General features: G+C 65.4%; 207 protein-coding genes and 1 pseudogene (1 of these 208 only partly in view). 112 read left to right on the top strand and 96 right to left on the bottom strand.

Translation table 11 applies throughout. From position 1 onward, the window contains the following. A protein-coding gene (locus tag I6F38_RS01035) for an LLM class flavin-dependent oxidoreductase (RefSeq protein ID WP_225158707.1) crosses the window boundary here: on the bottom strand, positions 1–817 show its 5' portion. 524 nt of this gene lie to the left of the window's left edge; only the first 817 of its 1,341 coding nucleotides appear in the window; it begins with the start codon at positions 815–817; its stop codon lies beyond the left edge, outside the window. 314 nt (positions 818–1,131) lie between these two features. Here I6F38_RS01035 and I6F38_RS01030 point away from each other — a divergent pair, with 314 nt between their 5' ends. From I6F38_RS01030 to I6F38_RS01015, 4 genes are read left to right on the top strand one after another with little or no spacing between them, the layout of a single operon-like run. Further along, positions 1,132–2,760 (top strand): FAD-binding protein, encoded by a 1,629-nt coding sequence (locus tag I6F38_RS01030; protein ID WP_225158706.1) that lies wholly within the window; start codon positions 1,132–1,134, stop codon positions 2,758–2,760. Next, positions 2,757–3,077: a ferredoxin family protein gene (locus I6F38_RS01025; RefSeq protein ID WP_092081404.1), complete on the top strand. Its 321-nt coding sequence runs from the start codon at positions 2,757–2,759 to the stop codon at positions 3,075–3,077. The genes I6F38_RS01030 and I6F38_RS01025 overlap by 4 nt, the downstream gene beginning before the upstream one ends. 50 nt (positions 3,078–3,127) lie before the next feature. Next, positions 3,128–4,252, top strand: a complete 1,125-nt coding sequence (locus tag I6F38_RS01020; protein ID WP_225158705.1) for a methionine ABC transporter ATP-binding protein — start codon at positions 3,128–3,130, stop codon at positions 4,250–4,252. Continuing rightward, the gene (locus I6F38_RS01015; RefSeq protein ID WP_038382360.1) at positions 4,242–4,907 is read left to right on the top strand and encodes a methionine ABC transporter permease; all 666 of its coding nucleotides are present in this window, start codon (positions 4,242–4,244) and stop codon (positions 4,905–4,907) included. Before I6F38_RS01020 ends, I6F38_RS01015 begins: the two co-directional genes overlap by 11 nt. A 13-nt stretch (positions 4,908–4,920) precedes the next feature. Here I6F38_RS01015 and I6F38_RS01010 read toward each other — a convergent pair whose 3' ends face one another. Continuing rightward, positions 4,921–5,928, bottom strand: a complete 1,008-nt coding sequence (locus I6F38_RS01010) for an aliphatic sulfonate ABC transporter substrate-binding protein (protein WP_225158704.1) — start codon at positions 5,926–5,928, stop codon at positions 4,921–4,923. A gap of 326 nt (positions 5,929–6,254) precedes the next feature. Here I6F38_RS01010 and I6F38_RS01005 point away from each other — a divergent pair, with 326 nt between their 5' ends. After that, entirely contained in the window at positions 6,255–7,037 is a 783-nt protein-coding gene (locus I6F38_RS01005; RefSeq protein WP_210189584.1) for a MetQ/NlpA family ABC transporter substrate-binding protein, read from the top strand. A gap of 28 nt (positions 7,038–7,065) precedes the next feature. Next, positions 7,066–7,842, top strand: a complete 777-nt coding sequence (locus I6F38_RS01000; protein ID WP_225158703.1) for a MetQ/NlpA family ABC transporter substrate-binding protein — start codon at positions 7,066–7,068, stop codon at positions 7,840–7,842. A 41-nt stretch (positions 7,843–7,883) separates the two neighbouring features. On the opposite strand, the gene I6F38_RS00995 is transcribed toward I6F38_RS01000, so the two are convergent. After that, on the bottom strand, positions 7,884–9,284 hold the full coding sequence (locus I6F38_RS00995) for an LLM class flavin-dependent oxidoreductase (RefSeq protein ID WP_225158702.1): 1,401 nt from the start codon (positions 9,282–9,284) through the stop codon (positions 7,884–7,886). Positions 9,285–9,314: 30 nt separating this feature from the next. Here I6F38_RS00995 and I6F38_RS00990 point away from each other — a divergent pair, with 30 nt between their 5' ends. From I6F38_RS00990 to I6F38_RS00975, 4 genes are all read left to right on the top strand, one after another. Beyond that, on the top strand, positions 9,315–9,572 hold the full coding sequence (locus tag I6F38_RS00990) for a hypothetical protein (protein ID WP_225158701.1): 258 nt from the start codon (positions 9,315–9,317) through the stop codon (positions 9,570–9,572). 129 nt (positions 9,573–9,701) lie between these two features. Continuing rightward, complete coding sequence (locus tag I6F38_RS00985; RefSeq protein WP_225158700.1) at positions 9,702–11,027, top strand: PLP-dependent transferase; 1,326 nt, start codon at positions 9,702–9,704, stop codon at positions 11,025–11,027. A gap of 33 nt (positions 11,028–11,060) precedes the next feature. After that, positions 11,061–11,858, top strand: a complete 798-nt coding sequence (locus tag I6F38_RS00980; RefSeq protein ID WP_225158699.1) for a MetQ/NlpA family ABC transporter substrate-binding protein — start codon at positions 11,061–11,063, stop codon at positions 11,856–11,858. Positions 11,859–12,604: 746 nt separating this feature from the next. Next, positions 12,605–13,264 (top strand): TetR/AcrR family transcriptional regulator, encoded by a 660-nt coding sequence (locus I6F38_RS00975; protein WP_225158698.1) that lies wholly within the window; start codon positions 12,605–12,607, stop codon positions 13,262–13,264. Between the two features lie 9 nt (positions 13,265–13,273). On the opposite strand, the gene paaZ is transcribed toward I6F38_RS00975, so the two are convergent. Further along, entirely contained in the window at positions 13,274–15,301 is a 2,028-nt protein-coding gene (gene paaZ, locus I6F38_RS00970) for a phenylacetic acid degradation bifunctional protein PaaZ (protein WP_225158697.1), read from the bottom strand. Between the two features lie 483 nt (positions 15,302–15,784). On the opposite strand from paaZ, the gene I6F38_RS00965 reads away from it, so the two are divergent. The 3 genes and pseudogenes from I6F38_RS00965 to I6F38_RS00955 all read left to right on the top strand — a co-directional run bounded on the left by I6F38_RS00965 (position 15,785) and on the right by I6F38_RS00955 (position 17,825). After that, positions 15,785–16,093, top strand: coding sequence for a hypothetical protein (locus I6F38_RS00965; RefSeq protein WP_225158696.1), 309 nt, complete (start codon positions 15,785–15,787; stop codon positions 16,091–16,093). Then, positions 15,990–16,328: pseudogene (locus I6F38_RS00960) on the top strand (hypothetical protein); the annotation flags it as partial. The gene I6F38_RS00965 and the pseudogene I6F38_RS00960, both read left to right, overlap by 104 nt. A 378-nt stretch (positions 16,329–16,706) precedes the next feature. Next, complete coding sequence (locus I6F38_RS00955) at positions 16,707–17,825, top strand: branched-chain amino acid ABC transporter substrate-binding protein (RefSeq protein ID WP_225158833.1); 1,119 nt, start codon at positions 16,707–16,709, stop codon at positions 17,823–17,825. 154 nt (positions 17,826–17,979) lie between these two features. Here I6F38_RS00955 and I6F38_RS00950 read toward each other — a convergent pair whose 3' ends face one another. Together I6F38_RS00950 and I6F38_RS00945 are read right to left on the bottom strand one after the other, a co-directional pair. Further along, positions 17,980–18,384, bottom strand: coding sequence for a GFA family protein (locus I6F38_RS00950; protein WP_225158695.1), 405 nt, complete (start codon positions 18,382–18,384; stop codon positions 17,980–17,982). A gap of 49 nt (positions 18,385–18,433) precedes the next feature. After that, the gene (locus I6F38_RS00945) at positions 18,434–19,012 is read right to left on the bottom strand and encodes a TetR/AcrR family transcriptional regulator (protein ID WP_225158694.1); all 579 of its coding nucleotides are present in this window, start codon (positions 19,010–19,012) and stop codon (positions 18,434–18,436) included. A 79-nt stretch (positions 19,013–19,091) separates the two neighbouring features. Here I6F38_RS00945 and I6F38_RS00940 point away from each other — a divergent pair, with 79 nt between their 5' ends. Next, positions 19,092–19,406, top strand: coding sequence for a monooxygenase (locus tag I6F38_RS00940; protein WP_225158693.1), 315 nt, complete (start codon positions 19,092–19,094; stop codon positions 19,404–19,406). Here I6F38_RS00940 and I6F38_RS00935 read toward each other — a convergent pair. Then, a complete protein-coding gene (locus tag I6F38_RS00935) occupies positions 19,403–19,924 on the bottom strand; it encodes a hypothetical protein (protein ID WP_225158692.1) in 522 nt (173 codons plus the stop codon). The two genes, I6F38_RS00940 and I6F38_RS00935, sit on opposite strands and share 4 nt — an antisense overlap. A 352-nt stretch (positions 19,925–20,276) precedes the next feature. Here I6F38_RS00935 and I6F38_RS00930 point away from each other — a divergent pair, with 352 nt between their 5' ends. From I6F38_RS00930 to I6F38_RS00920, 3 genes are all read left to right on the top strand, one after another. After that, on the top strand, positions 20,277–21,323 hold the full coding sequence (locus I6F38_RS00930; protein WP_225158691.1) for an aldo/keto reductase: 1,047 nt from the start codon (positions 20,277–20,279) through the stop codon (positions 21,321–21,323). After that, positions 21,320–22,174 (top strand): amidohydrolase family protein, encoded by an 855-nt coding sequence (locus I6F38_RS00925; protein ID WP_225158690.1) that lies wholly within the window; start codon positions 21,320–21,322, stop codon positions 22,172–22,174. The genes I6F38_RS00930 and I6F38_RS00925 overlap by 4 nt, the downstream gene beginning before the upstream one ends. Positions 22,175–22,295: 121 nt before the next feature. Beyond that, on the top strand, positions 22,296–24,635 hold the full coding sequence (locus tag I6F38_RS00920) for a Tex family protein (RefSeq protein ID WP_225158689.1): 2,340 nt from the start codon (positions 22,296–22,298) through the stop codon (positions 24,633–24,635). Between the two features lie 240 nt (positions 24,636–24,875). Here I6F38_RS00920 and I6F38_RS00915 read toward each other — a convergent pair whose 3' ends face one another. Further along, positions 24,876–26,339: a catalase gene (locus I6F38_RS00915; RefSeq protein ID WP_225158688.1), complete on the bottom strand. Its 1,464-nt coding sequence runs from the start codon at positions 26,337–26,339 to the stop codon at positions 24,876–24,878. A gap of 432 nt (positions 26,340–26,771) precedes the next feature. Here I6F38_RS00915 and I6F38_RS00910 point away from each other — a divergent pair, with 432 nt between their 5' ends. The 3 genes from I6F38_RS00910 (at position 26,772) to I6F38_RS00900 (ending at position 29,490) form a co-directional block, all read left to right on the top strand. After that, positions 26,772–27,287 carry a hypothetical protein gene (locus tag I6F38_RS00910; protein WP_225158687.1) on the top strand — a complete coding sequence of 172 codons (516 nt, stop codon included), beginning with the start codon at positions 26,772–26,774 and terminating at the stop codon, positions 27,285–27,287. A 150-nt stretch (positions 27,288–27,437) separates the two neighbouring features. Further along, entirely contained in the window at positions 27,438–28,130 is a 693-nt protein-coding gene (locus I6F38_RS00905; RefSeq protein ID WP_028333329.1) for a response regulator transcription factor, read from the top strand. Next, positions 28,117–29,490 (top strand): ATP-binding protein, encoded by a 1,374-nt coding sequence (locus I6F38_RS00900; RefSeq protein WP_225158686.1) that lies wholly within the window; start codon positions 28,117–28,119, stop codon positions 29,488–29,490. The genes I6F38_RS00905 and I6F38_RS00900 overlap by 14 nt, the downstream gene beginning before the upstream one ends. 208 nt (positions 29,491–29,698) lie before the next feature. Here I6F38_RS00900 and I6F38_RS00895 read toward each other — a convergent pair whose 3' ends face one another. The 21 genes from I6F38_RS00895 to I6F38_RS00795 form a co-directional block, all read right to left on the bottom strand. Beyond that, positions 29,699–30,325 (bottom strand): NAD(P)H-dependent oxidoreductase, encoded by a 627-nt coding sequence (locus I6F38_RS00895; RefSeq protein WP_225158685.1) that lies wholly within the window; start codon positions 30,323–30,325, stop codon positions 29,699–29,701. A 9-nt stretch (positions 30,326–30,334) separates the two neighbouring features. Then, the gene (locus I6F38_RS00890; RefSeq protein ID WP_225158684.1) at positions 30,335–31,906 is read right to left on the bottom strand and encodes an isochorismatase family protein; all 1,572 of its coding nucleotides are present in this window, start codon (positions 31,904–31,906) and stop codon (positions 30,335–30,337) included. Positions 31,907–31,918: 12 nt separating this feature from the next. Next, entirely contained in the window at positions 31,919–32,767 is an 849-nt protein-coding gene (locus I6F38_RS00885; RefSeq protein WP_026193286.1) for an MBL fold metallo-hydrolase, read from the bottom strand. Positions 32,768–32,818: 51 nt separating this feature from the next. Beyond that, a complete protein-coding gene (locus I6F38_RS00880) occupies positions 32,819–33,709 on the bottom strand; it encodes an amidohydrolase family protein (RefSeq protein WP_225158683.1) in 891 nt (296 codons plus the stop codon). Beyond that, positions 33,706–34,824, bottom strand: a complete 1,119-nt coding sequence (locus tag I6F38_RS00875) for a VWA domain-containing protein (protein ID WP_225158682.1) — start codon at positions 34,822–34,824, stop codon at positions 33,706–33,708. Before I6F38_RS00875 ends, I6F38_RS00880 begins: the two co-directional genes overlap by 4 nt. Further along, the gene (locus I6F38_RS00870; RefSeq protein ID WP_028338483.1) at positions 34,821–35,702 is read right to left on the bottom strand and encodes a MoxR family ATPase; all 882 of its coding nucleotides are present in this window, start codon (positions 35,700–35,702) and stop codon (positions 34,821–34,823) included. Before I6F38_RS00870 ends, I6F38_RS00875 begins: the two co-directional genes overlap by 4 nt. 9 nt (positions 35,703–35,711) lie before the next feature. Continuing rightward, complete coding sequence (locus I6F38_RS00865) at positions 35,712–36,734, bottom strand: molybdopterin cofactor-binding domain-containing protein (protein ID WP_028333322.1); 1,023 nt, start codon at positions 36,732–36,734, stop codon at positions 35,712–35,714. A gap of 2 nt (positions 36,735–36,736) precedes the next feature. After that, complete coding sequence (locus tag I6F38_RS00860; protein ID WP_225158681.1) at positions 36,737–38,329, bottom strand: xanthine dehydrogenase family protein molybdopterin-binding subunit; 1,593 nt, start codon at positions 38,327–38,329, stop codon at positions 36,737–36,739. Between the two features lie 12 nt (positions 38,330–38,341). After that, positions 38,342–38,821: a (2Fe-2S)-binding protein gene (locus I6F38_RS00855; RefSeq protein WP_141343042.1), complete on the bottom strand. Its 480-nt coding sequence runs from the start codon at positions 38,819–38,821 to the stop codon at positions 38,342–38,344. A 6-nt stretch (positions 38,822–38,827) separates the two neighbouring features. After that, a complete protein-coding gene (locus I6F38_RS00850) occupies positions 38,828–39,646 on the bottom strand; it encodes an FAD binding domain-containing protein (protein ID WP_225158680.1) in 819 nt (272 codons plus the stop codon). Positions 39,647–39,661: 15 nt separating this feature from the next. After that, positions 39,662–40,105, bottom strand: coding sequence for an SRPBCC family protein (locus tag I6F38_RS00845; RefSeq protein WP_225158679.1), 444 nt, complete (start codon positions 40,103–40,105; stop codon positions 39,662–39,664). A 3-nt stretch (positions 40,106–40,108) separates the two neighbouring features. Continuing rightward, complete coding sequence (locus I6F38_RS00840; RefSeq protein ID WP_016847814.1) at positions 40,109–40,546, bottom strand: SRPBCC family protein; 438 nt, start codon at positions 40,544–40,546, stop codon at positions 40,109–40,111. A 9-nt stretch (positions 40,547–40,555) separates the two neighbouring features. After that, positions 40,556–43,450, bottom strand: a complete 2,895-nt coding sequence (locus tag I6F38_RS00835; protein ID WP_225158678.1) for a flotillin family protein — start codon at positions 43,448–43,450, stop codon at positions 40,556–40,558. Positions 43,451–43,474: 24 nt separating this feature from the next. Next, entirely contained in the window at positions 43,475–44,308 is an 834-nt protein-coding gene (locus I6F38_RS00830) for a phosphoenolpyruvate hydrolase family protein (protein WP_225158677.1), read from the bottom strand. Between the two features lie 3 nt (positions 44,309–44,311). After that, entirely contained in the window at positions 44,312–46,522 is a 2,211-nt protein-coding gene (locus I6F38_RS00825; protein WP_225158676.1) for an ABC transporter permease, read from the bottom strand. Next, complete coding sequence (locus tag I6F38_RS00820) at positions 46,515–47,297, bottom strand: ABC transporter ATP-binding protein (protein ID WP_225158675.1); 783 nt, start codon at positions 47,295–47,297, stop codon at positions 46,515–46,517. Before I6F38_RS00820 ends, I6F38_RS00825 begins: the two co-directional genes overlap by 8 nt. Then, a complete protein-coding gene (locus I6F38_RS00815) occupies positions 47,290–48,375 on the bottom strand; it encodes a branched-chain amino acid ABC transporter permease (RefSeq protein WP_225158674.1) in 1,086 nt (361 codons plus the stop codon). The genes I6F38_RS00820 and I6F38_RS00815 overlap by 8 nt, the downstream gene beginning before the upstream one ends. 3 nt (positions 48,376–48,378) lie before the next feature. Further along, on the bottom strand, positions 48,379–49,389 hold the full coding sequence (locus I6F38_RS00810; protein WP_050387450.1) for a branched-chain amino acid ABC transporter permease: 1,011 nt from the start codon (positions 49,387–49,389) through the stop codon (positions 48,379–48,381). A 120-nt stretch (positions 49,390–49,509) separates the two neighbouring features. Then, positions 49,510–50,328 carry an AraC family transcriptional regulator gene (locus I6F38_RS00805; RefSeq protein ID WP_016847806.1) on the bottom strand — a complete coding sequence of 273 codons (819 nt, stop codon included), beginning with the start codon at positions 50,326–50,328 and terminating at the stop codon, positions 49,510–49,512. 136 nt (positions 50,329–50,464) lie between these two features. Beyond that, positions 50,465–51,715: an ABC transporter substrate-binding protein gene (locus tag I6F38_RS00800; protein ID WP_028333311.1), complete on the bottom strand. Its 1,251-nt coding sequence runs from the start codon at positions 51,713–51,715 to the stop codon at positions 50,465–50,467. A gap of 138 nt (positions 51,716–51,853) precedes the next feature. Further along, positions 51,854–52,030 carry a hypothetical protein gene (locus I6F38_RS00795; protein ID WP_225158673.1) on the bottom strand — a complete coding sequence of 59 codons (177 nt, stop codon included), beginning with the start codon at positions 52,028–52,030 and terminating at the stop codon, positions 51,854–51,856. A 777-nt stretch (positions 52,031–52,807) separates the two neighbouring features. Here I6F38_RS00795 and I6F38_RS00790 point away from each other — a divergent pair. Both I6F38_RS00790 and I6F38_RS00785 read left to right on the top strand, forming a co-directional pair. After that, entirely contained in the window at positions 52,808–54,832 is a 2,025-nt protein-coding gene (locus tag I6F38_RS00790; RefSeq protein WP_225158672.1) for a BamA/TamA family outer membrane protein, read from the top strand. After that, the gene (locus I6F38_RS00785; RefSeq protein ID WP_225158671.1) at positions 54,832–59,181 is read left to right on the top strand and encodes a translocation/assembly module TamB domain-containing protein; all 4,350 of its coding nucleotides are present in this window, start codon (positions 54,832–54,834) and stop codon (positions 59,179–59,181) included. Before I6F38_RS00790 ends, I6F38_RS00785 begins: the two co-directional genes overlap by 1 nt. Before the next feature lie 19 nt (positions 59,182–59,200). Here the strand turns inward: I6F38_RS00785 and I6F38_RS00780 are convergent, their stop codons facing one another. Continuing rightward, positions 59,201–59,974 carry an SDR family oxidoreductase gene (locus I6F38_RS00780; protein WP_225158670.1) on the bottom strand — a complete coding sequence of 258 codons (774 nt, stop codon included), beginning with the start codon at positions 59,972–59,974 and terminating at the stop codon, positions 59,201–59,203. A gap of 135 nt (positions 59,975–60,109) precedes the next feature. On the opposite strand from I6F38_RS00780, the gene I6F38_RS00775 reads away from it, so the two are divergent. The 3 genes from I6F38_RS00775 to I6F38_RS00765 all read left to right on the top strand — a co-directional run bounded on the left by I6F38_RS00775 (position 60,110) and on the right by I6F38_RS00765 (position 62,690). Further along, the gene (locus I6F38_RS00775) at positions 60,110–61,018 is read left to right on the top strand and encodes a LysR family transcriptional regulator (protein ID WP_225158669.1); all 909 of its coding nucleotides are present in this window, start codon (positions 60,110–60,112) and stop codon (positions 61,016–61,018) included. 62 nt (positions 61,019–61,080) lie between these two features. Continuing rightward, positions 61,081–61,701 carry a hypothetical protein gene (locus I6F38_RS00770; RefSeq protein WP_225158668.1) on the top strand — a complete coding sequence of 207 codons (621 nt, stop codon included), beginning with the start codon at positions 61,081–61,083 and terminating at the stop codon, positions 61,699–61,701. A gap of 215 nt (positions 61,702–61,916) precedes the next feature. Further along, positions 61,917–62,690, top strand: coding sequence for an SDR family NAD(P)-dependent oxidoreductase (locus I6F38_RS00765; RefSeq protein WP_225158667.1), 774 nt, complete (start codon positions 61,917–61,919; stop codon positions 62,688–62,690). Positions 62,691–62,829: 139 nt separating this feature from the next. Here I6F38_RS00765 and I6F38_RS00760 read toward each other — a convergent pair whose 3' ends face one another. The 8 genes from I6F38_RS00760 to I6F38_RS00725 form a co-directional block, all read right to left on the bottom strand. Continuing rightward, positions 62,830–65,277 (bottom strand): TonB-dependent receptor, encoded by a 2,448-nt coding sequence (locus tag I6F38_RS00760; RefSeq protein ID WP_225158666.1) that lies wholly within the window; start codon positions 65,275–65,277, stop codon positions 62,830–62,832. Positions 65,278–65,611: 334 nt separating this feature from the next. Further along, positions 65,612–67,090: an FAD-binding protein gene (locus tag I6F38_RS00755; protein ID WP_225158665.1), complete on the bottom strand. Its 1,479-nt coding sequence runs from the start codon at positions 67,088–67,090 to the stop codon at positions 65,612–65,614. Between the two features lie 142 nt (positions 67,091–67,232). Continuing rightward, entirely contained in the window at positions 67,233–68,120 is an 888-nt protein-coding gene (locus I6F38_RS00750) for a LysR family transcriptional regulator (RefSeq protein ID WP_225158664.1), read from the bottom strand. Between the two features lie 193 nt (positions 68,121–68,313). Then, the gene (locus tag I6F38_RS00745; RefSeq protein WP_225158663.1) at positions 68,314–68,988 is read right to left on the bottom strand and encodes an RraA family protein; all 675 of its coding nucleotides are present in this window, start codon (positions 68,986–68,988) and stop codon (positions 68,314–68,316) included. A 33-nt stretch (positions 68,989–69,021) separates the two neighbouring features. Next, positions 69,022–70,047, bottom strand: a complete 1,026-nt coding sequence (locus I6F38_RS00740) for an amidohydrolase family protein (protein ID WP_225158662.1) — start codon at positions 70,045–70,047, stop codon at positions 69,022–69,024. 22 nt (positions 70,048–70,069) lie between these two features. Beyond that, positions 70,070–71,398 carry an MFS transporter gene (locus I6F38_RS00735; RefSeq protein WP_225158661.1) on the bottom strand — a complete coding sequence of 443 codons (1,329 nt, stop codon included), beginning with the start codon at positions 71,396–71,398 and terminating at the stop codon, positions 70,070–70,072. Positions 71,399–71,427: 29 nt separating this feature from the next. Next, on the bottom strand, positions 71,428–72,759 hold the full coding sequence (locus I6F38_RS00730) for an MFS transporter (RefSeq protein ID WP_225158660.1): 1,332 nt from the start codon (positions 72,757–72,759) through the stop codon (positions 71,428–71,430). A 51-nt stretch (positions 72,760–72,810) separates the two neighbouring features. Then, entirely contained in the window at positions 72,811–73,797 is a 987-nt protein-coding gene (locus I6F38_RS00725) for a hydroxyacid dehydrogenase (RefSeq protein WP_225158659.1), read from the bottom strand. Between the two features lie 186 nt (positions 73,798–73,983). Here I6F38_RS00725 and I6F38_RS00720 point away from each other — a divergent pair, with 186 nt between their 5' ends. Together I6F38_RS00720 and I6F38_RS00715 are read left to right on the top strand one after the other, a co-directional pair. Next, positions 73,984–74,919 (top strand): LysR substrate-binding domain-containing protein, encoded by a 936-nt coding sequence (locus I6F38_RS00720; RefSeq protein ID WP_225158658.1) that lies wholly within the window; start codon positions 73,984–73,986, stop codon positions 74,917–74,919. A gap of 189 nt (positions 74,920–75,108) precedes the next feature. Further along, positions 75,109–75,459, top strand: coding sequence for a hypothetical protein (locus I6F38_RS00715; protein ID WP_225158832.1), 351 nt, complete (start codon positions 75,109–75,111; stop codon positions 75,457–75,459). A gap of 22 nt (positions 75,460–75,481) precedes the next feature. Here I6F38_RS00715 and I6F38_RS00710 read toward each other — a convergent pair whose 3' ends face one another. Continuing rightward, positions 75,482–76,378: a LysR family transcriptional regulator gene (locus tag I6F38_RS00710; protein WP_225158657.1), complete on the bottom strand. Its 897-nt coding sequence runs from the start codon at positions 76,376–76,378 to the stop codon at positions 75,482–75,484. 116 nt (positions 76,379–76,494) lie between these two features. Between I6F38_RS00710 and I6F38_RS00705 the strand changes: the two genes are divergently transcribed. Beyond that, positions 76,495–77,373 carry an NmrA/HSCARG family protein gene (locus I6F38_RS00705; protein WP_225158656.1) on the top strand — a complete coding sequence of 293 codons (879 nt, stop codon included), beginning with the start codon at positions 76,495–76,497 and terminating at the stop codon, positions 77,371–77,373. Here the strand turns inward: I6F38_RS00705 and I6F38_RS00700 are convergent. From I6F38_RS00700 to I6F38_RS00690, 3 genes are all read right to left on the bottom strand, one after another. Next, positions 77,370–78,080, bottom strand: a complete 711-nt coding sequence (locus tag I6F38_RS00700; RefSeq protein ID WP_225158655.1) for a gamma-glutamyl-gamma-aminobutyrate hydrolase family protein — start codon at positions 78,078–78,080, stop codon at positions 77,370–77,372. The genes I6F38_RS00705 and I6F38_RS00700 overlap by 4 nt on opposite strands. A gap of 85 nt (positions 78,081–78,165) precedes the next feature. Beyond that, positions 78,166–79,140, bottom strand: a complete 975-nt coding sequence (locus I6F38_RS00695) for a hypothetical protein (protein ID WP_225158831.1) — start codon at positions 79,138–79,140, stop codon at positions 78,166–78,168. 193 nt (positions 79,141–79,333) lie between these two features. Next, positions 79,334–79,822: an Lrp/AsnC family transcriptional regulator gene (locus I6F38_RS00690; protein ID WP_016847653.1), complete on the bottom strand. Its 489-nt coding sequence runs from the start codon at positions 79,820–79,822 to the stop codon at positions 79,334–79,336. Between the two features lie 126 nt (positions 79,823–79,948). Here I6F38_RS00690 and ald point away from each other — a divergent pair, with 126 nt between their 5' ends. Continuing rightward, the gene (gene ald, locus I6F38_RS00685; protein WP_225158654.1) at positions 79,949–81,064 is read left to right on the top strand and encodes an alanine dehydrogenase; all 1,116 of its coding nucleotides are present in this window, start codon (positions 79,949–79,951) and stop codon (positions 81,062–81,064) included. 252 nt (positions 81,065–81,316) lie between these two features. Here ald and I6F38_RS00680 read toward each other — a convergent pair whose 3' ends face one another. Continuing rightward, positions 81,317–82,099, bottom strand: a complete 783-nt coding sequence (locus I6F38_RS00680; protein ID WP_225158653.1) for a helix-turn-helix domain-containing protein — start codon at positions 82,097–82,099, stop codon at positions 81,317–81,319. A 145-nt stretch (positions 82,100–82,244) separates the two neighbouring features. On the opposite strand from I6F38_RS00680, the gene leuC reads away from it, so the two are divergent. From leuC to I6F38_RS00650, 6 genes are read left to right on the top strand one after another with little or no spacing between them, the layout of a single operon-like run. After that, entirely contained in the window at positions 82,245–83,648 is a 1,404-nt protein-coding gene (leuC, locus tag I6F38_RS00675) for a 3-isopropylmalate dehydratase large subunit (RefSeq protein ID WP_225158652.1), read from the top strand. Between the two features lie 3 nt (positions 83,649–83,651). Continuing rightward, positions 83,652–84,302 carry a 3-isopropylmalate dehydratase small subunit gene (gene leuD / locus I6F38_RS00670; protein WP_225158651.1) on the top strand — a complete coding sequence of 217 codons (651 nt, stop codon included), beginning with the start codon at positions 83,652–83,654 and terminating at the stop codon, positions 84,300–84,302. Next, positions 84,299–85,432 carry a 3-isopropylmalate dehydrogenase gene (gene leuB / locus I6F38_RS00665; RefSeq protein WP_225158830.1) on the top strand — a complete coding sequence of 378 codons (1,134 nt, stop codon included), beginning with the start codon at positions 84,299–84,301 and terminating at the stop codon, positions 85,430–85,432. The genes leuD and leuB overlap by 4 nt, the downstream gene beginning before the upstream one ends. Next, entirely contained in the window at positions 85,432–86,493 is a 1,062-nt protein-coding gene (locus I6F38_RS00660; protein WP_225158650.1) for an ABC transporter substrate-binding protein, read from the top strand. The genes leuB and I6F38_RS00660 overlap by 1 nt, the downstream gene beginning before the upstream one ends. Then, on the top strand, positions 86,490–87,323 hold the full coding sequence (locus tag I6F38_RS00655) for an ABC transporter ATP-binding protein (RefSeq protein WP_225158649.1): 834 nt from the start codon (positions 86,490–86,492) through the stop codon (positions 87,321–87,323). Before I6F38_RS00660 ends, I6F38_RS00655 begins: the two co-directional genes overlap by 4 nt. After that, positions 87,320–88,192: an ABC transporter permease gene (locus tag I6F38_RS00650; RefSeq protein WP_225158648.1), complete on the top strand. Its 873-nt coding sequence runs from the start codon at positions 87,320–87,322 to the stop codon at positions 88,190–88,192. Before I6F38_RS00655 ends, I6F38_RS00650 begins: the two co-directional genes overlap by 4 nt. Before the next feature lie 49 nt (positions 88,193–88,241). Here the strand turns inward: I6F38_RS00650 and I6F38_RS00645 are convergent, their stop codons facing one another. After that, the gene (locus I6F38_RS00645) at positions 88,242–88,418 is read right to left on the bottom strand and encodes a hypothetical protein (protein ID WP_168857282.1); all 177 of its coding nucleotides are present in this window, start codon (positions 88,416–88,418) and stop codon (positions 88,242–88,244) included. A gap of 218 nt (positions 88,419–88,636) precedes the next feature. Here I6F38_RS00645 and I6F38_RS00640 point away from each other — a divergent pair, with 218 nt between their 5' ends. Together I6F38_RS00640 and I6F38_RS00635 are read left to right on the top strand one after the other, a co-directional pair. Then, on the top strand, positions 88,637–88,894 hold the full coding sequence (locus tag I6F38_RS00640) for a hypothetical protein (RefSeq protein ID WP_057016905.1): 258 nt from the start codon (positions 88,637–88,639) through the stop codon (positions 88,892–88,894). A gap of 92 nt (positions 88,895–88,986) precedes the next feature. Beyond that, complete coding sequence (locus I6F38_RS00635; RefSeq protein WP_225158647.1) at positions 88,987–90,492, top strand: CYTH and CHAD domain-containing protein; 1,506 nt, start codon at positions 88,987–88,989, stop codon at positions 90,490–90,492. Positions 90,493–90,520: 28 nt separating this feature from the next. Here I6F38_RS00635 and I6F38_RS00630 read toward each other — a convergent pair whose 3' ends face one another. From I6F38_RS00630 to I6F38_RS00600, 7 genes are all read right to left on the bottom strand, one after another. Continuing rightward, positions 90,521–90,694, bottom strand: coding sequence for a hypothetical protein (locus tag I6F38_RS00630; protein ID WP_225158646.1), 174 nt, complete (start codon positions 90,692–90,694; stop codon positions 90,521–90,523). Between the two features lie 93 nt (positions 90,695–90,787). Beyond that, positions 90,788–92,329 (bottom strand): galactarate dehydratase, encoded by a 1,542-nt coding sequence (garD, locus tag I6F38_RS00625; RefSeq protein ID WP_225158645.1) that lies wholly within the window; start codon positions 92,327–92,329, stop codon positions 90,788–90,790. A 185-nt stretch (positions 92,330–92,514) separates the two neighbouring features. Next, positions 92,515–93,963: an aldehyde dehydrogenase family protein gene (locus I6F38_RS00620; RefSeq protein ID WP_225158644.1), complete on the bottom strand. Its 1,449-nt coding sequence runs from the start codon at positions 93,961–93,963 to the stop codon at positions 92,515–92,517. Positions 93,964–93,981: 18 nt separating this feature from the next. Continuing rightward, a complete protein-coding gene (gudD, locus tag I6F38_RS00615; RefSeq protein WP_225158643.1) occupies positions 93,982–95,337 on the bottom strand; it encodes a glucarate dehydratase in 1,356 nt (451 codons plus the stop codon). A 43-nt stretch (positions 95,338–95,380) separates the two neighbouring features. Continuing rightward, positions 95,381–96,322: a 5-dehydro-4-deoxyglucarate dehydratase gene (kdgD, locus tag I6F38_RS00610; RefSeq protein WP_225158642.1), complete on the bottom strand. Its 942-nt coding sequence runs from the start codon at positions 96,320–96,322 to the stop codon at positions 95,381–95,383. Positions 96,323–96,448: 126 nt separating this feature from the next. Further along, complete coding sequence (locus I6F38_RS00605; protein WP_076826064.1) at positions 96,449–97,354, bottom strand: LysR substrate-binding domain-containing protein; 906 nt, start codon at positions 97,352–97,354, stop codon at positions 96,449–96,451. Positions 97,355–97,686: 332 nt separating this feature from the next. Beyond that, positions 97,687–99,024, bottom strand: coding sequence for an MFS transporter (locus tag I6F38_RS00600; protein WP_225158641.1), 1,338 nt, complete (start codon positions 99,022–99,024; stop codon positions 97,687–97,689). 213 nt (positions 99,025–99,237) lie between these two features. Here I6F38_RS00600 and I6F38_RS00595 point away from each other — a divergent pair, with 213 nt between their 5' ends. Further along, on the top strand, positions 99,238–100,269 hold the full coding sequence (locus tag I6F38_RS00595; RefSeq protein ID WP_225158640.1) for an alpha/beta fold hydrolase: 1,032 nt from the start codon (positions 99,238–99,240) through the stop codon (positions 100,267–100,269). A gap of 14 nt (positions 100,270–100,283) precedes the next feature. Then, positions 100,284–101,234, top strand: coding sequence for a fatty acid desaturase (locus I6F38_RS00590; protein ID WP_225158639.1), 951 nt, complete (start codon positions 100,284–100,286; stop codon positions 101,232–101,234). 3 nt (positions 101,235–101,237) lie between these two features. Here I6F38_RS00590 and I6F38_RS00585 read toward each other — a convergent pair whose 3' ends face one another. Then, the gene (locus tag I6F38_RS00585; protein ID WP_225158638.1) at positions 101,238–101,849 is read right to left on the bottom strand and encodes a TetR/AcrR family transcriptional regulator; all 612 of its coding nucleotides are present in this window, start codon (positions 101,847–101,849) and stop codon (positions 101,238–101,240) included. A 181-nt stretch (positions 101,850–102,030) separates the two neighbouring features. Here I6F38_RS00585 and I6F38_RS00580 point away from each other — a divergent pair, with 181 nt between their 5' ends. From I6F38_RS00580 to I6F38_RS00545, 8 genes are all read left to right on the top strand, one after another. Beyond that, positions 102,031–103,056, top strand: coding sequence for a histone deacetylase family protein (locus I6F38_RS00580; RefSeq protein WP_225158637.1), 1,026 nt, complete (start codon positions 102,031–102,033; stop codon positions 103,054–103,056). 238 nt (positions 103,057–103,294) lie between these two features. Next, on the top strand, positions 103,295–104,224 hold the full coding sequence (locus I6F38_RS00575; RefSeq protein WP_225158636.1) for a Gfo/Idh/MocA family oxidoreductase: 930 nt from the start codon (positions 103,295–103,297) through the stop codon (positions 104,222–104,224). Between the two features lie 2 nt (positions 104,225–104,226). Then, the gene (locus tag I6F38_RS00570) at positions 104,227–105,297 is read left to right on the top strand and encodes an aldose epimerase family protein (RefSeq protein ID WP_225158635.1); all 1,071 of its coding nucleotides are present in this window, start codon (positions 104,227–104,229) and stop codon (positions 105,295–105,297) included. Between the two features lie 35 nt (positions 105,298–105,332). Further along, on the top strand, positions 105,333–106,211 hold the full coding sequence (locus I6F38_RS00565) for an SMP-30/gluconolactonase/LRE family protein (RefSeq protein ID WP_225158829.1): 879 nt from the start codon (positions 105,333–105,335) through the stop codon (positions 106,209–106,211). 58 nt (positions 106,212–106,269) lie between these two features. Further along, complete coding sequence (locus tag I6F38_RS00560; protein ID WP_092089644.1) at positions 106,270–106,998, top strand: TetR family transcriptional regulator; 729 nt, start codon at positions 106,270–106,272, stop codon at positions 106,996–106,998. A gap of 19 nt (positions 106,999–107,017) precedes the next feature. Then, on the top strand, positions 107,018–107,887 hold the full coding sequence (locus tag I6F38_RS00555) for an ABC transporter substrate-binding protein (protein ID WP_225158634.1): 870 nt from the start codon (positions 107,018–107,020) through the stop codon (positions 107,885–107,887). 5 nt (positions 107,888–107,892) lie between these two features. Beyond that, the gene (locus I6F38_RS00550) at positions 107,893–108,810 is read left to right on the top strand and encodes a DUF1932 domain-containing protein (protein ID WP_225158828.1); all 918 of its coding nucleotides are present in this window, start codon (positions 107,893–107,895) and stop codon (positions 108,808–108,810) included. 85 nt (positions 108,811–108,895) lie between these two features. Then, complete coding sequence (locus I6F38_RS00545) at positions 108,896–109,678, top strand: SDR family oxidoreductase (protein ID WP_225158633.1); 783 nt, start codon at positions 108,896–108,898, stop codon at positions 109,676–109,678. A 281-nt stretch (positions 109,679–109,959) separates the two neighbouring features. Here I6F38_RS00545 and I6F38_RS00540 read toward each other — a convergent pair whose 3' ends face one another. Then, positions 109,960–110,763 carry an enoyl-CoA hydratase gene (locus I6F38_RS00540; protein ID WP_225158632.1) on the bottom strand — a complete coding sequence of 268 codons (804 nt, stop codon included), beginning with the start codon at positions 110,761–110,763 and terminating at the stop codon, positions 109,960–109,962. Between the two features lie 383 nt (positions 110,764–111,146). On the opposite strand from I6F38_RS00540, the gene I6F38_RS00535 reads away from it, so the two are divergent. Beyond that, the gene (locus tag I6F38_RS00535) at positions 111,147–111,800 is read left to right on the top strand and encodes a PilZ domain-containing protein (protein ID WP_225158631.1); all 654 of its coding nucleotides are present in this window, start codon (positions 111,147–111,149) and stop codon (positions 111,798–111,800) included. Between the two features lie 139 nt (positions 111,801–111,939). On the opposite strand, the gene I6F38_RS00530 is transcribed toward I6F38_RS00535, so the two are convergent. Together I6F38_RS00530 and I6F38_RS00525 are read right to left on the bottom strand one after the other, a co-directional pair. Then, complete coding sequence (locus I6F38_RS00530) at positions 111,940–113,295, bottom strand: adenylate/guanylate cyclase domain-containing protein (protein ID WP_225158630.1); 1,356 nt, start codon at positions 113,293–113,295, stop codon at positions 111,940–111,942. 292 nt (positions 113,296–113,587) lie between these two features. After that, positions 113,588–114,292, bottom strand: coding sequence for a hypothetical protein (locus I6F38_RS00525; protein ID WP_092085941.1), 705 nt, complete (start codon positions 114,290–114,292; stop codon positions 113,588–113,590). Positions 114,293–114,475: 183 nt separating this feature from the next. Between I6F38_RS00525 and I6F38_RS00520 the strand changes: the two genes are divergently transcribed. The 7 genes from I6F38_RS00520 to I6F38_RS00490 all read left to right on the top strand — a co-directional run bounded on the left by I6F38_RS00520 (position 114,476) and on the right by I6F38_RS00490 (position 122,391). Continuing rightward, on the top strand, positions 114,476–115,096 hold the full coding sequence (locus tag I6F38_RS00520; RefSeq protein WP_225158629.1) for a class I SAM-dependent methyltransferase: 621 nt from the start codon (positions 114,476–114,478) through the stop codon (positions 115,094–115,096). A gap of 23 nt (positions 115,097–115,119) precedes the next feature. Further along, complete coding sequence (locus tag I6F38_RS00515; RefSeq protein ID WP_225158628.1) at positions 115,120–115,530, top strand: DOPA 4,5-dioxygenase family protein; 411 nt, start codon at positions 115,120–115,122, stop codon at positions 115,528–115,530. 146 nt (positions 115,531–115,676) lie between these two features. Then, positions 115,677–118,043 carry an EAL domain-containing protein gene (locus I6F38_RS00510; RefSeq protein WP_225158627.1) on the top strand — a complete coding sequence of 789 codons (2,367 nt, stop codon included), beginning with the start codon at positions 115,677–115,679 and terminating at the stop codon, positions 118,041–118,043. Positions 118,044–118,304: 261 nt separating this feature from the next. Next, a complete protein-coding gene (locus tag I6F38_RS00505) occupies positions 118,305–119,294 on the top strand; it encodes a DUF2778 domain-containing protein (RefSeq protein WP_225158626.1) in 990 nt (329 codons plus the stop codon). A gap of 286 nt (positions 119,295–119,580) precedes the next feature. Next, positions 119,581–120,630, top strand: coding sequence for an aromatic ring-hydroxylating dioxygenase subunit alpha (locus I6F38_RS00500; RefSeq protein WP_225158625.1), 1,050 nt, complete (start codon positions 119,581–119,583; stop codon positions 120,628–120,630). A gap of 15 nt (positions 120,631–120,645) precedes the next feature. Further along, positions 120,646–121,398 (top strand): GntR family transcriptional regulator, encoded by a 753-nt coding sequence (locus I6F38_RS00495; RefSeq protein WP_028338562.1) that lies wholly within the window; start codon positions 120,646–120,648, stop codon positions 121,396–121,398. A 12-nt stretch (positions 121,399–121,410) separates the two neighbouring features. Beyond that, positions 121,411–122,391: a PDR/VanB family oxidoreductase gene (locus tag I6F38_RS00490; RefSeq protein ID WP_225158624.1), complete on the top strand. Its 981-nt coding sequence runs from the start codon at positions 121,411–121,413 to the stop codon at positions 122,389–122,391. Positions 122,392–122,422: 31 nt separating this feature from the next. Here I6F38_RS00490 and I6F38_RS00485 read toward each other — a convergent pair whose 3' ends face one another. Continuing rightward, a complete protein-coding gene (locus I6F38_RS00485; RefSeq protein WP_225158623.1) occupies positions 122,423–124,384 on the bottom strand; it encodes an EAL domain-containing protein in 1,962 nt (653 codons plus the stop codon). Positions 124,385–124,650: 266 nt separating this feature from the next. Here I6F38_RS00485 and I6F38_RS00480 point away from each other — a divergent pair, with 266 nt between their 5' ends. The 3 genes from I6F38_RS00480 to I6F38_RS00470 are packed head-to-tail and all read left to right on the top strand — an operon-like array spanning position 124,651 to position 128,910. Next, the gene (locus I6F38_RS00480; protein WP_225158622.1) at positions 124,651–125,646 is read left to right on the top strand and encodes a VOC family protein; all 996 of its coding nucleotides are present in this window, start codon (positions 124,651–124,653) and stop codon (positions 125,644–125,646) included. A 1-nt stretch (position 125,647) separates the two neighbouring features. Beyond that, positions 125,648–127,237, top strand: a complete 1,590-nt coding sequence (locus tag I6F38_RS00475) for a bifunctional 3-(3-hydroxy-phenyl)propionate/3-hydroxycinnamic acid hydroxylase (protein WP_225158621.1) — start codon at positions 125,648–125,650, stop codon at positions 127,235–127,237. 59 nt (positions 127,238–127,296) lie between these two features. Then, on the top strand, positions 127,297–128,910 hold the full coding sequence (locus I6F38_RS00470; protein ID WP_225158620.1) for a choline dehydrogenase: 1,614 nt from the start codon (positions 127,297–127,299) through the stop codon (positions 128,908–128,910). A gap of 181 nt (positions 128,911–129,091) precedes the next feature. On the opposite strand, the gene hemE is transcribed toward I6F38_RS00470, so the two are convergent. After that, on the bottom strand, positions 129,092–130,138 hold the full coding sequence (hemE, locus tag I6F38_RS00465; RefSeq protein ID WP_225158619.1) for a uroporphyrinogen decarboxylase: 1,047 nt from the start codon (positions 130,136–130,138) through the stop codon (positions 129,092–129,094). Between the two features lie 123 nt (positions 130,139–130,261). Here hemE and I6F38_RS00460 point away from each other — a divergent pair, with 123 nt between their 5' ends. Beyond that, positions 130,262–130,447: a hypothetical protein gene (locus I6F38_RS00460; RefSeq protein WP_225158618.1), complete on the top strand. Its 186-nt coding sequence runs from the start codon at positions 130,262–130,264 to the stop codon at positions 130,445–130,447. A 118-nt stretch (positions 130,448–130,565) separates the two neighbouring features. Here the strand turns inward: I6F38_RS00460 and I6F38_RS00455 are convergent, their stop codons facing one another. From I6F38_RS00455 to I6F38_RS00445, 3 genes are all read right to left on the bottom strand, one after another. Next, on the bottom strand, positions 130,566–130,853 hold the full coding sequence (locus I6F38_RS00455; protein WP_225158617.1) for a PilZ domain-containing protein: 288 nt from the start codon (positions 130,851–130,853) through the stop codon (positions 130,566–130,568). Positions 130,854–131,005: 152 nt separating this feature from the next. Then, the gene (locus tag I6F38_RS00450) at positions 131,006–132,676 is read right to left on the bottom strand and encodes a pilus assembly protein TadG-related protein (RefSeq protein WP_225158616.1); all 1,671 of its coding nucleotides are present in this window, start codon (positions 132,674–132,676) and stop codon (positions 131,006–131,008) included. A 1-nt stretch (position 132,677) separates the two neighbouring features. After that, positions 132,678–133,091, bottom strand: a complete 414-nt coding sequence (locus I6F38_RS00445) for a TadE/TadG family type IV pilus assembly protein (protein ID WP_028333249.1) — start codon at positions 133,089–133,091, stop codon at positions 132,678–132,680. A 381-nt stretch (positions 133,092–133,472) separates the two neighbouring features. On the opposite strand from I6F38_RS00445, the gene I6F38_RS00440 reads away from it, so the two are divergent. Then, a complete protein-coding gene (locus tag I6F38_RS00440) occupies positions 133,473–134,360 on the top strand; it encodes a LysR family transcriptional regulator (RefSeq protein ID WP_225158615.1) in 888 nt (295 codons plus the stop codon). 29 nt (positions 134,361–134,389) lie between these two features. Here the strand turns inward: I6F38_RS00440 and I6F38_RS00435 are convergent, their stop codons facing one another. Both I6F38_RS00435 and I6F38_RS00430 read right to left on the bottom strand, forming a co-directional pair. Beyond that, positions 134,390–134,605 carry a SlyX family protein gene (locus I6F38_RS00435; RefSeq protein WP_225158614.1) on the bottom strand — a complete coding sequence of 72 codons (216 nt, stop codon included), beginning with the start codon at positions 134,603–134,605 and terminating at the stop codon, positions 134,390–134,392. Then, complete coding sequence (locus I6F38_RS00430) at positions 134,598–135,389, bottom strand: rhodanese-related sulfurtransferase (RefSeq protein ID WP_225158613.1); 792 nt, start codon at positions 135,387–135,389, stop codon at positions 134,598–134,600. Before I6F38_RS00430 ends, I6F38_RS00435 begins: the two co-directional genes overlap by 8 nt. Positions 135,390–135,570: 181 nt before the next feature. Between I6F38_RS00430 and ggt the strand changes: the two genes are divergently transcribed. The 3 genes from ggt (at position 135,571) to I6F38_RS00415 (ending at position 138,915) form a co-directional block, all read left to right on the top strand. Further along, entirely contained in the window at positions 135,571–137,157 is a 1,587-nt protein-coding gene (ggt, locus tag I6F38_RS00425; protein WP_225158612.1) for a gamma-glutamyltransferase, read from the top strand. A gap of 263 nt (positions 137,158–137,420) precedes the next feature. After that, positions 137,421–137,879, top strand: a complete 459-nt coding sequence (locus I6F38_RS00420; RefSeq protein ID WP_092085911.1) for an FKBP-type peptidyl-prolyl cis-trans isomerase — start codon at positions 137,421–137,423, stop codon at positions 137,877–137,879. A 46-nt stretch (positions 137,880–137,925) separates the two neighbouring features. Further along, complete coding sequence (locus I6F38_RS00415) at positions 137,926–138,915, top strand: D-2-hydroxyacid dehydrogenase family protein (RefSeq protein WP_225158611.1); 990 nt, start codon at positions 137,926–137,928, stop codon at positions 138,913–138,915. 57 nt (positions 138,916–138,972) lie between these two features. Here I6F38_RS00415 and I6F38_RS00410 read toward each other — a convergent pair whose 3' ends face one another. Then, positions 138,973–139,176, bottom strand: coding sequence for a CsbD family protein (locus tag I6F38_RS00410; RefSeq protein ID WP_225158610.1), 204 nt, complete (start codon positions 139,174–139,176; stop codon positions 138,973–138,975). Positions 139,177–139,322: 146 nt separating this feature from the next. Here I6F38_RS00410 and I6F38_RS00405 point away from each other — a divergent pair, with 146 nt between their 5' ends. Both I6F38_RS00405 and I6F38_RS00400 read left to right on the top strand, forming a co-directional pair. Further along, positions 139,323–139,841 carry a cupin domain-containing protein gene (locus I6F38_RS00405; protein ID WP_028338582.1) on the top strand — a complete coding sequence of 173 codons (519 nt, stop codon included), beginning with the start codon at positions 139,323–139,325 and terminating at the stop codon, positions 139,839–139,841. 75 nt (positions 139,842–139,916) lie between these two features. Beyond that, a complete protein-coding gene (locus tag I6F38_RS00400) occupies positions 139,917–140,654 on the top strand; it encodes an enoyl-CoA hydratase-related protein (protein WP_225158609.1) in 738 nt (245 codons plus the stop codon). Between the two features lie 132 nt (positions 140,655–140,786). On the opposite strand, the gene I6F38_RS00395 is transcribed toward I6F38_RS00400, so the two are convergent. Beyond that, a complete protein-coding gene (locus tag I6F38_RS00395; protein ID WP_225158608.1) occupies positions 140,787–142,313 on the bottom strand; it encodes an amidohydrolase family protein in 1,527 nt (508 codons plus the stop codon). 216 nt (positions 142,314–142,529) lie between these two features. Between I6F38_RS00395 and I6F38_RS00390 the strand changes: the two genes are divergently transcribed. The 4 genes from I6F38_RS00390 to I6F38_RS00375 all read left to right on the top strand — a co-directional run bounded on the left by I6F38_RS00390 (position 142,530) and on the right by I6F38_RS00375 (position 146,202). Continuing rightward, positions 142,530–143,546, top strand: coding sequence for an alpha/beta fold hydrolase (locus tag I6F38_RS00390; RefSeq protein WP_225158607.1), 1,017 nt, complete (start codon positions 142,530–142,532; stop codon positions 143,544–143,546). A 106-nt stretch (positions 143,547–143,652) separates the two neighbouring features. Then, entirely contained in the window at positions 143,653–144,090 is a 438-nt protein-coding gene (locus I6F38_RS00385) for a VOC family protein (RefSeq protein WP_225158606.1), read from the top strand. A gap of 29 nt (positions 144,091–144,119) precedes the next feature. Continuing rightward, on the top strand, positions 144,120–144,608 hold the full coding sequence (locus tag I6F38_RS00380; protein ID WP_225158605.1) for a VOC family protein: 489 nt from the start codon (positions 144,120–144,122) through the stop codon (positions 144,606–144,608). Between the two features lie 289 nt (positions 144,609–144,897). Next, on the top strand, positions 144,898–146,202 hold the full coding sequence (locus tag I6F38_RS00375; protein ID WP_225158604.1) for a phospholipid carrier-dependent glycosyltransferase: 1,305 nt from the start codon (positions 144,898–144,900) through the stop codon (positions 146,200–146,202). A gap of 62 nt (positions 146,203–146,264) precedes the next feature. On the opposite strand, the gene I6F38_RS00370 is transcribed toward I6F38_RS00375, so the two are convergent. Further along, a complete protein-coding gene (locus I6F38_RS00370; RefSeq protein ID WP_225158603.1) occupies positions 146,265–146,897 on the bottom strand; it encodes an OmpA family protein in 633 nt (210 codons plus the stop codon). A 158-nt stretch (positions 146,898–147,055) separates the two neighbouring features. Between I6F38_RS00370 and I6F38_RS00365 the strand changes: the two genes are divergently transcribed. The 13 genes from I6F38_RS00365 to I6F38_RS00305 all read left to right on the top strand — a co-directional run bounded on the left by I6F38_RS00365 (position 147,056) and on the right by I6F38_RS00305 (position 164,198). Next, positions 147,056–147,298, top strand: coding sequence for a hypothetical protein (locus tag I6F38_RS00365; protein WP_225158602.1), 243 nt, complete (start codon positions 147,056–147,058; stop codon positions 147,296–147,298). Positions 147,299–147,376: 78 nt separating this feature from the next. Next, positions 147,377–148,540, top strand: coding sequence for a crosslink repair DNA glycosylase YcaQ family protein (locus I6F38_RS00360; RefSeq protein WP_225158601.1), 1,164 nt, complete (start codon positions 147,377–147,379; stop codon positions 148,538–148,540). A 132-nt stretch (positions 148,541–148,672) separates the two neighbouring features. Beyond that, positions 148,673–149,998, top strand: a complete 1,326-nt coding sequence (locus I6F38_RS00355) for an MFS transporter (RefSeq protein ID WP_225158600.1) — start codon at positions 148,673–148,675, stop codon at positions 149,996–149,998. A 214-nt stretch (positions 149,999–150,212) separates the two neighbouring features. Further along, entirely contained in the window at positions 150,213–151,319 is a 1,107-nt protein-coding gene (locus tag I6F38_RS00350; RefSeq protein ID WP_141340505.1) for an efflux RND transporter periplasmic adaptor subunit, read from the top strand. Between the two features lie 55 nt (positions 151,320–151,374). Continuing rightward, positions 151,375–154,512, top strand: a complete 3,138-nt coding sequence (locus I6F38_RS00345; protein WP_225158599.1) for an efflux RND transporter permease subunit — start codon at positions 151,375–151,377, stop codon at positions 154,510–154,512. A gap of 21 nt (positions 154,513–154,533) precedes the next feature. Further along, entirely contained in the window at positions 154,534–155,142 is a 609-nt protein-coding gene (locus I6F38_RS00340; RefSeq protein ID WP_225158598.1) for a TetR/AcrR family transcriptional regulator, read from the top strand. A gap of 174 nt (positions 155,143–155,316) precedes the next feature. Then, positions 155,317–155,940 carry a flavin reductase family protein gene (locus I6F38_RS00335; protein WP_057016949.1) on the top strand — a complete coding sequence of 208 codons (624 nt, stop codon included), beginning with the start codon at positions 155,317–155,319 and terminating at the stop codon, positions 155,938–155,940. 328 nt (positions 155,941–156,268) lie between these two features. Further along, the gene (locus I6F38_RS00330) at positions 156,269–157,510 is read left to right on the top strand and encodes an SMP-30/gluconolactonase/LRE family protein (protein WP_225158597.1); all 1,242 of its coding nucleotides are present in this window, start codon (positions 156,269–156,271) and stop codon (positions 157,508–157,510) included. Between the two features lie 210 nt (positions 157,511–157,720). After that, positions 157,721–159,988: an acyl-CoA dehydrogenase gene (locus I6F38_RS00325; RefSeq protein WP_225158596.1), complete on the top strand. Its 2,268-nt coding sequence runs from the start codon at positions 157,721–157,723 to the stop codon at positions 159,986–159,988. Further along, on the top strand, positions 159,988–161,271 hold the full coding sequence (locus I6F38_RS00320; RefSeq protein WP_225158595.1) for an acetyl-CoA C-acetyltransferase: 1,284 nt from the start codon (positions 159,988–159,990) through the stop codon (positions 161,269–161,271). The genes I6F38_RS00325 and I6F38_RS00320 overlap by 1 nt, the downstream gene beginning before the upstream one ends. 2 nt (positions 161,272–161,273) lie before the next feature. Further along, positions 161,274–163,370 (top strand): 3-hydroxyacyl-CoA dehydrogenase NAD-binding domain-containing protein, encoded by a 2,097-nt coding sequence (locus I6F38_RS00315; protein WP_225158594.1) that lies wholly within the window; start codon positions 161,274–161,276, stop codon positions 163,368–163,370. Positions 163,371–163,396: 26 nt separating this feature from the next. Beyond that, entirely contained in the window at positions 163,397–163,828 is a 432-nt protein-coding gene (locus I6F38_RS00310) for an acyl-CoA thioesterase (protein WP_082653769.1), read from the top strand. Between the two features lie 175 nt (positions 163,829–164,003). Next, positions 164,004–164,198 carry a hypothetical protein gene (locus I6F38_RS00305; RefSeq protein WP_057016955.1) on the top strand — a complete coding sequence of 65 codons (195 nt, stop codon included), beginning with the start codon at positions 164,004–164,006 and terminating at the stop codon, positions 164,196–164,198. Here I6F38_RS00305 and I6F38_RS43905 read toward each other — a convergent pair. After that, the gene (locus tag I6F38_RS43905) at positions 164,174–164,305 is read right to left on the bottom strand and encodes a hypothetical protein (RefSeq protein ID WP_276573462.1); all 132 of its coding nucleotides are present in this window, start codon (positions 164,303–164,305) and stop codon (positions 164,174–164,176) included. The genes I6F38_RS00305 and I6F38_RS43905 overlap by 25 nt on opposite strands. A gap of 29 nt (positions 164,306–164,334) precedes the next feature. Between I6F38_RS43905 and I6F38_RS00300 the strand changes: the two genes are divergently transcribed. The 10 genes from I6F38_RS00300 to I6F38_RS00255 all read left to right on the top strand — a co-directional run bounded on the left by I6F38_RS00300 (position 164,335) and on the right by I6F38_RS00255 (position 174,194). Further along, positions 164,335–165,174, top strand: coding sequence for a DeoR/GlpR family DNA-binding transcription regulator (locus I6F38_RS00300; RefSeq protein ID WP_225158593.1), 840 nt, complete (start codon positions 164,335–164,337; stop codon positions 165,172–165,174). Positions 165,175–165,249: 75 nt separating this feature from the next. Next, entirely contained in the window at positions 165,250–166,047 is a 798-nt protein-coding gene (locus tag I6F38_RS00295; RefSeq protein WP_225158592.1) for a hypothetical protein, read from the top strand. Then, positions 166,044–166,313, top strand: a complete 270-nt coding sequence (locus tag I6F38_RS00290) for a hypothetical protein (protein WP_225158591.1) — start codon at positions 166,044–166,046, stop codon at positions 166,311–166,313. The genes I6F38_RS00295 and I6F38_RS00290 overlap by 4 nt, the downstream gene beginning before the upstream one ends. 200 nt (positions 166,314–166,513) lie before the next feature. After that, complete coding sequence (gene glpD / locus I6F38_RS00285) at positions 166,514–168,058, top strand: glycerol-3-phosphate dehydrogenase (RefSeq protein WP_225158590.1); 1,545 nt, start codon at positions 166,514–166,516, stop codon at positions 168,056–168,058. Continuing rightward, a complete protein-coding gene (locus tag I6F38_RS00280; RefSeq protein WP_225158589.1) occupies positions 168,055–169,194 on the top strand; it encodes an ABC transporter ATP-binding protein in 1,140 nt (379 codons plus the stop codon). Before glpD ends, I6F38_RS00280 begins: the two co-directional genes overlap by 4 nt. 12 nt (positions 169,195–169,206) lie before the next feature. After that, complete coding sequence (locus tag I6F38_RS00275; RefSeq protein ID WP_225158588.1) at positions 169,207–170,292, top strand: ABC transporter ATP-binding protein; 1,086 nt, start codon at positions 169,207–169,209, stop codon at positions 170,290–170,292. Further along, entirely contained in the window at positions 170,292–171,194 is a 903-nt protein-coding gene (locus I6F38_RS00270; RefSeq protein ID WP_028338609.1) for a sugar ABC transporter permease, read from the top strand. Before I6F38_RS00275 ends, I6F38_RS00270 begins: the two co-directional genes overlap by 1 nt. Continuing rightward, the gene (locus I6F38_RS00265) at positions 171,194–172,000 is read left to right on the top strand and encodes a carbohydrate ABC transporter permease (protein ID WP_028333212.1); all 807 of its coding nucleotides are present in this window, start codon (positions 171,194–171,196) and stop codon (positions 171,998–172,000) included. The genes I6F38_RS00270 and I6F38_RS00265 overlap by 1 nt, the downstream gene beginning before the upstream one ends. 9 nt (positions 172,001–172,009) lie before the next feature. Next, complete coding sequence (locus tag I6F38_RS00260) at positions 172,010–172,336, top strand: DUF2160 domain-containing protein (RefSeq protein ID WP_016846242.1); 327 nt, start codon at positions 172,010–172,012, stop codon at positions 172,334–172,336. A 115-nt stretch (positions 172,337–172,451) separates the two neighbouring features. Further along, positions 172,452–174,194, top strand: coding sequence for an ABC transporter substrate-binding protein (locus I6F38_RS00255; RefSeq protein WP_225158827.1), 1,743 nt, complete (start codon positions 172,452–172,454; stop codon positions 174,192–174,194). A gap of 187 nt (positions 174,195–174,381) precedes the next feature. On the opposite strand, the gene I6F38_RS00250 is transcribed toward I6F38_RS00255, so the two are convergent. From I6F38_RS00250 to I6F38_RS00235, 4 genes are all read right to left on the bottom strand, one after another. Next, entirely contained in the window at positions 174,382–175,485 is a 1,104-nt protein-coding gene (locus I6F38_RS00250) for an alkene reductase (protein WP_225158587.1), read from the bottom strand. A gap of 85 nt (positions 175,486–175,570) precedes the next feature. Then, complete coding sequence (locus I6F38_RS00245; protein ID WP_225158586.1) at positions 175,571–176,431, bottom strand: SDR family oxidoreductase; 861 nt, start codon at positions 176,429–176,431, stop codon at positions 175,571–175,573. Between the two features lie 100 nt (positions 176,432–176,531). Next, entirely contained in the window at positions 176,532–177,035 is a 504-nt protein-coding gene (locus I6F38_RS00240) for a DUF1993 domain-containing protein (RefSeq protein ID WP_225158585.1), read from the bottom strand. Positions 177,036–177,386: 351 nt separating this feature from the next. Further along, a complete protein-coding gene (locus I6F38_RS00235; RefSeq protein WP_225158584.1) occupies positions 177,387–178,733 on the bottom strand; it encodes a lytic murein transglycosylase in 1,347 nt (448 codons plus the stop codon). Between the two features lie 184 nt (positions 178,734–178,917). Here I6F38_RS00235 and I6F38_RS00230 point away from each other — a divergent pair, with 184 nt between their 5' ends. Both I6F38_RS00230 and htpX read left to right on the top strand, forming a co-directional pair. After that, positions 178,918–180,570: an ATP-binding protein gene (locus I6F38_RS00230; protein WP_225158583.1), complete on the top strand. Its 1,653-nt coding sequence runs from the start codon at positions 178,918–178,920 to the stop codon at positions 180,568–180,570. Positions 180,571–180,786: 216 nt separating this feature from the next. Then, positions 180,787–181,716, top strand: coding sequence for a zinc metalloprotease HtpX (gene htpX / locus I6F38_RS00225; protein ID WP_141340519.1), 930 nt, complete (start codon positions 180,787–180,789; stop codon positions 181,714–181,716). A gap of 196 nt (positions 181,717–181,912) precedes the next feature. Here htpX and I6F38_RS00220 read toward each other — a convergent pair whose 3' ends face one another. Further along, complete coding sequence (locus I6F38_RS00220) at positions 181,913–182,863, bottom strand: aldo/keto reductase (RefSeq protein ID WP_225158582.1); 951 nt, start codon at positions 182,861–182,863, stop codon at positions 181,913–181,915. Positions 182,864–183,258: 395 nt separating this feature from the next. Here I6F38_RS00220 and I6F38_RS00215 point away from each other — a divergent pair, with 395 nt between their 5' ends. Continuing rightward, positions 183,259–183,594: a GYD domain-containing protein gene (locus tag I6F38_RS00215; RefSeq protein WP_028338617.1), complete on the top strand. Its 336-nt coding sequence runs from the start codon at positions 183,259–183,261 to the stop codon at positions 183,592–183,594. Between the two features lie 569 nt (positions 183,595–184,163). On the opposite strand, the gene I6F38_RS00210 is transcribed toward I6F38_RS00215, so the two are convergent. Together I6F38_RS00210 and I6F38_RS00205 are read right to left on the bottom strand one after the other, a co-directional pair. Next, positions 184,164–185,417, bottom strand: a complete 1,254-nt coding sequence (locus tag I6F38_RS00210) for a Spy/CpxP family protein refolding chaperone (protein ID WP_225158826.1) — start codon at positions 185,415–185,417, stop codon at positions 184,164–184,166. A 468-nt stretch (positions 185,418–185,885) separates the two neighbouring features. Then, a complete protein-coding gene (locus I6F38_RS00205) occupies positions 185,886–187,328 on the bottom strand; it encodes a short-chain fatty acyl-CoA regulator family protein (protein ID WP_225158581.1) in 1,443 nt (480 codons plus the stop codon). A gap of 239 nt (positions 187,329–187,567) precedes the next feature. Between I6F38_RS00205 and I6F38_RS00200 the strand changes: the two genes are divergently transcribed. From I6F38_RS00200 to I6F38_RS00190, 3 genes are all read left to right on the top strand, one after another. Further along, positions 187,568–187,777: a hypothetical protein gene (locus tag I6F38_RS00200; RefSeq protein ID WP_016839740.1), complete on the top strand. Its 210-nt coding sequence runs from the start codon at positions 187,568–187,570 to the stop codon at positions 187,775–187,777. 211 nt (positions 187,778–187,988) lie between these two features. Continuing rightward, a complete protein-coding gene (locus tag I6F38_RS00195) occupies positions 187,989–188,564 on the top strand; it encodes a hypothetical protein (RefSeq protein WP_076826141.1) in 576 nt (191 codons plus the stop codon). A gap of 21 nt (positions 188,565–188,585) precedes the next feature. Next, positions 188,586–189,338, top strand: coding sequence for a hypothetical protein (locus tag I6F38_RS00190; RefSeq protein ID WP_225158580.1), 753 nt, complete (start codon positions 188,586–188,588; stop codon positions 189,336–189,338). On the opposite strand, the gene I6F38_RS00185 is transcribed toward I6F38_RS00190, so the two are convergent. Beyond that, a complete protein-coding gene (locus I6F38_RS00185) occupies positions 189,335–190,222 on the bottom strand; it encodes a metallophosphoesterase (protein WP_225158825.1) in 888 nt (295 codons plus the stop codon). The two genes, I6F38_RS00190 and I6F38_RS00185, sit on opposite strands and share 4 nt — an antisense overlap. Before the next feature lie 147 nt (positions 190,223–190,369). Here I6F38_RS00185 and I6F38_RS00180 point away from each other — a divergent pair, with 147 nt between their 5' ends. From I6F38_RS00180 to I6F38_RS00170, 3 genes are all read left to right on the top strand, one after another. Next, a complete protein-coding gene (locus I6F38_RS00180; protein ID WP_016839736.1) occupies positions 190,370–190,858 on the top strand; it encodes an NUDIX domain-containing protein in 489 nt (162 codons plus the stop codon). Between the two features lie 39 nt (positions 190,859–190,897). Continuing rightward, positions 190,898–191,410, top strand: coding sequence for an N-acetyltransferase (locus tag I6F38_RS00175; protein ID WP_225158579.1), 513 nt, complete (start codon positions 190,898–190,900; stop codon positions 191,408–191,410). Positions 191,411–191,520: 110 nt separating this feature from the next. Continuing rightward, positions 191,521–191,838, top strand: a complete 318-nt coding sequence (locus I6F38_RS00170) for an EthD family reductase (protein ID WP_225158578.1) — start codon at positions 191,521–191,523, stop codon at positions 191,836–191,838. A 181-nt stretch (positions 191,839–192,019) separates the two neighbouring features. On the opposite strand, the gene I6F38_RS00165 is transcribed toward I6F38_RS00170, so the two are convergent. The 6 genes from I6F38_RS00165 to I6F38_RS00140 all read right to left on the bottom strand — a co-directional run bounded on the left by I6F38_RS00165 (position 192,020) and on the right by I6F38_RS00140 (position 202,024). Beyond that, entirely contained in the window at positions 192,020–194,386 is a 2,367-nt protein-coding gene (locus tag I6F38_RS00165) for a TonB-dependent receptor (protein WP_225158577.1), read from the bottom strand. 111 nt (positions 194,387–194,497) lie between these two features. Further along, positions 194,498–194,920, bottom strand: a complete 423-nt coding sequence (locus I6F38_RS00160; RefSeq protein ID WP_225158576.1) for a DUF2946 family protein — start codon at positions 194,918–194,920, stop codon at positions 194,498–194,500. Positions 194,921–195,084: 164 nt separating this feature from the next. Next, on the bottom strand, positions 195,085–197,148 hold the full coding sequence (locus I6F38_RS00155) for a hypothetical protein (protein ID WP_225158575.1): 2,064 nt from the start codon (positions 197,146–197,148) through the stop codon (positions 195,085–195,087). 120 nt (positions 197,149–197,268) lie between these two features. Next, positions 197,269–200,079, bottom strand: a complete 2,811-nt coding sequence (locus I6F38_RS00150; RefSeq protein ID WP_225158824.1) for a DUF4159 domain-containing protein — start codon at positions 200,077–200,079, stop codon at positions 197,269–197,271. Beyond that, a complete protein-coding gene (locus I6F38_RS00145) occupies positions 200,079–201,020 on the bottom strand; it encodes a DUF58 domain-containing protein (protein WP_092085831.1) in 942 nt (313 codons plus the stop codon). Before I6F38_RS00145 ends, I6F38_RS00150 begins: the two co-directional genes overlap by 1 nt. After that, on the bottom strand, positions 201,020–202,024 hold the full coding sequence (locus tag I6F38_RS00140) for a MoxR family ATPase (RefSeq protein WP_028333192.1): 1,005 nt from the start codon (positions 202,022–202,024) through the stop codon (positions 201,020–201,022). The genes I6F38_RS00145 and I6F38_RS00140 overlap by 1 nt, the downstream gene beginning before the upstream one ends. A gap of 241 nt (positions 202,025–202,265) precedes the next feature. Between I6F38_RS00140 and I6F38_RS00135 the strand changes: the two genes are divergently transcribed. The 4 genes from I6F38_RS00135 to I6F38_RS00120 are packed head-to-tail and all read left to right on the top strand — an operon-like array spanning position 202,266 to position 205,088. Continuing rightward, positions 202,266–202,907, top strand: a complete 642-nt coding sequence (locus tag I6F38_RS00135; RefSeq protein ID WP_016839726.1) for a DUF1285 domain-containing protein — start codon at positions 202,266–202,268, stop codon at positions 202,905–202,907. Next, positions 202,904–203,575, top strand: coding sequence for a CoA pyrophosphatase (locus tag I6F38_RS00130; protein WP_225158574.1), 672 nt, complete (start codon positions 202,904–202,906; stop codon positions 203,573–203,575). Before I6F38_RS00135 ends, I6F38_RS00130 begins: the two co-directional genes overlap by 4 nt. Then, positions 203,572–203,835: a DUF6111 family protein gene (locus I6F38_RS00125; RefSeq protein WP_028333189.1), complete on the top strand. Its 264-nt coding sequence runs from the start codon at positions 203,572–203,574 to the stop codon at positions 203,833–203,835. The genes I6F38_RS00130 and I6F38_RS00125 overlap by 4 nt, the downstream gene beginning before the upstream one ends. Then, on the top strand, positions 203,832–205,088 hold the full coding sequence (locus I6F38_RS00120; RefSeq protein ID WP_225158573.1) for a CCA tRNA nucleotidyltransferase: 1,257 nt from the start codon (positions 203,832–203,834) through the stop codon (positions 205,086–205,088). Before I6F38_RS00125 ends, I6F38_RS00120 begins: the two co-directional genes overlap by 4 nt. Positions 205,089–205,243: 155 nt before the next feature. Here the strand turns inward: I6F38_RS00120 and I6F38_RS00115 are convergent, their stop codons facing one another. The 6 genes from I6F38_RS00115 to I6F38_RS00090 form a co-directional block, all read right to left on the bottom strand. Continuing rightward, positions 205,244–205,486 carry a DUF2158 domain-containing protein gene (locus I6F38_RS00115; RefSeq protein WP_225158572.1) on the bottom strand — a complete coding sequence of 81 codons (243 nt, stop codon included), beginning with the start codon at positions 205,484–205,486 and terminating at the stop codon, positions 205,244–205,246. 114 nt (positions 205,487–205,600) lie between these two features. After that, positions 205,601–206,341: an HAD family hydrolase gene (locus I6F38_RS00110; protein WP_225158571.1), complete on the bottom strand. Its 741-nt coding sequence runs from the start codon at positions 206,339–206,341 to the stop codon at positions 205,601–205,603. Continuing rightward, positions 206,332–207,228 (bottom strand): oxygen-dependent coproporphyrinogen oxidase, encoded by an 897-nt coding sequence (hemF, locus tag I6F38_RS00105; protein ID WP_225158570.1) that lies wholly within the window; start codon positions 207,226–207,228, stop codon positions 206,332–206,334. The genes I6F38_RS00110 and hemF overlap by 10 nt, the downstream gene beginning before the upstream one ends. Before the next feature lie 2 nt (positions 207,229–207,230). Further along, positions 207,231–207,596, bottom strand: a complete 366-nt coding sequence (locus I6F38_RS00100; protein ID WP_225158823.1) for a 6-carboxytetrahydropterin synthase — start codon at positions 207,594–207,596, stop codon at positions 207,231–207,233. 27 nt (positions 207,597–207,623) lie between these two features. Next, a complete protein-coding gene (gene queE, locus I6F38_RS00095; protein WP_092085949.1) occupies positions 207,624–208,256 on the bottom strand; it encodes a 7-carboxy-7-deazaguanine synthase in 633 nt (210 codons plus the stop codon). 10 nt (positions 208,257–208,266) lie between these two features. Further along, positions 208,267–208,752, bottom strand: a complete 486-nt coding sequence (locus I6F38_RS00090; protein WP_028333182.1) for a tRNA (cytidine(34)-2'-O)-methyltransferase — start codon at positions 208,750–208,752, stop codon at positions 208,267–208,269. Between the two features lie 277 nt (positions 208,753–209,029). Here I6F38_RS00090 and petA point away from each other — a divergent pair, with 277 nt between their 5' ends. From petA to I6F38_RS00075, 3 genes are all read left to right on the top strand, one after another. After that, positions 209,030–209,560 (top strand): ubiquinol-cytochrome c reductase iron-sulfur subunit, encoded by a 531-nt coding sequence (gene petA / locus I6F38_RS00085; protein WP_016839713.1) that lies wholly within the window; start codon positions 209,030–209,032, stop codon positions 209,558–209,560. A gap of 72 nt (positions 209,561–209,632) precedes the next feature. Beyond that, on the top strand, positions 209,633–211,705 hold the full coding sequence (locus I6F38_RS00080; RefSeq protein WP_225158569.1) for a cytochrome c1: 2,073 nt from the start codon (positions 209,633–209,635) through the stop codon (positions 211,703–211,705). 183 nt (positions 211,706–211,888) lie between these two features. Then, on the top strand, positions 211,889–212,563 hold the full coding sequence (locus tag I6F38_RS00075) for a dienelactone hydrolase family protein (RefSeq protein ID WP_225158568.1): 675 nt from the start codon (positions 211,889–211,891) through the stop codon (positions 212,561–212,563). 165 nt (positions 212,564–212,728) lie between these two features. On the opposite strand, the gene I6F38_RS00070 is transcribed toward I6F38_RS00075, so the two are convergent. Next, positions 212,729–213,724, bottom strand: a complete 996-nt coding sequence (locus I6F38_RS00070) for a VOC family protein (RefSeq protein ID WP_225158567.1) — start codon at positions 213,722–213,724, stop codon at positions 212,729–212,731. Between the two features lie 356 nt (positions 213,725–214,080). Here I6F38_RS00070 and I6F38_RS00065 point away from each other — a divergent pair, with 356 nt between their 5' ends. Beyond that, complete coding sequence (locus I6F38_RS00065) at positions 214,081–216,246, top strand: anthranilate synthase component I (protein ID WP_225158566.1); 2,166 nt, start codon at positions 214,081–214,083, stop codon at positions 216,244–216,246. 115 nt (positions 216,247–216,361) lie between these two features. Further along, positions 216,362–216,901 (top strand): adenine phosphoribosyltransferase, encoded by a 540-nt coding sequence (locus I6F38_RS00060; RefSeq protein WP_018273383.1) that lies wholly within the window; start codon positions 216,362–216,364, stop codon positions 216,899–216,901. A 157-nt stretch (positions 216,902–217,058) separates the two neighbouring features. Here I6F38_RS00060 and I6F38_RS00055 read toward each other — a convergent pair whose 3' ends face one another. From I6F38_RS00055 to I6F38_RS00020, 8 genes are all read right to left on the bottom strand, one after another. Continuing rightward, positions 217,059–217,727 carry a hypothetical protein gene (locus tag I6F38_RS00055; protein ID WP_057016987.1) on the bottom strand — a complete coding sequence of 223 codons (669 nt, stop codon included), beginning with the start codon at positions 217,725–217,727 and terminating at the stop codon, positions 217,059–217,061. Between the two features lie 60 nt (positions 217,728–217,787). After that, entirely contained in the window at positions 217,788–218,531 is a 744-nt protein-coding gene (locus I6F38_RS00050) for a hypothetical protein (RefSeq protein WP_038386041.1), read from the bottom strand. A 226-nt stretch (positions 218,532–218,757) separates the two neighbouring features. After that, positions 218,758–219,975, bottom strand: a complete 1,218-nt coding sequence (locus tag I6F38_RS00045) for a M48 family metallopeptidase (protein WP_225158565.1) — start codon at positions 219,973–219,975, stop codon at positions 218,758–218,760. A gap of 167 nt (positions 219,976–220,142) precedes the next feature. Next, entirely contained in the window at positions 220,143–220,703 is a 561-nt protein-coding gene (locus tag I6F38_RS00040) for a LemA family protein (RefSeq protein WP_016839704.1), read from the bottom strand. A gap of 241 nt (positions 220,704–220,944) precedes the next feature. Then, positions 220,945–221,910 carry a small ribosomal subunit Rsm22 family protein gene (locus I6F38_RS00035; RefSeq protein WP_225158564.1) on the bottom strand — a complete coding sequence of 322 codons (966 nt, stop codon included), beginning with the start codon at positions 221,908–221,910 and terminating at the stop codon, positions 220,945–220,947. A gap of 152 nt (positions 221,911–222,062) precedes the next feature. After that, entirely contained in the window at positions 222,063–225,527 is a 3,465-nt protein-coding gene (gene smc, locus I6F38_RS00030) for a chromosome segregation protein SMC (protein ID WP_225158563.1), read from the bottom strand. 334 nt (positions 225,528–225,861) lie between these two features. Next, on the bottom strand, positions 225,862–226,518 hold the full coding sequence (locus tag I6F38_RS00025; protein WP_225158562.1) for a DsbA family protein: 657 nt from the start codon (positions 226,516–226,518) through the stop codon (positions 225,862–225,864). 122 nt (positions 226,519–226,640) lie between these two features. After that, positions 226,641–227,120 (bottom strand): DciA family protein, encoded by a 480-nt coding sequence (locus I6F38_RS00020; RefSeq protein ID WP_028334785.1) that lies wholly within the window; start codon positions 227,118–227,120, stop codon positions 226,641–226,643. 101 nt (positions 227,121–227,221) lie between these two features. Between I6F38_RS00020 and mutY the strand changes: the two genes are divergently transcribed. Both mutY and I6F38_RS00010 read left to right on the top strand, forming a co-directional pair. Next, positions 227,222–228,313, top strand: coding sequence for an A/G-specific adenine glycosylase (gene mutY, locus I6F38_RS00015; protein WP_225158561.1), 1,092 nt, complete (start codon positions 227,222–227,224; stop codon positions 228,311–228,313). Between the two features lie 147 nt (positions 228,314–228,460). After that, positions 228,461–228,880 carry a PaaI family thioesterase gene (locus I6F38_RS00010; RefSeq protein WP_225158560.1) on the top strand — a complete coding sequence of 140 codons (420 nt, stop codon included), beginning with the start codon at positions 228,461–228,463 and terminating at the stop codon, positions 228,878–228,880. Positions 228,881–229,012: 132 nt separating this feature from the next. Here the strand turns inward: I6F38_RS00010 and I6F38_RS00005 are convergent. Next, positions 229,013–229,185, bottom strand: a 173-nt coding sequence (locus I6F38_RS00005) for a transposase (RefSeq protein WP_225158822.1), incomplete at its 5' end; no start/stop codon positions are given.

Below are 229,185 nucleotides of genomic sequence, written 5' to 3'. Positions count from 1 at the left end.
CGGTGGCAAGGCCCGGCAGGATGACGATGGAGTCACCGGCGCGACCGTAGGCCGCGGCGCGGGCGCGCAGGTCGCGCGCATAGGCGACGCCTTCCTCGATCGTCTGGGCTAGCGTGAAGACGGCTTCGGCCTGCGCGGCGGCGAGATCACGGCCGTCGCTCGAGCCGCCGGCCTGCACGGTCACCGGGCGGCCCTGCGGCGAACGCGGCACGTTGAGTGGACCGGCCACGGAGTAATGGGCGCCGCTATGCGCGATCGGATGAACCTTCGACGTATCGACAAATCGCGCCGAGGACTTGTCGCCGACGAAGGCGTCGTCCTCCCAACTGTCCCACAGTGCGTGGACGACCTCGGCGAACTCCTTGGCGCGCTCGTAGCGGGCCTTGTGCTCCAGCACGTTGCTGAGGCCGAAATTGCGGCTGGCCGACGCGTCGGCCGTGGTCACCGCATTCCAGCCGGCGCGGCCGCCGCTCGCGAGATCCAGGGTCGCGAAGCGGCGCGCGATGTTGTACGGCTCGTTGTAGGTGGTCGAGGCGGTCGCGATCAGCCCGATATGGCTGGTCGCCGTGGCCACCGACGCCAGCACGATCGTCGGTTCCATCGACATGAAGGAGCGGTAGTCGATGCGGTCGGTGATCGCCGGTGTGTCGGCAAGGAAGATCGCATCGAGCTTGCCGCGCTCGGCGATCTCAGCTACGCGCACATAATGGCCGACGTCGAAGCAGGCGCGAGGATCGCTTTCGGGCAGCCGCCACGCCGACGCATAGACGCCGGAGTGCAGCAGATTGACATTGAGATGAAGCTGACGATCGGACATGGCTGCCCCGCATTGAGGTGAGACGACTCACGAAGTATCGCCTGTCAGGCCACATGAAAACGAACGGCCGGCGCGTGCATGCAAAAAGAAATATCCGTCTCCGCTGCGCGATCTGCGAACAAATCCGGTGTCGATCTTCTGCGATGAGCGGAACATCCCCTCCGCCGCCGCATGAATATTCTGCCACGTGCCGCGGCAGGGGAAGCTTCGTCCAAGTCTGCGCAAATATCTGAAATTGCCAGGGCAGACTGCGCGCGTAACGATGCTGTTGCGGCGCGTTGCAAGCAATCGGTGCCGCCCGGAGAAACTGAACCATGACAGTCCACGAGCGACGCGCCGAACAGCGAACCGCGCCAGGCGGCTCGGTCGAATTCGACGCTGACGTGCTGGTGATCGGCGGCGGACCGGCGGGCACGTGGGCCGCGGTGAGCGCCGTGGAGCGCGGCGCGCGCGTCGTGCTCGCCGACAAGGGATTTTGCGGCACGTCGGGTGCCACCGCGGCTGCCGGCACCGGCGTTTGGTATGTTGATCCCAAGCCGGGGCTGCGCGAGGCCGCGATGGCCAATCGCGAAAAGATGGGCGGGCATCTGCAGGATCGCCGCTGGATGGCGCGCGTGCTCGACCAGACCTACGAGGACAGCAATCGTCTGGCCGCCTGGGGTTACCCTTACCCGGTCGACGACAGCGGCACGTCGCAGCGCAACTCGCTGCAGGGGCCGGAATACATGCGCCTGATGCGCAAGCGCACCAAGCAGGCCGGCGTCACCATTCTCGATCACAGTCCGGCGCTCGAACTGCTGGTGGATGACGACGGCTCGGTTGCGGGAGCCAGCGGGGTGCGCCGCCAGAAGCACGATCGCTGGATCGTGCGCGCCAAGGCTGTCGTCATCGCGACCGGCGGCTGCGCGTTCCTGAGCAAGACGCTGGGATCGAATGTGCTGACCGGAGACGGCTATTTGATGGCCGCGGAGGTCGGGGCCGAGTTCAGCAGCATGGAATTCTCGAATCCTTATGCGATCTCGCCGGCGTTCGGCTCCGTGACCAAGACGCTGTTTTATGGCTGGGCGACCTTCAGCTACGAGGACGGCAGCGTCGTTCCCGGTGCGGCATCCAAGGGCGGGCGATCGGCGATTGCGCGCGCGTTGCTTCAGGGGCCGGTTTACGCGCGCCTCGACAAGGCCGACGACGACGTGCAGCGTCACATGCGCGCGTCGCAGCCGAATTTCTTCCTGCCGTTCGATCGCACCGGCATCGATCCTTTCAGGGAGCGTTTTTCCGTCACCTTGCGGCTCGAAGGCACCGTGCGCGGCACCGGCGGCCTGCGCATTGTCGACGACAGCTGCGCCACCAGCGTGCCCGGGCTCTATGCCGCCGGTGATGCAGCGACGCGCGAATTGATCTGCGGCGGCTTCACCGGCGGCGGCAGCCACAACGCCGCCTGGGCGATGTCATCGGGGACCTGGGCCGGATGGGGCGCTGCTGGCTATGCAAGGCAGCTGGGCCCGGCGCGTCAGCGACGACTGGCGTCCGCCGGCACCGTCGCGTTCCGGAGCAATGCGGGTCGCGCGTTTGAGCCCGCCGCGCTGGCAAAGGCGGTCCAGGACGAAGTCTATCCGTATGAGCTGAACTACTTCCGGCACGCCTCGCGTCTTGAAGGCGCCCTCGAGCGGCTGGATGCGGCGTGGGTCGAAGCATCATCGGCCGATGCGGCGAGCAAGGACGATCTGCTGCGTGCCCGCGAGAGCGCGGCCATGCTGGCGACGTCGCGCTGGATGTACCGCAGCGCGCTGGCGCGGAACGAAAGCCGCGGCATGCATCGCCGCGACGACTATCCCGATCAGGACGACCGCCAACGCCATTACGTGACGAGCGGCGGCTTGGACGAGGTCTGGACCACGGTGCGGCCGCATGCCGATGCCAGCTACGCAGAGGCCGCGGAATGATCGAGGTGATCGACGCCGAGCGCTGCACGTCCTGCGACATTTGCGTGAATGTCTGCCCCACCAACGTCTTCGACAAGACGGAGGGGATCCCGGTGATCGCCCGTCAGGGCGATTGCCAGACCTGTTTCCTCTGCGAATTGTATTGTCCCGAGGACGCGCTTTACGTGTCGCCTTATGCGGAGGAGCCAAGTCCGACCGATGTGGTCGCGCTGCGGCAGACGACCGCGTTGGGTAGCTACCGCCGCGCGGTCGGCTGGACCGACGAGACGCGCGATCTCCGCGGCATCGACCGCAGCTATCTGCTCTTTGGTCATTGAGCCCGGGCTGCGCCCGGCGACCGAAGCCATTTCCCAATTGGACCGACTGAATGAATGTACATCAATCCCTGACGACGGCGCAGCCTGTTGCGCCGCTGCCGCCCATTCCGCTCGCATCAGGCGCGAGCGATGCCATGATCCGCTTCGAGGCCGTCTCGAAGGTCTATCCGGCCTATCGCGACAAGCCGAGCGTGCATGCCTTGCAGGCGATCGACTTCGCGATCCCGCGCGGCTCGATCACCGGCGTGATCGGCCGCTCCGGCGCCGGCAAATCGAGCCTCGTCCGCCTCATCAACGGGCTTGAGAAGCCGTCGAGCGGCCGCGTCGTCGTCGATAACAGCGAGATCTCGGCGCTTGCCGGTCGCGAGCTGCGCCTGGCGCAGCGCTCGATCGGCATGATCTTCCAGCACTTCAACCTGCTGTCGTCGCGGACGGCGGCGGACAATATTGCCTTGCCGCTCGAGATCGCCGGCTGGTCCAGGGCCGACATCGCCGTCCGTGTGGCCGAGCTGCTCGAGCTCGTCGGCATTGCCGACAAGTACGATCGTTATCCCTCGGAATTGTCCGGCGGCCAGAAGCAGCGCATCGGCATCGCCCGCGCGCTGGCGACTCGGCCGAATGTGCTGTTGTCCGACGAGGCGACGTCGGCGCTCGATCCGCAGACCACGCGCGCGATTCTGGATCTGCTGGCCAACATCAATCGCGAGCTCGGGGTCACGATCGTGCTGATCACCCACGAGATGTCGGTTGTCCGCCAGCTCGCCAAGGAGGTTGCGGTGATCGACGGCGGCCAGGTCGTCGAGCGAGGTCATGTCGCGGAAATCTTCACGCATCCCCGGCATCCGGTCACGCAGGCGTTCCTTTCCGAGGTGATCGGGGACAGTGTTCCGGTCTCGCTGGCGAGCCGCCTTTCGCCGCAGCCGGTTGCCGGCGGGCAGGTGGTCCTTCGCGTGCAGGTGCGCGGCACTGAAGCCGGCGACACCGTGGTGGCGCGGCTTTCGCGCGAGCTGTCCCATGACGTGGCGCTGCTGTCGGCCCGCATCGACGAGATCGGCAGCCGGCACGTGGGTTCGCTGATCCTTGGCATTCCCGGCGGTGAAGCCGCGGCCAGGCAGGCCCTGGCCTATCTTTCTCAGCATGACATTCTGGTGGAGCGTCTCGGCTATGTCGCGTGAACTCATCAACCTGATCGTTCAGGCCACGGGCGAGAGCCTTTTCATGGTCTCGGTGGCCGCGCTAGTTGCGACCGCGCTGGGCCTGCCGCTTGGCGTCTTCCTGGCGACCAGCCGGAAAGGGGAGCTGTTCGCCGCGCCATCAGCCAATGGCGTGCTCGGCGTCATCGTCAATGCGGCCCGCTCGACGCCGTTCATCATCCTGGTGGTTGCGATCATTCCTTTCACGCGGCTGATTGCCGGCACCTCGATCGGATCGGGCGCGGCAATTGTGCCGCTCACCATCGCGGCAACGCCGTTCATCGCCCGTCTGGTCGAGGCGGCGATCCGCGAGGTCGATGCCGGTCTGATCGAGACGGCGTCCTCGTTCGGTGCGAGCCCGCTGCAGATCGTGTTCAAGGTCCTGATCCCGGAGGCTTTGCCGGGCCTGGTGCTGGCCCTGACGCTCGCGGTGGTCAGCCTGCTTGGCTACTCTGCAATGGTCGGGGCCGTCGGAGGCGGCGGCCTCGGCGACCTCGGCATTCGCTACGGCTATCAGCGCTTCATGCCCGAAATGATGCTGGCGGTCGTCGTCGTTCTGATCGCGCTGGTTCAAACCGTCCAGACCGCCGGCGACTACTTGGCGCGCCGCGTCAATCGCCGGCTGCGCCACCGCTAAAGGTGCGGCGGCGTCACGATCCCTTCGGCGCCCAGATCTTGACGTCGCCGGTATCGACCTTGCGTGGCAGCAGACCTTCGGCCGTGAAGGTATCGGCGATCTTCTGCTGCTCGGAGAGGCCGGCCGCGGTGACCACGCCGACCTTGTAGGAGCGGTGGCTGTTGGCCTCCTCCACCGTGGCGGCGTCGATGCCCCACAGGCCGGCGAGCAGCGCCGCGGCCTCGTTCGGGTTGGCTTTGACCCAGGTGCCGGTTTCGACCAGCCTGGCAAAGATGACATTCAGTGCATCGGCCCGCTTTTCGGCGAAGGCGGCCGACGCGAGATAGTAGCGCTTGTAGCTTGCGAGCCCGCCGCTGCCGTCGGTCAAAATGCGCGCGCCGGACTGGCGTTGCGCGCTGCTGAGGAACGGATCCCAGGCGACCCAGGCATCGACATTGCCGCTGACGAATGCCGCGCGGCCATCGGCCGGCGTCAGATAGGCCAGCGTGATGTCCTTGAAGGACAGTCCGGCCTTGGCAAGTACCGCAAGCAGCAGGAAGTGGCTGCCCGCGCCCTTGGTGACCGCGACCTTCTTGCCCTTGAGATCGGCCGGCGACTTGATCGCGGAATCCTTCGGCACCAGGATCGCCTGCGCCGATGGAGAGGCGGCCTCCTCGGCGACGTAAGCGAGCTTGGCGCCGGCGGCCTGGGCGAAGATCGGCACGGTGTCGGCGACGTCGGCTCCGAAATCGATGCTGCCGACATTGATGGCCTCGAGCAGCGGCAGGCCGCTCGTGAACTCGTGCCATGACACGGTGATGCCGAGCGGCGCCAACGCCTTCTCCAACGCGCCGTTGGTCTTCAGGATCGCGGTCAGCGTCGACGATTTCTGGTAGCCGATCCGGATTTCCTCGGCGGCCGCAGGCCGAACCAGCGAGGTCATCGCAAGCAGCCCGATGGCGGCGACAGCAAGACGGCGCGACATCGCAGTCGCCGATGATGCGGCCTGCGCTTGCGGGATGAGGCGGGCAAAGATGGGCATGGCACGTCGTCCTTAGCCGGTTCGATCTGTTGCCATTTGTGTGCAATCGGTGCGCCGGAGGCAATCGCGGAGAAGTCGTCCGAACGAGTGCAATCTTCTCTGCAAGCGAAGTCCGCGAGAAAAACATTTTTTTCTGCGCGTTGCAGCTGGCATCAGCAGATAAGTCGCTCGCTGCGCCAAGATGCCCGGCCGGCTCCATTCTCTTTTCATCGCGGCCGCAGCAGCGGCGACTCGTCATCGGGAAAAATTTGGATTCTCATTTCATTGATTTCGTCCCCGGCGCGGGCGATGAGCTTGATAGCGAGTTCAGTTCCATGGAGACCAAGATGTTGCTTCGATCCATTTTCGCTCTTGCAGGCGCTGTTGCGATCTGGTCGACCGCCGCCGCGGCAGAAACGATCAAGATCGGCGTGACGCCCGGGCCGCATGCACAAATCCTTGAGGCCGTGAAACCGATCGCGGCGAAGAGCGGGCTCGAGCTTCAGCTTATCGAGTTCTCCGACTATGTCGTTCCGAACGCGGCGCTCGACGCCGGCGACATCCAGGCCAACTCGTTTCAGAACCAGCCTTATCTGGACAACCAGAAAGCCGATCGCGGCTACAAGATCGAGCAGGTGGGACTGACGGTCAATTTTCCGATCGGCGTCTATTCGCGCAAGCACAAGAGCTGGGCCGACGTTCCTGACGGAGCCAAGGTCTCAATTCCCAATGATCCGACCAACGGCGGCCGGGCGCTGCTCCTGCTGCGCGACAAGGGCGCAATCAAGCTGAAGAGCGACGTCGGCTTCAAGCCGACCGTTATCGACATCGCCGACAATCCCAAAAACCTGAAATTCGTCGAGGTCGACGCAGCCCAGGCGCCCCGGGCGCTCGACGATGTCGATGCGGCGGTCATCAACACCAACTATGCGACACAGGCCGGTCTCGATCCGGTCAAGGATCCGATCCTGCGCGAGGATCCGAAAGGGCCATACGTCAATCTGATTGCGGTTCGCTCCGCCGACAAGGACAAGCCGTGGGTCAAGATCCTGGTCGATAGTTACCACACGCCCGAGATCAAGGAATTTGTGCTCACCAAGTTCAAGGGCGCGGTGTTGCCGAGCTGGTAGTCGCCGACCTGACTGTTGAGGAAGAGCCATGCGCATCTTGATGACGGCGGTTGCCGCCGTAGCATTTTTGATCGGCACCGCCAGGGCCGAGACCATCCGGGTCGGCGTCACCGCCGGACCCCACGCGGAGATCCTTGAAGTCGTCAAGAAGGTGGCGGCCGGCCGCGGGATCGATATCAAGGTCGTCGAATTCACCGACTATGTGATCCCGAACCAGGCGCTCGCGCTCGGGGATCTCGAGGCCAATTCGTTCCAGCACGAGCCTTATTTGAAGAACCAGATATCGAAGACCGGCTGGAAGATCGTCAAGGTCGCCAATACGATTGCGTCGCCGCAGGGTGTCTACTCGTTGAAATACAAGAAGCTGGCCGATCTTCCGGATGGCGGGCGGGTGGCGATCGCCAACGATCCTTCCAATGGCGCGCGCGGCCTGATGATCCTTGCGCTGCACGGCGTGATCAAGCTCAAGGACCCCAACGACGTCGCGTCGACCATTGCCGACATCACTGACAACCCGAAGCATCTGCGCTTCGTCGAGCTTGATGCCGCGCAGCTGCCGCGTTCCCTGCAGGATGTCGACCTGGTCTCGATCAACAACAATTATGCGGTTCAGGCCGGACTCAATCCGGCCACCGATGCAATTGCCCGCGAGGCGGCCGATGGCCCGTGGGTCAACATCGTGGCCGTGCGCGAGGCGGACAAGGACAAGCCCTGGGTCAAGCAGCTGATCGATGCCTACCATTCCGAGGAGGTCAAGGCATTCCTCGAGAAACGCTTCAAGGGCACCTACATCGCAACCTGGTGACGGGCGTTGATCGCCCATCGCCAGGAGGTTTCCAGGCCGATCTATTCGGCGGCTTCGGTGCGCGCTGCCGTCGAGGCGCGGCGGAAGCCGGCGCCGGGATGCGTGGCGTCAAGATAGGGTCCGCGTCCGGGGAACAGCTTCTCGCGGAGCGTGCCTTCGCGATAGGCTGTCTTGTAGACTCCGCGTGACTGCAATTCCGGCACGACGAGGTCGACGAATGACGTCAGTGATTCCGGCGCGACGAGGCGGAACAGGTTGAAGCCGTCGACGTCGGTTTCGTCGGCCCAGGCGATCAGCTCATCGGCCACGTCCTGGGGTGAGCCGACCACGAATGGCGAGCGTGCGCCGATCCGGCTCAGCGTCGCGAGATCACCGACCTTGACCGGCCGCTCGCTCCGCAACGTGAAATTCTCGACCATCGACTGGATCGCGTTGCTCTCGACATATTGTACCGCCTGATCGGGACGATAGTTCGAGAAGTCGATGCCGGTCCAGCCCGAGAGCAGAGCCAGCTGGCCGGCTTGATCGACATACCCTGCGTACTCCTCGAGCAGATCGTTGGCCTCCGCGCGCGTCGGGGCAACGATCACGGTCGCGCCGGCGAACAGGCGGATATCATAGAGATCTCGTCCGAACGCCTTGGCCGCTTCCCTGATCTCGCGTACGGCGCGGGCCAGAATGGGCCTGGTCTGGCCGTTGAGGAAGATCGCCTCCGCGTGCCGCGCGGCGAAGGCGCGGCCGCGCTTTGAGGTTCCCGCCTGATACAGCAACGGTGTGCGCTGTGGCGAGGGTTCGGCGAGGTGGATGCCGTCGACCTGGTAATGAAGTCCCTGGTGCCGCACATTGTGGATCTTTGCCGGATCAGTGAACACGCGCGCTGTCCGGTCACGGCGAACCGCGCCGTCCTCCCAGCTGCCTTCCCACAGCTCGTAGGCCGCCGTGAGGAATTCTTCGGCCGCCTCGTAGCGTTCATCATGCGCGCGGTTGGCCTCAAGACCCATTCCACGGGCGCCGCTATCGAGATAGCCGGTGACGATGTTCCAGCCGATCCGCCCGCGAGTGAGATGATCGAGCGTCGAGAAGCGGCGGGCGAACTGGTAGGGATGCTCGTAGGTGAGGTTGGATGTGATGCCGAAGCCGAGATGCTTCGTTGCGTAAGCCATGGCGGAGACGAGCAGGGTCGGCTCGGCGTTCGGCAATTGAACGGCGTGACGCAGCGCGGTGTCAGGACTGCTGCCGTAGACGTCATAGATACCAAAGACGTCGGCGAGGAAGATGCCGTCGAGCAGGCCGCGTTCGGCGGTTCTGGCGTAGTCGACCCAATAGTCGATCGAGTTGTAGTTAAGTGAAGTGTCGCGCGGATGCGACCAGAGACCGGCCCAGTTGTGGCTCGGCGCCATCATGTTGAACGCGTTGAAGCGAAGTTCCTTCGGTCTGGTCATCGCGCGATTCCGCCAATTGAGGACTGAGAGGTGATTTATCACGTCCGCTGCGCGGCTTTATTTTCTATTCGGAGAGACAGGATCAAAATCGTGCTCCGTCTCCGATCCGGCGCAGCAGAGATTCGTTTGTTCGACGTCGTCGTGCTGTTCGAAATGACGGTATGCGCGACATTGCGTACTGATTTGCAGGCGCGATCGGCAGATGACTCATCAGCTCCGCTGATCCGTTCAACACGGCGGCGCAGTGAAACAAATGTTACGCGATCGGCGCAGCGGCTGAAAAATTAGCGACGGCATCAGACGCGCCGCCAGCACGCTCATCGCTATTTTCGCCGACGTCTCGACAGTCGTGGACGCGGCTGCGCATCATTCTTTGCCTTTTGATGCTGGGTCCACGGATTTCAGGAGATTTTCGAGATGCCGATCGAAACCAAGAATGTCGAGACGCTCGCCTTGCATGGCGGATCGTACCGGTCCGACCCGGCGACCGGCGCCGTCGCCGTTCCGATCTACCAAACGACGTCCTTTCAATTCGAGAATACCGATCACGCATCGCGGCTGTTCGCCCTGGAGGCGATCGGACAGATCTACACCAGGATCAAGAATCCGACGGCTGACGCGTTCGAGGAGCGCCTGGCCGCGCTGGAAGGCGGCGTTGGCGCGCTGGCCGTGGCGTCGGGCCAGTCGGCGACGGCTTACGCGATCTTCAACATCGCGCAAGCCGGCGACAATATCGTCTCATCGACCGATCTGTACGGCGGCACCTGGACGCTGCTGTCGCAGACGCTGAAGCAGTTCGGCATCGAGGTTCGCTTCGTCGATCCGACCGATCCGGAAAACTTCCGCCGGGCGACCGATGCGAAGACCCGGGCCTATTTCGCCGAGACGCTGCCGAACCCCAAGCTCAACGTCTTCCCGATCAGGGAAGTCGCGGATATCGGCCGTTCGCTCGGCGTGCCGCTGATTCTCGACAACACCGCCGTCCCGCTCATTGCGCGCCCGTTCGAGCACGGCGCAGCGATCGTCGTCTATTCCGCGACAAAGTATATCGGCGGCCACGGCACGTCGATTGGCGGAGCGATCATCGATGGCGGAAATTTCGACTGGGCGGCGCACGCCGAGCGCTTCCCGCTGCTGACGCAGCCGGACGATGCCTATCACGGCGCGATCTGGACCGAGGCAGCCAAGCCGCTCGGTCCAATCGCCTACATCCTGCGCGCACGCGTGAAGCTGCTGCGCGATCTCGGTGCCGCGGTCGCTCCCCAGAACGCATTTCAGTTCATCCAGGGACTCGAGACCTTGCCCCTGCGGCTGCGTCAGCACAACGAGAACGCGATCAAGGTCGCGAATTTCTTGGCACGACATCCCGCCGTTTCGCACGTGATCTTCCCCGGACTGCAGAGCGGGGAGGACCGGCGCCGCGCCGATCTCTATCTGAAGGGCGGCTATGGCGGGCTGGTCGGCTTCGAGCTGAAGGGGGGCGTCGAGACCGGCCGTCGTTTCATCGATGCGCTGAAACTGTTCTATCACGTCGCCAATATCGGCGATGCGCGCTCGCTGGCGATCCATCCGGCATCGACCACCCATCAGCAACTGAGCGGCGCAGAGCAGCTCGCGGCAGGCGTGACGCCCGGCTACATCAGGCTTTCGGTCGGCATCGAGCATCCCGACGACATCCTCGCCGACCTCACCCAGGCATTGACTGATGCTGAGGCGGGAAGCAGCGGCCGCAAGGCGGCCTGATCGATCCCTGAAGACGGAGTTGAAACCGAGACCATGAAGACATTGTTGCGCCTGGCGCAGGCAGCTGGCGTGCTGCTTGCCATGACTGCGGCCGCCGTTGCGGACGAACCTCTCAAGATTGCGACCAGCGCCGGCCCGGTCGGTCAGCTGGCTGGCTTTGCCGCCAAGCTCGCCAAGGACAAGGGGCAGGACGTCAAGATCGTCGAGCTGTCGGACTGGGTCGCGTTGAACGAGGTGGTGAACAGCGGCGATGTCGACGCCAACCTGTTCCAGCACGCCACCTATCTCGCGATCCAGAACAAGCAGCGCGGCTTCAACCTGGTCCAGGTCGACAAGGTCGGCGTGATCGCGCCTGTTGGGCTGTTTTCGAAGAAGATCAAGTCGCTCGAGGAGATCAAGTCCGGCGACAGCGTTGCGATCCCGAACGAGCCGCTCAACGGCGCGCGTGGCTTGATCCTGCTCGAACGCGCCGGACTGATCAAGCTGGCGGCGGGCAAGGGTTTTTCGGTGAGCCGGTTTGATATCATCGAAAATCCCAAGAACCTGAAGATCGTCGAGCTCGATCCGGCGCAGACTTACCGGTCGCTCGATGACGTTACGCTTGCGCTCGTCAACATCACCTATCTGATACCGGCCGGCGGTGATCCAAAGTCGGCGCTGGTGATCGACCGCACGGTCGATGACGGTCTCGTGCTGCGCTTTGCCGCGCGGCCGGACAAGAAGGACGATCCGCGCCTGAAGGCCTTCATCCAGGTCTTCAATTCACCCGAGGTCAAGCACTTCATCGAGGAGAAGCTGCCGGCGTTCATTCCGGCCGGCTTCGGCAGCTAGAGCTTTCTCGAGCGAAGTGGACGCCGGTTCGCGGCAGGAAAGCGCGTCAAAAACTAGAATCTAGAGCCCCGTTCCGATTCCATCGGAACGGGGCTCTAGACGCGCGCGAAGGATGCGAGCCGCCGTTCCTCGTCGGCGCGCACCGGCAAAGCGGGCGCTGTCATGCTATCGCTCTGTGCGTGATCCTGCCGCACGACATGTGCGGCGTGGGCAGACTGACGTCAGCGTCGCGAAGGATCACATCTGCCGCGGTCTCGATTTGGCATGCGTCGCGGCAACGAGCGATCAGCCGTGAGGACCAAACAGAAAGAGTTCGTGCATGTCCTTGCCGTCCGGGTTGGCAGCGCGCGCCAGCCGCCGCTGCCATCTCTTCAGCCGACGGGCCGCGCGACGAAGGACGTGGAGCCAAGAGGATGTCCGCACCCAGAGCCTCCTTCGCATTCCGAGCCGTTCGATGAACGATAACACGCTCCTGTTCGGGACGCGCGCGAAACTCGGCGGCGCCGCGAACTTTGCAATTAGACGCGCATGGCGAGGCGATTTGCAGCAGAGAGATGCTCTCGCGACGCGGCGCCAGGAAAATTCATTCCGGGCAATGTTGCCCGATCGCCGGGCTTATGGAATTGTCCGACCGGATGGTCAATAAATAGCGGTTCGGAGGCGGGGCTGTGGTCCCGGAACCTTGCGACTATTGACTGACATCTCTGGACGATGGCCGAACGGCCGCCTGGTGAAACGGACAAGACATGGCCCGATCGCGCGCCAAGGACTATGACGACAAGCGCCTCTCGATGCTGCATCGCTCGGCCGAGCTGTTTGCCGCGTCGGGATATGTCGGCACGTCGATGAATACCATCGCCGATGCCTGCGGGGTCTCGAAGGCGCTGCTCTATCACTATTATCCCGACAAGGAAGCGATCCTGTTCGATATCCTGTCGTCGCATCTCGCGAAACTGGTGGCGGCGGTCCGCAAGGCGAGCGCACAGGCCGGCGATCCGGTCGCGCGCTTCAGGACGATCGTTGCGACCCTGCTCGAGCTCTACCGGCATGCCGACGCCGAACATCAGGTCCAGATCTCAAGTCTCAAGCTGTTGCCGAAGGACAAGCAGCAGCCGCTGCTCGCAAGCGAGCGGATCCTGGTCGGGATCATGTCGGACGCACTCGCCGCCGCCGTGCCGGCGGCGAAGCACAAGCGCCTGCTCAAGCCGCTGACGATGAGCGTCTTCGGCATGCTGAACTGGCATTACATGTGGTTTCGCGAGGGCGGGCCGATGACCCGCGCCGAATATGCCGGTTTCGTCGCGCAACTCGTGCTGGCCGGCGCCGACGATGCCGCGGCCGCCGCCACCCGGCCGCGCGGCAGGGCGAAATCGGCCGGCCGCAGCCGGCAGGCCGAGTTGCTCTGACGCGGGCCGTTAAGCCCGCATCGCATTCATGGTCAGCAGCTCGTAGGTCGCCGCGGTTTCGCCGGTGCCGGTCGTGATCTCGACGTCCCAGCGTACCTCGCCATATTGCTTGTTGCGCGGCATCTTCTCCTTCGCGGTCAGCCGCACCTGGATCTGTTCGCCGGGCTGGACGGGTTTGACGAAGCGCAGCGAGTCGAGGCCGTAATTCGCCAGCACCGGCCCGTAGTCGGGATCGACGAACAGGCCGGCCGCAAACGACAGCAGCAGATAGCCATGCGCGACGCGGCCCGGGAAGAACGGATGCCCCTTGGTCGCTTCCTCGTCCATATGGGCGTAGAAGGTGTCGCCCGTGAAATGCGCGAAGTGCTCGATGTCGTCGAGCGTGATCTGCCGCGACTTCGAGACCAGCGTGCGGCCGATCTCGAGATCGTCATAGTGATAGCGGAACGGGTGCAGGTCGCCTTCGAGCATCGGGCTGCCCTTGAACCAGCGGCCGGTGACGCCGCTCAGCATCGCCGGCGAGCCCTGCAAGGCAGTGCGCTGCATGTAGTGCTGGAGGCTGCGGACGCCGCCCAGTTCCTCGCCGCCGCCGGCCCGGCCGGGGCCGCCGTGAACCATCTGCGGCATCGGCGAACCGTGTCCGGTGTGCTCGCTCGCGCAGTCGCGGTCGATGATCGCGACGCGGCCGTGAAAACTGCCGATGCCAAATGCCAGTTCGGTCGCAGCCGGGATGTCGTGCGTGTAGATGGATGCGACGAGGCTGCCGCCGCCGCGATTGGTCAGCGCGATGGCCTGCTCCAGATCGTCGTAACCCATCACGGTGCTGACAGGGCCGAACGCCTCGATCGCGTGGACTGCGGATGCGGCGAGCGGCTTGGCGCAATGCAGCAGCAGCGGCGGAACGAAGGCGCCGTGCTTCGCGTCGGCATCGAGCAGCGCGAAGTTGCCGGGATCGCCGGCCACCAGTTCGGCTTCGGCGCGAAGCTTCGCGACATGGGCAAGCACATCGCTGCGCTGGCCGAGCCCGACAAGCGGCCCCATCCTGACCTTGTCGTTTTCGGGATTGCCGATCGTGACCTTGGCCAGACGGTCGCGCAGCGCCGTGATCACGGCATCGAGTCGTGCCGACGGCACCAGCGCGCGACGGATCGCGGTGCATTTCTGGCCGGCCTTGACCGTCATCTCCTTCGCCACCTCCTTGACGAAGAGGTCGAACTCCGGACTTCCCGGCACTGCGTCCGGAGCGAGGATTGCGGCGTTCAGCGAATCCCGTTCGGCGATGAACCTGACCGCTTCGCGCGCGATGACCGGATGCCGCTGCAGTTTTTGCGACGTGTCGGCCGAGCCTGTGAAGGACACCACGTCCTGACAGGTCAGATGGTCGAGCAGGTCGCCGGTCGATCCGACGATGAATTGCAGCACGCCTTCGGGCAGCACGCCGGATTCGGTGATGATCCGGACCAGCTCGTAAGCGACATAGGAGGTGACCGTCGCGGGCTTGGTCACGACGGGCACGCCGGCCAGCAGCGCCGGCGCCAGCTTCTCCAGCATGCCCCAGCACGGGAAGTTGAATGCGTTGATGTGCACGGCGACGCCGTGCAGCGGCGTGACGATATGCTGACCGGCGAATGCACCAGCCTTGGAGAGCCCTTCGACGTTGCCATCGAGCAGGAATTTGCTGTTCGGGAGCTCGCGGCGGCCCTTGCCGGCATAGGCGAACAACGTGCCGATGCCGCCGTCGACGTCGATCATTGCGTCGGTGCGGGTTGCGCCTGCGTGGAATGACAGTTTGTAGAGCCGGTCCTTGTGCTGGGTCAGATAGTCGGCCAGCGCCTTCAGTAGGCCCGCGCGCTGATGGAACGTCAGCTTTCTGAGATGTTTGCCGCCGATCGCGCGGCCATAGGCGAGGATCTCGCGCATGTCGAGATCGCTCCTGGTCGTGACCGCCACTACATCGCCGGTGACGGCACTGTGAATCTCGGCTGCCGGTTCGCCCGGGCCCGACCATTTTCCGCGCACGAAGCTGTCGAGCTTCATGACGTTGTCCGCCGTCCGTGCACCACTGGATTGAGGCTGTGTCATCGCAATTGGACCTTCTGACTTGTGATCAATGATGCGTCTCGCCTTGGCGGTGGAACGTTCAATCCGAACGTTCAAGCTTTGGCTCGTCCGACAAAGCGTGGGGCGCGCTTTTCGAGAAAGGCGTTGAGTGTCACGACGCGATATCCGGCTCGGATGTCGGTCAACACCAGATCGCTGACCATGATGACCTCCCGTTGCGGCTTCTGGCGGCCGAAGGTTGCGTGACCTGCGCTTGGATTACTATTGACCGTCCGGTCAGTCAATTATAATCCGCGTACGGCATGGGATGACGACGCCGAGCAATATCGAGCGAGCACGATTTCGGTCTCGGTTGCGATTTCAGATCCGGCCATACCGTCAGGATGATCCGGCTCGCATCGCCTGTCTGTAGCAAAAGTGCCGACGCGTAAGCACGGTCCCGTGCATTCGGGCGGTGTCATGCTGCCACAAATCGGCCGCATATCGGCGGCGACCTCCCCCAGCGATGAGGATCAGCCGATGACGACGCAGTCGCCGGATATCACCGGGTTTCGGTTCTCGACCGCGGATTTCGGCCAGCGCGACCGCTTGCCGATCTTTCGCGAGCAGATCGGGCGGATGATCGTGAAGCTCGATCCGGAGCCACTGAGCGTCGGCGCGTTCCATGCCGAAGCCAATGTGCGCGAGTTGCCTGGGCTCGTGGATCGGATCCAGGGCGTGCAGCAACCTCAAGTTCGCACGGCCGCGCGAGCTGCTCGACGGCAATGACGACCTCGTGCTGACGATCATCACGAGCGGCAACACCCGCGCGTCGCAGCGCGGCCGCGACGTCGAGCTCGGCCCGGGGCAGGCCGTGCTGCAGTCGAGCGCGGAGGCCGGCAATATGGTGGTCCCGGTCTCGCCGAGCCGTTTCGTCGGTCTCAGGCTCCCGCGCAAGGCGCTGGCACTGCTGGTCCGCGATCCCGAGGACATGCTGAACCGGTCGTTGCCCGCGAACACCGAGGCGATGCGTCTGCTGGCGCTCTACATCAGGGAGTTGACGACAGCTACCAGCTCGCGACGCCCAAGCTGCGCGGCGCCGTCGTCCGGCATCTGGTCGATCTCGGGCGACGTCGCAAACAGCGCTCTCCGCCAGCCTGTGTGCTGTCGCGCACGCAACATCGCCGCCCAATCACGTCCGCTGCGGGCGATTTCAGACGTCAATGCACGACAACGTGTTTCACATTGTTGCCCGATGTCGCATATGTCCAATCCCCCGTCGCCTCAGTCCGAGCCTGCCAATCGTCTCGCGCTTAAAAGGCAGCCCCCGGTGATCGTTGCAATCGGCGGATTCGTCGACTGCGATGCATTGAGGCGACTTGAGACCATCGAGGAGAATGTGATGAAGTTTGCACTTCGAGGATATTTCCTTGCGCTCGGCGCGAGCCTGGCCTTGTCCGGCGCCGCCACGGCACAGGATATCAGTGTTGCCGTGGTCGGGCCGATGACCGGCTCCGAGGCGAGCTTTGGCCAGCAGTTCAAGAACGGTGCTGATCTCGCGATTGCCGACATCAATGCGGCGGGTGGCGTGCTTGGCAAGAAGCTGAAGCTGGAGGTCGGCGACGATGCCTGCGATCCGAAGCAGGCGGTGTCGGTTGCCGAGAAGATGGCAGGCGCGAGGATTCCGTTCGTCGTTGGGCATTTCTGCTCATCGACCTCGATCCCTGCGTCGGACGCCTATGCCGAGGGCAATGTGCTGCAGATCACGCCGGGCTCGACCAATCCGCAATTCACCGAGCGCGGGTTGTGGAACACGTTCCGTGTCTGCGGCCGGGATGACCAGCAGGGCACGGTTGCGGCCGCCTACATTATCAAGAACTACAAGACCAAGAACGTCGCGATCATCCACGACAAGACGACCTACGGCAAAGGCCTTGCCGACGAAACGAAGAACGCCATCAACGCCGCGGGCGTGAAGGAAAAGCTCTATGAGGCCTATACCAAGGGCGACAAGGATTTTGCTGCCCTGGTATCCCGCTTCAAGAAGGAGTCGATCGATTTCGTCTATGTCGGCGGCTATTATGCCGAGGCAGCGTTGATCCTGCGCCAGATGCGCGAGCAGGGCGTCAATGCGGTGCTGATGGGCGGCGACGCCCTGGTCGACAAGCAGTTCGCCGCGATCGCAGGTCCGCTCGCCGAAGGCTCGCTGTTCACCTTCTCGCCCGACCCGCGCAAGAAGGCGACCGCGGCCGCGACCTTGAAGAAGTTCAAGGACAAGGGCATCGATCCCGACGGCTACACGCTCTACAGCTATGCCGCGTTCCAGATCTGGAGCCGGGCCGCAGCCCGTGCCCAGACCACGGACGCCAAGAAGGTCGCGGCGGCCATCAAGGCCGCAAGCTGGGATACCGTGCTCGGCAAGATCAGCTACACGCCGAAGGGTGACATCACCCTGATCGACTACGTCGTGTACCGCCGCGACAAGGACGGCAACTACGCCGAACTGCCGGCCGGTCAATGATCGCCGGAGCGTTTTCGAGCGAAGCTGATATCGGTTCGCGTGAAGAAAACGCGTCAGAGCAAAATCGAGAGCCACCGTTCCGATGCAATCGGAACGGTGGCAACCCTGGCCAGGCTGAATCGTTTCCCGCTGCGTTCGTGACCGGCGCGTCCGGTCACACGTTCCGGGCAAAGCGCGCAGCGCCGGGGATCGGCGTGAGCCATGCGACGGCGCGATCGGTATAGATCTCGGCTTGCGGCTGCAATCCTTCCATGCTGTCGAGCGTGCCGGCTTTCACCACGACCTTGCCGGGCATCAATGCGGTCTTCGCAAGCAGAGGGGACCCGCAGCGCCCGCAGAAATGACGATGGACCGGATGGCCGCTGTCGCCCTTGTCGACGAACACCACCGTCTCGCCCGACTGCTGGTAGTCGGCTTCGCGGATCACGAAGTTGAACGAGAACAGGCTGCCGCTTTGCCGCTGGCAATGTGTGCAATGACATATCGCGATGCTCCGCGGTTCGCTCTTGAGCGTGTAACGCACCGCGCCGCACAGGCAGCCGCCGTTCCGTTCCTGCATGCTGGTTTCTCCGTTACGATGACGCCGTCGCCGGGACAGGGACGCCGCCTCAGGCGTCGCCAATCACGGCATCGATGAATGTGGTGGCGGATTCCCTCAACTGCTTGCGGCTGTATCCGGCGCGCTCCATCACGGCGAGCCCGCGCGTGAACGTCACGATGACGCGCGCCAGCCGGCTTGCATCGGCCGTGCTGCGCCTGTTCGGCGTCGCGCTGATGGCCTTGCCGACCAGTTGCTCGAGCCGGGTGAGCACGTCCTGCACGCGCTGGCGTACATCCGCGCTCGAAATGGCCGCGTCGAGCGCGGTGCGCGTCGTCAGGCAGCCTCGCTGCGGCGTGCCGTCGGTCATGTTGACGATGATCATGTCAAAGAAGCCCCTTAGCCTCGCTGCGGTATCGCCCTGCGCCAATGCGCTGCCGGCCGCGTCCAGGAATTGCGCGGCATACTGGTCGAAGGCGCGCAGGAAGATCGCTTCCTTGTCGCCATAGGCATTGTAGAGGCTGCCGCGCTGGACGCCGGTCGCGGCCGCGAGGTCCTGCATGGTCGCATCGTGCAGGCCCTTGCGCCAGAACACGTCGAGCGCGGTTGCGATCATCTCGTCCTCGTCGAACTGACGCACGCCCACCATTCGATCTACTCCATCGGTCATTCTTGACATGGTCGTCAATATTGACAATGATGTCAAGAACGAAGCCGAGGAGGTCCGGATGATTACCGCTGTCACGACGTTCAAGCTGCCGAAGCCGATCACGCGCGAGGAAGCCCGAAGCATCTTCCTGAGCACAGCACCGATCTATCGCGGCATTCAGGGGCTGTTCCGAAAGACCTATATGCTGTCCGAGGACGGGATGACGGCCGGCGGTATCTATTTCTGGAACTCGAGGGTGGAGGCGGAGGCGCTGTACACCGATGCGTGGCGTGCCCGCGCCCGCGAGAAATATGGCGCCGATCCGACGGTGACCTATTTCGAGAGTCCTGTGGTGGTCGACAACCTTGCACAGCAGATTGTTGCCGACGATTAGCAACGAAGCGGCGGTGGCGGATGCGCATCACGGGTGCGCGGCGGCGCCCGGACCAGCTCGCGCGCGATCCAGACCGCCCCCGGCCCATGTGCGAGCTCGGCAACCGCCGCGACGGATTTCAGCCAGATCGGCGCGAGCTTCGGTGATGGCGGCAGGTGGTTCGCGATCTGCCGGCGAAACTGCTCGTCATCGGGCAGTCCCGTGATCGGAGCGGTGAATGCTTCCGGCGGCAATCTTCGCAGCCACAGCGGAATGCCCGCCGCGGAGGCGGCGTCCGCGAGCGAGCGGCCGTCGATGACGCATGCGCGTGCGCGCGCCGAAGCGATCCCGGCTCGCGGGACCGCCAGCGCGAACAGCAGCGCAGGAAAGCTCGCGGCAAGGTCCGCAAGACGCGTGTGCCGCATGGCCAGCGCGCGGACCTTTCCCTGAACATGCGGATGATACCTCCGCAGCTGACGTTCGAGCAGCACGGAGCGTGTGGCCTCCCGACGAGAGGCCACACGAAGCGTCGAGGTCATGACAAGAGTTCCGCAAGCGCGGAGCCGGAGGCCCGCAGCAGATTCGATTGCGTGTGGGTGTTGCGATTTCACCCGGGATCCGATCCCGGGACGCGTGTCAAATATCGCGCGGCGAACCCGGGAAGCGCACAGACCTGAACATCGTCGCCTCCTGCGTTGAAGTTGCGGAGCGCTCCCATAGCGTATTTCCCACCGCTGGGCAATGTGGAGCTGTGCATTGCATTTTAGCGATGTGGTGCGCCCGCGATGAGAGACCTCACCGCGGCATCGGCCGCCCAAGGTCTCTTCACGATCCCGGTCAACGACGCTAGTCTGATGAAGGGCTAACAAGAAACGCAGGCGGGAGGCGACAATGACCCAACAACAACCCTCCGATCGAGGCTCCCCGGCACTGCCACGCCGCAGGCTCGGCCGCACCGGGCTCGATGTCTCCATTCTCGGCTTCGGCACGGCGCCGCTCGGCGACCTGTTCGCACGGCTCGACGACACTGCTGCGATCGCAGCAGTGGAGCGGGCGTTTGCGCTGGGCATCAACCTGCTGGATTCCTCGCCGCTCTACGGCCATGGCCTCGCCGAACACCGCAGCGGCACCGCGCTGCGCCGCGTGGCGCGCGACGACGTCGTCGTCTGTACCAAGGTCGGGCGCTGGATGGACCCGTTCCACGGCCGTGGCGACGGCTCCAATTTCGCCGGCGGCGCGCCGCATCGCGCGGTGTTCGACTATTCCTATGACGGCACCATGCGCTCGGTGGAGCAGTCGCTGCTGCGGCTCGGCACCGATCGCATCGACCTGCTTTTGATCCACGACGTCGACGTCTGGACTCACGGAGCTGACGCGATCGAGGCGCGGTTTCGCGAGGCGATGGAGGGCGCCTATGTCGCGCTCGACAAGTTGCGTTCCGAACACGTGGTCAGGGGCATCGGGATCGGCGTCAACGAGGCCGAGATGTGCGTGCGCTTCGCCAAGGCCGGAACGTTCGACACCATGCTGCTTGCCGGCCGCTACTCGCTGCTCGAGCAACCCGCGCTCGCCGAATTCCTGCCGCTGGCGCAAGCCCAGGGCATCGGCATGATGCTCGGTGGCGTCTTCAACTCCGGCATCCTGGCGACGGGCGCGGTTGCCGGCGCCAAGTACAATTACAAGGACGCGCCGCCGGACGTGATGCAGAAGGTGGCGGCGATCGATCGCGTCTGCCGCGCCCACGACGTGGCGCTGCCGACCGCCGCGCTGCATTTCGCGCTCGGCCATCCGGCGGTGGCAAGCCTCGTGCTCGGCGCGCAGACGCCGCAGCAGGTCGAGCGCAACGTCGCCGCGTTGTCGTCGCCCGTGCCTGCCGCGCTGTGGCGCGACCTGAAGAATGAGGGGCTGCTCGACCAGCATGCGCCGGTGCCGGCATGATGCGGATCGACGCCCATCACCATGTCTGGACCCTGGCGCGCGCCGATTACGGCTGGCTGACGCCCGAGCGCGGGCCGATCTACCGCGACTTCGGCCTGGCCGATCTGGCGCCGCATCTCGCCGCGGCCGGGATCGAAGGCACCATCCTGGTGCAGGCCGCGCCGACCGAAGCGGAGACGGCATTTTTGCTCGATATCGCAAAGGGCGCCGAGCAGGTGCGCGGCGTGGTCGGCTGGGTCGACTTCGACGCCGCCGATGCCGCGGCGCGGATTGACGCGTTTGCCGGGCGCGAGCTCCTGGTCGGTCTGCGGCCGATGGTGCAGGACATCGCCGATGACGATTGGCTGCTGCGCCCCGAACTGGCGGCGCCGCTCGAGGCCATGGCGCGGCATGACCTCGTCTTCGACGCGCTGGTGCTGCCGCGCCATTTGCCGCGGCTCATTCAGGTGGTCGATCGCCATCCGGACCTGCAATTCGTGCTCGACCATTTCGGCAAGCCGCACCTTGCGACCGGCGACATCGCGGCCTGGAAGGACGACATCGCAAGCCTCGCCACACGATCCAACGTCGTCTGCAAACTCTCGGGCCTTGCGACCGAGGCGGCACCGAACTGGCAGGTTGCCGATCTCGGCGAGGCCGTGGATCATGCACTGGCATGTTTCGGGCCGCAGCGGATGCTGTGGGGCAGCGACTGGCCCGTCGTCAACCTCGCCGGCGGCTATGCGCACTGGTTCGCAGCCGCGGAGAGCCTACTTGCTGATTTGTCAAGTGAAGCAAGAGCTGCGATTTTCGGCGGCAATGCCGCGCGCATCTATTTGTCAAGCCGCGGACGGCCAACATCCCGGAAATAGATTGCGGCCCGCGCCCAATTTGATCCACAGCGCGCCTTGATGAATCAATCCGGGATGGTTCATAAGCGGCCTCCGCGTCATCGGTGATCCGGCGGCGCAACGGAATTTCAGAGAGACAGGCGTGGCAAAGATTCATCATCAGATTGCGCAGGAGCTGGGGGTTCGCGACGAACAGGTCGAGGCGGCGGTGACGCTGCTCGATGGCGGCGCCACGGTGCCGTTCATCGCGCGATACCGCAAGGAGCTCACCGGCGCGCTTGATGACGCCCAGCTGCGCACGCTGGAAGAACGGCTGACTTATTTGCGCGAACTCGAGGAGCGCCGCACCGCGGTGCTCAATTCGATCCGCGAGCAGGGCAAGCTCGACGCCGCGCTCGAGGCCCAGATCATGGCCGCCGACAGCAAGGGCCGGCTCGAGGACATCTATCTGCCGTACAAGCCGAAGCGTCGCACCAAGGCCGAGATCGCCAAGGAGGCCGGCCTCGAGCCGCTCGCCGATCAGCTTCTCACACAGCCCGAGAGCGATCCGAACGAGGCCGCGACGCCCTTCGTCAATGCCGAGAAGCAGGTCGCCGACGTCGCCGCGGCGCTCGACGGCGCGCGCGCGATCCTGGTCGAGCGCTTCGCCGAGGATGCCGACCTGATCGGCGCGCTGCGCGAGGAGATGTGGTCGAACGGCATCATGGCCTCGACCGTCCGCACCGGCAAGAAGACCGAAGGCGAGAAGTTCAAGGACTATTTCGATTTCTCCGAGCCGCTGCCGAAGCTGCCGTCGCACCGCATCCTGGCGCTGTTCCGCGGCGAGAAGGAAGAGATCCTCGACCTCGCCATCAAGCCGGAGGCGCAGGAGCCGGTCGTAGGCCAGCCCGGCCTCTACGAGCTCAAGATCATGAACCGCTTTGCGATCTCCAACCAGGGCCGCAAGGGCGACAAGTGGTTGACGGAGACGGTGCGCTGGGCCTGGCGCACCAAGATCCAGATCCATCTCAATATCGATTTGCGGCTGCGGCTGTGGACCGCGGCCGAGACCGAGGCAGTGCGCGTGTTCGCCTCGAATTTGCGCGACCTCTTGCTCGCGGCGCCGGCCGGCGCGCGCGCCACCATGGGGCTCGATCCCGGCTATCGTACCGGCGTCAAGGTCGCGGTGATCGATGCGACCGGCAAGGTGGTGGCGCACACGGCGATCTTCCCGCACGAGCCGCAGCGGCGCTGGGATGAGGCGCTCGCCATTCTCGGCAAGCTCGCGATCGAGCATGGCGTCGACCTGATCGCGATCGGCAACGGCACCGCCTCGCGCGAGACCGACAAGCTCGCCGCCGAGCTCGTGAAGCGGCTGCCCGAGCGCAAGATGACCAAGATCGTGGTCTCCGAAGCCGGCGCATCGGTCTACTCGGCCTCGGCCTTCGCCTCGAACGAATTGCCCGACCTCGACGTCACCATTCGCGGCGCGGTCTCGATCGCGCGGCGCCTGCAGGATCCCTTGGCCGAGCTGGTCAAGATCGATCCGAAGGCGATCGGCGTCGGCCAATACCAGCACGACCTCGGCGAGGCCAAGCTCGCCCGCTCGCTCGATGCCGTGGTGGAAGACTGCGTGAACGCGGTCGGCGTCGATGCCAATACCGCCTCGGTGCCGCTGCTCGCGCGGGTGTCGGGCATCGGCCAGGGACTGGCGCAAAGTATCGTGCAGCACCGCGATGCCAACGGCCCGTTCAAGTCGCGCAAGGCGCTGAAGGAGGTGCCGCGGCTCGGCCCGAAGGCGTTCGAGCAGTGCGCCGGCTTCCTGCGTATCAGCAATGGCGAGGATCCGCTCGATTCATCCGGCGTGCATCCGGAAGCCTATCCGGTAGTGCGCCGCATCCTCGAGGCGACCAAGAGTGACATCAAGGCGCTGATCGGCAATGCCGACGTGGTGCGGGGTCTCAAGCCGCAATCCTTCGTCGACGATACGTTCGGATTGCCGACCGTCACCGACATTCTGCGCGAGCTGGAAAAGCCCGGCCGCGACCCGCGTCCGGCGTTCAAGGCGGCGGTGTTCAAGGAGGGCGTCGAGGAGGTCAAGGACCTCAAGAAGGGCATGATCCTCGAGGGCACCGTGACCAACGTCGCCGCGTTCGGCGCGTTCGTCGATATCGGCGTGCACCAGGATGGGCTGGTGCACATCTCGGCGATGTCGCGGAATTTCATCAAGGACCCGCGCGAGGTGGTGAAGCCGGGCGACATCGTCAAGGTCAAGGTGCTGGACGTCGAGGTCGCGCGCAAGCGCATCGCGCTGACGCTGCGGCTTGACGACGAGATCGGGCCGAAGAAGGACAATGCGGCGCCGTCGCGCGATTTCTCGCGCGGCTCCGGCAAGATGACCTCGTCGGCTCCGCGCCGGCCGCAAGAGCAGTCCGGCGGCGGCGCGCTCGCCGACGCGCTGCGCCGCGCGGCCGAGAAGAACGGACGCGGCAAGCCGACCTGAGCCGCGGAAGAGGGCGGCGAGCCGAGTTCGCCGCCCTGTTCGAAATCGGCCACCTGACGCTTCTGGCTGAGTTGCCTAAGCTGTCCCCGTCATCCCCGCGCAAAGGCTTTGCCTTTGTCGCTGGAGGTGCGAGCTCTTGCGAGCCTCGAAGGATGCACGGCCCCATCTCTGGCCGATTCATCCTTCGAGGCCCGCTCCGCGGGCACCTCAGGATGACGGGGCCGAAGGGGGCCGTCCCGGCTACAACTCTCCGGCAGCAAACCTCGCCAGCGCATCCGCAACGCCCTTGCCGTAGGCCGGGTCGGCCTTGCTGCAATTCGCGACGTGCCGTTCCTGGATGTGCTTCGACGCGTTGCCGACCTGACGGGCGGTGTTGTCGAACAGGGCCTGCTTTTGCGCGGCATTCATCTTGCGGAACAGGTCGCCCGGCTGCTGCCAGTGGTCGTCATCCAGGCGATGATCCCAATGCGCGGCCGCGCCTGACAATTCGAATGGCGGCTCGTTCAGCTGCGGCTGGTCGGTCCACTCGCCATGGCTGTTCGGCCAGTAGGTCAGCGTGGCGCCCAGATTGCCGTCGGTGCGCATCGCGCCGTCGCGGTGATAGCTGTGGAATGGGCATTTCGGCGCGTTGACCGGAATCTGGTGGTGGTTGACGCCGAGTCGGTAGCGCTGCGCGTCGCCATAGGAGAACAGGCGCGCCTGCAGCATCTTGTCCGGCGAATAGCCGATGCCGGGCACGACATTCGCCGGCGTGAACGCCGCCTGCTCGACCTCGGCGAAGAAGTTCTCCGGATTGCGGTTGAGCTCGAAATACCCGACCTCGGTCAGCGGATAATCCGCCTTCGGCCACACCTTGGTCAGATCGAACGGATTGAACGGGAATGCCTTGGCCTGTGCATCCGTCATCACCTGGATGAACAGCGTCCAGCGCGGGAAGTCGCCGCGCTCGATGCTCTGGAACAGGTCGCGCTGGTGGCTCTCGCGGTCCTTGCCGACCAGCGCCTCAGCCTCGGCATCGGTCAGGTTCTGGACGCCCTGCCGGGTGCGGAAATGGAATTTCACCCAGACGCGCTCATTGTCGGCATTGATCATGCTGTAGGTGTGGCTGCCGAAGCCGTGCTGGTGACGGAAGCTTTTCGGGATGCCGCGCTCGCTCATGACGATGGTGACCTGGTGCAGCGCTTCCGGCAGCAGCGTCCAGAAATCCCAGTTCATGTCGGGGTCGCGCACCCCCGTGCGCGGATGCCGCTTGATGGCGTGGTTGAGGTCGATGAAGCGCAAGGGGTCGCGGAAGAAGAACACCGGCGTGTTGTTGCCGACCACGTCCCAATTGCCTTCATCGGTGTAGAATTTCAGCGCGAAGCCGCGAATGTCGCGCTCGGCGTCCGCCGCGCCGCGCTCGCCGGCGACCGTCGAGAACCGCGCGAACATCGGCGTCTGCTTGCCGATCTCCGAGAAGATGCTGGCCTTGGTGTAGCGCGTGATGTCGTGGGTGACGGTGAAGGTGCCGTGCGCGCCGGCGCCCTTGGCATGCATCCGCCGCTCCGGGATCACCTCGCGATGAAAATGCGCCAGCTTCTCGATCAGCCAGACATCCTGCAGCAATGCGGGTCCGCGTGGCCCCGCCGTCAGGATGTTCACATTATCGGCAACGGGGGCGCCGGAGGCGTGGGTCAGAAACGGTCTTTTGGTCTCGTCGCTCATCGAAAGCTCCTTGCTGAAGATCAGCACTTCGCCGTCTCGGCGCCCGAGGGGGGCCAGGCGAAAGGCGATTGCATCGCGGATGGATGACGGCCGGCGAGGAAGGGAGAGCCCGGTGATCGACAAATTGTGAAGCGGGTCTGCGATCCCTCGACGCCGTCGTTGTTCTCCGACAGCTGCAGGATTAAGAACCGCGGCCGATCGATTCAACGAGCGCTATCCGCCGATTCCAGCCAAATGTCCGTCGATCCCGGCCAACGCAATCGTGGCCGCCGGTCCGGGCAACTGCCGCTCGGCATGCCGGCACGCGAATTCTAAATCCGGTGTCAGAATCTGGCGCATTTGTCAGTTGAAGTCGGGCATCGGCTTGCGTCTTCTGATCATGCTCGCGTGCGGCGATACGAGTTCGCCGCGGTCCCAATCAGGGAGGGTTTCATGAAGAACAGGCTTCTCACGTGTCTCACGGCAGCGACGCTCGCTGTCAGCGTTGCGCTTGCACCCGCTGCCCTCGCCAGAGGCGGCGGTGGTGGTGGCGGACATGGCGGAGGTGGCTTCGGTGGCGGCCACGGTGCTGCCATGGGTGCCATGGGTGGCAGCATGCACGGTGGCGGCTTTGGCGGCGGCATGCATGGCGGTGGTTTCGGCGGCGGGATGCGTGGTGGCGGCGCGGCGTTCGCCGCCATGGGCGGCGGCGGCGGCCATTTCGCTGGCGGGCGCTTTGGTGGTCCACGCTTCGTCGGTGCACCGGCAATCGGCCCGCGGTTTGCCGGCGCCGGATTCCGCGGTTCGCGCTTCTTCCATCATGGCGGCTTCTTCCGCCACCACCGCTTCCATCGCTTCGCGTTCATCGGCGCGCCCTATCTCTACGCCGGCTATGACTACGGCTGCTACCGCAGGGTATGGACGGCCTACGGTCTGCAATGGGTCAATGTGTGCGGGGACTATTGGTGATCGCCCAACCAACCGCACCGTTGTCGCGGTCGTCGCCAGACGTTCCATCCTGCCCCGGAATGGGATAGTCTGGCGGCGATCGTCGCGGGGCGGCCGCTCGGAGAGTTTGAGAACTCGGAGAGTTCAACACAGCTCGGAGAGTTCAGGAATATGACCGGTGCTCACCGCCGCATTCTCGTCGTCGAGGACGATCCCGAAACCGCGGATCAGCTCGTCGAGGAGCTCACCACCAGCGGTTATGATGTGGATCTGGCGGCGAACGGCCGCGAGGCGCTGAGCCAGGGTGCGGCGCGCGACTATGCCGTGATCACCATCGATCGCATGCTGCCCGACATCGACGGCATCACGGTAATGCGTCAGATGCGCGACGGCGGCATTGCGGTGCCGTTCCTGATCATCAGCGCGCTCGGCGAAATCGACGACCGGGTGCGGGGCTTGCGCGCCGGCGGCGACGACTATCTGGTCAAGCCGTTCTCCTTCGTCGAACTGCTGGCGCGGCTGGAGGCACTTGGCCGCCGCAGCGAGACCGTTGCCAAGGAGACCATCCTGCGGGTCGGCGATCTCGCGATCGATCTGATTTCGCGCACGGCGAGCCGCCGCGGCCGCAGGATTCCGCTGCTGCCGAAGGAATTCCAGCTGCTCGAATACCTCGCGCGCAACGAAGGCCGCGTGGTGTCGCGCGCCATGCTGCTGCGGCATGTGTGGGACCTGCACTTCGATCCCTCGACCAACATCATCGACGTCTATGTCGGGCGTTTGCGCCGCAAGGTCGACGACCAGCAAGCCTACCCGCTGATCCACACGATCCGCGGCATCGGATACTGCCTCCGTGCTCCTGGCTAAGACCTTCAAGTCGTCGACGTTCCGCCTGGCGTTGATCGCCATCGGTGCCTTCGGCCTGATCGTTTCCGCGATCTTCGCCTATGTCTACTGGTCGACATTGTCCTATGTACGCGACAGGTCCGACCGCGCGATCATGACCGAGCAGGCGAGCCTGGCTGACGCCTATGCGCGGTCCGGCCGCGATGGCCTGACCGCGCTGATCGCGCAACGCGTCGCGGACAAGGGCTTCGCCGATCATGTGTATTTGTTGGTCGGTCCCGGATCGACGGTGCTGGCGGGTAATCTCAGGCAGTGGCCGGCGGGCGCCGCCGAGAAGGGATGGGCTGAATTTCGTGCCTCCCTGCCACAGCTCTCCCAGGGAACCTCCCTGCTGCGGGGTGTGACGGAAACCCTGTCAAACGGCGATCGGCTGCTGGTCGGCCACGACATCAGCGATCTCGACGGCTTCATGGCCCAGATCAGGGCCGCCGGCATTGCCGTCGTCGTGCTGATCATCGGGCTTGCGGCCGCTGCCAGCATCGGCGTCACGCGGCGAACGGTCGGCCGGATCGAGTCGATCAATGCGACCAGTCGTGCCATCATGCTCTCCGGCCTCGACCAGCGCATCCCGCTCCGCGGCAGCCATGATGAGTGGGATCGCGTCGCCGAGAATCTCAATCTGATGCTGGACCGGATCCAGACCCTGATGGGGGACGTCAAGCAGGTCAGCGAAAATATCGCCCACGACCTACGCACGCCGCTGACCCGGATGCGCGGCCGGCTCGAGAAAGCCTACCACGCCCCGCGGAGCGGGGAGGGCGATGCCGCGCTGATCGGCGACACCATCGCCGATCTCGACGCGGTGCTCGGGATGTTTGCGTCGATCACGCGGATTTCCGAGATCGAGACGCGAGCCCGCAAGGGTGCATTCCGCACCGTCAATCTCGTCGAGATCGCCGGCGAGGTGGTCGAACTCTACGACGCCGCCGCCGAACAGGTGACCACGCGCCTCGATCTTGCCGGCGATCAGGCCGTGCTGGTCACCGGCGACCGCGACCTGCTGTTCGATGCGATTGCTAATCTCGTCGACAACGCCATCAAGCACGGCCGCCCGGGTGGGCGGGTGACGGTGACCTGCGAGAACGACGAGGGCGGGCCGGTGATTTCAGTCGCCGATGATGGCCCCGGCATTCCCGCCGACCAGCACGACCGCGTCTTCAAGCGCTTCTATCGGCTCGAGCAGAGCCGCTACACGCCGGGCAACGGCCTCGGCCTCAGCCTGGTCGCGGCGGTCGCGAGCCTGCACGGCGCGCGGATCGAGTTGCGCGACAATGCGCCGGGGTTGCTGTGCAGGCTGGTTTTTCCGGCGGCGGAAACGTAGGGTGGGTTAGCGCTGTCGCGAGAATGCGGATGTATGTCCGCCGGCCGGGCAACAAACTTGGTGTCGTCCCGGGCAAGCGAAGCGCGACCCGGGACCCATAACCACCAATGCGAATTGCCTTGCGGCGCTGGGCCACAGCTCACTCCGACGATACAATCCTGTGGCTATGGGTCCCTGCCTTCGTAGGGACGACATCATTATTTGCGGCTCAAAACGTCGCCGCCATCTCCACAAGCCGGCGGTACGCCGACTCGCGGGCGGCGCGGATCGGCTCGGTGGGCCCGGTGGTTGGGCCGATTGGCACGAAGCGCACGTCGCTGATGCCGATGAAGCGCAGCGCCTCGCGCAGATAGGGTGTTGCCATGTCGATGCGGCCGCGGTTCATGCCGGTGACGAAGTCGCTGCCGCTTGCCAGGATCACGATCGTCGGGCGGTCCTTGAGCAGCGGCAGATAGCCCTGCGCCGGATCGAAGCGGAAGGCCAGCCCGGGTTGGATGATGACGTCGAGCCACTGCTTGAGCTTGTAGGGAATGCCGAAATTCCACAGCGGCGTCGAGATCAGCACGCGATCGGCCAGCGACAGCCGCAGCGCGAGGCGCTCGGCGATTGCGAAGGCGTCGTGCTGCGAATTGGTGAAGCTCTTGCTGCTGATCCGGGCGTATTTGGCCTCGAGCAGAGAGCCCTCGAATTCCGGCAGCGGCTCGCGCCAGAGGTTCATCGCGTCGATCTCCCAGTCCGGCCGCGCCTGACGGAAGCGATCGAGAAAGATGCGCGCCCCGGCCGCCGATTCCGAATCGGCGCGCGGTGAGCAATTGAGATGCAGCAGCTTCGGCACCGCGCCTCCCTAGCCGAGTGCCTTGATCACGGTGTCGGCGTTGGTCACGACGGAGACGTTCTGGAGCGCGAAATTGATCGCGGCGTTGTGCCAGTCGGCATTCATGGTCGAGCAGCAATCCTCCGGCACGATCATGAAATAGCCTTTGTCGGCGCCGGTGCGCGCGGTGTGCTCGACCGACATGTTGGTCCAGGCTCCGGTATTGATGATCATGTCGCGGCCGGTTGCCTTCAGGATGGTCTCGAGCCGGGTGCCTTCCCAGGCGCTCATCCGCATCTTCTCGACCACGAAGTCGCCCGGGCGCGGATCGAGTCCCGAGACTGGTGCCGCGCCCCAGCTGCCGCGCACCATCGCCTTGCTGTCGACCAACCCCTCGAACAGCGGCGCATTGAGCGTGACGCCGGGCGCGCCCGGCTCGACGACGAACCAGACATGGATGATGACGACGCCGCGCGCTCGCGCAGCCTCGGCCACGCGGCGCACATTCTCGACGACATGCTGCTGGCGGGCGTGTGCGGGCGCACCGGACTCGGCGAACGCTCCGCCGTCCATGATGACGTCGTTCTGCATGTCCTGGATGATCATCGCGCAGCGTTGCGGATCGAGCTGCATCTCACCGGCGGCGAGATTCGGCGCAGGCGTGGACGAAGCGGCACCCGCGCCGCCGCGCTTGCCGCTCATATAGGGCTCGTGGCGCGGGCCGACCTTGGTCGGGATCGCATAGACCGAATGGGTCGCGGTCAGATAGAGCGTGCGGAAGTCGGCGCCGCCCCAGGCGAGGTTGGCGACGAGCTCGGGCAGGCGGACCTTGCCGAGCAGGTCGGCGGCGGGCGAATAGACCCAGACGCCGCCGGGCGCGGTGACCCAGACATTGCCGCGCTGGTCGCATTTCATGCCGTCGGGCAGGCCGGGCTCGAGCTCGGAGCGGATGCCGGAGGCGAACACGCGCGGATTGGTAAGCGAGCCGTCGGCATTGACGTCGAAGGCGCGGATCAGCGCCTGCACGGTGTCGTTGACATAGAGGATGCGCTCGTCGGGCGAGAAGCACAGCCCGTTCGGCTGCTCGAACAAATAGCGGTCGACCAGCAGTTTCGGCGCGCCGCCGCCGGGCGGCACGCGGTAGACGCCCTGGAAGCCGAGCTGGCGCGGCCGTTCGACGCCATAGACCGGCATGCGGCCGTACCAGGGATCGGAGAAATAGATCGCGCCGGAGGAATGCACACAGACATCGTTCGGACTGTTGAGCTCCTGGTTCTCGTAATGCGAAGCCAGCACCTCGCGCCGCCCGTCGGGCCGCTCGCGGATCAGCGAAGACGTCGCGTGCTCGCAGACGATCAGATTGAGGTCCGCGTCATAGGTCATGCCGTTGCATTTGTTCGATGGCCGCCTGACCTCGACGACGCCGCGCCGCGCATCCCAGCGCCGGCGCACATCGCCCGGCATGTCGGAGAACAGCAGGAAATGATCGGCCGGATGCCAGATCGGTCCCTCCGTGAAATCGAAGCCGGTCCCGACCTGGCCGACCGGCGCGTAGGGATCGATCAGGTCTTCGAACTCGCTGCGCAGCGTGACATGCGTCATCGCCTCGATCCTCTACGCCGGGAACCAGTTGCGCTGCGGCAGGCTCTGCACGACAGGCCCGGGTACCTGGTCATGCAGGCGGCCGACCACCATGCCGCCCTCGATCTTGGCCGGGCGATCGTGCACAGGAAGCAGATAGCGGGAGCTCGAGAGCAGCTTCTTGATCGCTGCCTTCTCGGCGCGCTTGCTGGTGCCGTGGTTGCCCGTGGTGCGCGGCTCGGCGTCGTGGATCTCGTTAAAGGGATTCACGATCTGGTCGTTGAAATCATAGATCACGTCGCCGCAGATCGTCGCAATCCCGTCGGCGGTGTGGACATGGATGTTCATCGAGCCTTCGGTATGGGCGTTGGCAGCGTCGCAATAGACGCCCGGCATCAGCTCGACCGGGCCGGTGATTTCGAGGTCGAGAAAGCGCAGCGCGCTCTTGGTGTGCAGGCGGTCGATCAGGTGCTTGATGTCCGGCGCCGGATACTGAGGGTGCATCAGGCCCGAGACGGAGTATTCCAGCTCCTTGCGGTTCAGCACGACGGTCGTGTTCATCGGGAACAGGTCGTCCTTGCCGGCATGGTCGATGTGCAGGTGGGTGTGACAGACGAAGCGGACGTCGCCCATCCGCACGCCGTGGCGGGCGAGCTGGTTCTCGATCATGTTCTCGTGGAACTGGAGCCCGCGCATGCCGAGCGTCTCCATGATCTGGTTGGAGCGATAGCCGGTGTCGACCAGCACGGGATAGGGGCCGCCGAGGATCAGGAAGCCGAGCGTCAGCACGCGGCGGGTGCGGCCGCAATTGTGCCCGAGCACGAGGAAGCTCGATTCCAGCTCGATATCGCCATAGTCCAGAATCTTGATCTCTAGCGGCATCTGTCTCCCTCCCAATTCGTGTTCGTTGTTATGTTCGAGCCCGCGGTGCGGCTATGGTTCCAGCCGATAGACCCGTGTCGCCGTCGTGCTGAAGATCGCATCGCGCTGTTCGGGGCTGAGCCGTTCGGCCGCCGTCTTGAAAGCGGCGATGAGATCGCGATAGCTGGTCCACAGCTTCTCGATCGGAAAGTTCGAGCCGAACAGGCAGCGGTCGGCGCCGAAGATCGCGACGGTATCGGTCATCACGCCGGCGATATGCGCGGCATCGTTGCGATGGATGAAGGTGCCGAGCCCGGACAATTTCGACACCACGTTGGGGCATCGCGCGAGCCGCGTCATCCCAGTGCGCCAGGCGGCTCGGCCCTGCGGCGACAGGTCCTCCAGCATGCCGGCATGCTGGAGGATGAACGTTACATCAGGGCAGGCCTCCGCGAGGCCGGCCGCATCGGCCATCTGCGGTGCGAACACCTGCAGGTCAAAACTCCAGCCGTAGTCGGCGAGGTGGCCGACATTGCGCCGGATCACGGGATCGGTGCAGAGATCGGCACGGGCGGCGAAGCGATAGAGCGGATTTTCGTGCCAGTGCAGCTGCATGCGCACGCCGCGCACCAGCGGATAGCGCTTCAACCGATCGAGTTGCGGGCGGACGTCGGCGGCGGAGAAATCGGCATAGGCGACAAGGGCGTGCGGCCAACCGTGCGCGTCCGCGGTCTGCTGCACCCAGGCGGCCTCGTCCTCGAATTGGCCGTTCGGCCAGTTGGTCTGGACATAGACCGAGCGGGTGACGCCGGTGCCCTTGAGATCGTCGAGATATTCCTCGATCGGATAGTCGCGGCGGATCGGCTCATAGGGGCCGAAGATGCGCGGCTGCATCGGGCCGGACAGCCAGGCGAGATCGGCCTGCCGCCAGATGTGATGATGTCCGTCGACAACGCCAGTCACGCCGCTCTCCTTGTTCCAAGCGACAGCAGATGCGCGACGACAGCCGCGCTGGATCCGCCGTCCACGAGATCGTCGACAAAGCGCTGGATCGCGATCAGCGCCTTGGTTTGCGGCGTGAAGTCGGGCGAGGTTGCGAGCGGCGTCAGCCAGCTGACGCGCCAGGCGCGCCGCGACAGCTTTGCGACCGCATCGCGCAATGCCGCAGGGTCGCCGCGCTCGAGGCCGTCGGAGACGATCACGACCGCGGCCCCGCGGGCATATCCGCCGAACCGCGGCACGGCGAGGAAGGCTTGCAGCGCATCACCGATCCTTGTGCCGCCGTCCCAGTCGCTGACCAGGAAGGACGCCGCGTTCAGCGCCTGCTCGCGCCGCTTCAGCCGCAGCGCCGGCGTGACTCGGGTCAGTCTTGTGCCGAAGGTGAAGACCTCGACATTGCCGGCCGCCTGCACCAGCACATGCGCGAGCTTCATGTTCTCCTCGGTGCGCGCCTTCATCGAGCCGGAGACGTCGATCAGGAACAGGATCCTGCGCGGGCGCTGGCGGCGGCGCATCCGCCCGAGCCGCAGCACCTCGCCGTCATTGCGCACGCTGTCGCGCAGCGTGCGGCGCAGATCGGCGAACGGGCCAATGCGTGCACGGCGACGCCGGTGGCCGCGCCGTCGCGGCAGCCGCCGTGCCGCCTCGCGCGACAGTTTGCGCAGCGGATCGCTGGTTGTGGTCTGGGCAAAGCGGCGCTCGACCAATGCCTCGGCGCGCGCCGCGGCGAGGCCGGACTCATTGGCCTCGTCGGCGAGCGGTGGCTCGTCCTCGCCGCGGCCTTCCTCCTGCAGGCGAACGGTCTCCTCATCCTCGCCCTCGGCCTGCTCGATCGCCTCGGCGCCGCGGAAGTGGATGTCGAACAGCCGATCATAGGTCGCGCGGCGCTCCGGCGGCGGCGCCAGCGTCGCGAGCCCGGCCTGGCGGATGTGCTCCAGGCTGCGCGGACCGAGCAGCTCGATTGCCGCGAGGAAGCTCGTCGTCTGCTCCGGCGCAACCGAAAAGCCGTTGGCGCGCAGCAGCGCGACGAACGAGACAAATATCCGCGCGGCGCGCGGCAGTTGCAGGTCGTCGTTCACGCGGCCGCCTCCGCGATGATCGCATCGAGCCGCGGTGAAATGAAATGCAGATCCTCCTCGTCCTTCAACGCGACGCCGATCGAGCGCTTGAACGCGTCCGGCCAGCGCGCGCCGCCCTTGTTGAGCAGGGTCGCGGCCTCCGCCCAGTCGACCGCCTCGGCGATCCCGGGCGCCTTGCTCAGCGGCTCGCGGCGCAGCCGGCCGACGGCGGCGACCACCGCGCGGGCGGTGGCCTCGGCGACGCTGGAGGCGCGCATCATCACGATGCGCGCCTCGCGCTCGGCATTCGGATAATCGATCCAGTGATAGACGCAGCGCCGCCGCAGCGCCTCGTGCAGATCGCGCGTCCGGTTCGAGGTCAGCACCACGACGGGATGCTCGGCAGCGCGCACCGTGCCGCGCTCGGGGATCGAGATCTGGAAGTCGGAGAGGAATTCGAGCAGGAAGGCCTCGAACTCCTGATCGGCGCGGTCGATTTCGTCGATCAGCAGCACCGTCGCGTCGGGCGCGCGCAGCGCGGCCAGCATCGGACGCTCGATCAGGAAGGCGTCGCCGTAGATGTCGATGCTCTCCTCGCCGGCCTGCCGGATCGCCAGCATCTGGCGCGGGTAGTTCCACTCGTAGAGGGCCGCGGCGGCGTCGATGCCTTCATAGCATTGCAGGCGGATCAGCCTGCGGCCGAGCACGGCGGCGATCGCTTTCGCGGCCTCGGTCTTGCCGACACCCGGCGCGCCCTCGAGCAGCAGCGGCTTGCCCAGCGCCAGCGAGAGATAGGAGGCCGTCGCGATGCCGTCGTCGGCGAGGTAATAGGCCGCGCGCAGCGCCTTCTCCAGCGCCTCGGGGCTGTCGATGCCGACGATGTTGCTGCGGACCGGCATAGAGAAACCTCAGCGCCGTGGCTGCGGCCGCGCGCCGCCCTGCGCCTTGATGGCGCGCAACACCTTCTCCGGCGTGATCGGCAGATCGTCGATCCGCACCCCGACCGCGTTGAAGATCGCGTTGGCGACCGCAGGCAGCACGGGATTGGCGCACATCTCGCCCGGTCCCTTGGCGCCGAACGGGCCGTCGGGCGCCGGGCGCTCCAGCACTGCGATGTCGTGCGGGCAGATGTCGCCCGGACCCGGCATCAGATATTCGACGAAATCGCGCGGACCGTGCACCGGCTCCGGATAATAGGGCTCCGGCGTCTCGTAAAGCGCGTGGCTGACGCCCATCCAGGCGCCGCCGACCAGCTGCTGCTCGACCAGCCGCGGATTGAGCGCGCGGCCGAGCTCATAGGCGGAGTCCATCCGGACCATGTCGACCTCGCCGGTCTCGTCGTCGACCTCGACCTCGGCAACCAGGCAGGCATGCGCGTAGCATGTCGCAGGCGACATCTCGCCGGTCTCGGGGTCGACGTCGGACAGCGGCACCAGGAAGATGCCTCGGCCGGAGATCGTCTTGCCCTGCTTGAACTGCGCGGCGATCGCGACGTCCTTGGTGGAGATCGAGCGATGCGGCGCGCCCTTGACGTGGATGTTGCCGCGGCCGTCGGTCTCGAGATCGGCGGCATTCACTTCGAGCTCTTCGGCCGCGGCCTCCATCATCACACCGCGCGCCTCGCGCGCCGCCGCCATCACGGCGTTGCCGACGCGGTGCGTGCCGCGCGAGGCGAACGAGCCCATGCAGTGCGGGCCGGTGTCGGAGTCGGCAGTATCGACATAGACGTCCTCGACCGGCACGCCGAGCGTCTCGGCGCAGATCTGCCGCGTCACCGACTTCATGCCCTGGCCGAGGTCGATCGAGGACAGCGCGACCGTGAACTTGCCGCTGGGGTTGGAATGCACCAGCGCCTGGCTGGGATCGCCGCCGAGGTTCATGCCGATGGGATAATTGACCGACGCGATGCCGCGCCCACGATGCCGGGTCATGGTCAGCGCCTCCTGGTGCCGAAGACGGAAGAGAAGCGGGTGGCGCCATGCGACGGCGCGCTCGGCCGTGGCGGCGGAGGTGACGGTGGCGGCGAAGAGGGCGGCGGTGGCGGCGGCTCGCGGGTCGCGGCCGGCGCGCGGTCATACGTCGTGCGCTGCTGGGATGGTGAGGCCGGCGGTGCATGCGGCTCGCGCGGGGTCGGCGTCACGGCGGCTCGCGCGCCGCCACCATCCTTGCGCGACGACATCCGCTTGAAGTCTTCGCGGAGCGGCCACTTGGCCTTCTCCGCTGCGACCTGCACGCATTCGATCAGCGCGGTGTTCTTGGCCTCACGGCGGTGCGCCTTCATGTCGCCGTCGCGATACGCATTGAGGATCCGGAACTCCATCGGGTCCATGCCGACGAGATGGGCGAGCTTGTCCATCTGGCATTCGATGGCGAAATCCATCGCGGTGACGCCAAAGCCGCGCATCGCGGTCGCGGGCGTCCGGTTGGTGAAGACGCAGTAGACGTCGCCATGAACGTTCGGGATCGTGTAGGGGCCGGGCAGATGGGCGGCGCATTTCACCGCCGCATAGCTCGACAGCCGCGTATAGGCGCCGCTGTCGAAATAGGCGCGCACCTTGCGGGCGACAACGCGGCCGTCGCGCATCACGCCATCCTTGATGTAGATCCGCTCGGCGCCACGCGGCGGCCCGTATTGCATCTCCTCCTCGCGCTCGAACACGTAGCGCACCGGGCGACCGGTCAGCATCGCGCCGAGGATGCAGAGCGGTTCGGTCAGCGTATCGACCTTGCCGCCGAAGCCGCCGCCGACCGTGCCGCCGATGAAGTGGAAGGTGTTGGACGGCACGTCGAGGATCTTCGCGCAGGTGTCGACCGAGAAGAACAGCGCCTGCGTCGAGGTGTAGACGATGTAGCGGCCGTTGGTGTCGGGAGCTGCGATCGAGCCGTTGGTTTCGGTCGGCGCGTGCTCGATCGGCGACATCTGGTAGCGCTGTTCCAGCACATGGTCGGCCGTCGCGAGCGCGCGGTCGGCGTCGCCGAAGCGCAGCTGCTGGTGATCATAGGTCTCGTGATAGGTGAAGGTGTTCTTGGGATAGACCTCGTTGACCACGGGCGCGCCCGCCTTCAGCGCGTCCTCGACATCGAACACCGCCGGCAGCGGCTCATAGTCGATCTTGACCTTTGCGATGGCCTCATAGGCCTCGCGCGGGCTGTCGGCGACGATCGCGACGATGGGTTCGCCCTTGTAGCGCACCTTGTCGACCGCGAGCGAGGGCTCGTCGTCCTTGCCGAAATTGATCAGGCTGAGCAGCGTGTTCAGGTTGCGCGGCACGTCGGAGGCGCGGATCACGCGCCGGACCCCCTGCGACCGCTCGGCCTCCGAGGTGTCGATGCGGCGGAGTCTTGCATGGGGATGCGCGCTGCGCACCACCTTCAGATGCAGCATGCCCTGCAGCTTGTGGTCATCGAAATAGGGCGACGTGCCGGTGACATGGCCGAGCATATCCTGGCGCTGCGTGCCTTTGCCGATCTCCTTCAGATTGTCGTCGCGCTCGTCGGCGAAGATGTCCTTGCGCAATTCCAGCATGGCACTGTTCCCTTACGCACGCGCCCGGCCGCCGGAAGCGGCTGATAGCACGGCGTTGATGATCGGCTCGTAGCCGGTGCAGCGGCAGATGTTGCCGGAGATCGCCTCGACCACTTCGGCGCGGCTCGGCTGCGGATTGCGGTCGAGCAGCGCCTTCGCGGCCATCAGCATGCCCGGCGTGCAGTAGCCGCACTGCGCGGCGAAATTGTCGGCGAAGGCGCGCTGCAGCGGGTGCAGATTGGGGCCGTCCTTGACGCCGTCGAGCGTCTCGACCGATCGGCCGGCGACCGTTTCGGCGAGCGTCAGGCAGGAGAGATGCAGCTCGCCGTCGATCAGCACGCTGCAGGTGCCGCAGCCGCCCTGGCCGCAGCCGAACTTCGGCGTCATGTCGCCGATCAGTTCGCGGAGCGCGACCAGAAGGTTGGTGCCGCCGTCGACGAAGATCGCGACGTCACGGCCGTTATGCTGGAATTGAAGGGCAGTCTTGGCCATCACGATTTATTCCTGACCGGACAACAGACGACGTAGATGCACGCCGACGATCTCGCGGCGATACCAGGCGCTGGCGAGCGCATTGTCGCCGGGCGACGTTCCCTCGACCGCTGCCGTGGCGGCGGCGCTGATGGTGGAGGCGTCGAGCGCGCGGCCTTCCAGTGCGCGCTCGGCGGCGCGGGCGCGGATCGGGGTGGGCGCCATCGAGCCGAGCGCGATGCGGGCGCCGACGATGCGGCTGCCGTTGACCGGCAGGTGCGCCGCGAGCGTGATCACCGCGCCGCCCTTGGGCTTGATCCGCGCGATCTTGCGGTAGCGGAAGGCCTCAGTGCTGCCGGGCCTGGCAAACGAAATCGCCAGCACCAGCGATCCGGCCTGCCGGTCGCGCGATTGCAGGAACTCCTCGATCGGGATCTCGCGTCCGCCGAGGCCGCCCTGGACGGACACGGTGGCATCAAGCGCGAGCATCGCGACCGTGAAGTCGCCATACGGCACCGGCGCGAACAGGTTGCCGCCGACGGTGCCCATGTTGCGCACCGCCGGTCCGCCGATCGAGCGCGCCGGGGCGTGCAGGAAGGCGAGGTCGCGTTCGGCCAGGATGCGAGCGAAGGTGACGCCGGCGCCGAGCGTGATGCGCGAGCCCGTGGCGTCGATCCGTGTCATCGCATGGTCGCTGGCGCGCACGATGGTCGAGATCGAGATGTCGCCCTCGTTCAGCGCTCGCATCACCAACGTGCCGCCGCCGAGATAGCGGGCGCTGCGATCCGAGGACAGCGCCGCCGCGGCGTCATGGGTGCTGGTGAAGGTCTTCACCGTGACTGGCATGATGGTGCTCTCCGCTTACGCGGCCTCCTTCAGATGCTGGCGGATGGCGTCGAAGCCGGCCTGGTAGATGTCTTCCGAAACCATCCGCGTGATGCGCTCGCTGTCCTCGGTTCGCGTCGTGAAGCGCGACTCCCAGTGCCAGAAGGTGCGGTCGCCGTCGGTGACCGGCAGCAGGCGGACATGCGCCACGTAGTTGAACATCGGGATCGGCGTATCGAGCAGGCAGTAGCTGAACGATTGCTCAAGATCGGACAGCGCCAGCAATTGCTCGCGCAGCTCGGCGCCGTCCTTCAGCTTGAAGCGCCTGACGCAGCCGATCTTGTCGGACGGCTGTGCGCGCTCGATGCCGCTGGTTGCGACCGCTGGATGCCAGCGGTCATGGCCGTTGAAATCGCGCAGCACGGCCCACACCGCGTCGGTCGGTGCATCCAGGATCGTGCTCTTGACGATATGCGACACGGCCTATCCCCCGAACGCCCGCTTTAGCGCGTCGAAGCCGCCCTGGAACACGCCGCCGCCGATATTGTTGACGAGCTCCGCCTCGCGTTCCGGCGCGCAGTCGAATTCGGCGGTCCATTCCAGGAAGGTCTGGTCGCCGTCGGTGACTGGCGTGAGCCGCAGCGTCGCGACGTAGTTCTCGACGCCCATCGGCGATTCCAGGATCGAATAGGTGCAGAACATGTCGTAGTCGGACAGCCCGAGCAGCTTCTCGCGGATGCGATCGCCGTTGCGCAGCCGGAAATCCCTGACGCAGCCGATCTTGTCGGAGGGCTCGCCGCCCTCGATCCGGCTTTCGGCGATCGCGGGATGCCAGTTCGGCAGCCCGTTGAAATCGCGGACGCGGGCCCAGACCCGGTCGTTGCGGGCGTTGACGACGGTGGAAACGTAAACCCGTGCCATGGCGTCAGCTCAGTCCTTCTTGCGCGGCGTGCGCTCAGGTCGCGCCGGCTCGCCGCCGCCCTCGGGCGCCGCCGGCTTGGCCTCGCCGCCGCTCTTGCGCGCGGAGTCCTTGATGCCTTGCATGTCTCGGGCTTCGCGGATCAGGCCGGGCATCTTGGCGAGGCTGCCGCCCTCGACGCCTATATCCGAGAGGATTGAGTCGATCAGCGGCGCCTGCACGCGGTAGCGCAGCGCGGAGTCGATCACTTCGTCGGTGGCGCTGCGTCCGGTGCCGTTGCCATGCCCGTTGCCGTTGAGGCCGTCGACCTGGAGGATGCGGATGCCCTCGATCTTCTCCATCGGCTTGACGCTTTCGCGCACGATGCCCTCGATCCGGTCGAGCAGCTTGCGGCGGAACAACGAGTAGCGCGCCTGATCGGTCAGCACGTTCTCGGCCTCGTTAAGCAGACGCTGCGCCTCGGCCTCGACCGTGGCCCGGACCCGTTCGGCCCCGGCTGCGATCCTGGTTTCCTCGGCCTGCTTTTCGGCGAGCAGCACCTCGACGGTCTTGCGCCGCTTTGCGATCTCGCTTTCGCGCGCGGTGACGACGCGTTCGGCCGCTTCGGTGGCGTGGATCCGGGCGTCCTCGGCCGCGGCTCGTGCCGCCGATTCTTCCAGTGATTTCTGATGCAGCGCGATGGCCTTTTCCATCAGCGCGGTCTCGACATCCTTCTCGCGGTTGACCTCGAGCTTGCGCAGCTCGCGCTCGCGGCCGATGCGGGCCTCGTCGAGGCCACGGTCGGAGGCGATGCGGGCGCGTTCGACCTCCTCGCGGGCGACGATCTCGGCCTCCTGCAGCGACTGGTTGCGAGCGACCTCGAGCTGTTCGATCGCACGGCGCCGCTCGATCCGGGCCGCCTCCAGCGCCTGCTCGCGGGAGACGTCGGTGGTGTCGATGTCCTTGCGCGCCACAATTTCGGCCTGCCGGACCTGCCGGTCGGCATCGATCCGCTCGGAGCGTTTGGCGGCGAGCGCGATCACGCGCTCCTCGTCGGCGAGCTCGATCGCCTTCTTCTGGTCGATGTTGAGCACTTCGCGGGTCCTGGAGGAGGCGATCCGCTCACTCTCCAGCGTCAGCTCGACATCGATGCGCTGCCGTTCGATGGCGTCACGGCGCTTCAGCTCGGCGGCCTCGATCGCCTCGGTGCGCGCGATCTCGAGCCCGCGGGTTTCGCGCTCGGCGCGGATGCGCTGCGCGGCGACCGACTTCTCCTGCGAGATCCGCGCCGCCTCGATCGCCTCGCGGGAGGCGATATCGGCTTCCTCGATCGCGCGGGTGCGCGCGATCTCAAGCGCCCGGACGTGCTCTTCCTGGGCGATCCGCGACGCTTCGGTGGCTTCGCGGGCACTGATCCCGGCAATCTCGACCGCCTGGTTGCGCTCGATTTCGAGCTTGCGCGTGGTGTGGTCGGCGGCGATGCGCTCGGCGGCCAGCATCTTCTCGCGCGCGATGCGGGCGGCCTCGACCGCCTTCTGCGCCTCGATCTCGGCTTCCTGGATGGTGCGGACCTGCTGGATCTCCAGCGCGCGGGTGCGCTCGTCCGAGGAGATGCGCTCGACATTGACCGTCATGGTCTGGGCGATCCGCGCCTTCTCGGTGGCCTCGCGGGCGGCGATCTCGGCCTCGTCGACCGCGCGGGTGCGCTCGATCTCGCGGCGCCGGGTCTCCTCCTCATTGGCGATGCGGGCATCGGTGACGACGCGGTCCTGCTGGATCCGGGCCTTCTCGATCGCCTCGCGAGCGGCGATCTCGGCTTCCTCGACGGTGCGCATCCGCTCGATCTCGCGCTGGCGCACCTCGCGCTCGGAGGCGATGCGGGTGGTGTCGACCGAGCGCTGGTTGGCGATCCGGACTTTCTCGATCTCCTCGCGGGCCAGCAGCTCCTTCTCTTCGACCGCCCGTGTCCGCTCGATCTCCTTGTGCCGGGTCTCGCGCTCCGAGGCGATCCGGGCTTCGGTGATCGCCTGCTCGTTGGCGATCCGCGCTTTCTCGATGGCTTCGCGCGCCGCAATCTGGGCCTGCTCCGACTCAGTCTCACGCAGCGCGCGCTCGCGGGCCACTTCAGTGCGCTGCAAGGCGCGGCGCATCTCGATGTCGCGTTCCTGCTCGAGGCGGGCGGTCTCGCTTTCGCGCTCGATCTCCAGCGCCTGCCGCTCGGCCTCGAGATTGCGGGAGCGGATCTTGATCATCGAGTCCTGCTCGATGTCGTTGCGCAGCTTGCGCTTGGCCTCGATGTCCTCCATCAGGCGGGTCAAGCCTTCGGCGTCGAAGCGGTTCGAGGGGTTGAAATATTCGAGGTCGGTCTGGTCGAGATCGGTGATCGCGACCGACTCCAGCTCGAGGCCGTTCTGCGCCAGCGCTTCGGCGGCATTGGCCTTGACGCGCGCGACATAGTCGCCGCGCTGCTCGTGCATCTGCTCCATCGTCATCTCGGAGGCGACGGAGCGGATCGCGGAGATGAATTTGCCGGAGAGCAGGGTGTGGAGCTGCTCGGGCTCCATGGTGCGGCGGCCGAGCGTGGCGGCAGCGATCGAGACCGCTTCGCGGGTCGGCTGAACCCGGACGTAGAAATCGGCCTCGATGTCGACGCGCATCCGGTCGCGGGTGATCACCGCGTCCTGCCTGGAGCGCACGATCCCCATCGGCAGCACGTTCATGTTGACCGGCGTGTAGTCGTGGATGAAGGGCAGCACGAAGGCGCCGCCATTGATCACCACGCGCTCGCCGAGGAAACCGGTGCGGACGAAGGAGACCTCCTTCGACGAGCGGTGATACAGCCAGTTCACGACATAGACGATGATGACGATCGCGACGATTGCGACGATGAGCCAGAGGATCAATTCACCGACCAGCATCCCCGACATCTCTTCCTCCCTTGGTCACGGCGGCTAGCGCGCGCCGATCGCCTTGAATTTGCGAACCTGATCCGTGAGCGCCCGCTCGACCGGCAGGCGTTCCATGGAGGAAGCGCCGTAGAAGCCGTGGCAGTTGCGGGTCTTCTTCATAATGAAGTCGGCATCGGCGGGGTCCGCGATCGGACCGCCATGCGCGAGCACGATGATGTTCGAATTGACGCTGAGCGCGGCCTCGGCCCAGGCCTCGATGCGGGCGGGGCAGTCGGCAAGCTTCGGCGCGGTCTGCGCGCCGATCGTGCCGCCGGTGGTCAGGCCCATGTGGCAGACGATGATGTCGGCGCCGGCGATCGCCATCGCGGCGGCCTCTTGCTCGCTGAACACATAGGGCGTGGTCAGCATGTTCTTCTCATGCGCCTTCGCGATCATGTCGATCTCGAGCGCATAGGACATTCCGGTCTCTTCGAGGTTGGCGCGGAAGATGCCGTCGATCAGGCCGACGGTCGGGAAGTTCTGCACGCCGGCAAAGCCAAGCGCCTTGAGCTGGTCGAGGAACACATCCATGTCGCGGAACGGATCGGTGCCGTTGACGCCGGCGAGCACCGGCGTCTTGGTCACGACCGGCAGCACCTCGCCGGCCATCTCGACGACGATCGCATTGGCATCGCCATAGGGCATCAGTCCGGCGAGCGAGCCGCGGCCGGCCATGCGGTAGCGGCCGGAGTTGTAGATCACGATCAGGTCGACGCCGCCGGCCTCCTCGCATTTCGCCGACAGTCCCGTGCCGGCGCCGCCGCCGACGATCGGCTCGCCGCGTGCGATCATGGCGTGAAACTTCTTCAACAGCGCCGTGCGTTCAAACCTGGCCATGGGTCACCTCGCCACTCTCCGCCGACCACCGGCGCGTCCGAGCAAGGGGCGGAACGCGCTGACGATGGCGGCGGTGAACTCGGGATCGTTGATGTTGCGTTTGATGCGGATGATCTGCCGGTTGCCGGTCTGGCGCACGGTGCGCTCCAGCGCGCGGAACAACGCTGCATCGGCCTCCGGGTCCCAGAACGGCTGGCCTGGTGCATCGAGCGCGGAGACGCCGCCCTCGGCCAGGAAGAAGCGCACCGGCCCGTCCATCTGGTTGAGCCGTTCGCCGATCCAGCGGCCCATGCGCTCGTTCTCTTCCGGCGTGGTACGCATCAACGTGACCTGCGGATTGTGGATGTGGAACTTGCGCTGCCGATAGCGCTCCGGGATCGTGTCGGGTGCGCCGAAGTTCACCATGTCCAGCGCGCCGACCGAGCCGACATAGGGCACGCGGCTGCGGATGATGGCGCCGAAGCGGTCCTCGGTCGCCGGGAACACGCCGCCCATCAGGAGGTCGCAGACCTCGGTCGTGGTGAGGTCGATCACGCCGGCGAGTTGGCCGGACTCGACGAGCTTCTCCATCGAGCGGCCGCCGACGCCGGTGGCGTGGAAGACGAGGCACTCGAAATCCTCGCGCAGGTCGGCTGCGATCTTCTGCACGGCCGGCGTGGTGACGCCGAACATGGTGATGCCGATCGCCGGAAGGTTCGCGCCTGCATCGCGCTGCTTGCCGGCCTGCTCATCGAGCCGCGCCTTGACCATGCCGACCAGCGCATGGGCGCCGTTGCCGAGCACCGTGCGCGAAATCGAATTGAGCCCCTGCACGTCGGTCACCGAATACATCATGGTGATGTCGGCGGGACCGACATAGGGACCGACGTCGCCGGACGCGACCGAGGAGATGATCAGCTTCGGCACGCCGACTGGCAGCGCGCGCATGCCCGGCGCGACCAGGGACGCGCCGCCGGAGCCGCCGGCGGAGATGATCCCGGCGATATTGCCCTGGCGACGCAGCCATCGCTCGAACGCCTCCGCCATCGCCGTCACCGAGGCGCCGCGATCGGCGCCGAACACGCCCGAACCGCCGCGGCCGTGGTTGAGTGCGATCTCCTGCGCGGTGACGTCGCAGCTCGCAGCTTTACCGCTGGTGGAGACGTCGACCAGTCGCGTGCGCAGGCCGCTGCCGGCGATGATATCGCGGATGAAGCGCAGCTCGGCACCCTTCGTGTCCAGCGTGCCGACGATGAGGACGACCGGTGGCCCGGACGTTCGGGAGGTCGTCGGTTCGCGTCGCTGCCGGGTTGCCTCCTCGAGCCGAGTGACCCCGGTGGACTGCGTCCGTGCGGCGGCCTCGATGCGGGCGATCGGCACCGGCTGCGACCAGCGGGTCGGCAGCACGGGATTGGAGACGTAGATGCGGGTCGGCCCCTTGTGTTCCGGCTGCGGGGCACCGGCCGCTTCGGCCTTCGCCGGTGCTGGCTCGGCGTCGGTCTCGTCGGCGCCATGGGTGCCGACGCCGAGCAACCGCTGCTGCAGCTCGCGGTCGGTTGCAAGGCGGGCGGAATCGATGATCCGGTTGATCCGGCCATTGACCATGATGGCGACGTTGCGCGACACCGCCGTCGCCACACCGATGTTCTGCTCGATGACCAGCACGGAGATGTCGCCCTCATCGCCGAGCCGCAGCAGCATGTCCTCGACCTGGGCGACGATCACGGGCGCAAGGCCTTCGGTCGGCTCGTCCATGATCAAGAGATGCGGATTGGTCAGCAGCGCACGCGCGATCGCGAGCATCTGCTGCTCGCCGCCGGACAGCTGGTTGCCGCCGTTGGTCTTGCGCTCGGCGAGGCGCGGGAAGGTGTCGTAGATTCGCTCGATGGTCCAGGCGCCGCGCCGCAGGCCGCCGGCAAGCGCAAGGTGCTCGTCGACGGTCAGCGACCGCCACAGGCGGCGGCCCTGCGGAACATAGCCGACGCCGAGCCGGGCGATCCGCGCCGGATTGAGCCGCGTGACCTCCTCGCCGCGGATCCGGATCGAGCCGCCGCTGGCACGCACGAGGCCCATGATGGCCTTGCACAGCGTGGTCTTGCCCATGCCGTTGCGGCCGACTACCGAGAACACGCCGGACTCGAGCGTGAGATCGACGCCCTGCAGCGCATGCGAATGGCCGTAATAGACGTCGAGGCCCTTCACCTCGAGCGCGGGCATTGCGCGGCGGTCATTCATGGCCGCCTCCGAGATAAAGGTCCTGCACCTCGGGATCGGATTCGATCTCGCGCGGCAGGCCTTCCTTGAAGATGCGGCCGTTGTGCATCATCGTGACGCTCTCGACCACGCGCAGCGCGACGTCCATGTCGTGCTCGATGATGATGTAGCCGATATGCGCCGGCAGCGAGGTCAGGATCTCGATCAGCTCGCGCCGCTCGGTAGGCGACAGCCCCGCCGCCGGCTCGTCGAACAGGATGAAGCGCGGCGCGCCGGCGAGCGCCAGCGCGATCTCGAGCTGGCGCTGCTGGCCATGCGCGAGCTCGGCGACGCGCTGGTCCTTCACGTTCGCGAGGTGCACCGCCTGGACCAGCGTTTCGGTCGCGTGCATCAACGCATCGTTCTGCCCCGGGCGCAGGAACGAGAACCGGCCGCGCGAGACGCCGCGGCAGGCGAGGTAGACGTTGTCCTGCACCGTCAGGCCGGGGAACAGCGCCGAGATCTGATAGGTGCGGCGCAGGCCCCGGCGGATCCGCTCATAGGGCGGGAATTGCGTGATGTCCTCGCCGAAGAAGCGGATCGTGCCGGAGGAGGGCGGAAAGTCGCCGGTGATGCAGTTGAACAGCGTCGTCTTGCCGGCGCCGTTCGAGCCGAGCACCGCGCGCCTTTCGCCAGGCCGCACGGTGATGGTGACGTCGGTCAGCGCGGCCAGCGCGCCGAACAGCCTTGTCACGCCGCGCAGTTCGAGCGCCGCGCCGGCACCAACCACGGACAGCCGCTGCGCGACGCTATCCATGGCGGCCTCCGCCTGAACGTTGCGACGAGGATGCATTGCGGCGCCGCCAGCGTTCCCACAGGCCGATCACGCCGTCGGACGACCAGAACACGATGGCGAGGAAGCCGAGCCCGATCAGCAGCCGGAAGCGGTTGCCGTCGAGCCCCAACTTGATCAGCACGTCGAGCGCGAAGGTCCGCAGCAGCACGAAGATCAGCGCGCCGATGAAGGGTCCGATCGGCCGCGTGATGCCGCCGACCACGGCGATGATCAGGACGTCGATGCAGGCGCCGACGCTGACCGAGCCGGGCGAGATCTGCCGGTAGTTCCAGACCTGCAGCACGCCGCCGAGCGCGGCGATGAAGGCGGCGAAGGCGTAGGCCGCGATGCGGTGCGCATTGGGGTTGAAGCCGAGCGCCGCCATGCGGCGGGAATTGTCGCGGACGCCCTGCAGCGCGAGGCCGAACGGCGCGCGCGAGACATACTGGACGGCGAAGTAGCAGATCGCGGCGACGCCGAGCGTGACATAGTAGAAGGCGATATCGGCGCGCCAGTCGACGCCCCAGAACTGCGGCGTCGCGACGGTGTTGATGCCGGTGTGGCCGTTGAAGATCGCCCAATTCTGGTTGGTGAAGTAGTAGAACGCGGCGCCGATCGCCAGCGTGATCATGATGGTGTAGATGCCCTCGGTGCGCACCGCGAGCGCGCCGCCGAGCGTGCCGAACAGCGTCGCCAGCGCCAGCGCCATCGGGGTTGCCAGCCACCACGGCCAGCCGAGGCTGATATTGGCGTTGCCGCTGATGCCGAACACCGCGACCATGTAGCCGGCGAAGCCCGCGATGGTGAGCTGCATCAGGCTGACCATGCCGCCATAGCCGGCGAGGAACATCAGGCTGAGCGCGATGATGCCGAGGATCAGCGTGGTGGCGAATATCTCGATCAGGAAGAAGCCGTTGGCGATCAGCGGCATGATCACGAGGATCAGCGCGACCAGCCAGGCCGCCGGGTTCTGGAATTCCGGCCAGGTACGGATGAAGGCGCGGCGGGTCGCATCGGCGGATGGATCGGGGCGGAACTGGATGCTCTGGAGCAGCGACATCTGTCATCGCCTCGCGAGCAGGCCCTGCGGCCGCAGCGCCAGCACCAGCACCATGATCAGGAAGGTGACGACGATGGCGTAGGTCGGGATGTAGACCGAGCCGAGTTGCTCGGCGAGGCCGATGATGACGGCGCCGAGCGCCGCTCCCGGGATCGAGCCCATGCCGCCGACGATCACGACGACGAGCGAGGCGAGCAGGAACCGCGTATCCTCGCCCGGCGACAGCGACTGGAAGGTGCCGCCGACCACGCCGGCAATGCCGGCAAGGCCCGCGCCGAGCGCGAACACCAGCACGAACACCAGCTGGATCCGTACGCCGGTCGCGGCCAGGATGTCGCGGTCGTCGACGCCGGCACGCACGATCATGCCGATCCGCGTACGGTTGAGCGCCAGCCACATCGCGATTCCGATCACGACTGAGGCGGCGAAGATCACCAGCCGCACCAGCGGGTATTGCAGATAGACCGGTTCGCCCGATGATTTGATCGCGGTGAGCAGCGGCAGCTGGATCGGGCCGATCAGCCAGCTCGGGGTCTGGATCTGGTAGAAGTCGCCGCCGAACACCCAGAGCATCAGATCGGCGAACACGATCGAGAGCCCGATCGTCACCATGGTCTGCCTGAGGTCCTGACCCTCCATGCGTCGGAACACGACGAGCTGCAGGATCACGCCGACCAGCGCCACCGCGATGAAGGCGATGATGAAGCTGAGGAGCCACGACCCGGTCCAGCTGCTGATCGCGTAGCCGACATAGCCGCCGAACAGATAGAGCGAGCCGTGCGCGAGGTTGACATTGCGCATCAGGCCGAAGATCAGCGTGAAGCCGCTGGCCACCAGGAAGTAGAGCCCGCCGAGCGTGATGCCGTTCAGCACCGCGTTGAGGAACACGCGCTTGCGGCCGATCGCGGCCTCCAGCCCCGGCGGCCAGATCGCGAACACCAGCCACGCGAGCACCGCGACCGCGATGATCACAATCAGCGCCCAGGCCGGATGGCGTTCGATGAACCTGGCCATCTCCGTCGCGTTCCCTCACTGGTCGCGACCGTCTGCCGGGCCGCGTGTCCAGTATCCTACCGAGGGCGTAAGCTCAGGATTTGATCGACAGTATCTTTTATCGTGCGCTCCGGAACTCCTTCACGGCCGCAACACCTTGGCGGCGCGGCGATAGTCGGTCGGGGCCATGCCGACATTGGCGGCGAAGAAGCGGGTGAAGCCGCTCTGCGAGGAGAAGCCGAGGTCGAAGCCGATATCGGCGATCGGCGTCTCGGTCGCCACCAGCGCATCGAGCGCCTGCTCCATGATCAGCGTGTTCATGTAGAGGTGAGGGGTGACGCCGGTCTGGGTGCGGAACAGCCGGTAGAAATGCGGCCGCGACAGCCCGGCCTCGCGCGCGATCGCATCGAGCTCGATCTCGGCGCCGGGGCTTTCCGACATCAGCTTGATCGATTTGCGCACCCTGAAATCGGTCACCGCGGCCGCCGCGCGCGCATCCTGCGCGGCCTGCCAGCTCTCCTCGTAGCAGGAGTCGATCAGCTGCCGGAGTTCGCAATCGAGGCTGCGCAGCGACGGCGCGCCGCACACTAGTGCTGCGGTGCGGCGGATCAGCCGGTCGAGCGCTTCGGTGCGCGGAAAGAAGGTGCGGCCGAACCGCAGGCCCTGTGCCGTCGCGGGCTGCGGTGCGAACCATTCGGCGTTGACATAGAGCACGAAGAAGATCGCGCCGTGGTCCATGTCGGTCGGCAGAAAGTTGTGCGGTTCCCACGGGTTGACGGCGACGACGGTGTCGTCCTTGAGCAGCAGCCGCTGCTCCGAGACGTCGATCTGCGCCGGCGTTCCGCCGACATGAAAGATCAGATGCCCCTCGCGGTGCGCATGCACGTTGAAGGGACGGTTCAACTGATAGACCGTCGCGCGACCGAACCGGCCGTGGAAGACGGCAAGCGCCCTGCTCATGCCTCCCCTCCCGCGGGATGTTCTTGTCTTTTCGACAAGGGTTCATCATCCGCCCGCGGAAAGCAAGGGCGAGCAGGGCTCTTGATGCAACCGCGCACCATGCCGCGGCCGTTCAGCCTGCACTGCAACAAATACGTCAGTACTTCTTGCACTCCGGGACCGTGCGGCTCGGCAGGCCGATCTTGGCGAACACCGCCGGATCGTAGCCCAGCGTCTGGTTGACGTTCGGGATCACCTTGACGACCTTGCTGAACAGCGCGCCCTTGCCGTCATCGACCACCTCGGTGACAAAATTGGTGCCGATCGCCTGGCGGTTGGAGTCGAGCTTGATCTTGCCGTTCGGCGCGTCGATCTCGATCTTCGCCAGCGCATCCTTGAGCTTGGCCTGGTTGTTGGAGAGATCGCCATTGACCTGGCGCAGCGCCAGGATCAGCGCCATCGTCGAGCCGTAATAGTTGGTCGCGAGCAGCGACGGGCTCGGGAAGCGTTTGGCCGGCGGGAAGGCATCCTGATAGGCCTTGACGAATTTCTGCCAGCCCGGATCCTCCCAGGTATCGGCTTGGCCGCTCGCGGCGATGGTGCCGATCAGAGCGTTCTTGGCGTTGCCCTTCGACGACAGGATGGTCTGGTCGATCATGATCGAGCCGCCCATCAGGTGCGCCTTGCCGCCGGCCTGCTGATACTGGTTGAGGAAGTTGACGGCATCGGCGCCGCCGAGGCCGAGATAGATCGCGTCGACGTCGTCAGGCAGCGCGGCGATCACGGAGGCAAAGTCCTTGGTGCCGAGCGGCACCCATTGCCGGTTGGTGACCTGGCCGCCGGCGCCGCAGAACTCGAGCACCAGGCCAAATACCTGGGTGTAGATGAAGGAGTAGTCCTCGCCGACGGTCGCGATCTTGCGATAGCCCTTGGTCTCATAGGCGTATTTGCCGAGGCCGACCTGCCACTGCGCGCCGTCCATGTTGTAGCGGAAGAAGTTCGGCGCCGGATCGACATAGGTCGTCTCCTGCGCGCCGGAGGCGGCGTTGACGAAGGTCAGCTCCGGATGGGTCTTGGCGAAGTTCTTGACCGCGATGCCTTCGTCGCCGGACAGCGGCGACAGCAGGATCTGCACCTTGTCCTGCTCGATCAGCTTGCGCACCGCGCGCACCGCGGAGTCGGGCGTCGCGTCGGTCGAGGCGACGACGAATTCGAGCTCCTTGTCGCCGATCTTCTTGCCGAGCACGTTGAGCGCCGTCTGGAAGCCGCGCATGCCGTCCTCGCCGAGCACCGTGTAGGTGCCCTCGAGCGTCGCGGTGACGCCGACCTTGATCTTCTCCTGAGCGAACGCCGTGCCCGAAAGCAACAGGCTGCTCAACGCAATCAATCCCAAACTGCCTTTCAACATCGCGCTCCTCCCTCTGTGTTGTCGCCGGCGTCCACTTGGCGTGCGAAGGCTGATGGGCGTCCGGTTGTTGCCGGCAAAGCTAGCCGAAGGCGGGCGCGGCGCGGATGTCGTCGGCGCCAATTGGCTTAACGGGCAGTCTCATTTTGATTGTTGCGCCGCAGCGCGGCTCGCGGCGCAATGCCGCGGAGCTTGTTCGGTGTCATCAGCGGGCAAGCTGGTGACCAGTATTCCAGAACGGTCCTGCTTGAGCCGCGAGGTCACGGCGCACTGGATGCCCGCATGTGCGGGCATGACACCGGAGAGAATGCCGTCCATGGCTCTCTCCGCACGTCGTCCCGGCGAAAGCCGGGACCCATACGCCGCGGCGGGTGTCGTGAACGGGACTCGTCGTTCCACGTCGTTCAACAATCACGCTCGGTGGTTATGGGTCCCGGCCTTCGCCGGGACGACACCGAATGTGTTGCGCGGCTGGTAAGTCATGCTTTTGTGTTCTCGCGACATGATCTGTCCGAGCTTTGCTCTTCGTTCCGCCCTCGCTCTTGAAGAGGGCGCAGGGAAACCCGGATACCGATCGCACCCCATGGGTCCCGTGCAAATGGAAAGCGCGGGATGTAAGACCACAGATGTAATCGGAAACATCCGGCTTTCTCCGCGCGCGCTCCCCCCGGCGAGACGGGCTTGGTTGTCGCCGCTGCCGCGAAGATGCTTCGCATCTCACGGGGGGACACCTGCCACTAAGCGTCAAGCCTGCACGACTTCGCCATTCGCCTTGCGCGCTCTCGTCAATTTCACGCTCGGCGTCCACCGCATCTCACACCGCGTCCGTGACGATTGCGAAGCGCCCCTCGCGACGCGCGTGGCGGATTGCTCGCAAGATGTGGCTGCCGGAACCGATGGTGGCGCGCATCGGAGATTCCGATAATTGGGACGAACGTCGAAGTTCCCTTGCGTTTGCCCAACATTGTCCATCATGAGTCTATCAACTTCGCGTGTGGTGCCTGTTGAATGCGGAGACAGGGGATCGCCGGAACCTGAGGTGCAGAGACTCGGGTCGCGTCAACAGGCAGGCGGAGCGGAACAATCAAGCAAATCGTGGTGCGACGATGCCTGCCGCCTTTGCCGGGGCGGGCAAGGCGAAGGTATTTCATCGCTGCAGCGCGGCGCGTTCTGCGTTCGGCGTGCGTCGCTGTCGTCGGTTGCTCGCTGTGCGAGCAGGCTCACGCGCTCGACTTCTTTGGCCTGTTCGGTTCCGACGATCCGCCGCCGGTCAGCGCCACGACGCTGTCCTATCGGCTGGAGATCGAAGCCAAGACGCCGGAGGGCAAGAACGATAGCGACGCCGAACAGGCATTGCGCGATGCCGCCGGCACCTATCGCCTTCGACAGGAACCGCCCCCGGACGGGGAAGGTCTCGCGCGCCGGCTGCAGGCAGACATCAATCCGCTGCTTGATGCCCTTTGGGGGCTTGGCCGCTACAACGCCCAGATCGATGTGACGATAGATGGAGTTCCAATCTCCCTCGACGAGATCGGGCTCGCCGCGGCGGCGCGTCGGGCCGACAGCTTTCGCAATCGGACCGTTGTGCCCGTCAAGGTCATCGCGCGACTTGGTCCGTTGTTCAAGCTGCGCGCCGTTGATGTAGACTATCCGCGCGACCAAGCGCCGCAGGGATTGCCGCGCCGCGCGTTTGCGCTGAAGTCCGGCGATCCCGCGATCTCTGCCGACCTGCGCGCCGCGCAGGTGAAGCTCGTCGACTGGTTCCGCAGCAACGGACATCCGCTCGCGAAGGTCGCCGACGTCAAGGCCACCGTCGATCATGGCGCCGCCGCGATGGACCTTCGGCTGCGGGTCGAAGCGGGCCCCAAGGCCGGCATCGGCGCCGTGACGATCTCGGGCGGAGACGTCGATCCGAGAGTAGTGGCCACGCACGTCTACCTGAGGGAAGGCGAGCCTTATTCGCCAGAGCGGCTCGCCTTGGCGAAAACCTCGATCGCAAAGATCCCGGCCATCGGGGGAATTCGCGTCCGCGAGGCGGACCAGCTCGATGAGAATGGCAATCTGCCGGTCTTCATCGATTTGACGGAAAGGCCCAGGCACGCGGTGGGCCTCTCGGCGAAATATTCCACCGTCGATGGTCCCGGCATTGCTGGCTACTACGAGGATCGGAACATATTCGGCGGCGGCGAGCGCCTGAGGCTCGAAGCGTCCGCCTCGCTTTTGCAACGGATCGACGGCACGTCCTTTACCGGCTTCAATAATCTGAGCGGCTCGGATTTCGGCGCACGCTTTACCGGCACCTTCATCAAGCCGGGCTTGTTCGGTACGGCCAACGATCTACTGATCGAGGCCACTGCGTTCCGCGAGCGTGTCGGCAACAACGACCTCGGCGGTTACACTGACGACACGGTGCGCGGCACATTCGGCGTGATCCATCGCTTTTCGGAGGCGGCTTCGCTGCAGGCCGGTCTCCAGGTCGAGCAATCGAAATCGCAGGACGTGCTGGGGCGGGTCGATGCGACATTGATCGGCTTCACGGCGACCGGCCGCTACGACACGACAGACAATCCGCTCGACCCCACGCGCGGTGTGCGCCTCTCGGCGACCGTCAATGCCTATCCGAAGCTGATGGGTTCCACGATCGATCTGTTCGAAGCGCGGGTTGCGGGCTCGGCCTATTATGCGCTCGACGAGCAGGCCGACTACGTTCTGGCGGGTCGGTTGGCCGCAGGCTCGCTTGCGGGCGCGCCGCTCGACCAGATTCCGGATGCACATCGCTTCTTCGCCGGCGGCGGCGGATCCGTGCGCGGTTACGGCTTCAACACCATTTCGCCGATGATGTTCGGTCAAATCACCGGTGGTCGCAGCCTGATCGAGGGCTCCGCCGAGGTGCGGGTCAGGATCACGCCCACCATCGGCCTCGTGCCATTCTTCGACTTTGGCACCGCCTCCCGATCATCCCTGCCAGGCTTCGACGACTATGTGGGCTACGGCGCCGGACTTGGCTTGCGTTATCTCACGCCAGTCGGCCCGATCCGCCTTGACGTTGCGACACCGCTGAACCCTCGCCCCGGAGACAGCCGTTACGCGATCTATGTCAGCATTGGGCAAGCCTTCTGATGCGCATCCGCCGGCTGTTCATTATCGGTTCCGCCGTCGCGGCCTTGGGTCTCATCGCTGCCGCGGTGCTCGGTGTCGTTCTCTACGGAATGGTGGGCGGTAGCGGCGAGAACCAGCAGGATGTGCTGGCCAGTCTCGTCTCGCGGACGCTCTCGACGTCGGCGACCCAGGTCCATGTCGGCGCCGTCGATGGTGTGCTGTCCTCGGATGCAACGGTCCGCGACGTTAGCATCACCGACAAGGACGGAGTCTGGCTGACGCTCGACAAGGCGCGCCTCGTCTGGCGACGCAGTGCATTGTTGCTGGGGCGGCTGGAAATCGACCGTCTCGAGATCGGCAAGCTTGAGATCAGGCGAAAGCCGCTTCCGTCCGACCAGCCTGCCGCCGAGTCCGATCAGCCGATCCTGCCTGACCTTCCGGTGAAGGTGCAGGTGAAGGCTTTCGACCTGCGGGCCCTGACGCTGGGACAGTCGATTCTGGGTGAAGCTTTGAGTGTCGCGGCGACCGGCAATACCGAGCTCGGCTCGCCTTCGGAAGGGCTCGTCTTCAACCTCGATGCCACCCGCAAGGATTTCCCGGGCCACTTCAAGGCCGCTCTCGCCTACGTTCCGCAGGGAAATGCGCTTACCCTCGACGTCACGCTCGACGAGCCGGCCCACGGACTCATGTCGAAGCTCGGCCATCTGCCGGGCGAGCCGCCCGTCACATTCGCATTGGGCGGCAAAGGCACGCTCGACAGCTTTCGTGGTGCCCTGAAGTTGCAGGCCGGCCCCACGATCGATGCGACCGGCACGATTACGCTTGAGCGAAACGGCGCGGCCCGAGTGCTTGCAACGCGCCTAATCAGCCACCTCGAACCGTTGTTGCCGGCGATCGCCGCGCCGGTCTTCGCCGGTGAAACCAATCTCGACAGTACGACACATTTTGGTGACGACGGCAGCGTCGCCCTGGACGGGCTGACGCTGACGAGCCGTCTCGCACGGCTCGACGCGAAAGGTTTGCTCGGAGCCGACAAGGTCGTGGATTTTGCGGCTTCGATCCGCTCCTTGCCAAGCAACGGCGACGTGACCGAGACTGACCAAGGCTCGATCCGCAGCCTCGTTTTCGACAGCCGCGTCAACGGCCCAATCAAGGCTCCCACAGCATCGGTCAAGCTCGCGCTGTCGGGTGCTCATCTGCCGGACGCAGACGTCGAGACGCTTGATGCTTCCATCACGGCCGTTCCTCGTGCCGAGGCCAGCGATCCCGCAACGCGTATCATCCTTGACTCGAACCTGCGCGCTTCCGGCATTGCGCCACGCGACGCGAGTTTGGCGGCCGCGATCGGTAACACCGCGTCGCTCGTGCTCCATGGCGATACGGACCTGGGCGGCCGCGCCAGGATCGAGCGTCTCGAGATCGGCACATCAACGGTTCAGGCGACCTATACAGGCGATGTCAGCGCCGATCGCCTGAATGGCCGGGCAACCGGAACCGTGCCCGACCTCGGCGTCTTTGCTGACCTTGCCGGGTTGAAGCTCAAGGGCTCGGTGGCGTTCGGCCTCGATCTCGACACGGATTTACAGCGTGGCAGCTTCGATATCAGAATGTCAGGTGCCGGCGAGAAGCTTGCGACGGGACTTGCGGCGCTCGATGGGCTTGCGGGGACGCGGGTCGCACTCGCAGCCGACATCTCTGCTGATGGCCGCGACACTTACACGGTCCGCGACGCGTCGATCGATGGTGCCCATGTTGCGGTTCGCGCCAAAGGAACAGTGACGCGCGACTCGAGCGACCTGTCGGCGCGTGTGGACCTGCCGGATCTCTCGGCGGCCGATGCGCGCCTCACCGGTGCGGGAGCTCTCGACGTCGGCCTGACCGGCGGGCTCGCGCATCCCGGGGTTTCGTTCGCGGCCTCGGTGGATCGCGCGACCGCTATGCGGCGCCCGATTCCGCATCTGGCGCTCGCCGCGACGGTCAACGACATCAGCGGTGTCTGTGCTGTCGAGGTCAAGCTCGACGGCGCCGTCGACGGCAAGCCAGCGCGCGGGATTTTTCAGCTGAGTCGTCGATCGTCGGAGCCCGACGATCGCGCAGCTCCCACCTTTGCCGGATGGCACGCAGAGACCATCGACATCGCGATCGGGTCGGTATCCCTGAAGGGAGCAGCAACGATTGACGCACAGAGATTCGCCAGCGGGCAGATTCGCTTCGCAGCCGGGACGCTCGCCGACCTCTCGCCGCTTGCCCTCACAGAGCTCGCCGGTTCGGCCTCACTCGACCTTGCCGCTTCGGCCGACGGCGGCCAGCAGTCGGTCCGGCTTGCCGGCAAGGGCGCGGGAATCCGTGCCGCGGGTGCGGCCGTCCGCAATTTCGATCTGCGCGCCGATGGCGCCGATCTCTACAGCCATCCGGTGCTCAATGCTGATGTGCAGGTCAATGGTGCCGAGTTCGGCGGTCAGACAGTCTCAAACGTCACGCTGGCGGCCACGGGCAATGCCGATGCGAGCACGATCGGCCTGTCCGCCAAGGCTGCCGGATTCGATCTCGATGCCGCGGGTGCACTGACCACCAGGGAGCGGGTGCGGTTCGATCTTAACCGCTTCACCGCGCGCCGTGGCGCCAAAGCGATCGCGCTGCAGGGCCCCGCGGGCTTCACGCTCGACGATGGCACGGTGCTGATCGAGCATCTGGCGCTCGCAATTGGACGTGGCCGCTTCACGGTGGACGGCAAGGCCGGCCAGGTGCTCGACCTCAAGGCCGTGGCCAACGCGATCCCGCTCGGCGAGGCCGATGTCGCGATATCCGGTCTGGGCCTGAGCGGGACCCTCGACGCGTCAGCGGCCATTGCGGGCTCCATGAGCGCGCCGACCGGCCAGTACAAGGTCGCGGTCAAGCAGCTCACCGCGCCGCAGACCAGAAGCGCCGGCCTGCCGCCGATCGACGTTGCCGCGGACGGACGGCTCGATGGCAGCCGCGCGAGCCTGAACACCACAATTGCCGCGGGAAGAGCCGGCGCGATCACGGCGTCGGGTACGGTGCCGCTCGACGCCACGGGTCCGATCGCGCTGACCGCGAAGGGCCGCCTCGATGCCGCTATCGCCAATGCCGCGCTTTCCGCCTCCGGCCGTACCGTGTCCGGCAGCGTTACGCTCGATGCCCGTGTCGGCGGCACGCGTGCCAAGCCACAGATCGGCGGTGTCGCCACCATGAGCGGAGGTACCTTCCGTGACAGCATGCTCGGTACGCGCCTTGATGCCGTCGAGGCGAAAATCACCGCCGAAGGAGAGCGCATCGTCGTGGAGCGCCTGGCCGCGGTGACGCCCAACGGCGGTACGTTGTCCGGCTCCGGTGAGGTACGGGTCGCCCCGGATGCAGGCTTTCCAGGCACGATCTCGATTCGCGGTCAGCAGGCGACGCTTGCTTCCAGCGCGCTGGCGACCGCGCAGGCCAATCTCGCTATCGACGTCACAGGCGCCCTGGCGCGCGATCCGCGGATCGTCGGTCGCGTCGACTTGACTCGCGTCAACGTCGATATTCCGGATCGCCTGCCGTCGACGCTGAAGCCGATCGACGGCATCAACCATGTGAACGCCTCGGGACAGGCCGCTGCACGGCTCGCAGCTGCGCGCAAGGCCGAGACGCCGAAAGGCAACAAGAAGCGTCCGGCGCTCTTCAACGCCGCGCTGGACGTGACAGTTTCGGCGCCGAACCACGTCTTCATCCATGGCCGCGGGGTCACCGCGGAACTCGGCGGCTCCGTTCATGTCGGCGGCACGAGCAACGCGCCGGTTCCGAAGGGAGCCTTCTCGCTCTATCAGGGCAAGCTGGTGGTGCTCGGAAAGACGCTGACCTTCACCAAGGGCAATCTCTCCTTCAATGGCGATCTCGCGCCCGAGCTCGATTTCGCGGCAGAGATACAGGCCTCTGACATCACCGCGCAGGTCGGAATCTCGGGCCCGGCGGCCGCGCCGGTCTTCGCCTTCCATTCGCAGCCCGACTTGCCGCAGGATGAGATCCTGTCGCGCATTCTCTTTCAGAAAGCTTCGGGCAGCCTGACGACCTCGCAGGCCGTGCAGCTCGCAGGGGCCGCCGCTCAGTTCGCAAGCGGTGGCGAGGGAACGGTGGACCGCATGCGCCGCTCGCTCGGGGTCGACAATCTCGACGTCGGCGCCGGAGCGGGCGGTCCGATGGTCGGTGCCTCGCGCGCGATCGGAGACAGGCTGAGCGTGGGCGTGCGGACGGGCGCGAGCGCCAGCCAGTCAGGAGTTTCGGCCAATGTCGACGTGACGCGCCATATCCGCGTCGAGTCGGATGTCGATGCGAAGGGCTCGACATCCGTCGGAGTCGGCACACGATTCGAATGGTAAAGGCGACTGAGATCGCGCCTCACTTCGTGGTGTAGCCGCCGTTGACCAGGATGGTCTGGCCGGTCATCCACCAGCCATCCGACACCAGCAGGCGGATCCACGGCACGATGTCCTTGATGTCGGTGAGCCCGGTCTTGGAGAAGCCGGACAATGCTGCCGCCGATTTGTGATAGGCGACCGCGTCCGCGCCTTCGGCCGGATAGAAGAACGGCGTGTCCATCGGGCCGGGTCCGATTGCGGTGACCGAGATGCCGCGCGCGCCGAACTCCTTCGATGCCGCACGGGTGAAGTGCTCGACCGGCGCCTTGGTGCCGGCATAGGCCGCATAGAACGGCGTGTAGGCGCCGAGCAGAGACGTCACCAGCGTGCAGATCTTGCCGTTGTCGTTGACGTGGCGGCCAGCCTCCTTGAGGAAGAAGAACGCGGACTTGGCGTTGACCGCGCTCATCGCGTCATATTCGGTCTCCGAGATCTCGATCATCGGTTTCTTCAACACCTTGCCGACGGTGTTGATCGCGATGTCGGGGCGGCCGATCGCGGCGACCGCCTCAGTGAACAGCTTCTCCATCGCGCCTGCTGTTGTGAGATTGGCCTGGAAGGCGACCGCCTCGCTACCTGCGGCCTGCAGCGCCGCCACCGTCGCGTCGGCATCGGCCTTGGTGGCCGCGCTGTTGTAGTGGATCGCGATCGCCCTGGCGCCGTGGGCGGCGAGATCGCGCGCGATCAGGCCGCCGAGATTCTTGGCGCCGCCGGCGATGATGACGGTCTTGCCCTTTATGCTGTGGTCGGTCATGGCGTTCGCCTCTCCAGGTCTCGCGGCAGCGCCCTGCGGCCGCTTTCTGGAGAGGACGATATCGTCTAGAATTTGCCGATAAAGCCATGCATCTTGATATCACTTGTCGGGAATGGCGAACAATCGGGGACGATTTTGGACCGCATCGATCTGTTCCGCATCTTCGCTCGCGTCGTCGAGTGCGCAAGTTTTACGCGGGCGGCCGATACGCTGGGCCTGCCGCGCTCGTCGGTCTCGTCAGCGGTCGCAGAACTGGAGCAGCGCGTCGGCGCGCGGCTGCTGCATCGCACGACGCGAAAGGTGTCGCCCACGCATGACGGCGCGGCGTTTTACGAACGAGCCTTGCGCGTCGTTGCCGATGTCGAGGAGGCCGAGACCCTGTTCCGCCACGCCGCCGCCGAACCGTCCGGCAGGCTCAGGGTCGACGTGCCCGGGCGGATCGGCCGTCTGATCATCGCGCCGGCGTTGCCGGCTTTCCTTGATCGTTATCCGCAGATCGACATCGATCTCGGCGTCACCGATCGCGCCATCAACCTGATCGAGGATTCCGCCGATTGCGTCGTGCGCGTCGGCCCGCTCAGCGATTCCGGCCTGATCGCGCGGCCGCTCGGCAATCTGACGCTGATCAATGTCGCAAGCCCCGGATATCTCGCGCGCCACGGCACGCCGCGAATACCCGACGATCTCGGCGCGCATTGGGCGGTCAACTACGCGTCGCCCTCCACCGGCCGCATCGAGGAATGGGAGTGGTGCGAGCAGGGCGCAACGCGCACGGTCGCGATGCGCGGCCGCGTCACCGTCAACAGCGCCGAGGCCTATATCGCATGCTGCCTCGCCGGCCTCGGCCTGATCCAGATTCCCGCCTACGACGTGAAGCGGCATCTCGATGCCGGAGAACTCGTCGATCTGATGCCGCGGCACCGCGGCGCGCCGATGCCGATGACCTTGCTCTATCCGCACCGTCAGCATCTGTCGCGGCGGCTGCAGGTGTTTGCCGACTGGCTGACGGATTTGCTGAAGCAGAAGCTGCTCGCAGCGGAGTAGGGCGCAGGCTGGCGTTCCCGGTCGTCGGGACGTATAATCCCGGTGCTCGTGACGGTAACCTGATGACCACTTTGGTAAGTAAACTCGCCCCCGCAATCGCAGCGTTGGCGCTGTGCCTGAGCGGCCAGCAGGCCAGTGCCCAGGCCGGCCCGGTGCGCTACTGGACGCCGGGCTCGCTGTTCGGCTTCGGCGGCAGTCTCGCCGACGGCCAGAAGGCGGATACTTACGGAAACTTTCCGAGCTTTGACGCCGCCGGCGCGCAAAGCGGCGACTTTTCATATCTGAACGGCCGGCCCGACGGCTGGTTCGCCGGCAGCGAAGGCGGCCGCGTCGGCTGGAACGCGCTCGGCCAATCGGCGGCGTTCGGCTCGCTGGAATATCAGGGCGCGCAGTTCGGCTACAATTTCAGGGGCGTCGGCAATACGCCCGTGACCTTCTTTGCCGGCTTCGACACGCTGAAATACAATCCGCCCGGTGCCGGCGGACCGCTGGCGCCGTTCAGCGGCAATCCCGGCGTCAACGCCGGCTATTCTGCGCGCGCGGGCCTCGAGTTCCGGCCGACTTCGAATCTCAGCCTGTCCTTCGGCGCGAGCTTCACCCAGCAAGGGGCGGAGCGGATGGACAGCGACATTCATTCGCAGCTGCTGCCCGGCCAGTCTCCGGTCCTGTTCGGCGGCCGGTAAAGCGCGATGAGAATCGTCATCGCGCTTTAGCTCTTTGTTTGAGCATGATCTCCGCGCAAACGCGTCCCGCGTTTGTCGCGAGGGAAAACCGCTTCGCACTTTTCCGGATCATGCTTTAGCGCGTCAGCGCAAGACGGCAGCGCCGCGGTCCTGATTCAACCAAAACTTCAGAACCCAAGAAGGCTCGAAGTCACGGGCACAGTCAGGATCGAAACATGGACATGCAGGGCAAGATCGCACTCGTCACCGCCGCGGCATCCGGCGCCGGCCGCGCCGGGGTACGCATCCTCGCGCGCGAGGGCGCGGCGGTCGCGGTGGTCGACCAGAACGAGGCCGGCGCGAAGGCGGTGGTCGACGAGATCAAAAAGGGCGGCGGGCGCGCGCTGGCGCTGGCCGGCGATCTGCGCGATGACGGCTTTGCGCGCGACATCGTCACAGCGACGGTGAAGGAATTCGGCGCGCTCGACTGCGTGTGGAACCACCTCGGTATTCCCGGTCCGTCCGTGATCGACGATCTCGAGGGCTGGGATCTCAGCGTCGATCTCAACCTGCGCTCGCAGCTGATCACCACCAATGCGGCGCTCGGCCAGATGACCGCGCGGCGTCAGGGCAGCATCCTGTTCACCGCATCGACCTCGGGCCTGGTCGGCTCGCCGTGGAGCCCGACCTATTCGGCGGCCAAGGCCGGCGTGATCGGGCTGGCGCGCGCGCTCGCCAAGCGCCACGCCAAGGATGGCGTCCGCGTCAACGCGATCTGCCCCGGTGCGATCGACACGCCGATGCTGCGGGTGTTCGTCAACCGGCCGGACCAGCCGGGCCACAACGAGGCCGATCCGGAGGAGCTGATCAAGGCCGCGGTCACCCGCAATCCGATGGGCCGCGCCGCGCGTCCCGAGGAGATCGCGGAGGTCGCGGTGTTCCTGCTGTCGGACAAGGCGTCGTTCGTCACCGGCATCGCGATGCCGGTCGATGGCGGGACGGTGGCGTAGCGTCTTCCAGGAATTGCCCTAAAACATGATCCGGAAAAGTGCGAAGCGGTTTTCCGAAAAGATCATGCTCAAACAAAGAGCTAAAGCCTCAAACAAAGAGCTAAAGCGCGATGACGATTCAACCTAATCACATCGCGCTTTAGAACTTCGCCCTGATGCCGGCATAGGCGGCGAGTGGCATGCCGGGCACGAAGGTGCGCGGATCGGTCAGCTGGGCCATCAGGTTGGGCGCAGCTCCGGCGCTGGCAAAGCCGCCGGTCTCGTAGAACGCGCCGCCGAGATAATAATGCTGGTTGAAGACGTTGTTGATCAGGCCGAACACCTCGATATTCGGCGTGATCCTGTAGGAGGTGTGCAGGTTCACGACCGCGTAGGCCGGGACCTTCTGGCTCTGGTTGGTGTCGTCGCCGATCAGCCACTGGCTGCCGACCACGTTGACGTCGGCGCCGACCTTCCACGCGTCGGTGGCGAGGTACTCGACACCTGCCTTGAAGCGGTGCGCCGGAATGCCCGGGATATGGTCGCCCGGCTTGACGTTGATGAACCGGACGTCATCGTTGTTCGGGTCGGTCAGGGCGTTCGGGTTGTCGGGAGCCGGCAACGTATTTGCGCTTCGATAGGTCGCATCGATGAAGGTGTAGTTGGCATAGGCGTTCCAGCGATTGACGCGGTAGTCGAGCTTGGCTTCGATGCCCTGCCGCAGGGTCTGCCCCGCATTCTGGAAATAGCCGAAATTACCTGTGCCGATGGGGCTCTGCACCCGGATGATATCGTCGTCGGACAGAGTGTGGAATGCGCCGAGGCCCCAGCTCAGCATGCCGGTCCTGGCGTCGTTGCCCCAGGTGCCGCGGAAGCCGGCCTCGACGGTGTGCGACACCACCTGCTTGAGCGGCGGATCGGACACCAGGAAGGAATCGATGACGCAGGGGCGGGCCGGATCGGAGCAGCCGAGCTCGAGCGGCGTCGGCGCGCGGTTGGCCTCCGAATAGCCGGCATAGAAGGTGAGGTTCGGCGTGATCTTGTAGGTGCCGCCGATCACCGGGTTGAGGCGCTGGAATCGGTTGCTGCTGTTGAGCTGGTTATTTGTCCCGGTCTGGTCCTGCAGATCGATCTGGGCATAGTTGAATCGTCCACCAGCAGTGACCGAGAACCTGTTCGTCACGTCGAAGGTATCGGTGAGATAGACGCCGGTGTAGGTGTTGGTGGCGCGCAGGTCGACCGGGGCGAGACCGGCATCGGGCTGGTTGATGAAGATGCCGGTGCCGGTCACGAACAGGTTGTTCGGATCGATCGTTCCGAGCTCGCTGGTCGCCGTGAATTTCGTGTTGCCGTGGTCGACACTGACGCCCATCACAACGTGGTTGTCGTGTCCGAACAGCTTGTCCGAGTTGGTCAGCTGGGCTGTGCCGCCGAAGCTGTTGGTCGCGGCCCGGTTGCGGTCGACTTCGCCAAGGAAGGCGTTGCCCAGCGTGTTCGGAACCGAGGGACCTCCCGCCGGACCGAAAATCGGCAGGTCGTCGCCGATGCACAAACTGTCTCCCCCGTCGCAGGCATGCACGTCGGTGCCGTTGCCGTCGACATGGGTCTGCCGGAAGCCGCGGAAATAGGCATTGCCCTGGAACGACCAGGTATCCGAGAAATTGTGGTTCAGCGTCGCGTTGACGAAGGCGAGCTGAAGCAGCGTCGTCTGCGGCCAGGTGTAGACGCTCGACCAGCGCTGATTGAGCATCTGCACCGGCGTTGCCGCGACATTGCCGAGCAGGTTGCTGGCGCCGGTGAAATTGACGTGAAATTCGGTGTCGTCGTTGCGTGCGCCAACGTCCACATACATGCGGTTGATGTGCGACGAATTGGCGTGGTCGCGCCAGCCGCGATCATACGCGGATTCGAACGCAGCGTAGGCGGAGATGTTGTCCCTCTGGCCGCCGGCCTGCACGCTGCCCTGCACGCGCCCGTGGGAGCCGCCGAACAGTTCAGCCTCGGAGCCCTGATAGGTGAATCCGTTCTTCATCTGGATGCTCAGCGCGCCGCCGATCGCGTTGAGGCCGAACACCGGATTGTTGGGAAACAATGCGACGCTGTCGATGGCCTTTTCCGGGATGAAATCCCAGTTGACCACGTCGCCCCAGGATTCGTTGATGCGCACGCCGTTCTGGTAGACCGCGATGCCCTGCGGCGTGCCCTGGACCGGCGAGGCGGTAAAGCCGCGGTAGTCGAGATTGCGCTGGAACGGATTGCCGGTCTGGTCGCCCAGCGTGACGCCCGGCAGCTTGCGGTTCACAGCATCGAGGAAGTTGGTCGAATAGTTGTGACTGAAATCCTGCGTCGTCATCACCGCGGTGTTGGACGGGACCTTGTCGCGATCAATCAGGGTGGAGTCGCGGTCGGAGGGGCCGGGTGCAGCGGTGCCGACATCGGGGCCCGCTGCCGGAGCAACAGGTCCGGTTCGGGTTCGCGCGGTTCGCGTGGTCCGAACCACCGGCCGTGCCGTCGGCCTTGCGCTGCGGGTGCCGGCCAGAGGTGTGGGCGCAATCACGTTGACGGGCGGCAGTTCAGTGGGGACCGGATCGGCCGTCTGAGCGTGCACGACAGTCGATGGCAGTGCAGAGCCAATAACAGCCAGCACGGCCGCAGCGCCGTGCGTATAGACCGAAGAAGACAAAGACCGTGTTGCCGCACGCAACAACGCACCAGCCATGACGCCCACCCCCAAGCCGCGGTTCGGCTTTTATCCCCGACGAACCTGGCTCGGAGACTGCGGGAGCGGCGTGGCTTTGGCAAACAAGATCAATCCCGGGGGACCGGGATTCTTTTCCATCTGGAATCGGGAAAAATTCCCGATTCCATCCCTCGCGGGACCAACCGGCTGCATACCGGCCGGTTTCGGTCGGCGTGCTACTTCTGTTCACGCGGCGCCGGGATCAGAACAGATTGTAGCCGGGGGTCAGCAGATTGGCCGGATCGTAACGCCGCTTGGCGTCGCGCAGCTTCGGCCAGGCCGAGCCGAAGTGACGTTCCCAATCCTTCGGCGCCATGGGCAGCGCGCTGACTGGATATTGGACGCCGCCCGCACCGCGGATCTGCTCGTAAAGCAGGCGGTTCTTCGACCGCGTCTGGCCAACCCCTGCCGCACCTGCCGACGCCGGCATGTGAACGATGTTGAAGCAGAAGGCGATGTTGCCATCGGGCCACCGCACCAGCGGCGTGCCCGACGCGCGCGTGTTCAGGGGATAAAAGGTCACTCGCCCGAGCGGCCCGATCTCCTCAACCGAGAGGCGGCCGATCATCTCGTCGGCCAGGTGCTCGGCGTTGCCGTCAGGCAGAAACGTGAACAACCAGGGGTGCGGGCTCGACCACAGCCCCTTCGACTTGAGCAGCGCTTCCAATTTCGCGAAGGCAAGCGCGTCGTCGTGATAGGCCAGATCGGTGATCACCGCCGTATTGCGGTCGTCGGACAGGGATCCAAGCACGGCGCCGTCGTTTGGGGGCGAACCCTTGTCGTAGAACACGGCGCCTTCGAGCTGGTATCGCCAGCGTCCGGGGCCGGTCGGGAGAATGGCTCCCTGTAATTGATCGAAGCGATCGTCTTGAAGCGCGCGGCGCTGGTCTGCAGCCAGTGAGGCAAGGTCCCGGTAGAAAAGCTGGTATCGGCGGACGCGCTCGGGCGCGCGCACCAGCTTCAGGGTTGCCCGTGTGATCAGACCGCACTGTGCAAGCCCGGCCCGGGCGGCATCGAACAGATCGGCGTGCGACTGCGGCGAACAGGTCAATTGCTCGCCGGTTCCCGTAACCATGTCCAGCGAGAGAACATGGTCTGTCTGCATGCCATGGCGCGACGAACTGCCGCCGATTCCGCCGACGGAGATCGTGCCGCCGACGGAAAGGCCGAGATAGTTGGTGAGCACCGGGGGCGTGAGGCCTTGCGCCAGGGTCGCTTCGAGGACGCGTTCCCACGTCGTGCCGGCATCGACGACGATACGATCGGCCGCAATGTGGTGGATCGCGTTGAGCGAGGTCATCTCGATGACGATGCCACCTTCGGTCAGCGCGCGGCCATAGGTCGAATGGCCCTGCCCGCGTGCCGCTATCTTCTGCCCTGACTTGCCGGCCCAACGAACCAGGCGGACGACATCGGTGGCGGAGCCGGGCTTCAGCACCGCACGAGGTTGGCCTTGAACGATGTTGCCGAAATCGCGGGAAACGGCGGCGCGGTCGTTGTTGTCGTTGCTGAGCGCAGTAGCAGCCGGGAGCAGTTCGCACGCATCTTGGCTGAGCTCGCCGTCGGCCGCGGACCCGTCGCAGGCCTGGGCCTGTGCCAGCGTCGTCGGGGAGGTGGCGCGAGACGCCAACGCTGCGGCCGCGCAAAGTCCTGCGCCGAGCAGGGTACGCCTGTTCGTCATGGGGCCTCCTCATGTGCATGATGCGGCAAGCCTCGTTGCCGCTCACCCGCACAATGGGTTCGGCACGCTTGCCGGACAATCAGCGCCTGGCGGGAAGCACCTTCCCATTTGCCGAGAGAATGGCGATGGCGCGCGCCAGTGTCTAAAGCTGCTCGTGCTTCAGTCGATCGATCAGGCTATCGGCGAACAGGCGCGTCTTTGCCGCCGGCATGCCGCTTGGCGGGAACACCGCATGGATCGGCATTCGCGGTGCTTCGAACTCCTCGAGAACAATTTCGATCGCGCCATCGTTGACGAGATCACGGACCTGCCAGAACGGCCCGTATCCGAGGCCGATGCCGTCACGTGCAGCTGCGCAGAACGCCGCGGTATTGTCGGTCTCGAAGCAGCCATTCACCCGAACCGTCCTGATGCCGCCATCGATCTGAAACCGCCATATCGCGGGCTCGCCCCCGCTCGTGGTGCGGAGGACGCATTGATGCCGGTCGAGATCGTCGGGATGAGCCGGGCGTCCGTAACGTGCGAAGTAGCGCGGCGCGCCGTAGACGACGGTACGAATCTCACCAAGCCGTCGGGCCTTGAGCGACGAATCCGGCAACTCCCTGATCCGGATGGCGATGTCGAAGCCATCGCCGACAACATCGATGGCTCGATCCGAGGCCTTGAGTTCAGCCTTGATCAGGGGGTAGCGGGCAATGAAGTCCGCGATGACGGGCACGATAAACGCCGACGCGAACTGTACCGGCGCGGCGATGCGAAGCAGGCCCGACGGTTCGGCGCGCTGGCTGGCCGCTTCGAGACGTGCCTCGCTGATCTGCGCAACGGCAGGTTTGACGCGCCGATAGAACGCCAATCCCGCCTCGGTCGGAAACGACTGCCGGGTTGTACGTCGCACCAACTCGACGCCGACGCTGCGTTCGAGTGTCATCAGCGATCGATTGACCGATTGCAATGAGCGGCCCAGCCGACGTGCGGCCGCCGTCTGGCTACCGGCATCGATGACCGCGAGAAAGACTTCGATATCTTCCATCGAGCCACCTCATTCTCCCGCAAACCGGAAGGATATTACGGTGTGAGGGGATTGTCAGGAGAGGCTGGCCGTTCGCCGGGAACCGATCCGGCAGGGAACCGGCATGGCACGACGCGCGATCTCGACCGCGCTTGTCGCATTCGGCGACGCTCGATTGCGGGACGCCGGGCAGCGTCCCGCATCAGCGTCGATCTCAGTCCTTGAACTCGCAGCCGAGGCGCTGCAGGGCCTCGTCGACCCAGCGGCGGTCGCTGGTGCCGGCGAGGATCTGCTGGATGGCCTTTTCCTCGGTGGCCTTCTTGGCCTCGGTCAGCTTGCAGATGGCCTCGGCGTCGTCATGGGGCACGCAGAGCACACCGTCGTCGTCGGCCACGACGAGGTCGCCGGGCTCGACGATCATGCCGTCGATCGAGATGGCGCAATTGATTTCGCCTGGGCCATCCTTGTAGGGGCCGCGATGGGCGACGCCGGCGGCGAACACCGGGAATGATCCGGCGCGGATCGCGCCGGCATCGCGGATCGAACCGTCGATCACGAAGCCCGCGACGCCCTTCCTCTCGGCCAGCGTCGACATGATCTCGCCGATGATGGCGTTGACCAGCACGCCGCCGGCATCGACCACGATCACGTCACCCGGCTGCGCCAGGTCGATCGCCTTGTGCACCATCAGATTGTCGCCGGGCCGGGTCTTGACCGTCAGCGCCGGGCCGCCGAGCCAGCCGCCCGCGTGCATCGGCCGCAGCCGGTTGGTGCCTGCGATCCGCGACATCGAATCGCTGATATTGGCGACCGGCAGCGTGCGGTAGCGCGCGACGAGGTCAGGCGACACTTTCCGCTTCGCCTTGTGAATTGCAAATCCTATGGCCATCGGTTTTCTCCGGTGTGTTAGCGGCGCGGTCGTTCAATGCGCGCGGCGGTCGAGATGGGCGTTGAGGCGAGGATAGACGCGGCGGGCATTGCCTTCAAAGATCTTGGCCTTGTCCGCCGCGCTCAGCGGCAGCGCGTCGATATAGCGGCGGGTGTCGTCGAAGTGATGACCCGTTTCAGGATCGATGCCGCGGACCGCGCCGACCATTTCGGACGCAAACAGGATGTTCTCGACAGGGATTACCCTGGTCAACAGCTCGATGCCGGGCAAGTGATAGACGCAGGTGTCGAAGAACACGTTCTTCAAGAGATGCTCCGACAGCGGCGGCAGCTTCATGTCCTGCGCCAGGCCGCGGTAGCGGCCCCAGTGATAGGGCACCGCGCCGCCGCCATGCGGGATGATGAACCGCAGGGTCGGGAAGCGCTTGAACAGATCCGAGGTCAGGAACTGCATGAAGGCGGTGGTGTCGCCATTGAGGTAATGCGCGCCGGTGCCATGGAAGCAAGGATTGCAGGACGAGGAGACATGGACCATCGCCGGCACGTCGAGCTCGACCATCTTCTCATACAGCGGATACCACCATTCGTCGGTCAGCGGCGGATCGCACCAATAGCCGCCGGCGGGATCGGGGTTGAGGTTGCAGCCGACGAAGCCGAGCTGGGTCACGCAGCGCTCCAGCTCCTCGATGCAGTTCGCGGGCTTGACGCCCGGGCTCTGCGGCAGCTGGCACACGGGGACGAAGTTCTGCGGGAACAGCGTGCAGACCCGGTGCACGAGGTCGTTGCAGATCGTGGTCCATTCGCGGCTGGTCGCTTCCTTGCCGACGTGATGCGCCATGCCGGCGGCGCGCGGCGAGAAGATGGTGACGTCGGTGCCGCGCTCCTTCTGAAGGCGAAGCTGCGCGCCCTCGACGCTGGAGCGGATCTCGTCATCGGTGATGCCGAGATTGGTGGTGAGCGGCCGGCGCGACTTGTCGGCGAGGCTGGCGAGCTGCTTGTCGCGGAAGATCTGCAGCTTGGCCGGTTCGGTGGTGTAATGGCCGTGACAATCGATGATCATGGTTGCTTCCTTGGCAGGGGTGTCAGTGTGCGACGGATGACGGGATCGCGCCCGTCAATTCCGTCTCGCGCGGCTTGACGCGCATGGTGGCGGCGATGGCGGAGGCGACGAGCAGGAAGCCGGCGATCCCGACCAGCGCCCAGGAGAAGCTTCCGGTGGAGTCCTTGATCAGGCCGATGCACCACGGCCCGATCAGCCCGCCGAATTGCGCCAGCGTGTTGACCAGCGCGATCGAGGCGGCACCGGCCGCGCCGGTCAGCAGCGAGGCATTGATGCTCCAGAACAGCGGATTGCCGGCATTGAGGCTGAAGCCGACGATGCAGAGGAACACGAAGGCCAGCACCGGGCTCGCGACATAGGCGCTGCCGAGCATCGCGACCGCGGCCAGCAAGTAAACTGCTGCGAGATGAAACTTGCGATCGGCGGTCTTGTCCGAGCTGCGGCTGACCACGATGGTGCCGATCACGCCGAGCAGCGGCGGGATTGCCGAGAGGAAGCCGACCTGGATGTTGCTGAGATTGCCCATGCCCTTGATGATCTGTGGCAGCCACAGCAAGAGGCCGTAGATCCCGACCAGCGCGCAGCCGAACAGCGCCGCCAACAGCCAGACCCGGATATCGAGCACGCATTCGATCAACCTGTGCTGCCCCTGTTGTTCGATCTCGGCCCGCTCGGCGGCGAGTTCGCCCTCCAGCCAGGCCGCCTGCTCCTTGGTGAGCCAGCTCGCCTTGGCCGGGCGGTCGGTGAGATAATAGAGCGTGAACAGGCCGAGCAGAATGGTCGGCACGCCCTCGGCGAGGAACATCCATTGCCAGCCGTGGAGACCGGCAGCGCCATCGAACCAGGTCATGATGCTGGTCGAGATCGGCCCGCCCAAAACCGCCGAGAACGAGCCGGCGATGATGTATCCCGCCACCGCGCGGGCGCGATAGCGCGCCGGGAACCAGTAGGTGAGGTAAAGCACCACGCCGGGCATGAAGCCGGCCTCCGCGACGCCGAGGCCGAACCGCATGACGTAGAGGCTGAGCGGATTCCAGACAAAGGCGGTCAGCGCGGCGACGAGGCCCCAGGTGATCAGGATCCGCGCCAGCCAGATCCGCGCCCCGAGCCAGTGCAGCATCAAGTTGCTCGGCACCTCGAGCACCATGTAGCCGAGGAAGAAGATGCTGGCCGCGAAGCCGAAGATCGCCGGGCTGAGGCCAAGGTCCTTGTTCATCGTCAGCCCGGCATAGCCGAGATTGATGCGGTCGAGATAGTTGAAGAACATCATCACGAACAGGATCGGGATCAGCCGCCAATAAACGCGGTGGATGGTCTGCTGTTCGAGCTCGCTGACAGAAGATGCGGTCACTGAAATCCTCCCGTTCATTGCGATGGCGTTCATTGGGTCGCGACGCCATTTCGGATGTTGTTAGGGTGTCCGGTCTCTCGTTCGTGCGGCGGGCGTTCGGCGCCGTCCGGCGCGCCGCCCGCTGCCATCGTTCTGAGGTCGATGCCCTGCTGCTCGGGCAGCAGCAACGCCGCGCACAAGGCGGCGGTGTAGCCGCAGATGGCGCAGATCGCCATTGCGTCGCCGAGATGCATCCGCGTCGAGAGAATGCCGACGGTCGCCGGCACGATCGAGCCGAGGCCGCGCCCAGCGCTCAGCGCAAAGCCGGCGCCGTTGGCGCGGATGCTGGTCGGAAACAGCTCGGCAAAAGTCGGCATCAGGCCTGAGGCGAGGCCGGCCTGCAGCGCGCCAAGGAAGAATCCGAGGATGATGGTGATGCCCTGGCCGATCGGCGCCTGGGTGTAGACGACGACGTTCAGTGCCTGGCAGACCAGGAACAGCATGAAACCCTTGCGGCGGCCGATGCGGTCGGCGATCAGGCCGAAGGCGATCGGTCCGACGAACGATCCGAAGATGTTGACGGCGAGATAGCCGGCGGTGTGGGTGACCGGCAGATGCAGCCCGGTTTGCAGATAGGTCGGCAGCCAGGTGATCATGACATAAGCCGCGCCGAGCGTGCCGGTGGTGAAGAAGGTCGCGACCAGCGTCTTGAACAGGTGCTCGCCGGTGAAGATGGTCCAGAAGCTGTGCGTCGGCGAGGCGGCGCGCTGCGCCTGCTCCTCGACGAAGATCGCGGATTCCGGCACGAAGCGACGGACGAAGAACACCAGCAGCGCGGGGAGGATTCCAATCGCGAAGAACACGCGCCAGGCCATGTCCTGCGACAACCAGCCGAAGATGACGGGAAACAGCGCCACCGACAGCGCATTGCCGACGGCGTATCCGCTCTGGATCGCGGCGGCGACGCGGCCGCGCATGCCGGCCGAAACCACTTCGGCGACCAGCACGGCACCGACCGCGGCCTCGCCGCCATAGCCCATGCCCTGGATGGCGCGTGCAACCAAGAGATACCAGAAGCCGTCGGCAAAGGCGGCGGCAAAGGTCGAGACCGCGACCAAGAGGATGGTGAATTGCAGCACGCGCACCCGGCCGAACCGGTCCGCGGCAATGCCGGCGACCCAGCCGCCCAGGGCGGTGCCGATCAACGAGCTGGAAGCCAGAATGCCGGCGTCAGGCCGCGACAGGCTCAGCGTTGCGATCAGCGCCGGCGTGACCAGCGCGTAGATCGTCGTGTCCATCGAATCGAGTGCAAGGCCGCCGAAGGCAGCGAAGAAGGTCTTGCGTTCGACGGCGGACAGCTTGGACAGCCACCCCAGATTCATGTTCGTTTCCTCTTGATATCGCGGCCTCTTGCTGGGCCGTTTCCGCGAGATTTAAGGCGCGTCGAGTGCCGCCGGGTTGACCACATTGGCGCGATCGATGTTGCGTTGCGTGAGGACCGCGACGATGTTGCGCGCGGCCTCGACGCCGGTCCGCGTGATCGATGCGCCGGTTTGGGCTGCGATATGCGGCGTCACGATCAGGTTCGGCGCCTGCAGGATCGGCCTGTCCTTGGCCGGCGGCTCCTCCGCCAGCGTGTCGAGGCCGGCGCCGGCGAGATGGCCGCTTCTCAGCGCCGCGCACAGCGCGTCCTCGTCGACCAGCGCGCCGCGCGCGGTGTTGATCAGGAGCGAGCCTGGCTTCATGGCGTTGAGCCGTCCGGCTTCGATCATGCCGCGCGTCGCATCGGTCAGCGGCGCGTGCAGGCTGACGATGTCGGACACCGCGAGCAGCTCGGCGAGATCGGCGGCTTCGCGCGCCAGCGCCGGATCGACGCGGCCCTTGCTCCGGCCGAGCGCGACGACGCTCATGCCGAGCGCGGCCGCCGCGCGCGCAACATGCTGGGCGATGCGACCGAAGCCGACCAGGCCGATCGTGCGGCCGCGGATTTCACGGCCACGATAGGTGGCGCGGTCCCAGGCGCCGGAATGGGTTCTCGCGTTCAGGCTGACGACGTCGCGCCCGAGCGCGAGGATCAGCGCGATGGCGTGTTCGGCAACCGCAGGCGCGTTGGCATCACCTGCAACCATCACCAGCACGCGCTTGGCCGTTGCAGCATCGATATCGACGCTGTCGACGCCGGCGCCGTGCTTTGCGATCACGCGCAGGTGCGGATTGTCGGCGATGGTGGCGGCGGAGAACACCGGATTGCCGCGCATCAGGATCGCCTGCGTCGGCGCCCGCGCCATCTCGTGCGTGAGACGCTCAGGGGTGACGGCATCGCGCATCAGCACGACATCTGCACCGATCTCGCGGAGGACATTGACGGCGGCCGGCGCGAGGCTGTCGCCGGTGACCAGAACGCGAAACGGAGCGGTCATCTTCTATCGTCCGCTGCGATATTGCATGGCTGACCCGCTACGCGCGCCGCGCCATTCTGCCTGAACCTGACGCATTTCGTGCGCTTCTCCCTTGGAGCACAGGTGATTTCGCGCGAAGATCGGGAAACGGCCCCGTGAGGTCAAATACCTTGTTGACCCCCGACTTATAGGGAATCGGAATAAGCGATGGATTACAGGCAGCTTCGTTACTTCATCGCGGTGGCCGAAGAGCTCAGCTTCAGCCGCGCAGCGAAACGCTTGCATGTCAGCCAGCCGCCGCTGAGCACGCAGATCAAGGCGATGGAGGAAGAACTCGGCACGCGCCTGTTGGCGCGGACGCGGCGCGCGGTGGAACTGACGCAGGCCGGACAATTGCTGCTGGAACATGCGCGGCGTGCGGTCAGCGAGCTTGATCTCGCGTCGGAGACGGTACGCCGTGCGGCGCGCGGCGAGGCCGGCATGATCCGGGTCGGCTTCACCGGCTCGGTCCCGATGCTCGACATGTTCGCCGAGCTGTTCCGCAGCTTTCGCGCCAGCTATCCGCGGGTGAAAATCGAGCTCAGGCACATGTCGACGGCAACGCAGCTACGCGCGCTTGCCGACGCCGAGCTCGATGTCGCGATCATGCGCCCGCCGCTCGATTTCAGGCCGGCGGCCGATCTGCAGGTCCATGTGGTGTGGCGCGACCGGCTGATGGTGTTTTTGCCGCTGGATCATCCGCTGGCCGGCGCGAAGGGTGCGCTCAAGATGGCCGACCTTGCCGAGCATGAATTCGTCGGCATGGCCGAGAGCGGCTGCGGTGTCGGCGATCAGGCCGCGATGCTGTGCCGGCGGGCGGGCTTTGCCCCGCGTGTGGTGCAGGAGGCGCATGAATTGCGCACCGTGCTCAGCCTGGTTGCGGCCGGGATTGGGCTTTCGATCCTGCCGTCCTGCTACCAGCAGGCCGGCGTGATGAATGTGGTGGCGAAGCCGCTGGACACGCCGGATGCGGAGAGCCGCATGCTGGTGGCGATGCGCTCCAACGCTTCGCTGCTGCCGCGCCGGTTCGTCGAATGCGCGCTGCAGGCGGCGTCGCGCAGCGCACCGCCGCTCGTTCTGGAGGTTGCGGCAGCGGGTCGTTGATCGTGCCGCACGCCCTATACTTTCGTCGGCCGTAGTCTTCCGGCATCCCGTCTGGCCTTGCGCTTGCATCGTTCAATGTCAGGTGCTGGGGCGCGGATGTGTCGTGTTCTCGCCTGCGGCGGCAGCGTCGCAGACGAGCAGTCTGTGACGCGCGCCCGCAGCTGGATCGACACTTACGGAGACGACGACATGCACGCCATCACGCGTGCGGCACTGCTGCTCGGGACGATGTGGCTGACATCGCCGACCCTGGCGCGGGACGACGGCCGCTACGCCAATTCACCGCTAAAGCCCTGGTTCGAGAGCCTGCGCAGCGGCTACGGGCAATGCTGCTCGGATGCTGACGGCTATGTGGTCGCCGATCCCGACTGGGAGTCGGATCACGGCCACTATCGCGTGCTCATCGACAATGAATGGGTTGTCGTGCCGAACGAGGCCGTGATCACGGAGCCGAACAAGGTCGGGCGCACCATGGTGTGGAAGCACTATATCGACGGCCACCCGCGCGTGCGCTGCTTCATGCCGGGCAGCATGACCTGAGGCGCATCGTCCGGGCTGCAACTCAGGCCGGCGGAACGAACACCCGGTTCGGGAACGCCTGCTCGACGACGTCGAGAAACGCGCGAACCTTTGCGCCGACCAGCCGTCGCGAGCTCTGCAGCGCCCAGATCTCGACCGGAGGTCTGGTATCCGTTCCCCAATAGGCAAGCCGCCCTGCGGCAATGTCGTCGTCGACCAGCAGCTTGGGCAGCAGGGCCGCGCCGGCGCCTGCGAGCACCGCATCGCGCATCATCAGCATCGATGAGAGACGCAGCATTGGTCGCGGCCTGAGCGTGGTCTCTTCGCGTTCATGTCGGATGCGCCAGAGCGTGTCCAGCGGCGTCTGCGACATCAGAACGGCATCGACGGAGACGCCATTCGGATCGCGCGCGGCGGTCGTCGGCCGTTGTCGATCGGGATGCGCCACGACGAGCAGTTCGTCGCTGAGGAAGCGGCGGCCGACCAGACGTTCATCCGCTGACGGGTTGATGCGGATGACGAGGTCATAGCCGTCCTCGACCGGGTCGACCAGGCGATCCTCCGCGACGATCTCGAGCTGGACGTCGGGATAGGCGTGCGCAAAGCGCGCACCGATCCGGCCGAACGCGACATGGGCGAGCAAGACCGGCGCACTGACCCGCAAGCGGCCGCGCGGCGTCGACGCGCCGAGCACTACGGCTTCGCCGGCCTCCGCGATGTCGGACAATGGACCGCTGGTGCGCTCGTGCAGCGCGCGGCCCTCATCGGTCAATCGCAGACTCTGCGAACCCCGCTCGATCAAGCGGACGCCGAGACTCTGTTCGAGTTCGGCGACACGGCGGGACAGCGTCGCCTTGGCCCGTCCGGAGGCGCGGCTGGCGCGGCCGAGCCCGCCATGCGCGGCCACCAGATTGAAATCGGCGAGTGCCTGAAGGTCCATCGAACTGTTCCATATTCGAAACGGTCTGTTCAGATAATGCCATCTCCAAAGGAAAATTGGAACGGATAGCTTCTCCGCAACGGCAGACGGTCTGCCCCAAAAGAGGAGTATTCGACATGACCATTCTAGTGACAGGCAGCACGGGCACCATCGGCACCCAGGTTCTCAATCATCTCGCCGGTCAGGGCGTCGAGGTTCGGGCCCTGACGCGTTCGCCCGGCAAGGCGCAATTTCCGCAGCACGTGACGGCGGTTCGCGGCGATCTTGCCGACGTGGATTCGGTCCGCGCGGCGCTCGTTGGCGTCAGCACGCTGTTCCTGCTGGTGCCGAATGCGGCCGACGAACTAACGCAGGCGATGCTGACGCTGGCCGCCGCGCGCGAGGCCGGCGTCAAGGGCGTCGTCTATCTCTCGGTGTTCAAGGGCGAGGCCTATGCGGACGTGCCGCATTTCGCCGGCAAGCACACGGTCGAGCGGATGATCGAGGCGCTCGATCTTCCCGCGACCATCCTGCGTCCGGCCTATTTCATCCAGAACGATCTTCGGCTGAAGGAGCCGCTGCTGAACTTCGGCGCCTACGGCATGCCGATCGGCGCGAAGGGCATCTCGATGGTCGACATCCGCGATATCGGCGAGGCGGCCGCGATCGAGTTGCTGCGCCGCGAGCGCGCGTCCGGCCCGCTGGGCCGCGAGACCTACGCGCTGGTCGGCCCCGATGTCGTGACCGGCGAGGGCGCGGCTGCGATCTGGCGCGATGAGCTTGGCCGCGCGGTCAGCTATGGCGGCGACGATCTCGCGGCGATGGAGCAGCGTTTCAAGGCAGCGATGCCGGCATGGCTCGCGCTCGACATGCGCCTCATGTTCGGCCGGTACCAGAGCCACGGCGCGGTCGCGACGGCCGATGAGCTGGCACGCCTGACGAAGCTGCTCGGCCGCGCGCCGCGGGCCTATCGCGATTTCGCCCGCGACGCCGCCGCGCAGTGGCGCAAGGGCTAGCTGCCCCCGTGCGTGAGGAAGCGCGTGACCACGCCGCCAAGCGTGGCGTGGTCGAGCGGCTCTGCCAGCGAGGTCTTGGCGGTCTCGACCACGCTATCGGGCGCGAGGCCGCGGCGCAGGTCGCACAGCGCGCCGGCATAGTCGGCGGTGAATTCCGGATGCGGCTGCACCGACAGCGTCGTGCCGTTGGCGTAGAGCAGGGCGGCGTGCGGCGTGAACCCGGACGACAGGATGGTGCGCGCTGAGGCGGGCGGGTCGACCACCTGGTCCTGATGCGAGCAGGCGACGGCGACCGTCTCGCCGTCGATCAGCCCGTTGTCCGGCGCGATCCGATAGATATGGCGCCCGATGCCCCAGCCCTTCTCGGATTTGCGCACGGTGCCGCCGAGCGCCTGCGCGATCAGCTGATGGCCGAAGCAGACGCCGACGGTTGGAATGCGCTTGTCATGGGCCGCGCGAACGAAGGCTTCGAGCGGCGCGATCCACGCGACATCGTCGTAGACTCCGGCGGCCGATCCCGTGATCAGGATCGCATCCAATGCGGCCGGATCCGGCAGCGTCTCGCCATTGGCGGGGCTGACGACGTCGCAGCCAACAGATGGATCGGCGGTCGCCACCATCCGCTGAAACATCTGCGGATAGCTGCCGTGGCGCTCGCGGAATTGCGGACTGACGAGCCCGGTTTCGATGATGGTGATGCGGGGCATGGAACGCGCTGACAGATGAGCGGGGATGCCTCAGCCTTTACTCCGAAAGCACTGGCGGCGACAAGCCGCGCGCGGCGGTCGCCGATCAATTCCGCAACGGTGCCGCCGCGTCGATCGTGGCGGTGTGCTGCGCTGTCGGCGTCGTGCTTGCGGTCGCCGGCGTCGTACTCTCGCTCGCCGGTGTCGCCGTCACGATCACGGGTTCGGTGCGGTAGCGCGGCAGCTGATCCTCGAGCGAGTAGCCGACGCAGAGCGCGAGGCTCGACCAGACCGCCATGCTGAAATACAGCGACATCCAGGCGATCTCCTCGCGCCATTCCGCGATGTCATGGGTCACGACCCAGCGCCGGCTGACGTCGCGCAGGCCTTCCAGCGGATGCAGCAGCGTGCCGCCGGCGGCGAGGTTGGCGCGCCAGCGATTCAGATACATCGGGACGTCGACGGTCATCAGGAAGGCGAGGAAGCCGGCGATGCCGACGATCGCGACGATGAAGGCCCAGCGCACCGGGCCATGAAACTCCGGCAGCAGCCGGCACAGCGCAATGCCGACCAGGAAGAACACAACCGCCCAGATCGAGTTCTCGATCGCGTTGCAGAGATAATGGGTGGTCAGCACCGCATACCAGGAAAAGCATTCCGCGATCACGATCAGCGGCACGATGATCCAGGCGATGGTCACGGTGGTCTCGGCGCCGGTCATGGTACCGAGCTGATGCAGGATGATCGCCCATTGCGCGGCGAAGCAGACCTCGGCGACGGTGGCGACGGTGCGGCCGACCACGACGCTCGACAGCCAGGTGTCGAACAGGCAGATGCGTTGCACGTCGGCGCGCGGCAGGACCGAGCGGAAAGCACAGCCGAACACATAGGCCGCGCATAGCAGCATCATCAGGCCGATGCCCGAGGTGTTGCTGAAGCTGCCATTGGCCTGTTCATTGAACTGGCGGTAGAGCGCGAACCAGATCGCGATGTTGGCGGCGCTGACGAGGCTCAGGAAACCCCACCACCGGACCACTGGATTTGACCAAGCCAGCGAAACCGGCCGTGCCCGCCACTCCATGCTCATTCACCGCTCCGCGTGTAACCGAATTGATATTGAACTGTAGCAATTCTGTCATAGAAGGCGGCGAATCACGAACTAAAAATTGCGTGTGGGAGCGAGCCGGGCAGATCCGATTGTGTCAGTGCCCGATTGTGTCAGTGCCCGATTATGACAGTGCGCGATTGTGACAGTGCGCGGTGTTGCGTGACCGTCAGCCGCGCAGCGCCGTCTCGGGAATGGTGCGGCGGACCACTTCGCGCATCGCGAAGCTGGAATGGATGCGGGCGACGCCCGGCATGCGCGACAGATGCTGCTTGTGGATGCGCTCGAAGTCGGCGATGTCGCGGGCGATCACCTGCAGATGATAATCGTCGCTACCCGACATCAGATGGCAGGACACGACGTCGGGGCAGCGCGCGATCGCGGCCTCGAAGGCTGCCAGATAATCCTCGCTCTGCTTCTCCAGCGTGATGGTGACGACGACGGTCGTCACGAGGCCAAGCGCTGATGGTTCGAGGTCGACGCGATAGCCGCGGATCACGCCGATCTCCTCGAGATGGCGGATCCGCCGTGCGCAGGCGGTCGGCGACAACCCGACCTTCTCGGCAAGCTCGATCTGGCTGGCGCGGGCATCAGCGACCAGCTCGGCGAGGATTCTGAGGTCGATACGATCGAGACCGTCCACGCAGATTTCCTTCAAGGGCTGAGCTGAAAGCGAAGGATATGGGCGTATTTGGCTGTGAGCAAGCCGGAAATCGCTGAGAAACGCCATGTGACGGGGCATAGCCTTGATGGCGGCGGAAACGAATCCTTCAAGGAGCGGACCATGCGCATCGGCGTGCCCAAGGAAATCAAGGTCGAGGAATATCGGGTCGGGCTGACGCCTGCCTCGGTGCGGGAATATGTGGCGCACGGCCACGAGGTCGTGGTCCAGCGCGGCGCCGGTGACGGCATCGGTGCCGGCGACGACGTCTACACCCAGGCCGGCGCGCGGATCGCCGATACCGCCGAAGAGGTGTTCTCCGTCGCCGAGATGATCGTGAAGGTGAAGGAGCCGCAGCCGTCCGAATGGACCAGGCTGCGCGAGGGACAGATCCTCTTCACCTATCTGCATCTCGCGCCCGACGTGCCGCAGACCGCGGGGCTGATCGCCTCCGGTTGCACGGCGGTGGCCTATGAGACCGTGACCGACGCACATGGTGGACTGCCGCTGCTCGCGCCGATGAGCGAAGTCGCCGGCCGGCTCGCGATCGAGGCCGCGGGCGCCGCGCTGCGCAAATCCGCCGACGGCATGGGCAAGCTGCTCGGCGGCGTGCCCGGCGTCCCGCCGGCGCGGGTTGCGATCATCGGCGGCGGCGTGGTCGGCACCCATGCGGCGCGGATGGCGGCCGGGCTCGGCAGCGACGTCACCATCCTCGACCGCTCGTTGCCGCGGCTGCGCCTGCTCGACGATCTCTTCCTCGGCCGCGTCCGCACCCGTTACGCCACGCTGGAAGCGATCGAGCAGGAGGTCTTCGCGGCTGACGTTGTGATCGGCGCGGTGCTGGTGCCCGGCGCCAGCGCGCCCAAGCTGGTGTCGCGCGCGCAGCTCGCAGGCATGAAGCGCCGCGCGGTACTGGTCGACGTCGCGATCGACCAGGGCGGTTGCTTCGAGACCTCGAAGCCGACCACGCATCAGGCGCCGACTTACCTCGTTGATGACATCGTGCATTATTGCGTCGCCAACATGCCGGGCGCGGTGCCGGTCACCTCGAGCCACGCGCTCAACCACGCCACGCTGCCGTTCGGCCTGGCGCTGGCCGCGAAGGGACTGCGCGCGCTGGTCGAGGATCCGCATCTGCGCGCCGGCCTCAACGTCCATCGCGGCCGCATCACGAACCGCGCCGTGGCCGAAAGCCAGCATCTGTCGGCCGTGATGCCCGAGGAAGCGCTGGCGTCGTAGGAAATTCGAAAGATCTAACTGCAGCGCGGGTCCAACCTCCCCTTGAAAAGGGGAGGTCGCTTTGCTCGCCAGAGCAAAGCGGGTGGGGATCAACTCTCTCCACATAGAGCGTCGCCTGCGGCTGACCCCCATCCCGACCTTCCCCCTTTCAGGGGGAAGGAGAAGACAGATATTTAGTCCGAATGCTTCGCTCCATCCGGGCTACGGCTTTGTCATCCGCACGAAGCGTTGAGCGTCCCGAGAGGTCTTTTCTCAAACGAATTTTGGCCCGGCTTCATCTGCCAGTTGTTTCAGCCGGTTCTGCATGACTTCAATGATCTGCGCGCGCTTTGCCGCGATGCGTTCGATCGGGCCGCCAATGCCGATGGCGAGCGGAGCGCGTCGCTTCGGCAGGGGAACGAGCATGCCTATTGTGTTTGCGCCTGGCGTCGTGCGGCCGCCTGTCTCGGAAAAGCCGCGGCGGCGAATGCGCTCGACCTCCTCGAGAAAGGCGGATTCGCGAACGCGCGCCGACTGACTCGGCTCCTCGGCATTGTTGCGCCGGATAATGCCGCGAATTTTGGTGTTCGGCATTTGGCTCAGCAGCACGTGTCCGAGCGCGGTCCGCACCATCGGTCGTATTTGACCGGCTTGTGCTGTGTACTGAAGCTGAGAGCCGCCGGGGACAACGTGCAGATATTGCATCCCGGCGGCGCCGGCCTGTTGTCCGAGCATGACGGTTTCGCCGCCCGTCGCGGTCCAGAGTTCCTCCATCAGATCGGTGAGCTTGGTATCACGGAACGGGGAACGACGGATCCAGTCACCTAGCAAATTGACCCGGTAGCTCGGGATGAAGAGCCGGGTCTTTCGCTCGTATTCCAGGTAGTTCAATTCAACGAGACATCGAAGCAACACGGACGTGCTCGATTGCGGCATCTCCAACGCGGACGATATTTCGGTCACGGAAGCAGCCCGCTTTGTTTTCCGAAAGAACTCCAGAACCGCAAACGTCCGCATGGCCGATTTGACGATGGCCGTCTTATTCGGATTCGGCATGGCTGGCTCCTCGGCGGGTCAAGTACCGCACCTCCATCACATATGTGATGTTAGGGCAAAACTGCTTCACTTGACGACAACTTTGGCCCAGATTGGCGTCAATAAGATCAAGCCGCATGGAAACGCACAGAGCAGGGGAAGGCGGATGCCCGGCCGAAGTTTGCTCGAGAAGATCTGGGACCAGCATGTCATTGCTCGCCTCAGCGAAGACACAGACCTCCTTCATATCGACCGCCATCTGCTGCACGATCTCGGCGGCTCGCGCGGCCTGCTCGATCTGAAGAGCCGGGGCCTCAAGGTCCACAATCCCGAACTGACCTTTGCAACGCCGGATCACGCGCTGTCCACGGCGCCGGGCCGCGCCGGAACCAGCAAGATCGGACTGGAATTGCTGGCTGCGCTGCGGGTTGAGACCTCGGCGAGCGGCATAACCCTGTTCGACGTCGATCAGCCCGGCCAGGGCATCGTCCACGTCATCGGTCCGGAACTCGGCTTGAGCCTGCCGGGCGCGACCATCGTCTGCGGCGACAGCCACACCTGCACCCATGGCGGCTTGGGGGCGCTCGCCTTCGGCATCGGATCGAGCGAGCTAACCCATGTGCTGGCGACGCAGGCGCTGATCCAGCGCCGCCCGAAGACGATGCGCGCGCGCTTCGAGGGCAAGCTGCCGCTCGGCGTCACCGCCAAGGACATGATTCTGGCGCTGATCGGCCATATCGGCGCCGCCGGCGGCACTGGATATGCGGTCGAATATGCCGGCAGTGCGATCCGCGCGCTGCCGATCGAGGGCCGGCTCACGATCTGCAACCTCTCGATCGAGCTCGGCGCCAAGATGGGCATGGTGGCGCCGGACGAGAAGACGTTCGAATTCCTGCGCGGCCGTCCCTATGCGCCGCAAGGCGCGATGTGGGATCTCGCGGTGAAAGCGTGGCGCGAGCTGCCGAGCGATCCCGACGCGGTGTTCGACCGCGAGGTCGTGATCGATGTCGAGAAGATCATCCCGCAGGTGACCTGGGGCATCAGCCCCGAGCACGTCGTCGGCGTCGATGGCGTGATTCCCGATCCGAAGGCGGTCGACGATCCCTTGCGGCGCGCCGCGATCGAGACGGCGCTCGAGTATATGGGCCTGGAAGGCGGGGCGCCGATCGCGGGCACGCCGGTCGATTGGGTGTTCATCGGCTCCTGCACCAACAGCCGGCTCAGCGATCTGCGCGCCGCGGCCGAGGTTGCGCGCGGCCGCAAGGTCGCGGCCGGGGTCCGCGCCTGGGTTGTGCCGGGTTCGGAGAACGTCAAGCGCGAGGCGGTCGCCGAAGGGCTCGACAAGATCTTCATCGACGCCGGCTTCGAGTGGCGCGAGCCGGGCTGCTCGATGTGCCTTGCCGCCAATGGCGAGGTGGTGGCGCCCGGGCAGCGCTCGGTTTCGACCTCGAACCGCAATTTCGTCGGCCGGCAGGGGCCGCGCGCGCGGACGCATCTGGCGAGCCCCGCGAGCGCCGCAGCATCCGCCATTGCCGGCGCGATCGCCGATGTCAGGATGATGGGACGCTAGAGCATGCCAAAACCGTTCGACAAGCTCACCGCAACCGCCGCGCCGATCATGCGCGGCAATATCGATACCGACGTCATCATCCGCATCGAGCGGCTGGTCGGCAATTCGATCCGCGGCACGCTCGGTAAATGGGCGTTCGGCTCGCTGCGCTATCTGCCCGACGGCTCGGAGAATCCGGAGTTCATCCTGAACCGCGAGCCGTATCGCGAGGCGGAGATCCTGGTGACCGGGCCGAATTTCGGCTGCGGCTCCTCGCGCGAGGGCGCGGTGTGGTCGCTGCAGGAGCGCGGCATCCGCGCCATCATCGGTTCCGGATTCGGCGACATCTTCTTCGCCAACTGCTTCCAGAACGGAATCCTCCCCGTCATCGTCGACAAGGCGGTGGTCGATCAGCTTGCCGTCGACATCGAGGCGACGCAGGGCGCGGGCAAGGTCTCGATCGACCTCGAGGCCCAGACCATCGTCTCGCCGTCAGGCGCGCGGCATTCGTTCGAGATCGATCCGCGGCGGCGCGAGGGGCTATTGAAGGGGCTCGACGAGGTGGCGCTGACGCTGCAGCGCGATGACGAGATCCACGCCTTCCAGGCCTCCGACCGCGCGGCGCGGCCATGGATTCATTCGACAACGACACCCGCTTCAAGGACACCGGCATGAGCACGCAATCCAACATGGTCAAGGTCGCCGTCGTCGGCGGCGAGGGCATCGGCCCCGAGGTCACCGCGCAGTCGCGTCGCGTGCTCGACTGGTTCGCGGCGAAGCGTAACGTGCCGATGACGCTGCGCGAGGCGCAATACGGCCTGATCCCGTATCTGGCGACCGGCAAGGTGCTGCCCGAGGACACCGCCGAGGCGATGGACGAGGCCGATGCGATCCTGTGGGGTGCGACCGGCGGGCCGGAGACCACCGAAGTGCCGGCCGCAGCACGCAAGGCCGGCAGTCTGCTGGGCCTGCGCAGCAAATACGATCTTTATGCCAATCTGCGACCGATCGTGGCGAGCCCGGCACTGTCGGCCTCCGCGCCGCTCAAGGCCGGGGTGCTCGACGGCGTCGATTTCGTCATCATCCGCGAATTGACCAGCGGCATCTATTTCGGCGAGCCGCGCGGCATCGAGACGCTGCCCGACGGCCAGCGCCGCGGCTTCAACACCGAGCAATACACCACGAACCAGATCCGCCGCGTGGCGCGCTCGGCCTTCGAACTGGCGCGGACCCGGCGTAACAAGGTCTGCTCGGTCGACAAGGCCAATGTGCTGGAGACCAGCGTGGTGTGGCGCGAGGAGGTGATCAAGCTGCACAAGGAGGAGTTCTCCGATGTCGAGCTGACACATCTCTATGTCGATAACGCCGCGATGCAGATCGTGCGCGAGCCGCGGCAGTTCGACGTCATGGTGACCGGCAACATCTTCGGCGACATCCTTTCGGACTGCGCGGCGATGGCTTCGGGCTCGCTCGGCATGCTGCCGTCGGCCTCGCTCGGCCCGGTCGATCGCTTCGGCCGACGCAAGGCGCTCTATGAGCCGGTGCATGGCAGCGCGCCCGACATCGCGGGCAAGGGCATCGCCAATCCGCTCGGTTCGATCCTCAGCGTCGCGATGCTGCTGCGCCTGACGCTGAACCGGCCCGAGGATGCCGACCTGCTCGAGAAGGCGGTGCAGACCGCGCTGGCCTCCGGCGCGCGCACGGCCGATATCGCCGAAGCCGGGGCGAAAAAGCTGTCGACCGTGCAGATGGGCGATGCAGTGCTCGGCGCACTCGACAGGATCTCGGCGAAGGAGCACGCGTGATGGCGCGCCTCACCACGCCCCACATTTCAAGGCGATCGGCGCTGACGGTGATCGCCGCCGGCGGCGCCGCGCTGGCGACCGGGCGTGCGTGGGGGCAGGCGGCCGCGGGCCGCGCGATCTATCCGGTCGCAGTGCCGGTCTATCAGACGCAATTCGTCGCCGACCGTATCGGCTACTTCAAGGAGGCCGGGCTCGACTGCAAGCTGGTGCAGGGCGGCAGCGGCGTGAAGACCCGCGAAATCATCGCCTCGTCGCAGGGCGATATCGGTATCGGCGACGTCACCCATCCGATGCAGCTGACCAATCACGGCCGCGCCGCGCGCGTGCTGTTGCCGGTCGACACCCGGTCGAATTCGGTGATGTTCATCTTGCGCAAGGATCTGAAGGACCAGGGCATCAACTCGCTGGAGGCGTTCACGCAATGGAAGCGGCCCGACGGCCGCAAGCCGATCGTCTCGGTCTCCTCGCTCGGCGGCACCAACCACGTCTGGTCGTCCTACTACATGGAAACCATGGGGCTCGACGACAAGGTGACCTGGATCGGCACCGGCAATGTCGACACCATGCTGGGATCGCTGAAGTCGAAGCAGGTCGATATCCTCGTCAGCTCGCTGTCGCTGTTGAACGAGGCGCAGCAGCAGGGCTGGGGCGAATTGCTGTTCGACGGCACCGATGAGGCGATCTGGAACAAGCATATCGGCGGCAAGGTGCCGGTGACCGCGCATTTCACGCTGCAAGCCACCATCGACAAGGACCCGGCCAAGATGCAGGCCTACGTCACCGCGCTGTGGCGGGCGTCGCAGTGGATCAAGACCCACAAGCCGACGGAGGTCTACGACGCCATCGAGCCCTATGTCGGCAGCACCTCGCGCGAGGCCAATCTGCTGGAGATCACGTCGATCCAGAAGGTCGCGGACTATGAGGGCTCGATCGACGCCGCGAGCTTCGCGCGCGGCGAGAAAGTCTGGTTCCGCGAGATGACCGGCATCAAGCCGCTCAAGATCGCCGACGTGGTCAATTCCAACCTGATCGAAGCGGCGCGAAAGGCCTATCCGGGTTGAGCGCGCTCGAGACAAGCGCAACCGTATCGCCGCGCGCCGCGGCCGATCGCCGCGTCGAGGTCAAGGGCCTGAGCAAGTCGTTCCAGCTCGCCAAAACCACGATCGAGGCCGTGCGCGACGTGACCTTCGACGTCCGCCGCGGCGAGTTCGTCGCGCTGCTCGGGCCGTCGGGCTCCGGCAAGAGCACCGTGCTCAACATGATCGCCTCGCTGATCCGCCCGACCGGCGGCGAGATCCTGATCGACGGCAAGCGCGTCGTCGCCGGCAAGGCGACGCCCAACGTCGGCTACGTCTTCCAGCGGGACACGCTGTTTCCGTGGCGAACCGTCGGCGACAATATCGGCTACGGGCTGGAGCTATCAGGCGTGCCGGCTCACGAACGGAAGGAGCGCATCGCCGAATGCGTCGCGCAAGCCGGCCTGAAGGGATTCGAGAACGCCTATCCGTCGGCGCTGTCGGGTGGCATGCGCCAGCGCGCGGCGCTGATGCGGACGCTGATCGTCGAGCCGCAGATCCTCCTGATGGACGAGCCGTTCGGCGCGCTCGACACCCACACCAAGATCGACATGCACGAGGTGCTGCTCCGGATCTGGGAGCGCGAGCAGCAGACCGTGCTGTTCGTGACCCACGATCTCGGCGAGGCGTTGACATTGGCCGACCGCATCATCCTGTTCTCGGCGCGGCCGGGCCGGATCAAGGACATGTTCGAGGTCGATTTCGACCGCCCGCGCGATGCGGTGAAGGTGCGCGAAACCCCGCATTATGCCGAGCTGTTCCAGCACATCTGGCATTCGCTGGGCGAGGAATTCGTCAGGGGCCGCAGCACATGAAGAGGTACGGCACGCTCGGCACGGTCGGCTGGCAGGTCCTGATCTGCGCCGTCGTGCTGTCGGTCTGGCAATGGGGCTACGACCTCCGCACCAAACTGCCCTGGCTGGTGCCCGACCTGCTCGATCCCTACTTCATCTCGAAGCCGTCGATGATCTTCGACAACTTCCTGATCCAGAGCTGCCTGACCTCGAAGCTCGGCGCCTTCAACGGCTGGTTCAATGGCGACTTCGGAAAGTGCCTGGCGCGCAACGAGAACAACCTCTGGGCCGCGACCGCCATCACCCTGAAGAATACCTTCTTCGGCTTCGTCACCGGCGTGGTCAGCGGCTTCGTCGCCGGACTGATCCTGGGACGATCCGATCGGCTGAGCGCGATCTTTCAGCCCTTCATCACCGCCGTGAATTCGATCCCGCGGATCGCGCTGGCGCCGATCATCGTGCTGGCATTCGGGATCGGCGACATGTCGAAGATCGTGACGTCCTGGATCGTCGTCGTGTTCCTGGTGTTCTTCAACACTTTCGAGGGCGCGCGCTCGATCGACGAAGGCTTCACCAACGCCGCGCGGCTGCTCGGCGCCAGCGAATGGCAGATCACCCGGACGGTGGTGATCCCCTCGACGATGGCCTGGGTGTTCGCTTCGCTGACGCCTGCGATCTCCTTCGCGCTGATCGGCGTGATCGTCGGCGAGTTCATCGGCGCCGAGCGCGGCATCGGTCGCCTCATCATCGAATCGGAGGCGCGCGGCGAGGCCTCGGGCATGATGGTTGCTGTCGTGGTGCTGATGCTGGTCGGTGTGGTGCTGTCGGCGATCATCTGGCGGCTGCAGGCCTATCTGTTGCGCTGGCAGCGGCAACGCAGCGCCGAATAGGCCGCGGGGCCGTGGCGACGTCGCATTTGCCGCCACGGCTGGCCCGGATCTAGGCTGCATTTTCCGATGGCGAGGTCTCGCCGTCGAGCCAGTCCTGTTCCTTTGCCAGCGCGCGCCAAGCCGCTTCCATTCGCTTGAAGCGATTGTAGGTCGGCCCGTCGTCGGCACGCTCGGCAAGTTGCGCGCAGTTCTCCGCATTGTCGCGGAAGTGCTGTGACTGTTTCATGGAACGTCCTCCTATTAGTTAAGGACGTGGGACATCAATTCAGGCTATTCAACGCGTGGAACATGGGTATTTCGCCACACAGATGAATGCCTGTTCAGCGAGTTCCCGGCGCGATATTTCGCAACTGAGCGTGAGCAATTGCAGCACGGTCGATACAGGAACGGTGCGTCGCACTCGACGTTCCTCCTTCACGTCGCAACTGGAGGAGGAGAGACGGCATGAGGACGTATCTGCTAACCGCGGCCATGGTGACCGCGATCGCATCGCCTGTGTTCGCCGATGATATCGGTGTCCGCGCAGGTCCCGTCGGCGCAGGCGTAACGGTTGGTCGGGCACCCGAATATCGCGATCGCGATCGTGATCGCACCACGGTAATCAGGGAGCGTGAGCCGCGCCATGACCGGACCACGGTCATCAAGAAGCGGGACGAATTCGGCAATCGCAGCAAGACCGTCATCCATAACGACGACGATTGACGCCAACTCAGGCGATCTTGTGTGAGCATGAACGTCCGTCGCTGACCTCGTCACGGCGGACGTTTGCTTGGTGCCCCAGGCATGGAGCGACGATGGCGGCCGAGACGGAGCTCAAATTCCACGTTCCCGCGCGCAAGCTCAAGGGACTGAAGAAACCGCGGGTCGCCGGCAGCAAGAGCGGTGCACCATCCGAGAGCGATCTCGTCTCGACTTATTTCGACACCGCGAAGCACAAGCTCAAGCGGCACGGACTGACGTTGCGCGTGCGGCGGGATGGCGGCAACTATGTTCAGACTATCAAGTCGGGAGCGGGTCCGCAGTTTGAACGGGGCGAATGGGAGACTGACCTAGCGGACGGAAACCTCAACCTCGACAAGGCTGAAGGCACGCCGCTCGAAAAGCTCGCGTCCGGCAGGCTGCGTCGCAAGCTGAAACCGGTATTCGAGACGTCGGTGCGGCGTATCACCGTGCCGCTGCGGACCAAACGCAGCGAGATCGAACTCGCGATCGATCGCGGCTACACCACGGCCGGGCACCGTTCGCGCCGAATCGACGAGGTCGAACTCGAACTCAAGAGCGGCCGCCCGCTCGACCTGTTCCGGGTCGCAAGGGCGCTGGAGCGGAAGGCGGCGGCGGAGCTCGATCTGCGCTCGAAAGCCGAACACGGCTATGAACTTGCCGATGGCGAGGAGCACGTCGTCGTTTCCGCCGGGAGCATCGTGCTCGACGCCGGACTTACCGCCGGCGCGGCGTTCCGGGTGATCGCGCGCGCCGCGCTTCGTCATTTCTCGTCGAATGCCGAGGCCGTCCGCGAGGGCGAGGCGGAAGGCATTCACCAAATGCGGGTCGGGTTGCGGCGGCTGCGCGCCGCGATCTCGCTGTTCTCGAAGATCCTCATCGTAGCCCCGACGGAAGAGATCAAGACGCAGCTGAAGTGGCTCACCAGCGCGCTCGCACCGGCGCGCGAGCTTGATGTATTCGTCAAGGAAGATATCGAGCCTGCATCGCATGACGCGCTGCTGCGGCGAGGCGGCAAAGCGATCCGGCAGGAATTCTCCGACCGCCGCGACCGCGCCTTTGCCGGCGCGCGGCAGGCGGTCAATTCGCGGCGCTATCGGTCCATGCTGATCGACACGTTGCAATGGATCGAGGCAAAGCAGACCATTGCCGCGGAGGACGAAGGCGGTCCGATCGAGGAATTCGCGGCCGCGCTGCTGCACCGCCGCATCAGGAAGCTGCGCAAGGATGGCCGGCGTCTCGACGAGCTGTCGGCCCAGCAGCGGCACAAGGTGCGCATCAAGGCCAAGAAGCTCAGATACGCGATCGATTTCTTCGAAAGCCTGTTTTCGCGCAAGGGTGAGCGCAGGCAACTCGCGCGGCTGTCCAGGCACCTGAAGCGGGTCCAGGATGCGCTCGGCTCGCTCAACGATTTTGTCGCGCACCGCAAGCTGGCGGTCGATGCGGCGCTGAAGGCCCCGCATCGGAAGGAGCGGGCCAGCGCCTTTGCCTCGGGCGTTGTGCTTGGCCGAGAGGAACAGGCGGTCAAGCCGCTGATCAAGGTCGCCGCCAGGGAAGTGCGAGGACTCGAGAAATATTGATGAGCGTGTGGCGGCGAACCTCGGACATCTATGCCGCTGGTGATGCCCCCGATTGCCTCTCCCGCTCGGCGGCTGCGATCTGGCTGCGACATTCCTCCGCGTAGGCACGCAGGCGCTCGGCCGTCAACGAGTCCATGCCGGTGCGTGCCAGCCGCTCGGCGCGGTCGGCCTGATCTCTGAGATCATTGATGGTCCGGGTCATGTGTGTCTCCATGCCCAGACAATTTGAATCGAATTGCGACGTTCCCCGGCCGATCAGGACGTGGCTAACGGGTGGTTAAGGAGCCGCGGATGCTCAGGTCACCGGCGCCGGGTTGAACAGCGTCAGATCGTTGTGGATGCCCCAGCGGTCCGACCACGGCTTGGTGCGCCCGCTCGCGACGTCGAGGATCAGGCGGAACAGGTCCCAGCCGGTTTCCTCGATTGTCTTCTCGCCGGTGGCGATGCAGCCGGCGTCGAAATCGATCAGGTCCTTCCAGCGCCGTGCCAGCTCGCTGCGGGTCGCGACCTTGATGACCGGGGCTGCTGCCAGGCCATAGGGCGTGCCGCGGCCGGTGGTGAACACCTGCAAGGTCATGCCGGAGGCGAGCTGCAGCGTGCCGCAGATGAAGTCGCTCGCCGGCGTCGCGGCAAACAGCATGCCCTTCTGCCGCGCCTTCTCGCCCGGCGACAGCACGCCCGCGATCGGGCCGGAGCCGGACTTGACGATCGAGCCGAGCGACTTTTCGACGATGTTGGCGAGACCGCCCTTCTTGTTGCCCGGCGTGGTGTTGGCGCTGCGGTCGGCGCCGCCGCGGGCAAGATAAGCGTCGTACCATTCCATCTCGCGGATCAGCGCGCGGCCGACATCCTCGTTGACGGCGCGGCGGGTCAGCAGCTGGATCGCGTCGCGCACCTCGGTCACTTCCGAGAACATCACGGTCGCGCCGGCGCGAACCAGCAGGTCGGCGGCAAAGCCCACCGCGGGGTTCGCGGTCACGCCGGAGAACGCGTCGCTGCCGCCGCATTGCAGGCCGATCACGAGATCGGCGGCCGGGCAGGTCTCGCGCTTGCGGGCGTTGAGCACCTTCAGCCGGGCCTCGGCCTGGGTCATGATGGCGTCGACGATGGCGCCGAAGCCGTCAAACGCTTCGTCCTGCATCCGCACGATGGCATCGCCGACGCCCTCCGGCACCAGCCGTTCCGGCGCGAGCTTCTCGCAGCCGAGCCCGACGACGAGGATCTCGCCGCCGAAATTCGGATTGAGCGCGAGATTCTGCAGCGTGCGGATCGGCACCACGGCGTCGGGTGCGGTGATCGCGACGCCGCAGCCATAGGCATGCGTCAGTGGCACGACGTCGTCGACGTTGGGATATTTCGGCAAGAGCTCGGCGCGGATGCGCTTCACGGCATATTCCATTGTGCCCTTGACGCATTGCACGGAGGAGGAGATGCCGAGGATGTTCTTGGTGCCGACCGAGCCGTCGGGATTGCGATAGCCCTCGAAGGTGAAGCCTTCGAGCGGCGGCAGCGCGGGCGGCACCGCGGTCGCGATCTCGAGCTGATCGAGCGGCGGGGCCTCAGGCATGCGGATGCGTGCCTCGTCGACCCACTCACCGGCCAGGATCGGTGACAGCGCCGTGCCGATCACCTCGCCATAGCGCACGATCGGCGCGCCCTCGGCGATGTCTTCGAGCGCGGTCTTGTGGCCCTGCGGCACGAAAGCACGCAGCGTCAGGCCCGAGGCGAAGCGGGAGCCGGCGGGCAGGCCGAAATCATTCACGACGATCGCGACATTGTCGCGCTCGTTGAGCTTGATGTAGCGGGGCTGCTCCTGCGCGCCGATCGACTGGTCCATGTAGCTTCTCCTGACTTTGCTTTACCTCTCCCGCTTGCGGGGGAGGTCGCATCGCATCGAAGATGCGATGCGGGTGGGGGCTCTCTCCACAGTATGATTCGTGGAGAGAGCCTCCACCCCAACCCTCCCCCGCAAGCGGGAGAGGGGCGCAGCGTCTTACGAGGCTGCACTCTGTTCCAACTGCTTCAGCCCGGGAACGTGTAAGCTGTCTTCACCGTGGTGTAGAACTCGCGGGCATAGGCGCCCTGTTCGCGTGCGCCGTAGCTCGAGCCTTTGCGGCCGCCGAACGGGACGTGATAGTCGACGCCGGCGGTCGGCAGGTTGACCATGACCATGCCGGCCTCGCTGTTGCGCTTGTAGTGCGAGGCGTATTTCAGGCTTGACGTGCAGATGCCCGAGGCAAGGCCGAACTCGGTGTCGTTGGAGATCGCCAGCGCCTCTTCATAATCCTTGGCGCGGATCACGCAGGCGACCGGACCAAAGATCTCCTCGCGGGCGATGCGCATCTGGTTGGTCGCCTCGGTGAACAGCGCCGGCTGCAGATAGAAGCCGGGCGTCTCGCGGTTCAACAATTCGCCGCCCCAGTGCAGGCGGGCGCCTTCATCCTGACCGATCTTGATGTAGCGCAGATCTTGGTCGAGCTGGCTCTGGTCGACGACCGGGCCGACATGCACGCCGCTCTTCAGCGCGTCGTCCACCGAAAGTCCCTTCATGCGCTCGGTCATCGCGGCGACGAAGCGGTCGTGAATTCCCGCGGTGACGATCAGGCGCGAGGACGCCGTGCAGCGCTGGCCGGTCGAGAAATAGGCGCCGTTGACGGCGACCTCGACCGCGACCTTCACGTCGGCGTCGTCGAGCACGACCAGCGGGTTCTTGCCGCCCATCTCGAGCTGGAACTTCTTCATGGGGTTGGAGAGCACGCAGGCCTGCGCGATCTTGCGGCCGGTCTGAACCGAGCCGGTGAACGAGATCGCGGCGACGTCGGGATGATCGAGCAGGGTCTGGCCGACCACCGAGCCCGAGCCGACCACGAGGTTGAAGACCCCCGCCGGAATGCCGGAACGCGCGATGATCTCGGACAGTGCATGGGCGGAGCCCGGCACCAGCTCGGCCGGCTTGAACACCACCGTGTTGCCGTAGCAGAGCGCCGGCGCGATCTTCCATGCCGGGATCGCGATCGGGAAGTTCCACGGCGTGATCATGCCGACGACGCCGACCGGCTCGCGGGTGATCTCGACGTCGAGGCCAGGGCGCACCGATGCGCCTTTCTCGCCCATCAGCCGCAGCGCCTCGCCGGCAAAGAACGCAAAGATCTGTCCGGCGCGCGCCACCTCGCCGATGCCTTCCGGCAGCGTCTTGCCCTCCTCGCGGGCGAGCAGGCGGCCGAGCTCTTCCTTGCGGGAGAGGATTTCCACCGAGATCCTGGTCAGCGCGTCGAAGCGTTCCTGCGGCGTCGAGCGCGCCCAGGCCGGGAAGGCGGCCTTCGCCGCGGCGATCGCCTTTTCGGTCTGCGCCTTGTCGGCCTTGGCGTATTCGCCGACGACATCGCCGGTGTTGGAGGGGTTGATGTCCCGCGTGATGCCTGTTCCGTCGACCCATTCGCCGGCGATGAAGTTCTTCTGGTGAGCGGTCATGTTTCCAACCTTTCTTGTTTAGCGCACGAGGCAGGGACGCTTGTCGTCGAAGGTCCACCCCTGGATCAGGAACTGCATGGCCAGCGCGTCGTCGCGGGCGCCGAGACCATGCTGCCTGTATAGCGCGTTCGCGGCCTCGATGGCACCGCGATCGAGCTCGATGCCGAGGCCCGGCCGATCCGGGATTGCGATCTTGCCGCCCTTGATCTGCAGCGGCTGGCGCGTCAACGCCTGGCCGTCCTGCCAGATCCAGTGGGTATCGATCGCGGTCACCTTGCCCGGCGCGGCGGCGCCGACATGGGTGAACATCGCCAGCGAAATATCGAAATGGTTGTTGGAGTGCGAGCCCCAGGTCAGGCCGTTGTCGCGGCAGGTCTGCGCCACCCGCACCGAGCCCTGCATGGTCCAGAAATGCGGATCGGCGAGCGGAATGTCGACTGCGCCGAGCCGCAGTGCGTGCGAGAGCTGGCGCCAGTCGGTCGCGATCATGTTGGTCGCGGTCGGCAGCCCGGTGGCGCGGCGGAACTCGGCCATGATCTCGCGGCCGGAGAAGCCGGCCTCCGCGCCGCAGGGGTCTTCGGCATAGGCGAGCACGCCATGCATGTTGCTGCATAGCCGGATCGCCTCGTCGAGTGACCAGGCGCCGTTCGGGTCGAGCGTGACGCGCGCCTTCGGAAAGCGTTTTGCAATGGCGGTGACGGCCTCGATCTCCGCTTCGCCCCTGAGCACGCCGCCCTTGAGCTTGAAATCGGCAAAGCCGTAATGCGCCTGCGTCGCCTCGGCGAGCCGCACGATCGCATCCGGCGTCATCGCCACCTGGTGGCGCAGATTGAACCAGTCGGGCTTGCCGGTCTCGCCCTCGACGTAAGGAAGGTTGGTCTTCCTGCGATCGCCGACAAAGAAGAGATAGCCGAGCGTCTCGACGCTGGCGCGCTGCTGGCCTTCGCCAAGCAGCGCTGCGACCGGGAGATTGAGATGCTGACCGAGCAGATCGAGCAGCGCGGATTCCACCGCGGTCACAGCATGGATGGTGACGCGGAGGTCAAACGTCTGCTTGCCGCGGCCGCCAGCGTCACGATCTGCGAAGGCCTGGCGCATCGAGGCCAGGATGTTGTTACAGGCGCCGATGGTCTGGCCGACGACGAGGTCGCGGGCGTCCTCAAGCGTCTTCTTGATCTTCTCGCCGCCCGGCACCTCGCCGACGCCGGTGTGGCCGGAGTTGTCGGTGAGGATAACGAGGTTGCGGGTGAAGAACGGCGCATGCGCGCCGCTCAGATTGAGGAGCATGCCGTCGCGGCCGGCGACCGGGATCACCTCCATCGCCGTGACAACAGGTGCGCCGGCAAAGCCGGTGCGGATCGTGTCCTGGATCATTTGCTCCTCCCTTCGTGCTTTGCTGTTGTCCTGGCCGTTCGGCTTATTCTGCCGCCTGCTGCGCGGCGGCCTGCGGCAGCTTGGCGACCAGCGCCGCGAGCTCGGCGATCTCCTGCTCGGTAAGATCGGTCAGCGGCGGCCGCACCGGGCCGGAGTAGCGGCCAATCACCTTCATGCCGGCCTTGATGATCGACACCGCATAACCCTTCTTGCGGTTGCGTATCGCGATCAGCGGCAGGATGAAATCCTTCAGGCCTGCATGGATGGTCTGATGATCGCGCCGGCGCACCGCGGCATAGAAATTGGTGGCGAATTCCGGCACGAAGTTGAACACCGCCGACGAATAGGTGGTCACGCCCATGTCGAGATAGGGCAGGGCGAAGGTCTCCGCGGTCGGCAGGCCGCCGATATAGGTCAGGCGATCGCCGAGCCGGGTGTAGACGCGGGTCATCAGCTCGATATCGCCGATGCCGTCCTTGTAGCCGACGAGGTTCGGGCAGCGCTCGCAGAGGCGCGCCAGCGTATCGGGCTGCAGGATCGCATTGTCGCGGTTGTAAACGATGACGCCGATCTTGACCGATGCGCACACCGCCTCGACATGGGCGGCGAGGCCGTCCTGCTCGGCATGCGTGAGATAGGGCGGCAGCAAGAGCAGGCCGTCGGCGCCGGCCTTCTCGGCGCCGACAGCGATCTCGCGCGCAATCGCGGTGCCGTAGCCGGTGCCGGCCAGCACGGGAACGCGACCCTTGGTCTCGTCGACCGCGATCTTCACGACGTGGGGAACTTCACTCGGCGTCAGCGAGAAGAACTCGCCAGTGCCGCCGGCGGCGAACAGGCCGGCGACGTCATAGCCGCACAGCCAGTCCATGTTGGCGCGATAGGTCGCCTCGTCGAACGAATAATCCGCGTTGAACGGGGTCACGGGGAAGGACAGGAGGCCGCCACCGATTCTAGCGGCCATCTCCTGAGGGGTCATCTTGCTCATGGCGCCACTCCTTGAATGTATCTGGGAACGGGATGCGCGAGCAGCGCGCGTCCATGGCGGAATTTCTAGGGAATGGTTCGATGCGCGTCCAAGCCAAACGCGGTATCGAGCGATGCTAACTCTGCATCAATCGCCGCGCAGATGCGGCGCTGCGATTTCGGTCGCGATCTCGATCAATGACGGCAGCAACTGGTTCTCGTGGTCGCGCCGCCACACCATGAACAGCTCGACCGGCACGGGTGATCGCAGCTTCAGCGGCTTCAGCTTGACGTCCGCGATCTTCAGGCTCGCGGCCGCTTCCGGCACGATCGCGACGCCAAGCCCGGCGCGCACCATGGCGAGGATCGAGTGGATCTGGCTGAGATGCTGCACATAGCGCGGCAGCACGTCGGCGCGCGTGAACATCGACACCAGCAGATCATGGAAGTAGCGCGCCTCATAGGGCGAATACATCACGAAGGGCTGGTCGTCGAAATCCTTGATGCTGACGGTCTCGGCCGCGGCCAGCGGATGCTTCTTCGGGATCGCGGCGAGCAGCGGCTCGGCCACGACGCGCCGGCTGGCGAATTCCGGCCGCGCGATCGGCGGACGTAGCAGGCCGGCATCGATCTGCCCGGTGGTGAGCGCCTCGAACTGATCGCCGGAGACCATCTCCTTCAGCGAAAAATCGACCTCGGGCAGGCGTGAGCGGCAGGCCGCGATCAAGTCGGGCAGGAAGCCGTAGGCGGCCGCGGCAGTGAAGCCGATCTTGAGCGAGCCGGTCTTGCCGAGCGCGATGCGGCGGGCAACCTGCGAGGCCGATTCCGCGAGCTTGAGGATGCGCCGCGCCTCGGGCAGGAAACTGCGTCCCGCCGGCGTCAGCCGCACCGAGCGGCTGGTGCGTTCCAGCAGCGGCGCGTCGATGATGTGTTCGAGCACCTGGATCTGCCGGCTCAGCGGCGGTTGCGTCATGTTGAGTCGCGCCGCGGCGCGGCCGAAGTGCAATTCTTCGGCCACCGTGACAAAGCAGCGGAGCTGGCTCAGGTCGAACATCGATGCAAGCCCGGAATTGATCGCGCGGGGATTTGTACGTTCTAGCATCGATGCCTCCCACTGGCCAAGAAGACAAACAAGAAGACAAAAAAGCAGACAAAGACGGCGGCCGCAGCCGCCGTTTGGTTTTCTGCTCCCTCTCCCCGTTCTTACGGGGAGAGGGTTGGGGTGAGGGGCTCTCTCTGCGCAACGGCCGCCTCGATGTGCACGCGCGATCCGAACGAGTCGGAGGGACTGTCTCTGCGGAGACGTGTTGCTTCGCCCCTCACCCGAAATTCGCTGTGCGAATTTCGACCTCTCCCCGCGGAAGGGCGGGGAGAGGTGAAGCGCGTTCACGCCGCCTTGAGCTGCACCCGCTTGATCTCACCGACGATGAACAGATAGGCGATCGCCGCGACCAGCGCGTTGGCACCGACGAACACCAGCGCGCCGTTGAACGAACCGGTGGCGGCCAGGATATAGCCGATGATGATCGGCGTCGTGATCGAAGACAGGTTGCCGAAGGTGTTGAACAGACCGCCGGAAACGCCGCCGGCTTCCTTCGGCGAAGTGTCGGAGACGACCGCCCAGCCGAGCGCGCCGATGCCCTTGCCGAAGAAGGCAAGCGCCATGAAGCCGACCACCAGCGCCTGGCCGTCGACATAGTTGCAGGCGATGATCGACATCGACAGCAGCATGCCGCCGACGATCGGGATCTTGCGCGCCATGGTCAGCGAGCCGGTGCGGCGCAGGATGTAGTCCGAGATCACGCCGCCGAGCACGCCGCCGATAAAGCCGCACAGCGCCGGCAAGGTCGCGACGAAGCCGGCCTGCAGGATCGAGAGCCCGCGCTCCCTCACCAGATAGACCGGGAACCAGGTCAGGAAGAAATAGGTCAGCGTGTTGATGCAGTATTGGCCGATATAGACGCCGAGCATCATGCGGTTGGCGAGCAACTGGCGGATGTGGTCCCAGCTGGGGCCGCTGTCCTGAGTCTTGCCGGCCTTCGTCGCGTCCATGTCGACCAGCGCGCCACCCTGCTTGATGTAGTCGAACTCGGCCTCGTTGATCGCGGGGTGTTCCTTGGGCTCGTAGATGGTCTTGATCCAGGCAATGCCCATGACGATGCCGAGCGCACCCATCACGTAGAACACATGGCGCCAGCCATACTCATGGGCGATCCAGCCCATCAGCGGCGCGAAGATCACGGTGGCGAAATACTGCCCCGAATTGAAGAAGGCCGAGGCGGTGCCGCGTTCATTGCCGGGGAACCAGGAGGCGACGATGCGGGCATTGGCCGGGAATGACGGCGCCTCGGCGATGCCGACCAGGAAGCGCAGGGCGAACAGCAGGATCACGGCCGCGCCGGCGGACAGGAACCCGACCAGGCCCTGCATCGCGGTGAAGATCGACCAGACGATGATGCCGATCGCATAGACCCATTTGGAGCCGAAGCGGTCGAGCAACCAGCCGCACGGCACCTGGGCGACCACATAGGACCAGCCGAACGCCGAGAACACGTAGCCCATCGCGACGGGATCGAGATGCAGTTCCTTGGAAAGGGCGGGGCCGGCGATCGAGAGCGTGGCGCGATCGGCATAGTTCACGGTGGTGACGAGAAACAGCATCGTCACGATCAAGAGCCGGACGCGGGATCGCCGCGTGTCTGCGGCGGACACAATTGCGCTCATTAGCGCCTCCTCGAAAATTTCCTCGAGGTCTGTCCTAGAGAGATGACGACAATGGGTCCAAGCCGAAACGGCTATTGATCCATACCGATTTTGAATGGATCGGCCCGGTGTCATTCCACTTCGCCGCTATTGCCAGGGTTCCACATTTAGTGTACTATTAGTACAGTTATTGAGGGCGCAGCGTTGCGCCCGGCTGCTCGAGGTCGAAAGCTGATGACCACGCCGCGCGACTATGAGGTGTTCGAGGCAGGTGATGTGACGCTGCAGGGCGGCGCCGTGTTTCCGCAACTGAGGCTCGCCTACAAGACCTATGGCACGCTGAATGCGGCGCGGGACAACGTCATCCTCTATCCGACGTCGTTTGCCGCACAGCACACCGACATCGAATGGCTGGTGCAGCTGGGCGGCGCGCTCGATCCCGGGCGCTACTTCATCGTCATCGCGAATCTGTTCGGCAACGGTCTGTCGTCCTCGCCGTCGAATTCGGTCGAGCTGCTCGGCGGCGCGCCGTTTCCTGCCTTCACCTATCATGACGCGGTCGCGATCCAGCGGCGGCTGCTGGTTGAGCGGTTCGGCGTGACAAAGCTCGCGCTGGTCTATGGCTGGTCGATGGGCGGCATGCAGGCCTATCACTGGGCCGCGCGGTATCCCGACATGGTCGAGCGCGCAGCCGTGGTCTGCGGCAGCGCGCGGTGCTCGCCGTATAATCATGTGTTCCTCGAAGGTGTGAAGGCCGCGCTGACCGCCGACCCGGCCTACCGGGATGGCCGCTTCGTCGCCAAGCCCGAGGCGGGTCTTCGTGCGATGGGGCGCGTCTACGCCGGCTGGGCAATGTCGCATGAGTTCTATCGCGAGGAAGTCTGGCGCGAGGCCGGCTTCAACTCGCTGGAAGACTACCTCGCGGGATCCTGGGACGGTGCCTTCGCGCGGCGCGATGCGAATGATCTGATGGCGCAGATCGCGATCTGGCAGGCCGGCGATATCAGCCGTTGCGATCAATTCGGCGGCGACTTCGACCGGGCGCTGGCCGCGATCAAGGCGCATGTCCTGCTGATGCCGGGGCGTACCGATCGCTATTTCGACCCGCGCGACAACGAGGCTGAACTCGGCCGCCTGGTCAACGCGCGCTCGGCCGCGCTGCACGCAATTCCGTCGATCCACGGGCACCGGGCCGGCAATCCCGCTAACAACGCCGAAGACCGCGCCTTCATCAACGCCGAAATCTCGGCGCTGCTGCAACGCTGACAGGTGAGACGACCATGAGCACCGCAGAGACCAGTGACGCCGGACCCCGCCTGAAGCCGCTCAGCCCGCTGACCTTGCGCGATTTGTCGACCAAGTCGAACCTTGCCGGCGCGCTGCGCGCGGCAAGCCATTACGGGATGATCGTCATCGTCGGCGCGCTGATCTCTCTGGTCTCATCGCGCTACGGTCTGCCATGGGCGCTGCCGCTGATTGCGGTGCAGGGTTACTTCGTCGCGTTCCTGTTCATGGTGGTGCATGAGACCGCGCACAAGACGGCGTTCCGCAGTCCAGCGCTCAATCTTGTCGTCGGCAATCTGTCCGCCTTCATGATCGGCCTGCCCTATCAGTACTACTGCCTGTTCCACTGGGACCATCACCGCCACACGCAGGATCCGGAGAAGGACCCGGAGCTGATCGTCGGCCCCAAGCCCGCGTCGGACACCCAGCTCGCGATCGCCTATTCGGGACTGCTGCAGGTGTTGGTTCGCATCCGCCTGATGTTTTGGCATGCACTCACCGGAAAGGTGGTCGTGCCGTGGATTCCGGAGCACAAGCGCGCCTCGATCGTGCTGGAGGCGAGGCTCTATCTCGCGGGCTATCTGCTGTTGCTCGCGGCATCGTTCGCGCTGCACAGTGCGATCCTGCTGTGGGTGTGGATCGTGCCGCTATTGGCCGGTCAGCTCATCCTGCGCCCCTATCTCTATGCCGAGCATACCGGTTGCGAGCAGACACGGAGTGCGTTCGAGAACACGCGCACCACGATGACGGGCCGGATCATGAAGTGGTTCGCCTGGAATATGCCTTACCATGTCGAGCACCACGCCTATCCCACGGTGCCGTTCCATGCGCTGCCGAAGCTCAACGCCATCGTCGATGGCCACATCGTGTATCGCGGGAGCAGTTACCGGGCCGTGACGCGCGAGACCTGGGCCTGGTTCCGCCGGCAGCGCCAGCGCTCTGCTTGATAGTCAAGCGTCCGCGCGGGGCCGCAGCACCAGATTGACGAGATTGCGGGCGTAGGCCGGCGTCAGCGGCTTGATGCCGAAGACGTAGCGGTAGAACAGGCTGCCATAGATGGCGTCATAGATATCGCCGGGGACGCCCGGCGCGCCGATGCTGCCGTCCTTCTGGCCGGCGGCGATGATTTCCAGCATCTTGCTGCGGCGCAGGCAGAGGTAACGCTCGTAGAACAGTTCTGCCGTGCCGGTCTTCGAGATGCATTCCGAGATCACGGCGAGCTGCACGCGGCCGAACTCGCCCTGCAACGCCTCGACATAGGTTGCGACATGACGGCGGACGCGGGCCACCGGATTGCCGGTTTCGGGCAGCGGCACGGCCCGCGAGGCCTGGTCGAGGAAGGCATCGATCAGCAACGCTTCGCGCGACGGCCACCATTTGTAGATCGTCATCTTCGAGACGTTGGAATGTTTTGCGATCGCGTCGATGGTGGTCGCGGCGAGGCCGGTCGTCGCCATCAGCTGATAGGCACCTTCCAGGATCGCGGCCGTGGTCGCGGCGGAGCGCGGCCGCCCGCGCCGCCCCGTTGCCGCTTCCTCTGTCTCCGTCTTGCCGCTGGCCATGGCCGGACTTCGCGTCCCGCGTCTTTCAATCATTGCGCTGCATGCGGGCATAGCATGAAATCGCGCTCGGTTTCAGATCGTCGCCGACGCTGATAGTGTACAACGCGCAAGCCAGAGCTTGCGTGCGGCACATTGCCCTCGCTCTGTCCAGCTCAGCCGCCGATCCAACAGGAGTGTCCCCGTGAAGGCCGTCTACAGTGATCTGCACCGCAGCCATGATCCGCAATTCTTCCTGGTCCGCGGTGTGGTCCAGCGTACCACCGAACAGCCCGAACGCGCCGACCGCCTGCTGGCGGGCCTGAAGGCCGGCAACCACACGCTGATCGAGCCGACCAGGTTCGGGCAAGGGCCGCGGGCGCGCGTGCACAGTCCGGAATATCTGAGCTTTCTCGCGGAAGCGTGGGACGAATGGTCGGCGCTCGGCAATGCCGGACCGGAGATGATCGCGAACATCCATCCGGTGCGCAATGCCGGCACGTACCCTGCTCATATCGTCGGCAAGCTCGGCTGGCACACGATGGACACCGCGGCTCCGATCGGTCCCGGGACCTGGGCAGGCGCCTGCGCCTCGAGCGACGTCGCGGTCACCGCCGCGCAGATGGTGCTGGACGGCGAGGATGCCGTCTACGCGCTGTGCCGCCCGCCCGGCCACCACGCCTATCGCGACCTCGCCGGCGGCTTCTGCTTCCTCAACAACAGCGCGATTGCGGCCGAGCATCTGCGCCAGAAGCATGAGCGCGTCGCGATCCTCGACGTCGACGTGCATCACGGCAACGGCACGCAGGGCATCTTCTACGAGCGGCCGGATGTCTTCACCGTCTCGATCCACGCCGATCCGTCGTTCTTCTACCCCTTCGTCTGGGGCTATGCGCATGAGCGCGGCGCCGCAGGTGGCCTCGGCACCAATCTCAACATTCCCCTCGCCAAGGGCACCGGTGACGACGACTACATGAAGGCGCTTGCCGTGGCGGAGAAGGCGATCCGCTCCTTCGCCCCGACCGCGCTCGTGGTCGCGCTCGGTCTCGACGCCTCCGAGAAGGACCCGCTCGCCGGTCTCGCCGTCACCACCGACGGCTTCCGCCGCATCGGCGAGGGACTGGCTCGCTTCGGATTGCCGACGGTGCTGGTGCAGGAGGGCGGCTATCTCTCCGACATCCTCGGCGCCAATCTGACGGCGGTGCTCGGCGGGTTTGAGGCCGCCCGCTAGCGCTGGTCTCGGGCGAGGCGGTGACCGGTCCGCGCAAGGAAAGCCTGTCAAAACAGGATTCTGGAGCATCGGCCTTGATTGATCAAAGCCGATGCCCCGGCCGCGAGGCGCGCACCAAAGCGTCGTGGACTTGCGTGTCCGCAACCAAAATCACATCATGCCGTTGGTATTCGGCGCTGGCTTATGATTCTGCCTGGCGGCTTCAGCCGGCCGGGTGGACAGCAACGCGAGGACGGCCATGAGTGACCTGCTTCGCATCGCCATCGTCGGTTATGGCGAGATCGCGTGCCGGCAGCACGTGCCTGCGATCGCGAAGACGTCAGGCGTGGCTCTCGTCGCGGTGGTTGATCCCGTGAAGACTCCGCCCGGCCTGCCGCATTTCCGCGACATGCAGGAGCTGTTGCGCGACGGGCCGGAGATCGACGCGGTCGCGCTGTGTACGCCACCGCAGGTGCGCCACGCGCAGGCCGCCGCCGCGCTCGCGTCGGGTAAGCATGTGCTGCTGGAGAAGCCGCCGGGCACGACGTTAAGCGAACTCACGCCGCTGATCGCGGCCGCGCAGGAGGCGGGTCGGACATTGTTTGCCACATGGCATTCACGCTATGCGGCCGCGGTCGGTCCTGCGCGGCAATTGCTCGCGAGACGCGCCATCAACAAGGTGACCATCATCTGGAAGGAAGACGTGCGCGTCTGGCATCCGGGTCAGGCCTGGATCTTCGAGGCGGGTGGCTTCGGCGTGTTCGATCCCGGCATCAACGCGCTGTCGATCCTGACCGAGATCCTGCCGCGTGCGGTCTTTATCAGGAGCGCGGCGTTGGACTTTCCGTCTAATCGGGAGGCGCCGATTGCGGCAGAGATCGAACTCTCCGACGCGAGCGGCTTGCCAATTCACGCCGAATTCGATTTCCGCCAGACCGGATCGCCGAGCTGGGACATCCTGTGCGAGACCGAGGCCGGGCCTGTGACGCTGTCGAAAGGTGGAAGGCAGCTGCGCGATGGCGGCAGGCTGGTGGTCGATGCGCCGGATGAGGAATATCCCGCGCTGTACCGCCGTTTCGTCGCGCTGACCTTGGAAGGAAAATCCGATGTCGACCTCGCGCCCTTGCGGCTTGTCGCCGATAGCTTCACGCTCGGGCGACGGCGCCTCGTCGAGGCGTTCGAGGACTGACAATGATATCAGCCAGCATTGATCGCGCCCCCTTCGGCAAATTGCCCGACGGCACCGTGGTCGAGCGCGTGACGCTGCGCGGCGAACACGGCTTTGAGGCCGCCATCCTTTCCTTCGGCGCCACGCTGCAGGCGCTGATTGCGCCGGATCGTGACGGACATTGCGACGACATCGTGCTTGGCCACGATGAGCTCGACGGCTATCTCGCACAGCGCAAATTCTTCGGCGCGACGATCGGGCGCTACGCCAACCGGATCGCCGGCGCGCGCTTCGTGCTCGATGGCGAGACCGTGCAGCTTGACGCCAACAACGGTCCCAACGCGCTGCACGGCGGGGTGCAGGGCTTTGATCGCAAGCTGTGGCGGATCGTCGAACTATCGGATGATCCGGCGCCGACGCTGGTGCTGGAGCGCGAGAGCCCGCATGGCGAGGAGGGCTATCCGGGCAATCTCGCGGCGCGCGTGACCTATCGCGTGCGCAGTCCGATGGAGCTCTCGGTCACCTACGAGGCGACGACCGACCGGCCGACCTGCCTCAACCTCACCAATCACAGCTTCTTCAATCTCGAGGGCGCGCGCTCGAGCATGCAGATCCTCGATCACCGGCTGACGATCGCTTCCGACCACTTCCTCGCGGTGGATGCCACGGCGATCCCGCTCCACGAGCCGCCGCGGCCGGTCGACGGCACGCCGTTCGATTTCCGCAAGCCTACAGCCATCGGCGCGCGGATCAGGATGAATGACGAGCAGCTGCGGCTCGGGCGTGGCTATGACCACAATTTCTGTCTGGCCTCGGGGGCGGGCCTTCGCCTTGCTGCGCGCCTCGAGGCGCCGCACAGCGGCCGCGTGATGGAGCTGTTCACCGATCAGCCGGGACTGCAATTCTATTCCGGCAATTTCCTCGACGGCTCGACCGCCGGCAAGGGCGATCGTCTCTACCGGCAATCCGATGCGCTCTGTCTCGAGCCGCATGCCTGGCCTGATACGCCGAACCGGCCCGACTTCCCGTCGGCGCGGCTCGATCCCGGGCAGCTCTATCGGCGCAGCATCGTCTACCGTTTCTCAACCGCGTGAGTGACGCCATGATCGACCGTGCCGCCGAGCCGCTGATGGAAGAGTTGCCGACATCGGTGCTGTCGGCGGAGCGTTGCCATCTCGGCGAAGGCCCGACCTATGATGCGGCGACCGACACCGCCTGGTGGTTCGATATCCGCGAGCGCCGCCTGTTCGAGCATCGATTTGCAGGCGGCAGCACTGTGATCCATGAATTGCCGAAAATGGCGAGTGCATTGGCGCGGATCGACGGCGAGCGGCAGCTGATCCTTACCGAAGATGGACTTTATGTCCGGCACGTTGCCGACGGCCGCCTGGAGCTGTTCGCCGCGCTGGAGGCCGACAACCCGCTGACGCGCTCCAACGATGCGCGTGTGCATCCGTCGGGCACGTTCTGGCTCGGCACCATGGGGCGCCATGCCGAGCAGGGTGCCGGCGCGATCTATGCGCTGCACCGGGGGCGCATCGTGCGGCTGTATCCCGGGATCACCATCCCGAATGCGATCTGCTTTTCGCCCGCGGGCGACATCGGCTATTTCGCCGATACCGCGACCAACGTGCTGCATCGCGTGCCGCTCGATCCATCAACGGGACTGCCGGTCGGCGAGGCTACCGAATTGATCAGGCATCAAGGCAGCGGCGGCCTCGACGGCGCGATCGTCGTTGCCGACGGGCTGATCTGGAACGCGCGCTGGGGTGGCGGTCGCGTCGACGTTTACGATCCCGCCGGCCGGCATCTGCGTTCGCTGCGCGTACCCGCGAGGCAATCGAGCTGCCCGGCATTCGTCGGCCGCGACTTCTCGCGCGTGCTGGTCACCTCGGCCTGGCAGGACATGGATGAGGCGCAGCGTGCGGCCGATCCCGAGCATGGCAGGACGTTCCTGCTCGAGGCCGCCGCGCGCGGTCGGGCCGAGCCTGACGTCAAACTATCCTGACGATGGGTGCCGCGCGGCGTTGTTGACGCGACCGGATTATTTGGACGATAGTACAAATATGGTCCGCAAACCTGCCAGGTCTGACGTGAAGGCCGCCAGCGCCCGCAAGCCGAACATGCGCGAGGCGATCCTCGCCGCGGCGGAGGAATTGTTCTCGACCTACGGCTTCAACGCCGTCTCGGTGCGCGACATCGCGCACGCTGCCGGCGCCAATCCGGGCAGCGTGACCTATCATTTCAGGACCAAGGACGGCCTGCTGCTGGAAATCTATCGGCGCCATTGCGGCCCGATGAACCGCCGGCGCTCCGAGCTGTTGGCGGCGGCGCGTCGGGTGCGCGATCTGCAGGACCGGCTGGAGGCGATCGTGCGCGCCTATGTGTTGCCGGCCTTTACGTCCGGCAGCGATCTTGCCGGCGGCGGAACGCGGTTCACGCGATTGCGCGCGATCATGTCGGCCGAGGGCAATGAGGTCGTGCGCAAGATCATCGCGCAGACCTTCGACGACACCAGTCATGCCTTCATCGACGCGATTCATGAAAGCCTGCCGCATATTCCGCGTACCGATCTGGTCTGGCGCAGCCACTTCCTGCTCGGCGCGCTCTACTACACGCTGGTGACGCCGGAGCGCGTCTCGCGCCTGTCGCGCGGCAGCGCCGACGGCTCCGATGCCGGCCACGCCATCGAGGAACTGGTGCGCGCCACCGTCGCCGCGTTGCAGGCCGCGCCGCTCGACGAAGGGGCGCCGCGCAAGATCCCGGGCGCAAATCCGGGGCGAGTGGTGACCTGAACGTCCGGAGCTTGTCGCGATGGAGAAACTTCGGCTGCGCGCCGTGCTCGGCAATCATCCGCACGTCCGGGCGGTGAAGAACGGTGAACTTCGCTCCGACCTGTTCGATCTCGACTTCCCCGAATTCACGCCGACCAACGCCGCGTTCAAGCCGATGGTGCGCGAGCAGGCCTTCGACGTCTGCGAGATGGCGATCGTGACCTATCTGATGGCAAGGGCGCACGGCAAGCCGCTGGTGCTGCTGCCGGCGGCGATGGTCGGCCGCTTCCAGCACGGCCATGCGCTCTATCGCGCCGACCTCGGTACGCTCGTGCCTGCCGATCTCGAAGGCAAGCGGGTCGGCATCCGCTCGTTCACGACCACGACCGGGGCATGGATGCGCGGCATCCTTGCCAATGACCATGGCGTGAACCTCGACAGGATCAACTGGGTCACGTTCGAGGATCCGCATGTCGCGGAATATGTAGACAGCACCGAGCGTGCGCCGAAGGGCAAGACCATCGTCCAGATGTTGAAAGACGGCGAGCTCGACGCCGTGCTCGGCGAGATCTCCAGCGATCCGGCATTCAAGCCATTGTTCGCCGATCCGGCCGCAGAGGCGGCGCGGTGGTATCAGCGGCACGGCGTGGTGCCGGTCAATCATCTGGTGGTGGTGACATCGCGGCTTGCGGCGTCGCGGCCCGACGTGGTGCGGAGCCTGTTCGATCTGCTCAAGCGCGGCAAGGCGGAGGCCGGCCCGCCCGGCACCCCGGACCTGCTGCCGTTCGGCGTCGCGGCGAACCGCAAGCCGCTCGAGCTGATGATCGACTATTGCGTGCAGCAGGCGTTGATCCCCCGGAACGTCACGGTCGACGAGCTGTTCGACGACACAACACGGGACTTGAACTGATGACAATCTCCGGCGATCCGCGGCAATGGCAAATCGGCATGCTCGGCTATGGCGAGGTCGGCCGCATCCTTGCCGAGGATCTGCGCCAGCAGGGCGTGAGGGTTTCGGCCTACGACATCAAGCTTGACCGCGAACAGGGCGCGGCCCTGCGCGCGCACGCGGCGGAGATCGGCGTCGAGCTCGCGCAATCCCATGCCGATCTTGCGGCGCGGGCCGATTTCAACATCTCGGCGGTGACGGCGAGCCAGGCGGTGCCGGTTGCCGCGGCCTGCGCACCCGCAATCCGGAACGGCGCCTGGTTTCTCGATTTCAACTCGGCCTCGCCCGGCGCCAAGCAGCGCGCGGCGGCGCACATCGACGGCGCCGGTGGCCGCTATGTCGAGGGCGCAGTGATGACCTCGCTGCCGCCATACCGGATCAAGGTGCCGCTGCTGCTCGGCGGCCAAGGCGCGCGGGAGCTGGCGCCACTGCTGGTCGCGCTCGGTTTTGCCGCGAAGGTCGCAAGCGACGAGCTTGGCGTCTCCTCGGCAGTCAAGATGTGCCGCAGCATCATGATCAAGGGGCTGGAGGCCATGGTAATCGAGAGCTTCACCACCGCGCGCGCCTATGGCGTCGAGGATGCGGTGCTCGCCTCGCTCAAGGAGACCTTCCCAAGCATCGATTGGGAGAAGCAGGGCGCCTATTTCTTTCAGCGGGTGATCGAGCACGGCCGGCGGCGCGCCGAGGAGGTGCGCGAGGTGGCGGAGACCGTGCGCGAGGCCGGGCTGACGCCATGGTCTGCCTCCGGCACCGCCGAGCGGCAGGGCTGGATCGCCGATCTTGCCGATGAGGGCGTGTTCGGAGCCAAGGGAACGCCGGACTTCGCCCGCAGCGCCGACTGGCGTACCGAGGCCGACCGGATTCTCGCGCGCATCAAGTCGTAAGGTCTCGCCCGGAGAATCCGCCGCGTTCCCTGCCGACGCGCAATGCGCTATTGCTCCATGAACAGTTTGTTCTGGAGGCACTCCCATGAAGAATTCCGGCAAGGTCGTCGCCATCACGGGGGCGGCACGCGGCATCGGCAAGGCCTGCGCGGCGCGCTTCCTGTCCGACGGCGCCAGGGTCGTCATCTCGGATGTCGACGCTGCAGGGCTTGTCCACACCGCCCAGGAACTCGGACATATCGATCAGTTGCGGGCCGTCGAGGCCGACGTCAGCAGGCGCGCCGATGTCGATCGCATTGTCGCGACCGCGGTGAAGGAGTTCGGCCGGCTCGACGTCATGGTCAACAATGCCGGCGTCGCGCGCAACCGCGACTTCCTCGACATCAGCGAGGCCGAATTCGACGACGTGATGGGCATCAACCTCAAGGGCGCGTTCTTCGGCGTCCAGGCTGCGGCGCGCCAGATGATCGCGCAGGGCGGTGGCGGCGTCGTCGTCAACATGTCCTCGGTCAACGCGCTGCTCGCGATCCCCTCGCTCGCGACCTATGCGATGTCCAAGGGCGCGATGAAGCAGCTCACCTCGGTCGCCGCCGTGGCGCTGGCGCCGCACGGCATTCGCGTCGTGGCGGTCGGACCCGGCACGATCCTGACCGAGATGGTGGCGACGGCGATCTTCTCGTCCGAGGATGCGCGGCGCAGCGTGCTGTCGCGGACGCCGGCCGGCCGCTGCGGCGAGCCGAGCGAGGTCGCTGCCGTCGTGGCATTCCTGGCCAGCGACGATGCCTCCTACATCACCGGCCAGACCATCTATCCCGACGGCGGGCGGTTGATCCTGAACTACACGGTCCCGGTCAGCGAGAAGAAGTAGGGCAGGTTCAATCGCGAGCGCACTGCCAAAATATCGAAAACAACCCCATGCAAAGGAGCCGGCCGGCGGCCGGCCTTCGACCAGGCGACTTGACGCGTCGGGCAAATCGGGGCTATTATTCCATTATTCAGAAATCGTGCGATCGTCATCCGGCTCATCACCCGCGCATGCGCATGCGGGTGATTCAGTATTCCAGAGGCGGTCGTGCTTGAGCCGATGGGCCGCGGCGTACTGGTTCGCCCGGTTGAACCGGGCGATGACCGGTGAGGATGAGGACGTCGCTACCGGCCCTTGAACTGCGGCTTGCGCTTCTCCATGAAAGCATTGCGGCCTTCGCGGAAATCCGCGCTGTCCATGCATTCGATGCCGACCTGCTTGATCGCCGCCATGTCGCGGTCGGCTGGATCCTTCAGCACCTGCGCGATGGTGATCTTGGCGGCCTTGATCGCCAGCGGCGCGTTGCCGGAAATGGTGCGCGCGATCTCCATGGTTGCGTCCCAGAGCTCGGCGTCCGGCAGCACGCGATCGACGAGGCCGATCCGCAGCGCCTCGGCGGAATCGATCCGCATGCCCGTATACATGATCAGCCGCGCCCAGGACGGCCCGACCAGCGACACCAGATGGCGCAGCCCGTCATAGCCATAGGCGATGCCGAGCTTGGCGGCGGGTATGCCGAACTGGCCGCTCGAGCCGGAGATGCGGATATCGGTCAGCATCGCGACCTGCATGCCGCCGCCGAGGCAGAAGCCGCGGATGCAGGCGATGGTCGGCTTCGGATAGTCGGCGAGTAGGGCGCGCTGGGCGGCGCTGCGCCGTGAATATTCCTCGGAGGCCTCGGCGTTGTGCCTCGTCTTCTCGAACTGGCTGATATCGGCGCCCGATACGAACGCCTTGTCGCCGGCGCCGACGAGGATCACGACGCGGACGGCCGGATCGTCGCGCAACGCCGTCAGCGCCTCGCCGAGCCCCTCCCACATCTCCAGCGACATCGCATTGCGCTTGTCGGGATTGTTGAAGGTGATGACGCCGACGCCGTCGACGACGTCCTGCAGGATCTTGCCGTCGGCAAGCGATTTGTTTGACATGTTGAGCCTATGAGGGTCCGGACTGATCGAGCGAAGGCTAGCACCCGGCCGACAGCCGAGGCAGGCGGTTTGGAGCACGGCGCGATTGCATTGCCGGGTAGCAACTCTCCCGGTAGTTGTACGGTTCGCAAAATAAACTGCCGCGCAACGGTTGCGCCATAGAGTGCGCCGCCGGCGCTCCGTCCCGGTTTAACTTTTTCCTGGTTTTTCGACGGTATGGCTGTACGCACCTGCGCGCCAGGACCATTCGGCCACGCGCTGGAATGCGTGCCGCAGCTGCCCGCTACCATCGCGTCGGTAGCGGACTTCCCCACCCGGACCGGCAGTGAAGCCGGTCAATCCCGACCTCCGTGCATTCACATCGCCTCGGGCGAGGTTCAGTCGTGTCCGTCGAAAAGTTTCTCAAGCAACGCGCGGTCAAGATCACCGTCAACGGCAGCTACACGTTGCCGAACTGGTACGATGCCCAGGGCAAATTGCGCACCTTCGCCTGCCGCACCACGCGCGTCTCGCCGTTCCGGATGATCGTGGACGTGCCCGTCGTCGGCAAGGTCGGCGACCGGCTGACTTCGTATTTCGAGGAGTTCGGCAAGTTCGAGGGCTGCATCACCGACACGATGAGCGGCAGCTTCCTGCTCGAGCTCGAGATGACGCATGCCATGCGCGAGAAGTTCGCCGACAAGCTGACCTGGATCGAGAAGAAGCAAAAGGATCCGAGCATCCGCGAGGCGCGCAACAACCCGCGTTTCGTTCCGGTCGCGCCGCATGCCATGTTGACGCTGGCGGACGGCACCATGCAGAGCTGCTTCATCATCGATATGTCGCTGTCCGGCGCGGCGGTCTCCTCCGAGGCGCAGCCGCCGGTCGGCATGCCGCTGGCGATCGGCGCCTGCGTCGGGCGGGTGGTCCGGCATCTGCCGAACGGCTTCGCCATCAAGTTCGTCGAGACCTACAAGCAGAGCGAGCTGGCCCGCCTGATCTCGCGCAAATCCAAGGAATTGCAGGTGGTCTCGGTCGACGCGGACCCTGTCGCCTAGACTTGGGCGTGTACTCATAAATCTGGTACGCGCGCGCGGAGATAGCGAGGTCTGAGTTGTCCTCCAAAGCAGACATCGACGGACGCCTAAGTGAGTGTCCGCAACGGGCCAAGGCCGGACTCCCCCGCTGACTGGCCGTTCAATGATTACCCCCATCGATAACACGGAGCGCCGGTTGGCTAGCCGTGAGCGGCACGTTGTAGGTCATGATCGGCTGGGTGAGACCCTTCAACGAAAGTGCGCCAAGATGTTCAGTCGCTACGCTTCCTTTGAGAGCCACGTTGACGCGCTGGCTGAGCAGAATTTGGCCGTCCTTAGCCTCGCCGCACAGCCGTGCCGCCACATTGCACACGGTGCCAATCGCAGTATATCCGAAGCGCTCGGAAAATCCGATCTGGCCCAAGGTCGCGTAACCCTGGGCGATGCCGGCGCCAAATCCCAACTCGCGGCCTCGCTCGCGCCAGGCCGCGGTCAGCGACGACGCAGCCTCGCGCATCGCGACGGCCATATCGACCGCGCGCAGAGCCGGGTCGGGGATCGGTACGGGGTCGTTGAAGAACACCATGATCCCGTCGCCGGAGAACTGGTCGAGCGTCCCCTCGAACTGGCTGACGAGCGGCCCGAGCGCGCCGTGATACTCGCGCAGGAAATTCAACACCTCCTCTGGCTCGGCGGTCTCGGTGAATGCGGTATAGCCGCGCAAATCGCAGAACACGACCACGATCTCGCGGCGGTGGCTTTCGAGGATCTTCTCGTTTCCCTGCGAGACGATCAGTTCGGCCAGTTGTGGAGCGAGGAAGCGCTTCAGACGTCCGATGCGGCCCAATTCCTCGACTTGCTCGGCGACCCGCGCTTCGAGGCCCCGATTAAGCTCGGCTACTTGATCTGTGCGCTCCCGCAGTTCTTTGAGCAGCCGCGTGTTCTCGATGGCGATCACGGCTTGTGCCGCAAAATTTTCCAGCAACTCGACCTGCTTGTCGCTGAATTCTTGCACCTCCTTGCGGTAGACGGCAAAGGCGCCGACAAGCTTGCTCTCTTTGAGCATCGGCACAATCAGAACGGTGCGGGCTGCGGCGACCTTGTAGATCAGATCGTCGGGATGCTCGGTGGCAATATCGGCAATGTGAACCAGCGCCTTGGTTTCGACGAGGCGCCCCAGCGAAGGCGCCCCATCAAACGGCGCGATGAAGTGTGGCGGCGTTTCTTGGTCGGGCGCATACGATTGCGGCACGTTTTGCGCGGCCATTCGCGCTACCCGCCGCAACCTGTCGCCTTCGTATAGGAGCAGCGTCCCAAAACTGGCGCTGCAGATGCGCACGGCATTTTTCAGCATGGCCTCGAACACCGGCCCAAGCTCGCCAGGCGAACTGGCGATGACCTTCAATATCTCGGCCGTAGCCGCTTGCTGCTCGCGGGCCTCCTGCAACTCTTTGGTCACATCGGAGATCGGAGAAATGCGGCGCTTATTTTTAATGGGCTTTTTGTGGTCGCCCATAGAGTTCGCCTTGCGGGTTTTCGCCGCGCTCCTCTTGCCTCTCGTTTTTGACGGCCGCGCCATATCTTACCCTGGGGGTCAGGAGGCGCATCTTATAGGGTCAGGCCACAATTCTGGAAGGGCGGGTATAGCCAGAATTATCCCTTGCCAAATGGCCAGGCCGATGTCGGCTCCGGGTCAGAAGGCGACATCCGCGTGGTCGGGGTCGCGAGTCCGCTTTACCTCTCGAAAGCGGACATCCCGGATTTATGAGTACGCACCTTGGTCTGCGGCCGCGCGTCCGATCCGCGCATTACGTCAGCTCGTCCGGATCTTCGGCCGCGCGCATCCGCGAGATGGTGTCCTCGGTTGCATTTGGACCGGCCGCCGCGATCGCGATCTCGCGCGCCAAATTGGTGCATTCGGCCCACATCAGGAAGAACACCAGCGGCGGTCGTTCGCGCGCTTCCAGCAGTTGCCGGCAGCGCTCGGCCGCGCCGTCGATCGCCCACCACTGTTGGGCGACCACCATGACCCTGCGGAAGCTCCGCAACGTGCCGGAAAATTTTTGCGGATCCGCGCCCACGAGCGCGCCGCAATGGTTCAGCCAGTTCAGGCCAGCGTAGATCGCAATCCCGTAGTCTTCGATCGCGGTGCCGGTGAAATCGACGACGGTCTTGTCGTGCGCGCGCTGGCGCAGGAAAGCATCGATCATCTCCGCCTGGCGGGCCGGATCGACCAGCAGCGAGATGTCCTGCCGCGGCACCATCGGGACATAGCGCATCGCCTCGAGCCGCGTGTGCTCCCAGATCGCGCTGATGTCGCCGAGCAGATCGCCGGACTTGCGTTTGCAGGCCGGATAGACCAGCACGCCATTGTCGGCGAGATCGAGATAGCGCGGGACCACCTTGTCGAGCGCGGCGAGAAACGCCGCCGGATCGCTGAGGCCACGCAAATCGCTGGCGGCGTCCTCCGCTTGTGCAGGCTTGTTGCCGCGTGTCCAGCCGAAATTGGCCATCCCCGGACGCCCCGATCTCAACCCGGCTATCAGGTTAGTTGGAAAATGCGGCGAAGCAAATGCGGCATTTGCTGCTGCGCCGCCGTGCGTGCCCGCCGCTGCCGGTTGACGCGAGAGACCGCCGCGCCTAGCTGATGGTTAATGGCGCAACGCAGGTTGTTGCCGCTTTCGGGACCTATCGCCATGACCGCTTCTGATCGGCAATCGCATTGGCAGACCGTCTATCTGACCAAGGGAGAGCAGCAGGTGAGTTGGTCGCAGGCCGATCCGCAGCCATCGCTGCGTCTGATCGAATCGATCGCACCGGGCCGCGACGCGTCGATCATCGACATCGGCGGCGGGGCCTCGCGCCTCGTCGATGCGTTGCTTGCGGGCGGTTTCCACGATCTGACGGTGCTCGACCTCTCCGAAGCGGCGCTGGCGAGCGCGCGGGAACGGATCGGCGCACCGGGCGATAAGGTGCGCTGGGTTGCTGATGATGCGACGGTCTGGCAGCCGCAGCGAGCCTTCGACATCTGGCACGATCGTGCCGCGTTCCATTTCCTCGTCGATGAGACGGATCGCGCGGCCTATCTCGACCGGCTGCATCGCGGCGTCAAAGCAGGCGGCCACGCCGTGATCGGCACCTTCGCGCTGGACGGCCCGGAGAAGTGCAGCGGCCTGCCGGTGCAGCGCTATGATCCCGTGACGATCAGCAGGACCATTGGTCCGGCATTCGAGTTGATCGCGCATGAGGCGCACCGGCACGTCACGCCCTGGGGCGCGACGCAGTCGTTCCAGTTCAGTGTGCTGCGGCGCAAGTGACCGGCCGCGGAGGGAGAGGTGAGATGACGGACGCGCCACGGATGATCGGCGAGATCGCGAGCTACCACGCCCATGTCTATTACGACCCCGCGGCCAGCCGGGGCGAGGCGGAACGGCTGCGCAACTGGATCGGCGAGCGCTTTCTGGTCACGCTCGGACGCTGGCACGACGTCAAGGTCGGCCCGCACGATCAGGCGATGTATCAGGTGGCGTTTGCGGCCGAGCTGTTTCCGACCCTGGTGCCGTGGCTGATGCTGAACCACGGCAGCCTGAGCATCCTGGTCCATCCCAACACCACCAATCCGCGCCGCGACCACCACGACGATCCGCTCTGGATCGGCACGCCGCTCGCCGTCCACGCCGACAAGCTGCCCGAAGAGGCGGAGATGGAGCAGGCGCCGGCGCCGAACACGTCGCCGACATTGCACCCGTGAGCGTCATCGCCGGTCGCCGGGGTGCGTAAAGTTTGACGCAATAGTGCTGCAGCCAAGTCGTTTCAAACTCATCGGGTTTTGCAACGTGAGGTTAAGTCACGGTTCCTACGCTTACCCGATAAATTTCAGGGTCGGGCGCATTGGGCATGTTCTTTTCGTTTCGAAGCCGGTCGTTGTGGCGGGTGGTGGGACCGCTGCTGGCCATCGTGTTGCTGCTGGGCGGCCTGTCGGCGGGCAGCCTGCAGGTGATGTCCGCGGTCAGGGCCTATGTGGCCGGCGAAAGCATGTGGTCGAAGGGGCAGAAGGACGCCATCCACTACCTGCAGACCTATGTCAGCACCGGTGCGCCGCTTTATCTGCAGAAGTTCGATGCCGCGATCGCGGTGCCGCTGGCCGATCGCACGGCGCGGCGCGCGCTGGAAGCGCCGGGCAACAATGACGCCGTGGCGAGGGCCGGCTTCGCCAGGGCAGGCAATCATGATGACGACATCGGCGGCCTGATCTGGCTGTTCAAATATTTCCGCACGATGCACCACGTGGCCGGCGCGGTGACGGCATGGCGCAATTCGGATGCGCTGCTCGATCAGCTGATTGAAATCCGGAACGAGGCGGCGAGCGACGTCGCGCTGCACGATCCGTCGGCTGCGACCATCCGGCACTGGGCCGAACGGATCGGTACGGTGGACGCCGCGTTGAGCACGCTCGCCGTCGATTTCTCCGACCATCTGGGCAAGGCGTCGCGTCAGGTCTCCGCGCTGCTGCTGCTGGTCAACCTCGTGATCGCGGCCTGCCTTGCCGCCATCGTGCTGGTCCACACGCGGCGGATGCTGTGGCGGCGCTGGCTTGCCGAGACCGCGCTCGCGGTCGAGAAGGAGCGCGCCCAGCTCACGCTGGCGTCGATCGGCGATGCCGTCATCGTGACGACGCAGGACGATCGGGTCGACTACATGAACGCCGCCGCGCAGCGGCTCATCGCGGCAGGGCAGGAGGTGACGGGACGGCCGCTGGCGTCGCTGTTCAACATTGCCGAACAGCCGGTGCGCGGATCGTTCGACGCCGACGACGAAAGCCGGCCGCAGCTCCTGGTGCGGCCGGACCACTCCAGCGTGCCGGTCTCGGTGGTCGAGACCCCGATCGTGCATGCCGGCGAACCGGCCGGCCGCGTCATGATCATTCACGACATGACCGCCGAGCGGCGGCTGGTCGAGGAATTGGCGTGGGCTGCCTCGCATGACGCGCTCACCGGCCTTGCCAACCGGCGGCAGTTCGAGTTCGAACTGCACAAGGCGATGTCGGGCTCGCCGGCCGTCGGCGCCGACCTGATGCTGATCGATCTCGATCAGTTCAAGATCGTCAACGACACCTGCGGCCACATGGCGGGCGACCGGTTGCTGAAGCAGGTGGCAAGGCTGCTGGCGACCGAAGTCGGCGGCAGCGGCCTCGTCGCGCGTCTTGGCGGCGACGAGTTCGGCATTCTGCTGCGTGACGACGGCTCCGCGACGCACGACGTCGCTGCGGACGTTGCGGAGCGGGTCAGGGCGGTGATCGAGCAGTCGAACTTCATTTATGAGGGGTCGAGCTTCCGGATCAGCGCGAGCATCGGCCTGGTCGGGCTGGCCGACAGCGCCGGTGTGCAGGACGCGTTGCGGCTTGCCGACGTTGCCTGTTTCCTTGCCAAGGACAAGGGACGCAATCGCGTCCAGGAGCACCGCCCGTCCGACACCGGCATGGCCGTGCGCGTTGCCGAGATGAGCTGGGTCAATCGCATTCGCAAGGGACTGGATGAGGGACGCTTCTGTCTCTACGAGCAGGAGATCCGCCCGGTGAACGGCGTGCTGAAGGGCAACGACCGGCGCGAGCTCTTGCTGCGCCTGCGCGACGAGAGCGGCGCGCTGGTGCCGCCCGGCAGTTTCCTGCCCGCCGCCGAACGCTACGGGCTGATGCCGCTGATCGACCGCTGGGTGGTTCGCCGCGCCTTCGAGATCATCGCCGAGCGCAAGCACCAGCCGCGCAAGATTGCCAGCTACGCCATCAACCTGTCCGGCGCCACCATCGGCGACGGCGACTTCGTCGACTTCGTCGCCGGGCTGTTCGCGCAGCTTGACGTTTCGCCGGCATGGGTGTGTTTCGAGATCACCGAGACCAGCGCAATCTCGAACCTCGACGAGGCGCAGAAGTTCATCGCGCGGCTGCGCGAGATCGGCTGCAGCTTCTCGCTCGACGATTTCGGCACCGGCATGTCCTCGATCGCCTATCTGAAGCACCTGCCGGTCGACATCATCAAGATCGACGGTTCGTTCGTGAAGGAGATCCTGAACAGCAAGGTCGATCGGGCGATGGTCGAGATGATCACCAAGACCGCGAAGATCATGCAGAAGCAGGTGGTCGCGGAGTTCGTCGAGAACCTCGCGATCCTGGACGAGCTGCGCCAGATCGGGGTCGATTACGCCCAAGGTTACGCCATCGGGAAGCCGGTCCCGGTGCTCACCCTCTGGGAAGAAAAGATCGCCTGATCCGCCGAAATCGTCCCGAATCGGGACATTCTCGGTCAATTCAGCCCGCCCAAGGCTGATTCTCTGGCACTTTCCATCCGAAAAACGTTTAAAAAACCTCTCGTTGTCCGCTTTGTCTCGATTATGCCTTACTCTAATTCCCTGATATGATGAGTGATCGGTGAATCCCGGTGGGCCGGGTAACAGGCCCCAGAGCACCGAACTTGGGGATTGATGGGTCAACGAACGACGAAACCTGCCCGGCGTAAGTCGAGCCGCGGCATGTCTCTGGTGGGCAGCACGGCGTTTGCCGTGAGCGCGCTTGCCCTGTCGTCTGGCCTTGCCGCCTGGATGGTCGGCATCGACCCCACCGCTTGGCTTCACGGTCCGGCGCTCGCCAACACCTCAGCCTCGCTGAACTTCGACGATCGCTTCGGCTCGCGCTCCACGATCAATTCGGCCTCACTCTATTATCCACTGCGCCGCGGGTTCCGTTCGAGCCGCGGCGATTTCAATTCCGAGTTCGGCCAGATCGAGGACGCGCTGTCCGGCCAGCTGCGCGACACGCAGACCGAACTGCCGACCAGCCAGTCGGCGACGGCGTCCGTCGCCGCCACGACCACAGCGACGACGTCCACCGTGCCGATGCCGCGGTCGCGGCCGGCTGAGGCCAATCTGCTTGCGCGTAACGATCAACCGCCACCGCCACAGGCGCCGGTGCAGCAGGGCGACAACCGGACGTTCCTGCAGAAGATTGCCGACATGATGCCGGGCAAGATGCAGCTGGCCTCGCTCGATCCGAATGATGGATTGTTGTCCGGTCCGAGCCCCGACCTCGGCAAGCTCGGTTATGACAGCACGACGGCGGTCTACGACATCACCGGCCGCATCGTGTACATGCCCGACGGCACCAAGTTCGAGGCGCATTCAGGCCTCGGCAATCTGCTCGACGACCCGGCGCATGTGAATGCCCGCAACGCAGGCGCGACGCCGCCCGGCATCTATGAGATGAAGCCGCGCGAGAAGCTGTTCCACGGCGTGCCCGCGCTGCGCATGACCCCGGTCGATGGCAGCGACACGTTCGGGCGCGTTGGCCTCTTGGTCCACAGCTACATGCTCGGACCGAATGGCGACTCCAACGGCTGCATCTCGGTCAAGCACTACGACAAGTTCCTGCAGGCCTACCGCAGCGGCACGATCAAGCGCATCGCCGTCGTCATCAACATCAAGGATGTTCAGTCGGCCTCGACCCGCGCGGCGTCGAACTCGTAGGCCGCGCGCCGGCGCCTCCGGCAAATTGCGCAGGCTCTTGCAGAGTCCAACCTTCGATCCGCTGACCGCCTCCAGCGCGGCCTGGCTGTTTCTTCCATCGTCTCGGAAAATCGCACCACGTTGTCGCCAGCTCTCCCTCGAGGCGGCGCCGACACTGTTTCCCCACCGGATATGGCGCATTTATGTATACTGTGTGCCGGATAATAATACCTTTATATCGGATTATTGCCGCGCCTCTGGACATAATGTATACATGCCGTATTCATTCATGCTGAGAGGCGGACCAGTGCCAAAACCCTTTCCAATGAACGCATGGTACGCGGCCGGCTGGGATGCCGAGATCAAGCACGCGCTGTTGCCGCGGACGATCTGCGGAAAGCATGTCGTGATGTACCGGAAGGGCGACGGCGAGGTGGTGGCGCTGGAGGATGCCTGCTGGCACCGCCTCGTGCCGCTCTCCAAGGGCCGGCTCGATGGCGATGCCGTGGTCTGCGGCTATCACGGCTTGAAATACAATGCGCAGGGCCGCTGTACCTTCATGCCCTCGCAGGAGACGATCAATCCGTCGGCCTGCGTCCGCGCCTATCCCGTCGTCGAGCGCCATCGCTTCATCTGGCTCTGGATGGGCGATCCCGCACTGGCCGATCCCGCGCTGGTGCCGGACATGCACTGGAATCACGATCCGGCCTGGGCCGGCGACGGCAAGACCATTCACGTCAAATGCGACTATCGCCTCGTTGTCGACAATCTGATGGACCTGACGCACGAGACCTTCGTGCACGGCTCGAGCATCGGCAATGATGCGGTCGCCGAGGCGCCGTTCGACGTCACCCATGGCGAGAAGACGGTCACCGTGACGCGCTGGATGAAGGGCATCGAGGCGCCGCCGTTCTGGGCCAAGCAGCTGCAGAAGCCGGGCCCGGTCGATCGCTGGCAGATCATCCGCTTCGAAGCGCCGTGCACCGTCAACATCGACGTCGGCGTCGCGCCGGCCGGTTCGGGCGCGCCGGAGGGCGATCGTTCGCAGGGCGTCAACGGCTATGTGCTGAACACGATCACGCCCGAGACCGAGAAGACCTGCCATTATTTCTGGGTCTTCGTCCGCAATCACCGCATCACCGAGCAGCGGCTGACTAGCGAAATCCGCGACGGTGTCGCCGGCATCTTCCATGAGGATGAGATCATCCTGGAAGCGCAGCAGCGCGCGATGGACGAGAATCCGGACCGGGTGTTCTACAATCTCAACATCGACGCCGGCGCAATGTGGGCGCGGCGCGTCATCGACCGCATGGTGGCGAAGGAAAATCCGCCGCAGCAGCTGCAGGCTGCCGAGTAGGCGAGGGGCGAGCCCATGGCGGAACGCGAAGCCGATCGTTCAGTGTCGCAGACCGTGCGGGCGCAGCTTGCGCTGCGCGACCTCGTTCTCTCCGGCGGCCTGCGGCCCGGCGAGCGGATCTCGGAGCTGCAGGCGGTCGAGTTCACCGGGGTGTCGCGCACGCCGGTGCGGATGGCGCTGGTCCGGCTGGAGGAGGAAGGCCTGCTGGAGGCGATCCCTTCCGGCGGCTTCATGGTCAAGGCATTTTCCGAGCGGGACATTCTCGATTCGATCGAGCTGCGCGGCACGCTGGAGGGCCTGGCCGCGCGCTTCGCCGCCGAGCGCGGCGTCTCGTCGCGCGATCTCGAGCCGCTGAAGGAATGCCTCAACGAGATCGACGGTCTGGTGCGGCAGGATCCGATTTCGGTCGAAGCCTTTTCGTCCTATGTCGCGCTCAACGCGCGCTTCCACGCGTTGCTCACCGAGCTGTCGCGCAGCCCGCCGCTGATCCGGCAGATCGACCGCGCCTCGGCGCTGCCATTCGCCTCGCCGAGCGGCTTCGTGATGGCGCAATCGGCCTTGCCCGAGGCGCGCCAGATCCTGCTGATCGCGCAGGATCACCATCGCATTGTGGTCGACGCCATCGAGAACCGCGAGGGCGCGCGCGCCGAGGCGATCATGCGCGAGCACGCAAGGCTTGCGGCACGCAATCTGCGGCTGGCGCTGCGCAACCGCAGCCATCTCGATCTGCTGCCGGCGCTGGCGCTGATCAATTCGGCAGCCGGCTGAGCGGAGAACGCCATGCGATTCATCGAGACCTGGACATCCGCCACGCTGCTCGCCGTGCGCGACCTCACGCCCGGCATCCGAGAATTCCTGCTGCGGCCGGACAACTTTACGGGTGCGCCCTATCCGGTCGGCAGCCATATCGATGTCGGCGTCACCATCGAAGGCCAGCCGCAGACCCGCTCCTATTCGCTGGTCGGCGAAGTCGATCCGCAGGGCTACCGGATCGCAGTTCGGCGCGCAGCGGATTCCCGCGGCGGCTCGCGCTACATGTGGTCGCTCGCGCCGGGCGTGCGGCTCACCATCACGCTGCCGAGCTCGCTGGTGCAGCTCGACTGGACGCGGCGGCAGTTCTGCCTGATCGCGGGCGGCATCGGCATCACGCCGATCGTCGGTGCGGCACAGGCGCTGACCCGCCGCGACGCCGGCGTGACGCTGCACTATGCCGTGCGCACGCGCGGCGATGCGGTCTATCTCGAACCGCTTGAGCGTGCGCTCGGCGACCGCCTCACCGTTCATGCCGGCGACGAAGGCAGGCGGCTCGACCTCGGCGGCGTCTTTGCGGCGCTGCCGCAGGACACGATGACGCTGTTCTGCGGCCCGATGCGGATGCTGGACGCGGCGCGGCGCGCCTGGGAGGCATCCGGCCGCCCGCTCTCCGATTTGCGCTACGAGACCTTTGGATCGAGCGGGCTGCTGCCGAGCGAGCCGTTCCGCGTGCGGCTCAGTGGTGAAGGGACCGAGCTCGTCATCCCGCGCGACCGGTCGATGCTGGACGTGCTCAACGAAGCCGGTCATGAGGTGATGAGTGACTGCCGGCGCGGTGAATGCGGGGTCTGCGCGCTCGATGTGGTCGATGTCGACGGCGAGATCGATCATCGCGACGTCTTCTTCAGTGACCATCAGAAGCGGGAGAGCCGCAAGATCTGCGCCTGCGTGTCGCGCGCCCGCGGCACCATCACGGTCGACACCCTGCATCGGTCGGACGCGCTTTGACGAGCCGATCGGCGCGGACATTCGATCGGCGTTACGCCGCGTGCACCGAGTGCTGCGGATCGTGATCGAGCAGTGCGGAGATATCGCTGCCTGACATCGGCCGCCCGATCAGATAGCCCTGGACCTCGTCGCAACTGGTCTGGCGGAGATATTCGAGCTGATCCGCGGTCTCGACGCCTTCGGCCACGACGCCGATCTGCAGCTCCTGCGCGAGGCCGATCACCGATTTGACGATCGCGGCGCAGTCCGGCTGGGTCAGCATGTCCCGGATGAAGGATTGATCGATCTTGATGCGGCTGAACGGCAGCTTGCGCAGATAGGTCAGCGACGAGAAGCCGGTGCCGAAATCGTCGAGCGCGACCGTCAGGCCGAGCTCGAGCAGCGCGTGCAGGATCGCGGGCGCCGATCCGTATTTCGAGATCAGCATCGACTCGGTGATCTCGATCTCGAGACGGTTCGGCGCGACGTTCGCCTCGGCCAGAGCGTCGACGATCGTCTGCAGGATGCCGACGTTCTGGAATTGGACCGCGGAGAAATTGACCGCGATCCGGATGTCGTCCGGCCAGCGCGACAGCATCGTGCAGGCGCGGCGGATCACCCACTCGCCGAGCTGGTGGATCAGACCGCTTTCCTCGGCGATCGGGATGAAGACGGTGGGCGGAATCAGGCCGCGCGTCGGATGCTGCCAGCGCAGCAGGGCCTCGAAGCCGGTGACGCGGCCTTTGCGGATGTCGAGGAACGGCTGGTAGACCAGAAACAGCTCGTCCGCCTCGATCGCGTGCTCGAGATCCCGCTGCAAGGCGCGGCGGTCGCGCGCCGACCGGTCGTCGCTGGCCTCAAAGAAGCAGATGGTGCCGGGTGCGGATTTCTTCGCCCGGTAAAGCGCGATGTCGACATGCTTGAGCAGGTCGTGGGACGTGCTGCCGTCCCGCGGCGCCAGCACGATGCCGATGCTGATCGTGCGGTTGACCTCCAGCCCATCGATCGGGAACGGCTCGGCAAAGGCCGCCACGAACCGTTCGGCGATCGCAAACGCATCCTCGGGCCGCGTCAGATTAGACATGATCAGGGCGAACTCGTCGCCGCCGATCCGTGCGACATGTTCGGCCGCGCGCGTGCAGCGCTGCAGCCGGGCCGCCACCTGGACCAGGAACTCGTCGCCCGCCGGATGGCCGAACCTGTCGTTGACCTCCTTGAAGCGATCGAGATCGAGCAGCAGCACCGCGAATTCCTCGCCCGATCGCGCCAGCCGGTTCAGTGCGCCGTTGAGCGCTTCATTGAAGGCGACGCGGTTCGGCAGATGCGTCAGCGGATCCTGCCTCACCGTCCGCTCGGCCTCGTGCTGGGCGATGATCCGCCGCCTGAACTCGAACGCGTTGACGAACACGCCGCGCAGCAGCACCGAACCATAGACCAGCACCAGCACGGCCATCAGGAGGTAGACGAAATCGCCGTCCCGGCCGAGGCAGATCGCGGTGCCGACGAAGATCGGTGCGGTGAACGCAATCGCGGCGATCGGGATGGTGGAGAATGCGAAGGCGCCGCCGGCCAGCATTCCGGCGCACAGGCAGGTGATGACGAGCTGGGCGCCGCTCGATGCGTTCGCGAAGAAGGCGACGGGGACGACGCCCCAGGCCGTCCCGAGCGCCAGCGCATTGCGCACCAGCCGGTACATGGTTCGGCGCGACACGAATTGCGGCTTGGCGATGCGGCGTGATGCCCGCGCCTGCAAGCCGAAGAACAGCGCCGCGCTGCCCACGGCGACCGCCCACACCAGCGCAAAGGCCCAGTCCGGCGATTGCCACAGCGCAATCGCCAGCACCAGCGCGTTGCAGGCGTTGGCCAGCATGATGCCGAACGAATAGCCGAGCACCAGCGAGACCTGTTCGGCGCGGATGTGGCCGGCAAGCGCTTCATCCGTCGGTGGTGCACCGAAGGCCGCGAGGTCGCCCGCGAACAGGGTCGCGAAATATGATCTCAGATGGGTACGCATCACTACGTTGCCTGCCCGGTTTGGCCATGGCGCCGTGGCGAAGAATTCTCTGCAAACCTTTGACAAACTATGAACTATTGGAACGGACCGTGCCGCGGCGGGCCGCTCCTTCGGTTCCACCGGCAGGCATTGCTAACAAATCGATACAAATGCGTGACGCGAGGTCACGGAGCGGCGAAGCTCGCCGCGCGCCGCGCTGCTTGATCCCCCGCGGGTTTTTCGCAATGAGTCGGGTTCCCGCGAACGGCAAAAACCAGAAGGTGTGCATGAGCCTCCCGACCACGAACCACGATCCCGGGTTTCGTATCACGCGGGCCAGCCATGTCGTCCTGACCGTTCGTGATCTCGCGGCGAGCCGGCAGTTCTACGAAAAGGTGATCGGGCTGATCCTGACCGCGGAGGAGGGCGGCGCACTCTATTTCCGCGGCGTCGAGGAGGCCTGTCATCACAGCCTTGTGTTGCGCAAAGGCGAGGGCGCCGCCTGCGCACGGCTCGGCCTGCGGGTCTTTCAGGACGATGACCTCGACCGGCTCAAGGCCTTCTTCGAAGCGCAGGGATGCCGGGCCGCCTGGGCCGAAGTGCCGCATCAGGGCCGCACCCTGCATGCGACCGATCCGGCCGGCACGCCGCTGGAGTTCTGCGCGACCATGCCGGTCGAGCCGCGCATGATCACCAAATTCACCCGCCATGCCGGCGGCTCGGCGCTGCGGCTCGATCACTACCAGGTCCTGACGCCCGAAGTGCGCAAGGCGTGCGAGTTCTACACCGCGGCAGGGTTTCGGCTCAGCGAGTATATCGCGCCGGCTGATACCTTCGACCTGCGCGGCGTGTTCCTGCAGCGCAAGGGCAATCCGCACGACATCGTGTTCTTCAACGGTGCCGGACCGCGGCTGCATCATTTCGCGTTTCTCGCGCCCGAGGTTCATCATCTGCTCAACGCCTGCGATGTTGCCGGCGAACTCGGCTATGGCGCGGCCGTTGAACGCGGCCCCGGGCGCCATGGGCCGGGACACGCGATGTGTGTCTACATGCGCGATCCCGACGGGCACCGCGTCGAGCTGTTCAACACGCACTACCAGATCATGGACATCGAGAACGAGCCGGTCGGCTGGGATCCGTCCGACCACACGATCGCGTTCCCGTGGGGGCTGCCGGCGCGGCAGGCCTGGTTCGAGGAGGCGACACCGTTCGAAGGTGTCGCGATCCGCGAGCCGCAAATGAAGCCGAAGCCGCTGACGCTCGAGAGCTACCTCGCGAAGTAGCATGTCATTGTCAGCAGATAATCCCATCCATGACGTGGCCATCGTCGGCCTCGGGCCGGTCGGTGCCATCTTCGCCAACCTGCTCGCGAAATCCGGCTTGCGCGTTGCGGTCGTCGAGCGCATTGCCGACATCTACGACAAGCCGCGCGCGATCACGCTCGACCACGAGGCGCTGCGCGTGCTGCAGGCGATCGGGCTCGGCGATTTCATGGAGCAGGCGATCGCCCCGCATAACGGCTCGCACTATCTCGGCGTCGACGGCGAGATCATCAAGATCTTCGATCCGATGCCGCCGCCGTTTCCGCTCGGCTGGATTCCGAACGTGACCTTCGTGCAGCCGGACGTCGAGCAGGCGCTGCGCGACAAGCTCGCCGACTATCCGCATGCCGACATTTTCCTTGCGGCCACGGGCGTGGCGCTGCAGCAGGACGATGGCGCGGTGATGCTGACGGCGCGCCGCGAGTCCGGCGAGGAGTTCCTGATCCGCGCGCGCTATCTGGTCGGCTGCGACGGCGCCAACAGCTTCGTCCGCAAGCAGCTCGGCATCGGCCTCGACGACCTCGCCTTCGATGAATGGTGGATGGTGGTCGACACGCTGACCAGCGATCCCGCCAAGCGGCCGGCCAGGAGCTTTCAGTATTGCTGGCCGTCGCGTCCCGGCACCTTCGTGCCGGGCCCGCGCAATTTGCGGCGCTGGGAGATCAAGCTGCTGCCCGGCGAGGACCCCGAGGCGGCCGGCGCGCCCGACAACGTCGTGAGGCTGCTCAAGGGTTTTACCGATATCTCGGACCTCACGGTCTGGCGCTCGGCGGTCTATCGCTTTCACGCGCTGCTCGGCCGGCGCTGGCGCGACCGCCGCGTGCTGCTGATGGGCGATGCCGTGCACCAGACGCCGCCGTTCCTCGGGCAAGGGCTGTGCGCGGGTATCCGCGATGCGGTGAACCTGGCCTGGAAGTTGCGGCTGGTTCTTCGTGGCGACGCCGGCAATGCGCTGCTCGACAGTTACGAAATCGAGCGCAAGCCGCATGTCCGCGCCGTCGTCGCCAGCGCCAAGGAATTCGGCAAGATCATCGGCGAGCTCGATCCGGTGGCCGCCGTCGAACGCGACATGCGGCTGCGCGCCGACCTGAAGGCCGGCAAGGCCGAAACCATCAGGCAGAAATTCATCCCCGATCTCGTCTCCGGCCTGATCGCGCGCGATGCCGCGCTTGCCGGGCGGCTGTTCGTGCAGCCGCATGTGCGCGCGGCAGATGGGCGGACGTGCCGGCTCGACGATCTGCTGCAGCCGGAATTCGCGATCGTGACGACGGCGGCGGAGCCGATGGCGTGGCTGTCGGATGCGTCCGCTGCCGCCTGGCAGCGTCTGTCAGGCGAGCGCGTCGTCATCGCCACGTCAGGCGAAACTGCCGTTCGAGGCGATATCCTGACTGTGGTCGAGCACGACGGGCTGTTCGCTGACTGGATGCGGCAACATGGCGCCGCGGCGGTCATCGTGCGGCCCGACCGCTACGTCTTCGGCGCCGCAGGCGGCGCCGATGAGCTCAATATGCTTGTCGGGCAACTGCTCCAGAACCTCAGCGCAGGGCACTAGCCTTTTCAAGGCTGCGCTTTGTCTGTACCACCGGAAGAAAGAAATTCCGGGGGGAACCAGTGAACAACAATAATGATGCGGCGGAGTATGATTACGTCATCGTCGGCGCCGGCTCGGCCGGTTGCGTGCTCGCCAACCGCCTGAGCGCCGACGGCAAGCACTCGGTGCTGCTGCTCGAGGCCGGACCGAAGGACAGCAACATCTGGATCCATGTGCCGCTCGGCTACGGCAAGCTGTTCAAGGAAAAATCCGTCAACTGGATGTACCAGACCGAGCCCGAGCCGGGCCTGAACGGGCGGCAGGTGTTTCAGCCGCGCGGCAAGGTGCTCGGCGGCTCCAGCTCGATCAACGGCCTGCTCTATGTGCGCGGCCAGCATGAGGACTATGACCGCTGGCGCCAGCGCGGCAATGCCGGCTGGGGCTATGACGACGTCTTGCCCTATTTCAGGAAGGCGGAGGATCAGCAGCGCGGCTCCAACACCTATCACGGCGCCGGCGGCCCGCTGCCGGTGTCGGATTGGCGGCATCATGATCCGCTGTCGGAGGCCTTCGTGCATGCCGCAGCCGAAGTCGGCATTCCCACCAATCCGGATTTCAACGGCGCGACCCAGGAGGGCGCGGGCTTCTTCCAGACCACGACGCGGCGCGGCCGGCGCGCCTCGACAGCGCGGTCCTATCTGCGGCCGGCGTTGACGCGCGGCAATCTTCATGTCGAGACCTCGGCGCTGGCGCAGCGCATCCTGTTCGACGGCAAGCGCGCGAGCGGCGTCGCCTACAAGCAGGATGGGCAATTGCGCAAGGCCAAGGCGCGCAAGGAGGTGTTGGTATCGAGCGGTGCGTACAACTCGCCGCAATTGTTGCAGCTCTCCGGCGTCGGCCCCGCCGATCTGTTGAAGCAGCACGGCATCGACATCGTGCTCGATGCGCCGGGCGTCGGCAACGATCTGCAGGATCACATGCAGGTCCGCATCGTCACGCGCTGCGCGCAAACCGTCACGCTGAACGACGTCATCAATCATCCCGTGCGCCGCGTCATGGCGGGCCTCCGCTATGCGGCGCTGCGCAAGGGGCCGTTGACGATCGCCGCCGGCACCTCCGGTGCGTTCTTCAAGACCAGCCCGCGGCTGGCCTCGCCCGACATTCAGATCCACTTCCTGCCGTTCTCGACCGACAAGATGGGCGAGCAACTGCATTCGTTCTCGGGCTTCACGGCCTCGGTCTGCCAGCTGCGTCCGGAGAGCCGCGGTTCGCTGAAGATCAGAAGCGCGGACCCGGGCGTGCCGCCGGAAATCCGCATCAACTATCTGGCGACCGAGACCGATCGCCGCGCCTTCATCGACGGCATCCGCATCCTGCGCAAGATCCTGGCCGCGCCGGCGCTGAAATCCTATTCAGTGGGCGAGGTCGATCCCGGCGCCACGGTGGTCAGCGACGACGACCTGCTCGATTTCTGCCGGCGCACCGGCAGCACGGTCTATCATCCGACCTCGACCTGCCGGATGGGCAACGATCCGCTCGCGGTGGTCGACCAGCGGCTCAAGGTGCGCGGCATCGAAGGTCTGCGCGTGGTCGATGCGTCCGTCATGCCGGACCTGATGTCGGGCAATACCAATGCGCCGACGATCATGATCGCGGAGAAGGCATCCGACATGATTTTGGAGGATGCGCGGTAGGACGCCATCCGTCATCCTGAGGAGCGCGTAGCGCGTCTCGAAGGATGCACGGCCCCGCTCTGACGGCTCGGAAAGCTCCGGGCCGTCGACCCTTCGAGACGCGCGCAAGAGCGCGCTCCTCCAGCGACAAAAGGCGAAGCCTTTGCGCGGGGGTGACGGTGATAGAGTGGGCTGCAAGGCCTCAGCCCTTATACGCGCGCACGCGTGCGACCATCTGCTCGACATGGGCGATCGGCGTCTCGGGGAGGATGCCGTGGCCGAGATTGAAGATCATCCGCCCCTTGCCGAAGTTCTCCAGTACATCGTCCACCGCGCGGTCGAGCGCGGCGCCGCCGGCAATCAGGGCCAGCGGATCGAGATTGCCCTGCACCGCGACGCGGCTCTGCACGCGCTCGCGGATCATCGACGGCTCGGTGGCCCAATCGATCGAGACCGCGTCGACGCCGGTTTGCTCGACATAGGCCGGCAGCATGCCTGCCGCGCCGCGCGGGAAGCCGATGATCCTCGCATCGGGGACCTGCTTGCGCACCCCGGCCACGATGCGCCGGGTCGGCTCGATCGCCCAGCGGGCGAACTCGCGCGGTGGCAGCACGCCGGCCCAGGTGTCGAAGATCTGCAGGCAGTCGGCGCCAGCCTTCAACTGGCCGACGAGATAGTGGATCGAGTTCTCGACCAGCACGTCGATGATCTTGGCGAACGCATCCGGATGGCGGTAGGCAAGCATCCGCGCGGGTGCCTGGTCCGGCGTGCCCTGTCCGGCCACCATGTAGGTCGCAACCGTCCACGGCGCGCCGCAGAAGCCGATCAGTGCGATCTCGGGGGCGAGTTCGCGACGGACGCGGCGCAGTGCTTCAAAAACCGGCTCGAGCTGGTCGAAATTGGCATGGGTCGCCAACGTCGCGATCTCGCCGGGCGTTGCCAGCGGATCGAGCCGCGGTCCTTCGCCGGCCTCGAAGCGCACCGAGCGGCCGAGCGCGTAGGGGATTACCAGGATGTCGGAGAAGATGATCGCGGCGTTGAAGTTGAACCGGCGGATCGGCTGCAGCGTGACCTCGGCGGCGAATTCGGGCGTGAAGCAGAGATCGAGGAAGCCGCCGGCCTTGGCGCGCAGCTCGCGATATTCCGGCAGATAGCGGCCGGCCTGGCGCATCATCCAGAGCGGCGGCGCGGCCTGCCGGTGGCCCGACAGCACGTCGATGAGCGGCTTCTTGGTGGGATCCTGGGGCACGCGGATAGTTCCTGATCACGGTCAAAATTTGCGCCCCTGATACACGCTGCAGCGCAATGGGCCAAGGCGGTTCTGGAACCCCTTTTTGCGCGGCCGCGTTGTCTTCCCGAATGGAGGGACGACATGGCCGACAAATTCGATCCTGCCCCGCACGACAAGTATGCCGAGAAGCCGCACGAGGCGCAGGCTGCCGACCGCAAGGCTCGCACCCGGCTGAAGGAGGGGCTCGAGGATACCTTCCCGGCCTCCGATCCGGTCAGCGCCACGCAGCCCGCGCCGTCGAAGCACGACGGCGATCGGGACAATTAGCTGGTATATCCCAGCGGCTGCTAACCACGATGCCACCTGAGTTCAATATGTGGCGAACTGCCGCGGAGCGATGGCTCGGAGCACGGGGCCGTCCGCGCACCGTGATTGCCGGGATAAACTAGACGGGGCCGCTTGCGGGGCACTGCATCCGGTCAGATTCGAAGCTCACGCCGAGCCGCCGCTCCAGGCGCCAGGCCACAATGCAGTGCCGCCGGATCGGTTCGCTCGCGATCTCGAGCTCGAATGCGAGCGGGATTGCGACGTCGCTTTCCACGGCGAGCCCCGCGCCGCCGGTCGAGAGGTTGAGCACAAGACATCCGACACTGCTGTTGCGGAAGAAGATCGTCCCGCGCTTCAGCAGGATCGTTCGTTGGCTGTCGGTCTTGTATCTTATCGTCGTGCTCACGGCAGTCTCCTACCCCCGATGTGATGCCCGTCGCGATCGGTCCCCTCAAGCGCGATGGTCGCGCTTTCGCTTCTTGTTTGAGCATGATCTCCGCGCAAACGCTTTGCGTTTGTCGCAAGGGAAAACCGCTTCGCACTTTTCCGCATCATGCTCTAGTTCACCAGCACGGCGCCGTCGCAGCGAATGCCCAGCACCCAAACGTCGACCTGGCCGAGCCCGATGCCGAGCGTCGCGAGCAGCGACGCCAGCACCTGATCGACTGAACTCGTCACGCCATTCAGGATGCTCATGACGAGCGCCCCCAATCCCGGGATCGGCAGCCCGAGCGGGCCGAGATTGATGGTCAGCGAGAGGTCGCCGAGCAGACTTCCTGTCAGCGACGAAAGGAAGTTGGTCGTCGTCACCGTCTTCTTGGTGCCCGACTGGATGTCGCTGTAACTGAAATTGACATTGGTCGGCGTGGTGTTGCCCATGCCGGCATGGGCGAGGCCGGTGACGGTGGCGAGACCAAGGTTGACCAGTGTCGCCGGCGGCGGATTGGGCTTGGTCGTGAAGTTGGTCATGTCGGCGACCGTGACGTTGCCGATCCACGCATCCACGATCCCTGGCGTCACGCCGATCGTGACCTGCGAGGTGTTGATGTTGGGGTGGCCGCAGGACACCGCATTGAGCGTCGCGGTGCCCGAGGCGACCTCGACATAGACCGGGAGATTGATCGCAGACACGGTGCCGGAGCCGAGCACATTGATCGTCGCCAGGATCCTGGTCTGCGCGGTGTGGACGCTCACACCCTGGGTGCCGATCGCGATCCAGCTCGATCCGACCGGGCGCTCGCCGATCGTTGCGATCACGGAGACGTTGGCGATGCCGGGCAGGCCGAGGTTGATCGAGGTTGCGATCTGATGGTTGCCGTTGGCGATCTGCGCCACCGTGGAAATCAGGTCGAACACCGAAACGCTGGCGCCGACCTTGGGTTTCTGTCCCACCGTGAGATTGGCGAAGGGACCGAGGTCGACCAGCGTGCCCGGCGAAATCTTGGTGGTGGAGCCGGTGACGGCCTGGGAGATCGTCGACAGCGCTGTAGTCGCCGCGTTGGCGCCGTTGGTGATCTGCTGGGTGGTCAGCGCGGACGCGACGATGTCGCCGATCTTGATGTTGCTGCTCAGCAGGTCGCTATAGGTGACGCCGGTCAGGTTGACCCGGGTCGCCAGTGCCGACAGGAAGTCCAGTGCGTCGATCTTCGCGCTGATCAGCGCATTGTAGTCCATCACCGAGAGCGACAGCGTGGTGCCGAGCATCGAGCCGAGCAGCGCATTGAGCGCGCCGCCGTTGACCGAGAGCAGCCTCGACCCGATCGCGAACGAGGCCATTTCGGTCGATGTCGCGGTGGCGGTCGTCTTGATGGTGAAGCTGCTCGCGCCGGTGAGATAGCGCGCGAAGTAGAGCGGGGTCTGGGTATTCAGCGTGACCCGCGCGGCGTTGGGAGTGCCGACCGCCGGGGTCACGAAACGGGCCTGCGGCGCGATGGCGCTGTTTGCGGTGTAGGTTCCTGTCTCGACCTTGACCAGCGCACTGGCCGGGTACTTGTTCTGCGTCACCGTCGCGGTGGCGGCGTTGACCGGATTGTTCAGGTTGGCGGCGGCGACGATCGCGGCGAGATCGGCGGTGCTCTGCGTCTTGCGCCGGTCGGCGAAGATCGTGCCGAGATCGATGGCGAGCCCGGCGCACCCGATCAGGAGCGTCATCAGGCCGGCGCTGATCATCGCGAAGTTTCCTCGTTCGTCGGCGCCGAAGCGCCGCATCAGCATGAGGACGCCTCTCATCCTAGAATCCCCCGTACTGAATCGCCGCGGAGCGGACGATGGTGCTCGCCGGGGCGGGGACGAAGGGCAGCTTGTAGATGAAGTTGCCGGCCGCGTTGTAGTTGACCGTCACGACGTAGACGTTGGCATTCGATGGAGACGGCGCGGCATTGACCGTGAGATTGCCGGGAACGAGCAATGGATAGGTCGACGCGTTGGCGGTGACGTAGCTCGTCGCGAGGCTGTTGCGTTCGGTGTCGGTCATTCCCGCGATGGATGACCGCGCCGCTTCGGCGGCGAGTTGCTGAACGCCATGCACCATGGCGAGATACGAGCCGAAGACGATGATGCCGAAAATGAAGGCAAGAAACAGCGGCAGCATCAGCGCGAATTCGACGGCGGACGCACCGCTTCTGCAGCGAAAAAACCTGGTCATTGCAACACACCTCGAAACGCCAACTACGACGTCACGTTGCGAGGCTTTGATTAAGGAAAACTATGAAAACGCTTTCACGAATCAGCGGCCGCAATTCAGACTTATCGGGTCAGTGAAGCGTTATGGGGCGATCAGAATATTTGATGCGATATCCGCAAAAACCCGGGGTGTGGTGCGGTTGAGGTGCTGCAGCGTGTGGAGATGTAGTTGTCGGATACCGTGATCTGCGGAGCAATGCACGTAACAATACATATGGCCTGCAATATCAGTGCCTTGGCGGGTAATTGTGGCTAAACGAAAGTGCAACCAAATGTTAGTATAGCCTGATCACATACTGTGGAGATTGGAATTGCGTCCCGTGCTGAGACTGGAGGGCTCGCGATGCATAGACCGCGTCAGCATTTGAATATTCCTACTGAAATCGTTCGCACCGTCGTTGCGATCGCGGAGACGGGCAGCCTGTCGAAAGCCGGGGAGCGTCTCGGCCTCAGCCAGCCGGCGATCAGTTCGCAGGTCAAGCGACTGCAAAGCCTGATTGGTGGCGCGCTCTTCGTCAGAACCGCAAACGGCACCACGACCACCGAGCTCGGCAAGGTCGCCGTGCAGCAGGCGAGGCGCATCCTCGAAGCCAACGATCAACTGCTTCGGCTCGGCGGCAATCATGAAGGACCCCAGCCGTTGCGGCTGGGAATCAGCACGATGCTCGCCGAGGAATTCCTGAAGCTGCATCCCTCCGATGCACTCGCCGACGTTCTGCTGCACGCCGACATGTCACCGGCCGTCATCAGGGGATTGATCGACGGCTACATCGACATCGCGTTCGTCTACAGCAACCCTTCGCAGGAGAACGAAGACGAGGTGACGATCGCCGCCGAAGCCGAGGAGCGGTCGGTGTGGGTGCGATCGCGCGATTTTGTGCTGCGGCCGGGCGCCCCGATCCCGATCCTGGCCTGGCCCGGTGACGACTGGATGATCCGGACGCTCACCAAGCACAACATCACGTACAAGATCGTGTTCAGGAGCCCGAACCACCAGCTGCGACTGGAAGCCGCACGGGCCGGATACGGCCTGACGGCGTGCCCCGAGCGGATGATCCCGTCTTCGCTGATCTCGGCGAAGGACTATTATCTTCCGGAACTTCCTGTGCAGAAGCGCCTGCTGTGCGTTCGCCCTGGTCTCGAAGGCAGCCGCGCCACGGCGATGGTGCAGCGGTTGTCCAGCCTGTTCTTCAGCGGCGCGAAGCCGATGCGTCAGGTGAGCAACATGTAGCCGGTGCTGCCGCGGTCCGGCGGCACCGATCAATAGTGCGGTGGGCGCTCGTTGGCGGGGCCGGGCGCCTGGCGTTCGGCCTCCTGAAGCCGGTCGCGCAACTCGGCGATCTGGCGCGTCAGCGCGTCGATCTGCTTCCATTGTGCCGTGATGGTCTGGTTCAGCGTCTCGATGGCCTCGTCCTGATAGATCAGGCGAACCTCCAGCGCATCGATCCGCTCGCTCAGCTTGGCCGTGTCATTCATGGACGGCAGCCTCGCAGGGGGTACTCGCGCACTCCGCGTCGCTCGAACGCGCACCCGCACGCTCGCGCAGGCCGTGGCCGAGCGCGACACGCTCGTCGAACACAAAACAGTCGCCGCGCCAGCGGCTGTCCTGCTGCGGGGTTTCCTCGAGATATTTCAGGATGCCGCCCTTGAGGTGATAGACCTCGGCAAAACCTTGCGCGAGCAGATAGGCGCTGGCCTTCTCGCAGCGGATGCCGCCGGTGCAGAACATCGCAATCCTGCGGTGTTTCGCCGGATCGAGGTTTCGCGCCGCAAATTCCTTGAATTGTCCAAAGCTCGCGATCCTGGGATCCATCGCGCCTTCGAACGTGCCCATCGCGACCTCGAACGCGTTGCGGGTATCGAGCACCACGATGTCAGGCGCGGCGATCAGCTCGTTCCAGTCGGCGGCATCGACATAGGTGCCGACCTGCCGCGTCGGATCGACCGTGGTGTCGCCGAGCGTGACGATCTCCTTCTTCAGCCGCACCTTGAGCCGCTGGAATGGCATTTGCGCGGCTTCGGAGAACTTCAGCTCGAGATTGTCGAGGCGGCCGCCGAACAGCGGCCCGTGCCTGAGCTCCGCAACGAAGTCATCGATGCCTTGGTCGATGCCGGCAATGGTGCCGTTGATGCCCTCATGGGCGAGCAGCACGCTGCCCTTGAGATTGAGCCCGGCGCAGAACGCGCGCAGCGGCTCGCGCAGCGCGCGGAAGTCCGGCAGCGCGGCGAACTGGTAGAAGGCGGCGACCTTGAAAGGCATCGCCGGGGTTTATCAGGCCGGCCAGGCCGGCGAAACCCGCAAAGCCATGCATTGTCGGGATAATTCCCCTGGCATGCCAGGCATTGCTCAGCCGGGGATGAGTGTGCCATGTACTTTGTACTCCCTTGGCATCATCCGCCGCAGCCGCATCAGACCATCACGATCAAGCGAGCACTCCGTTATGAGGAATTTCCATTTCGCCGGCCGTTCCACGGTCCACGCCCAGAACGCGATGGTGGCGACGTCGCATCCGGAAGCGGCGCTCGCGGCCATCGAGGTGATGCGCGAGGGCGGCACGGCCGCCGACGCGGCGGTTGCAGCCTGCGCGCTGCTCGGCGTCATCGAGCCGCAATCGACCGGCATCGGCGGCGACTGCTTCGCGCTGATCCAGCCGCGGGGAGAAGGCAAGATCACCGCCTATAACGGCAGCGGCCGGGCGCCGATGGCGGCGACCGCCGACTGGTATCTCGAGCGCAAGATCCATTCGGTGCCGCTGACCTCGGCACATGCGGTCAGCATTCCCGGCGCGGTCGATGCCTGGGACGTGATCCTGAAGGACCACGGCAAGTTCGGCTTCGACCGGCTGCTGCAGCCCGCGATCAAGGCAGCCGAAGAGGGCTACGTGGTCGCTCCGCGTATCGCCTTCGACTGGAAGAACGGCTTCGAGAAGCTGAAGAACGGCACCAACACCGAGCGCTATCTGTTGCCGCACGGCAAGCCCGCGGTTGCCGGCGACGTGATCCGCCAGCCCGAGCTCGGCAAGACGCTGCGCGCGATCGCGCAAAAGGGCCGCGACGCCTTCTATAGCGGCGAGATCGCCGCCGACATGGTCGACACGCTGCGCGGCATCGGCGGCCTGCACACGCTCGAGGATTTCGCCGCGCACTCGACCGAGGCGACCTCGCCGATCGGCACGATGTACAAGGGCTACGACGTCTGGCAGTGCCCACCGAACGGCCCCGGCATCACCATGCTGGTCATGCTCAACATCCTGTCGCGCTTCGACCTGACCAAGTTCAAGCCGCTCAGCATCGAGCGCTTCCATCTCGAGGCCGAGGCGGCACGCATCGCCTACATGATGCGCGAGCAGCATATCGGCGATCCCCAGCACGTGCATGTCGACGTTGCCGGCATCCTCGCCAGGGAATTCGCCGAAGAGCACATCAAGAACATCCGGATGGACCGGCTGCTCGAACTGCCGAACGTCGCGCCGCCGATGAATCCGTCGACGGTCTACATCACGGTGGTCGACAAGGATCGCAACGTCTGCTCGTTCATCAATTCGATCGCGCATTCGTTCGGCTCGGCGATCGTCTCCAACAAGACCGGCGTCCTGCTGCAGAACCGCGCCGGCGGCTTCCGCATCCAGCCCGGACATCCGAATTGCATCGCACCGGGCAAGCGTCCGCTGCACACCATCATCCCGGCGCTGGTCACCAGGAACGGCCGTGCGCTGATGCCGTACGGCGTGATGGGCGGGCAGTACCAGCCGGTCGGCCAGACCCGTGTGCTGACCAACATGCTCGACTATGGCTGCGACATTCAGGAAGCCATCGATATGCCGCGCGGCCTGCACTACGAAGGCGTCTACCAGCTCGAGGACTCTGTGCCGGCGGAGATCGTCGAAGGCCTGAAGAAGATCGGTCACAAGACCACCAGCGTGGTCGCGCCGCTCGGCGGCGGGCAGGGCATCTGGATCGATTGGGACAAGGGGACACTGACCGGCGGCTCCGACCCGCGCAAGGACGGCTGCGCGCTCGGCTACTGATTGTCGCGGGCGATCAGAGGCCGGCGGAAACAAGGTGTTGTCGCGGGGATGGTGCTAGTCCTGCCCCGCGGAAGCCCGTCACCGGCATCACCTACTCATATCTGGCGGCGCAATTGATCGGTGATCTCATCGCGGGCGCGTCGTCGCCATTGCTCGGCGATTTTGCGCTGGACCGCGACGGCGGCATGGCCGGTCACTGAAAAATGGCTAGGGATTCGACCCGCACTGGGCTAGAGACGGCCGTCCTTCACGAGAGGTGCAAGATGCGATCTTCCCGACGCACGATCATCAAGACTGCATTCGCCGGCCTTGCGGCGGCAGTCTCCACGTCCGTTGTCAGCGGGACGGCAACGGCCCAAACTGCAGGAAAGCCCATGACCACAGCTTCAGGCCTCCAGATCATCGACAGCACGGTCGGCACCGGCGCCTCGCCGAAGACCGGCCAGACCTGCGTCATGCACTACACCGGCTGGCTCTACGAGAACGGCCAGAAGGGCAAGAAATTCGACTCCTCCGTCGATCGCAACGAGCCGTTCGAGTTTCCGATCGGCCAGGGTCACGTGATCAAGGGCTGGGACGAGGGCGTCGCCACCATGAAGGTCGGCGGCAAGCGCACCCTGATCATCCCGCCGAACCTCGGCTACGGCGCGCGCGGCGCCGGCGGCGTGATCCCGCCGAACGCCACGCTGATGTTCGACGTCGAACTGCTTGGCGTCAAATAAGCTGATGGGCGTCAAGTAACGGGCCCACAACAACAAGGGCGCAGCGATGAAGATCTCGATCCTCGACGATTATTTCGACACGCTGCGCACCCTCGATTGCTACCGCAAGCTCGACGGGTATGACGTCAAGATCTGGAACGATCACGTCCAGGACGTCGATGCACTCGCCGAACGGCTGGGCGATACCGACGCGCTGGTCCTGATCCGCGAGCGAACCCAGATCCGCACGCCGCTGCTCGAACGTCTGCCGAAGCTGAAGCTGATCAGCCAGCGCAGCGTCTATCCGCATATCGACATCGACACCTGCACGCGGCTCGGCATCATCGTGTCGTCGAGCCAGCATGCCGATACGCCGTCCTACGCCACCGCCGAGTTCACCTGGGGCCTGATCCTCGCGGCGATGCGCGCGATCCCGCAACAGATGGCGGCACTCAAGGCCGGCAAGTGGCAGGTCGGCGTCGGTCATACGCTGCGCGGCAAGACGCTCGGCATCTATGGCTACGGTCGCATCGGCGCCGTGGTCGCAGGCTATGGCAAGGCGTTCGGCATGAACGTGCTGGTCTGGGCGCGCGAGCCGGCGATGGCGAAGGCGCGCGCCGACGGCTATGAGACATCAGCCAGCAAGGCGGATTTCTTCGCCCGCTGCGACGTGCTGTCGCTGCATATGCGCTTGGTCGACGCGACGCGCGGCATCGTCACGGCGGAAGACCTCGCGCAAATGAAACAGACCGCGCTGATCGTCAACACCAGCCGCGCGCCGCTGATCGAGCCCGGCGCGCTGGTCAATGCGTTGCGTGCCGGCCGGCCAGGCATGGCCGCGATCGACGTCTACGAGAAGGAGCCGCTGCGCGACACGGCGGACCCGCTGCTCAACATGGACAATGTGGTCTGCACGCCGCATCTCGGCTACGTCTCGCGCGACGAGTACGAAATCCAGTTCACCGACATCTTCGACCAGATATTGGCCTACGCGGCCGGCACGCCGACCAATGTCGTGAACCCGGATGTGCTGGCACATCCGCGCCCGCGCGGCTGAGCAGCGTCGTTCATGCTCGATCGGCCGGCTCGATGGGGCGGCCGTGTCATCTCTCGTTCAGCGAGGCCAGTGAGCCGCTGAGGTCACCCTGCCGACGATCCTCTTGATGCCGCCGAGTGCCTTCTGTCCCTTGCCCTTGGCTTCCAGGATCGCGCCTCGGCCCTGCATCGCCGGAGAGCCGGTGACCTTGCCAAGACGCCGCTTGAACCTGCCGATCGCCTCGTTGGCCGTGCCCTTGATCCTATCGGTCGTGCTACCCATGAAATTACTCCTTCGGAATACGCTGAGGTAACGCGCCGGAACATGGCGATGTTCCGATTCGGCGAGGTTCCGATTTTCCGCTCGCCTGCGCGGCTGCTTTTCGCTAGCGTTCCACGCACGAAATCAGGCCAACGAAAGCAAGAATGATGAGCGGTTCCCACGATCACACCCATTCCCACGACCATCACCATCACGACGACGAGCGCTGGAAGCACGACGGCGTCCGCGTGATTCCCGGCAACCAGCTCGATCCGAACGTGCCGTCGACCGCCGGCATGGACCGCAAGGCCGCGATCAATTTCGCCCGGGTCGGTGCGCAGAAATTGTGGGCGGGCACCGTCAGCATCAAGCCGGACGCCAAGACCGGCGCGCATCATCACGGCCATCTCGAAAGCATCATCTATGTCGTGAAGGGCAAGGCGCGGATGCGCTGGGGCGAGAAGCTGCAGTTCACCGCCGAGGCCGGCCCCGGCGATTTCATCTTCGTGCCGCCCTACGTGCCGCATCAGGAGATCAATGCCAGCCGCGACGAGGTGCTGGAATGCGTGCTGGTGCGCTCCGACGGCGAGGCGGTCGCGATCAACCTCGACATCGAGCCGATCGAGAAGCCGGAGACCGTGCTGTGGGTCGACCCGGTGCACCGCCATCCCGACGAGAAGAAATAGCCGCGACATTTGCGTCGAGATTCCGGATTCACGCTTCGCGTGCCCCGGAATGACAGTCCAGGGGAGGAGGCCAGCATGACGCTCGTGCGTTACGAGAGCGCCGACCACGTCGCGACCATCACGATGGACCGCGTCTCCTCGCACAACGCGCTCAACAATGCGCTGTGCGACGAGCTGCAAAATGCCTGGCGGCGCTTTCGCGACAGCGATGACCGCGTCGCGGTGCTGGCCTCGGCCGAGGAGAAGTATTTCTGTGTCGGCGCTGACGTCCGGGATTTCCCCGCCAATATGTGGCAGGCGGTGCCCGGGCTCGGCGTCGAGCTCGACAAGCCGGTGATCGCGGCGACGTCCGGCTGGGTGGTGGGCGGCGGGTTCGTTCTGGTGCAGATGGCCGACATCTGCGTCGCCTCGGAAACGACGCGGTTCGTCTATCCGGAAGCCAAGATCGGCACCACCGGCGGCGGCGTCTCCTCGGTGCTGGCGCGCATGCCGCACAAGATCGCGATGGAGTTCCTGCTTGTCGGCGAGGAGCTGTCGGCCGAGCGGGCCTACCAGATCGGCTTCGTTAACCGCATCACGCCGCCGGGGCAGCACCTTGCGGCGGCGCTGGAGCTGGCGGCCAAGATCGCGGGCAACGCGCCGCTGGTGGTGCAGGCGCTCAAGAAGCTCGCGCGTGACGCGATGCCGAAGGGGCCGCTGGAGACGGTCGCGGAGGTGCGCCGGCAGCTCGACGCCATCAAGGACAGCGACGACCTCAAGGAAGGCGCCAGGGCGTTCAGCGAGAAGCGCAAGCCGAGGTTTACGGGGAGATGACCCTTTCCGTCATTGCGAGGAGCTCGCGACAAAACTGCAAGCAATTTTGCGCTGAAGCGACGAAGCAATCCATCTGTCCCTGAGCGGAGATATGGATTGCTTCGCTGCGCTCGCAATGACGGGGCCTAACCCCTACGCAAACACCCGGTGATCGATCACACCGTTCGGCACGACATAGCCGTAACGCGTGTTCGACGGCTCCACGCCGGCCTTCTCATACTGCGCCTTCATCATCGCAAATCGATCGCCCTTGAGGTCGAGCATCGCGCGCTTCGGCTGGATGTTGTAGAGCCGGGCGTTGTTGTCGCCGAAGATCGCCGTCTTCACCGGCCCGTCGGCGGGGCCGAGCGGTGCATAGCCGAACTTCTTCTGCATCATCTCGGGGATCTCCAGCCGCCGCAGGCCCTCGATCTGCCATTGCGGCGCGCCGGTCCACAGCGCATCGGTACCCCAGCAGACGTGGTCGACGCCAAGCCCCTTGATCAAGGTCCCCATCAGCGCGGCGCAGACATTGGGCTCGGCGACCAGCGTGGTCGCGAACAATTGCCCGACGTCGCCATAGACATTGTTGACGCCATACTGCGCCGGGATGTCGGCGAGATCCGAGGTCCAGGCGATGCGGCCGGTGCGCTCGAATTCGGCGAGCGCGACCTTCGGATCGCCGCCGACATGGCGATAGGCCGAGTGGTAGATGATGAAGTTGAGCTGCGGCCAGTCCTTGGCGGCCTTTCCTACATCGGCCACGTCGGCGAAGCCGCGCAGATTCGGATACTGTTTCTCGATCCCGGGCGGAAACAGTCCCTTGTGGACGCAGACATTCTTGATGCCCGCCTTCACCATCTTCTCATAACCCTTGTAGGCGACCTTCTCGTCGTCCAGCCGCCAGGGGTAGCGGCTGATCTCCTTGTGGGTGTTGTCGCCGATCGTGTAGCCCTTGCAGGATTCCGGCTTCAGCGCCAATGCGGCGTCGAGCTTGTCGAGCCAGCCGGGCTGCCCGGGCGTGAAGATGGCGTGGCAGAACACGCGCCGCGAGCCGGCCTCGTCGTTCATCTTCTTGCGCGCGTCGGCCATCTGCTCGTTGGTCAGGAACCAGTCCTGCTCGATATGCGACGGCGCCGAGGAGATCAGCGCAATCTTGGTGTCGGAATCGAGAAACATCTCCTTCTTGTAGTTGTCGAACTTGAGATCCTCGATTGTCTGCTCGTGATCGCTGAGCTCCTTGTTCCAGCCGGCCTTGCCGACCGCCCTGCGCATTTCCACAAAACCCATGATGCGGGTGTCGTCGCGCAGGAAATGCGTGTGCATGTCCATGATGAACTGGTCTTTCAGGGAGTTGGCGCGCTCCTGCGCCATCGCGGGTGTCGCGGCCTCCGCCGGCGTCACGGCGAACAGCTCCCCGTAAACCTGGTTCATCGCGACGAAGGAGGCGGCCATGCCGGCCGCGGTCTGGAAGAATCTGCGGCGGTCGAGGCCCTGCTTGCCGCCGAGATCGTCGGCCATCGTGAGCAGCCGCGCCTCGACCTCGCGCTGCCGTTCATTCTGCGGGTCGGGATAGAATTCGTCGCTGGAGACGATCTGGGTCGGGATCGGCGTCTGGTGCTGGCACAGTTCGGAGGGCATCAAGGCGGCAAGTTCTTCGTCGGTGAGGTTGCTGCTCATTCTTCGCTCCCGCTTCTCGCCGGATTTTTCCGGTCGGATCGCCGCGGAGACTAGGACCAAGTCCGCCCGTCGTCCGCGCCGTTTGCCGGAAACCGCATTCACAAAATCGTGCATCGGATTGGCAGACGCGAGATGCGCCCGTCGCGCAACCGGACATGGGCGCTGCTATGCTCGATCGCACCGGATCGGACGAAGAAATCCGGAAGGGAGCGAACCATGATGTCATCCGACCATTCGCAGCGCAGCATGATCAAAGGCATCGGCATTGCAACGGCAGCCGGCGTGCTCGGCGCAGCGTCGGCACAGGCCGCGACCGCGGTTCCTGCCGAAGGAGAAATATGGAGCAACGAATACTGGGCGAAGAAGGGTGACATCCCGTTGTGGATGTTCCGCAAGCGGATCGGTGCGCCGAAGCCGGGCGAGCCGGCGCGGCCGGTGGTGTTCTTCGTGCACGGCTCGTCGGTGACATCAAGGGTGTTCGACCTCACGGTGCCGGGCAAGGGCGAGTATTCGCTGCTGAACACATTTGCCCGCTACGGCTTCGATTGCTGGACCATGGACCACGAGAACTACGGCAAGTCCGGCCGCACGTCGGGCAATGCGGATATTGCAAGCGGCGTCGAGGATCTGAAGGCCGCGGTCGAGGTGATCGCGCGCGAGACCGGGCAGAGCCGATATCACTTCGTCGGCGAATCCTCCGGCGCGCTGCGGGCCGGCGCTTTCGCGATGGCCGCGCCCGAGCGCATCGACCGGCTGGTGTTCGCGGCCTTCACCTACAAGGGCGAGGGTTCGCCGACGCTGGCCAAGCGCGCCGAGCAACTCGCCTATTATCGCAGCCACAACATGCGCGAGCGCGACCGCGACATGATCCGCTCGATCGCGACCCGCGACAGGCCCGGCACGTCGGACCCCGCCGTGGTCGAGCTGCTGGCCGATGTCGAGATGCAGTTCGGCGACCAGATCCCGACCGGCACCTATCTGGACATGACCGCCAATTTGCCGGTCGTGCATCCAGAGAAGGTGCTGGCACCGGTGCTGTTGGTCCGCGGCGAATATGACGGCATCGCCGCGGTTCCGGACCTCGAGGAGTTCTTCAACAAGCTGCCGAACGGCGACCGGCAATTCATCATCCTGCCCGGCACCGCCCATTCGGTGGCGCTTGCCACCAATCGGGAGCTGTTCTGGCATGTGACGCGGGCATTCCTGACCATGCCGACACCGATTGTGACCTGACGTCACCCTGCGGCACGACGCCGCAAGAAAAATCGGCGCGGTGATGTCGGGACGCGGCGAGGCGGTTCGTCCTCGGGGCACAACCCCGCGAAAAGGAGCGCCTTTCATGGCCAAGCCGACAATGATCTTCGTCAACCTGCCGGTCAGCAATCTCGCCCACGCGACCGCCTTCTACGAGGCGATCGGCGCGACCAAGAACGCGCAATTTTCCGACCACACCGCCTCCTGCATGGTGATCTCCGACACGATTCACGTCATGCTGCTGACGCACGACAAGTTCCGCGAATTCACCCCGAAGAAAATTGCCGACACCAAAACCACGAGCGAAGTGCTGATCTGCCTGTCCGCCGACAGCCGCGACGCGGTCGACGGCTACGTCGCCAAGGCGAAGGGCGCGGGCGGCAGCGCCGATCCGTCGCCGCAGCAGGATTACGGCTTCATGTACGGCCGCAGCTTCGAAGATCCCGATGGTCACATCTGGGAAGTGATGTGGATGGATGTCGAGGCGGCGATGAAGGCGCAGTCCGCCGCGGCGACCGCCTGATCGCATCCCGCCATCACGAGGAGCTCAGCATGTCGAAGGTATCTCCCTGCCTGTGGTTCAACGGCGAGGCCGAGGAGGCCGCGAACTTGTACGTCTCGCTGCTGCCCGGTTCGCGGATCGAGACGGTCCAGAAGAATGTCATCGACAGCCCCGGCGGAAAGGCCGGCACGGTGCTGCTGGTCGAATTCACGCTCGCCGGTCAGCGCTTCATGGCGCTGAACGGCGGGATGAGGATGGAGCATACCCACGCGGTCTCGTTCGCGATCGACTGCGTCGACCAGGCCGAGGTCGATCGCCTGTGGGACGCGTTGCTCGCGGCCGGCGGCACCGCCGAGCAGTGTGGCTGGCTGCGCGATCGCTACGGCGTCGCTTGGCAGATCGTGCCGGCGGCGGTCCGCCAATATCTCGGCGGGCCCGACGCCGCCGGCGCCGCGCGTGTGATGCAGGCCGTGCTCGGGATGATCAAGCTCGATATCGAAGGCCTGCGCCGGGCCTATGAGGGCAAGTCCGCGGCGTGAGGTAGGGCCTCGCTGGCATCGCCCGGCTCGCCGTCTACGCTAAAGCTTCGGCGAGCCAGGGATTCGTGCCTCGTCGAAGCCTTGGCGTAGACGGGACCGGGCGATCCAGCATTCCAGAGATTTCGGTGCTCGGCCGACGGGCCGCGACGTACTGGATGCCCCGCATGAAAGCGGGGCATGACAGTATGGGCACGCTGGTTCCGTCACATGACCGTGGCGACGGATCGCGGATGCAGTCGATATTGTATAATTGTGGCAAGCTGCGTTCCTCTCGCACCGTGCTTGCCCTTTGAACATCGCATACAAATCTCCCTCTGTTCTGTGGCGTCCCGCCGCGCGCACGGCGATCGTCGCGGCAATCGTCTTCATCGTCGCCCATGTCGTGCTGCTGCTCGGGATCACGGCGCCGGACAAGCTCTATTTCGACGAGGTGCACTATGTGCCGGCGGCGCGGCAGATGCTGCTGCCGGTGCGCGAGGGCCCGATCCTCAATCCGATGCATCCGCCGCTTGCCAAGGAGATCATCGCCCTCTCGATCAAGGCATTCGGCGACGTGCCGCTCGGATGGCGCTATCCCGCGGCGCTGTTCGGTGCGCTGGCACTGGTCGGCGTCTATCTCGGCGGGCTTGCGCTGTTCGCGTCGCAGCAACGCGCGATTGCCGCCGTGCTGCTCGCCTTCTTCAACCAGATGCTGTTCGTGCAGTCGCGGATCGCGATGCTGGATATTTTCGCGCTCGCCTTCGGCCTGTTCGCGATCGCTACGTTCGTCCACGGCTTCAGGCAAAAGCAGCCGCAATCCGCCTTTGCGCTGGCGGGGCTGTTCGCGGGGCTTGCCAGTGCCTGCAAATGGAGCGGGTTGTTCGTGCTCGCGACCTGCATCGCGATCGTCGCTGCGATCCGCTTGATGCAGGGCTGGCGCACGCGCTTTGCCGACGCCAATGCGGAGGATTGGTACCGGCCGGAGCTGTGGCCGGATTTTCGTGTTCCGCATTTCATGGTCTGCTTCGTGCTGATCCCGGCGGCCGTCTATCTCGCGACCTTCGTGCCGCTCTGCGGCCTCTCGTTCACGGATATCATCGAGGCGCAGCGCCGCATCTTTGCCGACAACACCACGGCCGCCATCGCGGGCCACACCTATATGAGCTCATGGCCGTCCTGGCCGTTCCTGGTGCGCCCTGTCTGGTACCTGTTCGAGAAGGTCGGCGATGACAGGTTCGCCGCGATCGTGCTCCTCGGCAACCCGTTGGTGCTGTGGCCGGCATTGATCGCGCTGATCATTGCGCTGCGCGACTGGATCGTCGGGCGCGGCCGTGATGCATTTCTCGTGCTGGCGTTCTACCTCGGCCCGTATCTCGCCTGGGCGCTGCTGCCGCGCACGCTCGGTTTCATCTATTACTATCTCCCCGCGGCGACCACCGCGAGCTTCGTGCTGGTCTACGCCTTGACGCGCAAGGGTGCGCCGCGCTGGCTGCTGTGGGCGTTCGTTGCGGTTGGATGCGCAGGGTTTGTTGCGATGCTGCCGGTCACGGCTGCTGTCATCGAGACGTCGATGGCGACGTTCAACCGGTTGATGCTGTTTCAGGGCTGGATATGACGGTCTTTGAAGCAAAGTGATCCGCCTGCCGGGCGTGGCAGGCGGATCGAGGCTGCGGGAGATTACTGCGAGGCGGTCTTGGTATCCATGTTGACGACCTGCACGCGTCGATTGGTCGGGTCCATCGGCGCGCTCGGGTCCTTCGGCCGGGTCTTGCCGTAGCCGACCGTCACGAGATCCGAGCCGTTCAGGCCGTAATGCTCGACCAGATATTTCTTGATGGTGTCGGCGCGGCGCTCCGACAGGTCTTGGTTATAGGCCTCGCCGCCGATCGCGTCGGTGTGGCCGGCGACGACGAAGGTCGAGCCCTTCATGCTGGCATCGGACAGTGCCTTGCCGAGCTCCTGCACCGCCTGGGTCGAGCCCTTGCTGATGTCGGCCGAGTTGTAGTCGAAGTGGATTTCCAGATCGATCTTCGGCTTGTTCGCCGCGATGTCGGCGATCTCCTGGCGTTCAACGCGCGACAACGAACGGGTCTGCCGGTTGCGGACGGTGTTGAGGAAGCTTGCCTCCTTGGCGGAAGCCGCGAGGTCGACCTGCGTGCCGGCGGAAAGGCCGCGGGTGGCCGACTTCGGCTTCAGCGCATTGAGAATCTGTGCGGCCGGAACGGCCTCGCTGCCGGCCAGTGCGACGCCCGCCGTCATCGACAGCGCGGCGCCGATTGTCAGAAAAGACAAGGAAAAAGAGCGGATCATGGTTTTCGTCCTCAAATGTCGGGCTAGCCAATCCGGCTTGCTGTCGTTTTGATGCTGGAAGAATAGGACCGGTTCAAAGCCCGGAATGTGATCTGGGTCACGGTTGGGTGTGCCGCCCCGCCTTGCGCCAGACAGGGCAGGCGGGAAGCGAGGACATCATGGCCAACGTCAATCGTGTCCTCCGCTCGATCAATGACGAAGACGCCTCGCGCGGCGTCGATATCTTCCTTCGCCCGGACGGCAGCATCGGCTTCGAGGAATATCGGCGGGACGTCGAAGATGGCCGTGGCTGGTTTCCGGTCGGCGGGCATTCGTCCCGCATCTTCCATGGAGAAAGCGCCGCGCTCGCGGCGGCGATCGGGGACGTTCCGTGGTTGCGGCGGGTCGTCGGATCGACGTAGCCGTTCCGAATGATGCGGAGCTGATTTCCGCCGCGCGGCTCTCCACAGCTGCGCGAATCTCACTACATTGCTGGGGCAATGTCCCGCGCCGCCGAACCCCTTTCGTTGAACAATGCTGCCGCCCGCCATATCTGGCTGCGCGCGCAGCGGCTCGATACCCAGGTGCCGTTCGGCGAGGGGGCGTCAGCGGTGGCGGCCGCCGTCGATCATCTCGGCTATGTGCAGATCGACACCATCAACGTGATCGAGCGCTGCCATCACCACATCCTGTTCAGCCGCATTCCGGACTACCGCCGCGCCGACCTCAAGCAGGCGCAGAGCCGGGACAAGAGCGTGTTCGAGTACTGGACGCACGCGCTGTCCTACATTCCGTCCAAGGACATCGGCATCTTCCTGCCGGCGATGAAGGCGCACAAGCGCGAGGGCCACAAATGGTTCTCGTCGGTGACCCCGGCGGACACGCGCAAGGTGCTGCGGCTGCTGCGTGCCGGTCCGCTGACCATCCGTGACATCGATGACGACGTGCTGACCGAGAAGGAGCATCTCTGGCAGAGCCGCAAGCCCTCCAAGCGCGCGCTGCAGCTCGCCTTCTATGGCGGCGTGGTCACGATCAGCGAGCGCGCCGGCATGCTGAAGACCTATGAGTTGATGACCCGGCACTTCGGCTGGGACAAGCCGCCGAAGCCGGCCCCGGCCTCGGCCCGGACCGCCTATCTGCTCGACCGCGCGCTGCGCTCGCAGGGCATCGTCAGCCTGGATTCGATCTGCCATCTCGACGCGCCGAGCAAGAAGGCGGTGCACAGCCTGATCGAGGCGCGCCTGCGCCGCAAGGAACTGGTCCAGGTCGCGCTGGAAGGCGCCGGCAAGCAGGAGCATTGGGCGCGGCCCGAGGTGCTGGACGCGACCGGCGAGGGTGATCCCACCCTGGTTCACATCCTTTCGCCGTTCGATCCGCTGATCATCCAGCGCAAGCGCACCGAGCTGTTCTTCGGCTATGGCCACCGTTTCGAGGCCTATGTGCCGAAGGAGAAGCGCCTGTTCGGCTATTTCGCGCTGCCCGTGCTGGTCGGCGACGACATCGTCGCCGCCCTCGACCTCAAGACCGACCGGCAGAACAAGAAGCTCCTGATGCAGAAATGGAGCTGGGTCGGCAACGGCAAGAAGCAGGCGGCACGCAAGGAGCTGAAGCGCCGCATCGAGGAAGAGCTCGACCGCTTCGAGCGCTTCCAGCTGGCTGAATAGGGCTGGCTCGCAATGACGCCGTGCACAAAACGCACAGGTTTCCCGTTTGCGCTGTGAGCTATGAGTTTTTGCCATTGCTCAAAGCGGAGCCAGCCAATAATCCTCACGGCAAGCAACACCCGGGGAAAGCTCATGAGCCAGACAGCAACCATCGCGCCCGATCGCGGCGTCCGCAGCGAGATCGAGACGTCGACGATCCGCGCGATCTCCTGGCGGCTGATCCCGTTCCTGATCCTGGCCTACTTCTTCTCCTATCTCGACCGCGTCAATCTCGGTTTCGCTGCGCTCACCATGAACAGCGAGTTGAAGTTCTCGCCGGTGGTGTTCTCGTTCGGCGCCGGCATTTTCTTCATCGGCTATTTCATCTTCGAGGTGCCGAGCAATCTGGCGCTGGAGCGGTTCGGCGCCCGCAAGTGGATCGCCCGCATCATGGTGAGTTGGGGCATCCTCTCGGCGTTGATGGCGGCGGTCTATGACGAGCACAGCTTCTACGCGCTGCGCTTCTTCCTCGGCGTCGCCGAGGCCGGCTTCTTCCCCGGCATCATCCTCTATCTGACCTACTGGTATCCGGCCGAGTATCGTGCGCGCTTCCTCGCCGCCTTCGCGCTCGCGGTGCCGATTTCGACCGTGATCGGCGCGCCGATCTCCGGCCTGTTGCTCGGCCTCGACGGCGTGATGGGCTTGAAGGGCTGGCAGTGGCTGTTCGTCATCGAGGGCATTCCCTCGGTGCTGCTCGGCATCGTCACCTGGTTCTATCTGACCGACCGGCCGGAGAAGGCCGAGTGGCTCTCGGCCGAGCAGAAGGCGTGGCTCAAGGCGAAGCTCGACGCCGAGGTCGCGGCCAAGCAGGCGGCGAAGCATTTCACGCTGGGCGAGGCGCTGTCCTCGCCGAAGGTGCTGGCGCTCAGCGCGATCTATTTCGGCTTCGTCGCCTCGCTCTACGGCATGCAGTTCTGGCTGCCGCAGATCGTCAAGGCGTTCGGTCTCACCAACGCGCAGACCGGCTTCGTCACCGCAATTCCCTATCTGTTTGGCACGATCGCGATGATCCTGTGGGCGCGCCGTTCCGATGCCACCCGCGAGCGCGTGTTCCATGTCGGCGCGCCGCTGCTGCTGACCGCGCTGGCGCTCGCGGTCTCCAGCTACATCACCGATCCGGTCATGACGATGGTGGTGCTGACGGTCGCCGCGATCGGCGTGTTCTGCACCTTCGCGGTGTTCTGGACGCTGCCGACCGCCTGGCTCTCCGGCACCGCCGCCGCCGGCGCGATCGCGCTGATCAACTCGATCGGCAACCTCGCCGGTTTCGGCGGGCCCTATCTGATCGGCTGGGTCAAGGAAGCCACCGGCAGCACGTCGACCGGGCTGCTGGTGCTGTCGCTGCTGCCGCTCGCGGCGGGCCTGCTGGTTTTCCTCGGTAGCCACGAGACCAAGACCGAGTTCGCCGGCGCGAAGTAGCTCGCCCTCAAATCACGTGCTCCCGTAGCCCGGATGGAGCCAACGGGGCGCGCGTTCGCGCGACCCGTTGGCTTCATCCGGGCTACGCATTTTCCGAACTCCGCACCCGCCAAATCCGACCCCGCTCACGAATTGGTTATTACTGACGAATATTGACATTTATCAGTGATAAATCGATACTCTTCATCAGTCGTCAGCCCGATGGAGATTTCAGATGTTCGTTCGTTCCGTTTTCTCGAGCTATTACAGGCTCTTGACGGGAGCATCATTGGCTTTCGCGGTGTTCGCGCTGACAGGCTGCAATGAAAAGGCGGCCGAAAACGCCGATCCGGGACGCCCCGTTCTGGTGGCGACCGTCCATTATGAAGCTGAAACCCCTGAGCGCAGCTTTGTCGGCACCATCAAGCCCCGTATCGAAGCCGATATGGGCTTTCGGGTCGCCGGCAAGGTGGCCAAGCGGCTGGTCGAGGTCGGACAGACAGTCGACGTCGACCAGCCCTTGGCCACCCTCGACGAGGTCGACCTGAAGCTGCAGGCCGAGCAGGCGGAGGCGGAATTCCGCGCCGCCACCGGCGTGCTGGCGCAGGCCGCCGCCGCCGAGCAGCGCGCCAAGGATCTGAAGGCCAAGGGCTGGACCACCGACGCGGCGCTCGATTCCGCCAAGGCCGCCGGCGACGAAGCCCGCGCCCGGCTGAACCGCGCCGAGCGCTCGGTCGAGCTGACCAGGAATTCCCTCTCTTATGCAACGCTGGTGGCCGACACCCGGGGTGTCGTCACAGCGACCATGATCGAGCCCGGCCAGGTGGTTGCCGCGGGCCAGGCTTCGATCCGTGTCGCCCGACTTGGCGAGAAGGAAGCTGTCGTCGCGATCCCAGAGACGCTTCTTGCTCGTGCCAGGTCGGGCGTAGCCACGGTGACGCTGTGGTCGGATGCCAAGAAGAGCTATGCGGCCAGGCTGCGCGAGGTGGCGCCGCAGGCCGATCCCGCCACCCGCACCTATCTCGCAAAATTCTCGCTGCCGGACGCGGACGAGGCGGTTTCGCTCGGCATGACCGCGACGCTGACGCTCGCCGACAAGGCGAGCGAGCGGGTGGCCAAGTTGCCGCTGTCGGCGCTGTACAGCCAGGGCGGCGATCCCTCGCTCTACATCGTCGACGACAAGGGCGACATCGCGCTGAAGCCGGTCAAGGTGAAGGCCTATGAGAGCAACAACGTCGTCATCTCCGGCGGCGTCGACGATGGCGCCAAGGTGGTCGCCCTCGGTGTGCAGAAACTCGATCCGAGCCAGAAGGTGCGGGTCGTGTCGTCGCTGTCGTTCTAACCCTCGCATAGCAGCGGAAACGGTTCTGGGACTGGTCTAGAACTTGGAGAGTTCGATGAAGCGCTTCAACCTTTCGGCCTGGGCGGTCAGCCATCCGACGCTGGTCCTGTTCCTGATGATCATCCTCGCCGCCGCCGGCTTCTTCTCCTATGAGAAGCTCGGCCGCGCCGAGGATCCGTTCTTCACCGTCAAGGTGGTGAACGTCTCGGTGATGTGGCCGGGCGCGACTTCGCAGGAAATGCAGATGCAGGTCGCCGATCCCATCGAGAAGAAACTGCAGGAGCTGCCGTTCTTCGACAAGGTGCAGACCTATTCCAAGCCGGGATTCACGGCGATGCAGGTCTCCTTCAAGGATTCGACCTCGCCGAAGGACGTGCCCTATCTCTTCTATCTGTTGCGCAAGAAGCTGGTCGATGTGCAGGGCGAGCTGCCCTCCGGCATCCTCGGTCCCGTCGTCAACGACGAATTCTCCGACGTCGATTCGATCCTCTATATGATGACCGGCGACGGCGCCAATTATGCGCAGCTCAAGAAGGTCGCGGAGGGTTTTCGCCAGCGCCTGCTGAAGGTGCCCGGCGTCACCAAGATCGATCTGTACGGCACCCAGGACGAGCGTATTTTCGTCGAGTTCTCGCATGCCAAGCTGGCGACGCTCGGCATCACGCCGCAGGCGCTGTTCGACTCGCTCGCCAAGCAGAATAACGTCACCCCGGCCGGCACCGTCGAGAGCTCATCGCAGCGCGTGCCGCTGCGCGTCACCGGCGCGCTTGACGGCGTCAAGGCGGTTGCCGAGACGCCGGTCGAGAGCAACGGCCGCGTGTTCCGGCTCGGCGATATCGCGACCGTAAGCCACGGCTATGTCGATCCGCCGAGCTTCAAGGTGCGTCAGGAAGGCAAGCCGGCGCTCGGCATCGGCGTCGTCACCGCCAAGGGCGCCAACATCCTCGAGCTCGGCAAGGAGGTCCAGAAGGCGACCGCCGAGTTCCTGAAGGCGGTGCCGCAGGGCGTCGATGTCCAGCAGATCGCCGACCAGCCCAAGGTGGTCGAGCACGCCGTCGGCGAGTTCGTGCACTCCTTCGTCGAGGCGCTCGCGATCGTGCTGTTCGTCTCCTTTGTCGCACTCGGCTGGCGCACCGGCATCGTGGTCGCGCTGTCGGTTCCGCTGGTGCTCGGCATCGTCTTCATCGTGATGAACGCAATGTCGCTCGACCTGCACCGCATCACGCTCGGCGCGCTGATCATTGCGCTCGGCCTTCTGGTCGACGACGCCATCATCGCGGTCGAGATGATGGTGGTGAAGATGGAGCAGGGCTGGGACCGCATGAAGGCGGCGTCCTTTGCCTGGGAATCCACCGCGTTTCCGATGCTCACGGGAACGCTGGTCACGGCCGCTGGCTTCCTCCCCATCGGCTTTGCCAATTCTGCGGTCGGCGAATATGCCGGCGGCATCTTCTGGATCGTGGCGATCTCGCTGGTCGCCTCCTGGTTCGTCGCGGTGATCTTCACGCCCTATATCGGCGTCAAGCTGTTGCCCAATATCAAGGTGCACCAGAACCACGATCCGCACGCGATCTACGAGACGCGGATGTATCGCGGCCTGCGCAGCGTCGTGCAGTGGTGCGTCGATCACCGTATCAAGGTGGTGGCGGCGACCGTCGGCGTCTTCGTTGCTTCCATCGTTGCGTTCGGCCACGTCCAGCAGCAGTTCTTCCCGCTGTCGGAGCGGCCCGAGTTGTTCCTGCAGCTGCGTCTGCCCGAGGGCACCGCCTTCAACGTCACCGAGAAGGCGGTGAAGCAGGCCGAAGGGCTGTTGAAGGCCGATGACGACATCCAGACCTACACCGCCTATGTCGGCCAGGGCTCGCCGCGCTTCTGGCTCGGCCTCAACCCGCAGCTGCCGAACGAGGCCTTTGCCGAGATCGTGATCCTCGCCAAGAACGTCGAGGCGCGCGAGCGCGTCAAGGCCAAGATCGAGCAGGCTGCCGCCGACGGCGCTTTGAACGAGGCGCGGGTCCGGGTCGACCGCTTCAATTTCGGTCCGCCGGTCGGCTTCCCGGTCCAGTTCCGCGTGATCGGCCCCGATGCCAACAAGGTGCGCGACATCGCCTACCAGGTGCGCGACGTCATGCGCCAGAACAAGAACGTCAAGGACGTCCAGCTCGACTGGAACGAGCAGTCGCCCTATCTGAAGCTCGCCGTCGACCAGGATCGGGCGCGTGCGCTCGGCCTGACCCCGCAGGACGTCTCGCAGGCGCTGGCGATGCTGATCTCGGGCGCGCCGGTCACCACGATCCGCGACGGCATCGAGAAGGTCGGCGTGGTCGCCCGCGCGGTGCCGTCCGAGCGGCTCGATCTCGGCCGCGTCGGCGATCTCACCATCACCACGCGTAACGGCGTCGCTGTCCCGCTGCAGCAGATTGCCAAGATCGAATATGCGCATGAGGAGCCGATCCTGTGGCGGCGCAACCGCGACATGGCGATCACCGTGCGCTCCGACGTCGTCGACGGCGTGCAGGCGCCCGACGTCACCAACCAGATCTCGCCGAAGCTGAAGGACATCCAGGCCCATCTCGAGCCGGCCTACCGGATCGAGCCGGGCGGGGCGTTCGAGGAATCCGCCAAGGGCAATGCGTCGATCTTCATCCTCTTCCCCGTGATGGTGATGGTGATGCTGACGCTGCTGATGATCCAGCTGCAGAGCTTCTCGCGCCTGTTCCTGGTGTTCCTGACCGCGCCGCTCGGCATCGTCGGCGCCTCGCTGGGGCTCAACGTCGCCAACCAGCCGTTCGGCTTCGTGGCGCTGCTCGGCCTGATCGCGCTCGCCGGCATGATCATGCGCAACGCCGTGATCCTGGTCGACCAGATCGAGAGCGACGTGGCGTCCGGCCTGACCCGGCGCGAGGCGATCGTCGAAGCCACCGTCCGGCGCGCCCGGCCGGTGGTGCTGACGGCCCTGGCCGCCATCCTCGCCATGATCCCGCTGTCGCGCTCGGCGTTCTGGGGCCCGATGGCGATCACCATCATGGGCGGTTTGTTTGTTGCGACTTTCCTGACCTTGCTGTATCTGCCGGGCCTTTACGCCCTCTGGTTCCGCAAGTCCCTCGAGGAGAGCGGCTCCGAGCAAACCGATACTGCGCCGCAGCATGCCGGCGATGCGCAACGCGCATTTCCGCTTGCTGAGGCGGCCGAATAATTGAAGATTGAGCAGGCCAACATGACACTGATCACGGAACATAGCGAAACCGACACCCGCGAGCGGATTCTCGTGGTGGCGGAGCGCTTGTTCCGGCAGATCGGGTATCAGAAGACGACGGTCGCCGACATCGCCAAAGAGCTGCGGATGAGCCCCGCCAACGTGTACCGCTTCTTCGATTCGAAGAAGTCGATCCACGAGGGCGTGGCCCGCGGCCTGATGGGCGAGGTCGAGATCGAGGCCCGGCGCATCGCGCGCTCGGAAGGGCCGGCGGCGCCACGCTTGCGCCAGATGATGACGACCATCAATCGCATGAACACCGAGCGCTATGTCGGCGATTCCAAGATGCACGAGATGGTCGAGATCGCGATGCAGGAGGACTGGGACGTCTGCGTCGCCCATATGGAGTGTATCGCCTCCATTATCGGCGAGGTGATCGCGCAAGGAGCCGCGTCGGGGGAGTTCGAGATCAAGGACCTGCAGCTCGCCTCGCTGTGCGCCTGCACCGCGATGATGCGGTTCTTCCATCCCCAGATGATCGCCCAATGTGCCACCAAGCCGGGCCCGACCATCGACCAGATGATCGATTTCGTGATCGCCGGCCTGTCGCCGCGCGGCCGCGCCGATTGAGCGCCAGCCCTTGAGCGCCAGCACTGACATTTTCGTCAGTTGACTCTTCTCGCATAGCAGGCAAAGCGAGTTTGTAGCCCGGATGGAGCGCAGCGCAATCCGGGGCCATTTCCGCTTGCGAGACCGTCCCGGATTGCGCTGCGCTCCATCCGGGCTACGTGAGAGGGGCCAGCCGTGACCGCCAAAGACCTGCATTTCTACGAGCCGAAGAACGGCCACGGCCTGAAGCACGATCCGTTCAACGCCATCGTGGCGCCGCGGCCGATCGGCTGGATCTCCTCGCGCGACAAGGGCGGCAACGTCAACCTCGCGCCCTACAGCTTCTTCAACGCGTTCTGCTACGTGCCGCCGATCATCGGCTTCTCCTCCACCAACTGGAAGGACAGCGTCGCCAACATCCAGGACACCGGCGAGTTCGTCTGGAATCTGGCGACGATGGATCTCGCCAGGCACATGAACGCGACCGCGGCGCATGTCGCGCGCGATGTCGACGAGTTCAGGCTCGCGGGCCTCACGCAGGTCGCCGGCAAGCTCGTCAACGTGCCGCGGGTCGCCGAAAGCCCGGTGTCGTTCGAATGCAAGGTCAGCCAGATCGTCCAGCTCCAGGGCGCCGACGGCAAGAAGGCCGAGGCCTGGCTGACGCTCGGCGAGGTCGTCGCCGTCCACATCGACAAGGCCTTCATCAAGGACGGCGTCTACCAGACCGGCCTCGCGCACCCGATCGTCCGCGCCGGCCGCCGCGGCGACTACTTCGAGATCAAGCCGGAAAACATGTTCGAGATGATCCGGCCGGACTAGCTCTTCCTTCTCCCTCGCCCCGCTCTTGCGGGGTCGAGACGAGCGAAGCTCGCTCTTAGAGGGCAGGGTGAGGGGCTGCCTCCGCAAGATATGATCGTCGTAAGACCTGTACCCCCTCACCCGGATTGCATCTTGCGATGCAATCCGACCTCTCCCCGCAAGCGGGGCGAGGTAAGAGACGTCGCTCCGCAACGACGGCCCGCACCACAACAATGTGAAATTTCCGCGCGCGGCGATGAAAAACCGTCACTCGCAACCTCTCCGAGAGCAGTCTAACCTCTACTCGCCAGGCCGGATCAACGGCCGGCCAACAGAGTGGGAGGATGCGATGACACGCCACGAGCGGAGCGATCCGAACGAAGAACAACGCGATCCGAATGTTTCACGGCGCACGCTGGTTCAGGGACTGGCGGTTTCCGCCGCCGCCGTCGCGGGCATCGGCAGCGCGCTGGCCCAGAACGCGCCCGCGCCGGTCGGGCCGCCGACGACGATCACCAGCCCGCCGCGCGACTTCAGTCCGCGCGGTGCGCCGACCACCTATTTCTGGGACCCCGACATCATCGCGGTCGATCCGTCCTTCAACGACCTTGCCCAGCCCAACACCTCGATCAAGCGCCTTTATACCGGCCTGTTGTGGGCGGAAGGCCCGGCCTGGAGTTCGCAGGGCCGCTATCTGCTGTGGAGCGACATCCCGAACAACCGGCAGATGCGCTGGTCGGAGGATGACGGCCATGTCAGCGTCTTCCGCATGCCGTCGAACTACTCGAACGGCAATTCGTTCGACTTCCAGGGCCGCCAGCTGTCCTGCGAACATCTGACCCGCCGCGTGACGCGCTACGAGAATGACGGCACCGCGACGGTGCTCGCCGACAACTATCAAGGCAAGCGGCTGAACTCGCCGAACGACGTCGTCGCGCATCCCGACGGCAGCTACTGGTTCACCGATCCGCCCTATGGCGGCCAGCTCTATGAGGGCGAGCCTGATGCCGCGGGCGGCCCGAGCAATCCGGCCGGCAAGCTCAATCCCCGGATCGGCCAGCCGGCGGGCTTCGTGCCGGCCAAGCGCGAACTGCCGACCAATTGCTACCGCATCGATCCCTCGGGCCGCGTCGATCTCGTGGTCAGCGAGGACCAGGTGCCGGATCCGAACGGCCTCTGCTTCTCGCCCGACTACAAGAAGCTCTACGTGGTCTCGACCGGCAAGGGACCGGGCGATAGCGGCCCCGGCGGCAAGGGCGACGTCTTCGTGTTCGATGTCGGCGCCGACAACAAGCTTTCCAACGGCAAGCGGTTCAGCGATTTCACGATCGACGGCGTGAAGTGCGGACCGGACGGCATCCGCTGCGACGTCAACGGCAATGTCTGGTGCTCGAGCAATGCCGGTCGCGCGGTCGGTTACAGCGGCGTGACGGTGTGGTCGCCGGAAGGCAAGCTGCTCGGCCGCATCCGGCTGCCCGAGGTCTGCGGCAACATCACCTTCGGCGGTCCCAAGCGCAACCGTCTGTTCATGGCCGCAAGCCAGTCGCTCTACGCGGTCTATACTGCAACCCAGGGAGCGGGGCCCGCCTAGCTCGTCCTGCATGGGGATGGCGTCTGCGCCATCCCCGGCTACCTGATTGTCGCAGCTCAGCTTTCGGAACCGAACGCGCGGCCTGCCGTTAACAAAATGGCGCCAGGGCCGCGTCAATTTCGCTTTATCTGCGAGGCGAAGTGTTCACCGGTGAACGGCACTTTCCGATAAGATCACCCATCCGCGCCGCCGTTTCATGAGAGATCCGCCATGAGCTTCCGCCGCGACTATATGACAAAACCGATCTTTTCCTGGGCGCGTGGCGTGCTGCCGATAATGTCGGACACCGAGCGCGAGGCGCTGGAAGCCGGCGACGTCTGGTGGGACGCCGATCTCTTCACCGGCAATCCCGACTGGTCGAAATTGCTGGCGTTCGCGCCGGCCAGATTGACCGACGAAGAGCAAGCCTTCCTGCACGGTCCGGTCGACGAGCTCTGCAGGATGCTCGACGAGTGGAAGATCAACTGGGAATGGCGCGATCTGCCGCCCGAGGTCTGGGCCTTCATCAAGGCCAAAAAATTCTTCGGCATGATCATCCCGAAGGAATACGGCGGCCTCGCCTTCTCGCCCTACGCGCATTCCGAAGTGGTGCGCAAGATCTCGTCGCGCTCGCTGACCGCGGCCGTCACCGTGATGGTGCCGAACTCGCTCGGGCCGGGTGAACTCTTGATGCGCTTCGGCACCAAGGAGCAGCAGGACAAATGGCTGCCGCGCCTCGCCTCCGGCCAGGACATTCCATGCTTCGGCCTGACCAGCCCGGAGGCCGGCTCCGACGCCGCCTCGATGATCGACACCGGCATCATCTGCAAGGGCAATTTCGAAGGCCGCGAGGTGCTCGGCTTGAGGCTCAACTGGCACAAGCGCTACATCACGCTCGGCCCGGTCGCGACGCTGCTCGGCCTTGCCTTCAAGGCCTATGATCCCGATCACCTCGTCGGCAGCGAGGAAGAGCTCGGCATCACCGTCGCGCTGATCCCGACCCATCTGCCGGGCGTGTCGATCGGCCACCGCCATCTGCCGGCGATGCAGGTGTTCCAGAACGGCCCGAACTGGGGCAAGGACGTCTTCATCCCGCTCGACTACATCATCGGCGGTGAGGCACGGCTCGGTCAGGGCTGGAAGATGCTGATGACGGCGCTCGCCGCCGGCCGCGGCATCTCGCTGCCGTCGCTGTCGGCGGCCGGCGCTGCCTATGCCGCGCGCACCACCGGCGCCTATGCCCGCATCCGCGAGCAGTTCGGCATCTCGATCTCGAAATTCGAGGGTATCGAGGAGCCGCTCGCGCGGATTGCCGGCACGGCCTATCTGCTCGACGCCGCGCGGCGGCTGACCTGCGCCGCACTGAACGAGGGGCATCATCCCGCCGTCATCTCCGGGATCATGAAGCTGCACGCCACCGAGCGGATGCGGATCGCGATCGACGACGCCATGGACATCCATGGCGGCAAGGCCGTGATCGACGGGCCGCAGAATTATCTCGGCGGGCTCTACCGCTCGGTGCCGGTCGGCATCACGGTCGAGGGCGCCAACATCCTGACCCGCAATCTGATCGTGTTCGGGCAGGGCGCGATCCGCGCGCATCCCTATCTGCTGCTGGAGATGAACGCGCTCGGCGAGACCGACCGCGACAAGGGCCTGACCGCGTTCGACACCGCGTTCTGGAAACATATCGGCCACAGCTTCGCGACCGTGTTCCGCGCCTGGGGCCGCAGCTGGAGTTTTGGGATGTTCGCACCGGCGCCGGATGCCGGCGATGCGACCGAGTTCTATCGCCAGCTGTCGCGTTACTCGTCGGCGTTCGCGCTGTGCGCCGACATGGCACTGCTCACCCTCGGCGGCGCGCTGAAGCGCAAGGAGATGCTCTCGGCGCGCTTCGGCGACATCCTGTCCGAGCTGTATTTGCTCTCCGCTGCTTTGAAACGCTGGCAGGATGAGGGGCGGCAGAAGGAGGATCTTCCGGCGCTCGAATGGTGCATGGCGTCCGGCTTCAAGACCATCGAGAACCGCTTTGCGGAAATCTTCGCCAATCTGCCGAACCGTCCGGTGGCTTGGCTGCTGAAATTCCTGATCCAGCCGTTCGGCGCACGCGTCACCGGCCCGACGGATCGCATCGTGCAGCAATGCGCGCAGCTCGTGCTGTCGCCGTCGGCGGCGCGCGACCGGCTGACGCCGGACCTCGCCTTTGTCGAGGACGACGGCGGCATCGCAAGGCTGGAGAAGGCCTTCCGCCTCGTCACCGAGGCCGAGGATGCCGCCAAGCAGCTGCGCGCGGCGCGCCTGCATGACTGGAAGGAGGCGGTCAAGAAGGGCGTCATCACCGAGGCCGACGGCGAAAAGCTCGCGGCTGCCCACGAGGCCGTCGCCAAAGTCATCGAGGTCGATGATTTTGCGCCGGAGGCGCTGTCCCCGATTTACAAGAAATCCGCCGACGTGCATCAGTTCTTCCAGGAGCTTGGTGAGCAGAGGGCGGCGAGCTGATGGCGCGACCAGTCTTTATTGTCGACGGCAGCCGGACGCCGTTCCTGAAGGCGCGCTCCGGTCCCGGCCCGTTCACCCCGGTCGATCTTGCTGTGCAATGCGGCCGGCCGCTGCTGGCGCGGCAGCCTTTCGCGCCCACCGCCTTCGACCAGGTGATCCTCGGCTGCGTCAACGTGATCGCCGATGAGATGAACCCGGCACGCGTTGCGGCGCTTAGGCTCGGCATGGGCGAGCAGATGGTCGCCTTCACGGTGCAGATCAATTGCGGCTCCGGCATGCAGTCGATCGACACCGGCTACCGCTACATCCGCGAGGGCATCTCCGACTTGATCCTCGCCGGCGGTGCCGAAGCCTTGAGCCACGCGCCGCTGGTCTGGCCCAATTCCGGCGTGCGCTGGTTTGCCGGCTTCGCCGGCGCCAAGGGGCTCGGCGCCAAGATCGCCGCGGCGCTGAAGGTGAAGCCGAGCTACTTCAAGCCGATCATCGGCCTCGAGCGCGGGCTGACCGACCCGATCACCGAGCTCAACATGGGGCAGACCGCCGAGAAGGTCGGCCATCTCTTCGGCATCACCCGCGCCCAGTCCGATGCATACGCTGCCGAGAGCCATCAGCGGCTGGCCAACGCGCAGCAGCAGGGCTTTCTCAAAGGCGAGGTCGAGACCGCGTTCTCCCGCGACGGCAAGTTCTTCGACCATGACGACGGTGTCCGCCCGGACTCGACCCCCGAGACCCTGGCGAAGCTGAAGCCGGTGTTCGAGCGTCCGTGGGGCCAGGTTACCGCCGGCAATTCCTCGCAGATCACCGACGGTGCCTCCTGGGTGATCCTGGCGTCGGAGAAGGCGGTGGCCAAGCACGGGCTGACGCCGAAGGCCGTCATCCTCGACAGCCAATGGTCGGCGCTCGATCCCTCGATCATGGGCCTCGGTCCGGTGCTGTCGGCAAGCGCGCTGCTCAAGCGCAACGACCTGACCTTGCAGGACGTCGAGACCTGGGAGCTGAACGAGGCCTTCGCCACCCAGGTGCTGGGCTGCCTCGCGGCATGGAACGACGAAAAATTCTGCCGCGAGATCCTTGGGCTCGATGGCGCGGCCGGCGAGATCGACCGCGCGAAGTTGAACGTCGACGGCGGCGCGATCAGCCTCGGCCATCCGGTCGGCACCAGCGGCAACCGCATCGTGCTGCATCTGGTCAATGCGATGAAGCGGCTCGGCACCAGGCGCGGCGTCGCCACCGAATGCATCGGTGGCGGGCAGGGCGGCGCGATGTTGATAGAGACGGTGTGATCATGGATTCACGGATCATGGACCTTCTCGCCGATCGCGTGCTCGAACTCGGGCCGAAGCCTGCCGCCGACAGCCCCTACAAGAATTTCAAGCTGACGCGCGATGACGACGGTATCGCCTGGCTGCTGTTCGACCGCGCCGGCGCCAGCGCCAACACGCTGTCCGCCGATCTACTCGAGGAGCTCGATGCCATCGTCGCGGCGCTGGAGAACCAGCGGCCGACGGGTCTCGTGGTGCGCTCGGCCAAGCCAAGCGGCTTCATCGCCGGCGCTGACGTCAATGAGTTTCGCGGCGCCAGCGATTCCAGCGCGGTCGAGACCGCGATCGGTCGCGCCCATGCGGTGATCGACCGGCTCGAGGCGCTGCGCGTGCCCTCGGTCGCCGTCATCCACGGCTTCTGCATCGGCGGCGGCCTCGAGGTCGCGCTGGCCTGCCAGATGCGGATCGCGATCGACGATGCCAGGTTCGGCTTCCCCGAGGTGATGCTCGGCCTGCATCCCGGTCTCGGCGGCACCGTGCGCTTCACCGAACTGGTCAACCCGATGCAGGCGATGACCTTGATGCTGACAGGCAAGACGATCGACGCGCGCCGCGCCAAGGCGCTCGGCCTGGTCGACGCCGTCACCCAGGAGCGCCATGTCCGCAACGCGGTGAGGGACGCGGTGTTCGGCCGGCTGAAGCGCGCCAAGCCCGGCGTGCTCAACTCGCTTCTTAATCTCGGCGCCGCGCGCGGTTTCCTCGCCTCGCGGATGCGCAGCGAGGCCGAGAAGGCGGCGCCGCGCAAGCATTACCCGGCGCCCTATGCGCTGATCGATCTGTGGGAGAAGCACGCCGGCAACCGCACGGCGATGCTGAATGCGGAGAAGGCCTCGTTCGCCAATCTGATGGTGACGCCGACCGCGCAGAACCTGATCCGCGTGTTCTTCCTGCGCGAGCAGATGAAGAAGCTCGCCGGCAGCGGCAACAAGGTTGCGCACGTCCATGTCATCGGCGCCGGTGCGATGGGCGGCGATATCGCGGCGTGGTGCGCCAACCAGGACATGCTCGTGACTTTGGCCGACATGAAGGCCGAGCCGATCGCGGGCGCCATGAAACGAGCGTCAGAGTTGTTCAGCAAGATCATGCGCAAGCGGATCGACCAGCGCGACGCGCTCGACCGGCTGATCCCCGACATGGACGGCGAGGGCGTCCGCAATGCCGATCTGATCATCGAGGCGGTGCCGGAAAAGCTCGAGTTGAAGCAGAAGGTCTATGCCTCTCTCGAGCCGAAGATGAAGCCCGGCGCGATCCTCGCCACCAATACGTCGAGCATCCCGCTGCAGGATCTGCGCACCACGCTGGCACGGCCGGAGCGGCTGCTCGGCCTGCACTTCTTCAATCCGGTGTCGCGGCTGCAACTCGTCGAGGTCGTCAGCCATGACGGCACCGATGCGGCGATGCTCAAGGAGGCGCTCGCGTTCGTCGGCGCCATCGACCGCCTGCCGCTGCCGGTGAAGAGCTCGCCGGGCTTCCTCGTCAATCGCGCGCTGACGCCCTACATGCTGGAAGCGATCATGATGCTGGACGAGAAGACCGATCAGCGCCTGATCGACGCAGCCGCCGTCGAGTTCGGCATGCCGATGGGGCCGATCGAACTCGCCGACCAGGTCGGCCTCGATATCTGCCTCGATGTCGGCGACATGCTGCGCTCGAAGTTCGGCGACACGCTGCCGCCGACGCCTGCGTGGTTGCGCGAAAAAGTCGCCAAAGGCGAGCTCGGCCGCAAGACCGGCAAGGGCTTCTACACCTGGAAGGACGGCAAGGCGGAAAAGGCGCCGCTGCCGGAGACCGGTTCCCGGGTCACCGATGAGATGATCGACCGCCTGGTGCTGCCGATCTCGAATGTCTGCGTCGCCGCCTTGCGCGAAGGCATCGTCGACAATCCCGATATGGTCGACGGCGCGATGATCTTCGGCACCGGCTATGCCCCGTTCCGCGGCGGCCCGCTCAACTATGCGCGCAGCCGCGGCGTCGACAATGTGGTGTCGGCCATGCAGGCCTTGATGCGCAAGTTCGGCGGACGATTTGCGCCGGATCCCGGCTGGGAGGCATTCAAGTGAGCGATTCGCAAGTGACCGGCTCGCAAGTGACCGACGCCCACGCTCACGCGCCGCTGAGCAACGACGCCGAGCCGAAGGGCGATCTCTGCATCCGCACGCTGGCGATGCCGGCCGACACCAATGCCAATGGCGACATCTTCGGCGGCTGGCTGCTCAGCCAGATGGATCTCGGTGGCGGCGTGTTCGCCTCCAAGGTGGCGAAGTCGCGCACCGTGACGGTCGCGATCGACGCGATGAACTTCCGCAAGGCGGTCAATGTCGGCGATCTCGTCTCCGTCCACGCCAATCTGGTGCGCATCGGCCGCACCTCGATCACGGTGCATCTCGAGGCCTGGGTGCTGCGCCGCCGCGAGCAGCAGTCGATCCTCGTGACCGACGGCAATTTCACCTATGTCTCGATCGACGAGCAGGGCCATCCGCAACCGATTCAGCGCGACGGCGCGACGATCGAAACCTGACATCCTCCGCGCGCCAGTGCCGCTGATTCGGTGGGAAAGGAAACGCGTCGAAACTGAGTCCGGAGCGTGGTTTGATTGCAAAAACCCGGAGTTTTTGGCGCTTCGCCGCGCAAATAATCGAGGAACAAACAGCCAGCGATTCCGTTGTCGGGCCGAAGTCAAACCGAGGCTGACAATGTCCGACAGTTACGTGATCGAAGTGAGTTCGCAGACGGCGGGTATCGTGGTGCGCGATACGCGTGGATATCAGTTCTTTGCTGCATCGCACCTTTTTGACCGCCTTGAAGGCCAGATCTTCCGCAATGCGCGCGAGGCCGAGCGCGCGGCGCGCCGGCTGCTCGCCGGTCAATCCATGCAGATGGCATCGTAGAACGCCTTCGCGTCATTGCGCGTGGCCCGGGCGAAGCGTCCACCTTCGCCCAGGCCTTCCCTGACCCGGCACTGCACGTTGACCTCCGTGCCGAACGGCCGCACCATGGGCGACTCGCCGTTTCAAGGGGGCCGCCGTGGCCGGACTCTCCCATCGCCAGACTGAAATCCTCAACATCGCGCGCGCGTTCGGCCGGGTCATGGTCGAAGACCTCGCCAAGCGATTCGAGGTGTCGGCGCAGACCATCCGCAAGGACCTCAACGACCTCTGCGACCAGCGGTCGCTGACCCGTATCCATGGCGGCGCGATCATCGCCTCGGGCGTCGAGAACCTCGCCTACGAGGCGCGTCGCTTCGTCGCCGCCGAGGAAAAGAAGGCGATCGGCGCTGCCGCGGCGACACGGATTCCGAACGGTTGCTCGCTGTTCATCAATATCGGCACCACCACGGAAGAGGTCGCGAGTGCGCTGACCTCGCATGAGGACCTGCTGGTCATCACCAACAACCTCAACGTCGCGATGCTGCTGTACCGCCATCCGCGCATCGAGGTGGTGGTGGCCGGCGGCACGGTGCGCCGCGCCGACGGCGCCGTGGTCGGCTCCACCGCGACGCAGCTGATCGGCCAGTTCAAGGTCGACTACGCCATCATCGGCGCCTCCGCGATCGACGAGGAGGGCGCGCTGCTCGATTTCGACTATCGCGAGGTGCAGGTCGCGCAGGCGATCATCGCCAATGCGCGCAACGTGATGCTGGTCTCGGACTCGACCAAGCTGCGCCGCAGTGCGCCGGTGCGGATCGCCCATATGAGCCAGATCCAGACCTTCGTGACCGATTCACCGCTTCCTGCGGGCCTCGCCAATATCTGCCATAGCCGCGGTATCGAGGTGGTCGTCGCGATGGACAAGCCGCAAGTCGATCTCGACGACAACGCCGCCGACGCGGCACCCGCGGCGCTGCGCAGCGCGCAAGGCGCTTGATCTCTCAAGTTTTAGCGAACCTGTTTCGGATGCCTTTCGGCCGCTGTTGTAGCCTGCCTGAGGTGGAGCGGTTCGTTGGTCAGCACGCAATTCAAGATCGTCACGGCATTGGGCATGGCGGCGATGTTCGGCGTCGTCTCGTTTGTCCTTGGCTTTAACGTCGCATCCGCGTGCGCGACGGCGCTGGCCGGCGCTGTTTCTGCGCTTGTGGTCATGCGTGCGTTCGATGGTGAGACCCAGCCGCCATCGAAGAGCGTCCGTGCCGACATCTTTCGCCTCGGCAGCGAGAGCCGCCAGGCCTGGCTTTCGGAACTGGAACAGCAGAACGGCCGTGGCAGGAAACTGCTTTACGGACTGTCGCGGATCTTCTTTTCGGGATCGCCGTGTCAGCGCATCGCGAGCGGGGGCTTCCTCGCGCAGTCGGTAATCGGCCTGGTGGCGATCGTCCTGTTCTGGCTTGGCCAGGCGATGGGCTTTGACATGCGGCTGTTCGCAATCCCGCCGTTCGGGAGCCTGTTTGCGGATGGCATCCCGATGTCGGCTGAAGCAATCGCGGGGGTGAGGTTCGAGCACCTCTTCCTGCCGCTGGTCGCGCTCTACGCCGTCACGTTTTCCCTGTTCCTGATCGCATTGCTTGGCGATCTCGCGACCATCCTGCGCGACTGGCGAGAGCAGTGGAAGTATCTCACGATGCCGCTGTTCTGCTTTGCATTCTGTGCACTCCTGGCGCACCGAAAATCATCGGGATATAGCGCCCTGCAAGTCGCGCTCGGCGGCGGACACCTCTGGGCCTATGTCGCGATCTTCGTGTTCTTTCCGCTTTTCTTTCTCGTGCTGTCGGCGTCGCTGCCAGGCAATCGGGCGATCCGATGAACAGGGATCGCTCGATCGGGCGAATCTATCTCCGCTTCGCGCTCAAATGGTATGCGATCCTTTTCGTCGCATCGTTGGTCTTCTACGTCCTGTTCGCCAGCGGTCACACATTCGTCGCGTCGACCGGTGTGCTCTTGCTCGCCGTCTACTTTGTGCGCGACAGCCGAGCTTGCGCCAAGCGGGTAGGCGGTGAAGTTCACCGTACCTACGATCCCGAAAAGGCTCTGCCGGAATTGCGCGTCGGACGATCGCCACAGCGTCCCTGACCGTCCGCCACCGCCTTGCCTGGCGTCACGCCAAGCGTCGCTCGTCCCGTCCCTCCAAAAGCCCTGACCACGGGCACTCCGCCCAAAGAATCCCCAGCGAAAGTTCCCCATTTTCACTTTGCTTTCGTTTTTGGTTGTGATTTACTCCAATACGAAAGTAAAACCGTCAAAGCGAAGGCGGTTGCCGGGGGAAGCGTTCTTTGGACCAGATTTACGACCTCGCCATCATTGGAGGCGGCGTTAATGGCTGCGGCATCGCGCGCGATGCGGCGGGCCGGGGTAATTCTGTTTTCCTCTGTGAAATGAATGACTTGGCTAGCGGGACGTCGTCCTGGTCGACCAAGCTCGTGCATGGCGGTCTGCGCTATCTCGAATATTATGAGTTTCGTTTGGTGCGCGAGGCGTTGATCGAACGCGAAATCCTCTGGCAGATCGCGCCCCACATCATTCGGCCGCTACGTTTCGTTTTGCCGCACCATGCCGGCCTGCGTCCGGCCTGGCTGCTGCGGCTCGGCCTCTTCCTCTACGACCATATCGGCGGCCGGCATTTGCTACCGGCGACGCGCTCGGTCGATCTGACGCGCGACGCGGTCGGCAAGCCGCTGATCCCGGGCCGCTACACCAAGGGCTTCGAATATTCCGACTGCTTCGTCGACGACGCCCGGCTGGTTGCGCTGACCGCGCGCGATGCCGCCGATCGCGGCGCCGAGATCCGCACCCGCACCCGCGCGGTCGAGATCAGGCAAGTCGACGGCGTCTGGCACGTCACGGTCGAGGACAGCGTCACGGGTGCCCGCGACACGATCCAGTCACGCGTGCTGGTCAATGCCGGCGGTCCCTGGGTCGAACAGGTTCTCGCCTCGGGCGCCGGCGTCAACGCGCGCGCCAAGGTGCGCCTGGTGCAGGGCTCGCACATCGTGGTGCCGAAGCTCTACGACCACGACCGTGCCTACATCTTCCAGAACGCCGACGGCCGCATCATCTTTGTCATTCCGTATCAGAACGACTTCTCGCTGATCGGTACCACCGATCGCGACTATGACGGCGATCCGGCCAAGGTGAAGGCGACGCAGGAGGAGATCGAATATCTCTGCGCGTCCGCCAGCGCGTATCTCGCCAAGCCGGTGAAGCCCGAGGACGTGGTCTGGAATTACTCCGGCGTGCGTCCGCTCTATGACGACGGCGCGAGCGAAGCCAAGGCCGCGACCCGCGACTACGTGTTCGAGCTCGATACGCCCGGCGGTGCGCCGCTACTGTCGATCTATGGCGGCAAGATCACGACCTATCGCCGCCTCTCCGAAGAGGCGCTGGAGCGGCTGTCGCCTTATCTCCGCGGCACAAAGGCGCAGGAGGGCTGGACCGGCAAGGCGCCGCTGCCCGGCGGCGACATGGATGTATCCGCGGTCGCGGCGCTGAGCGCCGAATTGATCCGCACCTATCCGTTTCTCGCGCAATCGCACGCCAATCGTCTCGCGCATGCCTATGGCACGCGCGCCAGCAAAGTCTTGGGCAATGCAACATCGACGGCCGATCTCGGCCGCTCCTTCGGCGCCACCTTGACGGAAAGCGAAGTCAGGTACCTGATGGCGAACGAATGGGCTCGGACTGCGGACGATGTCGTCTGGCGACGATCCAAGCTGGGCTTGCGGATGACGGCGGGTGAAATCGCCGCGCTCGACGAGTGGATGCTCGCCAACCGCGTGTCCGGTGAACGTCCCCTCCGCGAAGCGGGAGGACGGGCATGAGCGTCACACTGCAGAATGTCACGCGAACCGTGGATGGCATGCCGACCATCCGCGACGTGTCGCTGACGCTGGAGCGTGGCACGCTCAGCGTGCTGCTCGGGCCGACGCTGTCGGGCAAGACCTCGATCATGCGGCTGCTCGCCGGCCTCGACAAGCCGACCACCGGCCGCGTGCTGGTCGACGGCAAGGACGTCACCGGCGCCGACGTGCGGCAGCGTTCGGTTGCGATGGTCTATCAGCAGTTCATCAACTATCCCTCGCTGACGGTCTACGAGAACATCGCCTCGCCGCTGCGCGTGCAGGGCAAGCCGCGCGCCGAGATCGAGCGGCGGGTGGCGGAAGCGGCCAGCCTGTTGCGGCTCGAGCCGTTCCTGAAGCGCACGCCGCTGCAACTCTCCGGCGGCCAGCAGCAGCGCACCGCGATCGCGCGGGCGCTGGTCAAGGGCGCCGACCTCGTGCTGCTCGATGAGCCGCTCGCCAATCTCGACTACAAGCTGCGCGAGGAGCTGCGCGCCGAGCTGCCGCGCATCTTCGAGGCCTCCGGCGCGATCTTCGTCTATGCCACCACCGAACCGTCGGAAGCGCTGCTGCTCGGCGGCGACACGGTGTGCATGTGGCAAGGCCAGGCGCTGCAAACCGGCGCGACGCCGAAGGTCTACCGCCATCCCGACACGCTGCGCGTTGCCCAGGTGTTTTCCGATCCGCCGCTCAACATCATCGGCATCGAGAAGAAGGGCGCGCAAGTGATCTATGCCGGCGGCGAGCAGGCGCCCGCGGCCGGCCTCTATGCCAATCTGCCCGACGGCCGCTACCGGACCGGCTTCCGCGCGCACCAGCTCGAGGTCGGGAATGTCGCGGCCGGCCGCCACAAATTTTCCGCCGCGGTGACCGTGACCGAGATCACCGGGTCGGAGAGCTTTGTGCACGTCCATGTCCACGGCTCGAATTGGGTCGCGGTGCTGCACGGCGTGCACGAATATGAACCCGGGCAGGTGCTCGATGCCGCGCTCGATCCCGACAACATCTTCGTGTTCGACGCCGCCGACCGCCTCGTCGCATCGCCCGCGACCTCGTTTTCGGGCAACGTGCATCGCAGTGCGCGCGCTGCAAACGCGTCAGCCGGCAACGGCAAGTGAGGGAGATGCTTCATGGCCCGCATTGACCTCGTCGATCTCGCGCACTCCTACGGCGGCAACGACGCGCCGCAGGAATCCTTTGCGCTGAAGCCGGTTACCATGACCTGGCGGCAGGGCGGCGCCTATGCGCTGCTCGGGCCGTCCGGCTGCGGCAAGACCACGCTGCTCAACCTGATTTCCGGCATCGTGACGCCGTCGCGCGGACAGATCCTGTTCGACGGAAAGGACATCACGCCGCTGTCGACGCAGAAGCGCAACATCGCGCAGGTGTTCCAGTTCCCCGTGATCTACGACACCATGACGGTCGGCCAGAACCTGGCCTTCCCACTGAAGAACCGCGGCGTCGCCAGGGCCGAGGTCGATGCGCGCGTCAGGCAGATCGCCGATCTGCTCGACCTCACGCCCTATCTCAAACGCAAGGCGACGCGGCTCACCGCCGACGCCAAGCAGAAGATCTCGCTCGGCCGCGGCCTGGTGCGGTCCGACGTCGCGGCCGTCCTGTTCGACGAACCGCTGACGGTGATCGATCCCGAGCTGAAGTGGCAGCTGCGCTCCAAGCTGAAGGCGCTGCATCGCGAGCTCGACCTCACGATGATCTACGTCACCCACGACCAGACCGAGGCGCTGACCTTCGCCGACACCGTCGTCGTGATGCACGACGGCCGCGTGGTGCAGAGCGGCACGCCGGCCGAATTGTTCGACAAGCCGGCGCATACCTTCGTCGGCTACTTCATCGGCTCGCCCGGTATGAACATCGTGCCCGCCGAGGTCAGTGGTCACGAGGCGCGGGTCGACGGCCATGTCATCGGCCTGCATCGAAACTATGGTGTGCTGCCTGCGGGCAAGAAGATCGAGATCGGCGTGCGGCCGGAATTCGTCGATGTCGCGGCGCCGGCGTCAGGGCTGCTGTCGGCCACCATCGAGCGGATCGACGATCTCGGCCGCATCCAGTTCGCCCGCGTGCGGGTCGGCGATACCAAATTTGCCGCGCGCGTGCCGCCGGGCTTCTCGGTCTCCGGCAACACCGCCGGGCTGATCTTCAATCCCGCGCACGTCCACGTCTATGCCGACAGCCATTTGGTGGAGGGGGTCGCCTGATGGACAAGACGATCAACCAAAAAGCCTGGTTCCTGGTGCTGCCGGTGTTCCTGGTGGTGGCGTTCTCGGCGGTGCTGCCGCTGATGACCGTCGTGAACTATTCGATGCAGGACACCTTCGGCAACAACCAGTTCTTCTGGAACGGGGTCGGCTGGTTCAAGGAGCTGCTCGATCCATCGACCGATCTCGGCGGCCGCTTCCTGGCCTCGCTCGGCCGCAACCTGTTCTTCTCGGCGGTGATCCTTGCGATCGAGGTGCCGCTCGGCATCATCGTCGCGCTGTCGATGCCGCGCGAGGGCTGGAGCGTCGCGGCCTGCCTCGTCATCCTCGCCTTGCCGCTGCTGATTCCGTGGAACGTGGTCGGCACCATCTGGCAGATCTTCGGCCGGCCCGATATCGGCCTGCTCGGCTATGTCCTGAACCACCTCGGTCTCAACTACAATTACGTGTCCAATGAGGTCGACGCCTGGGTCACGGTCATCGTGATGGACGTCTGGCACTGGACCAGCCTCGTCGCGCTGCTCTGCTACGCCGGGCTGAAGTCGATCCCCGACGCCTATTACCAGGCGGCGCAGATCGACGGCGCCTCGCGCTGGGCGGTCTTCAAGGCGATCCAGCTGCCGAAGATGAACCGCGTGCTGCTGATCGCGGTGCTGCTGCGCTTCATGGACAGTTTCATGATCTACACCGAGCCGTTCGTGGTCACCGGCGGCGGCCCGGGCAATTCGACGACCTTCGTCTCGATCGAGCTCGTCAAGATCGCGCTCGGCCAGTTCGACCTCGGCAAGGCCGCGGCGCTGTCGCTGGTCTACAATCTGATCATCCTGATCGTGTGCTGGGTATTCTACACCGTGATGGTCAATGCCGGCTCCGAGCGTCCGGCCAAGGAAGGAGCGGCGTGATGCATTCGATCCCCGGCCGCCGCCTGATCATGGCGCTGTTTTTGATCTTCCTGCTGTTGCCGATCTACTGGCTCGTCAACATGAGCTTCAAGACCAACGCCGAGATCGTCTCGACGATGACGCTGTGGCCGCACACGCCGACGCTGCAGCACTACAAGCGCATCTTCACCGACGAGAGCTGGTATTCGGGCTACATCAATTCGCTCGAATACGTGGTGCTCAACACCATCATCTCGATCGCGGTGGCGTTGCCGGCGGCCTATGCGTTCTCGCGCTACCGCTTCCTCGGCGACAAGCATCTGTTCTTCTGGTTGTTGTCGAACCGCATGGCGCCGGCGGCGGTCTACGCGCTGCCGTTCTTTAACCTCTATTCTGCGATCGGCCTGTTCGATACGCCGTGGGCGGTCGCGCTCGCGCACTGCATCTTCAACGTGCCGCTGGCGGTGTGGATCCTCGAAGGCTTCGTCTCCGGCGTGCCGCGCGAGATCGACGAGACCGCCTTCCTCGACGGCTATTCGTTCCCGCGCTTCTTCATCAAGATCCTGGTGCCGCTGATCGCGAGCGGCATCGGCGTCGCCGCCTTCTTCTGCTTCATGTTCTCCTGGGTCGAGCTGCTGCTCGCGCGCACGCTGACCTCGGTGCAGGCCAAGCCGATCGCGGCGATCATGACGCGCACGGTCTCGGCGGCCGGCATGGACTGGGGCCTGCTCGCCGCCGCCGGCGTGCTCACCATCATTCCGGGCGCGCTGGTGATCTGGTTCGTCCGCAACTACATCGCGCGCGGCTTCGCGCTCGGCCGGGTCTAGGAGGCGATCATGGAATCCATCGCATGGATGGCCTGGACGCTGCCGACCGCGATCTTCTTCGTGCTGCTGGCCTCGACGCTCGGCGTGATGACCTGGCTCGCGGCGGTTTATCCCGAGGCCGAGCGGGTCGGCGTGCTGCGCATCCCGACCACGCGCGGCGATCGTTTGTTCATTTCGCTGGTGCTGGCGGCGGTGATCCACCTGGTGTGGATCGGCCTCGTCGGCACCGATCCGATCCTCACCCTGCCGATCGGCGAGGGCGTGGAAATTTCGAGCCTGTGGCTCGCAACGCTGATTTCGCTTCTTTCAGCCGTGGCGATCTTTCGCACCGTCTGACGAAAGCGAAGAAGAGCAGATCCGGGGTCAACCCGGGCCTGGGGTTTTGTTTGTCGCTGCAACCGGAGGAATCATAATGCGACATTTGAGAACGACAAAGGATAGTCTTTTGACTATGACCAGCGCCGCCGCGCTGATCGCGGCCTCGCTTGCGGTCGCCGCGCCGGCCCGCGCCGCCGACGATGCCGTGATCCAGAAGTGGATCGCGGAATTCCAGCCCTCGACGCTGTCGAAGGAAGACCAGAAGAAGGAGCTCGAGTGGTTCGCCAAGGCCGCCGAACCCTTCAAGGGCATGGAGATCAACGTCGTCTCGGAAACGATCACGACGCACGAATATGAATCGCAGACGCTGGCCAAGGCGTTCTCCGAACTGACCGGCATCAAGCTCAAGCACGACATCATCCAGGAAGGTGACGTCGTCGAGAAGCTGCAGACCCAGATGCAGTCGGGCAAGAACGTCTATGACGGCTGGATCAACGATTCCGACCTGATCGGAACCCACTTCCGCTACGGCCAGACCATCATCCTGTCGGACTACATGAAGGGTGAGGGCAAGGAGGTCACCGACCCGATGCTCGACGTCGACGACTTCATCGGCAAGTCGTTCACCACGGCGCCGGACGGCAAGCTCTACCAGTTGCCCGACCAGCAGTTCGCGAACCTCTACTGGTTCCGCTACGACTGGTTCACCAACCCCGAGTACAAGGCCAAGTTCAAGGCCAAGTACGGCTACGAGCTCGGCGTGCCCGTGAACTGGTCGGCCTATGAAGACATCGCCGAGTTCTTCACCAACGACATCAAGGAGATCAACGGCGTCAAGGTCTACGGCCATATGGACTATGGCAAGAAGGATCCCTCGCTCGGCTGGCGGTTCACCGACGCGTGGCTGTCGATGGCCGGCAACGGCGACAAGGGTATCCCGAACGGCCTGCCGGTCGACGAGTGGGGTATCCGCATGGAAGGCTGCCGTCCGGTCGGCTCCTCGGTCGAGCGTGGTGGCGACACCAACGGCCCGGCCGCGGTCTACTCGATCACCAAATATCTCGACTGGCTGAAGAAGTATGCCCCGCCGCAGGCCCAGGGCATGACCTTCTCGGAAGCAGGGCCGGTGCCGGCGCAGGGCAACATCGCCCAGCAGATGTTCTGGTACACCGCCTTCACCGCCGACATGGTGAAGCCGGGCATCGCCGTGATGAACGCGGACGGTACGCCGAAGTGGCGTATGGCTCCGTCGCCGCACGGCGCTTACTGGAAGGAAGGCATGAAGCTCGGCTATCAGGACGCCGGCTCCGTGACGCTTCTGAAGTCGACCCCGCCGGATCGCCGCAAGGCAGCCTGGCTCTATCTGCAGTTCATCATCTCCAAGTCGGTGTCGCTGAAGAAGAGCCATGTCGGTCTCACCTTCATCCGTGAGTCCGATATCTGGGACAAGTCGTTCACCGAGCGTGCGCCGAAGCTCGGCGGCCTGATCGAGTTCTACCGCTCGCCCGCGCGCGTGCAGTGGACCCCGACCGGCAACAACGTGCCCGACTATCCGAAGCTCGCGCAGCTGTGGTGGCAGAACATCGGCGATGCGTCGTCCGGTACCAAGACGCCGCAGCAGGCGATGGACGCGCTGGCCGCGGCCCAGGATTCGGTGATGGAGCGTCTTGAGAAGTCCGGTGTGCAGGGCGCCTGCGGACCGAAGCTGAACAAAAAGGAATCCGCCGAGTTCTGGTACAAGAAGGCCGAGAAGGACGGCACCATCGCTCCGCAGCGCAAGCTCGCGAACGAGAAGCCGAAGGGCGAGACGATCGACTACGACACGCTGATCAAGTCGTGGCCGGCCAACCCGCCGAAGCGCGCCGAAGCGAAGTAAGGCGCAAGCAAAGGCGTACCAGCCCACGCCATCCGAAGACGACGAAAGGCCGGGAGCGATCCCGGCCTTTTTGCTGATTGCCAGGTCATTCCGGGATGGTGCGCAAGCACCAGACCCGGAATCTCGAGATTCCGGGTTCGATGCTTCGCATCGCCCCGGAATGACGATGTGGAGAGAGGAGCGCTCCCTACTCCGCCGCCTCGGTCGCCTTCAGCGCCGGATAATCCGTGTAGCCCTTGGCGCCGCCGCCGTAGAAGGTCGCCTTGTCCCACTCGTTGAGCGGCGCACCGGCCTTGAGCCGCTCGACCAGATCAGGGTTGGAGATGAACGGCTTGCCGAACGCGATCAGGTCGGCCGCGCCGGCCTCCAGCACCTTCTCCGCCAGCGCGAAGTCGTAACCGTTGTTGGCGACATAGACCTGCTTGAAGCGCTTGCGCAAAGAGGCGTAGTCGAACGGCGCGATATCGCGTGGGCCGCCGGTTGCGCCCTCGACGACGTGGAGATAGGTCAGCTTCAGCGCACTGAGCTGGTCGACGATGTAGTCGAACAGCGCTTGCGGATTGGAGTCGGTGATGTCGTTGGCCGGCGTCACCGGCGAGATCCGGATGCCGGTGCGATCGGCGCCGGCCTCGGTGGCGACCGCCTTGGACACGTCCAGCATCAGCTGGGCGCGGTTCTCGATTCCGCCGCCATAAGCGTCGGTGCGCTTGTTGGTGCCGTCGCGGGCGAACTGGTCGAGCAGATAGCCGTTGGCGCCATGGATCTCGACGCCGTCGAAGCCGGCCGCCAGCGCATTCGCCGTGCCGCGCTTGAAGTCCTCGATGATCCCGGGAATTTCCGACAATTCGAGCGCGCGTGGCTCGGACACGTCGGCAAACGTGCCGTTCACGAAGGTCTTGGTCTTGGCTTTGATCGCGCTCGGCGCCACCGGTGCGCCGCCGTTCGGCTGCAGTGCGACATGCGAGATGCGGCCGACATGCCAGAGCTGGATGAAGATGCGGCCACCGCGCTCATGCACCCGATCGGTGACCCTGCGCCAGCCCTCGACCTGTTCCTTCGAATAGATGCCGGGCGTGTCCTGATAGCCCTGGCCCTGCTGCGAGACCTGGCTCGCCTCGGTGATCAGAAGGCCGGCGGAGGCGCGCTGGCCGTAATAGTCCACCGCGAGCGGGCTCGGCACCATGCCGGGCGGCACCGCGCGGTTGCGCGTCAGTGGCGCCATCACCAGGCGGTTCGGCAGCGTCAGCGCGCCGAGCTTGTAGGGCTCGAGAAGTTTGGTCGATTGGCTCATGTAAATGTTCCAGAGAATGACTGATGAAGGAGAATTGTGCATTGCCGCGACGAGCGCAATGCCCGAGGCATTCGCGCTCCGCAGACTAGCCGCGCACAATTCCGCCCATGTGGCCGGCATCGAGGAACAAGGTGTGCGCGTTCACGTAGGAGGATTCATTCGAAATCAGGAACAGCGCAGTATAGGCGACCTCCCAGCCGGTGCCCTGGCGGCCGAAAGGCACTGTCACGGCGCGGTCCGATCGCCTGCGGCTGGCGTCGCGCCCCATCGGCGTGTCCATGAAGCCGGGCGCGATCACATTGCAGCGAATGCCCTTGTCCTCGCCGGCCCGCGCGATCGCCCGCCCCAGCGCGATCTGCGCCGCCTTGGAGGATTCATAGGCCGGGTTGCGGCCGCCGGCGCGCTGGCTCGCCATTGAGGAGATCAGGGTGATCGCGCCGCCCGGCGCCATCACCTCCAGCGCCTTCTGCGCGAACAGCATGTGGCTGCGCACATTGACGGCATAGTCGCGGTCCCAGGCTTCGGCCGTCATCTTGGGCAGCGACAGGCCGGAGGAGATGCCGACATTGAGCGCCAGCCCGTCGAGCCCGCCGAGCCGTTGCGCGCAGCGTTCCACCGCGGGCGCGATCGCCGCGACGTCGGCGACATCGACCACGTCGGTGAAGGCCTTGCCGCCTTCGCCTGTGATCTGCGCGACGGTGTCGTCGGCGGCGTCCTTGTTGACGTCGAGGCAGGCGACCGACGCGCCCTCGCGCGCGAACAGCACGCTCATGGCGCGGCCGTTGCCGATCGGCGGCGCTTCATCCACGGTTGTGCGCTGTCCCGCGCCGACCACGATGACGCGCCGCCCGGCGAGGCGGCCGTGGTTCTTCGCCAGTCCGAGCGCTTCGGCATGCAGCGAAGCGGACGGATCGATGGCTTTCGGTGCGTGGGTTGTGGTCGACATGGCGTGCTCCCTGACGTCTTGTTGTTGTCAGGGAGCAGTAGCACGGGCGAGGGCGTGAAGCGAAAATCCCGTCGCGGGGAATATGGATCGCCGAAGCGCGTCAGCTGACGCCGAGGAAATCGCGCTTGCCGATCTCGACGCCGTTGTGGCGCAGGATGTCGTGCGCGGTCACGGCGTGGAAATAGAAGTTCGGGAACGAGAACGCGCTGAGGAATTGCTGGCCCTTCAGGGTCATCGTGCGATCGGGGCCGATCGGGAAGGTGACGTCCCTGGCGTCGGCGCCGTTGAACTGCTCCGGCTTGAACGACTTCACATAGTCGATCGTCTTGGCGAGCCGCTGCTTCAGCTCACCGATGCTCTTCTCGGTGTCGGGCGTCGACGGCACGTCGCTATGGGTCAGCCGCGCGCAGCCCCGTGCGGCGTGATCGCAGACCAGCTGCACCTGCTTGGTCAGCGGCAGCATATCGGGATAGAGCCGCGATCCCAGCAGCACCTCGGGCGCGATCTTCTTGGCCTCGCAATGCGCCTCGGCCTTGGTCAGCTCGCCGGTGAGGCTGTTGAGGATCTGCAGGTAGGCGGGGACGACGGCGTCATGAAAGGACATGTGATGCTCCCTGTTCTGATGAAATCCGGATGTTACCGAACGGCGATGCTGCAAGTGGGGCGGCAAGGGGAAGAATACAACTGCGGGCGGCTGTAACACTTGGTCAAATATTTCCCGCGGGCGGCATTCTTGATCCCGTCATCCTGAGGAGCGCGAAGCGCGTCTCGAAGGATGCACGGCCCCAGTGTGGCCGATTCATCCTTCGAGGCTCGCTCCGCTCGCACGTCAGGATGACGGATCGCCAGAGTCTGCGTAGCCCGGATGCAGCGCAGCGCAATCCGGGGAGGCGCATCGGGGCTTGTCCCGGATTTCGCTGCGCTGCATCCGGGCTACGGAAAATGGGCGTTCGCTCTACCGCATCCCCGGTGCCGCGGCATCGGCGGCCGGCTGGGTGCGGGGCCCGCCGCGCATCCGCGCCAGGAGCTCCGCGGTCGGCCAGGAATCCGCCGGCAGGCCGTATTTCATCTGCATCGCCTTCACCGCACTGCGGCTTGCCTGTCCGAGCACGCCGTCGATCTTGCCGACGTCGTAGCCGGCGCGCGCGAGCAGTCCCTGCAGCTCCTTGATCTCATTGAACGGCAATTGCGCGACCGGACCGTGCGGCCGCTGCATCGGCGGTGCGCCCGCGACGCGGCCGGCGAGATAGCCGGCGGTGGTCGAATAGATCAGCGAGTTGTTCCACTCGGTGTAGGCGGCGAAATTCGCATAGGCGAGGAACGCCGGACCCATCCGGCCCATCGGCAGCAGCAGCGAGGCCGGCATCTCGTCATTCGGCAACGGCTTGCCGTCGGTCAAGCTGACGCCGAGCGCCACCCATTTCGAGCGCGGCAGCTTGATGGTGAGGTCGGCCTGGTCCCACGGGAAATTCGCGGCCTGCGGCACGCGCACCTCCTGCAGCCACGGCTCGCCGCGCCGCCACTTCAATCCGGTGGCGATGTAGTTCGCGGTCGAGCCGATCACGTCGGGGCCGCTTTGCAGGAGATTGCGGTGGCCGTCGCCGTCATAGTCGACCGCGTAGTTGAAATAATGCGTCGGCAAGAATTGCGTCTGGCCGAGCTCGCCGGCCCATGAGCCGATCATCTCGTCGGGCGTCAGGTCGCCGCGCTCGATGATCTTCAGTGCGGCGATGGTCTCGCCCTGGAACATCTCGGAGCGGCGGCAATCATAGGCCAGCGACACCAGCGATTTCAGCGTCGGCAAATTGCCCATCTGGACGCCGAAATCGCTCTCCAGTCCCCAGAACGCGGCGATCACCGCCGGCGGCACGCCATACTCCTTCTCGGCGCGCGTGAATGCGGCGGCATAGGTCCGGATGTATTGCTGGCCCTGCTGCATGCGATAGTTCGCGGCCATGCGGCCGGCGAACTGGGTGAAGATCTGCCCGAACACGCGCTGGCCGCGGTCGCGGTTGACGATGCCCTGGTCGTAGATCAGGTAGGGCGCGGCCTCCGCGATCGTGCGCTGCGAGACGCCGGCGGCGACCGCCTTCTGCTTCAGCTCGGCGAGGAAGCGATCGAAGTTCTGCCCGTTGTGGCAGGACGCAGCCCTCGGCGAGGCGACGGCGGCCGGGCGCGGCCTGACCGGCGTGGGATTCAAGGGGCTGGGCAACGGCTGCTGCGCCGAGGCGAGGGTGGAGAGCGCCAGCGCCCCCGCGATCGCTGCGATCATGATCGGGGCGCGGAGGGGAGAGGCTGGCATCGATGTCACCGGCTGGAAAAGGGGAATTGAAGCCCAATCTGCATACACCAGGGCGACACCGGGCAACAACGGGGGTAGCGCCGTTAGACCAATTGGGCTGAGGTAGGTTGAGCCGCGGCCGCTATGATCGGCCGGTGATTCGCGCGCAGGGGTGTCGGCGGATCGATCACGCCCGGAGGGACCCATGTGGAGTTTTCTCGAGCGTCTTTTGGATTCGTCGACGTTTTCGCCGCACGGCATCTGCCTGCTGTGGGAGCCGGAGCTGATCTGGCTCCACGTGATTTCAGACGCGATCATTGCCGCTTCGTATTTCTCGATCCCGTTCGCGCTGGCGATCCTCGTCTCCAAGCGGCGCGATTTCCAGTTCGGCTGGATGGCCTGGCCGTTCGCCGCGTTCATCCTCGCCTGCGGCCTGACCCATGTGTTCTCGATCTACACGCTGTGGGTGCCGATCTACGGTCTCGAAGGCCTGCTCAAGGCGCTGACCGCTGTCGCCTCGATCTTCACCGCGGTGCTGCTCTGGCCGCTGATCCCGCGGATCCTCGCGATTCCGACCGAAGAGCAGTTGCGTGACGCCCATGTCGCGCTCGCCGAGGAGGGACGGCAGCGCCAGCGCTCGGAATTCCTGCTCGAGCGTTTCCGCGAGGCCGAGGCCAATGAGAGCAAGATCCGTCAGGCGCAGAAGATGGAAGCGGTCGGCCAGCTCACCGGCGGCATTGCGCACGACTTCAACAACATCCTCACCGTCATCACCGGCACGATCGACATCCTGGCCGAGGCGGTCACCCACAACCGCCAGCTCACCGAGATCACCGCGCTGATCCGCGACGCCGCCGAGCGCGGCGCATCGCTGACGCGGCATCTGCTCGCCTTCGCGCGCAAGCAGCCGCTGCAGCCGAGCGACGTCGACGTCAACGCGTTGATGGTCGATACCATCGAGCTGCTGCGGCCGACCATCGGCGACCATGTCGACATCGATTTTCGCTCCGCACCCGATCTGCCGCGCGCACTGGTCGATGGCAACCAGCTCGTCACCGCGATCATCAACCTTGCGCTCAACGCGCGCGACGCGATGCCGAAGGGCGGCCGGCTGACGATCGAGACCCGCACCGCCGAGCTCAAGCCATCGGACGTGAACGGCCATGACGGGCTTGCCGCCGGCGACTATGTCGCGATCGCGCTGACCGACAACGGCCGCGGCATTGCGGAAGCCGATCTGGCCAAGGTGTTCGAGCCGTTCTTCACCACCAAGGACGTCGGCAAGGGCACCGGGCTCGGCCTCAGCATGGTCTACGGCTTCGTCAAGCAATCCAACGGCCACGTCGTGCTCGACAGCGAGATCGGTCGCGGCACCAGGGTGATGCTCTATCTGCCGCGCGCGGCAGTGGTCTCAGCGGCAGCAGTGCCCGAACAGCGGCAGCCGGACGCGCGCGGCGCGCGGGAAATCGTGCTCGTCGTCGAGGACGACAGACTGGTGCGCTCCTATGTGCTGACCCAGATCGAGAGCCTCGGCTACACCACGCTGTCGGCCAATAATGGCCGCGAAGCCCTTGCCGTGCTCGACAGCGGCGCGCCGATCGATCTGTTGTTCACCGACGTCATCATGCCGGGCGCGATGAACGGACGCGACCTCGCCACCGAGGCGCGGAAGCGCCGCCCGGGCCTGCGCGTCCTCTTCACGTCGGGCTATACCAATGACGCCATCGACCAGGACGGCAAGCTCGAGCAGGGCATCCTGTTCCTGGCAAAGCCCTACAGCCGCGCCGAGCTCGCCCGCATGTTGCGCGTCGCGCTGCGCGAGGAGGGGGCGGTGATCGCGCAGGAGCCGGCGGCGTAGCAAAGGATCGTAGCCCGCATGAAGCGACATGCGGGACTGGTCTTACCCGTATATCGCTTCGCTCATGCGGGCTACCGATCGCCGCGGCAGATAACCGATTGTTAACCCCCGCCGCGTCGCTGCGACGCACTGGTTCCCCTTGCGGCTTCAGCGGCAAAATCCCTACCTCAGCGGCGTCAGTTGTGGCAGCATTCCGCTTGCCGTGAGGGAACAACGATGAACTATTTCCGCACCGCGCTCCTGCTTGCCGGCCTCACCGCACTGTTCATGGGGGTCGGCTATCTGATCGGCGGCGGCACCGGCGCCGTGATCGCGCTGATGGTCGCGGCTGCGACAAATCTGTTCACCTACTGGAATTCCGATCGCATGGTGCTGTCGATGTACGGCGCCCATCAGGTCGATGCGGGCTCGGCGCCCGAACTCTACAATCTCGTCGCCGAGTTGGCACAGCGCGCCGCTCTCCCGATGCCGCGCGTGTTCCTGATGGACGAAGCGCAGCCCAATGCGTTCGCGACCGGCCGCAATCCGGAGAATGCGGCGGTCGCCGTCACCACGGGCCTGATGCAGCAGCTCAGCCGCGAGGAGCTTGCCGGCGTGATCGCGCATGAGCTTGCGCATATCAAGCATCACGACACGCTCACCATGACGATCACGGCGACGATCGCCGGCGCGATCTCGATGCTGGCGCAGTTCGGCATGTTCTTCGGCGGCAACCGCAACAACAACGGCCCCGGCATCGTCGGATCGATCGCGATGATGATCCTGGCGCCGCTCGGCGCCATGCTGGTGCAGATGGCGATCAGCCGCACCCGCGAATACGCCGCCGACAATTATGGCGCGCGCATCGTCGGCCAGCCGATGTGGCTTGCCTCGGCGCTCGCGAAGATCGAGAACGCCGCGCACCAGGTGCCGAACATGGAGGCCGAGCGCAATCCGGCCACCGCGCACATGTTCATCATCAACCCGCTGTCGGGCCACGGCGTCGACAACCTGTTCGCGACCCACCCCTCGACCGCGAACCGCATCGCCGCGCTGCAGCAGCTCGCCGCCGAGCTCGGCACCCAGACCGCGCCGCGCCCGGCCGGTGGAAGCTATCCGCCGCGCAGCCCGTGGGGCGGATCCGGCCAGCGCGGCCCGTGGGGATAGGGTGAGACCAAGCCGTAGCCGCGAAGGCGGTGTGCTCCCTTGCCCCGTTCTTACGGGGAGAGGGTTGGGGTGAGGCGCTGTCTCCGCAAATACGGCGATAGCTGCATTCGCGGAAGCTCCCCCTCACCCGGAACGCATCTAGCGATGCGTTCCGACCTCTCCCCGCACGCGGGGCGAGGTGAAGTGAAGGCAGCTGCTACGCGCTCGCGGCGTCCAGCCGTTCGACCTGATCCTTGCTCAGCTCAAGTTCGGTCGCCGCGACCAGCGTTGCGACCTGCTCGGGCCTGGTAGCGCTGGCAATCGGCGCGGTGACGGAGGGTTTTGCCATCAGCCAGGCGAGCGCGACCGCGGCCGGCTCGGCGCGGGTTTCCGCGGCGACCTCGTCAAGACCGGCCAGGATGCGCATGCCGCGCGGGTTCATGTATTTTGGAATGCTGCGTGCACCGCGGGGGCTCTTGGCGAAGTCGCTCTCCGAGCGATATTTGCCGGTCAAGAATCCTGCGGCGAGCGAGAAGAACGTGATCACGCCGACGTCGTTCGCCTCGCAGACGCGTTGCAGCGCGCCTTCGTAGCTTGAGCGCTCCGCGAGGCTGTATTCGGGCTGCATGCTCTCGTAGCGCGGCAGGCCGTTCGCCTTGGCAATGTCGAGCGCGCTCTGGAGTCGCTCCGCCGAGAAGTTCGAGGCGCCGATGGCCCTGACCTTGCCGGCCTTGATCAGCTTGTCGTAGGCCGCGAGCGTCTCTTCCTGCGGTGTCGTCTCATCGTCCTTGTGGGACTGGTAGAGGTCGATGAAATCGGTCTGCAGCCGGCGCAGCGAGTCCTCGACGGCGCGCGCGATGTAGTCCGGCTTCAGCCCGACATTGCCGCCGCCCATGTCCATGCCGACCTTGGTGGCGAGGATGACGCGGTTGCGGTTGCCGCGCGCCTTCATCCATTTGCCGATGATCGTCTCGGATTCGCCGCCGCTGTGGCCCGGCACCCAGCGCGAATAGACATCCGCCGTATCCAGGAATGTCAGCCCCTGATCGAGCACGGTGTCGAGCAGTCGAAACGACGACGTCTCGTCCACGGTCCAGCCGAATACATTGCAGCCGAAGCACAGGGGAGGGACAGTGAGGCCGGAGCGGCCGAGCGCGCGATGCTTCATGAGTTTTCTTTCGCTTGTTCTTGATAGCGGGCGCCGGACACTGAGGCAGATCGCCCTTGTTTGCAAGGCGTTGTGCCGCAACCGCCTGGCAGGCGCTTGGCGGACGCGGATGGATCGGGACCGCTCGTCGGTCAGGTCAGGCACGCTGCCCCTCGACGCTGCATCGACTAAGGAAGAGATTCTGTCGCAGAGCAGAAACGCGATTTTATTTGCCGCGGGTCTGATGTAGATTGCGCGGCGAGCTGCCACCGGTTGCGCCGAAATCCGGAGAATGAGCGGCAGCGCGACTGGCCATCGGCAGGCCATTTCTTCTCATTTTTCAGTACGAAATGCTCTGCCCGGGCCGCGCGCCTGGGTGAATGTTTTTTTCATTCCAACCAAACGGAGCGATTGCCATGCATTTCTGCTTCTCTGGTGAATACACCCCGCGTTCCCTGAACAACATCATGGAAAACCCGACGACCAATCGATACGAGGCCGCGAAGAAGTTGATTGAGGCCGCCGGCGGGAAACTGATTTCGATGTACAGCACGGCGACCGATGGCCCCGGCGTGATGGTGATCTTCGACGTGCCGGATCCGAGCTTCGCGCCTGCGGTCAGCGGCGTGGTGGTGGCGGCCGGCGCCATGCAGAATGTGAGGCTGATCCGGCTCTTTACCCAGGACGAGATCAAGGTGGTGCGTCAGCACGCGACCAAGCTCAAGGCCGCCTACACGCCGCCCGGCGGTTAGCAGGCCGAGCGATCCAAAACGGCGCAGATTGATCTGATGGCCGGTGTCACTCTCGCGCGGCGGCGCTTGCTGGCGTCCCGCGCGGAGGCGAGGGCCGTTGCGCGCCGCTGATCCGGGGCGTCAACGGATGGGCACTAGCTCAGGCGGATGTCCTGGCTACGTGCATGCCGGCCACAGCCCCGGCCGGTTGTGCCGTCGCATGACGTCCGCCGCCTCGCTCGGCCTCCGCTTCAGCAAGACGAGCGCAGTACGCGCTAAGGCGCGATGAGATCAGGGCGTGTACTCATGAATTCTTCGCGTCCGCTTTGATCTCGGAAGCTGACGTTGAGGCCGACATCGCCGTATGTCGGCCTTGGGCCAATAAGCAACATCCAAAGAAGTTCAGTTGACTACGTGCGGGCCTCAAAGTTCATGTTGAACGGCGTCTCGGTCGCGCGACCGAACTACTTAGAGCCCGCCCCTATAACGCATGCTCGCATGTCCAGCCCTTCTTAGCGGACAACTAGCAAATGCGACAGGGGATGCGAAGTATCGCCTTGGCCTACCAGCGCCGCTTGGGGATGGAAAAATCACACCCCCCGCTTCTTCAGACCGAGCCCCTCGAACTGCGTCTTCTGCTCGTCACTCAGGTTCCAACGGAAATCGTCGACCGCGTCGTTCACGCTGATGATCGCCTCTCTCATCGTTTCCAACCGCGCCTTTGCGGCCTTAAGGCGGGCCGGCGGGGTGAGCGCGTCCTTTGGCGGGCATGGGTTTAAGGCTTCCATGGTGCCCATCGTGGTATCCTGCACCACTTCGAGCGCGGCGCGTTGCGTATCGTTCAGTTTCAGGCTGGCGACGATGTCGTCGAGGGGCCATTGCTGGGCGACGAGCTGGCGGTATTGCTTTTCGGCCTGTTGCTCGTCTTGCGGTTCACGGCTCGCCTGGCAGGCGGCGTCCTGCATCTCCTTCAGCTTCGCGGCCGCAGCGTTAGCGCGGCGGTCGCGTTCGGGCGTGTTGAGCTGGGCCTTCTGTTCATCACTTAGGAGATCGTAGAATTTTTGAAATGGCGGCATAACGGTCGCAACTGCGCTCAGCATCGCGTTGACGCGGCTCTGCATGGCCGCGAATCGCTCCAGCGCGGTGGTTGCGGTCTGTGCTGGACAGGAAGCGCGGATGGTGTTGCCGGCGGAAATCCAGGCGCTCGCGAGCTCGTCGAAGGCTGCGCGCTGCGCCTCGTTCGCCGCGACCGCCAGGCCGATCCGCTCGAGGGGAAGGCCGGTCGTCTCGGCGGTGTCGCCGCTACAGAATTCCTGCACCGAGAGCGCTTTGCGATGCCGCCTCCCGGCGCGGCGCTCGGCCGCAAACGCTGAGAGATCGCTCGCAGCGTAAGGCGAGAAGATCGCGGCGTAGAGATCGCCGTAGCCATAGGCCCAGAAGCCGCTGCCATCATTGAGAAGCGCGTAGTCATAGAGATCGCTATAGGCAAACGGCCAGAAGAGCGGACCGACCCAGCCGTATGAACCGTCGGAGTGCTGCCACCAGCCTTGCGCAGCTCGGCCGCCCTGCCAGCCGGCCAGCGCGGCGACGGCAGTGAGCTGCGCGCGCTCACTCGGGCCGATCGACTCGGCGGCGGGGCGAAGATCTTGCGGTCTTAGAGCAGCCATGCGGACGCGGCTGTGGCGCGCCGCCATGCGTGCGTGGCGGAGACCCGCGACCGACAGCACGCCGGCCATCGCGAAGCGCGCGACACTCACGGGGCCGCCAACGCGCAGGCGGAAACCCGCCTCGGCCGCGCTCGGCAGCGCTCCCAGAACGCCAATTGCAACGCCGGCCGCAGCCATTCCAAGGCGGGACTTTGACATGATCTCTCCCTCGGTCTCTCCCTTGGCGGTCCAGGCCACATCGCGTCACAAATATGACTCGCAGCGGAACCGAAAGTTCCTCCCGCCGTTTTCATTGGGTGAACCAGCGGTCAGGTCACGACGTCAACGGATTAGTCGCGTCGAGTACACGCGCTGGGTCGAATCGTCATCGCGCTTTAGTTTGGTGTGTGATTCGCGCAAACGCGTTGTCGCGAGGGAAAGCCGCTTCGCACTTTTCCGGATCATGCTTTAGCGCACGTCGTCCTCGGTCGAATCCTTCCTCCGTTTTCGGCGGCCAGGTGCCGCGCCGGATCAGCGCCTCGTGCAGGAGATGTGCACGCTGTTCGTCGCACCCGATGGCTGCAAGGCAGTCGAAGGTGCGATCAGCAAGGACGGCTGGTGCAAGGCCTTTGCCGCGGTGGATTGATCGGTGGATTGATCCTTGGCTCACAACTCCCGCGCATTCGAGAACGCGAACGAGGACACGCGCCGCGTCGTCTCGTCCAGGATCAGGGTGCGCGTGATCGGCGGCTCGGCGCGCTGGCTGCAATTCTCGCGCTCGCAAAGCCGGCAGTTGACGCCAATCGGGGTGCCCTCGACCTTTTCCAGATCCATGCCGGTGGCATAGACGAGTCTTGCCGCATGACGAATCTCGCAGCCGAGCCCGATCGCAAAGCGCGGCTGCGGCTGCGGGTAGGGCGCCACCGGCCGGCGCACCATCTGCGCGATCGAGAAGTAGCGCGTGCCGTCCGGCAATTCGATCACCTGGCTGAGCAGGCGATCCGGCATGTCGAAGGTCGAGTGCACGTTCCAGAGCGGGCAGGTGCCGCCGAACTTGGAGAACGGGAAGGTGCCCGAGGAGAACCGCTTCGACACGTTGCCGGCATTGTCGACGCGGAGCAGGAAGAACGGCACGCCGCGCGCGTTCGGCCGTTGCAGCGTGGTGAGGCGGTGGCAGACCTGCTCGAAGCCGGCGTTGAAGCGCTGCGCCAGCACGTGGACGTCGTAGCTCAAGGCTTCGGCTGCGGAATGAAACGCCTGATAGGGCATCATCGCAGCGGCTGCGAAGTAATTGGCGAGCGTGATGCGGTAGAGCCGGCGCGCGGTGTCGTCGAGCGGGCCGGCGCGGCTGACGATGGCGTCGATCGCGGCGCCGCACTCGACAAAGCCGATCTGAAGCGCAAGCTGGAAGCTGCGGCCGGAGCTGTCGACCAGTTCGGAGATCAAGAGCTGCCGGCGATGCCGATCGAAACGGCGCAGCGTCTCGCGCATCACGTCGACCGGCATCACGCGAGTCAAAATCGAATGTTTTTCGCGCAAGCGCGTGGTCAGCGCCGTGAACAGGCCTTCGGTCGGCACGTTGAGCTCGTCGCGCAAAGTCTCCGCGGCGGTCTCGAGCTCCGGAAAATAGTTGCGGTTGGCCTCGATCAGGTCGCGCACCCGCTCGATCGGATTGGCGTCGAATTGCGAGCCTTCGCGGTCGGCCATCTGCGCCGCCACCAGAGTCTCGCCGCGGCGCGCCTCGGTGTAGGCGGCGTAGAGCCGCTGCAGCGCGTGCGTTACGCCGGGGCAGAGCTCGGCGAGGTCGCGCAGCTCCTGCTTCGGCAGGTCGATCTGGCGGAACAGGGGATCGGAGAAGATCTCGTTGAGTTCTGCGAAGAAGCGATCCTCGTCGGCGGTGGCGAGGTCGCGCAAATCGAGATCGTAGGTCTCGGCCAGCCGCAGCAGGATCTGGGCCGTCACCGGGCGCTGGTTGCGCTCGATCAGGTTGATGTAGGAGGGCGAGATGCCGAGCCCCTCGGCGATCTGGGTCTGCGACAGCCCCAATTGCTGGCGGATCCGCCGGAAGCGCGGACCGACGAAGAGTTTCTTTCCGGACTCGCCAGGCATGGCAGGCTTCCTGACCTATTTTGTGACAGAATTTACAAATCGACATTTATTACAAGTTCAGATGTTACATGACATCACCAATAAAAAACAATGCATCTGTACGAACTTCGCGTTTTCGCGTTTATCTCCTGACACGCAGTTCGCAATGCTCTGTCAAGAATGTCGATGCGAGCAGGTTGCGGGGATCAAGGTGCAGGCGGCTGGGCAAAGGCAGCCCGATTTTTTGAAGGAGACTGACGATGAGCAAGGGCAGCAATTTCTGGGTGATCGGCGGCGAGTTCGGGTCGATGAACTTCCACAAGCTCGTCGAAGGCTCGGCCCAGGTCCGCGGTCCGTTCAAGACCCGCAAGGAAGCCGAAGAGTGCTGGAAGGAAGTCTCGGAAGAGAGCCGCCACAAGGCCGGCGTGCGCTTCTCCATCGTCGAGGAGCCGTCGCGGGTTTCGGCCTGAACGCCAGAATATTTCAGAGCTAAGAAAACGTCCAAGGACGGCGGCCCCATCCGGTTCATCCGGGTGGGGTCGACCGTTTTTGGAACAGCGTCAGGCCTTTGATCTGGGGATAAGTGGCGGCCTAAGTGCTTGGGAACCAACGCCCTTTGCGGACATCTTGGTTGCTGATAGGTTAATGAGCAGGAAACCCGTCACCACGAGACCGCAAGGCATGTCCGATCCGCAGAACACCGGCAGCGAGGCGCGCGAGATGCGGCCGACGCTGCGAGAGGCGCTGCGGCGGGCGCGGATCGAGGCGGCCGATCGCACCGGCGTCGTCGTCGAGTTGCGCGACGCCGAGGTGGCGCGGCTCGAGATCCTCAACGATGCGCTCGATCCGCTGTTCGCGCAGGTGCCGGACAAGGTCGATCTGTTCGACCGCGGCATCAGCCAGGGCGAGACGCCGCGGCTGTGGATCGACGTCGTCGCGCATGTGCTGATGGGGCGCGACAAGCGGATCTACCGCTTCGTGCAGGACACGAGGTTCGGCCGCATCGTGCTCGCCGAATCGCATGACGTGGCCGCGATCGTCGATGCCGTCACCGATTATGTCGCGCGCCGCCTGATCGAGCGCGAGCATGCGATGGTGGCAACGCCGCTTCCGGTCGCCGAGCCGCCGGCGCCGCCGCCCGTGCCGGTGACGCCGCCGAGGCGCCGCGGCGGGATCGGCATGTTCGTGTTCGGCTTCGTCATGGGCGCGCTCGCGCTGTTCGGTCTCGCGCTGTATGCGAGCTTGCAAAACTTCTAGCCGCTCAAGGGGCGGGGCATCGTGGTCATAACACCCGCCTCGGCATTTTTCGGCGTCCTGGCGGCGGCCGCGGTGGTCGGCAGCGCCGTGCTGTTCGGCAAGTGGCAAACGTTGCGGCGTGCCGAATACATCCGCACCTTTCACTGGCCGGCGGGCCTGTTGGCGCGGCTCGAGAAGCGTCACCCCGGCTTCACCCGCAAGGACAGCGCGCTGGTCTCGCGCGGCCTGCGGCAGTTCTTCCTCGCCTATCTGATGAGCGGCAAGCGTTACGTCTCGATGCCCTCGCAAGCGGCCGACGACCTCTGGCACGAATTCATCCTCTACACCCGCGAATACGACGCGTTCTGCCGCCGCGCCTTCGGCGGCTTCCTGCATCACACCCCCGCGGTCGTCCTGGTGAAGGAGCGGCGCAGGAGCAATGAGGGGCTGCGGCGGGTCTGGTGGTACTGCTGCAAATACGAGAACATCGATCCGGTCAGGCCGACCCGGCTGCCGCTGCTGTTCGCGCTCGACGCCAAGCTGAGCGTCGCGAACGGCTTCATCTATCACACCGACTGCGAGGCGCTGCGCCGCAGCGGCATCAGCGGCAGCAGTCCCTATTGCGGCGGCGATTTCTCCGACTCGTCGATCGACGGATCGTCAGCGGGTTTCGGCGATGCCGGCAGCGACGGGAGCAGTGGCGGCGATGGCGGTGACGGCGGCGGCGATGGTGGCGGCGGTGACAGCGGCGGCGGTTGCGGCGGTGGGTGCGGCGGCGGCGGAGGCGGCGATTAGGCTAGTCGTGCTTGCTTCAATTCGCGAATGCCGGCGTGATCACCGAGCCCGCGCACGGTCTGCTCGCAGCGCCAGCCATTGCCGTCACGCTCGATTGTGAACAAATTGTAGGCCGCCGCCGGATAGTGCTTGCGCGCCAGCGCCGATGCCGACGGCACGCCGATCGCCGGGATCTTCCGCTCCGGGCCGTCGAACCACATCGTCGAATGGATGTGGTCGTGGCCGTGCAGCACCAGCTCGACGCCGTGGCGCCTGAGCAGCGCCAGCAGCTGATGCGAATCGGTCAGGCGCTTGGCGCGGCCGTCGGAGTGCAGCGGGTGATGCACCAGGAGGACGCGGAAGGCGTCCTCCCGCGACAGCTGCGCGAGGATCGCATCAAGCGCATCGAGCTGGGGATGGCCGAGCCAGCCGGTGGCCATCAGCGGCGGCGTCGGCACCGCCGAGGAGACGCCGATCAGTGCCAGCGGCCCACGGCGGCGCACGAACGGAAAATGCGTCGCCGCGCCATCGGCGTCGCCGCGCAGATAGTCGCCGAAGTGACTGATGAAGCGATGCCGGGTCGCGCGCACATAGGCGTCGTGGTTGCCGGGGACCACGGTGACGTCGGCGGGCGGACCCACGCCCTCCAGCCATTGCCGGGCCGGATTGAACTCGGCGTCCAGCGCCAGATTGACCAGGTCTCCGGTCACGGCGATGTGGTCCGGTTGCTGCGCCTGCATGTCCGACACCAGCGCGTCGAGCACGTCGCGGCGGTGATATTTGTGACGGTTGCGCGTCCAGTTCAGGTAGCCGAAGGCGCGCTTGCCGGCGAGATCGCGCAGCCGCGCCGCCGGCAGCGGCGGCAGATGCGGGTCCGACAGATGCGCGAGGCGGAACGCCGCCATCATGCGATTCCCTTCGGATTGTCCGCGAAAAGTGGCCGGCAGCCGGTCATGTCGTGCTATCCCGAACGTCCTGCCCTGTATTGGCAAGAGCTGCGCAGGCGCGCAAGGATCAAAGCACGGATCAAACACCATGATGTCGAGGGTGCAGTGACGGTCCTGCTCGATTTACGCAAGCGCTACGAGCCGCAGATCAGATGGGTGTTTCATTTCTACTGGCGGCTCGTCCGCAGCATGACGCTCGGGGTCCGTGCCGTCGTGCTCGATGCCGACAACAGGGTGTTCCTAGTCAAGCACAGCTACGTCCATGGCTGGTATCTGCCTGGCGGCGGGGTCGAGGTCGGCGAAAGTTTTATCGAGTCGCTGCGGCGCGAATTGGAGGAGGAGGGGCGGATCGAGCTCAAGGGCGAGCCGGTGCTGCACGGCATCTTCCACAATAGCCACGTCTCGCCGCGCGATCATGTCGCGGTCTACGTCGTCAGGAACTACCGGCAGGACCGCCTGCCGGAGCCGAATCGCGAGATCGTGGCCTGCGGCTTCTTCGATCCGGCTGATCTGCCTGACGAGACCACCCCGGGCACGCGGCTGCGGATCGCGGAGGTGCTCGAGGGCAAGCCGCCGACGGCGACATGGCGGTGATGGACCGCGCCCGCGCCAGATGCTATCCCGCGCCCCACAATGACCGAATTGTCCCTGACCATCCTGCCCGAGACCCCGAAAGACGCCCAGGCGATCGAGCGTCTGCACGAGCGCACCTTCGGGCCCGGCCGCTTCGTGCTCAGCGCCTACCGGCTGCGCGAGCATGTCGATCATCTGCTCGATGTCTCCTTCACGGCGCGGATCGGCACGCTGCTGGTCGGCTCGGTGCGCCAGCTGCCGGTCACGATTGGCGATACGCCGGCCCTGATGCTTGGGCCGTTGACGGTCGAGCCGCCGTTCCGCAGCCGCGGCGTCGGCCGTGCGCTGCTCGAGCGTGCGATCAACGACGCCCGCGCCAAGGGCCACCGGCTGATCGTGCTGGTCGGCGATGAGCCATACTACGCGCGGGTCGGCTTCAAGCCGGTCCCGAAGGGGCGGATGACCATGCCCGGCCCGGTCGATTACAGTCGCCTGCTTGTCATGGAACTGGTCGACGGCGCGGCCGAGGGCGTGTCCGGGCCGATCCAGCCGGACTGGACCAAGGCGATCTGACTCCGCGAGCGGTGCCGGAACGGTTGCGCACCATCGGAAACTGAAGCACAGTTGAGGCAAGCGCCGGGACAAGACCGGCGCATGTCATATCAACAGGGAGAGTGCGCGCCATGATCAAAGTCAGTGTGATGTATCCGAACAATCCAGGCGCACGCTTTGATCACGACTATTATCGCGACAAGCACATGCCGCTGGTGAAGGCGCGCCTCGGCGACGCATGCAAATACTACACCGTCGACAAGGGCCTCGCCGGCGGCGCACCGGGGCAACCCGCAACCTATGTCGGAATGTGCCACATCTTCTGTGACTCGGTTGAGGCCTTCGCGGCCGGCATGGGCAAGCACGCCCAGGAGATCATGGGCGACATCCCGAACTACACCGACCAGCAGCCGGTGATCCAGATCAGCGAAGTCGTCGTCGGCCACTGATCGCCGACGCGAGCCGCAAGGCTCACACGCTCGTCCATCGGACATGTTCGTAGCCCGGATGAAGCGAAGCGAAATCCGGGATCGGCAACCGCGGACAGTGTTCCCGGATTGCGCTGCGCTCCATCCGGGCTACGCGATCGCAGAATCCCTCTGCCGCGAACGGCAGAGGGATACGCTTGGCTCAGAACTTCAGGTTGGCGAACGCCCGTATGCCGAGGCCCGGCATCAGCACCTCGTCCTTGGTATAGGAGACGGAGTTGCGGATGTTCTGGTTGAGCAGGTTGTTGCCGACCAGACCAAGCGTCATCTCGCGCGCGCCGATCCATGACGAATTCAGCTTGGTGTTGTAGGTGATCTCCGCGTTGAGGAGATTGTAGCCCGCGGTCGGGGTCTCGCCGATGACAGCGATGTCGTTCTGCGCGAAGGCGTGCACCAGATTGATGCGGGTCAGCCAGTTGCTGTCGCGCCAGTAGAAGCCGCCGCCGAGCCGCACCGGTGGAATCCGCGGCACGTTGCTGCCGTCGGTGAAGGTGGCGCGCACCACGTCGAACTGGTTCTCGATGCCCCAGATGCCGCCGTTGAGCGGGCCGATGTCGAACTGGCTCTGGAATTCGGCGCCGCGGAAGATCGCGTCACGCTGCGAATAAACCGCCTGCCGCGCCTCATTGTTGGGATCGCCATTGCCGCAGGAGTCGAAATCGTCGCCGCACATCACCCCGGTCAGGCGACGATAGATGAAGTTGCTGAAGCGGGTGTAGTAGGCGGTGGCCTCGAAGCGGAACGGTCCGGTCGCCTTGCGCAGGCCGATCTCGACCGATTTCGCGGTCTCGATGGTCAGGTTCGGATTGCCGATGTCGAAGGTCGCGGTCGCATCATGCGCGCCGCGCGAGAACAGCTCCGCAGGCTTCGGCGCGCGTTCGACATATTGCGCGGTGATGCTGCCGACGAGATCGCCGGGCAGGTTCTGCAGCAGCCCGATGCTGCCGCTGACCGGCGTGTAGGACGGATTGCGTGCGATCGAGCTCTGCGGTGCGCCGTCAGGCAGATAGTCCGCCGGGAAATTCGGCATCGATCCGTGCAGGTCGACATGCTCAATGCGGCCGGCGATCTGCGCCTTGGTCGAATCCGTGAACTTGAACTCGTTGAACACGTAACCCGCGACGCGGTTGTTGTTGTTCGGGCTCCACAGGCCGTTGAACAGCGAGGTCGGATCGTCCGGGCTCGGCGCGGTCAGCTCCTGATGTCCGGCCTGCACGCCGAACGCGGTCGTCACCGTGGCGAAGCGCGCGTTGAACGGCATCATCTGGACCTCGACGCGGGCTTCCTGCTCCTTGTTGGTGAAGGTCTGCCGCACGCCGTCGCTGAACGGGTCGGTCGGATCGGCGAGGCCGAGCTCGTTGTGGCGATAGTCGGTCGCGCCGACCCAGAACCGCACCGCATCGATCGCCGCGGTATCGGGCCGGTACTCGCCCTTGACGGCGATCTTGGTCTGGTGCGCGTCGATCCGGGTCTGGTGGTCGGCGCCGTCGATGCCGGGGATGTGGTAGAGCGAGTCGTTCTGGGTGATCGCCGCGCCGATATAGCCGCCCTGGAAGAAATAGGAGGCGCCGACCGACGCGCCGTCCGACTGCGTCGCGGAGTTCGGCTGACGGCCGTTCACCGGCCGGGTCTGGTCGAACAGATATGGATAGCTCGGGATGCTGTAGTCGCTGGTCGAGCGGCCATAGACGTCGGCATGCACGGCGACATTGTTGCCGCCGGCGTCCAGCAGCATGCCGCCCTCGACGCCGCGATTGACCGAACTGACCGACGTGCGGGTCTCGACATTGAGGCAACCCGGCGCGCCGGCGTCGGCCAGCGGAGCCTTCACCGGCAATCCGTAGCTCTGGAACGGCGCCGCCGCGCAGGTCGGCATCGCATCGGGAATCCGGTTGTTGGTGGCGCTGACGACGCCGCCGATCGAGGTCGAGCCGTAGCGCAGTGCGGCCGGGCCGCGCACCACTTCGATCTGGTTGGTCGAGAGCGGATCGATCGGGACGAAATGATCCTCGCCGAGATCCGACACGCCGCCGCCGCCGAGACCGTTTTCGACGATGCCGACGCGGTTGACGTCGAGGCCGCGGATGATCGGCCGGCTCGACGCGCCCGGCGCGAAGCTCGAACCGGTGATGCCGGGCTTGGAGAACAGGAGATCGCCGAGCGTGGCGGCGCCGGAGCGCCGCAGTTCCTCGTTGGGTATCACGGTGACGGTGGCGAACTGATCGGTAACCACGGGCAGCATGCCCTGCTGCGGTGCCGGCGCTGGTGCCGCAGCCGCCGGTTGCGCGGCCGCAGCGCGTTCGCGGTTGCGGCTCGGCGCGGCCCGGACAACATGGCTCGGCGTGCGCGTTGGCGTCGTCCGGTGCCGTTGGATCGGGCTCGGTGCCGTCACGGTGATGTCAGGGAGTTGCGTCGGCGTGTCGTCGGCCAGCGCATTGTGGCTCATCGCTCCCAGCAATAGCCAGCTCACGCTCCCGATGTGGAGTGCGCGTTTCTTCTGAAGTGTCATTGTCCCGTTCCAGGCCCGTCGAAATGACGGATCGATTCCGATTTGCCCCGCTGGCGCAGGCCGCAAATGTGACGCGGCCGTCCGCTCAGGGCGTGCAGCAATCAGTCGATGTCAGGACAGGGGAGGTGCGCGGGAGCGGAAGGCCGCCGGCGCCGATTTCAGATGGGCGAATTCGGCATTGGTGGTGCGGAACAGAAGCTCGATGGCTTCCGGCAGCAACAGCACCGGCGGCGCCGTGAACAGCATGCTGCTCGCGAGCGAGATGACGGCGCAGATCGCGCAATTGTCGGCCGGATGCCGGTCGTTGTCGGGATTGGCGGGCTGTGGCGTCCCGGTCACCTGGACCGCGAGGTCCGGCGTCGCCGAGGTCCCGATATAGGCGAGATCGACCAGCGACAGCCCGGTCTGGACTGCGGGCGCCGCTTGCGCAGCCGCGATCGGATGGAAATGCCCGAACGACAGCATGAACTGGACGGCGAGCGCGAACAGCGCCAGCCGCGAGCCAGTCTTGATGTGTCGCCGGAACCACTGCATGCCTGATGACGCCCGCCCAATCGGGAGCGCATCAACATCCCAGCGCCCCGATGTTACATTATAACATCGGATGGCGTGCGCGATGTCAACCGGCGTTCAGACAAACCGTATCGATGCATTGCCTGTGTGTGCTTGATGCAACGCAGACGTGAGCCCGGCCGGGCTCAGCGTCCCTCGCGCAGCCATGTTGCCGCGAATGCGCCGAGCAACAGCAGCAGGCCGACCAGGCCGGCGAACATCGGCAGCACGCCGACACCCTTGACGACGCTGGCGTCGCGCATCTTGACGCCGAGCCAGCCGTCGCCGCGGAAGATCGAGGAGGAGCGCACCGGCACGACGCGCGGCATATCGAGGCTCGAACCGTCGACGATGCGCCGTGCATCGCCGCCGGTCGCCTGCGCCAGCGGCTTCAGCATGTCGGTGGTCGAGGTGACCTCCGAGAATTCCTTCGGGTTGGTCGGGCCGACATTGATCAGCGCCTTCAGCGTGCCGTCGGTGGCCTGCCACAGGCCGAGCTCGTTGGCGGGCAGCGTCGCGCGCCACTCGCCGGGATCGCCGGCGGTGAGCGTCAGTTCATGCGTGGTGCCGCTCGGCGACGTCACCGTGACCGGCGATACGGTGTCGGCCATGGTCTGGCGCACCACCATGAGATCCTTGCCCTGCACCTGCATGCGCAGCGCCTCTTCGTCGAGGTCGGGCTGCTTCATCAGCCAGTGCGACACCCGCCGCAACAAATCGAGATGCGGGCCGCCGCCCTCGTAGCCGCGCGCCCACAGCCAGATGTGGTCGGAGAGCAGCAGCGCGACGCGGCCTTCGCCGAAGCGCGACAGCAGCAGCAGCGGCTTGCCGTCGGCGCCGGTCATGACCGGCGGATTGATCGCGTTGCGGGTATCGACGGTGCGGAAGAACCGGCTCCAATGCGGCGGCTCGGCATTCGAGCCTTCCAGCCCGCGCGTCACCGGATGGCGCTTACCGGCATCGCTCAGATGCGCGTAGAACGGCTTCTCGGTCACGCCGACCGGTTCGGCCGGCAGCACCGAGTCCAGCGGCGTGCGCCAGATGCTGGTGGTCGAGGCGTAGTCGGGACCCGCGGACACCAGCACTGCGCCGCCGGAGCGGACATAGCGCGCGATGTTGTCGAAATAGGCGATCGGCAGCACGCCCTGGCGGGCGTAGCGGTCGAAGATGATCAGCTGGAATTCGTTGATCTTTTGCTGGAACAGCTCGCGGGTCGGAAATGCGATCAGCGACAGCTCGTTGATCGGCGTGCCGTCCTGTTTCTCCGGCGGACGCAGAATGGTGAAGTGCACGAGATCGACGCTGGGGTCGGACTTCAACAGGTTGCGCCAGGTGCGTTCGCCGGAATGCGGCTCGCCGGACACCAGCAGCACGCGCAGCTTGTCGCGCACGCCGTCGATCGCGACCACGGCGCGGTTGTTGACCGGCGTCAGCTCGTTCTCGAGCGGCGAGGCCTCGATCTCGACGATGTTGGGCCCGGCGTGCTTGATGTCGATGTCGACGCTCGAGGTCTGGCCGCTGGTCAGCGTGCGCTCGTTGATCACTTCGCCGTCGCGGCGGATCGTGACCTTGGCGCGCTCGCCGGTGACGCCCTGGTCGTCGAGCCGGAAGGTGATGGTCTGGGTCTGGCCGACGATGCCAAAGCGCGGCGCGGCTGTGATCGCGATGCGGCGGTCGCGCTCGTCCTTGCGGCCGGTGATCAGCGCGTGCACCGGCGCCTGGAAGCCGAGCGCCTGGGCGTTGGCGGGAATGTCGTGCACGCGGCCATCGGTGATCATGAAGGCGCCGGCGACGCGCTCGACCGGAACGTCCGACAGCGCCGACGTCAGCGCGCCGAACAGTTTTGTGCCATCGGTCTCGCCATCGGCCTGACCGGCCTCGACGACGCGGACCTCGAGGCCCTTGATCTGCTTCAGGCTGTCGACCAGCGCCTGCCGCGCCTTGTCGGTCTCCTGGTTGCGCGTGCCGAAATTCTGGCTCGGGCTCTTGTCGACCACGACGGCAGCGACCGAGGACAGCGGCTCGCGGTCCTCGCGGGTGAAGGAGGGATTGGCCAGTGCCAGCAGGATCAGCGCCAGCGCCGCGACCCGCACCGCGGCGCCCCGCGCGCGCGACACCAGGAGCAGCACGGCAATGACGACGATCGCGCCGAGCGCGAGCCACAGCACGAGCGAAGGAACCAGCGGTGTGAACGCGATACCGTAGTTCATGACGTCACTCCGTCATTCCGGGGCGATGCGAAAGCATCGAACCCGGAATCTCGAGATTCCGGGTCTGGTCCTTCGGACCATCCCGGAATGACGGTGTTGGCAGCTGAAGCACTTGCATCTCTATTGTCCCAGCCGCTCGATCAAGGCAGGCGCGTGCACCTGGTCGGCCTTGTAGTTGCCGGTCAGCGTGTACATCACGATGTTGACGCCGGCGCGGAAGGCGAATTCGCGCTGGCGCGGCTCGCCCGGCGTCAGCGGAAGCATCGGCTGGCCGTCGGGGCGGATCGCCCAGGCGCCGGCGAGGTCGTTCGACGTGATGATGATCGGCGAGACGCCGTCGCCGCCGCGCGCCGGGCGCTGCGCAGCCTCGTCGTCGTCTTCGCGCGGCAGCGCCTCGACCCAGGTCTGGCCGGAATTGAAGCGGCCGGGGAAGTCGCGCAGCAGATAGAACGTCTTGGTCAGCACGTGCTCGCGCGGCACCGGCTCGAGCTCGGGCACGTCGAGGGTCGACAGCAATTCGCGCAGCGTCTGCATGCCGGGCGTTTGCGATGAGCCGTTGTCCCCCGGCGGCGCTTCGACGGCGTCACGGGTATCGAAGATGACGGTGCCGCCCTGCTTCATGTAGGCGTCGATCTTGTTGATGGCGTCCTGCGGCGGCTTCGGCGCGCCCGGCACGATCGGCCAGTAGATCAGGGGGAAGAACGCCAGCTCGTCGCGCGCGGGATCGATGCCGACGGGATCGCCGGCTTCCAGCGCGGTGCGCTGTCCGAGGAACAGCGTCAGTCCGGACATCCCCGCCTTGACGATGGAATCGACGTCGGCATTGCCGGTCACGACGTAGGCGAGCCGCGTCTGCGACACCGCCTTGATGGCGAAGTCGTCGCTGCTGGCGTTCTGCGCACGGCTCGGCGAGGGCACCATCGTGGTCGCAAGGATGAAGGCCAACGCGAGCACGGCCGGTGCCGCGCGCCGCCGGATCAGCGCGGCAAGGCCGCCGCCGAGCATGGCCACCACGATCGCATCGAGCAGGAACAGCGCCAGCGCCGTCGACAGCATGATGCCGCGCAAATCGCGCGGCTCGGCGTTGGTGTAGCTCGCACGCGTCGCGCGCAGGGCCGAGGTGTCGAGCGGCGCGATGCGATCGGCGGAGGCGAGCGTGTTGACCGCGATCGGGCTCTCGGCAGTGCCGTAGAAGCCGGGCGGATGGTCGGCCGTGCCGCGATCGCGATAGTCCGCCGACATCGGCTTGGCGCTCGAGGGCGGCGGGCCGAAGACGCCGAAGCCGTCGAGCGTGCGCAGCGGCGCAACCGTCTCGGCATTGGGATCGCTGGCGACGCCCGGGCCGGGCTTCGAGGTATAGCCGGACATGTCGATCAGCCGGCGCAGCATCTCGACGAAGGTGCCGGACATCGGCAGATCCGACCAGCGCATGTCGGCGCCGACATGGAACAGGCTGACCACGCCCTTGCCGCGACGCTCGCCGGTGACCAGCGGCGTGCCGTCCTCCAGCGAGGCCCAGCTCTTGGTCGAGAGCACGGCGTCGGGCTCGGCCAGCACCTGGCGGTTGACGGTGATGTCCTTCGGCACAGTGAGGCCCGAGAACGGGCCATCGGCGGCGAACGAGGCCATGTGCTGCGGCTTCTCCCAGGTCAGGCTGCCGCCGAGCGTGCGTCCGCCGCGGCGGAGCTTGACGGGAACGAGGTCGTCATCGGCCTGGGCGAGGCGCGGACCTGCGAAGCGCACCAGCACGCCGCCTTGCTCGATCCAGGCATTCAGCCGGTCGCGGATCTCCGGCGACAGCGTGCCGACGTCGGCCATCACGATCATCGGCAGCCGCTGGTCGAGGAATTGCCCGATCACCTGCTGCGGCGCGCCGCGATCGCCGAGCCTGACATCGGCGAATGGCGACAGCGCGCGGGAGAGATAGAAGGTCGACGCCAACAGCGGCTGCGCAGTGTCGTTGCTCGCACCCGAGACCACGCCGATGGCGCGGCGGCGCCAGCGCCGGTCAAGCAGCTGCACGGCGCCGGCCGAATGCTCGCCGGAGATTTCGAGCCGTGCGATGTCGTTGCGCAATTCGACCGGAAGATCGAAGGCGGCTTCGGTCTCGCGATCCTGCGGTCCGAATGTGTAGCGCGCCTCGCCGATCGGCGAGCCCTTGGCGTCGACCGCGCGCACCGTTCCCGCCGCGATGCCGCTCTCGGTGCGCAGCACCTTCACCGTCATCTTGGCGGCGGCGTTCTCGGCCGCGACCAGCGCCTGCGCCGACTGCGCTCCGCCCGCATAGATCGTCAGATTGCGGCTCTCGATCACCTTGCCGAGCCCCTCGGTGAATTCGCTGCCGCGTCCGGTGTCGACGCCGTCGGACAGCCAGGCGATGTCGCAGTCGCCGGTCGACTTGAGGAAACGTCCAAGCGTGCCGAGAGTTTCAACCCGATCGACCGAGTAGGGCTTCGGCGCGAGCTGGCGCAGCGCGACGCGCGCGGCGCCGGCCGGCATCAACGTGATGTCGCGCGCGGGCTCGGACAGCGGCACCAGCGCGACGCCGCGGCGGTCGCTGTCCGCGTTGGCGATCAGTTCGTCGGCGGCCCTGATCCGCGCGTCCCAGCTCGAGGCCGCGCTCCAGCCGTCATCGAGCAGGATCACCAGCGGCAATTTGCCGGCGGCAACGCCGGTCTGCGGATTCCAGATCGGGCCGGCGGCTGCGAAGATGACGAGCGCGGCGGCGGCGAGCCGCAGCAGCGTCAGCCACCACGGCGTGCGCGACGGCGTCTCCTCCTTGGGCGCGATGTCGAACAACAGCCGCGTCGGCGGAAACTCGATCCGGCGCGGCCGCGGCGGCATCACGCGCAACAGCCACCACAGCACCGGCAGGCTGACCAGCCCCAGCAGCAGCAGCGGTTCGGCAAAGGAGAGGGGGAGGCCTGCGATCATGCGCTGCGTCCCGCCTTGACGGTTGAGCGGCCGCCGCCCTTGCTCACCATCATGCCGGCATGCAGGAACAACAGCAGCTCGGCCGCGGAGCGGCTGGTGGTGTGGGTCGAGAACAGCCAGTCGAGCCGGTTGGTCTCGCCGCGGATCTGGTCGCGATGCAGTGCGACCCGGGCGACATAGTCGCTCGCCCAGCTCTCGGCGCGGCCCGCGGTGATGACGCTGCCGATCTCCGGCTCGACGAATTCGACGCGGCCGGAATAGGGAAAGGTCTCTTCGGCGGGATCGACGACCTGGATCAGGGTGCCGTGCGCGCCGGAGGAGGAAAGCCCGGCCAGCATCGCCGTGATCTCCGTGATCGGCGACCAGAAATCCGACAACACGACGACTTCGGCCAGCGACGACGGCACGAAGGACGGCGGCAGGCTCGCGCGCGTCTTCTCGTCGTGCAACATCGCTTCCGCCATCTTGTCGATCACGTTGAGGCTTGCCGTCGGATTCAGCAGGCCGGGAATGCCGACGCGTTCTCCGCCCGCAACGAGCAACTCTGCGAGCGCGAAGGCTACGATCAGTCCGCGCTCCAGCTTGCTGTCGCGCGCCTCGCGCGAGGCAAAGGCCATCGACGGCGAGCGGTCGGGCCAGATCCACACCGTGTGCGCGGCTTCCCACTCCTGCTCGCGGACATAGAGATGGTCGTCGCGTGCCGAGCGGCGCCAGTCGACGCGCTGCGACGGCTCGCCGGAGACGAAGCGGCGGTATTGCCAGAAATTCTCGCCCGAGCCGGCGCGGCGGCGGCCGTGCAGGCCATGGATGACGTTGGCGGCGACACGGCGGGCCTCAAGCACCAGACGCGGCAGCGATGCGGCGAGCGTTCGGCTTTCGCCATCGGCACGTCGAACCGCAAGGATCTCCTCGTTCTGGTGCCTGTTGTCTGCGGCCATCAACCGATCCGGGTCTTCAGTTGCTTGATCACGTCGGGAATGGTGCGACCCTCGGCGCGCGCCGAGAAGGTCAGCGCCATGCGGTGCTTGAGCACGGGCTCGGCGAGATCGAGCACGTCGTCGATCGACGGCGCGAGTCTCCCGTCGAGCAATGCACGGGCGCGCACCGCGAGCATCAAGGCCTGGCTGGCGCGCGGACCCGGGCCCCATGCGATCAGCTTGCCGGCCTCGCCGCCCTCGGTGCCGGGACGCGCGGCGCGGACCAGCGTCAGGATCGCCTCGACCACGGAATCACCGACCGGCAGCCGCCGCACCAGGCGTTGCGCGGTGAGCAACGTCTCGGCGTCCATCGACGGCTTGGCCGCTGCCTCTTCGGCGCCGGTGGTTTCGAACAGGATGCGCCGCTCGGCGTCGCGATCAGGATAGTCGACGTCGATTTCCATCAGGAAGCGGTCGAGCTGCGCCTCGGGCAGCGGATAGGTGCCTTCCTGCTCCAGCGGGTTCTGCGTCGCGAGCACGTGGAACGGCTTTGGCAAATCATGCCGCGCGCCGGCAATGGTGATGTGCTGCTCCTGCATGGCTTGCAGCAGCGCCGACTGGGTGCGCGGGCTGGCGCGGTTGATCTCGTCGGCCATCAACAGCTGCGCGAACACGGGACCTGCGATGAAGCGAAACGAGCGCTTGCCGGCGGAGCTCTCGTCGAGCACTTCGGCGCCGAGAATATCCGACGGCATCAGGTCCGGGGTGAACTGGATGCGCTTGGCATCGAGGCCGAGCGTGACGCCGAGCGTCTCGACCAGCTTGGTCTTGGCGAGGCCGGGCACGCCGATCAACAGCGCGTGGCCGCCGGACAGGATCGTCACCAGGGTGTTTTCGATCACCTGGTCCTGGCCGAAGATGACGGTGGAGACCGCTTCCTTGGCGGCCTTGATCTGGCCCGCGACCTGCTCGGCCGAACGGACGATCACATCCTCCAGTTTCTCGACGCTGTCTGCACCAGCCATTCGATCCGCTCCTTCTTGACGATGCGCGCACATCGGCGCGTCGTCATCATCTGTCGTCATCTCGGCCCTCATGCTAAACCTGAGCGAAGGCCATGTATTCGTTGAATTAAACTATCCCCACCTTATCGGTGTTTCAGGGTATGAACGGCATCACGATGTGGCGAGAATGACATCCCGACCACATCTCAGGATATGTGCACCAAACGTGCCAGATTGAAGGTAGGAAACCTTAAGGCAAACAATGGCGAAGCAAGGGCAGAGCGATTCCGGCAGGGAAACTACGGGCCTCGGGAGCAAGGGTCTCGAAGGGCTCACCACGGCCGCCAATCAAGCTGCGACATCGGGTCCGGCCGGACGCAAGGGCCTGCCGCCGGTTCACCTGTGGAATCCGCCATTCTGCGGCGATCTCGACATGCGAATCGCGCCTGACGGCACCTGGTTCTACATGGGAACGCCGATCGGCCGCCCCGCGCTGGTGCGGTTGTTCTCCACGATCCTGAAGCGCGAGGACGGCAAGCACTTTCTCGTGACACCGGTGGAGAAGGTCGGCATCCGCGTCGATGACGCGCCGTTCCTTGCCGTGGAAATGCAGACCGGGGAAGACGCGCGCGGCCGCCTGCTCAGGTTCCGCACCAATGTCGACGATTGGGTCGATTGCGAGAAAGGCCACGGCCTCAGATTCGAGGCGGCCGAGGACGGCGGATTGACGCCCTATCTGCACGTCCGCGCCGATTTGTGGGCCAAGGTCACCCGCGCGCTCTATTACGATCTGGTTGACATGGGCGAGCAGCGGATGGTCGATGGTCAGGAGATGTTCGGCATCGAGTCCGGCGGCGAGTTCTTCGCGATGGCCGATGCCAGTCAGGTGAGGGACGCACTTTGAACGAGCCGTTGCTGAAGGTGGAGCCGGCGACGATCAGCTCGACGGAATTCTTCGCGCGGGCCCGCACGCGGCTCACTTTCGATGTGCCGCCGGGCCTGGTCGATCCGCATATCATTCCGCGCACCGGAGACTCCGGCAACGACCGCATGCTCGAGATCGTGGCGCAGGAGCAGCCGGTGCGGCCGGCCGCGGTGCTGATCCCGGTGGTCGATCATTCCGAGCCGACCGTGCTGTTGACGCAGCGCTCGCCCAATCTGTCGAGCCATGCCGGCCAGATCTCGTTTCCCGGCGGCAAGATCGACGCCACCGACGCCTCGCCGCTCGATGCCGCGCTGCGCGAGGCCTGCGAGGAAGTCGGGCTGAAGCGGGAATTCATCGACCCGGTCGGCTATCTCGACCTTTATGGCACCGCGTTCGGCTTCCGCATTCTGCCGACGGTCGCCAAGGTGAAGCCGGGATTCACGCTTGCGATCAACGAGGCGGAGGTGGTCGATGCGTTCGAGGTGCCGCTCGCCTTCCTGATGAATCCCGAGAATCATCAGATCCACACCAAGGAATTCCGCGGCATGGACCGGTCCTATTACGCGATGCCGTTCGCCGAGCGCTACATCTGGGGCGCGACCGCGGGCATTCTGCGCGTGCTGTATGAGCGGATCTATCTGTCATGATCCGCACGGTATTGACCGAGATCGGAATCTTTCTGGTCCCCTTCGCGGTCTATGCCATCTTCCTCATCGCGACGCGGTCCGGCGTGACGCTGCCGGCGTCATGGCCGCTCGACATGATCGCAAAGCTGACGCTGGTGGCGCTGGTGATGGTCATCGTGAGCTTCGTGCTGCTGGCCGAATTGACTGGCGCGCCGCCGAATTCGACCTACGTTCCCGCCCATATCGAGAACGGCAAGCTGGTGCCGGGAGTTGAGAAATGAGCGAGGTGCGCCTGTTGTCCGACGCGCCATGGCTCGCTTCCGGGCCTGCGGCGCGCGTGCTCGGCCTGCTCAATGCCGACGGCGAGGAAGCGCGGGTGATCGGCGGGGCCGTGCGCAACGCCTTGATGCAGATTCCGCTCGCCGACATCGACATCGCCACCACGGCGCTGCCGGAGGAGGTGATCCGCCGCGCCAAGCGGGCGGGCATCAAGAGCGTGCCGACCGGCATCGAGCACGGCACGGTGACCCTGGTCGTCGACAGCCAGCCCTTCGAGGTGACGACGCTGCGCGAGGATACCGAGACCTATGGCCGCAAGGCCAGGGTGGCGTTCGGTCGCGACTGGGTGCGTGACGCCGAGCGGCGCGACTTCACCATCAACGGCCTGTCGGTCGACGCTTCGGGCGTCGTGCACGATCACGTCGGCGGCCTCGCCGACATCGAGGCGAGGCGCGTGCGCTTCATCGGCGATCCCGCGCAGCGGATTGCCGAGGACTATCTGCGCATCCTGCGCTTCTTCCGTTTCCATGCCGCCTATGGCGCGGGCGAGGTCGATCGCGCCGGCTATCTCGCCTGCATCGGCGGGCGCGCCGGTTTGAGCGGCCTGTCGGCCGAGCGGATCCGCATGGAGATGCTCAAGCTCGTGGTCGCGAACGGCGCCGCAAGTGCAGTTGTCGCGATGGGTGACGGTGGTTTGCTGCAGCCGCTGTTCGGCGGCGTCGCCTATACCGGGCCATTCGCGGCGATGATCGAGATCGAGCAACTGATGAAGCTCGCGCCGAGCGCGATGCGAAGGCTCGCCGCGCTGACGGTCGCCGTGACCGAGGACGCGCGGCGTATCGCCAGCCGGCTGCGGCTCTCCAACGCCGAGGCCAAGGCGCTCGATTCGATGGGCCATCGCTGGTGGCGCTTGCCCGGCATGGACGAGGCCCATGCCAGGCGCAGGCTCTACCGGCTCGACGAGGAGCCCTATCGCGACCGGCTGCTGCTCGCCTGGGCGCGCACCGGCGCGGGCCAGGATGCCGATCAATGGCGCGCGCTCGCCACGCTGCCGGAGCGCTGGCGCGCGCCGCACTTTCCGTTGCGGGCGTCGGATTTCATCGCGCGCGGCATTGCCGAGGGACCGGCACTCGGACATGTCCTGACCCTGGCGGAGGATGCCTGGTTGGCCGCGGACTTTCCGCTGGAGCCGAAGATGCTGTCTGATATCGCCGACCAGACTGCGGCCCGTTTCACCCGCGACCATCGGCTTTGAATTTTCTCTGAGTTTTCTCTGAGTTTTCTTGCCGACGTCTCGATGCCGCCGTGGTCAGCGGCGGCACGGTGACGATTGGCTGAACGACGATCGGTCGAACGTCGCATGGAGGCGATGCTGCCGGCATCTGCCAGTCAGCATCGCGCCAACGGATCTCACGCCGCCTTGCGCTTCTTCTTGCGGTCGCCGTCGTCGTCCTCGTCTTCGTCGTCTTCCTCTTCATCGTCCTCCGGACCGAGCTCGGTCGATTCGAGTGCGACAAGCGGCAAGGTTTCGCGAAACAGATCGCCGTCCGTACCCATCCACAGGCACTCGACCTTGTCCTCGTCGATTTCGACGACCGTGATCGGATGGCCGCCGGACTTCAGGATGACAACATCGCCTGGTTTCAGTTCCATGATTTTCCCTCCGCGCTGGATGACGCGGGCGGCAGGCTAGCGACCGGTGATGACAGCCAAATCACGGCCGGCGCCAGCTTCAATGGAATTGACGTGGAAAACGGCCGCGATGCGCTATTTGCGCGCGGCAGGAACCAGTTCGCTCAGCGAGCGGATGATGCGGTCGGGCTTGATGGTCGATCCCGGCGGCAGCCCGACACCGTGCACGTCCATCCAGATCGCGTAGATGCCAAGCCGCTGTGGCGCCACGACTTCCCATTCGAGATTGTCGCCGATCATCCAGGTGTCCGGTGCGGTGACGCCGAGCGCTTCCATCGCGTGCAGGTAGGCGCGCTCCTCCGGCTTGCCGAAGCCGTGCTCGCCCTCGATCTGGATGTGATCGAAACGATGGCCGAGCGCGAAGCGCTCGACCTTGGCGCGCTGCATGTCGGCGGCGCCGTTGGTGACCAGCGCGAGCTTGATGCCGAGCGCCTTCAACGCATCGATCGCTTCATGCGCGCCGGGGAAGACGAACATCTCCTCCTCGCGGTAGGCGGTGAAGCGATCGGCGATGCGGTCCGCAAGATCGTCCGGCAGCGCGCGGTGACCGGCCGCCGCAAGCGCCGCGAAGCCGCCCTTCACGGTGAGCCGCCGCGCCGCGCCGAGCTTGATCCGCCAGATCGGCTCGGCGGTCGACCAGAATTGCCGCGCATAGGCCAATAGCGCCGTCGCGACCTGATCCGGGGGCAGGGGCGCCAGCTCCGCGGCGAACTCGGTGGTGATCGTGTTCCAGGCGATCTCGGGGCGTCCATAGGCCGACAGGATGGTGTCATCCATGTCGATCAGCATCGCGCGCGGCAGGTTCATCACGGCCATTTCACCTCCGGCGGCAGCGACGACAGGATCGAATCCACATTGCCGCCGGTCTTCAGGCCGAAGATCGTGCCGCGGTCATAGAGCAGGTTGAACTCGACATAGCGGCCGCGGCGGACCAGCTGCTCGTCGCGATCCTCCGCGCTCCAGGCGGCCGCGAAATTGCGCCGCACCAGGTCGGGATAGATCTTCAGGAAGTTGCGCCCGACGTCCTGGGTGAAGGCGAGATCGGCCTCCCAGTCGCCGCTGTCGTGCCAGTCATAGAAGATGCCGCCGATGCCGCGGGCTTCCTTGCGGTGTGGCAAATAGAAATACTCGTCGCACCATTTCTTGTACTTGTCGTAGTCGGCAACGCCGTTCGGCCCGCTGCACGCTTCCTTCATTGCGGCATGGAAGGCGACCGTATCGGGGTCCTCCTGAGTGCGTCGCCGGTTCAGCACCGGCGTCAGGTCGGCGCCGCCGCCGAACCACGCCTTGGTGGTGACGACGAAGCGGGTGTTCATGTGCACGGCGGGCACATTCGGATTGCGCAGATGCGCGATCAGTGAAATGCCCGACGCCCAAAATCGCGGATCGTCGGCGGCACCTGGAATTTGTGCGCGGAATTCGGGGGCGAACTCGCCGTGCACGGTCGAGCAGTGCACGCCGACCTTCTCGAACAGCCGGCCCTTCATGATCGACATCACGCCGCCGCCGCCCGGCTTGCCGGTGTGGTCGGTGCGGTCCCAGGGGGTCCGCGCGAACCGACCGGCGGCGCCGGGATAAAGCGTGGACGGGGCGTCGTCCTCGAGCTTTTCGAAGGCCGCGCAGATGTCGTTGCGTAGCGCCTCGAACCAGCCGCGCGCACGCGCCTTACGGTCCTCGATGATGGCGGGGTCTGTTGGCAGCATGACTAACCTTGCGGACCGAAATAGGTGCAGCTTTCGTTGCAGCTGTCGCGATGGACGCTGACGCGGGTCAGCTTGCCTGCGTGTTGCAACCGCTCCCAGATGAAGCGCGACAGATTTTCCAGTGTCGGCACGCCGAGCGCCTCGATCTTGTTGAGGAACTTATGGTCGAGCGTTTTCTGCACCTCGGCCATCGCGCGTTCGAGCAGGCCGAGATCGACCACCATCCCGGTCGCGGGGTCGGGCGTGCCGCGGACGGTAACCTCGGCTCGAAACGAGTGGCCGTGAATCTCCTCGCTGGCGGTGCCAAAGGTCGTTCCGGACAGCGCATGCGCAGCCTCGAACCGAAACGCTTTCGTCAATTCCCACATCTTGTTCAACAATCCGATTCTGTTAGTTCATCTAATGCCGAGCGACTTGTGCGTCTGCACGCTAAGGCGCCATTGCGGGTGCTTCAGGCAATAGGCGATCGCCCGCTCGGTATTCTCGATCACGTCGGGGCCGTCCATCGGCTGCAGCGAGAAGCGCTCGAAGGCGAGGCCGGCGAAATCCTCCGGTGCGTTCTCCACCTGCGGATAGACCAGTTTGAGCTCGTGCCCCTTGCGCACCACGAGCTCGGCCGCGGCCTTGGGACTGACGCAGATCCAGTCGAGCCCGTCGGGCGGGGCGATGGTGCCGTTGGTCTCGATCGCGATCGCAAAGCCGTGGCCGTGCAGGGCATCGATCAAGGCCGCGTCGACCTGTAGCAGCGGCTCACCGCCGGTCAGGACCACGTAGCGGTCGGCCTCGCCTCCCGTCCACTGCGCGGCAATGGTGCCGGCCAGCTCTTCGGCGGTCGCATAGCGGCCGCCCAGCGTGCCGTCGGTGCCGACGAAATCGGTGTCGCAGAACTTGCAGACCGCGCCGGCGCGGTCCTGCTCGCGGCCGCTCCAGAGGTTGCAGCCGGCGAAGCGGCAGAACACGGAGGCGCGGCCCGCATGGGCGCCTTCGCCCTGCAGGGTGAGAAAGATCTCCTTGACCGCGTAGCTCACCAAAAATCCCTTAAGTTGCCGAACCGGCAATTCCAGAACCGGCGCTTCCTGAACCGGTCTGCCGCAGCGCCTCGCCGACGGCCATGGCCGCCGTGACGGCCACATTGAGCGAACGCATGGTCGGCCGGATCGGAATCACCAGCCGCGCATCTGCGGCGGCCACCACCGCGTCGGTCACCCCTGCCGTCTCGCGCCCGAACAGCAGGACATCGGAGGCCGTGTACGCGAAATCAAGATAGGATTTCGCCGCCTTGGTCGTGAATAGCACCAGCCGGCATCCGGCCTCGGCCCGCCATTCCTCGAATTTCGACCATGAGTCGTGACGCTTCAACCGCACATGGTCGAGATAGTCCATACCCGCCCGGCGGAAATTCCGGTCCGAGGTGTCGAATCCCGCCGGTTCGATGATATGGGCTGCCACGTCCAGGCAAGCGCAGAGGCGCAGAATCGTCCCTGTATTCTGGGGGATGTCGGGCTGGAACAGCGCGATCTGCATGGTGCGGGCGGCCTGTGAAATCCGGATGAAATTGTCTCAATAAAACATCGCTCGGCGCGGATTTCGTGCATTGCACGTGTGCGAGCCGATAGCGGGCTTGCGCTCGTCCGGCAAGGGTGCCAATAGAACGATTCTGGACTGCTGTTCCGCCATTTGGGGTGGGGAATGGCGGTTTTCTGCCGCCGCGGGGGCCGCGGGCGCCGGCAGCCTTTCTTGGGGCGCGTCCTGCGTCTCCAGGGCGGTTCCACCGGCTGCAGAAAAGAAAGGGCTAGGAATCGTGACGACAGCGTCTTCGGCGGACCATCCGACACGCCGTGATTTTCTCTTTGTTGCAACCGGAGCTGCCGCCGCGGTCGGCGCAGCCGCCACCGTCTGGCCGCTTGTTGCGCAGATGAACCCGGATGCCGCGACGATCGCGGCCGGCGCGCCGATCGAGGTCGATCTGACGCCGATCGCCGAGGGCCAGGACATCAAGGTCTTCTGGCGCGGCAAGCCGATCTACATCAGCCATCGCACCAAGAAGCAGATCCAGGAGGCCCAGAGCGTGGCGCTCTCGAGCCTGCCCGACCCGCAGCCCGACTCGGCCCGCGTCAAGGCCGGCCACGACCAGTGGCTGGTTGTGATCGGCATCTGCACCCATCTCGGCTGCATCCCGATCGCCCATGAGGGCAATTACGACGGCTTCTTCTGCCCCTGCCACGGCTCGCAGTACGACTCCTCCGGTCGTATCCGCCAGGGGCCGGCGCCCGCCAACCTGGCGGTGCCGCCTTACGCCTTCCTTTCCGACACCAAAATCCAGATCGGCTAAGTCCCGGCCCCTCCGGGATTTCAGCTTCCACTTGGACCCATCGCGTCGTTTTTCTTCTTCAGGATCGCATCAATGAGCGGACCATCTGATTTCCAACCGAGCAACCCCGCCTTGAAGTGGATCGAACGGCGCCTTCCGATCTTCGGCCTGATCCACTCCTCGTTCGTGGCCTATCCGACGCCGCGCAACCTGAACTACTGGTGGACCTTCGGCGCCATCCTTTCGATGATGCTGGCGCTGCAGATCCTGACCGGCGTGATCCTGGCGATGCACTACACGCCGCACGCCGACCTCGCCTTCAAGTCGGTCGAACTGATCGTCCGCGACGTCAATTACGGCTGGCTGCTGCGCAACATGCATGCGTGCGGCGCGTCGATGTTCTTCTTCGCCGTCTACATCCATATGTTCCGCGGCCTCTATTACGGGTCGTACAAGGAGCCGCGTGAGGTGCTGTGGATCCTCGGCGTCATCATCTACCTCCTGATGATGGCGACGGGCTTCATGGGCTACGTGCTGCCGTGGGGCCAGATGAGCTTCTGGGGCGCTACCGTCATCACCAATCTGTTCTCGGCCGTGCCCTATTTCGGCGAGAGCATCGTGACCCTGCTGTGGGGCGGCTATTCGGTCGGCAACCCGACGCTGAACCGCTTCTTCTCGCTGCACTATCTGCTCCCGTTCGTGATCGCCGGCGTGGTCGTGCTGCACGTCTGGGCGCTGCACGTCGCCGGTCAGAACAACCCGGCCGGCGTCGAGGCCAAGACCGAGAAGGACACCGTTGCGTTCACGCCGTATGCGACGATCAAGGACATGTTCGGCGTGTCCTGCTTCCTGATCTTCTTCGCCTGGTTCATCTTCTACATGCCGAACTATCTCGGCGACGCCGACAACTACATCCCGGCGAACCCGGGCGTGACGCCGGCGCACATCGTGCCTGAATGGTACTACCTGCCGTTCTACGCGATCCTGCGTTCGATCCCGAACAAGCTCGCCGGCGTCGTGGCGATGTTCTCGGCGATCATCATCCTGTGCTTCCTGCCCTGGCTCGACAGCGCACGGACCCGTTCGTCGAAGTATCGCCCGCTGGCCAAGCAGTTCTTCTGGATCTTCGTGGTGGTCTGCATCCTGCTCGGTTACCTCGGCTCGCAGCCGCCGGAAGGCATCTATGTGATCGCCGGCCGCATCCTGACGGTCTGCTACTTCGCCTACTTCCTGATTGTGCTGCCGCTGCTCGCCCGCATCGAGACGCCGCGTCCGGTGCCGAACTCGATCGCCGACGACGTGCTGGCGAAGAGCAAGGGCAGGGCCGCGACCGCGGCCTCTGTGATGCTCGCGATGGTCGTGGCCGGCAGCCTGCTCGTCGGCGGCACCCAGAACGCCAAGGCCGAGGAGGGTGGCAACGCGCCGCCGGCCCAGAAGTGGTCGTTCTCCGGTCCTTTCGGCACCTATGACCGTGGCTCGCTGCAGCGCGGCTTGAAGGTCTACAAGGAAGTCTGTGCGGCCTGTCACGGCCTGTCCTATGTCGCGTTCCGCAACCTCGCCGATCCCGGCGGCCCCGGCTATTCGCCGGCGCAGGCGGCGGCGTTCGCGTCCGAGTACAAGATCAAGGACGGCCCGAACGACCAGGGCGAGATGTTCGAGCGTCCGGGCCGCCCGGCGGATTACTTCCCGTCGCCGTTCCCGAACGAGCAGGCCGCGCGCGCGGCCAATGGCGGCGCGGCGCCGCCCGACCTCTCGCTGATCACCAAGGCGCGGTCCTACAAGCGCGGCTTCCCGCAGTTCGCGATCGACTTCTTCACCCAGTACCAGGAGCAGGGATCCGACTACGTCGACGCCATCCTGCAGGGCTTCGAGGACAAGGCTCCGGCGGGCGTCACGATCCCGGAGGGCTCGTACTACAACAAGTACTTCCCCGGCCACGCCATCAAGATGCCGAAGCCGCTGTCCGATGGTCAGGTGACCTTCGACGACGGTTCGCCGGCGACGGTCAAGCAGTACGCGCATGACGTCACCACGTTCCTGATGTGGGCGGCCGAGCCGCACATGGAGGAGCGCAAGCGGATCGGCATGCAGGTGTTCTTCTTCCTGGTCGTCTTCGCCTTCCTGATGTACTTCACCAAGCGCAAGGTCTGGGCCAACGCCCACTGATCTCGGGTACGGTATAGCGAGTTTGAAAAAGCCCCTTCGGGGGCTTTTTTGTTTGCAATCTCTCCGTCATTCCGGGGTGACGCGGTAGCATCGAACCCGGAATGACAGTGTCGTCAATTGCGTCGGCCGCCGAGTGCGGACAAGATGCCGGCCAATCAGCCGGCAAACATTGCGGAGGAACTCATGGGTACCAGCGTCAGCTTCAAGCGTCCGGACGGCAAGGATGCGTCAGGCTATCTCGCCAATGCGGCGCGCGGCAACGCACCCGGCGTCGTCGTGATCCAGGAATGGTGGGGCCTGTCGGACCAGATCAAGGGCCTGTGCGACCGCTTCGCGGTGGCCGGCTTCGATGCGCTGGCGCCCGATCTCTACAAGGGCAAGGTGGTGCCGTATCACGACACCGATGCCGCGGGCAAAGAGATGAACTCGCTCGACTTCATGGACGCCACCACGCAGACGGTGCGCGGCGCCGCGCAGTATCTCGCCAAGAACGGCGCCAAGGTCGGCCTGACCGGCTTCTGTCTCGGCGGCGCGGTGACCATCATCGGCTCGGTGCATGTGCCGGAACTAACTGCGGGCGTCGTGTTCTACGGCATTCCGCCGGAGCAGGCCGCCAAGCCCGCCGACGTCAGGATTCCGCTGCAGGCGCATTTCGCCAACAAGGACGACTGGTGCACGCCCGAGCTCGTCAGCAATTTCGAGAAAGCGATGAAGGCCGCCGGCAAATCGCTCGAGCTGTTCCGCTACGACGCCGAGCACGCCTTCGTCAACGAGCAGCGCCAGTCGGTGCACGACCGCGAGGCCGCCGAACTCGCCTGGGGCCGCGCCACGGACTTCTTCAAGAAGCACCTAGGGTAAGGCGATTGCAAAACCACCGGCGTCGTCCCGGCCAAGGCCGGGACCCATACGCCGTGGCTTTTGCAATGGGCACGCTGGCAGTCATCTCGCCAAATAACTACGCCCTGTGGTATGGGTCCCTGCTCCCGTGCGCAATTGCGCACTAGGCAGGGACGACGGCGAGACTTAACTTTCCTTCACCCCGTCCCACCAGGGGCAGGTCCCCGACATCAGCCTGAAATTGCCTTCCATCACCTGCACCGGTGCGCGCTTGCCCTCGGCGGCGGCGCGCATCCGCATCTCGCGCGCGACGGCGCGGTCCCCCGGCGACAGCCAGACCCGCTCGTGGCCCCACAGGCTCGGGCCGTCATGCATCTCGAACGGCGTCCAGTTCGCCGGATCGATCTCGCGGCCGCCCCAGCCGCACTCGACCATGAAGGCGGACGGCGACCTCGCGTAGAACGACGTCATCAGGTCGTTGGTGTGGCGGCCGAGCGTGACGTTGACGCGATCTTCCTGCTGCGCGACGTCATAGGCTTGGCCGACATCGTCGAGCGAGAACAGCTCGACCATCAGATGATGTATGCCGTTCGTGCCGGTCTCGATCAGCGCCAGCGAGTGGTGGCGGGCATTGACGTGGAAGAAATAGGCGCGGAACGGTTTTTCGATGTAGTCGCTGAGGCCGAAGCCGAGCACGTCGACATAGAAGCTCATCACCGGGGCGATGTGCTCGACGGTCAGCACCGCGTGGCCGAGGCCGAGCGGCCCGGTGCGGAAGCCGGAGATCGAGCGCCCCGGCCTGAACGGCGTGTCGTCGATCTCGGCGCCATGAAACGCCTCGAGGCGGTTGCCGGCGGGATCCCGAAACGAGATCAAGCCGCGCACCCGCCTGCTATCTACGAGCGCCTGCGGCTCTGATGTCACCGCGACGCCGGCGCGCTCCAGCCGTGCCGCCAGCGCGTCGAGGGCCGCACGGTCAGCCACCTCCCAGCCGAAGAACCGGGTGCCTTCGCCCTGGGCGCGGTCGATCACGATGCGCTGCTTGCGGTCGTCCATCCGGAACGCGAGCAACGAGTTGCCGCGTTCGACCGCCTGCAGCCCGACGAGGCCGGTGCCGAACTGCCGCCAGTCGTCGAGCGCGTCGGAGCCGAAGCCGGCATATCCGAGACCCAAAATCGCCATCTGCGCCTCCGCCATCTGTCTGTTTTTTGGGCGGCCGACCAGCCGCCATCTCACCAAATCCTACGCGGATTCCTGCCCCTTCAAACCCGAAAATGCCGCTCAAAAGGGCGTCCAGGATTGGGGCAGGGGTGCCGGGCCATCTCTTGACACGGCCCGCGCCGGGTGGTGAGTAACGGGCATGAGCACCGTTGCCAGTCCATCCCGTCGTTGGTGGCCCACCTTCTCATAGGTGGCCGGTGCGTTTTCTTTTTTCACAAACGTCGAAGGTCGCCATCGCAGTGCGACCGATGGTTAGTTTATTTGCCCTTCGTTTGTCCTGTGTGGCGCTCTCTCGGCAAGTCTCGTAAGAGGATCACATGAACAGGACAGTCTTCTCCCTGCCGGCTCGAAGCGAATATCTGACCAATGGCGGCCTTGCGGTCGCGCGCGTGGTCGAGCAGTTCACCGGCGGCGCCAACCGTCTCGACGACCTGATCGCGCTGCTGGACCGCCGCCGCGGCGTGGTGCTGTCCTCGGGCACGACCGTGCCGGGCCGCTACGAGAGCTTTGACCTCGGCTTTGCCGATCCGCCGCTGGTGCTTGAGACGTCAGGCACCAACTTCTCGTTGCAGGCGCTGAACCCGCGCGGCGAGGTCCTGATCGCCTTCCTCGGCGACGTGCTGCGCGAGCCCTGCGTCGTGATCTCGGAGCGGAGCGCAACACGGCTCGCCGGCCATATCATCCGCGGCGCCGCGCCGGTCGAGGAAGACCAGCGCACCCGCCGCGCCAGCGTGATGTCGCTGGTGCGCGACATGGTGGCGGCGTTCACCTCCAATGCCGATCCGCTGCTCGGCCTGTTCGGCGCCTTCGCCTACGACCTCGTGTTCCAGATCGAGGACCTGGTGCAGAAGCGCGCCCGCGAGGTCGACCAGCGCGACATCGTGCTCTACGTGCCGGACCGGCTGCTGGCCTATGACCGCGCCACCGGCCGCGGCGTGGCGCTCACTTACAAGTTCGCGTGGAAGGGCAAATCCACCGCAGGCCTGCCGCAGGAGACCGCGCCGAGCCTCTACGCCAGGAACGGCCGGCAAGGCTTTGCCGATCACGCGCCCGGCGAATATCAGGCGACTGTCGAGGTCGCGCGCGCGGCGTTTGCCCGCGGCGACCTGTTCGAGGCAGTGCCCGGGCAGCTGTTCGCCGAGCCCTGCGAGCGCTCGCCGGCGGAAGTGTTCCAGCGGCTCTGCCGCATCAATCCGTCACCCTATGGCGCGCTGATGAATCTCGGCGACGGTGAATTCCTGGTCTCCGCGTCGCCGGAGATGTTCGTGCGCTCCGACGGCCGCCGGGTCGAGACCTGCCCGATCTCGGGCACCATCGCGCGCGGTTCGGACTCGATCGGCGATGCCGAGCAGATCCGCAAGCTCCTGAACTCGGAGAAGGACGAGTTCGAGCTCAACATGTGCACCGACGTCGATCGCAACGACAAGGCGCGCGTCTGCGTGCCCGGCACCATCAAGGTGCTGGCGCGGCGTCAGATCGAGACCTACTCAAAGCTGTTCCACACCGTCGATCACGTCGAGGGCATGCTGCGGCCGGGCTTCGATTCGCTCGACGCCTTCCTGACCCATGCCTGGGCCGTGACGGTGACCGGCGCGCCGAAACTGTGGGCGATGCAGTTCGTCGAGGATCACGAGCGGTCGCCGCGGCGCTGGTATGCCGGCGCGATCGGCTGCGTCAATTTCGACGGCAGCATCAACACCGGGCTCACCATCCGCACCATCCGCATGAAGGATGGCCTCGCCGAGGTGCGCGTCGGCGCGACCTGCCTGTTTGACTCCGATCCGGCTGCCGAGGATCGCGAGTGCCAGGTCAAGGCGGCGGCGCTGTTCCAGGCGCTGCGCGGCGATCCGCCGAAGCCGCTGTCGGATTTCGCGCCCGATGCCACCGGCTCCGGCAAGAACGTGCTCCTGATCGATCACGACGACAGCTTCGTGCACATGCTGGCGGATTACTTCCGCCAGGTCGGCGCCACCGTCACCGTGGTCAGGCATATCCATGCCCAGGACATGCTCAAGAAGAAGGGCTGGGACCTCCTGGTGCTGTCGCCCGGGCCGGGGCGCCCGGAGGATTTCGGCATCGCGAAAACCATCGATACCGCGCTCGAGAACAAGCTGCCGATCTTCGGCGTCTGCCTCGGCGTGCAGGCGATCGGCGAGTATTTCGGCGGCCAGCTCGGCCAGCTCGGTCAGCCCGCGCATGGCCGTCCGTCGCGCGTCCAAGTGCGCGGTGGCCGGCTCATGCGGAACCTGCCCAATGAGATCGTGATCGGCCGCTACCACTCGCTGTTTGTCGAGCGCGACAGCGTGCCCGAGGTGCTGGCGGTGACCGCGACCACCGAAGACGGCGTCGCGATGGTGATCGAGCACAAGACCCTGCCGGTCGGCGGCGTGCAATTCCATCCGGAATCGCTGATGTCGCTCGGCAACGAGGTCGGCCTGCGCATTGTCGAGAATGCATTCCGGCTTAATGTGAGTAGCAAGTGAAGGCTAAGTTTAACCATCGTCATTCCGGGATGGTGCGTTAGCACCAGACCCGGAATCTCGAGATTCCAGGTTCGATGCTTCGCATCGCCCCGGAATGACCCTCAGAGCGAGACCAATGACCTTCGACCACGACATCAAGGCGACCGTTCGCACCATCCCGGACTACCCGAAGAAGGGCATCCTGTTTCGCGACATCACGACGCTGCTGGCGGATGCGAGGGCCTTCCGCCGCGCCGTCGACGAGCTGGTGCATCCCTGGGCGGGGGCGAAGGTCGACAAGGTCGCGGGCATCGAGGCCCGCGGCTTCATCCTCGGCGGCGCGGTGGCGCATCAGCTCTCCGCCGGCTTCGTGCCGATCCGCAAGAAGGGCAAGCTGCCACACACCACGGTGCGGATCGCCTATTCGCTGGAATACGGCATCGACGAGATGGAGATGCATGCCGACGCCGTGCAGCCCGGCGAGCGCGTGATCCTGGTCGACGATCTGATCGCGACCGGCGGCACCGCGGAGGGCGCGGTGAAGCTGCTGCGCCAGATCGGCGCCAATGTGGTCGCCGCCTGCTTCATCGTCGACCTGCCCGACCTCGGCGGCGCGGCCAAGCTGCGCGCGATGGACGTTCCGGTGCGCACGCTGATGGCGTTCGAGGGGCATTGATCTCTTAGCCTCGCCCCGCGTGCGGGGAGAGGCCGGATCGCATCGAAGATGCGATCCGGGTGAGGGGACTCTCCGCGCACTCCAATCTCGGTCGAATTTGCGGAACCAGCCCCTCACCCCGACCCTCTCCCCGCAAGAGCGGGGCGAGGGAGCAGAGTCATCCCCGCTGCAGCAGCATGCTCAATTCGAGATCGCGGAACGTCGTGTAATTCCGCCGGATCCATTGATGCAGCTCGGTTGATGAATCCTTTTCCTGGCGCAGATAGCCGGTGAAGGAGAAGTTCAGCCGGTCGATATAGGTCTTCAGGAACACCGGCAGCGCGCGGAAGCGCAGCACCCGGCTGGCGGTCATGACCGGCGGCAGCTCGCCGCGCACCACGAACTCGTTGTCGATGACGATCAGCGCATTCGGCGGGATCGTGCCGAGCAGCGTCTGGTAGCCACGCACCGAGGCGCGGTCGGTATCGGCGACGTACAGGATGACCGGCGCGACGCGACGGCGTAGCGCCTCCTTCATCAGCCCGATCTCGTCGCACATTTTGAAGAATTCGTCGAAGGCGTGGTAGCCGAGGTCGATCACCTTGCCGATGCCGTCATTGACGATGACGCGGTCCATCAGCTGCATCTTGCCGTAGGTGTCGATCACATCTGCCGTTTCGGTGATCCGCGGCAGGTAGTCGAGCAGCGACGGCTCCTTCAGATTGATGTCGTAGCAGACCACGTCGCCGTTCTTGAGCAGCAGGAATTCGCCGAGCAGCCGCGCGATCAGCGTCTTGCCGACCTGCGGGCGGGGCGAGCAGATGATGTAAACGGGCGTGGACGACATCGCCCGCTATATCAGGCCAAATTTTCGCCTAATCCAGCCCCATCAAGGTCGAAGGTCCGACTATTTTTCGCCTTTGGCCGACTTGGCGCCGACCAGGTCGGTCAGCTTGATCCGGTCGAACTCGCTCCAGACATTGGCGAGCCAGTGCCGGACATAGCCGCGCAGCACGAAGGAGTAGTTCGCGGCGTCGTCGTTGATGCCCTTGTTGGCGACGAATTTCAGGAACGGAACCGAGGAGACCTCGACCTGCTCATAGGCCATTTCGTTGAGCTTGGGGATCGTGAGGTCGGTCGCGTCCTTGATGCGATGGAAGTAGGAATTGTAGGTCGCCTGGTCCCACTGGAAGAATTGGGTGTCGTTGATGAAGTTCTTCACCAGGAAATACTTCGCGCCGCTCATGAAGTTGGCGGTTTCGGCGATCTCGTCCAGCGAGGCGATCGACGGGCCGAGGATATGGAACACGGCGAAGGTGATCTGGCCGGAGCGCGCCGCGTCGAGGAAGCCGATATCGCGCAACGAGGCCAGCGCGGGCGACAACAGGCCGGCGCGGACGTCGATCACGGTGACCGAGGGTCCCGAGTTCAGCGTGTCGAAGATCTTCATCTGGTCCGCGGTCGTCGTCATGTCGACGATCTCGGTGATGTCGGGATGGAAGCGCTTCAGCGTGCCGCGCGGCGATTCGGTGTCGAACGCCCGGGTCTGCACGTTATTGGCACTGAAATAGTCCAGGAGCGTCCGCGAGACGGTGGTCTTGCCGACCCCGCCTTTGTCGGCGCCCACCACGATCACAACCGGCTTTGCCATGGAAGTCCCTTAAAGCGCGCTCCCGATCGCGATGGCGATCGGCAAGTCCCCACACTGCTTTGGGCGAGAACATGGCAGAAACGAGGGAGAATTCAATTCCTTAAGGCGCCCACGATCGGTTTGGTGGGAATTTCCTTAATGGACTGAGTAGGCTAGGGCCATGATCCGGAAAAATGCGCAGCCGGTTTTCCGAGACAATCATGGTCAAATCAAACCGCTCAAGCGGTCAACGGTGCGGGCCCCAAGGACCCTGGAGCGGACCAAACGGTCCCTGCCTGGGAGTTGTGCCCGGCAACGGCGGCGGATTGTTCGGCTGCGCCGGCGGCGTATCGCCCCATGGGCCATGGGTCGCCGGCGGAGGCTGGTCGCCCGCCGCGGACGGCTCATCCTGCGGCTCCGTCTCGTCCGGCAGCGCCAGCGGTCCGGGATCGTGGCCGCCGGCGTATTTCACCAGGGCATCGACCCGGGACTTCACGGAGGGATGGGTGGCGAACAGGTCGGCAAATCCCTCGCGCGGATTGTCGACGCAGAGTTCCATCACCGCTGAGGTGGCGTCCGGGAGCTCGCCGCGGTTCTCGATCTTGCGCAGCGCCGAGATCATCGCGTCGGGGTTCTTGGTCAGCTCCACCGATCCGGCATCGGCGAGGAATTCGCGCGAGCGCGACAGCGCGAGCTTGACCACTTGGGACAGGAGCCAGGCCAGCACGATCAGCGCGACCGCGATGATGATCACGATGATCGCGCCGCCGCCCGAGCCCTTGCTGTCGCGGTCCGAGGAGGATGACGAGGAGCGAGAGGATGAAGACGACCAGCCGCCTCCGCCGCCGCTCGAGTTCCACGACAGGTTCGTGAACAGGCGGAAGAACAGCTCGCCGAAGAAGCCGACCACGCCGGCGATGATTACCGCGATCACCATCAGCTGCACGTCGCCGTTCTTGATATGGGTGAGCTCGTGGCCGAGCACGGCCTCGATCTCCTTATCGTTCAGCGCCTTCAACAGGCCGGTAGTGACCGTGATGGCGTATTGGCTCCGGTTCAGTCCGGTCGCGAACGCATTCAGCGCCGGGCTGTCCATCACCTTCAGCTTCGGCATCGGGATGCCGCGCGAGATGCAGAGATTTTCCAGAAGATTGTAGAGCCGCGGCTCTTGCTGCCGAGTCACGCTCTCGCCGCCGGTGACGGCGTCGATCATCTTCTGGTGGAAGAAATAGGCGATCACGATCCAGGCCGCTGCCGCGATCGTCGCCCACGGCAAGGCCGAGACCAGGTCGCGCAAGGCCCGCGTCAGGTAATAGTCGACGGTGCGGCCGCTATCGATCATCACCTCCGCGACCAGCGCGCCAGCATAGACCAGCACGTAGATCAGCAGGAACAGGCCGGCAAGCAGCAGCATCGAACGAAACTTGTTCGATGCGATATGCGTGTAGAGACCATAGGCGGCCATGGTGCGCGTCCGCTCTCACCGTCATTCCGGGGCGCGCGGCACGCGCGAACCCCAATGCGCAATTGCGCTTTGTGGAATCTCAAGATTAGTGAGTGAGATGAGATTCCGGGTTCGATGCGTTGCATCGCCCCGGAATGACCGAAGGGGCGTCATCTCGAAGGAAGTAATCAGAACTTCACGCTGGGCGCCGCCTCGACCTCCGTGCGGCTGGCGCCGAGGTCGAAGAAATCCTTGCGGGTGAAGCCGAACATGCCGGCGAACAGCGCGGCCGGCATCTGCTGGATGCCGGTGTTGTATTCCTGGACCGCGTTGTTGAAGAAGCGGCGGCTGGCGGCGATCTTGTTCTCGAGATCGGAAAGCTCGGAGGCGAGCTGCTGGAAGTTGGCGTTGGCCTTGAGGTCCGGATAGGCCTCCGAGAGCGCGATCAGCCGGCCGAGCGCGCCGGAGAGCTGATTCTCCGCCGCCGAGACCTGGGCCGGACCCTGCGCCGACATCGCCGAATTGCGCGCCTTGATGACGTCGTCGAGCGTGCCGCGCTCATGCGCGGCATAGCCCTTCACCGTCTCGACCAGATTCGGGATCAGGTCGTGGCGCTGCTTGAGCTGCACGTCGATGTCGGCAAAGGCCTGTCCGACCCGCTGGCTGAGCGCGACGAGGCGGTTGTAGGCGCCGAACGCAAACAGCACGAGAAGCACGATGACGCCGATAACGATCCAGCTGGTCGACATGACGGGGCAGCTCCTGATGGACGAGACGGCGGCACCGTAACCCAAGATCGGGGCGCAGGGCAGCCCGCCGCGGAAAGGTGGGCAAGCGTTAGTCGGTGATGGCCGCAAATTAGTTCAATATCGTCCCGGCGAAGGCCGGGACGCATACGCCGCGGCCCGCGGCAGGGGCGCAAGCGGCGACGGCTTCACTCGCAACAAACCTCGGTGGTTATGGGTCCCGGCCTTCGCCGGGACGACGTAACTAGACCGCATCGCCCCAGCGCCAGCGCCGGGCGCTTGCGTATTCGGCTCTGGCACGGCGCGGGATCCGCGCAACCGATACGCCCTCGGGCGTGCACAGTTTCGCCGCGATCTCGACCTTGCCGACGTCCGGCTGCGCCAGCACGCGCGATGGCCTGTTCTCAACGCGCGCGCGGCTCAGCGCGACATAGGCGAAGCGCTCGTCCTCGAAGGGTAGCTCCGCGCCCTTGACCTGCTTGTGCGCGCGCGAGCGTTGCAGGCGCTGCGAGAAGTGGCACCAGTCGGGCGCGACCAGCGGACAGCCACCGTCATGCGGGCAGGGTGCCACGACGTGAGCGCCGGCGGCGATCAGGCGTGCGCGCAATGCGATGATCCGCGCATAGCCGGCGGGCGTACCGGGCTCGACGACCAGCAGCGTGTCGCTGGTTTTCGACCACAGCGCATCGGCCAGCGCCCCGCGCTCGGCATCGCCGAGTTCGCCGATCATGTAGCTGGCGACGACGAGGTCGGCGGGCTCGGCCTTGTCGAGCAGGGCGCGCGCCTCGCCGAGTTGATAGCTGGCGTCGTGCAGGCGAATGCTGCCGTGAAACAGCTCCTCGGCGAGCGTCCGCAACGCGCCGTTGGCATCAAGTAGGGTGAAGTCCCGCAGCGACGTGAACGCTTCCGCGGCGGCCCAGGTCGCGGTCCCCGGACCGGCACCGACATCGAGCAGGCGCGCCGGCGCGAAGTCCGGCCTGATCTCCGTCAGGGCGTTGAGGCTCGCTGCGACGGCGGCATAGGTCGCCGGCATCCGCGCCAGCGCATAGGCCAGCGCATCGGTCTCGGTCCTGATCGTCGAGGAGCCGCCGCCCTCGCGATAGGTCTGCGAGATCGCTGCCGCGCGACCGGCGGCGTCGCTGCGCGACAGGCCTTCGAGCCTGGCGTTGAGGGCGGCGCGCAGTTCGGCGGGGAGGTCGGGTGAGGTCATGTGACGGACTATCCCACGTCATTGCGAGCGGAGCGAAGCAATCCATAGCGCCGCGTGCTGAGGCATGGATTGCTTCGTCGCTATCGCTCCTCGCAATGACGATGCGGAGGCGCGGGTATCAAGAAAATGACGTCGACGCGTAGGTGCTACGCCTAAGCCACGTTCTGGTCGAGGATGTCGACCGCGCCCTGCAGGTCGACCGACACCAGCTGCGACACGCCGCGCTCGGCCATGGTGACACCGAACAGCCGGTTCATCCGCGCCATCGTGATCGGATTGTGCGTGATGATGATGAAGCGCGTCTCGGTCGAGCCGGTCATCTCGTTCAGCAGGGTGCAGAACCGTTCGACGTTGTGGTCGTCGAGCGGCGCGTCGACCTCGTCCAGCACGCAGATCGGCGACGGATTGGTCAGGAACACCGCGAAGATCAGCGCGAGCGCCGTCAGCGCCTGCTCACCGCCCGAGAGCAGCGAGAGCGTCTGCGGCTTCTTGCCGGGCGGCTTGGCGATGATCTCGAGGCCGGCCTCGAGCGGATCGTCGCTCTCGATCAGATGCAGCGCGGCTTCGCCGCCGCCGAACAGCTCGGTGAACAGCCGCTTGAAGTGGTTGTTGACGGTCTCGAACGAGGTCAGCAGGCGCTCGCGCGCCTCGCGGTTGAGGCTCTGGATGCCCTGGCGCAGCCGCTTGATCGCTTCGACCAGATCGTCGCGTTCGGTGGTCAGCGCGGTGTGCTGGGTCTCGACTTCCTTGAGCTCTTCCTCGGCACGCAAATTGACGGCGCCGAGCCGCTCGCGGTCGCGGCGCAGCTTTTCGAGCTCTTCGTCGACCTGCGTGACCGGCGGCAGCTCCTGGCCGGGTTCGATCTCGGCCATGCCGACGACCGCGCTGGGCTCGACCTCGAGCATGTCGTGGATCTCGCGCTCGATGTCGGCGAGGCGGCGGCGGGTGCCTTCCATGCGCTCCTCGGCGCGCGCGGTAGCTTCGCGGGATGAGGAGAGCGCTTCGAGCGAGGCCTTGGCGAGGCGATCGGTTTCCGCCATCGCGGCTTCCGCGGTCGCCAGCGCGTCGGCGGCGATGCGGCGATCGCCTTCGGCGTGCTCGATCTCCGTGATCAGCGCGCTGCGCTTCTCGGCGAAAACTTCGGGCGCATTGGCGAGTTCCTCGCGCTCGGCCGACACCTCGGCGATGCGCGCCTCGACGGTCTCGACCTGCGAGGCGGCGCTGGTCTTGCGGTTCTGCCACTCATTGCGCTCGGCAACGATCGCCTGCACGCGGCGGTCGGCGAGCTCGGCCTCGCGGGCCAGCGCCTGCGCCTCGGCGCGGACTTGCGCCGCGGCCCGGCGCTGGTTGTCGATCTCGGCGCGAACCGCGGCGAGCTGGGCCTCGGTCTCGACACCCGGCGGCAGTTCGGCGAGCGCGGCAGCCGCGCTCTCATGCGCGGCTTCGGCCTCGGCGCGGTCGGCGGCGACGCGGCTGTGCGCCTCGGTCAGCGCCGATTTGCGCGCGGCGTGGCGGTTGATCTCGCGCTCGGTGGCGGCATGACGTTCGCGCGCGGCGTCGGCCTCGCGGCGGGCGGCGCGGACGGCTTCGCGCGAGGCACCCTCGGCGGCGGACGCCGAGCGCAATTCCTCTTCAGCCGTCTCCAGCGCCTGGCGCTTGGTGGCGGCATCGATGCGGGCCTGTTCCAGCTCGTGCTCGATGTCGACAAGACGGGCGCGCTCGGCAAGACGGCGGGCGGCGCCGGTCGGGGCATGCGCGTCGGCGACGAAGCCGTCCCAGCGCCAGACGTCGCCTTCGAGCGAGACCAGCCGCTGGCCGGTCTTCAGCTGCGACACCAGCGCCGCGCCGCGTTCCTTGGCCACGACGCCGATCTGGGCCAGGCGGCGCGCCAGTTCCGGCGGCGCCTGGACATGGTCGGCCAGCCGCTCGACGCCATCGGGCAGTGCCGGATCTTCGCCGGCCACGCCGATATTGGTCCAGCGCATCGGCGCCGAGGAATCCACCGGCGCATCGAGGTCGTCGCCGAGCACGGCGCCGATCGCCTTCTCATAGCCCTTGGCGACCGTGATGCCGTCGATGATCGGCGGCCAAAGATTCTTGGTCTCGCTGGTGACGAGCTTGGAGATGGTGCGGGCTTCCGTCTCAAGCCGCTGCACGCGCTTCTCCGCTTCGGTGAGCGGGTTGCGGGAGGCTTCCAGCGTCTGCCGCGCGGCGGCGTGATGCGCCTCGCTGGTCTGCACGGCGGCCTCGGACTCGGCGAGCGTCTGCTGCGCCATCTCCATGGCGGCGGCCAGCGCGTCGATGTCGCCGAGATTGCCGGTCTCCTGCGCGAGCCTGGTTTCCTCGGCCTGGACGTTGGCGATCTCCTGATCGAGCCGGGCCAGCCGCTCGCGATGCGTACGCACGCCGGCTTCGAGCTGATTGCGCTTGGCGGTGAGATCGGCGAGCTGCGTGGTCAGCTCGGAGAACTGGCGCTCGGTCGCGGCCAGGATCTCCTCGGCCTCAGCGACGCGCTCGTCGACGCCGGAGCGCTTCTCGACGCGCGACTTGATCTCTTCCTTGAGCTCCGCGTCTTCGGTGTCGAGCCGCTGCAGCGCGATGTCGGCATCGGAGGTCTGCTGCTGCTCGCGCGCGATGTCCTGGGCGAATTGGGTGAGACGGCGATCGAGCTCGCCGACGCGCTCCTTGGCGCGCTGCTCCTCGCGGTCGAGCATCTCGCGCGTGTTGGTCAGGCGCTGCAGGCCGGCGGCGGCGCGCGCTTCGGCATCGCGCAGCGCCGGCAATTCGGCGGCGCGGATCGCCTGGATGCGGGCGGATTCGGCCTGCTCGCGGGTGCGCTCGGCCATCTCGCGCACGGAGATATCATGGGTCTGGGCGGCGTCGTTGACGTCGGCATTGGCCTCGATCCAGCGCAGATGGAACAGCATGGCTTCGGACTTGCGCACCTTGGCCGCGACCTCACGGTAGCGGATTGCCTGGCGCGCCTGCTTCTTCAGGCCTTCCATCTGGCCTGTGAGCTGGCCGATCACGTCCTCGACGCGGGTGAGGTTGGTTTCGGCCGCCTTCAGCCGCAGTTCCGCCTCGTGGCGGCGGGCATGCAGGCCGGCCACGCCGGCGGCGTCTTCCAGCACGCGGCGGCGCTGCTCGGGCTTGGCCTGGATGATCTCGCCGATCTTGCCCTGGTGGACCAGCGCCGGCGACCGCGCGCCGGTGGCGGCGTCGGCGAACAGGATCTGCACATCTCTTGCACGGACATCGCGGCCGTTGATGCGGTAGACCGAGCCGGCTTCGCGCTCGATGCGGCGGGAGATTTCCAAGAGCTGGCTGTCGTTCACCGCGGCCGGCGCCGAGCGATCGGAATTGTCGATCGTCATCACGACTTCGGCGTGGTTGCGTGCCGGACGGTTGCCGGAACCGGCGAAGATCACCGCGTCCATGTCGGCGGCGCGCAGCGACTTGTGCGAGGTCTCGCCCATCGCCCAGCGCAGCGCTTCGACGAGATTGGATTTGCCGCAGCCATTCGGTCCGACGACGCCGGTCAGGCCCGGCTCGATCATGAAATCGGTGGGTTCAACGAACGACTTGAAACCGTGCAGGCGGAGGCGCGTGAGCTTCATGTACACAAATCTCGTTTGGCCGGGCGCGAATCTCCCTGCCGTGACAATACCATGGAAGGCAATGTCGGTGTGTGGGTGAGTTGCTGCGTGCAGCTCTCATGAGCGGCGACAATGGCGATGCGAGCGCGTCAGGGCAACCGCTTGAGCAAGCTTTTCCCAAGGGATTTGCAGGGTTTTATGGCCCTTACATGTCCTCGATGATTCGCATCGCGCGAATCAGGTTTTCAACAACCAAATGATGCGACGGCCGCGTGCCGTGATCGCAAATCATCCACAATTATCGTGCCTCGACTCGAAAGCGAGGCACGAAGACGTCAGGTTCGCGGGCTCCCGATCAGCTCTTCAGCAGCGGATCGATGTGCTTGCTGAATTCCTCGAACGAGGTCTCGCCCTTCAGCATCTCGCCATTGACGAAGAAGGTCGGCGTCGAGTTTACCTTCAGCACCTCGTTGGCGTATTTCTGGTCGGCGGCGATCTTGTCGAGCAGCTTCTGATCCTTCAGGCAGTCCTCGACCTGCTGCTGGGTGAGGCCGGCCTGCTTGCCGATCCGCGTCAGCGTCTCGGTGGTGTTCTTCACCACCCAGTCGTTCTGCTGGCGGAACAGCAGGTCGATCACGGCAAAATACTTCGGCGCGTCGTCCTTGGCGATGCAGCGCGCCAGCATCGAGCCGGCGGCGGCCTTGATGTCGAGCGGGAATTCGCGGAACACGTAGCGGACCTTGCCGGGGTCGATGTAGGTCGACTTGATCTTCGGGAACACGGTCTCGTTGAAATTGGCGCAGTGCGGGCAGGTCATCGAGGCGTATTCGACGATCGTCACCTTGGCGTCCTGCGGGCCGAGCCCCATGTCCGGCAGCGACTGCGGCTTGGCGACCTCGGCGGCGGCCTGCGCGAACGCGTCGGTGATCAGGCGCAGCGGCGACAGGCCGGCGAGGGCGGCAAGCCCGGTCAGCGAGAGAGCGGTGGTGAAAGCGCGGCGCGTGATGATCAAGGTCAGCTCCCGGATTGGCGCATTCACGCCACAATGAAGGGGTCCCGAAAAAGAAGCCTTCGCTAGCTTGAAACGGCCATTGTGGCAATGCCGCGGTCTTGCGGCGGGCCTGCCGAAAAGCGTCAATTTCGCTTGATCGAGGCACCCAAACGGGCCAGCGCCGCGCGCAGATCGTCGTCCTCGACGGCCGCAAGGTTGGCCGCCTCCCGGGCCACGGTTTTGGCGTCCGGCGGGCGCGGCCGTACCGGGCGGCTGCGGCGCGAGAGCGGCGCCTGTCGGATGGTCAGGCGGCCGACCGCATGCCAGCCGAAGAAGCGGTTCACCCGTTCCAGGATGACGTCGGAGGAGTGCTGGATCTCCAGCGCCATCGGCCCTTCGACCCGCAGCACCAGCGTCGCCGGCTCCTGCGGCTGTCCCTCCACCGGCCGCGGCCACTGCATCTTCAGCGGCTCGCAATAGGCGGCAATTCGCTCGCCCGCGATCTCGGTCCAGCGCGTCACCAATTCGCGCGCGGCAAAGCCCTGCTTGGCATAGGCGTCGGTGAAGACGTCGCTGAGCAGGATCGACAGGGGCTTTGCGCTGATCGGGCCGGGTCTGGACATCAGAGGGTTATAGGGCAGGCGTCGGTCCTGGACAAAGAAAGACGTGGATGCCCGGGTCAAGCCCGGGCATGACGCGGCGGGATTTGCCTTAAGATACGTCCATGAGTTCTCGTGCAGCCGCCAAAGCCAAACCGACCGAAGACGCCGCCGACCGCCCGGCGCGGCTGCTTGCCTGGTATGACCGGCATCGCCGGATGCTGCCGTGGCGCGCGGTGGCGGAGGAGCGGGCCGATCCGTATCGCGTCTGGCTGTCGGAGATCATGCTGCAGCAGACCACGGTACGGGCGGTCGGGCCCTATTTCGAGAAATTCGTGTCGCGCTGGCCCGACGTGACCGCGCTTGGGCGTGCCTCGCTCGACGACGTCCTGAGGATGTGGGCCGGGCTCGGCTATTATTCGCGGGCGCGCAATTTGCACGCCTGCGCGGTCGCGGTGATGGGCGACCACGGCGGGGTGTTTCCGGACACCGAGGAGGGCCTGCGCGCGCTGCCCGGCATCGGGCCGTACACCGCGGCCGCGATCGCCGCCATCGCCTTCGACCGCCGCACCATGCCGGTGGACGGCAACATCGAGCGCGTGGTCAGTCGGCTCTACGCCATCGAGGAGGCGCTGCCGCAGGCCAAGCCGCTGATCAAGGAGATGGCGGCGACATTGCTCGGCCCGTCCCGCGCCGGCGACAGTGCTCAGGCGCTGATGGATTTGGGCGCGACGATCTGCACGCCGAAGAAGCCGGCCTGCGCATTGTGTCCGCTGAACGACGACTGCGCGGCGCGCACGCGCGGCGACCAGGAAACGTTCCCGCGCAAGGCACCGAAGAAGAGCGGCATCTTGCGCCGCGGCGCGGCCTTCGTGGTGACACGCGGCGGCGAGCTCCTGGTGCGCTCGCGCCCGGAAAAAGGCCTGCTCGGCGGCATGACCGAGGTGCCGGGGTCGCAATGGCTGGCCGGGCAGGAGGACGCGGCGGCGCTGGCGCAGGCGCCGGACCTCAAGGGCGTCACGCGCTGGCACCGCAAGGCGGGCGTTGTCACCCACGTGTTCACGCACTTCCCGCTCGAGCTCGTCGTCTACACTGCCAGCGTGCCGCCGCGGAGCCGCGCGCCGGATGGCATGCGCTGGGTGCCGGTGGCGACGCTGGACGGCGAGGCGTTTCCGAACGTGATGCGCAAGGTCATCGCGCATGGGCTCGATCTCTGACGATGCGATGAATCACATCATCGGCTCATTTTTTTGAGCATGATCTTTTCGGAAAACCGGTTCCCACTTTTCCGGATCATGCTCTGACCTGCTGACACCATGCTGGCAGCAGGGCTTCGCTATCACCTCCGGAAACCGGAGGCCGCCATGATCGCAACCGCACTCGACCGCATTCCGATGCCGCCCGTCGCAAAGCTACTGGGTTGGCACGTGGTCGACGCCCGTCCGCAGGAGGGCTGGATCAGGATCGTGTTCGACGGCAAGCCGGAGTTTTGCAATCCGGCCGGCTTTATCCAGGGCGGCATGCTCTCGGCGATGCTCGACGACACGATGGGGCCGGCGGTGTTCGTGATGACCGAGGGCCGGCTCTTCACCACGACCATCACGATGATCATGAATTTCCTGGCGCCGGCAAAGCCCGGACCGATCACCGGCGAGGCGACGGTGACGCAACTCGGTAAGACCATCGCCTTCGTCGAGGGAAAGCTGGGCGCCGCCGACGGCACACTGCTCGCGACCGCGAGCAGCAGCATCCGCCTGGTGGAGGCGGCGCGCGCGCTGCGGTGAAGCCGCGCCCGCATTGGTAAGTCCGACATGCTGAGGTGCGAGCGGAGCGAGCCTCGAAGCATGCCGGCCACCAGCCGGGCCGTTCATCCTTCGAGACGCCGCTTCGCGGCTCCTCAGAGTCTGACTCATAAATCACCCAACCTTAGCTGCAGCCGCGAGTCTGCGGGTCAGGAGCCTGATGTGTGCAATCAGCAGCCAGGCAGCTTCGGTTGCCACCGTCGCCTCGAAGTCCTTGGCGAGGCGGCGGCATCTGTCGAACCAAGCGAATGTGCGTTCAACCACCCACCGCCTCGGCAGAAGCTGGA

Source organism: Bradyrhizobium sp. BRP56, assembly GCF_020194035.1.
Classification (GTDB): domain Bacteria; phylum Pseudomonadota; class Alphaproteobacteria; order Rhizobiales; family Xanthobacteraceae; genus Bradyrhizobium; species Bradyrhizobium australafricanum.
The sequence above is the reverse complement of the archived record's forward strand: the minus strand, read 5'-3'. Positions and strand labels throughout refer to the sequence as shown.

Coding starts and splice junctions, on each gene's coding strand:
- I6F38_RS00700 (WP_225158655.1), bottom strand. CDS start 78,080: ATGCCCCGCATCACCATCATCGAAACCGGGCTCGTCAGTCCGCAATTC.
- I6F38_RS00395 (WP_225158608.1), bottom strand. CDS start 142,313: ATGAGCAGCAACCTCACCGACGAAGAACTTGCCGCCTTGATGCCCTCC.
- I6F38_RS00545 (WP_225158633.1), top strand. CDS start 108,896: ATGAAGAATTCCGGCAAGGTCGTCGCCATCACGGGGGCGGCACGCGGC.
- I6F38_RS00410 (WP_225158610.1), bottom strand. CDS start 139,176: ATGGGTAGCACGACCGATAGGATCAAGGGCACGGCCAACGAGGCGATC.
- I6F38_RS00530 (WP_225158630.1), bottom strand. CDS start 113,295: ATGGGCGACCACAAAAAGCCCATTAAAAATAAGCGCCGCATTTCTCCG.
- I6F38_RS00475 (WP_225158621.1), top strand. CDS start 125,648: ATGTCATTGTCAGCAGATAATCCCATCCATGACGTGGCCATCGTCGGC.
- I6F38_RS00730 (WP_225158660.1), bottom strand. CDS start 72,759: ATGAATCTGGGGTGGCTGTCCAAGCTGTCCGCCGTCGAACGCAAGACC.
- I6F38_RS00140 (WP_028333192.1), bottom strand. CDS start 202,024: ATGGCTGGTGCAGACAGCGTCGAGAAACTGGAGGATGTGATCGTCCGT.
- I6F38_RS00765 (WP_225158667.1), top strand. CDS start 61,917: ATGGACATGCAGGGCAAGATCGCACTCGTCACCGCCGCGGCATCCGGC.
- I6F38_RS00490 (WP_225158624.1), top strand. CDS start 121,411: ATGCGATTCATCGAGACCTGGACATCCGCCACGCTGCTCGCCGTGCGC.
- I6F38_RS00995 (WP_225158702.1), bottom strand. CDS start 9,284: ATGACCAGACCGAAGGAACTTCGCTTCAACGCGTTCAACATGATGGCG.
- I6F38_RS00905 (WP_028333329.1), top strand. CDS start 27,438: ATGACCGGTGCTCACCGCCGCATTCTCGTCGTCGAGGACGATCCCGAA.
- I6F38_RS00950 (WP_225158695.1), bottom strand. CDS start 18,384: ATGCAGGAACGGAACGGCGGCTGCCTGTGCGGCGCGGTGCGTTACACG.
- I6F38_RS00420 (WP_092085911.1), top strand. CDS start 137,421: ATGCGATCTTCCCGACGCACGATCATCAAGACTGCATTCGCCGGCCTT.
- I6F38_RS43905 (WP_276573462.1), bottom strand. CDS start 164,305: ATGGTGCGGCCGTTCGGCACGGAGGTCAACGTGCAGTGCCGGGTCAGG.
- I6F38_RS00805 (WP_016847806.1), bottom strand. CDS start 50,328: ATGAGCAGGGCGCTTGCCGTCTTCCACGGCCGGTTCGGTCGCGCGACG.
- I6F38_RS00230 (WP_225158583.1), top strand. CDS start 178,918: ATGTGGAGTTTTCTCGAGCGTCTTTTGGATTCGTCGACGTTTTCGCCG.
- I6F38_RS00930 (WP_225158691.1), top strand. CDS start 20,277: ATGACCCAACAACAACCCTCCGATCGAGGCTCCCCGGCACTGCCACGC.
- leuC (WP_225158652.1), top strand. CDS start 82,245: ATGCCCGGCCGAAGTTTGCTCGAGAAGATCTGGGACCAGCATGTCATT.
- I6F38_RS00325 (WP_225158596.1), top strand. CDS start 157,721: ATGAGCTTCCGCCGCGACTATATGACAAAACCGATCTTTTCCTGGGCG.
- I6F38_RS00890 (WP_225158684.1), bottom strand. CDS start 31,906: ATGACGCATGTCACGCTGCGCAGCGAGTTCGAAGACCTGATCGATCCC.
- I6F38_RS00045 (WP_225158565.1), bottom strand. CDS start 219,975: ATGGCCGCCTATGGTCTCTACACGCATATCGCATCGAACAAGTTTCGT.
- ggt (WP_225158612.1), top strand. CDS start 135,571: ATGAGGAATTTCCATTTCGCCGGCCGTTCCACGGTCCACGCCCAGAAC.
- smc (WP_225158563.1), bottom strand. CDS start 225,527: ATGAAGCTCACGCGCCTCCGCCTGCACGGTTTCAAGTCGTTCGTTGAA.
- I6F38_RS00635 (WP_225158647.1), top strand. CDS start 88,987: ATGGCGGCCGAGACGGAGCTCAAATTCCACGTTCCCGCGCGCAAGCTC.
- I6F38_RS00965 (WP_225158696.1), top strand. CDS start 15,785: ATGCTGCCACAAATCGGCCGCATATCGGCGGCGACCTCCCCCAGCGAT.
- I6F38_RS01030 (WP_225158706.1), top strand. CDS start 1,132: ATGACAGTCCACGAGCGACGCGCCGAACAGCGAACCGCGCCAGGCGGC.
- I6F38_RS00155 (WP_225158575.1), bottom strand. CDS start 197,148: ATGAACTACGGTATCGCGTTCACACCGCTGGTTCCTTCGCTCGTGCTG.
- I6F38_RS00870 (WP_028338483.1), bottom strand. CDS start 35,702: ATGCCGGTCCGCAGCAACATCGTCGGCATCGACAGCCCCGAGGCGCTG.
- I6F38_RS00020 (WP_028334785.1), bottom strand. CDS start 227,120: ATGTCCAGACCCGGCCCGATCAGCGCAAAGCCCCTGTCGATCCTGCTC.
- I6F38_RS00620 (WP_225158644.1), bottom strand. CDS start 93,963: ATGACCGCTCACCAGAAGAACTTCATCGCCGGCGAATGGGTCGACGGA.
- I6F38_RS00810 (WP_050387450.1), bottom strand. CDS start 49,389: ATGGCCAGGTTCATCGAACGCCATCCGGCCTGGGCGCTGATTGTGATC.
- leuD (WP_225158651.1), top strand. CDS start 83,652: ATGCCAAAACCGTTCGACAAGCTCACCGCAACCGCCGCGCCGATCATG.
- I6F38_RS00720 (WP_225158658.1), top strand. CDS start 73,984: ATGGATTACAGGCAGCTTCGTTACTTCATCGCGGTGGCCGAAGAGCTC.
- I6F38_RS00640 (WP_057016905.1), top strand. CDS start 88,637: ATGAGGACGTATCTGCTAACCGCGGCCATGGTGACCGCGATCGCATCG.
- I6F38_RS00955 (WP_225158833.1), top strand. CDS start 16,707: ATGAAGTTTGCACTTCGAGGATATTTCCTTGCGCTCGGCGCGAGCCTG.
- I6F38_RS00280 (WP_225158589.1), top strand. CDS start 168,055: ATGAGCGTCACACTGCAGAATGTCACGCGAACCGTGGATGGCATGCCG.
- I6F38_RS00115 (WP_225158572.1), bottom strand. CDS start 205,486: ATGGAACTGAAACCAGGCGATGTTGTCATCCTGAAGTCCGGCGGCCAT.
- I6F38_RS00430 (WP_225158613.1), bottom strand. CDS start 135,389: ATGCCTTTCAAGGTCGCCGCCTTCTACCAGTTCGCCGCGCTGCCGGAC.
- I6F38_RS00745 (WP_225158663.1), bottom strand. CDS start 68,988: ATGGCCATAGGATTTGCAATTCACAAGGCGAAGCGGAAAGTGTCGCCT.
- I6F38_RS00575 (WP_225158636.1), top strand. CDS start 103,295: ATGAGTGACCTGCTTCGCATCGCCATCGTCGGTTATGGCGAGATCGCG.
- I6F38_RS00185 (WP_225158825.1), bottom strand. CDS start 190,222: ATGGCGGCGTTCCGCCTCGCGCATCTGTCGGACCCGCATCTGCCGCCG.
- I6F38_RS00485 (WP_225158623.1), bottom strand. CDS start 124,384: ATGCGTACCCATCTGAGATCATATTTCGCGACCCTGTTCGCGGGCGAC.
- I6F38_RS00380 (WP_225158605.1), top strand. CDS start 144,120: ATGTCGAAGGTATCTCCCTGCCTGTGGTTCAACGGCGAGGCCGAGGAG.
- I6F38_RS00125 (WP_028333189.1), top strand. CDS start 203,572: ATGATCCGCACGGTATTGACCGAGATCGGAATCTTTCTGGTCCCCTTC.
- I6F38_RS01010 (WP_225158704.1), bottom strand. CDS start 5,928: ATGCCCATCTTTGCCCGCCTCATCCCGCAAGCGCAGGCCGCATCATCG.
- I6F38_RS00415 (WP_225158611.1), top strand. CDS start 137,926: ATGAAGATCTCGATCCTCGACGATTATTTCGACACGCTGCGCACCCTC.
- I6F38_RS00340 (WP_225158598.1), top strand. CDS start 154,534: ATGACACTGATCACGGAACATAGCGAAACCGACACCCGCGAGCGGATT.
- I6F38_RS00440 (WP_225158615.1), top strand. CDS start 133,473: ATGCATAGACCGCGTCAGCATTTGAATATTCCTACTGAAATCGTTCGC.
- I6F38_RS00850 (WP_225158680.1), bottom strand. CDS start 39,646: ATGCCAGTCACGGTGAAGACCTTCACCAGCACCCATGACGCCGCGGCG.
- I6F38_RS00290 (WP_225158591.1), top strand. CDS start 166,044: ATGAACAGGGATCGCTCGATCGGGCGAATCTATCTCCGCTTCGCGCTC.
- I6F38_RS01005 (WP_210189584.1), top strand. CDS start 6,255: ATGTTGCTTCGATCCATTTTCGCTCTTGCAGGCGCTGTTGCGATCTGG.
- I6F38_RS00460 (WP_225158618.1), top strand. CDS start 130,262: ATGGCCGACAAATTCGATCCTGCCCCGCACGACAAGTATGCCGAGAAG.
- I6F38_RS00680 (WP_225158653.1), bottom strand. CDS start 82,099: ATGCCGAATCCGAATAAGACGGCCATCGTCAAATCGGCCATGCGGACG.
- I6F38_RS00120 (WP_225158573.1), top strand. CDS start 203,832: ATGAGCGAGGTGCGCCTGTTGTCCGACGCGCCATGGCTCGCTTCCGGG.
- I6F38_RS00595 (WP_225158640.1), top strand. CDS start 99,238: ATGACCACGCCGCGCGACTATGAGGTGTTCGAGGCAGGTGATGTGACG.
- I6F38_RS00865 (WP_028333322.1), bottom strand. CDS start 36,734: ATGACCCGGCATCGTGGGCGCGGCATCGCGTCGGTCAATTATCCCATC.
- I6F38_RS00925 (WP_225158690.1), top strand. CDS start 21,320: ATGATGCGGATCGACGCCCATCACCATGTCTGGACCCTGGCGCGCGCC.
- I6F38_RS00170 (WP_225158578.1), top strand. CDS start 191,521: ATGATCAAAGTCAGTGTGATGTATCCGAACAATCCAGGCGCACGCTTT.
- I6F38_RS00080 (WP_225158569.1), top strand. CDS start 209,633: ATGAGCGGACCATCTGATTTCCAACCGAGCAACCCCGCCTTGAAGTGG.
- ald (WP_225158654.1), top strand. CDS start 79,949: ATGCGCATCGGCGTGCCCAAGGAAATCAAGGTCGAGGAATATCGGGTC.
- I6F38_RS00055 (WP_057016987.1), bottom strand. CDS start 217,727: ATGTCGTCCACGCCCGTTTACATCATCTGCTCGCCCCGCCCGCAGGTC.
- I6F38_RS00645 (WP_168857282.1), bottom strand. CDS start 88,418: ATGAAACAGTCACAGCACTTCCGCGACAATGCGGAGAACTGCGCGCAA.
- I6F38_RS00250 (WP_225158587.1), bottom strand. CDS start 175,485: ATGAGCCAATCGACCAAACTTCTCGAGCCCTACAAGCTCGGCGCGCTG.
- I6F38_RS00565 (WP_225158829.1), top strand. CDS start 105,333: ATGGAAGAGTTGCCGACATCGGTGCTGTCGGCGGAGCGTTGCCATCTC.
- I6F38_RS00860 (WP_225158681.1), bottom strand. CDS start 38,329: ATGCTGGAATTGCGCAAGGACATCTTCGCCGACGAGCGCGACGACAAT.
- I6F38_RS00885 (WP_026193286.1), bottom strand. CDS start 32,767: ATGCCGCTAGAGATCAAGATTCTGGACTATGGCGATATCGAGCTGGAA.
- I6F38_RS00915 (WP_225158688.1), bottom strand. CDS start 26,339: ATGAGCGACGAGACCAAAAGACCGTTTCTGACCCACGCCTCCGGCGCC.
- I6F38_RS00215 (WP_028338617.1), top strand. CDS start 183,259: ATGCATTTCTGCTTCTCTGGTGAATACACCCCGCGTTCCCTGAACAAC.
- I6F38_RS00330 (WP_225158597.1), top strand. CDS start 156,269: ATGACACGCCACGAGCGGAGCGATCCGAACGAAGAACAACGCGATCCG.
- I6F38_RS00450 (WP_225158616.1), bottom strand. CDS start 132,676: ATGAGAGGCGTCCTCATGCTGATGCGGCGCTTCGGCGCCGACGAACGA.
- I6F38_RS00600 (WP_225158641.1), bottom strand. CDS start 99,024: ATGAGCGCAATTGTGTCCGCCGCAGACACGCGGCGATCCCGCGTCCGG.
- I6F38_RS01000 (WP_225158703.1), top strand. CDS start 7,066: ATGCGCATCTTGATGACGGCGGTTGCCGCCGTAGCATTTTTGATCGGC.
- I6F38_RS00590 (WP_225158639.1), top strand. CDS start 100,284: ATGAGCACCGCAGAGACCAGTGACGCCGGACCCCGCCTGAAGCCGCTC.
- I6F38_RS00940 (WP_225158693.1), top strand. CDS start 19,092: ATGATTACCGCTGTCACGACGTTCAAGCTGCCGAAGCCGATCACGCGC.
- I6F38_RS00195 (WP_076826141.1), top strand. CDS start 187,989: ATGTCCGATCCGCAGAACACCGGCAGCGAGGCGCGCGAGATGCGGCCG.
- I6F38_RS00235 (WP_225158584.1), bottom strand. CDS start 178,733: ATGCCAGCCTCTCCCCTCCGCGCCCCGATCATGATCGCAGCGATCGCG.
- I6F38_RS00585 (WP_225158638.1), bottom strand. CDS start 101,849: ATGGCCAGCGGCAAGACGGAGACAGAGGAAGCGGCAACGGGGCGGCGC.
- I6F38_RS00755 (WP_225158665.1), bottom strand. CDS start 67,090: ATGACGAACAGGCGTACCCTGCTCGGCGCAGGACTTTGCGCGGCCGCA.
- I6F38_RS00725 (WP_225158659.1), bottom strand. CDS start 73,797: ATGACCGCTCCGTTTCGCGTTCTGGTCACCGGCGACAGCCTCGCGCCG.
- I6F38_RS01015 (WP_038382360.1), top strand. CDS start 4,242: ATGTCGCGTGAACTCATCAACCTGATCGTTCAGGCCACGGGCGAGAGC.
- I6F38_RS00370 (WP_225158603.1), bottom strand. CDS start 146,897: ATGATCCGCTCTTTTTCCTTGTCTTTTCTGACAATCGGCGCCGCGCTG.
- I6F38_RS00270 (WP_028338609.1), top strand. CDS start 170,292: ATGGACAAGACGATCAACCAAAAAGCCTGGTTCCTGGTGCTGCCGGTG.
- I6F38_RS00065 (WP_225158566.1), top strand. CDS start 214,081: ATGAACAGGACAGTCTTCTCCCTGCCGGCTCGAAGCGAATATCTGACC.
- I6F38_RS00010 (WP_225158560.1), top strand. CDS start 228,461: ATGATCGCAACCGCACTCGACCGCATTCCGATGCCGCCCGTCGCAAAG.
- I6F38_RS00135 (WP_016839726.1), top strand. CDS start 202,266: ATGGCGAAGCAAGGGCAGAGCGATTCCGGCAGGGAAACTACGGGCCTC.
- I6F38_RS00605 (WP_076826064.1), bottom strand. CDS start 97,354: ATGTTCGACCTGAGCCAGCTCCGCTGCTTTGTCACGGTGGCCGAAGAA.
- I6F38_RS00260 (WP_016846242.1), top strand. CDS start 172,010: ATGGAATCCATCGCATGGATGGCCTGGACGCTGCCGACCGCGATCTTC.
- I6F38_RS00945 (WP_225158694.1), bottom strand. CDS start 19,012: ATGGTGGGCGTGCGTCAGTTCGACGAGGACGAGATGATCGCAACCGCG.
- I6F38_RS00910 (WP_225158687.1), top strand. CDS start 26,772: ATGAAGAACAGGCTTCTCACGTGTCTCACGGCAGCGACGCTCGCTGTC.
- I6F38_RS00355 (WP_225158600.1), top strand. CDS start 148,673: ATGAGCCAGACAGCAACCATCGCGCCCGATCGCGGCGTCCGCAGCGAG.
- I6F38_RS00165 (WP_225158577.1), bottom strand. CDS start 194,386: ATGACACTTCAGAAGAAACGCGCACTCCACATCGGGAGCGTGAGCTGG.
- I6F38_RS00040 (WP_016839704.1), bottom strand. CDS start 220,703: ATGTCGACCAGCTGGATCGTTATCGGCGTCATCGTGCTTCTCGTGCTG.
- I6F38_RS00975 (WP_225158698.1), top strand. CDS start 12,605: ATGGCCCGATCGCGCGCCAAGGACTATGACGACAAGCGCCTCTCGATG.
- I6F38_RS00495 (WP_028338562.1), top strand. CDS start 120,646: ATGGCGGAACGCGAAGCCGATCGTTCAGTGTCGCAGACCGTGCGGGCG.
- I6F38_RS00210 (WP_225158826.1), bottom strand. CDS start 185,417: ATGGCTGCGGCCGGCGTTGCAATTGGCGTTCTGGGAGCGCTGCCGAGC.
- I6F38_RS00320 (WP_225158595.1), top strand. CDS start 159,988: ATGGCGCGACCAGTCTTTATTGTCGACGGCAGCCGGACGCCGTTCCTG.
- I6F38_RS00070 (WP_225158567.1), bottom strand. CDS start 213,724: ATGGCGATTTTGGGTCTCGGATATGCCGGCTTCGGCTCCGACGCGCTC.
- I6F38_RS00510 (WP_225158627.1), top strand. CDS start 115,677: ATGTTCTTTTCGTTTCGAAGCCGGTCGTTGTGGCGGGTGGTGGGACCG.
- I6F38_RS00785 (WP_225158671.1), top strand. CDS start 54,832: ATGCGCATCCGCCGGCTGTTCATTATCGGTTCCGCCGTCGCGGCCTTG.
- I6F38_RS00240 (WP_225158585.1), bottom strand. CDS start 177,035: ATGTCCTTTCATGACGCCGTCGTCCCCGCCTACCTGCAGATCCTCAAC.
- I6F38_RS00445 (WP_028333249.1), bottom strand. CDS start 133,091: ATGACCAGGTTTTTTCGCTGCAGAAGCGGTGCGTCCGCCGTCGAATTC.
- I6F38_RS00090 (WP_028333182.1), bottom strand. CDS start 208,752: ATGCAGATCGCGCTGTTCCAGCCCGACATCCCCCAGAATACAGGGACG.
- I6F38_RS01020 (WP_225158705.1), top strand. CDS start 3,128: ATGAATGTACATCAATCCCTGACGACGGCGCAGCCTGTTGCGCCGCTG.
- I6F38_RS00980 (WP_225158699.1), top strand. CDS start 11,061: ATGAAGACATTGTTGCGCCTGGCGCAGGCAGCTGGCGTGCTGCTTGCC.
- I6F38_RS00315 (WP_225158594.1), top strand. CDS start 161,274: ATGGATTCACGGATCATGGACCTTCTCGCCGATCGCGTGCTCGAACTC.
- I6F38_RS00835 (WP_225158678.1), bottom strand. CDS start 43,450: ATGTCGGGGATGCTGGTCGGTGAATTGATCCTCTGGCTCATCGTCGCA.
- I6F38_RS00515 (WP_225158628.1), top strand. CDS start 115,120: ATGACGGACGCGCCACGGATGATCGGCGAGATCGCGAGCTACCACGCC.
- I6F38_RS00365 (WP_225158602.1), top strand. CDS start 147,056: ATGGCCAACGTCAATCGTGTCCTCCGCTCGATCAATGACGAAGACGCC.
- I6F38_RS00200 (WP_016839740.1), top strand. CDS start 187,568: ATGAGCAAGGGCAGCAATTTCTGGGTGATCGGCGGCGAGTTCGGGTCG.
- I6F38_RS00795 (WP_225158673.1), bottom strand. CDS start 52,030: ATGGACGGCATTCTCTCCGGTGTCATGCCCGCACATGCGGGCATCCAG.
- I6F38_RS00555 (WP_225158634.1), top strand. CDS start 107,018: ATGGAGAAACTTCGGCTGCGCGCCGTGCTCGGCAATCATCCGCACGTC.
- I6F38_RS00265 (WP_028333212.1), top strand. CDS start 171,194: ATGCATTCGATCCCCGGCCGCCGCCTGATCATGGCGCTGTTTTTGATC.
- I6F38_RS00435 (WP_225158614.1), bottom strand. CDS start 134,605: ATGAATGACACGGCCAAGCTGAGCGAGCGGATCGATGCGCTGGAGGTT.
- I6F38_RS00520 (WP_225158629.1), top strand. CDS start 114,476: ATGACCGCTTCTGATCGGCAATCGCATTGGCAGACCGTCTATCTGACC.
- I6F38_RS00560 (WP_092089644.1), top strand. CDS start 106,270: ATGGTCCGCAAACCTGCCAGGTCTGACGTGAAGGCCGCCAGCGCCCGC.
- garD (WP_225158645.1), bottom strand. CDS start 92,329: ATGGACCAGTCGATCGGCGCGCAGGAGCAGCCCCGCTACATCAAGCTC.
- I6F38_RS00305 (WP_057016955.1), top strand. CDS start 164,004: ATGTCCGACAGTTACGTGATCGAAGTGAGTTCGCAGACGGCGGGTATC.
- I6F38_RS00075 (WP_225158568.1), top strand. CDS start 211,889: ATGGGTACCAGCGTCAGCTTCAAGCGTCCGGACGGCAAGGATGCGTCA.
- I6F38_RS00800 (WP_028333311.1), bottom strand. CDS start 51,715: ATGTTGAAAGGCAGTTTGGGATTGATTGCGTTGAGCAGCCTGTTGCTT.
- paaZ (WP_225158697.1), bottom strand. CDS start 15,301: ATGAAGCTCGACAGCTTCGTGCGCGGAAAATGGTCGGGCCCGGGCGAA.
- I6F38_RS00570 (WP_225158635.1), top strand. CDS start 104,227: ATGATATCAGCCAGCATTGATCGCGCCCCCTTCGGCAAATTGCCCGAC.
- I6F38_RS00710 (WP_225158657.1), bottom strand. CDS start 76,378: ATGGACCTTCAGGCACTCGCCGATTTCAATCTGGTGGCCGCGCATGGC.
- I6F38_RS00985 (WP_225158700.1), top strand. CDS start 9,702: ATGCCGATCGAAACCAAGAATGTCGAGACGCTCGCCTTGCATGGCGGA.
- I6F38_RS00715 (WP_225158832.1), top strand. CDS start 75,109: ATGCACGCCATCACGCGTGCGGCACTGCTGCTCGGGACGATGTGGCTG.
- hemF (WP_225158570.1), bottom strand. CDS start 207,228: ATGCTGCCAACAGACCCCGCCATCATCGAGGACCGTAAGGCGCGTGCG.
- I6F38_RS00275 (WP_225158588.1), top strand. CDS start 169,207: ATGGCCCGCATTGACCTCGTCGATCTCGCGCACTCCTACGGCGGCAAC.
- I6F38_RS00820 (WP_225158675.1), bottom strand. CDS start 47,297: ATGGATAGCGTCGCGCAGCGGCTGTCCGTGGTTGGTGCCGGCGCGGCG.
- I6F38_RS00360 (WP_225158601.1), top strand. CDS start 147,377: ATGTCCCGCGCCGCCGAACCCCTTTCGTTGAACAATGCTGCCGCCCGC.
- I6F38_RS00705 (WP_225158656.1), top strand. CDS start 76,495: ATGACCATTCTAGTGACAGGCAGCACGGGCACCATCGGCACCCAGGTT.
- I6F38_RS00220 (WP_225158582.1), bottom strand. CDS start 182,863: ATGAAGCATCGCGCGCTCGGCCGCTCCGGCCTCACTGTCCCTCCCCTG.
- mutY (WP_225158561.1), top strand. CDS start 227,222: ATGAGTTCTCGTGCAGCCGCCAAAGCCAAACCGACCGAAGACGCCGCC.
- gudD (WP_225158643.1), bottom strand. CDS start 95,337: ATGATCCAGGACACGATCCGCACCGGCTTTGCCGGCGCACCTGTTGTC.
- I6F38_RS00695 (WP_225158831.1), bottom strand. CDS start 79,140: ATGGAGTGGCGGGCACGGCCGGTTTCGCTGGCTTGGTCAAATCCAGTG.
- I6F38_RS00205 (WP_225158581.1), bottom strand. CDS start 187,328: ATGCCTGGCGAGTCCGGAAAGAAACTCTTCGTCGGTCCGCGCTTCCGG.
- I6F38_RS00825 (WP_225158676.1), bottom strand. CDS start 46,522: ATGAATGACCGCCGCGCAATGCCCGCGCTCGAGGTGAAGGGCCTCGAC.
- I6F38_RS00770 (WP_225158668.1), top strand. CDS start 61,081: ATGACCACTTTGGTAAGTAAACTCGCCCCCGCAATCGCAGCGTTGGCG.
- leuB (WP_225158830.1), top strand. CDS start 84,299: ATGAGCACGCAATCCAACATGGTCAAGGTCGCCGTCGTCGGCGGCGAG.
- I6F38_RS00505 (WP_225158626.1), top strand. CDS start 118,305: ATGTCTCTGGTGGGCAGCACGGCGTTTGCCGTGAGCGCGCTTGCCCTG.
- I6F38_RS00750 (WP_225158664.1), bottom strand. CDS start 68,120: ATGGAAGATATCGAAGTCTTTCTCGCGGTCATCGATGCCGGTAGCCAG.
- I6F38_RS00175 (WP_225158579.1), top strand. CDS start 190,898: ATGACCGAATTGTCCCTGACCATCCTGCCCGAGACCCCGAAAGACGCC.
- I6F38_RS00405 (WP_028338582.1), top strand. CDS start 139,323: ATGAGCGGTTCCCACGATCACACCCATTCCCACGACCATCACCATCAC.
- I6F38_RS00345 (WP_225158599.1), top strand. CDS start 151,375: ATGAAGCGCTTCAACCTTTCGGCCTGGGCGGTCAGCCATCCGACGCTG.
- I6F38_RS00540 (WP_225158632.1), bottom strand. CDS start 110,763: ATGTCAAACAAATCGCTTGCCGACGGCAAGATCCTGCAGGACGTCGTC.
- I6F38_RS00255 (WP_225158827.1), top strand. CDS start 172,452: ATGACCAGCGCCGCCGCGCTGATCGCGGCCTCGCTTGCGGTCGCCGCG.
- I6F38_RS00480 (WP_225158622.1), top strand. CDS start 124,651: ATGAGCCTCCCGACCACGAACCACGATCCCGGGTTTCGTATCACGCGG.
- I6F38_RS00245 (WP_225158586.1), bottom strand. CDS start 176,431: ATGTCGACCACAACCCACGCACCGAAAGCCATCGATCCGTCCGCTTCG.
- I6F38_RS00740 (WP_225158662.1), bottom strand. CDS start 70,047: ATGATCATCGATTGTCACGGCCATTACACCACCGAACCGGCCAAGCTG.
- I6F38_RS00110 (WP_225158571.1), bottom strand. CDS start 206,341: ATGGCCGTGATGAACCTGCCGCGCGCGATGCTGATCGACATGGATGAC.
- I6F38_RS00780 (WP_225158670.1), bottom strand. CDS start 59,974: ATGACCGACCACAGCATAAAGGGCAAGACCGTCATCATCGCCGGCGGC.
- I6F38_RS00145 (WP_092085831.1), bottom strand. CDS start 201,020: ATGGCCGCAGACAACAGGCACCAGAACGAGGAGATCCTTGCGGTTCGA.
- I6F38_RS00650 (WP_225158648.1), top strand. CDS start 87,320: ATGAAGAGGTACGGCACGCTCGGCACGGTCGGCTGGCAGGTCCTGATC.
- I6F38_RS00525 (WP_092085941.1), bottom strand. CDS start 114,292: ATGGCCAATTTCGGCTGGACACGCGGCAACAAGCCTGCACAAGCGGAG.
- I6F38_RS00060 (WP_018273383.1), top strand. CDS start 216,362: ATGACCTTCGACCACGACATCAAGGCGACCGTTCGCACCATCCCGGAC.
- I6F38_RS00100 (WP_225158823.1), bottom strand. CDS start 207,596: ATGTGGGAATTGACGAAAGCGTTTCGGTTCGAGGCTGCGCATGCGCTG.
- kdgD (WP_225158642.1), bottom strand. CDS start 96,322: ATGAGCAAGATGACCCCTCAGGAGATGGCCGCTAGAATCGGTGGCGGC.
- I6F38_RS00390 (WP_225158607.1), top strand. CDS start 142,530: ATGATGTCATCCGACCATTCGCAGCGCAGCATGATCAAAGGCATCGGC.
- I6F38_RS00830 (WP_225158677.1), bottom strand. CDS start 44,308: ATGGCCAGGTTTGAACGCACGGCGCTGTTGAAGAAGTTTCACGCCATG.
- I6F38_RS00385 (WP_225158606.1), top strand. CDS start 143,653: ATGGCCAAGCCGACAATGATCTTCGTCAACCTGCCGGTCAGCAATCTC.
- I6F38_RS00840 (WP_016847814.1), bottom strand. CDS start 40,546: ATGGCACGGGTTTACGTTTCCACCGTCGTCAACGCCCGCAACGACCGG.
- I6F38_RS00630 (WP_225158646.1), bottom strand. CDS start 90,694: ATGACCCGGACCATCAATGATCTCAGAGATCAGGCCGACCGCGCCGAG.
- I6F38_RS00815 (WP_225158674.1), bottom strand. CDS start 48,375: ATGTCGCTGCTCCAGAGCATCCAGTTCCGCCCCGATCCATCCGCCGAT.
- htpX (WP_141340519.1), top strand. CDS start 180,787: ATGAACTATTTCCGCACCGCGCTCCTGCTTGCCGGCCTCACCGCACTG.
- I6F38_RS00400 (WP_225158609.1), top strand. CDS start 139,917: ATGACGCTCGTGCGTTACGAGAGCGCCGACCACGTCGCGACCATCACG.
- I6F38_RS00935 (WP_225158692.1), bottom strand. CDS start 19,924: ATGACCTCGACGCTTCGTGTGGCCTCTCGTCGGGAGGCCACACGCTCC.
- I6F38_RS00660 (WP_225158650.1), top strand. CDS start 85,432: ATGGCGCGCCTCACCACGCCCCACATTTCAAGGCGATCGGCGCTGACG.
- I6F38_RS00855 (WP_141343042.1), bottom strand. CDS start 38,821: ATGGCCAAGACTGCCCTTCAATTCCAGCATAACGGCCGTGACGTCGCG.
- I6F38_RS01025 (WP_092081404.1), top strand. CDS start 2,757: ATGATCGAGGTGATCGACGCCGAGCGCTGCACGTCCTGCGACATTTGC.
- I6F38_RS00160 (WP_225158576.1), bottom strand. CDS start 194,920: ATGCAGTGGTTCCGGCGACACATCAAGACTGGCTCGCGGCTGGCGCTG.
- I6F38_RS00050 (WP_038386041.1), bottom strand. CDS start 218,531: ATGGCAAAGCCGGTTGTGATCGTGGTGGGCGCCGACAAAGGCGGGGTC.
- I6F38_RS00035 (WP_225158564.1), bottom strand. CDS start 221,910: ATGACCTCACCCGACCTCCCCGCCGAACTGCGCGCCGCCCTCAACGCC.
- I6F38_RS00350 (WP_141340505.1), top strand. CDS start 150,213: ATGTTCGTTCGTTCCGTTTTCTCGAGCTATTACAGGCTCTTGACGGGA.